This window comes from Paracoccus aminovorans (assembly GCF_900005615.1).
GTDB classification, from domain to species: domain Bacteria; phylum Pseudomonadota; class Alphaproteobacteria; order Rhodobacterales; family Rhodobacteraceae; genus Paracoccus; species Paracoccus aminovorans.
This window is the reverse complement of sequence record NZ_LN832559.1, coordinates 2,204,075-2,424,198: the sequence shown is the minus strand read 5'-3', so window position 1 is coordinate 2,424,198 and position 220,124 is coordinate 2,204,075. Positions and strand designations below refer to the sequence as shown.

The window sequence follows — 220,124 nt, the reverse complement described above, 5'->3', positions numbered from 1 at the left end:
GTCTTCCAGGGTTTGGCGTTCTTGCGGGGCGGAATGACAGCGTCGGCGCCGCGGTCAGCGATGGCATCGTGGCATTTGCGGGTGTCGTAGGCGCCGTCTGCTGTGACGCGGCCGATCTGCTCGTGCGCCGGGATCTGTTTGAGCAGGTCGGGTAACACCGGCGCATCGCCGATGTGGCTCCCTGTGATCTCCACCGCCCGAACCTCCAGCGTTTCCTCATCAATCCCCAGATGGATCTTGCGCCAGACGCGCCGTTTCGGGCCGCCATGCTTGCGGGCGTGCCACTCGCCTTCGCCCTCGACCTTGATGCCAGTGCTGTCGATCAGCAGGTGCAGCGGCCCCTTGGACCCGCGATACGGTATGTTCACAGCCAGGGTCTTCTGGCGACGGGACAGGGTGCTGAAGTCAGGCACCGTCCAGTCGAGACCAACCAACTGCAGCAGGCTCTCGACGAAACCAGTCGTCTGCCTGAGCGCCATGCCGAAGAGCACCTTCATCGAAAGACACGTCTGAATGGCGGCATCGCTGTAGGTCTGCTGGCGGCCACGCCTGCCTGTCGGCGCGGCATCCCAGCTCATCTCGGGGTCGAACCAGATCGTCAGCGAACCCCGGCGCTTGAGCGCTTCATTGTAGGCTGGCCAGTTCCGGGTTCTGTATGTCGGGGATGCGGGTCGGCTCATGCAGACCAGCTACCGTACGGGTTTTATCAGATGAATCCATGACAGGATTTGTGCAACAGTGCCCGTCTCGTCCGAAGTAACCTTGTCCCCCCATGCTGCCGGTCGGCGCATTGCCGCTGACCTGCCCCCTCGCGCGCTTGCAGATGCGCAGCTTGTCAAAAGCCATCAGCCGCCCCGAAGAGGCGGCTGATGGTCAGTCTGCCTGCCTGCTATTGGACCAGATCGCGGCCGCGTGTTTCGGGCGTGGTGAACATCACGATGATCGCCGGGATCGCCATCATCGCGGCATAGACCGCCACCGCAAAGGGGGTGCCGAAGCTGTTCAGCAGCCAGGTGCCGATGATCGGAGCCAGCGCCCCACCCAGCACGGTCGCCGCCGAATATGAGGTGGACATGGCGGTATAGCGCACGCGGGCGGGGAACAACTCGGTGAAATAGGCCGACATGCCGCCGACGATGATGCCGTGGAAGGTCAGCGTCAGGATGGTCGCGCGGGTCAGGTCCGCGCCGCTGGCGCCCGGTTCCAGGCTGAACAGCCAGAAGCCCGCCAAGATGCCGCCGATCAGGCCCACAAGCGTCACCGTGCGGCGGCCGATGCGGTCGGCGGTCGCGCCCGCCGCCAGGATGACCAAGACCTCGACGATGGAAGCTGTGAACAGCGCGTTCAGCGCGTCTTCACGCGGAGATTTCAGAAAAACCGTTGCCAGTACGATGAAGAAGGTCGAGAACAGGTAGAACAGCGCGCTTTCGCCCGATTTCACCAGCAGGACGCGCAGCATGTTGTGTCCCTGGGTGGACAACGCTTCGCGCAGGGGAGCCTTGACGACCTCGGCCTTGTTTTCCTGCAGGTTGATGAAGGCGGGAGATTCCTCGACCTTGCGGCGGACCCAGATGCCCAGCAGGATCAGCAGGGCGGACATCAGGAACGGAATGCGCCAGCCCCATTCGGTGAATCCGTCCGAGCCGAAATAGCCGATGACCGCGCCGATGACGCCGGTCGCCAGCACGTTCCCGGCCGGGCCGCCCACCATCGGAAAGCCGGTCCACAGCCCGCGCTGCTTCGCGGGCAGGCTTTCGGCGATCAGCACCAGCGCGCCGGTGGATTCGCCGCCGATGGCAAAGCCCTGCAGCAGGCGCAGCACCAGCAGCAGCAGCGGCGCGAGGATGCCGATCTGGGCGTAGGTCGGAAGCAGGCCCATGGCGACCGTCGCGCCGCCCATCAGGTAAAGGCTCAGAACCAGCGCCTTCTTGCGCCCGATGCGATCGCCCAGCACACCGAAGAACCACCCGCCCACAGGACGCGCCACGAAGCCCACTGCCTGCGCGGACAGGGCGGCGATGACGCCGGTGACAGGATCGACCTCGGGGAAGAACGCCGAGTTGAAAACCAAGGCTGCGCAGAACGCGAAGATGGCGAAGTCATACCATTCGATAACCGTGCCCATGCTGGCCGCGAAAAGCAGCCGGATGGATGATTTCTGTTGTTGCGCGACAGGCGCGCTGCCGGATGATGCCAAGCCCATATGTCTCCTCCCTCTGGACATGTCGATTGCCGTGAACCTGGGGTCATAATCGTATCATTTGCAACAATGTCAATATTGTTGCAAACGCAACGTTGCAGAAGGGACGAAATCCGGCTGCCCTGCGGGGTTGAATTCCCCGCGCGAATCCATGAAACTATTTCAAATGAAACGAATTTGCGGAGCGTTGCGATGAGCATGGAAAATTTTCTGCCTTATCGCCTGGCTGTGGGGGCCGAGGCTTTCTCACGCCAGCTTTTCGCCGTCTATGGCCAGAAATACGGTCTCACGCGTGAGGAATGGCGGCTTTTGTTCCTGCTGGCGGATGCGGGCACTATTGATTCGGTGCAACTAGCGCAGCGGACCTCGCTGGACAAGGTCCAGGTCAGCCGTGCCGCCAGCCGCCTTGAGGACAAGGGCCTGATCGACCGCGCGATCCTGGGATCGGACCGCAGGTTGCGCAGCTATGGCGCGACCGAGGCGGGCCAGGCGCTGTTCCGGCAGGTCTTCGACGAGGTTTCGGGCCGGGCCGACGAAATCCTGTGCTTGATGTCGCCCGAGGATCGCAGCGCGCTGGAGCAGGGCATCCGCGCCCTGCACCAGGCCGTGCGGCAGCGGGCGGCGATCAGCGACTGACATCGACCGGCGCGGACAACCGGTCCAGCACGCGCGAGAATGTCTCGGCATCCGCGCCCAGTTCCTGAAGCAGTTGCTTCTGAAAGGACAGGGCCAGGCGGCCCAACCGGTCCATCAGGGCACGCCCCTGGCTGGTCAGCCGCAGAGCGACCAGCCGCCGGTCGTCCTTGTTGTCGGTTTTCTCAAGCAGCCCGTCGCGCTCCAGCCGGCTGGCGGCGCGGCTGACCACGGATTTCTCAAGATTCACCCGCCGGGTGATATCGCGCACGCTGACACCCTCCTGCCCATGCAGATGCGCGAGTACCCGCCATTCGGGGATCGTCAGCCCCGCCTCGGCCGCATAGAGGTGCGAGAATCGGTCACTGACCTGGGCCGCGGCCACGGCCAGCCGATAGGGCAGGAAACTGTCGAGATCGAATGTCATGCATGCCTCCATTTCCGCCAAGGACAGCAAGGAAACGTTGTAATCGCAACGGGAAAGCGATGGTGTCAGGGCGGCATTGACATCGTTGCAGAAGCAACGATATATTTATTGCAGATGCAACGATCTTTGGGGGGAGGAAAGATGGCGCAGCATGACATGCCTTTGGGGATGATCCGCGCGACGGTGACGACCGGCACGCATGAGGGTTATATGCCCGGCTTCGGCAATGATTTCGAAACCGAGGCACTGCCCGGCGCGCTGCCGCAGGGCCAGAACAGCCCGCAGAAATGCGAATACGGCCTTTATGCCGAGCAGCTTTCCGGCACCGCCTTCACCGCGCCGCGCGGCCAGAACGAGCGGACTTGGTGCTATCGCATTCGCCCCTCGGTCCATCACACCGGGCGCTTCTCACCCATCGACGTGCCCTATTGGCGGAGTGCCCCGAACATCTGCCACGACATCGTCAGCCTTGGCCAATATCGCTGGGACCCGATCCCGGTGCCGGATCAGGATCTGACCTGGATCACTGGGATGCGCACCATCACCACGGCGGGCGATGTGAACACGCAGGTCGGCATGGCAAGCCATGTCTATCTGATCACGCAATCGATGAAGGACGAGTATTTCTTTTCCGCCGACAGCGAATTGCTGGTCGTCCCGCAGGAGGGTAAGTTGCGCTTCTGCACCGAACTGGGCGTGATCGACCTGGAGCCGAAGGAAATCGCCATCTTGCCGCGCGGTCTGGTCTATCGCGTCGAAGTGCTGGAAGGCCCCTGCCGCGGTTTCGTCTGCGAGAATTACGGGCAGAAATTCGACCTGCCGGGCCGCGGCCCGATCGGCGCGAACTGCATGGCGAACACCCGCGACTTCAAATGCCCAGTCGCGGCTTTCGAGGACCGCGAGGTCCGGTCGCGCGTGGTGATCAAGTGGTGCGGGCAATTCCATGAAACATGGATCGACCATTCTCCGCTGGATATCGTGGCCTGGCACGGCAATTACTGCGCCTACAAATACGACCTGCGCACCTATTCCCCGGTCGGCGCGATCCTGTTCGACCATCCAGATCCCTCGATCTTCACGGTCCTGACGGCGCCTTCCGGGCAGGAGGGGACGGCGAATATCGACTTTGTGCTGTTCCGCGAACGCTGGATGGTGGCCGAGCATTCCTTCCGCCCGCCATGGTATCACAAGAACATCATGTCCGAGCTGATGGGCAACATCTATGGCGTCTATGACGCCAAGCCCCAGGGCTTTGCGCCGGGCGGCATCAGCCTGCACAACTGCATGCTGCCGCATGGGCCGGACCGCGACGCCTTCGAACATGCCAGCAATGGCGAGTTGAAGCCCGAAAAGCTGGACGAAACCATGAGCTTCATGTTCGAGACCCGCTTTCCCCAGCATCTGACGCATTATGCCGCCAAGGAGGCACCGATGCAGGAGGAATACATGGAGGTCTGGCAGAAGCTGGAAAAGAAGTTCGACGGCACGTCCGGCGTCAAGTGATCTGCCCCGGGCCGGGGGCTGTCAGCCCCCGGATCCCCTGTGGGTATTTGAAAAACGGAAAAAAGGATGCTGAGCATGTCTTTGCTGCGGTCAAGGATCGAGAGCGCCAATCAACCCGATTGCCCCTTTCCCCTGAACAACCTGCCCTATGGTGTGTTTTCCCTTCCTGGCGATGCCCCGCGTTGCGGCGTGGCCATTGGCGACATGATCCTGGATCTGGCGGCATGCGAGAGGCAGGGGCTGCTGGACGCTGGGGGCACCTTTGCGCAGTCGCAGTTGAACGGCTTCATGGCGCGGGGCCGGGGCGAATGGGACCGGATGCGCGCGCGCCTGATCGAGCTTCTGGCAGAGCGCGCGACGGGTGATCTGCCGTTGGTCGCGATGGCGGAGGCGGCTCTGCACCTGCCGATCCGAGTCACGGAATATACCGATTTCTATGCCTCGAAGAACCATGCCTTCAATGTCGGCGTGCTGTTTCGCGGCCCGGAAAATGCGCTGCCGCCGCAATGGACGCATATGCCCATCGGCTATAACGGGCGGGCCTCATCGGTCGTGGTCTCGGGCACGCCGATCCGGCGGCCGATGGGGCAGGTCCGGGGCGAGAACGGTCCCGAATGGGCCGCCTGCCGCCGTCTGGATCTGGAACTGGAACTGGGCGCCGTCGTCGGCGCGGACAGCACCATGGGCGAGCGTCTGAGCGTCGAGGACGCCGAGGCGATGATCTTCGGCTATGTGCTGCTGAACGACTGGTCGGCGCGCGATGTGCAGGCTTGGGAATACCAGCCGCTTGGCCCGTTCCAGTCGAAGGCGCTTGGCACCACCATCGGCCCCTGGGTCGTGACCCAGGCCGCGCTGGAGCCGTTTCGGTGCGAAGGGGCGCCGCGCGTGAACCCGCTGCTGCCTTACCTGGCCGAGGAGCGCCCCGGCTTTTATGATCTGGAAATCGGCTGGGCCATGAATGGTCAGGTCATGGGCCGTACTAATTACAACGTGATGTATTTCTCCAGCGCGCAGCAACTGGCCCATCATACCGAGTCGGGCTGCCCGATGCGGGTGGGCGATTTGCTGGGGTCGGGGACCATCTCGGGGCCCAGCCCGGACCAGACCGGGGCGCTGCTGGAGATGACCCGGAACGGCAAGGTCGCGGTCATGGTGAACGGCCAGCCTCGCACCTTCATCGAGGATGGGGATGAGGTCGCATTGTTCGCCAACGCGCAGGGCGACGGCTACCGCATCGGCTTCGGCCCTTGCACCGGCACCATTCTGCCGGCCAAGCCATGAGGATTGTCCTGCATGATTACTGGCGTTCCTCCGCATCCTATCGGGTGCGGATCGCGCTGGGGCTGAAGGGGATTGCCTATGACGAGATCGCGGTCGATCTGGTCGCGGGCGCGCAACGCGATCACGAGCATCTGGCGCTGAACCCGCAGGGGCTGGTGCCGGTGCTGGAGATCGACGGGCTGGTGCTGACGCAGTCGCTGGCGATCATGGACTATCTGGAGGACACCCGGCCCCAGCCCGCGCTGCTGCCCGAGGCGCCTGCGGATCGCGCGCGGGTGCGGGCAATCGCGCTGGCGGTGGCCTGCGACATCCATCCCGTGTCGAACCTGAAGGTGCTGGCACGGGTCGAGGAACTTGCCGGGGCCGAGGCGCGCGCCGAATGGAACCGTCGCAACATCGCCGAAGGTCTGGCGGCCGTTGAAGCGTTGCTGGATCATCCGGGCTTCACGGGCCGCTTCTGCCATGGCGATACGCCGGGTTATGCCGATTGCGCGCTGATCCCGCAGATCTACAATGCGCGACGGTGGAGGGTGCCGCTGGACGGCCTTGCCCGGATCGGCAGCGTCGCGCAGGCATGCGAGGGCCATGCGGCCTTCATGGTTGCTTCTCCTTAAGGGTGAGCGGTGAAATCGGGGAGATGACGATATGGCTCCGACCCGGGCTTGCCCTCGGTCTCAATCCGCGGTCGCTATGCTGGCAAAGCGCCGGGCCAATGCGGCCGGCGCGCCCTGGTTGCCGCCTATTTGGTGACCTTGGCGCCTTCGGTCGGATCGGCCATCCCACCCCATATGCCGTAGAACATCAGGTCTATTATTTTCGACAGCGAGGTCGCAATGCCGGAACTTTCCGTCGTCAAGGCCGACCTCGCGAGCTTCCAGGTGCTCGGCGACGCCTATGCCCGCGATGCAAAGGGGTTGATCATGGAAGGCGTGCGCAAGCGCGGCATCGACGATCCCACCGCGGTGGAGGCGCTCGGGCACCCGCTCGCAACGCAACCGGCCATTACCTGGGCCGACCTGGCGGGCGAGACATTCCTTGTGCGGCAGGGCGGCACCCGCCGGCATGTCCATGACCATATCGTGCTGCGCCTCGCCGGGCGCTGGCCCGCGCCGTCGATCATGCGCCTCGATGTGGGGCGCGGCACGATGGTCGGGCAGGGCTTCGGCATTACCATCGTCGGCGCGGCCACGTCGATGCTGCCGACAACCGGCATCGTCTTCCTGCCGTTCATCGACGAACCGGAGCCGATCCCGTTCTCGGCCGTCTGGTCGCCGTGCAACCGCAACGCCACGCTGCGCAATATGCTCGCGCTTGCGGCCAAGATGGGTCGCCTGCGGTGCGAGCGATTGCTTTGAACCCCACGTTACTCGAAGTATGTGCTTGGTGCGCAGCCGAGAGAACGACGGAACATCGCAGAAAATGCGCTTGGGCTATCGTAGCCGCATTCGAACGCGACATCCAGGATACCGCGTCCCTCCGCTAACAGAGATAGCGCATTCAGCATTCGTGCTTGCTGATACCATCTGCCGAAACTCATTCCGGTTTCGCGCTGGAACAGCCGCATGAACGTGGCCCGGCTCATATGAAGCGCAGACGCAGCGGTGTCGATGGAAATCCTGTTCGGCAAATCATTGCGGGCGCTCTCACAAAGCTGTGCAAGCTCATGATGCTGAGGCATGGGCAAATTGAGCGCCCGCACCGGCGAGAAGGATAGCTCCAGCAGAAGCAAACGGACCACGGCATCGGCCATTTTTCGGTTTTCTTCCCGGTGCGCCGCCAACTCTGCAAGCTTCAGTATGAGTTCCCGCAGAAGAGGGGTAACATCAACGACCATACACTCGTCAGGCAAGTTAGGAATGTTCCCGGTGTCGATCATCAGGCAGCGAAACTGTACGCTGGACCGGCTGGAGGTTTCATGCTCGGTATTGGCCGGAAGCCAGACCGCCCGACTCGGCGGAACGACCCAGGTTCCGTTGTCGGTGGTGACGGAGATGACACCCTTGATGGCGTAGAGCAATTGTGCCCGAGGATGGGTGTGCCTTGGGCTCGAATATCGCTGCCCGTCGTGAGAGACGACAGCGACACTATCCGTCACTTCTTGTGCGGCTTGCAAGGATTGATCCTTTCGCGACGAAAAATGATCTTCGCGCGCAAGATTATCACGCTTCAGGCTGGCATGGTAGGACTGTTCAAACAACAGGATCTATCAGCCAGGTGTTCGCCTCATCCCGCCCTTTTGACCAGTCCGTAACGCCGCGCTTCGCGGCGGCAGACCCGGTCGTGTTGGCGGCTGCCCTCGGCTCCACGATTTTGTGCCCGGTTCTTTGGGTTGCACTACGACTTATCGGCGGTCGTCGGGACTGAAGGCCTCCCGGCGGCCGTATTTTGTCGTGCCAACACCAAACCATCCGCACAATCGGAACTGTCATGCTGAAGAACCCTGAAACCAAATACCGTCCTTTTCAATCTCCCGTCGAACTGCCTGAGCGGAAATGGCCATCGAATAAACTCACGCAAGCGCCTCGTTGGCTGTCAACCGATCTGCGTGACGGCAATCAGGCGCTGGCCGACCCGATGGATGTCGAGCGCAAAATGCGCTTCTACGACATGCTGCTGGGCGTCGGCTTCAAGGAGATCGAAGTTGCCTTTCCCTCTGCATCACAGACGGAGTTCGACTTTGTGCGGGCACTGATCGAAGGGAACCGTGTTCCCGACGATGTTACGATTCAGGTGTTGACGCAATCCCGCGTGGACCTGATCGCTCGCACGTTTGAGTCTCTTGATGGTGCAAAGCAGGCGATTGTCCATCTCTACAACGCGACGGCGCCGCTGTTCCGTCGCGTCGTCTTTGGAATGGAGCGTCACCAGATCATTGATCTGGCCGTCACCGGCGTCACCGCGATGCTTGAGGAAAGCCTGAAGCGGCCGGAGACGGACTGGACCTTCGAGTATTCGCCGGAAACGTTCTGCTTCACCGAGCCTGACTTTGCACTGGAGATTTGTGAACGCGTGCTTGACGTGTGGCAGCCTACGCCCGAACGGCCGGTGATCCTCAACCTGCCGGCAACCGTCGAGGTGGCGACTCCCAATGTATACGCCGACCAGATCGAATGGTTTTGCCGTAACATCTCGCGTCGCGATGCTGTCGTCATCAGCGTGCATCCGCACAATGATCGCGGAACGGCGGTAGCGGCGGCCGAGCAGGCGTTGCTCGCAGGAGCGGAGCGTATCGAAGGCTGCCTGTTCGGCAATGGCGAGAGAACCGGAAATGTCGATCTGGTGACATTGGCGTTGAACTTCTACACGCAGGGAATCGATCCGAAGCTTTATTTTCCGGCAGTCCGCGATGTCGTGAAAACGGTGGAACATTGCAATGGATTGCCGGTCCATCCCCGTCATCCCTATGCTGGGGCGCTGGTGCATACAGCGTTTTCCGGCTCGCATCAGGACGCGATCAAGAAAGGCTTCGCCGCTCATCGACAGCGCAATGATGGCGTCTGGGAAATGCCCTACCTGCCAGTCGACCCGGCAGATATCGGTGAAACCTATGAGGCGGTGATCCGTGTCAACAGCCAGTCCGGCAAGGGTGGCGTTGCCTGGGTCATCGAACAGGACAAGGGCCTGAAACTGCCGCGACAGCTACAGGTCGATCTCAGCCGCCGGGTGCAGGAGTTTGCTGACGGGAGCAGCAAGGAAATCACCGCCGAGATGATCTGGTCGATCTTTCAAGATGCCTATCACCTGACCGGCCCTCAGCAATTTGAACTCATAAGCTACCGGGATCGTAATCACAGCAAAGCTGGTAATTCCCGCGTCTTTGTCGGGCGCATTCGCCACGAGGGCCGTGAAGTCTCCATTACCGGTCGCGGTAACGGGTTGATCTCCAGTGCTGTCGCCGCTCTCGAAGAGAGTTTCGGGCTTTCGCTGGAAGTTGTCGACTATCAGGAACACGCTTTGAAGCGCGGCACAGACTCCCAGGCCGTTGCCTATCTTGAATGCCGTAACCGTGACGGCCGCAAAATCTTCGGCGTCGGGATCGACGACGACGTTGCCACAGCTTCGATCAAGGCGGTGCTGAGCGCGGCGTGCAACAACTGACAAAAACTCTTGCGGCTTGGCTCTTTGAGCCTGGCCGTCTCTCCTTTCAACGTCGGGGATCGGCTGAAAGTTCAGGGACGCAGGAGGATCTTCCCCGGACTGTGCCCTGTTTTGATGCGCGTAGCGCCACGGCTGCCTCGGAGAGCGGAGGGATTTCGGCGATCCGAACCCTCAGTAGACCTCGCGCGGCGAGCATGGCAACCTGCTGAAGCTCATCCTCGGGATGGCGAACCCATGGAATGCCCGCAGCGTGCGCGTGTTCGTCACCACGCGCCGGCCGGCAGGCAGCAGGGCGCGCGTCGCGGCAACCGAAGCGGCTCCGCCGACAGCATCCGCGCTTGCGGTGATGGTGTCGAGTTCGCGGACAGCTTTCACCAAATCGGTATTGTAGTCGACCGGCTCCTCCGGCACGCCGCGACGGCGGACAGAGTTGTCCCCAATGGCGCGCGGAGAGCCAGCATGTGACCGCGAGGATCTCTGCCCGGACCCAAGCCGCCCCCTGCCGCGTTCCGCCTGCGTCACCGCGAACCGGACGAGGATCCCCATGCCGACAGCCTCCCCCCTTGCCGACGATCTGGGCCACGGCGCCGAGACGCCCACCCGCATCCCCTTCTCGGGCTGGAAACAGATCCTCCGCCGGGTCCGGGCCCAGATCGGCGAGGATCATGTCGGCGTCGTCGCCGCCGGCATCGCCTTCTACGGCCTGATCGCCGTGTTCCCCGCCATCGCGGCGCTGGTGGCGATTTCGGGGCTGGTCCTGAATCCCGCCGACCTGGGCAGCACCATGGAGCGGATCTTCACGATGCTGCCGCCCGACGCCGCCGGGATCATCCGCGACCAGCTTCTGAAGGTGACCGATAGCGGAACCGGAACCGGGCTGGTTGCGGCTTCAGGCCTGGCGATCGCCCTTTACGGCGCGACCAGGGGGGTGATGACGCTGATCGAGGGGCTGAACATCGCCTATGACGAAGAGGAGACTCGCGGCTATCTGCGGCTTTACCTGACCGGCTTCGCGCTGACGCTGGGGCTGGTGGTCGGGCTGATCCTCGCCATCGGGCTGATCGTGGTGCTGCCCCTGGCCGCCGGGCTTCTGCGCCTGGGCGATGGGGTGCAGGCGGCGATCTCGTGGATCACCTGGCCGATTCTGGCGGGCTTCGCGGTGCTGGGGCTGTCGGTGGTCTATCGCTTCGGCCCGTCGCGCAGGGCGGCGAAATGGCGTTGGCTCAGCCTGGGCGCGGCGCTGGCGGTCTGCGTCTGGATCGCCGCCTCGCTGGCATTTTCGCTCTATGTCAGCAATTTCGCCAGCTATACCGAGACGTATGGCACCCTGGCCGGCGTGGTCGTGCTGCTGACCTGGCTGTGGCTGTCGGCCTATGTTGTCCTGGCCGGGGCCGAACTTAATGCCGAGATCGAGCAGCAGACCGCCCGCGACACCACGACCGGCGCGCCGAAGCCCATGGGCCGGCGCGGCGCGGTCAAGGCGGACACGCCGCCGCCGGGCATGGACCGGCCGGGCACCGAGGGCCGCGTCGCCCCCGCTGTGCGCGAGGAGGTTTCCCCGGGCCGCGAGCTGCTGCTGGCTTCGGCGCTGGCCCTGCGCGCCGCAAGCCGGATGACGGGGCGGGGCGCGAGGAAGAAATGAGCTGCAAGCGGCGTGCCGGCCGGAGAACAGGCATGATTCGGGGGATCCGATGACCCGCAGCAAAAAACGCGGAACCCGGGCCGGCAAGCGTCGACCTTGGAAGGCGGCTTCGCCGATGAAGGGCGGGCTGAAGCTGGCGGTCGATCTGGCCGCCTCGCTCGCTGCGGCGGCGCTGAAGGCGGTTGTGCCGCGTGTCGCGGCCCCGAAGCCCAAGCCGCCGCGCAAGGCGCGTGCCAGGGCCGCCGCGCCGGAAAAACCCCCGGTCCCGACCCGGTCGATGCCGGCCGCGAGCGACCGCGCCGGCCTGCATCGATGCGAACATGGCGCGCGCCACTACAGGATCTTCAAGCCGGGCATGACGACGGCCGCGCCACCGCTGCTGGTCATGCTGCACGGCTGCGGCCAGACCCCGGCCGACTTCGCCAAGGGAACCGGCATGAATGCCTTGGCCAAGACCTTCGGCCTGATCGTGGTCTATCCCGCACAGCCGCGCGAGGCACATCCGACCCGCTGCTGGAACTGGTTCCGGCCCGAGGACAACCGCCGGGGCGCGGGCGAGGCAGCCCTCCTCGCCAGCCTGACGCGCGACCTAGTCAGGAAGCACGGCGCCGATCCGGCCCGGGTCTATGTCGCCGGCCTGTCCGCAGGCGCCTCGATGGCGCTGGCGCTGGCCCGCGCCTATCCCGAGCTGTTCGCGGCCGTGGGCGTGCATTCCGGCCTGCCGGCGGGCGCGGCCCGCGACCAGGCCTCGGCGCTTGTGGCGATGCAGCGCGGCGATCCCGGCTTGCGCCTGATGCTGCCGATGCCGACGATCGTCTTTCACGGCAGCCATGACCGCGTGGTCAATCCCCGCAACGGACGGTTGGTGGTCTTGCGTGCCCGCGAGCCTTACCCCGCGCTGCGCGGCACCGAGACCGCCGGCCAGGTGCCGAATGGCCGCGCCTATCGGCGGACCGTCTATCGCCTCGGCGCGGGCCGTCCGCTGGTCGAGCATTGGAGCGTCGCGGAATCGGGCCATGCCTGGTCCGGCGGCTCGTCCCGGGGTCGCTTCACCGACCCGAAAGGCCCGGACGCCTCGCGCGAGATGATCCGCTTTTTTCTGCGTCACATCCTGTCTGCGCGGAAAAGGGCCAGCCTGACCCGCGCCGTTCCCGATGCGCAGGACGAGCGGTCGGCCGGTCCGGCCAGCTGAACGGATCGCCCCCGGCTTTCACCGACCCTTGTCCCTGGCCTGTGCCGATGGCGAACATCTTCGACGGCGGAGAACATAGGCTCCGAGAAGTTCCACACGCTGAAGAAGGAGCTCTCGGCCTATCCAAAGAGTCAAGTTGCCGCGCACGTCAAGCGGGCGTAAATACCACGTATGGCCGGAAGAGGTGTGTGTTGTGTTTCCGATTTTCCCTCCGGCCCAAGTCACTTCGGAGCCTTCCTCTCCGACCAATGACGAATCTCCCCAATGATCTGTTGCCGGCGCGTAAGCGCGCCTCTTCGCTGAGAAGCTCTGGGGCATCCGCTCTGCCCAAAATTCGGGTGAGGTAGGCTCCGAGCCTGTGGGCGCGGAGAAGCCTCCCCAGATCCGTCCACAGATTCTGGCGATAAGTCCGGTCCCGCCAAAGACAGCAGCGCCGCCTGGAGAAGCCGCAGAGTGCACGGTCGCGCTCCTGTCTTCTGCCGATTACAGGTGCAGGCCGTCGGTCATTTCCCCCTGTTCCACGACAGTCGCAGCCAGGGCTCTGACGCGAGCGCCGCTTTGGCGGTGGGGCGGGAGCCCCCGCGCCCAGTCACGCTGCGGGCGGGCCTCGGTCAGATGGCGAAACAGGCTCTGCGCCGGAACGGAAAGCTCGGTGCCGGCCCGGATGCAGACCGCGAGGCGCTGCCGTGCCCAACCGTCGGCGAGCCGGATGATCGCGATGCCCGAGGTCCGCTTCATGCGCCGGGCGGCAGTTTCCGGCACGATGCCGATCCCGGCGCCCGCTCCGGCCACGTGGCAGATCGCCTCGAAGCTCCGCAGCCTGACGCGATAGCGCAACGCCATCCCCATCGCCGCGGCTTGCGCAGCGATGTGATCCTGAAGCGCGCTGCCGGACAGGCCGATGAAATAGCGCCCGGCGAGGTCGGCCAGGCGGATCTGCCGCATCTGGGCCATGTCGTCCTGACGCGCCGCGACGACGACCAGCCGGTCCTCGGCAAAGGGGCGCAGCACCAACCCGTCCAGTGCCGCCGCCGCCGAGAGAATGCCGAGGTCGGCAAAGCCCGCCGCCACGCTGCGCGCGATCTCGATGCTCTGGCGCTACTTCAGGTCGAGGTCCACGCGCGGATTGGCACCCATCCACCCCGCAAGCCGCTGCGGCATCAGTTCGGCCATGGCGGCGGTGTTGGCCAGAACCCGCAGGGTCGAGCGCAGCCCCGTGGCATATTCGCCCAGTTCCCCGCGCATCATCGCCATCTGGCGGCTGATCAGCCGCGCATGATGGGCCAGCGCCTCGCCGGCCTCGGTCAGCGCCACGCCGCGCCGCCCGCGGTCCAGCAGCCTGACGCCGCCGGACAGTTCCATGTCCCCCAGCCGCTCGCTGGCGGCGGGCAGCGAAAGCCCGGCATCGGCGGCGCCATGGGTGATGCTGCCGGCGTCGGCCACGGCAAGGAACAGGCGAAGGTCGGTCGGATCGAAGCGCATATGCCAACATAACGCGGAATCAGCCTTCGGACCAGCCGAAGCCTGGATGCGGCAGATCCGCATTGCCGGCTGCCGCCCCGCCGCTATGCAGGGACCATGAACGTTTCACCATTCCTCTGGTCGCCGTGACCTTCCTTGCCGCCGGCATTGTCAAGGGCGTCACCGGCATGGGCCTGCCCACGCTCGCCATGGGCGTCCTGGGCGCACTGCTGTCGCCCTTGGTTGCCGCGAGCCTGCTGATCGTGCCGTCCATGGTCACCAATCTGTGGCAGCTTCTGGCCGGTCCGCGCATCGGCGCCCTGGCGCGGCGGCTTTGGCCGATGACGGCTGCAAGCATGGCGAGGACATTGACCGCCGCCCCGCTGCTGGCCGGCGGGAATGGCGGGGCGACGACAGCGGTCCTCGGCGCCACGCTGGTGGCCTATGCGCTTTATACCCTTCTCGCTTCGCCGTTCCGGGTCGCAGCTGTCCAAGAGCGGTGGTTCTCGCCGCTGGTCGGGCTGACCACCGGGGTGATTGCGGGGGCGACCGGCGTGTTCGTCATTCCTGCGGTTCCCTACATGCAGGCGCTCGGGCTGGAGAAGGACGACCTAGTCCAGGCGCTCGGCCTAGCCTTCACGACCTCGACCATCGCCCTGGCGCTCGGCCTGGCCTCGCACCAGGCTTGGCAATTCGACCAGCTTGCGCTTTCCGTGCTGGCCGTTGTTCCGGCGCTGATCGGCATGTGGGCGGGGCAGATCCTGCGCCGCGCCCTCAGCCCCGCCACCTTCCGGCGCTGGTTCCTGATCATGCTCGCCCTGCTGGGAGCGGAGATGCTGCTGCGTGGGGTGGTGTAAGGCAGAGGAAGGGGCAAGTTGACGAGACGCGGATCAGGATGGGATGCCGCGACAGGCACGAATGGCCGGTTTCGAGTGCCGCGTCGCAATACACCATTTGTCCCAGCCGGCCGCAATGGACCGGACCTTTCACCGATGCGCGAGATATTCTGCCGAGACGTAACCCGAGATCCCCGGCCTGTCGGTGAGCGTGACTCTGCACCAGACCTTGCCGCTATTCGTGACGCAGCTCTGACGGGTGAGGCGCGTTCCGTCGGGCAGGCCGATGATGATCTTGTGGTTGAGCCCGGGGCCTTCGCGCAGCTTCAGGAGGTCGTCCGGCCCGGCGCCCTTGACCACGGCGCCGGAACCGACCGCGCAGCCACTGGCGATCATGAGAGCGAGAAGAGCAGCAAAATGAGTTCGCATGATCTGACCTGAATCGTTTTGCCATCATTACGACACCATCGCGCCGAATGACAGCGGGCCGGTGCCGGATGCGACCGATCTCGCCCATGTATGGCGGTGCTGCGCGCCGATCGGGCCTCATACTGGGCTTTGGCGGGGTTGCTCCTGACCAGCTTCGGGAGGCGGCCGGGACTTTCGTGTGGATACTGCGGATCGCGGTTGCCGGGCGTTATTGCTGAAGGCCGGGTGGCCGCCGCCTTCCCCGCCTCGCCGCGCCGTCGCTTTTCAGGTCCAGCCCGCAAGGCAGCCGTGGCGCTTCAATTCGCGGATAAGGCGGGATATGCCCGGACCGGGCAGAACCAATAGCAGGGCATGCAGATGAACGGGCCTGATGCGGCACCCCCGCGAGACTGTCGATGGGACGTGGACGGGTTGCAGCTTGGCGGGCTGGCATGGGGGCATGAGGGCGGCATTCCCGTGCTGGCCTTGCACGGCTGGATGGACCACGCCGCCAGCTTCCAGGAGCTGGCGCCCCGGCTTGCCGGATGCCATGTCGTCGCGCTGGACCTCAGCGGTCAGGGCCGGAGCGGCCATCGTTCGCCCCATGCCACTTATAATATCTGGGACGACCTGCCCCAGATCGCCGGAGTCGGTCAGGCTCTGCGCCAGGTGCGGGCCGGCGATGTCGATCTCGCCGTCATGCCGTGCCTTGAGGCCGTGTATCGTCGCCTCGATGTCGTCGGAAACAAGCGTGGCGTTGGGTCGACCGATGCCAGCGAGCGCGAGACCACCCATTTCGGCTGCCGCCGCCAGGCTTCGGCAAAATCGCGCTCCGCCGGGGACCATTCGGGACGGTCCTCGTCCCAGTAGCGCATGATCTCGTAGATGCGGCGCCCGTAGAGGCTGCCGGCCAAGCCGCGCACCTGCCGGGTCCAGTGCTGGAACAGCACCGGGTCGGGCGCGAAAGCGTCGTGATCGACATAGCCGTCCAGCGACAGGTTCATTCCGAAGACGAATGTCGCCATGCTGCGAGGTCTCCCTTCCCGTTGCTTCAGTCTGCCATGATCTTCTGCAAAAACCCGCTTAACCCTGCGACGCCGTGAATACCGCCAGTTGCGCGGCGAAAGCGTGCTGATAGGCGGGACGCCCCTTGCCGCGAGCGACGTAGCGGGCCAGGTTCGGATGTTCCTCCACCATGCCGCTGCCCTCCAGCCTGCGCAGCACCGTCACCATCAGCAGGTCGCCGGCGCTGAAAGTGCCGTCGAGCCAGTCGGCAGCGCCGAGCCGGCGGGAAAGCTGCTCCGGCCGGACACAGATGCGCTTCTCCAGCAGGGAAAGGCGCGCCTGGTGCCAGGGCCTGTCGGGCTCATGGTAGCGGGCCTGTTCCCACTCGACGATGGGCGGCTCGACGGTGTTGAGCGCGGCGAAGATCCACATGACCGCCCGCGCCTGCGCATTCGCGTCCTCGGGCAGCAGGCCCGGATGGCTTTGCGCGACATGCAGCACGATGGCGCCCGACTCGAACAGGGCAAGATCGCCCTTCTCATAGGTCGGGATCTGCCCGAAAGGGTGCAGCGCCAGATGCGGGGGCTGCTTCATCTCGTCGAAACTCACCAGGCGGACATCGTAGGGCTGGCCAACCTCTTCCAGCGCCCAACGGACGCGCATGTCGCGCGCCTGTCCCTGGCCGCGGTCGGGGGATTGCGCGAAGGCGGTGATAGTGGGGGTCATTGGACGGCTCCTGCGCCTATTGTTTGATCTCGGGCTGGACCAGTTTCGCCAGCTTGTGCAGCGAATCCTGCCAGCCGAGATAGCAGGCCTCGGCTGGGATCATGTCCGGCACGCCCTGCTGTTCGATGGCGATCTCGGTGCCGACCGAGACCTGCTTCAGGTCCACCGTGACCGTCATCTCGCCCGGCATGTTGGGGTCGTCGAAGCGGTCGGTATAGACCAGGCGCTTGCCCGGGACCAATTCCAGATAGGTGCCGCCGAAGGCATGGCTGTGGCCTGTGGTGAAGTTGCGAAAGGACATGCGGTGATGGCCGCCGACCTTTCGAGGATCTCGCGGGCCGTTTCACCATTCATGTCCATTTTCAGCCTCGTCGAACCGGCAGGGAAACATCTGTCGGTTCAGATTAGCCGGCGGAGCCGCTGGCAGACATGACAAAAAGCGTGCAATCTCCGCCAATGCACCAGGTCGTCTTCATCCTCTATCCGGGGTTCGAGCTCTTGGACATGGCCGGACCCGCATCGGTCTTCAACGGCGCCAACCGCGCCCTGGGACAGGCCGGGAAGATGCCGTTCTGGCCACGGTCGCCTGCGACCTGGACGCCGGCATCGCGGCCGAGGTGGCGGAGCGGCTGGTGCTTTATGCGCGCCGGCCGGGCCATCAGTCGCAGTTCAGCCCGGTGCTGTCGGCGCAGGCCAGGGGCGACAGCCCCTTCGCGGACCTGATCGGCTGGATCCAGGCCAACCTGCACGCCCCCCTGGATGTCCCGGCCCTGGCCGCCCGCGCCGGACTGACCGAGCGCAGCTTCCACCGCAAGTTCACCGCCGCCACCGGCCAGAGCCCGGCCCATTTCGTCGAGGCCCTGCGGCTGGATGCGGCGCGGATGCTGCTGTCGCGCGGTTTGTCCCTGAAGCAGGTTTCCGCGCAGGTGGGGCTGTTCCCGACCGCAAGGTTCTCGCGCCTGTTCCAGAGGCGCTTCGGCATTACGCCCGGAACCTATGGCGAGATGCATCGTGTCGAGGCATAGCGCGCGTCATCCCGTCGCGGCTGGAAAGGGATCAGGTGCCTCGGGCAGCTATTCCGGCAGGGTTTCGTCAAGCCTTGCGGGCTGGCCGCCTTCCGCCGCTTGCTTCAACGCGCCCAGCATGTTCACCGCATAGGTGGCATAGGGACCGATCCAGCGCTCATGCAGCGCGTGGATGGGCAGGGCGTCCAGATGGTTCCATCTTTCGCGGCCCCGCCGCTCGACCACGACCAGCCCGGCATCTTCCAGCACCCGCAGGTGCTGCATGACGGTGCAGCGGTTCAGTTGCGGCAGCACCTCGCACAGCGCGCCGGTGGTCTTCGGGCCCTCCTTCAGCAGGTCCAGCAATTGCCGGCGTGCCCGGTGCCCCAGCGCCTTGAACAGTGCGTCGTCCTGATCGTCGATTGACATGTTATAAATATATAACATAATGGGGTGCAGCACAAGGAGGATCGCGACATGGAACTGAAATTCACCGTCGGCGGCCGGATCGCGAAGCCGGTCGAGGAGGTGTTCGAAACCGTGGTGAACCCCGACCGGCTGTCGAAGTTCTTCACCACCGGCGGCGCCCGCGGGCGGCTGGAGGCGGGCAGCGAGGTGACCTGGGATTTCCACGATTTCCCCGGCGCCTTTCCGGTGCTGGTGCAGGAGGTCGTGCCGAACGAACGCATCACCCTGCAATGGGAGGCCGACAGCGAGCCGCGCATCTGGACTACCGTGACCATGACCTTCCAGCCGCTCGAGGACGGGCGCACGCTGGTGCGGATCAGCGAATACGGCTGGCCCGAGACCGAGGCGGGGCTAAAGGGCTGCCTGGGCAATTGCGAGGGCTGGACCGGGATGATCTGCGCCATGAAGATGTGGCTGGAACACGGCATCAACCTGCGAGAGGGCTTCTACAAATAAGTGGCACGCTGACGACAGCCCGGTTTTCCGCTATGATCGGGTGATGGAGCAGGCGCCGCCCAAGCACCGCCCGATCGAGGCAGAAGCCGACGGGCTGATCCTGTTCCGCCGGGCGGTCGCGCCTGATCTTGCGCCATGGGTCGTGCAGATCACCGGCTATCGCGAAAACGGCGCGGGGCTGTCGGGCTCGGTCGAGATGGCGCCGCTGGTCGTGCCGCTCAGCTTCGGCGAGGAATTTCAGATCGGACTTGGCCGTACCCCGCACCCTGACGAGATCTGGGGCAGCTTCACCTCGGGCCTCTACCCCGGTCCCGTGGTGATCAATTCCAGCGGCCGGTCGCGCTGCATCCAGGTGGATTTCACCCCACCTGGCGCGTTGCGCTTCTTCGGCTTTCCGGCGGCGGAGATCGCTGCGCGCATAGTCGCGCTGGACGAGATCGCGGATAAGGGGATCGACGCATTGCGCGACCGGCTTGCCGGAATCCGCGACTGGGAAAGCCGCCTGTCGCTGGCGGAGGCCTTCATCCGCCGCCGCCTTGCCGACGCGCCGGAAATCTCCTTCGCCTGGAACGCCCTGCTGCGCAGCGGCGGCGGCATCCGCATCGCGGCACTGTCCGAGCGGATCGGCTGGAGCCGCAAGCACCTGCGGACCCGCTTCACCGATGAATTCGGCATCTCGCCCAAGACCGCTGCCCGGATGGCCCGCTTCAACCATGCGCTGGCACTTGCGGCAGATGGCACGCTGCCGCTGGCCCAGATCGCTGCCGAGGCCGGCTATGCCGACCAGGCTCATTTCAGCCGCGAGTTCCGGGAATTCGGCGGAACCACCCCGGCGGGCTGGCGCGCCGCCCGGTAACATTTCTTCAAGACGGCGGCGATGGCAGCACGGCACCCTAAGCCGTCAAAGGAGGAACGCATGATGGAAGCTCCTCGCATCTACCCGACCTTCCGCTTCCGCGACGCGGCGGCGATGATCGACTGGCTGGAAACGGCCTTCGGCTTCACCACCCATGCGAAATACATGGATGGCGATAGGGTAGCCCATGCCGAACTGGCCTTTGGCTCGTCGATGATCATGTGCGGCGACGACAGGGACGACGCCTATGGCGAGATGGTGGGCCGGCCCACGGGGCAGGGCGGAAAGTCGCTCTATGTCGCCGTGGACGATGTCGACGCGATGTTCGCCCGGGCCGAAGCCGCCGGCGCGGAGATCGAGCAAGGGCTGAACGACCGCGACTATGGCAGCCGCGAATTCGTCTGCCGCGACCCCGAGGGCAACCTGTGGTGCTTCGGCACCTGGTGGCCGATGGTGACCGACAAGGGTTGAACCCCGTGGTGGGGCGGATATCGAACCGGGTCGCGCGTTTCGCCGCCGCCCTGCCACCGGCGCGGGGCCAGCGGGTGCTGGAGATTGGTTGCGGTCCGGGCGTGGCGACCCGCAAGAATGGGCGACGATGGCGGGAAGCTGCTCTGCGGCATCGGAAGAGGATTGCCCCGATGATCTCGCTTGCAGCAGTCCGTGCTGGCGCCGCGGGTGCGGCGAACACCCGTCATTTGATGGCATAAGCAGATGCTGCTGGGGTGGGGAAGTCGTTGTGTGCCGTTTTACCGATTATCCTCGACACCGGTTTGCAAGCTGAACAACATGCGGTGCTGCTGCGAAGAACGGATGTGCTGTCGCGCCGCTTCCTCGGCATCCTCGCGGTTGCGGGCAAGCAGGGCTTTCACGATGGCGCGGTGTTCTTCGGCGGCGGCGCGGGCCCGGTTGCCGCTATCGAGCAAGCTGGGCAGCAGCGACATGGTCAGCGTCAGTTGCGACAGGCTGCGCAACAGGTAGCGGTTATGGGCCGCCAGCATCATCAGGCGGTGAAAGTTGCGGTTGATGTCCAAAAGCGCATCGATGTCGTCCAGCGAGGCCATTTCCTTATTGCTCAGCTCCTCCAGCATCGACAGTTCGATGTCGCTGGCGCTTTGCGCTGCCAGCCGGGCCGAGGCGCCTTCCAGGATCTCGCGCATGAAATACAGCTCGACCACCTGCTGATGGCTGAGGACGGTTACCACCAGCCCGCGGCGCGGTTCATTCGTCAGCAAGCCGTCGGCCTCAAGCCTGGAAATCGCGTCGCGGACAGGGGTGCGCGAGACGCCGAACCGCTCGGCAAGATCGACTTCGGTCACGCGATCGCCCACGCGCAGGGCGCCGGCGGCGATTTCCTTGCGCACCATCTCATAGATATCGGACACCAGATCCCCCGAGGCATAGGCCGCGCGCTGTCGGGGACGGGAAGCGGTCTCGGCTTTCTCACGGGGCATGCGGGCTTGATCTCTAAATTGAAATAATGGGCGGTTCTTCTCTATAGGAGCAGATCTGCTGGTCTTACAACAATTTGTACAACGCGGCGCAATTCGCCTCAGCGTGCCTCTGCCAGCATTCTCAGGCGGATGGCGAAGCCCCCGGCGATATGTTTGCGGGCCGCGCGTTCGGCGCGCTCGCCGTCACGTTCGGCGATGGCGGCGACGATCTCTTCATGCTCGGCCTGCGCCGCCTCAATGCGGCCCGGCGTGGCATAGGTCGAGCTGGGCAGCAGGCCGATGTGGACGCTGAGATTGTTCAGCGCCTCGACCATATAGGCGTTATGCGAGGCCTGAACGATCTGGCGGTGCAGCAGCTTGTTGCGTTGCACCAGGCGTTCGCGGTCGGTGGTGCGCCGGTCCTCGGCCACCATCTCGCGCAACAGCGCGATTTCGGCGAGGGACGCATGGGAGGCCGCAAGACGTGTCGCCATACCTTCCAGCCCTTCGCGCACCGCGAAGAGCTGGCGAAGCTGGTCATAGCTCATATGCGCGATGATCAGCCCGCGCTGCGGCCCGGGCTCAGCAAGGCCCATCGCGCGCAACCGGTGCAGCGCTTCGCGCACCGGGGTGCGGCTGATGCCGAGACGTTCGGCCAGTTCGGTTTCCAGCAGCCTGCGTCCGGGGCGGAGTTCACCCTTTTCGATGAGGTTCAGCAGATGTTCGAACGGGCTGCGCCGTCCTTCGACCAGTTTCTGGTCCTGAGATTCGCCTGTCATCGTGGGCGGCTCCGGCTCGGGAACGGGCGGTGACGGATCATGCGTGCAGCCGATCAAGGCCCGCGCGAAGCTCGTCGATCAGATCGGCCGGATCTTCCAGCCCGACATGGATGCGAACGGTCTGCCCGCCGGGGTTCCATTCCGTTGCGCTGCGATAGACCGAGGGATTGCTGGGCACGATCAGGCTTTCATATCCGCCCCAGCTGGATCCCATGCCGAACAACGAGAAGCCGTCGAACATTCGCGCCAGCGCGTCATTGTCGACGGTTCGCATGACAAAGCCGAACAGACCCGACGCGCCGGTGAAATACTTGCGCCACAGTGCGTGGCCGGGGTCCTGCGGCAGGCCCGGGTGCATGACGCGCAGCACCTCGGGCTGTTGCAGCAGCCAGTTCGCGACCTGAAGCCCGCTGGCATGGTGGTGGTTCATGCGCACGCCCAGAGTGCGCAGCCCGCGCAGCGCCAGATAGGCGTCGTCCGAACCGATGCAGACCCCGAAGCGCAGATAGGTTTCGCGCAGACGGTCATAGACCGCGGCGCTGCAGGCGATGGTGCCCAGCATCAGGTCCGAATGACCCGAGATATACTTGGTCCCGGCCTGCAGCGAGATATCGACGCCATGCGCGATCGGCTGGAAGAAATAGCCGCCGCTCCAGGTGTTGTCGATGGCGGTGGTGATGCCGTGCCGGCGCGCGACTTGCGCGATGGCGGCGACGTCCTGCACTTCGAAGGTCTGCGAGCCGGGCGATTCCATCCAGATGAGCCGGGTCTCGGGGCGAATCAGCGCCTCGATCCCGGCGCCGATGGCCGGGTCGTAATAGGTCGTCTCGATGCCGAACTTGCGCAGGGTGAACTCGCAGAACTTGCGCGTCGGGCCATAGGAGTTGTCGGTGACGAGGAAATGCGCGCCCGGCTCGGCATGGCTCATCAGCACGGTGCTGAGGGCGCTGACGCCCGAGGGCGCGACCAATGCGCGCTCGGCGCCTTCCAGCGCGCAGATCGCGTCCTCCAGCGCATGCGTCGTGGGGGTGCCGCGACGGCCATAGCGCAGCTTGGCGCCTTCCTTGGCCTGCAGCGCCGTCAGATTCGGAAACAGAATCGTCGAGGCCCGATACACCGGCGTGTTCACCATGCCGAAGTGCTGTTCCGGCGCCCGGCCGCTGTGGGTCACTCGTGTGTCGAGACCGAGATTCTTGTTCTTCATGGGATGACTTCCTTGGAGCTTTGTTCTCTGTTGCATACTAAGAAATGCAGATGTATACAATGGGTCATGGGCGTTGATCGAAGGATGGGTGGAAAGCCCGCCAAGCCCTTCAGCAGAGAGAGGAGATTGGGTTGAGTAAGATAAAAGCTGTCGGCCTATCCGTGGTGACGGGCCTTGCGATTGCGGTCTCGGGTGCTTCGGCGGCCGTCGCGGGTTCCGGCGATACGCTGGCCTCGGTCAAGGCGCGGGGCGAGCTGCTGTGCGGCGTGCATCCGGCACGCCACGGCTTCGCCGCCCCCGACAGCCAGGGCAAATGGAGCGGTTTCGAGGTCGATTTCTGCCGCGCGCTGTCCTCCGCGATCTTCGGAGATGCGGACAAGGTGCGCTTCGTCGCGCTGTCCTCGCAACAACGCTTCCCGGCGATTCAGTCGGGCGAGGTGGATGTCCTGGCCCGCAACGTCAGCGCCACGCTCGGCCGCGACACCGCGCTGGGGCTGAACTTCGCCCCTCCGATTTTCTACACCGGCACGGGCTTTCTGGTCCGCGAAGCCGATGGCATCGCCAAGATCGAGGATCTGGACGGCGCCACCATCTGCATGGCGCCCGGATCGACCACCGAGCGCAACGTGGCGCAGATCTTTGCCGCGCGCGGCATGACCTATACGCCGGTGGTGATCGAGAACAACAAGCAGTTGGTCGATGCTTATGTGACCGGTCGCTGCGACGCGCTGACCAAGGACAAGGCGGCCCTGCCGGGCGTTCGCGCCTTCGACACGCAGGACCCTTCGGCGCATGCCCTTCTGCCCGGCATCTATTCCAAGGAGCCGCTGGCGATGGCTGTCCGTCAGGGCGATGACCAGTGGTACGACCTGGTGAAATGGGTGACCTATGCGACCTTCAATGCCGAGGAGCTGGGCGTCAGCCAGGCCAATGTCGATGAGATGAAAGCGTCCGAGGATCCCGACATTCAGACCCTGCTGGGCGTGATCGGCGACAATGGCACCAAGCTGGGCGTGGACAATGCCTGGGCCTACAACATCGTCAAGCAGGTCGGGAACTACAAGGACATCTACATGCGCCACTTTGGCCCCGATACGCCGGTGGCGCTGGACCGGGACCAGAACAAACTGTGGACCGAGGGTGGCCTGCTTTACGGCTTACCGATGCAGTAAGGCCCGCCAGGAACCAATGTCGAACCGCCCGCGTCCAGTAAGTTCGGGCGCGGGCGACGCAAGCCTCACGACGACCTTCGGGGACAACACATGACTGATGCCACTCCGACCAGAGGCGGGAAGCGTCCCGCCAGGGGTGTGAAGGACATCCTGAACAGCGAAGCCTTCCGCACCGTGATCTATCAGGTCGCGCTGGCCGCTGCCGTCGCCCTTCTTGGCCTTTATCTCTACCAGAACGTGGTCGCGAACCTGCAACGCCAGAGCATTGCGACCGGCTTCGGCTTCCTCGGCCAGGTATCGCAGTTCGAGATCGGCGAGAAGCTGATCGCCTACAGCCCACGCGACACCTATGGCCGGGCGCTGCTGGTCGGGCTGCTGAACACGCTGACCGTCTCGGCCGCGGGCATCGTCGTCGCCACCGTCATCGGCTTTTCGGTGGGCATCGCACGGGTGTCCAGCAACTGGCTGCTGCAACGCATCGCGCTGACCTATGTCGAGATCGTGCGCAACATCCCGGTGATCCTGCAGGTGATCTTCTGGTCCGCGGTGATCCGCAACCTGCCGGCGCCGCGCCAGGCGGTCGATCTGTTCGGGCTGGGCTTCATCAGCAACCGCGGTCTGGCCTTCGCCGTTCCGGCCGCCGATCCCGCGCATGTCTGGATGGGGGCCGCCATGGCGCTGGGCATCGCGCTGACCGTGATCGGCGCCCGCATGGCTAGGCGACACCGCGAGAACACCGGTAGATATGTCGACATGCTGTGGCCCGGCATCGGCCTGATCCTGGGCCTGCCGCTGCTGGTCTGGCTGGCCCTGGGTGCGCCCCATGTCATCAGCTTCCCCGAACGCAAGGGCTTTAGCTTCACCGGCGGCGCCTCGATCAGCCCCGAGTTCGTCGGGCTGATGCTGGGCATCTCGCTCTATTCCTCGGGCTTCATCGCGGAAATCGTCCGCGCCGGCATCCAGGCCACGCCCAAGGGCCAGGTCGAGGCCGCACGCTCGATCTCGCTGCGGCCGCGCTTCATCCTGCGCCATGTCGTGTTGCCGCAGGCGCTGCGGGTGATCGTGCCGCCGCTGACCAGCCAATATGTCAGCCTGATCAAGAACAGCTCTATCGCGGTCGTCGTCGGCTATCCCGACCTGGTGAACATCGGCAACACCGTGATGAACCAGACCGGGCAGGCGGTCGAGGCCATTGCCGTGATGATGCTGGTCTACCTGATCATCAGCCTTGTCACCTCGACCCTGATGAACGTCTACAACCGCCTCGTGGCGATCAAGGAGCGGTAGGTCATGGCTGCGCTTTCCCCGTCCCCCACCACGTCCAAGACCTATGATCCTTCGGCGCGCATGGCGACCGGCGACTGGCTGAAACGGAACCTGTTCGGGTCGGTCGGCCAAAGCCTGCTGACCATCGCGACCGCCGCCATCCTGCTGCGCGTGCTGTGGTTCGTCCTGAGCTGGGGCGTGTTCGACGCGGTCTGGTATACGGCCGATCCCGATGTCTGCCGCGCCGCCAGCGGTGCCTGCTGGGCCGTGATCGTCGAGAAGCACCGGCCGATGCTGTTCGGGCTTTATCCCTACGACCAGCATTGGCGGCTGGTGATCATGATGGCGGTCTACCTGGCGACCGTGGTGATCTCGCTTTGGCCGCGCTTCTGGAACCTGCGCTTCCTGGTGCCGCTGTGGATCTTCGCGGCGCTGGCCATCGGCATCCTGATGTTCGGCGGCGTCTTCGGGCTGCGCTACGTGCCGACCTCGGAATGGGGCGGGCTGCCGCTGACCATGCTGCTGTTCACCGGGACCGTGCTGATCGGCATGCCCATCGCGGTGCTCTTGGCGCTGGGGCGCCGGGCACCGCTGCCGGTGGCGCGGGGCGTTTCTGTCGTCTTCATCGAGGCGCTGCGCGGCGTGCCGCTGATCACTATCCTGTTCGTGGCCGTGAACGTGTTCCCGCTGTTCCTGCCTGCGGGCGTCGAGGTGAACAAGCTCTTGCGCATCACCATCGGCATCGCGATCTTCTTCGCCTGCTACCAGGCCGAGGTGATCCGGGGCGGCCTGCAAGCGATCCCGCGCGGGCAATACGAGGCCGCCGCCTCGCTCAGCCTCAGCTATTGGCAGACCACGCGCCGCATCATCCTGCCGCAGGCGCTGCGCATCTGCCTGCCCGCCATCACCAACCACATCATCGCCGCGATGAAGAATACGTCCTTCGTCATCATCATCGGCCTTTTCGATATCCTGACCGCAACCACCGCCGTGATGCAGGACCCGCTGTGGCGCCAGTTCTATGTCGAGGCCTATCTGTTCGTCGCGGGCGTCTATCTGTTCTTCGGTTACGCGCTGTCACGCTATGCGCGCCAGGTCGAGAAATGGATCGCCGAGGGGCGGATCTGAACGGCACAGGGAGAAAGCAAATGACACGACAAACCACGACGAATGTCGGTGCCGACAGCATCATCTCGATGCGAGACGTGTCGAAATGGTACGGCAATTTCAAGGTGCTGCAAGGCGTCAGCCTGGAGGTCGGCAAGGGCGAGCGGGTCGTCGTCTGCGGCCCCTCCGGCTCGGGGAAATCGACGCTGATCCGCTGCATCAACCGGCTCGAGGTGCACCAGGAAGGCGAGATCGTCGTCAAGGGGCTGGAACTGACGGACAATGTCAAGAACATCGACGCGATCCGGCGCAACATCGGCATGGTGTTCCAGAACTTCAACCTGTTCCCGCATCTGACCGTGCTGGAAAACCTGACGTTGGGCCCGATGCTGACGCGCCAGATGAAGAAAACCGACGCCGAGGAGCTGGCCATGCATTTCCTGCGCAAGGTCCGCATCCCGGATCAGGCGCGGAAATACCCGCTGCAACTGTCGGGCGGCCAGCAGCAGCGCGTCGCCATCGCGCGGTCGCTGTGCATGGAGCCCGAGATCATGCTGTTCGACGAGCCGACCAGCGCCCTTGATCCCGAAATGATCAAGGAGGTCCTGGACACCATGATCGAGCTTGCCGAAAGCGGCATGACCATGATCGTCGTCACTCACGAGATGGGCTTTGCCCGCACCGTGGCCGACAGCGTGGTCTTCATGGCGGACGGCGCCATCGTCGAAAGCGGGCCGCCGCAGGAATTCTTCGCCAACCCGCGCGAGCCGCGCACCAGCGCCTTCCTCGACCAGATCCTGAAGCACTGACCCGCCGCGCCGGCCCGCCACGAGCCGCGGACCGGACCCGATACACAGGAGCATCCCGTGACCTCCCTGACGCCCCGACTTGCGGCCCGCGCCGCAGGGCTGACCTTTGCCGATCTGAGCCAACCCGCCCGCGACTGGGCGATCCGCGCCCTTGCCGATACCCTCGCCTGCGGCATCGCCGGTGCCGGCGAAGAGGTGGTCCGCCTGGCGGGTTCGGTCCTGACCGCCGGTCCCGGCGCCTCGGCGCTGCTGGGGCGTCCGGGCCGGCTGCACGAGCTGGACGCCGCGCAAATCAATGGCATCTCGGCCCATGCGCTGGATTTCGACGACTGCAACCTGGAAATGGACGGCCATCCTTCGGTTTCCATCGTGCCCGCGCTGCTGGCGCTGGCGGACCGGCTGGACAGCACCGGCGCCGACCTGCTGACCGCCTATGTCGCGGGGGTCGAGGCCGAAATCCGCATCGCCCGCATCGCGAACCCCGCCCATGCCGAGCGGGGATGGCATCCGACCGTGACCTTCGGCGTCATCGGCGCGGCCGTGGCCTGCGGCCGCCTGCTGGGGCTTTCGCCGCAGCGCATGGCGGTCGCGATGGGCATCGCCGCATCCTGCGCGGCGGGGCTGCGCGCCAATTCCGGCACCATGACCAAGCCGCTGCACGCGGGCCAGGCCAACCGCAACGGCTTGCAGGCGGCGCTGCTGGCCCATGCCGGCTTTACCGCCAATCCCGCGGTGCTGGAGCATAAATTCGGCTTCATGGCCGCCTTCAACGGCGCGGTGCCTCAGGATGTCGATGCGGCGCTGGATGGCTGGGGGCAGGATTTCGCGCTGCTCTCGCCGGGCATCGCCATCAAGCAATACCCTTGCTGCGCTTTCATCCATTGCGCCATCGACGCGGCGGCCCAATTGCAGTCGCAGGTCGCGCCCGCGCAGATCGAAACCATCGAGGTGGTGCTGCATCGCAAGCGCCTGAAGAACATCGACCGCCCCGACCCCAGGGACGGGCTGGATGCGAAATTCTCGACCCAATACCTGACCGCGCGGGCGCTGATGGCCGGGGGCGTCGGCTTTGCCGATTTCGAGGCCGGGCGCGTCTTCGACCCCGCCACCCGCGCGCTGGCGGCCAGGGTCCGGCTGGTCGCGCATGACGAGGCCGACCTGTCGCTGGGCCGCGTCGGTGTGGGGCTGGCGGACGGACGGGTGCTGTCGGCGCGGGCCAGCGTCGTCATGGGGCGCGGCCCGGCCAATCCGATGACGCCCGCGCAGTTCCGCGCCAAGTTCGACGATTGCGTCGCCCGCACCCTGTCGCCCGATGCCGGCGCCTCGCTGTTCGCTGCGCTGATGGACCTGCCGCGGCAAGCCTCGATCCGGCGGCTGAGCCGGCTGATGCAGCCTGCCGCGCCCCTTTACGCAGAATGATGCCGCGAGTGACGCGGCCAAGGAAAGGTGATCTGATGTCCCTGTCACGCGAACTTGCGAAGCGCGTCGTCGCGCTGGACCCGGCCCGCTTTGACCCCGAGGCGGTCAAATGGGCGCGCAACGCCATCGCCGACATGATCGGCTGCACGCTGCTCGGCGCGCCGACCGAGACGGCCGAGGCCTCGCTGATGCCCGGGATCTACGGCCCCGGCCCCTGCCTGCTTCTGGGCCGCAAGGAACGGCTGGGCATGCTGGACGCGGCCTTCGTGAATGGCACGGCCGGCCATGCGCTGGATTACGACGACACCTCGAAATCGCTGTCGGGCCATCCGACGGTCATCATCATCCCCGGCCTACTGGCCCTGGCCGAGGCGACGGGCGCATCCGGCAAGGATCTGACCGACGCCTATATCATCGGGGTCGAGGCCGCGACGCGTTTCGCGCGCGGCGTCAACTTCCAGCATTACGAAAAGGGCTGGCATCCGACGGCGACGCTGGGGATCTTCGGCGCGGCGGTCGCGGCCTCGGTCCTGCTGAAGTCGGACGAGGCGCAGATCGCCAGCGCCATCTCGATCTCGGCCTCGCTCGCCTCGGGGATCAAGGCGAATTTCGGCACCTCGACCAAGCCGCTGCACGCCGGGATCGCGGCGAGGAACGGGCTGTTCGCGGCGCTGATGGCGGCGAGGGGCGTCAACGGATCGCCCGTCGCACTGGAGCATCCGCAGGGCTTCCTCGAGGTCTTCAACGGCGCCGGCAATTACGATGCCGACCGCATGCTGGTGAACTGGGCCGAGCCGCTGGACCTGTTGGCGCCGGGCATCTCGATCAAGAAATACCCCTGCGTCTACAGCGTCCATGGCGCCATTGACGCGGCGATTCAACTGCATGATGGCCCGGTCGCAGACAGCACCGCCGTGGCCGATGTGCTGGTGCGCATGCATCCGCGCCGCCTGCTGCCGCATGTGCGCAACCCCGCGACCAGCGCGCTGAACGCCAAGTTCTCGCTGCCCTATTCGGTGTCGCGCGGGCTGGTGAACGGCGCGGTGTTGCTGGAGCACTTCGAGGACGCCGCGCTGAACGACCCGGAAGTCACCCGCGTCATGGGCCTGATCCGCATGGAGCCGCATGACGACGACGCCAACGACTATGGCGCCGAGGTGGTCGTGACGCTGCGGGACGGTACCCTTCTGCGCCAGTCGGTTGCGGCACCGCTGGGCCGTGGCCCGGAAACCCCGCTGCCGCAAGAGATGCTCGAAGCGAAGTTCGCCGATTGCGCGCGCCGCACGCTGACCGACGACGGTGCCGCCACCATCTTTGCCCTGCTCATGCGGCTCGACGCGCTGCCGCGTGCGACCGACCTGACCGACGCCATCGAAGCCGCCACGCGCTGAGTCCCAAGGAGCTTACGACATGAGTTTTGCACGCGAACTGTCCCGCCGGGCGCTGTCGATCAGGCTGAAGACCGCGCCGGCCGAGGCCGCTCATATCGGCCGCCGCGCCCTTGCCGATACGGTCGGCGTGGCGCTGGCGGGGGCGAACGCCCCTTATCTGGACGCGCTGGAGGCGGTGCTGGACACTGACAACGCGCCCGGCCAGGCCACGCTGTGGGGGCGGGGTGGCCGCCGAGCCTCGGTCTTGCATGCCGCGCTGGTCAACGGCACGGCCGCCCATGCGCTGGATTTCGACGACTGCTCGACCACGATGGGGGGCCACCCTTCGGCACCGGTGGTGCCGGTGGTGCTGGCGCTGGCCGAACTGACCGGCGCCAAGGCGGGCAAGGTGATCGAGGCCTGGATGACCGGGGTCGAGGTCGAGACGCGGCTGGCCCGCGGGCTGCTGCCGCATCACTACGAAAAGGGCTGGCACCCGACCGCGACCTTGGGCGTGTTCGGTGCCGCCGCCGCCGCCGGGCGCATGTTCGATTTCGACGAAGAGCGGATGACCACCGCACTGGCGGTCACTGTGTCCATGGCCTCGGGGCTGAAGTCGAATTTCGGCACACCGGTCAAGCCGCTGCATGTGGGCCAGGCGGCGCATAACGCGATCATGGCGGCGCTGGTCACCCAGCGCGGCATGACCGCGAACCCGGAGGCGTTCGAACACAATTACGGTTTCTTCAACCTGTTCAACGGCGCGGGCACCTTTGACGCCGACTCGATCCTGGACGGCTGGGACGGCCCGATGGAGGTGCTGGACCCCGGCATCGCCATCAAGCAGCATCCCTGCTGCGGCTCGGCCCATTCCGCCATAGACGCGGCGCTGCGCATCGTCGCGCGCGAAGGGTTGCTGGCGGCGGATGCCATCGAGCGCATCGAGACCAGCACCCATGAACGCCGCCTGGCGCATACCAGCCGGCCCGAGCCGCGTTCGGGCCTGGACGCCAAGTTCAGCGTTCAGTTCCTGACAGCCAAGGCGCTGACGACCGGGCGCATCCGTTTGGCCGATTTCGACGACGCAAGCTTCCTGACCCCGGACTTGGCCGGGCTGCTGACGCGCGTCGCCTCGACCGGGCATCAAGAGGCCGATGCCTATCTGGGCCGGGTCCGCGTGGTGATGAAGGATGGCCGGGTGTTCGAGGACGCCGCCTCGACCAATTTCGGGCGCGGCCCGAAAAATCCGATGTCGGACGCCGAGTTGCGCGACAAGTTCACGGATTGTGCGACGCCCATACTGGGCGAGGCAGAGGCGGGCGCGGCCTATGATGCGATCCTGTCGCTGGCAGACAACGACCGGCTGGACGCGGTTCTGGCCATGATCTCGGGCAAGGGAGTCTAGGCGATGCTGAAGGTTTACGGACGTCCCAACTCCTCGAACGCGGCCAAGGTATTCTGGCTGCTGGAGCAGATCGGACAGGATTATGACCTGGTTCCGGCCGGACGGGGCTTCGGCCCCACCGACACGCCCGAGTTCCTGGCGCTGAACCCGTTTGGCAAGGTGCCGGTGGTACAGGACGGAGACGTCACCGTCTGGGAATCCAACGCGGTGCTGCGCTATCTGGCCAAGCGGTTCGACGCCACCGCGCTTTGGCCTTCGGATGCCGCCGGTCAAAGCCGCATCGACCGCTGGATGGACTGGGCCTCGATCTCGCTGACGCCGCCGTTGACGCGGCTGCGCAAGGCGCGCGCGGCCGGGCGGGGCGACGACGCCGATCTGCCCGCGATCGTGACCGGCTTTGCGCTGCTGGACCAGCAACTGGCGCGGCATGACTTCATCGCCGGGTCGGAGTTGTCGCTGGCCGACATCACCGCCGCGCCTGCGGTCCACCGTTGGTTCCTGCTGGACGGCGAGCGGCCGGCGCTGCCGCAATTCGAGGCCTATGCCCGGCGTCTGGCGGGCTTTCCTGGCTATGTCCGCCACATCCAGGGTCTGAGCTGAGGCCGCCGCCCGCGTCGGCGGACGGCTCGTCGCAATCATCCGTCATTCAGGGGGCGCGGCAGCGCGCGACCCCCGCGGGGGAGTCATGTCATGTCGCAAAAAGCCATTCCTTTTCTGATGATGCGGGGCGGCACCTCGCGCGGGTTGTATTTCGGTCGCACCGACCTGCCGGAAAACCGGGACCGGCTGGCGCAGGTGCTCATCGCCGCCGTCGGATCGGGCCATCGATACAATATCGACGGGCTTGGCGGCGGCGTCGCGGTCACCACCAAGGTGGCGATGCTGTCGCGCTCGGCGGACCCCAAGGCCGATATCGACTATTTCTTCGCCCAGGTCTCGGTGACCGAGCAGCGCGTGGATTTCCGACCGACCTGCGGCAATATCCTGTCGGGTGTCGGCCCCGCCGCCATCGAAATGGGACTGATTCGGGCCGAGGCGCCGATGACGCGGGTGCGTATCCGCGCCGTCAATACCGGGGCGTTGGTGGATGCGGTGATCCAGACTCCGGATTGGCGCGTGACCTATGATGGCGATCTGGCCATCGACGGCGTGCCGGGCACCAGCGCACCGGTCCAGCTGAACTTCCGCGAAACGGTCGGATCCGTCACCGGCATGCTGACGCCCACCGGCCAGGTCCGCGATCTGATCGACGAGGTCGCGGTGACCTGTTTGGACGTGGCGATGCCCGTGGTCATCGCCCGCGCCGAATCCTTCGGCCTGACCGGGACCGAGAGCCTTGAGGAGCTGGACGCAAATACCGATTTCGTCGCCCGGCGCGAGGCGATCCGCATCAAGGCCGGAGCGCTGATGGGCATGGGTGACGTTTCGGCCTCGGTGACGCCGAAATTCGCCATCATGGCCCCGGGGCGAAACGGCGGCGCGGCCAGCGCGCGCTATTTCATGCCGCAGGTCTGTCATCCCAGCATGGCAGTGACCGGCGCCCAATGTCTGGCAGCCAGCCTGCTGGTGCCGGGCAGCGTGACCCACGGGCTTGCGCAGGCGGCGTCGAGCCCGGCGCTGCTGGTGCTGGAGCATCCGTCGGGCAGCATCGACATCATGGTCGAATATGCCGTCGCCCACCAGGACAGGCCGCTGGTGCTGCACTCGGCCGGGATCATGCGCACCGCGCGCCTGCTGGCGCGGGGCGAGGTGATGATCCCCGCCTCGGTCTGGCCTTGAGGGCGTAAAAGGATGGAGATTGCTGTTCTGCCGAAGCTGACCTGGCGACATCCGGCCACTCTGGCATTGGCGCTGGCGGGAGGATGGGTATTCCATATGCTGCACCTCCCGCTTGCCTGGATGCTGGGCGCGATGTGCGCGACCATGTTCGCCGCCCTGCTGGAACTGCCGGTGGTGACGCGGACCCGACCGATGCGCCCGCCCTTTGCCGCAATCCTCGGGGTGACGCTGGGGGCGACTTTCCAGCCTTCGGTCTTTGCCCAGGGCCAGAGCCTGGCAGTCCTGTTGGTCGCGATCACGGCGTCCACGGTGCTTTGCGGCCTTGCGGGCTATCAGTATCTTCGCCGTGTCGCCGGATTCGACCGGATCACCGCCTATTTCGCCGCGATGCCCGCAGGACTTCAGGAAATGGCGCTGCAAGGCGGACAGGCGGGGGGCGATGAGCGTCGCATCGCCCTGATCCATGCATGCCGGGTGTCGCTGCTGGTGATCTTCGTGCCGTTGCTCTATGGGCTGATCTATCACGTCGATTCCCAGAAAACGCCGCTGATGACCCGGACTGCCGGGGACATCGCGGGCGCGGACTGGCTGTGGCTGACCGCTCTGGCGGTCGTCGGCTGGGGGGTGGCGCGCAGGCTGGAGATGCCTAACGCGCCGATGATCGGTCCGCTGCTGTTGAGCGCCAGCGTCCATCTGCTTGGCTGGACCGAAGCCAGTCCGCCCCATATGCTGATCGTGGTAGCGCAGGTTGTCATCGGTTCGGCGCTGGGGTCGAATTTCGTCGATACCAAATGGAGCCTCCTGTGGCAGACCTTGCGCCACGGGCTTGTGCTGGTACCGATCCTGTGCGGCGTCTGCCTGTCGGCAGCGGCCGTGGCCGGCCCGTTGGTCGGCCAAAGCTTCGGCGTGGTTTTCCTGACGCTTGCCCCGGGCGGAACGACGGAGATGTCATTGATCGCTCTGGCGCTACACGCCGATGTCGCATTGGTCGTTTCCAGCCAACTGATCCGCATATTGTTGGTGAATTTCGGAGCAACAAGTCTGTTTCGCCTTCGGCGATGATGGTTCCCTCGCTCAAGGCGTGGGTCGCTCCAACCCAACCAAGGCCGGCCCAGTGTCCAATACCACCACAGCAGCATCAATCTCCGGCGGGACGGCTGCCTTTTCCGTCCTCGGCGCCGCCAGTCTGTGCCATTTCCTCAATGACATGATGCAGGCGCTGCTGCCTGCCGTCTATCCCATCCTGCAAGGCAACTTCGCGCTCTCCTTTGTCCAGGTGGGGTTTCTGACCTTTGTCTATCAGCTGACACGATCGCAGGCGGTCCCATCGGTGACAGGTTCGGCCGCAAGCCGGTCATCTGGGCCTCGATCCTCGGCGTCTTGCCCTTCACGCTGATCCTGCCGCATGTCGGACTGACGACGACGATCATTCTGAGCGGGATCATTGGCGTGACCATCGCCTCGACCTTTCCGGCCATCGTGGTCTACGGCCAGGATCTGATGCCCGGGCGGGTGGGCATGGTCTCGGGGCTGTTCTTCGGCTTCATCGGAGGGATCGGTGCGGCGATGCTCGGCGGCTTGGCTGACTGGGAGGGCATCACCTTCGTGTTCGACCTGTGCTCGGTCCTGCCGGTGATCGGCATCCTGACCGTGCTTTTGCCCGACACGCGCGAGCGTCAGGGGTAGGTTGGGCATAGGCCAAGGATGTCATCTTTTCGGAATATCATCTGGCCAAGTTCGCCGAAAAGGGAATGGCGGCGACGGCAAAAGCCGGGTCCTGCCCGACGGGCCGCGATGGTGCGTGTTGAAACAAACGCCGGCTTATTCATTAGGTCATCTTATAGCCCTTGTCGAATTGCCCCAGCTTATCGCGAGCGGCGTCATTGCCTAACCTGCCGAGATGGGAACCAATCCCGAAGGAGGCAGGCGATTGAGGCGTTCGACAAGCATCCTCAAGGTGTTGGCGGCGACGGGCACTGTTCTGGCGGGCGTCAGTGCCCTGGCGCAACAAACCGAGCCGCTGGCGATCCGCGAGCAGGGCAGCTTCTTCGCGGGCGGCTCGGTCGCCAGAACACGCGGCACCTACGACAACAACGCGCCCAGTGCCGAGGGGCAGAGCATCCACGGCGATCATCTCTATGCCTTCTATCAGATCCCGTAGGACCCAGTTCCACGCCCATCGTGATGCTGCCCGGCGCGCCGATCTGCATATCCTGGCCGACAAGGGTTATTTCAGTGGTGGCGGGATTCTCGCCTGCCACGACCAGGACATCACGGCGACGGTGCCGCGGCCGGATACGTCCGGGAGCCGGGTACATGGGCGCTATGTGAAGGCGGACTTCGCCTATGATCCCGAGAAAGTACATCTATCGCTGCCCTGCCGGCGAGGTGTTGAGCTATCGGTCCACGGTCGAGCAGCAGGGCTTGCAGATGCGCCGCTACTGGACCACGGCCTGCGCTGACTGCCCGTTGCGCAACCGCTGCACGACGAACATCGTGCGCCGGATCAGTCTGGACCTGTCGCGGTTTGGTGCCGCTCCTTTGATAGCATAATGTGCAGCAAGGGAGACGAACTATGGGCACGGGAAGAACGGATGAATTTCGCAAGGATGCAGTGCGAATTGCGCTGACCAGCGGGCTGACACGCCGGCAGGTTGCGGATGATTTGGGCGTTGGGCTTTCGACGCTGAACAAGTGGGTGACAGCGCACCGCGACACGGATGTGGTCTCGCCCGAGGATCGCGAGCTTGCGCGGGAGAACGAACAGCTTCGGCGCGAGAACCGCATCCTCAAGGAGGAGAGGGACATTCTAAAAAAGCCACCAGTTCTTCGCCAGCCAAAAGCCATGAGGTTCAGGTTCGTCGAAGAGCAACTTGGGGCCTTTCCCATCGAGCGACTGTGTCGGATCATGAATGTCAGCCCGCGTGGGTTGACGCCGTGGTGATGGCCAGCGATCTTTTGCATGCGGATGACACATCGATCCGGGTTCTGGATCGTTCGCTTCGCGACAAGGGTCTGAGCAAGGGCGTGAAGAAGGGCCGGATCTGGGCCTATGTGCGGGATCAGCGCCCCTAAGCGGGGGTCGCCCCGCAGGGCGTGACCTGCCGGCTTGCTCCGGATTGGAAGGAAGAGCATGCTGTCGCCTCCGAGTTCGAGCGACGGCCTGTGGGACGCGAAGGCATCCAGGAAGCTTGCGGCTACTCACTCTCCATGACGCTGTGAAGCCCAACCAAACCACCTGATACCGCGAGCCGATGGCTGGCGTTGCGCTTTACGAAATCCTCGTCGTGGCAAACGAACAGCACCGTTCCACCGGCTTGCGTGAACGCGGTCATTGCCTGTTCCAGCTGGCGCTGATGCCGCAGATCAAGGCCGCGCTGGGTTTCATCGAGGATCAGCAGTTGCGGGCGCGGGGCGACAGCGGCGGCTACGGCAGTCAGCCTGCGCGCACCATTGTGCAGGTCCAGCGGATGGGCGTGGGCCAGCGCCTCCAGCCCCAGCGCGGCCAGCGCCCGCCGCGCCAGCCCGGGCGGATCGGGCAGGCGATGAAGACGGGGACCCATCATTGCCTCGTCCTGCAAGGTGGCGGCAAGGAACTGCCGGTCTGCGTTCTGGAACACCATTCCCAGAACCGCCGCCAGGTCCTTCGGTTTCGCGCGGCCGACCTCCACGCCCGCGACCGTGATCCGGCCGCGCGAGGGCCGTTCCAATCCGGCGATCAACCGCATCAGGGTCGTCTTGCCGGCACCGTTCGGTCCGGTCACTGCGATGGCGGCCCCTTGCGGCAGATCCAGCTCCACCCGCCGGAACAGCGGTCTCGCCGGGTCGTGGGCGAAGTCCAGATCGCGGATCGTGACCAGCTGCCCCCGTGGCTCCGGGCGGGCGGCGAGGGGCGAGGGCTGCGGTATATCCTGGAACCGTTGCAGCCTGCCGTCGCGCAGCTGCATCACTTGGAAGCCCTGCCGACGCCAGGCATCCGCGCTGACGTCCAGTGCCAGTATCGACATATCGGGCGCCAGCCTGGACAGCCGTTCGGTCAGCCCGTCGCGCGCCTCATGGTCCAGATCGGTCAGCGGTTCGTCCAGGATCAGCAGGGCCGGTCGCATCGCCAGCGCCCCGGCGATGGCAAGGCGCTGCGTTTCGCCGCCCGACAGCCGCCTGGGATCGCGCAGGGCAAGGGCCGTCAACCCCATCGCCTGCATCGCCGCCTCGACCCGATCCCGGATCAGGGCGCGCGGCAAGCCCAGGTTTTCCGGCCCGAAGGCGATCTCGGCCCGGACCGTGGCCGCCCGGCCCGACAGTTGCAGGTCCGGCCTTTGTCCGACCAGTTGGGCGATCGCCACGCGGTCGGTCCCGGCCACGGCAGACAGCGGCCGCCCCCGCCACAGCACGGCCTCGCTGCCCGCAAGGCCGGCGACACAACGGGCCAGCGTGGATTTGCCAGCGCCATTGCCGGCGATCACCGCGACCCGGCCTCCGGGCGGAAGGTCGAGATCCAGGCCGTCGAGAACGGCGGGGCCGCCCGGCCAGGAAAAGCGCAGGCCCCGCAAGGACAGGCTCATGCGCGCATTCCCAGGATCAGGATACAGGCGGCCAGCAGGGTCGAGGCCAGCCGCAGCGGGTATTGACCGGGTGTGTCGGGCGGGGGCGCAAGCAGCGTGCGGTGGGGCTGGCTGCGAAAGCCCCGCGCCTCCAGCATCTGCGCGCGCGGGGCGGCCTCGACCAGCTGCAGTCGGATCAGCGCGATGGCGATGTGCGACAGCGCGCGCAGGCGCTGCCATGGTGATCCGCTCAGCGGCAGACCGCGCAATTGCAGCGCGTCGCGCAGCGCCGCCCCCTCAAGGGCCAGTCCCTGGGCCAGGCTCAGCGGCGCCGTCAGCAGATAGGCGATGCCGGAAGGCAGGCCCTTGTCCTCGAGCGCGTCGGCCAGTCCGCCGGGGGTGGTTGAACCCACGATCATCAGTCCCGCCGCCAGCAACGCGGCAAGCCGCAGCAGGGTCATGCCCGCATGGGCAAGGCCGGCCGGATAGATCGCGAGGGGGCCAAGAGCGGTCGCCGGACCCCGCGCAATCAGCACGCCATGCACCAGGGAAAGCGCCAAAGCGACCGGCAGAAGCAGCAGCACCATGCGGCGCAGCACGAAGCCGCCCAGCCCCGAGGCCGCCGCCACGGCAAGGCAGGCGCCCGTCGCGAAGGCCAGCGCGACCGGGCCTCCGACAGGCAGCAGCGCCAGGACCGGCAGGCAGAGCGTCAGCCGGGTCACGGGATGCAGCCACCTGGACAGGCCGGGAAGGGCGGCCACGCAGCGTCAGGTGCGGCTGTAGCGCAGGAAGGGCCAGTCCCCGGTCATGCGCAAGGGCAGGCCGCGCAGGATCGCCCATGCCAGAAGCGCGGTGACCACCTTGTCTGCCAGGTTTGCGGTAACCACCGTGACGAGGGTCGCGCCGAACAGGTCGCGCCCGGTCTGCAGCATCCATGCGGTGATGAAATCCGCGCCGCTGCCGGTGACGCCGCCGAACAGCCAGACCCGGATCGGCACGGCGACCAGCGACAGGACCACGGCGATGACGACGCCCGAGATCGCCGCCTGGACCGGCCCGCGAAACAGGCCCGCCCGCGCCAGCAGTCCGGCGGCCAGGCCGATGACGCCCGCGACCGGGGCGAAGGCGGCCGCTGTCGGCGACAGGATCAGGCCCCAGATCAGGTTGGTGACGACGCCGGTGACCAGTCCCGCGAGCGGCCCGGCCATGACGGCGACCACGATCGTTCCCAGCGCATCGAGAAAGATCGGCAGCTTGACCGCCTGGGCGATCTGGCCAAGGGCCATGTTCACCGCGATGCCGATCGCCATCAGGACCAGCATGCGGGTGGAAAAAATTGAACTCATCGGGTTGTTCCTTGATTGCTGCCGGTCATTCGTCCTGCGTCACGACAAGCTCGTCATAGCCGGACAGGGGGCAGGGCAGGCGGTTGAAGGCAAGCCCGGGCAGGGCAAGCACGACGATCTCGGCGGTGGTGTAGACGGCCGATCCCTCGGGCATCAGGTGTCCTCCGAAGCAGCGGCCCGCGCCGTCCGAGATGGTCAGGTGCAGGTGCTCTCCCGCCGCGTCGATGGTGCCGACGAGGGAGGTGATCTCGAAATGGCCGGAATAATCCGTCGCCTCGGGGCGGTTGGCGTGGCGGATGCGGACATCGGTCAGGCTGCCGACGCAGGTGACCACCGCCATTGCCCCTGTTCCCGATGCCTCGAACGCCGCCCGCAGACCGGCGGTCAGGTTCTCACCCGGCTTCAGGCGGAAGGCATGGAAAATGCCGGATGAATTCATGGCCACCTGTCCCGCGCATGGATGCTGGTGATCCTGTTCATTCCAGAACCGGCCGCCACTTTCAATGAGCTTTGCAGGACGCGGATCCGCAACCGCACGATGGCCGCTTCCCGGATGAAGATCTGCGTATCTCGATCCTCATGCAGCGGAGGGCTCCGGAGCCATTTTGAAGCTCTCGGAGGGCCGATCAGCCGTCAGGTTCTGCTAACAAAAAGATTCGCCGAGCGGCGGTCTAGGGGAGAGGATCTTGGTATCCAAGTTGATAATCCTCTCCACGGCTCTGCCCTCAGAACAGGAAATCTTTACGTTCGTGGTAAGGTGTCATCCTTCCACATCCGGTGCAGGATCACGGCGATGCGGTGGGCCAGCCCAACCATCGCGCGCTTGGCACCACGACGGCGCGCAAGTTTTGCCGCCCAGGTTCGCAGCCAGCTCGCCCGTCCACCAATCGTCGGGAAAACAGTCCCCCGGACTGTTTTCTGACCCTCCTCATACATCATGACGGTTGCCGCCTGGCACAGCGCGCGTCGAAGGTTGACGTCGCCTGCCTTGGTGATCCCGCCCGAGATGTCGCGCTCGCCCGACTGGTTGCGAGACGGCGTCAGGCCGACCCATGGTCCGACCTTCTTCGAGGATGTGAAGCGGGCGGGATCATCGACAGCGGATCGATAGGTCAACGCCACGACGGCGCCGATCCCGGGCATCGACATCAGCCGACGACAGACCGGATCTTCCTGGGAGAGTTGACGGACATTGCGTTCAAGACCCGCCAGCTCTCGCCGCAGCGCCGAGCGCGCGCGAAGCATGGGTTCGGTTGCCGCTTCCAGCATCGGGTTGCCCGCCGCCAGTTCGCGGATACGCTGTTCGAACCTGCCGCGGGATATGGTGCCAACCTTGAGCCCGAAGTTCCGCAGCAGCCCGCGCAGTGACATTTCCAGCGTGATAAACCCTTGTTGCACAGCCTTACGAGGGCTGAGCACCGCTCTAACCTCCTGTGCAGACACCGATTTGCAATGAACGGGTCGGAACCAACCAAGATGAAGCAGACGTGCAATACCCTCTGCATCCCGCCGGTCCGTCTTGATCGGCATGGCCTTCAGGGCGCCTTTTACCTGTCTGGTTTCCATGAGAACGACAGGTCGTCCCGCATCTGACAACCCGCGATGCAGCCACTGCGACAAGGGGCCAGCCTCAAGCCCGACGGCGGCAATTGCGCCGTCCTGGTCGCAGATCCAGCACGACAGCGCCTTGGGCTCGCTGGCCACCTGCGCCTCCTTCACGATCTTCCCATGCTCGCTGATCACGCAGATCGCGGTCTTCTCCAGCGACACATCCAGCCCGACAAACAGCTTCATCCCGCAGTCCTCCATGTGGATCCGATACGGGAATGGCGCCAGCTTGCCCTCAATCTTGCAACGGTAACGGGCGGGTCGCGACGCAGGCCCCGTTACGGCATCTCGTTCACGTGTCACAGCCAGACCATGACGGTAGCGGCGAGAGCGACGGCAGACAGGAAGACCTTCGGGCATCTGTCGCCGCGTGTGGCGGCACGCCGCCAGTCCTTGAGCCTGCCGGAAGATGATCTCGATGCGGTTTCGGCGTTTGCAGCGTCGCTTGTCGTGCTTGCCGCGCGACTTGCGGCCGGGGATGCAGGGCCGTATCCCCTTGTCTTTCAACGCATCCCTGAACCGGTCGGCATCATGGCCCCGCTCGGCCAGCAGTCAGTCCGCCTTCGGCAGGCTGCCCGGCAACGCGGCTGCGCCGGTGTCGTCGCCAACTTGGTCTGCGGTCATGAGTTCGCGGGATAAGGCCATGACCCGGGGGATCATGTCCCCCGAGAACGCGGATCGGGCGGCCTTCGGCATCGGTCACGGCATGCAACCTGGTGTTCATGCCGCCCGTCCTCGGGAAAGCAGTTCCCCGGACTGCTTTCTGGCCCTGGGACTGCGACCGATCAGACGGCCCCTTTGATCGCCGGATCCCCCTTTTTCGACCGCAGGCTGGTCGCCGTGCGGTGCGCCTTCAGATAGGTTGTATCGATCATCACCGTCTCCGGAACGGCCGCCTCGGACGCCGGACCGTCCATCATCCGAGCGAAGATGCCCCGTTCACGGCAATACTCGAACCGATGGCGTGCTGCCGCTCACCTCCATCGCTTCTAGCGGTTGCAGATTGTCTTCGGCGGGCCGTATTCCCTCGGGCATCGCGCCACCGCAAGCCATTGCGATTGATGAAGATCATCCCGTTCGGAACGCGCCGGTTATCAACGCTTGGTTTGCCTCTACCCTACAGTCAGGACTCACAACCAATAGATGACGGTGGCTGCCAAGGCGCAGGCTGAGAGAAACAGGATCGGGCAGCGATCATAGCGGGTTGCAATCCGACGCCAGTCCTTCAGTCTGGCGAACATGTTCTCGATCCTGTGGCGTTGACGGTAGAGGTCGGCGTCGTGTGGGATCGGCACCTTCCGGGCTTTCCGGGATGGGATACAGGGTGAAATCCCCATGTCGATCAGCGCATTGCGAAACCAGTCGGCATCGTCGCCCCGGTCGGCAAGCAATGCCCCGGCTGGAGGGATGGAGGACAGGAGCGCCCCCGCCCCGATGTAATCCGAGGTCTGCCCCGCCGACAGGAACATCCGGATCGGACGGCCCTTCGCATCGGCCAGGACATGCAGCTTCGAGTTCAGTCCGCCTTTCGTGCGCCCGATCAGCCGTCCGCGTCCCCCTTTTGGAGCCCCAGGCTCGATGCCGTCCGGTGCGTTTTCAGATGTGTCGCGTCGATCATCACCGTGTCGGTTTCCTGCGCCTGCCCGGCCAGTTCGGTCATGATGGTGGCAAACACCCCCATCCGGCTCCAGCGCTTCCAACGGTTGTAGAGCGTCTTCGCGGGACCATAGGCGGCAGGCGTGTGCTTCCACATCAACCCATTGCGTTGAATGAAGATTATGCCGCTCGGCACGCGCCGGTCGTCAACGCGCGGCCTGCCTCGTGATTTCGGAAAGAACGGCCGTAACCGCTCCATCTGCGCATCGGTCAGCCAGAAAAGTTCGTCCATCATCCCTCTTCATGTCGGGAGGGTAGAATCATGACGTTAGACTGCGCTCAACTGAATTTATGGGTCCTGACCGTAGGTTCTTTGGACTCTTGGGATTTCTTTTTGTCTGAAGGGGTGATTCAAGTTTCCCGTTGCATGGAGGTTTGCGATGGGAGTGTTGGATCGGCTTGTGCTGTCGGACGGGCAATGGGACCGGCTTTCGGCGCATATCATCGGGGATGAGCGGACGCGCGGCATCAGCGGGCGCGACAATCGCATGTTCGTCGAGGCGGTTCTGTGGATCGTGAGGACGGGTTCGCCGTGGCGCGACCTGCCCGACGTGTTCGGGTCGTGGAACAGCATGTTCCGCCGTTTCAGCCGGTGGAGCTGCAAGGGATCTGGTGGCGGATATTCGCGGCGATGTCGGATGACGCAGACTTTGAATACCTGATCGTGGACAGCACCATCATCCGCGCCCATCAACACGCCTCCGGTGCAAAAAAGGGGCTGAAGATCAGGCCCTTGGCCGATCCCGTGGCGGCCTGAGCACCAAGCTCCACATGGCCGTCCGGGGCCTTGGCTGCCCGATCCGCTTCACCCTGACCGCCGGGCAGCGAGGAGATGCGCCGCAGGCCGAAGCCCTGATCGCAGACCTGCCCGCCGAGGTTATCATGGCCGACACCGCCTATGACAGCGACCGCCTGCGCGAGACGGTTGCACAGAAAGGGGCTGTCGCCGTTATTCCAAACAACCCGTCGCGCGCCCGCAAGTATCCGCTCGACCGGCATCTCTACGCACAACGGCAGTTGATCGAATGTTGCTTCTCAAGGCTCAAGCAATTCCGAAGGGTCGCCACACGATACGAGAAAACCGCCAGAAATTACCTTGCTGTCGTCACCATCGCAGCAATCGTCCTATGGATCAGGTAAATGTCCAAAGAACCTAGGGAAAAAAGGGCTCAAGCCGCGTCATCTGCGCTTCAGTCAGCCAGAAGACGTCGCTCATTCATCGGTCTCCTTGCGGTGCCTGAATCATGCTGCAGGCGCGAGATCAATGGGTCCTGACCCTAGGTGTTTGATCCCCTTATGAGACAAGTCCATCACGGGAGCGCCGCGGTCGCGCACGCCGTTCGAGCAGCATTCGGATCGTAATACCGCAAATACCAGTCAACGAAATCCTGGACGCCCTTACGGATTTCCGTGTTGGGCGACAGGCCGGTCAGCCGGCGCAGCGTCGAGTTGTCGGCCCATGTCGCGGGCACGTCTCCCGGCTGCATGGGCAGAAGCCTGCGGATCGCGGGCCGGCCGGTGGCCCGTTCGACCGCAGCGATCAGCTCGCCCAGCATCACCGGGTGGGAATTGCCGATATTGACGACCCTCCACGGCGCCACCGGGGAAACATCTTCGTCGCCCTCTGGCGGCGGCGTGTCGATCAGGCCGCGGATCGCCGCGACCAGGTCGTCGACATGGGTGAAATCGCGCTGCATGTCGCCGCGATTGTAGACGTCGATCGGTTCGCCGCTGAGGATCGCTCGGGTGAACTTGAACAGCGCCATGTCGGGCCGGCCCCACGGGCCGTAGACGGTGAAGAAGCGGAACATGGTCACCGGCAGCCGGTAAAGATGGGCATAGGCGTGGGCCATCGCCTCGGTGGCCTTCTTGGTCGCCGCGTAGAAAGACATCGGATGGTCGGTCCGGTCGGTCTCACGCCATGGCATGCGGTCGTTCGGACCATAGACCGACGACGTCGAGGCCAGCAGCATGTGCCGGGGCGGCACCGCCCGCGCGGCTTCGAGCAGCTCAAAGGTCCCGGCGATATTGCCGGAGAGATAGGCTCTCGGCTGGTCGATCGAATGGCGCACCCCGGCCTGGGCGGCCAGGTGAACGACGATCTCGGGCTGGTGGTCGCGGAACATGCGCTCCAGCAGGCCAGGGGTCTCGATACTGGCGTTGACCACCGAGAAGCCCGGATCGGCCTGCAGCATCGCCTGGCGCCGCAGCTTCAGATCTGGATCGTAATAGTCCGACAGATTGTCTATGCCGGCGACCTCGATTCCGTCCGCCAGCAGGCGGCGGCAAAGGTGAAAGCCGATGAATCCGGAGCAGCCGGTGACGAGGGCGCGGCGCATCAGTCGGCTCCGAACAGGTCGCGGGTAAAGACCTTGTCCTGCACGTCGTCCAGCTCGGGACTCCAGCGGTTCGCCAGGATCAGATCGCATTCCGCCTTGAAGCTTTGCAGGTCGGGCTGCACCTTGGAGCCGAAAAAGCGATCCTCGTGCAGCTCGGGTTCGTGGACGATGATCTCGATGCCCTTGGCCTTGATGCGCTTCATGATCCCCTGCACGGCGCTTTGGCGGAAATTGTCCGAACCCGCCTTGGTCGTCAGCCGGTAGATGCCTACGGTGCCGGGCGCGGCGGCGACGATGTGTTCGGCCAGGAAATCCTTGCGTGTGCGGTTCGCGTCCACGATGGCGGCGATCAGGCTTTGCGGCACCTGTCCGTAATTGGCCAGCAACTGCTTGCTGTCTTTGGGCAGGCAATAGCCGCCATAGCCGAAGGACGGGTTGTTGTAATGCTTGCCGATCCGGGGGTCGAGACAGGCGCCGCGGATGATCTGGCGGCTGTCGAGGCCGCGGACCAGGGCATAGCTGTCCAACTCGTTGAAGAAGGCGACGCGCATGGCAAGATAGGTGTTGGAAAAGAGCTTGATCGCTTCGGCTTCGCTTGGGCCGGTCAGCAGCACCTCGACATCGTCGGACCGGGTGCCTTCGAGCAGCAGGGTGGCGATGCGGCGCCCGCGGTCCGAACGCTCGCCGACAACCATGCGGCTCGGATGCAGGCTGTCGTGCAAGGCCTTGCCCTCGCGCAGAAACTCGGGGGCGAAGACGACTTGCCGTCCGTCCGGTCGCGATGCCTGTGCCAAGGTGAACCCGACGGGCACGGTGGACCGGACCACGATGGTGGCCCGCGGGTTCACAGCGGCCACCTGCGCAATCACCGAACGGACACTGGAGGTGTCGAAGGAATGGGCCAGAGGGTCGTAATCCGTGGGCGTGGCGACGATAACGAGGTCCGCGCCGCGATAGGCCGCGTCCGCGTCCAGCGTCGCCCGCAACCGCAAGTCCTGGCGTCCCAGCCAGGCCGTCAACTCGCCGTCGGCGACCGGGCTTTTCCCGGCGTTCACCTGTGCCACCCGTTCAGGCGACACGTCGACGCCGGTTACATCGTGGTTCTGCGCCAGCAGCACGGCGTTCGCCAGTCCCACATAGCCAAGCCCAGCGACCGCGATCCTCATGGCTGTGCCTCATCTTCGCGGCAGGCGACGGCAGAAAGGCGGTGCTGCGGTTCCGGCGCGGCCAGTCCCCGGCGACCCGAGCGGCGGATCAGCCATGCCGCCCCCATCAGGTCGGGAATGCCCACCAGCCCTCGCGCGAGGTTCGAGTATTTCGAGCGGCCGCTCTGGCGCGGACGATGGGTGACGTCGACGGTCTCGACCCGCCAGCCCTCGCGCAGCATCATGGCCGGCATGAAACGATGGATGTGATCGAAGAAGGGCAGGTCCAGGTAGGCATCGCGCCGGAACGCCTTGAGCCCGCAGCCGGAATCTCTTACCCCGTCGTGCAGCAGCGCGTCCCGCAGGCCGTTCGCGCAGCGCGAGGCCAGCCGTTTCGCCAGGCTGTCCCGCCGCACCGCCCGTTGGCCCTGCACCAGGCCAAGGCCGGGCGCGTCGCTCGCGAAGGGTGCCAAGAGCAGCGGAATCTGGTCGGGAGGGTTTTGCCCGTCGCCGTCCAGCGTCACGATCAGCGGTGCCCGCGCCAGCCGCACGCCGCTGCGTATCGCCGCGGATTGTCCGCGCGAACGGTGATGGCGGTGCAGGCGCAGGCCCGGCATTCGCGCTGCCAGCGCCTGCAAGATGCGGTCGGTGCCGTCGTCCGACCCATCATCGACCACGATGGTCTCGTAGTGGCGGTCGATCATCGCGGCGGCGATCTCGCGGATCAGCGGCTCGATGGCGGCGGCCTCGTCGCGGACGGGTATGACCACCGAGACGGAGAGCGGCTTGTCGTTCATCCGGGGTTCCTTTCTGTCAGGGGAGCGTCCGCCACGGACCAGATCCCGTAATCCTGATTGCGGAACAGGATCGTCTCGTGCGGCTGCCAGGGCGGGGTGGATTGGTCGATCCGGCCGACGATCAGCCCTTGCGGATGCAGGGCGGCCCAGGACCGCAGCGCGGCCGGGTCGGGCAGTTCGGCGACCGGCTTCGTCAGCCGGGCGGCAAAGTTGAATTCGGCATGGTAAGGGGCGCCCGCGAAGGCCAGCCCGTCGGCCCGATGCGTGGCCATCCGCGCGGCAATGGCCGCGGCGTCATAGACCTGCGCCGTCCGGGTCGTGCCGATCAACAGGTTCGTGGCCAGCAGCAATCCCAGCGACAGGATCATTGCCCCGGCTGCGCCCCGCCAGCGTGTCGCCGCCCAACACAGCGCCACGGCCAGCAAGGCCCAAGCCAAAAAGGCGCTGGCGGGATCGAACAGCATGCGCAGCCGCAGCGGCAACGGGGCGAACCCGGCCCCCACCGCTGCCAGCGCGGCCAGGCCGATTGCGATGATCGCCGGTTGCAGGCCGAAGCCGGGCACATTCCGCCCCAGCCGGGCCGCCACCAGCGCCAGGGCGGGCAGTTCCGGCACCAGGTAATGCAATTGCTTGCCGCTGGTCAGGCTGAACAGCGCCAGCGCCGCGCCTGTCCAGATCAGGCAGAGCCTCAGCCCGCGATCCTGCCGCCACGAGAACTGCCGGCCTTCGTGCCATAGCGCCGGGCTCCAGAGCAGCGGAAAGCCCAAGACCGGCAGCAGGGCCAGATACCACCACCAGGGCCGGGCATGGGCGAAGGATTCGGCCAGCCGCCCGGCGCTTTGATGCCACAGGACGGCCTCGCGCCAGGCCGGACCGCCGGCGATGGCCGCCGGGACCAGCCACAGCGCGACCAGCCCCAGCGCCACCATGACCGCGAAACCGAGGCACCCCGGAAGCTGGCGCCAGCGGATCTCGTTCCGGCTCCACAAGGGAAAAAGCAGCGCGGCGGGCAGCAGATGGAACAGGATCACCGGTCCCTTGGTCAGCACGCCAAGCGCGATGGCGGCACCGAAGCGGGTCCAGGACGTCCGGTCCTCGGGCCGCGCCGCATCCAGCGCGATCAGGCCCAGAAGGACGCAGACCGCCAGCGGCGCGTCGAACATCGTCAGGCTGCCCGAAAGCGCGAAGACCGCGAGTCCCGCGAGTGCCAGGGCGGCACGGCCGCCCGCTTCCGGATCCTCGGGCCAGAGCCGCCGCGCCAGTCGCGCCGTCAGCCAGATTGCCAGACAGGCGCAGGCCGGCCCGACCAGCCGAGCGGCGAGGGTGCTGACGCCGGTCACCAGCCAGACGAGGTTGATCGCCCAGAACAACAGCGGCGGCTTGTCGCTGTAGAACGCGAAGTTCTTGCTGGGCACCAGCCAGTTGCCGGTCGTGTGCATCTCCCAGGCGACGGCGAGATATCGGGTCTCGTCGATGGGTGCCAGCGGTCGCAACAGCAGTCCCAACGTGGCCGTCAGCAGCAGGCAGCCGACGGCCAGGGCTACGGGGTGCCGCCGGATCATGCCGGTTTCTCAAGGCGCGGAGCACGGCCGATCAGCATCAGGTTGCGGATATAGATCACCAGGCCGCTGGCCTGCCCGATGGCGAAAACGGGATCGCGCCGCCAGATCGCATAGGCCAGCAGGGTCGCGCCGCCGGCCAGGCTGAACCACCAGAACGCCAACGGCACGATGCTGCGGCGCGCGCGCTCGCTGGCGATCCATTGCACCAGAAAGCGCGAGGTGAAAAGGAGCTGGCCAAGGAAACCGATCCCAAGCCAGATGGTGTTTGCCGTCATCATGCGTCATCCTTGTGCCGCCCGGCCGATCCATTGGCGCAGCAGCTTTCGGGACGCTTCTGGGGTGCGTACATTACGGTTCGCTTACGAAGAGAATGGGGACGCCGATGAGGCTGCTTGTCGTCGAGGACGAGCCGGATCTGGCCGAGGCCGTCGGCGCGTATCTGCGCGCCGCGGGCCATGCCGTCGATCTGGCAGAGGGCGCCGAGGATGCGGCGGCGGCGCTGGCGGCGACGGATTATGATCTGCTGCTGCTGGACCTGGGGCTGCCCGACGGCGACGGCCTGTCGCTGTTGCGCGGCCTGCGTGGCCGAGGCGCGCGGGTGCCGGTGCTGATCGTCACCGCCCGCGACCGGATCACCGAACGGATCGCCGGGCTGGAGGCCGGCGCGGACGACTATCTGGTCAAGCCCTATGATCTGGACGAGATGCACGCCCGCATCCTGGCGATCCACCGCCGCGCTGCCGGAACCGCCGAGATCGAGCGGCGCTTCGGCCGCTTGCTGATCCTGCCCGAGCGGCGGCAGGTGCTGCTGGACGGCGGCCCGGTGCATCTGACGCTGCGCGAATGGGCCCTGATCGAGCGGCTGAGCCGCCGCCCCGACGTGACCACCAGCCGCGCGCAGATGGAGGACGCGCTTTATGGATTCGGCGACGAGGTGGAAAGCAACGCCATCGAGGCGCATGTCAGCCGGCTGCGCGCCAAGCTGGGGCGGGACGCCATCGTGACCGAGCGCGGCTTCGGCTATCGCATGGGTCGGATCTGATGGGACGCGCCAGCCTTTCGCGGCGCGTCGCCCTGTTCACCACGCTGGGCCTGGCGGCGGTCTGGGCGGGGGCGGTGCTGCTGATGGCAGCGGTGCTCTGGTCGGAGCAGGACGAGCTTTTCGACCAGCAACTTGTGGAAACCGCCCATGTGCTGCTGCCGCTGGTCTCGCGCATGCAGGCCCAGGCCGTGGTGGTCGAGGTGCCGCAGCCCGATGTGCCCATGGATGAGGCGCTGCTTTATCGCCTGGTCGCACGCGACGGACGCGTGCTGCGGCAATCGGCCCAGGCCGGGCGCGCGGTCTTGCCGGATCCGGCGGGCCTTGCCCCCCGCCGGGTCGTCGAGGCGGCGGGCTATCGGCTCTATGCCACGCCCTTCAATGCTTCCGGCCATGCCTTGCAGATCGCCGCGCCGCTGGCCGAGCGGCGCGAGGCGTTTCGCGAAGGCATGACCGGCTTCCTGCTGCCGATGGCGGCGCTTCTGCCGCTGACCTGGCTGATCGTCGGCTGGGTGTCACGGCGGTCGCTGGCGCCGCTGCGCGAACTCGGGGCCGAGATTTCAGCCCGCGACAGCAGCCGCCTCGACATGATCGACGCCGGCGATTGGCCCCAGGACCTGATGCAGATCGCCGGCGTGGTCAACGGCTTCATGGCCCGCCTCTCGCAGGCGCTGCAGGCCGAGCGGGCCTTTGCCACCAATGCCGCCCATGAGCTGCGCACCCCGGTCGCCATCGCCCTGGCCCAGACCCAGCAACTGCGCGAAAGCGCGACCGCGCCCGCGCAGATCGCGCGTCTCGACGCGCTGGAGCGCGCCTTGCAGCGCATGCGACGGCTTGTGGCGCGCCTGCTGCAACTGGCCCGCGCGGATGCCGGAATCGGCGATTCCGCCGTGGCCCATGACCTGGCGGCGCTGACCCGGCTGGTGATCGCAGAGCGCGCCTTGCCGGACGCTGCCCGACTGGACGTCGATCTGCCCTCGGCACCGGTCATGGCGCGAATGGACCCGGATGCCTTTGCCATCGTGTTGTCGAACCTGATCGACAATGCCTTGCAGCACGCTCCGCCCGGCAGCCCCGTGCAGCTCCGCCTGCGGCAAGGCGCCGTGCTTGAGATCGCAAACCCGGGCAGGGCGGTCGCCTCGGCCGATCTGGCCGGGCTCACGCAACGCTTCGCGCGCCATGGTGGCGACGGGTTCGGCCTGGGCCTGCATATCTGTCAGCAGATCGTTTCGGCGGCCGGAGGCCGGCTGGAGATCGTCTCGCCGGCGCCAAGCCGCACGGATGGCTTTGTCGCACGCGTCACGTTGCCGCCGCCCCCGGATCGCGAGGCTTGACGGCAGGACGGGCCCGGGTCAGGCGCGTCCCCGGCCCATTCGGGACAATATCCGGAGGCATGCCGATCAGGACGATCAGCAGGGCGGCAATCGCGGCTTCCTCGTAGGTGCCTTGGGCGGCCTCGCCATAAAGATGGGCCGCCAGGGTCTCGAAATTCAGAGGCCGCAGCAGCAATGTTGCCGGCAGTTCCTTCATGCAGTCCACAAAGACAAGCAGGCCGGCCGAGGCGATCGCGGTTTTGGAAAGCGGCAGATGGATGCCCAGGAACGCGCCCGTGGGCGTTCGGCCCAGCATCCGCGCCGCATGGTCCAGCGAGGGCGGGATGCAGGCGAACCGGGCCTCGATCCCGCCGGTGGAAATTGCCATGAACCGCGCGGAATAGGCCAGCACCAGCGCGGCACCGGACCCCGGCAGCAGAAGGCCGGGTGCAGCGCCGGTCAGCCGCTCGACGCCGCTGGCCCAGAAACGGTCGAACATGCCGACCGGGTAAAGCAGGCCTATGGCCCGCACGGGACACGCGGGCGAGGGAGCTTTCACTCGCGTCGGTTACATATGTCCCGGGTCGGATCGCATCCGGCGCAGGTCTGACCGGCGAATGCCTTTGCCTTCGCCGGGCGTCGCTATCTGCATTTGCCCGGATGGGACAGGCGTAGTGCGGAACTCAGCGGTCGCCGTGCTTCTTGCGGCTCTGGACATGCGCAAAGCCGAACCTGCCCTTGATGCACAGATTGCCGTGGCCGATGTCGTGGTCGTGGGGCGCCGTCACCTTGACGATCTTGTTGTCCTGAACGTGCAGGTTCAGGTTGCAGCCGACGCCGCAATAGGTGCAGATCGTGGTGGTCTCGGTCTGCTTCGCCTCGTCCCAGGTGCCCTCGGCGCGCATGTCGTATTCGGACTTGAACGACAGAGCTCCGGTCGGGCAGACCTCGACGCAGTTGCCGCAGAAGACGCAGGCGGAATCCGGCAGTTCGACGGCATATTCGGTCGAGATCTGCGAATCGAACCCGCGCCCCGCGATCTGGATCGCGAAGGTGTTCTGCCATTGCGTCCCGCAGGCATCCACGCATTTGTAGCACAGGATGCACTTGTCGTACTCGCGCACGTAGAGGTCGTTGTCGACCTTGTCCGGCTGGGCCATCGTGGCGGCGGTGCTGCCGTCCCCGACGTGATGCTCGCCCGGTTCATGGATATCGCGCTCATGGCTCTTGCCGGCCCTCGGGCCGTAACGATCCGGATCGGCGCCGTATCGATCCATCCATTCGGGGATGCGCGGCGTGGTGGACAGGTCGACCGAGGAGCCGAGCAGTTCCAGCACCAGGCGGCGGCTGTGCCGCACCCGTTCGCTGTCGGTCTTGACCACCATGCCGGGCTGGACCTTGCGCGAGCAGGAGGGCACGAGGACGCGCGAGCCTTCAAGCTCGACCATGCAGACCCGGCAGGCATTCTTGGGCGTAAGCGTGTCGCCATAGCAGAGCGTCGGCGTGATCTTCCCCGCCGCGTCGCAGGCCGTCAGGATGGTGCTTCCCTCGGGGACGCTGACCTCCTGGCCGTCGACGGTGATCGTGATCTGCTGGACGGGCGCCTCGGCGGCACCGCTGAAATGCCGGTTCATCTGCTTTCCTCCAGTATGCCAAGGCGGTCGATGGCCGACTCGACGGCGTTCCAGGCGGCCTGGCCAAGACCGCAGATCGAGGAATCCTTCATCACCAAGCCGATATCGCGCAGCAGGTCGACATCCTGTCCCTTGGCCGCGGCATCCTGGCGGTTGCGGATGATGCGCAGCAACGCCTCTTCCTGGCGCACCGTGCCCACCCGGCAGGGGACGCATTGGCCGCAGGATTCGTCCCGGAAGAAGCGCGCGATGCGCAGCAGGATGCCGGGCAGATCGACGCTGTCGTCAAGGGCCAGCACCACGCCCGAGCCGAGGGTGGTGCCGTTGGCGCGGGCGCCTTCGAAGGTCAGCGGGATGTCGAGTTCGTCGGGGCGCACGAACCCGCCCGCCGCGCCGCCCAGCAGCACCGCCTGCAGCTTTCGGCCCGGCGTGACGCCGCCGGCCAGGTCGAGGATCTGGCCCAGGGTGGCGCCGAACGGCACCTCATAGACGCCGGGGCGCACGAGATTGCCCGAAACGCAGAACAGCTTGGGCCCGGTCGAGCCCTCGGTCCCGATCCCGGTGTATGCCTTGGCGCCGATCCGCATGATCAAAGGCACATTGCACAGGGTCTCGACGTTGTTGACGACGGTCGGCTTGCCGAAGAGCCCGGCCTCGAACGGGAAGGGCGGCTTGCTGCGCGGCTCGCCGCGATAGCCCTCGATCGAGTTGAAGATCGCGGTCTCCTCGCCGCAGATATAGGCGCCGGCACCGCGCCGGATCTCCAGATCGTAGCTCCAGCCCGTGCCCAGGATATCGACGCCGAGAAAGCCGCGTTCGCGGGCGCGTTCGATGGCGTTGGACAGAAGCCGATAGGCGCGGGGATATTCGCCGCGCAGGTAGATATAGCCCCGCGCGGCGCCGATGGCGAAGCCGGCGATGGTCATCGACTCGATCAGCAAGAACGGATCGCCTTCGAGGATCGCCCGGTCCTTGAAGGTGCCGGGCTCGCTCTCGTCGGCGTTGCAGACGAGATAGCGGGGCGTCGCCGGCTGATTGGCCGTGCTTTCCCATTTGATGCCCGCCGGGAAGGCCGCGCCGCCGCGGCCCATCAGCCGGGATTCCTTGACTTCGGCGATGACCTGCGCAGGCCCCATCTCGACCGCCCGCCGCAGACCGGCGTAACCATCGGCCGCAAGATAGTCGTCCAGGCTTTCCGGATCGACCTGACCGACGCGCCGCAGCAGCATCAACCCTGCCTCACCGGCCTGCGGCACGGCCATGGCCGGGGGTGCCTCGGCCGCTAGGGCCGCGGGTCCGGCGCTCAGCGCCAGGGCGATCTCGTCGGCGCCGGCGGGTCCGATCAGGTGTTCATGGGGCGGATCGCCGGCCTCTACCGCCAGAGCGGCCGGCGCACGCTCGCAGACGCCAAGGCAGGGGCTGTGCTTCCAGCCGTTCGCGGCACCGGCCGGACCCAGCCGCTCTTCGAGGCTGGCGCAGACCTCCTTCGATCCGCGCGCCATGCAGGCGACGTCGGTGCAGACGTGGACGATGCGCTGCGGCCGGGGGCTGGTCGAGAACAGCGCATAGAAGGTCGCGACGCTGTAGACATCGGCCGCCGACATGCTGAGCCGCCTGCCGATATAGTTCAGCGCGCCGTGACTGATCCAGCCGGTGCGGTCGTTCACCGCATGCAGCACCTCCATGACGAGGTGCCGCCGGCTTCGCGCCGCGCGGCCGCCATGCGCGCGACGAAGGTCCAGCTCGTCGCGCTGGCCGCCATGCCAGCCGCCCTCGCCCGGGCCGCCAAGCCGCCGGTCGACGGCATCGCGTTCCTCCGCTGACGGCTCGGCGTCGGAGAACTTCAGGTCCACGGTTCGTCCTTCCTGGCTAGCTGGCGATCAAGAGTTCGCTGTTCTGCCGCTCGCGTTTGACGAAGTCCTCGATGCCGTCGTCTTCGGGCAGGGCCTCGTTGGTCTTTTCCACTTTGACCGCCGTCGCCTTGAACTCGGCGGTCTTGGAGATCGGGTCGTTCGCCTCGATGGTCAGCAGATTGGTGTCCACCTCATCGGGGAAGTTGCAGGCCATGAACAGCAAGCCCGGACGCAGGCCCGGATCCCGGCGTGCCGGCGCCAGCACGGCACCCCGGCGCGAGGCCACCCGGACCACCTCGCCCTCGTTGATGCCGAGCCGGGCCATGTCCTCGGGGGACATGTCGATGCAGGCGCCGACACGGATCGGAGAGTTGAAGCCGCCGGACTGCACGCCGGTGTTGTAGTCGGTCAGCCGCCGGCCGGTCGTCAGCCGCAACGGGAACTCGTCATTCAGCTTGTCCACCGGAAGCCTGTGCTCGACGATGCCGAACGGGGCAGGGCGCCCGCGCTTTTCGGGATCCTTCTCCCACAGCCGGCCGTGCAGGAACGCGATCTCGGGCCCGTTCTCGTCGGGGAAGGGCCATCGCACGCCGCCTCGTTCCTCGAGCACGCGGTAGGACATGCCATGATGCGCCGGCGACAATGCGCGCAGCTCGTCCCAGACCTGCTCCGCAGTCTGTATCGGCCAGGCATGTCCCAGACGCGCCGCGATCAGGCGCATGATCTCGATGTCGTCCTTGGCCTCCCCGGGCGGCTCCAGCGCCTTGCGCCCGCGCTGCACCCGACGCTCGCTGTTGGTGAAGGTGCCCTCGCTCTCGCACCAGGCCGCGGTGGAGGGCAGCACCACATCGGCGAAGGTGGCGGTCTTGGTCAGGAAGATGTCCTGCACGACCAGATGGTCGAGGCCCTGCAACCGCCGGGTCACCGCCGCGCTGTCGGCATCGGACTGCACCGGGTTCTCGCCGATGATATAGACGTTGGTCAGGTGACCCTCGTCCATCTCCTCCATCATTTCCGACAGCGTCAGGCCGTATTTCGAGGGGATCGGGACACCCCACATGCGCTCGAACTTCGCCCGATGCTCGGGGTTGCCAACATCCTGGAACCCCGGCAGGTTCTTGGGGATCGCCCCCATGTCGCCGCCGCCCTGGACGTTGTTCTGGCCGCGCACCGGAACCAGGCCCGCCCCCCAGCGGCCGACCTGGCCGGTCAGCAGCGCGAGGTTGCACAGCGCCCGCACGTTGTCGGTGCCGTTGTGATGCTCGGTGATGCCGAGCGTCCAGCACAGCTGCGCGCGCTCGGCCTTGGCATAGTCATGCGCGAATTCGCGGATCAGGTCCGCGGGCACGCCCGTCTCGCGCGAGGTGACCTCCAGCGTCCACGGCTCGCATGCGGCGACATAGTCCTCGAACCCGGTCGAGGCGTTCCTGATGAATTCCTCGTTGGCCAGCCCCGCGTGGATGATCTCGCGGCCGATGCCATAGGCCAGGGCGATGTCGGTCCCGACATCCAGGCCAAGCCAGACGTCGGCCCATTCGGCCGTCTTCGACCGGCGGGGATCAACCCCATAGACCTTGGCGCCCTTGTTGATCGCCTTCAGGGCGTGATGGAAAAAGATCGGATGCGCTTCCCGGGCGTTGGAGCCCCAGAAGACGATGAGATCGGCATCTTCGATCTCGCGATAGGACGAGGTGCCCCCGCCAGCTCCGAATACGTGCACCAGACCGGCGACACTAGGAGCATGTCAGGTGCGGTTGCAGGAGTCGATGTTGTTGGTGCCAATGACCGCCCGCGCGAACTTCTGGGCGATGAAGTTCATCTCGTTGGTCGCACGAGAGCACGAGAACATGCCGAATGCATCGGGGCCGTGGAGATCGAGATTGCGGCGGAAACCCTCGGCCGCGCGATCGATGGCCTCATCCCAGGACGCGGGTCGCAGGACACCATTGTCGCGGACAAGCGGCTCGGTCAGCCGCGTGTAATTCTGCTTTCCCTGTCGGCCCATGACGTCCTCCCCTTCAGTCCTCGAAGCCAGTTTACTACGATCCGGATTGAGAGTGACATATGAAACGTTTTTCATAATTCAACGCCTGCGCTCGTGGAGGCCTGGACGGCGCATTGATCCGCCATCACCGGGCCGCCGCCGAAAAACAGCGTGATGTCCCTTCTGGTCGCCGATCTTGGTCGCGAACGCTTGGCGTCCCGGTTCGGCCGTTCGAGGCAGCCGGCCGTCGCTGGCGTGGTTCGTGCAGGTGCCGGTATCATCACGTTCTCCGGCGACACGTCGCTGGACGGACCGCCAACCGGCGCCATCCACGACCGCAGAGAACTGATCGTGCGTATCCACCGGAACCTGATGAGCGGATGCCCGGCGCCGACAAGATCATGCCGGCGCCGACCGGTTCTCGATTCGTAATACGGGCGTGCGGCGGTTCACCGGCGGTGGCGTGTTGCTCGATCCGCCTGTGCCGGGCCGCAGACGGCGGGCCTCGCAGGCGAGTATCGCCCATGTCATGCAATAGAGTTCATATCATTTTTGGCGCTGGCGCAGGATTTTCATTGGCATTTGGTGAAATTCTGCTGGCTTGGAAAAAAATTGCCAGGAATTTTATGAAAATTTCCGATATCTTCCTTGCCGGCTGTAGATTGTGCTGCCGGACAGAAACGCCAAAGACATGAACAGGGATTCATAAGGTGAGCAGGATGATCAAGGTCGAGATCGCCCCGGTCTGGCGGTTCCAGCGCAGCGGCGAGACGCGGGGGCTGGAGATCACGCTGGACCTTCTGTCCGACATCCGCAGCACCGGGAAACTGTCTGTCGCCGCGGCGCGGGCGGGCATGTCCTACCGCCACGCCTGGAACCTGATCGAGAAATGGTCCGCCTTCTTCGAGGCGCCGCTGGTGGAACGCCGGCAGGGCAGCGGCACCAGCCTGACCCCTTTCGGCGACAAGCTGGTCTGGGCCGCCGAACGGCTGGAGGCGCGGCTGCGGCCATTGCTGCAGAACCTCAGCCAGGAGTTGCAGACCGAGGTGAACCAGACGCTGTCCTCGGGCCGCCTGGTGCTGCGGGTGCGCGCCAGCCACGGCTTCGCGGTGCCGAAGCTGCGCGAATTGCTGGCGCGCGATTTCGAGAGCGGGGTGGACTTCCGCTATGTCTCGAACGCCAATTCGCTGGTCTCGTTGGCCGAGGACAGCTGCGACCTGGCCGGGATCCATCTCCCGCGGGGCGAGTTGCGCGCCCGCACCGTGGCCATGACCCGGGGCTGGCTGGACCACAACGATCACCGCGTGATTTCCTTCGTCACCCGCGAGATGGGGCTGATCGTGAAACAGGGCAATCCGCTGGACATCCGCTCGGTCGAGGATCTGGCCCGGCCCGAGGTGCATTTCGTCAACCGCGACCCGGATTCCGGCACGCGCATCCTGCTGGACCAGATATTGGCGCTGCGGCAGGTCTCTCCTGCGGCGATCAACGGCTATTCGCATGCCGAATTCACCCATGCCGCGGTGGCCGCCTATGTCGCCTCGGGTTTCGCCGATGTGGCCTTCGGGGTCGAGGCGGCGGCGCGGCAGTTCGGGCTGGATTTCGTGCCGCTGCTGATCGAGGATTACGTCTTCGTCTGCCGCTGCCAAATTCTGGGCCACCCGGCGATGGCGCGGGTGCTGGCGGTGATGCAAGGCCCCGAATTCGCCGAGTCGATCTCGACCCTGCCCGGCTATCGGGTGCACGAGCCTGGCGTCATCAAGACCATCCGCGAGGTCTTCCGCGCCCGTGGGTGACCGGTGCCGGCCCGTCGCGCGGGATGTTCCAGGTGTCGATCCAGGCCAGTTCCTAATGGCGCTTCGAGCCCTGTTTCCCGAAGTCCCACAGCAACCCGAGGGTTGATGGCCGCAGGGTGCTAAGCGGAATTATTTTCATCGACCGCAATGGGTTGCGGTGGCGTGACGCGCCCGCGGAATCCGACCGGAGCAGCCTTCCGCAACCGCATCCATTCCAGGCCGATGCGCTTCGACATGATCTGCGAGGCCAATGGTATCGAACACCGCCCGACAAGGCCAACCATCCTTGAACCAACGGGCCGGCCGGCGGATGGAACGAACCATAAGGAACGCGACCCTCAAGCGCTTCAGCTCCGCAGCCGGACTCCACGGCAGCATGGCCCTTTGCGCGCAGGCTCAAGACCCTCGGCGGGTTTGCTCCTTATGAAGGCGTCCGCAAAATCCGGACTTCAGAGCTGGATCGATTCACCCTCAACCCCATCCTCCAGATGCCGGGAAGGAACACGTAGAGGCCATTCGGTCGATGCTGCGATCCTGACCGGCATCGGATGGCGTCATCGAGCTCCGGCCGGCAGCCTTGTGCACAACCCGCATTTCGCCGCTGGGCCAGCCACAGCTTTGCCGGGCGCCTTGCCACGGCGGCGCGCAGCCGAGCAGGGGAGGTGTATGCCCACGGCATGCTCTTCGCAGTGAAAATCCCGGCCAAATGGATCGCGCCCGCCGAGCGGCCGGGCAACGGGCGCCGTTGCCCCAGGTTCAGCCGGTCTTGCCGCGCCACTCGCGCCAGGTCAGCCAGATCACCACCGCGTCCAGCACCGAAAGCGCCAGCAGCGCCGGGGAATGGGTGTGCGTCCAACGGTGCATCTGCATGGCGATGAAACCGGCAAAGACCACGATCCCCAGCGGATAGGCGAAGGCGACCCGCCGCATCAGCATCAGCAGGATCACCAGCTTGATCGCGCCATGGCCGAGCAGGTAGAAGGCATAGAAATGCTGGCTTGCCGCCGAGAACTCGGCCAGCGCCGCGGCCACCCGCGCATAGACCGGGCTGTGGTGGCCCTCGATCAGCTCGTTGCGGGTCAGCCATGCGGTGAAATCGGCAATGCGCCGGTGCGGCAGCCACCACAGCCCGGCGCCCGCCGCGATCTCGAACAGCGCAAAGACGGATTTCAGCAGCAGGGTCGACTCGAACAGCCAGTGCAGCGGTCCGTGCTTGCCCTGGATATGCTTCATCAATCCTCGCCCCGATAGGGCTGGACATATTGCAGCGCCATGTCCCAGGGAAAGAAGATCCAGGTGTCCTGGCTGACCTCGGTGACATAGGTCTGCACCATCGGCCGGCCCTTGGGCTTGGCATAGACGGTGGCGAAATGCGCCTTGGGATACATGGTGCGCACATGCTCCAGCGTGCGGCCGGAATCGACGAGGTCGTCCACCACCAGGATGCCGTCTCCGTCCTGCATCACCGCCGGGTCGGGGGCCTTCAGCACCGTGACGTCGCCGCGTTCCTGCCCGCCCTTGCCGCGATAGGATTTCACCGAGATCGTGTCGATCACCCGGATGTCCAGCTCGCGCGCGACGATCATCGCCGGCACCAGCCCGCCGCGGGTGATGGCCAGGATCGCGCGCCACGGGCGGTCTTCCAGCCGCCACGCGAGCGCGCGCGAGTCGCGGTGGATCTGGTCCCAGCTGATGTGGAATCCGCGTTCATGGGGCAGGCGATCGTTCATGCTGGCTCCTTAGTGTTTGACGATCAACAGAAAACCCAGCAGCGCCATGGCGAGGCCGGCGGCCCGGTCGATCCAGGTCTTGGCGGCAAAATAGCGCGCGCGCATCGGCGCTGTCGACATCAGAACCGCGACCAGCGCATACCAGAACAGCTCGGTCGCCAGGCAAAGGCCATAGACCAGGGTCTGGCGCGCGGGCGCCATCGGCTCGGGAAAGACCGAGAGGATCAGCGCGGCATAGAACAGCGCCGGCTTGGGATTCGAGAGATTCAGCGCGATGCCGCCGAAAAAGCCCTTGGCGCCCGCCGCCGCCGGCGGCAGCGGCCGGGTCGAGGCGCGCCACAGCGCCCAGGCGAACCACAGCAGGTAGAGCCCGCCGAGGATCTTCATCCCTGCGAACAGCGCCGGGTGCAGCCGGAAGACCACCGCCAGGCCGCCGAGCGCCGCGACGCACCACAGCGAGGCGCCGAATGCCAGCCCCAGCGCATAGGGCAGAGCACGCTCGCGGCCATGGGCGAAGGCGGTCTGGACCGTGGCGATGATCGCCGGCCCCGGCGTCAGGATCGCCAGCGACAGCGCCGAGACAAGCGCGATGACCTGCTCGACGCTCATCGCCGGGGATCAGTCCTTTTTCGTCGTGGCGATGTCCGGCGCGTCGACGGCCTTCATGCCGACGATGTGATAGCCCGAATCGACGTGATGCGTCTCGCCGGTCACGCCCGAGCCCAGATCCGACAGCAGATACAGCGCCGACTTGCCGACCTCGTCCTGACTGACGTTGCGTCGCAGGGGCGAGTTCAGCTCGTTCCATTTCAGGATATAGCGGAAATCGCCGATGCCGCTGGCTGCCAACGTCTTGATCGGCCCGGCCGAGATGGCGTTGACGCGGATGCCGTCCTTGCCGAAATCCTCGGCCAGATAGCGCACCGAGGCCTCCAGCGCCGCCTTGGCCACGCCCATGACGTTGTAATGCGGCATGACGCGCTCGGCCCCGTAATAGGTCAGGGTCAGCATGGACCCGCCCGGCGGCATCATCGCGGCCGCGCGGCGGGCGACGGCGGTGAAGGAATAGACGGAAATGTCCATCGTCATCAGGAAGTTGTCGCGCGTCGTATCGGCATAGCGGCCGCGCAGCTGGTCCTTGTCGGAAAATCCGATGGCATGGACGATGAAGTCGATGCTGTCCCAGCGCGCGCCGATGGCGGCGAAGAGCGCGTCGATGGACGCCTCGTCCGAGACGTCGCATTCGGCCAGCAGGTCCGAGCCGAGCTGGGCCGCCAACGGCTCGACCCGGCGCTTCAACGCCTCGCCCTGATAGGAAAAGGCCAGCTCCGCGCCCTGGTCGGCCAGGGCCTTGGCGATGCCCCAGGCGATCGACTTGTCGTTCGCCAGTCCCATGATGAGGCCGCGACGCCCTTTCATCAGCCCGATACCGGCTTCACTTGACATGATGCTGCCCCTTGCGCTTCTTCGGTTTTCAGCAGGATTAGGACAACTGCAAGGAGGCATCAAGTGTCGGTGATTGCGCTGCCATGAGCGACCGGGATGGAATTTTCGCCGGGGACGACCCCTTTGCCATCGCCCGCGCCTGGCTGGCCGAGGCCGAACGGACCGAGCCGAACGACCCCAATGCCATCGCGCTGGCCACCGTCGATGCCCAGGGCCTGCCCGATGTGCGGATGGTGTTGCTGAAGGAGATCGAGGGCGCGGGCACGGACGGCGCCTTCGTCTTCTACACCAATTTCGAAAGCGCCAAGGCGGTCGAGATCGATGCGACCGGCACCGCCGCCTTCGTCATGCATTGGAAGTCCCTGCGCCGGCAGATCCGGGTGCGCGGCTCGGTCTCCCGCGTCGAGCCGGAACTGGCCGACGCCTATTACGGCTCGCGCGCCCTGCAGTCGCGGATCGGGGCCTGGGCCTCGCGCCAGAGCCGGCCGCTGGAAAGCCGCGGCGCGCTGATGGCCGAGGTGGCGCGGCAGGGAATCAACCTTGGATTGAAGCCGCCGCGGCCGCCGCATTGGGGCGGCTATCGCATCCGGCCGGTGCAGATGGAATTCTGGGCCGACGGCGCTTTCCGGCTGCATGACCGCTTTCGCTGGACGCGGGCGGATTATGACATTGAAAACAAAGCATTGCACGAATCCCCTCAGGAGGTGGTGCAAAGTTTCTGGCACGTCGACCGTCTTAGCCCTTGATGCGGGTGCGCGATTTATCCATGGTATGGAAAACCTGACCAATCCTGCTACGCCTTCGTTCAGTTGATGCATGATGAGCGCGGCCGGAGTTTCGGGTCATTTTGGTTTTCAGACGGGTGACGAAGAGAGATGGACGAAAACGACGAACAACAGCGCAAGATTGCGGGCGTCGTGAAATGGTTTGATGGCGGCAAGGGTTTCGGCTTCCTGACCGATCCCGAGGGCGGCGCCGACATTCTTCTGCATGCGAACGTGCTGAGGAATTTCGGCCAGAGCTCGGTTGCCGAAGGCTCTCATGTCACCGCCATCATCCAGAAAACGCCGCGAGGCATGCAAGCGGTCGAGGTGCTCGACATCCAGCCGCCGGCCAGCGAGCCGATGCCTGCCATTGCCGACCTGTGCTCGGCCACCCCCGAAGAGGTGGCGTTGCTGCCGCTGTTGCCGGCGCGGGTGAAATGGTTCGACAAGGCCAAGGGTTTCGGCTTTGCCAACATCTTCGCGGACAAGGCGGATGTGTTCCTGCATGTCGAGGTGCTGCGGCATTCCGGCTTCTCCGACCTTGCCGTGGGCGAGGCCATCGCCCTGCGGGTGGTCGACGGCCGGCGGGGCATGATGGCGGCGCAGATCCTGTCGTGGGAAAAGGCAGTGACCGAGGTTCGACAGGCGCAACCGGGGGGGACAGCCGCGCTCGCTAAATTGCGGCTGGTCGCGGGCGCGGTATGAGGTTGCGGGCCGCAGCGGTCCTGGCAGCCTTCCTTCTGACAAATTCCAGTCCTTCCCAGGCTCTCGCGGTCGATTGCCGCCCTGACCTGGCCCTGTTCCAGGGCCGGGGGGCGACGATCGCGGTGCCCGTGGAAATCGCCGATACGGCGGAAGAACGCGCGCGCGGGCTGATGTTCCGCCGCGACCTGCCTGCGGAGCAGGGCATGCTGTTCATCTACGACAGCCCGCAACCGGTCAGCTTCTGGATGCGGAACACGCTGATTGCGCTCGACATGATCTTCATCGACGCCCGCGGCCAGGTGCGGCACATCCATCCCATGGCCCGGCCGCTGGACGAGACGGCAGTCCCCGGCGCCGCGCCGGGCGATCCGGCGCCCGACCGGCTGATGGTGCTCGAAGTGCCGGGGGGCGACGCGGCGCGGCTGGGCATCTTTCCCGGCATGGCGCTGGCGCATCCGCGGCTGCCCCAGGGTGTGGCGCTGGCGCCCTGCGATTGAGCCGGCTGCGCTTTTCGCTTTCCCCCCGCGCGGCCAGCCGCTAGACAGCGGCGCAGGTTCGGGGCGTAGCGCAGCCTGGTAGCGCGACGGTTTTGGGTACCGTAGGCCGGAGGTTCGAATCCTCTCGCCCCGACCACCACTTAGCTATTTCTGGCCCTCTCCGGTTTGCAGTTTTGTTCTGGATTCGGCCCGCGCCAGTTTTTCTGCCAGTCCATCCGTCGTGCTGGGTGACAGTGTCACATATCGCTCGAATGGACCTGTCACGTATTTGTGCCGCTCCGATTGCTCGTTTAAGCCACCTTACGTTCAAAAGCGACCGGGCCTTTCCAGCCCAATGCTGAGTGCCGTCGACGCGGATTGTAAAAGCCGTTGATGTATTCGAAGATCGCCATCTCATCGTGCCGCCGGGTTACCCATGACCACCGCCAGATCAACTCGGCCTTGATGGTTTTGAAGAACGTCTCGACGGCCGCATTATCATAACAATTACCTTTGCCGCTCATCGAGACTTTGAAGCCATGCTGGCGCAGGATCTTCTGATAGTCATGCGAACAGTATTGGCTGCCCCTGTCGCTGTGGAAGATGCAGCCTTTGGGTGGCGACCTGAAGGCAATCGCCATCTTCAAGGCCCGGATCGCCAGATCGCGCTTCATGCGGTTGCTGACGGCCCAGCCGATCACGCGGCGGGAATGCAGGTCCAGGATGACTGCCAGATACAGCCACCCCTCGCGGGTCCAGATGTAGCTAATGTCACCTGCCCATTTCTGGTTCGGCCCGGCCGCACGGAAGTCGCGGTCTAGCAGGTTCGGGGCGATGTTGAATGTATGATCGCTGTCTGTGGTCGCCTTGAACTTGCGCGTTCTTTCAACGGCGATCCCGTTTTCGCGCATCAGGCGACCGACGCGCCGGTGCCCCACATCGACACCGGCCTCTTTCAGTTCCTCGGTCATTCGTGGGCGGCCATAGCTGCCCAGGCTCAGGCGCGATTGTTCCTTGATATGCGCCAGAATGACCGTGTCCATGCGCTGCCTGCGGCTGGCAGGTCGGCTGCGGAAGGCCCGCAACCCACGCGGGCTGACATTCATGATCCGACACAGTCGCTCGATGGGAAAGGCCCCAAGTTGCTCTTCGACGAACCTGAGCCTCATGGCTTTTGGCTGGCGAAGAACTGGTGGCTTTTTTAGAATGTCCCTCTCCTCCTTGAGGATGCGGTTCTCGCGCCGAAGCTGTTCGTTCTCCCGCGCAAGCTCGCGATCCTCGGGCGAGACCACATCCGTGTCGCGGTGCGCTGTCACCCACTTGTTCAGCGTCGAAAGCCCAACGCCCAAATCATCCGCAACCTGCCGGCGTGTCAGCCCGCTGGTCAGCGCAATTCGCACTGCATCCTTGCGAAATTCATCCGTTCTTCCCGTGCCCATAGTTCGTCTCCCTTGCTGCACATTATGCTATCAAAGGAGCGGCACCAAACCGCGACAGGTCCAGGATCACCTTGGCCGCGTGGTTGATCGACCGACCCATATCGGTGGCGATCTCGTTCAGATCGGCCCCGACTTCGAGAACGTGCGTGGGCCTTGCTGCGGGCATCCTTCAACTGCGGCTACGACCCAAGCGTGATCTTGTCCCGCCAGGTGCTGACCGCATCGCCCAGATAATTCTCATGCTGGTAGGGCTGGCCGCCCTTGTCGACGATTTGTTCTGGATTTGGCTTGACCACAGTTTCTCGGCCAAGCCGCTGGCCTTCCAGGGTGACGACGCCGTATCGCCTCTGATCAGGTCGGCACCGCGCTTGATCGACCGGCCCAAGGCCGCGATCTCGTTCAGATCGGCGCAGGCTTCCGCCCATCTGCCGACCTTTGATGTGCCGGTGCGCACCGATTGCGGAAGGATGCGGATCGCACCCTGGACCGTCATTCCGATCATTGCGCATGCATCAGCATACTGCGCAGCCTTCATCGCGCGGCAGGGGCCGGCCCCGGCGGGCGTCGTCGCGTCACTCGTCTTTGCGCTGACCACCGATCTCAAACCGATTGCGCAGAAGGCCATGAGTGGTTACAGAACTGTGAGGATTTTCGGAGATCATCCGGATCCGTGTGACGCCCAATGCCAAGAGCGGGGCGTTCCCTTTCGTCCGTCGGCCGCGCCTCTTGCTGGCACTTACGCCGGATGACCAACAAAGAACTGAAGAAAGGACGTCGCATGTGGACTCGCGTTCCTACGATTGTCGATGGCAACACCATTTCTGGAGACTGGACCATTTCCTTCAGTGACCGGCCCGTCGGTCGCATTTCCTACGCTCCCGAAGCACCCGGCCAAGGCGCCTGGGCTTGGTCCCTGATCGGGGTTCCCGATGTGTCCGGACGGGCCTGGACGGAAGAGGCCGCGATGACGAGCATCAAGGAGACGGCCGCAGGGCCGAGTTCCGAGGTCGCCTGACACGCGATTGCGTTCGATGATGACGGCGAGGCGCGGCAGAGGATCACTCCGCGCCTCACTTGCTCTCCTTTGGCTGGCTCACGTCCCGCGCTGCTTCGATCACTTCACCGCCTGGATTGAATAGCCTCGAGTTTCCTGGACACCTTGGGTCTCATCATCTGCCGTCGCTCGAACGCGGCGGGCGACAATATCCCATTCCTCGCATAGCTTGCGCTGCGGGTCGCAGAGCATCTCGATGCCATCGAACACATCCTGCCTTGCCTCTTCGCGTGTCTGATACGGTAATCTTCTCACTGACGCCGGATACCCGGCAGGCCGAGACCAACCATTGATTCGAGGACAATGGTCGGGCGCGATGCCAGTCCCCTTCGCAGCCATCGACTGCTCGGCCAACTCCCAACCTGACCGTCACTTTTTTCCAAGTGCCTCTCGCAGCAGATCGGCCTGCATGCTCGGGTCGGCGAACATGGAGGCGTTCATGCCGCCATCCTCCGCTCGCCACTTGCGAGGCATGATCCCTTGCTCGCGGCACAACTCGGAGACGCCAGCCCGACGCCTGACGCGGCACGCCCATGGTCCAGGCTTCGGTGAAAAGGCTCCTCTTCATAGAAATTCCCTCGTCCATCCTTCCGAGAAAATTCTACCTCCGTATCCGCAAAAGCCTAAGCGGGACCTGGGATTCCGCTCAGTCGTCGCGCTCCGCGACCCACGCGTTCGTGATGGCAAAGCAGTTGCTCACAGGATGTCGAGCGGAAACCGCCCTGGATTTCGGTGAGGATCGACATAGGACCGGCATTTCCGGCCGGATCGAGGCGGATTTCCCGGTTAAGGGCCCAGCCTCCTCTATCGTGTCGTGTTGGGCAACCTGCCGCGTCGCGGTCCCGCGTCCCAGTGACGCGGCGGTCCTACTGGCGCGCCAGCCATTCGGTGATGCAGCGCCGCAGGTTGGTCTCGCCCAGGTCGCGGGCGTCGTCGATCACCCGGCGCAGATCGGCCAGGTTCACGCGCCGGATCAGGTGCTTGACCGGCCCGATCGAGGCCGGCCGCATCGACAGCCGCCGGAAACCCAGCGCGGCGAAGGTCACCGCCTCGATGGGCCGGCCGGCGTCCTCGCCGCAGAACGACACCGGCACGCGTGCCTCGTCGCAGCGCCGCACGATCTGGTCCAATAGCGTGATGAACGAGGTGTTCAGCGTGTCGTAGCGGCGGCGCACGCGCTCGTTCTCGCGGTCGGCGGCAAAGAAGAACTGCTTCAGATCGTTGCCGCCCACCGAGATGAAATCGCACATCTCGAAGAATTTCTTCGGCGCAAAGGCCAGCGAGGGCGTCTCCAGCATCGCGCCCACCCGCACGTCGACCGGCATGGCATGGCCCAGGCGCTGTTCGCGGGCGATCTGCTCCATCAGCAGCCGGTGCGCCTCCTCGAACTCGCCCATCTCGGTGACGAAGGGGAACATGACATGCAGCGGCCGCCCCACGGCCGCGCGGATCAGCGCCTGCAGCTGCATGCGCAGCACGCCCCGCTTGTCCAGGCCGACGCGGATCGCCCGCCAACCCATGGCCGGGTTAGGCTCGTCCTGCGGCTTCATATAGGGCAGGACCTTGTCCGAGCCGATGTCGAGCGTGCGGAACATCACCGGCTTGCCATGGGCGTTGTCCAGCACATGGGCATAGAGCGCCGCCAGCTCGCCCCGGCGCGGCACGCGGGTGCGGGTCAGGAACTGCAGCTCGGTCCGGAACAGACCCACGCCCTCGGCGCCCGAGCTTTCCAGGCTGGGCAGGTCGGCCATCAGCCCCGCGTTCATGTAGAGCTGGATCGTGGTGCCGCAGGTCGCGGTCGCCGGCAGGTCGCGCAGCCCGGCATAGCGGCTCTGCGCCTCGGCCTGCATGGCCATCTTGTCGCGAAAGGCCGCGGCGACCGATTCCTCGGGGCGCAGGTGCACCGTGCCCATGTCGCCGTCCACCAGGATCGGATCGCCGTTCAGCGCCTCGGAGGTGATGCGCTCGGCATGGATCACCAGCGGGATCGCCAGCGCCCGGGCGACGATGGCGGCATGGCTGCCGACCGAGCCCTCTTCCAGCACCACGCCCTTCAGCCGGCGGCCATAGTCCAGCAGCTCGGCCGGACCGATGTTGCGGGCGACCAGGATCGGGTTCTCGGGCATTTCGGCGCCGGTGTCGCGGCCCTGACCGGTCAGGATGCGCAAGAGCCGGTTCGACAGGTCGTCGAGATCGTGCAGCCGGTCGCGCAGATAGGGGTCGGCGGCGCTTTCCAGCCGGGCGCGGGCCTGGCTCTGCTCCTTTTCGACCGCCGCCTCGGCCGACAGGCCCAGGTCGATCGATTCCTCCATCCGCCGCAGCCAGCTGCGGGAATGGGCGAACATGCGATAGGTCTCCATCACCTCGGCGCTGTCGCCCTTGGCCATGTCGGTCTCGGCCAGCATGGAATCGACCTTGCTGCGCAGCATGGCGACGGCCTCGATCAGCCGGGCCCGTTCCTTGAGGGGGTCGTCGGCGACGGGGTTCGTCACCACCACCCGCGGCTCGTGCAGCCAGACGCGGCCCTCGGCGCAGCCCTCTTGCCCGGTGCCGCCGCGGAACATCACCGGAAAGCGGTGCGCCAGCGGCATGCTGTCCGATTGCGAGCCCAGGAAGGCGCCCAGTTCGGCCATTTCGGCCAGCACCATGGCGACGACTTCGAGCCCGTAGATCTCATCCTCGGAGAACTGCCGCGACTCGCGCGACTGCACGACCAGCACGCCCAGCCTTTCGCCGACGCGCTGGATCGGCACGCCCAGGAAACTGGGAAAGACCTCTTCGCCGGTCTCGGGCATGAAGCGGAAGCCGGGCTCGCCGGGGGCGTTGGCGGTGTTCACGTGCCGGCCGCTGCGGGCGACGCGGCCGACCAGCCCCTCGCCCAGGCGCAGCCGGGTCTTGTGCACCGATTCGGGCTTCAGCCCCTCGGTCGCGCAAAGCTCCAGCGTGTCGGGATCGCGGAACAGATAGATCGAGCAGACCTGCGTCCCCATCGAATCGGCGATGTGATGGGTGATCTGGTCCAGACGGTGCTGGCCGCCTCCGGGGGCGGCCAGAGTCTCACGCAGCCGCAGCAGCAGCTTGCGCGACTCGCTTTCCTTGCGCTCGGCCATGATCCTCCGCGTCAGGCTGCGGCCCCTGGGTCAGGCCTGTTCCAGCTCGAAGGCATCATGCAGCGCCTGCACCGCCAGTTCCATATATTTGCGGTCGATCAACACCGAAATCTTGATCTCGCTGGTGGAGATCACCTTGATGTTGATGTTTTCATCGGCAAGCGCCTTGAACATGCGCGCGGCGACGCCGGCATGGCTGCGCATGCCGATGCCCACGACCGAGACCTTGCAGACCTCGGTGTCCACGACCAGATCGTCATAGGCGATATGGCCGGCGGCTTTGGCCTCTTCCATCGCCTTGCGGGCGCGGGCGACCTGGCTGACCGGGCAGGAGAAGGTCATGTCGGTCACCGAACCCGGGTGATCCTCGTAATCCTTTTCCGAGATGTTCTGCACGATCATGTCGACGTTCACGCCGGCCTCGGCCAAAGGCGCGAAGATCGCGGCCGAGATGCCCGGGCGGTCCTCGACGGTGACCAGGGTGATCTTGGCCTCTTCGCGGGAATAGGCGACGCCGCTGACGACTTTCGATTCCATGATTTCATCCTCATCGCAGACCAGGGTGCCGCTGGTCTCATCCGTATCCTCGAACGAGCTCAGAACCCGCAGGCGGACCTTGTAACGCATCGCCAGCTCGACCGAGCGGGTCTGCAAGACCTTCGCGCCCAGGCTGGCCAGTTCCAGCATTTCCTCGAAGGCGATCTTGTCAAGCTTGCGCGCCTTGGAGGTGATGCGCGGGTCGGTGGTATAGACCCCGTCCACATCGGTATAGATGTCGCAGCGCTCGGCGCCGAAGGCGGCGGCGAAGGCGACGGCGGTGGTGTCCGAGCCGCCCCGGCCCAGCGTGGTGATGCGGCCCTCGGGCGACAGGCCCTGGAAGCCCGCGACCACGGCGACCTTCATGCCCTCGGCGAATTTCTGGTCGATGTTGTGGCGCGGAATGTCCACGAAACGCGCCGCGGAATGGGCGGCGGTGGTGTTGATCGGCACCTGCCAGCCCTGCCAGCTGCGCGCCGGCACGCCCATCTCCTGCAGGGTCAGCGCCATCAGTCCCGCCGTCACGTTCTCGCCAGAGGCGACCACGGCGTCGTATTCGCGCGCGTCGAACAGCGGCGAGGTCGCCTCGACCCAGCCCACCAGTTCATTGGTCTTGCCGGACATGGCGCTGACGATGACGATGACGTCATAGCCGCGCTCGACCTCGCGTTGAACCTTCAGTGCGGCGTTCTTGATGCGGTCCAGGTCGGCCACCGAGGTGCCGCCGAATTTCATCACCAGAAGCGGCATTCCTTGCCCCCCAGCAGTTTCCGGGGCGCGTTCTATGGGCGGCTCGGGAAAAGAACAAGGGGCGGCGGCGGTTTCCGACGGTTTCGGGCGCATTATTTTGCCGCCGCGCCGATGCGGTCCGGCGGTCGACACGCCGCCGCCCGTATCACCGCGGGGCGGGTTGCGCGGAGATCGGGGAAACGCTGATCGGACCTTGCAGCCGGGCCTGTCGCCGAAAGGGCGCCGCCGGATGCGTCCGCCGCGGCACAATGGCCTTGGCGCGGGCTGCGAACCGCTCTGCCTCAGGTTCCGCCCAGGTCGCGCCAGCGGATATGGATGTTCTCGCAATGCGACGTTTCCGAAAATGCGCGATCCATCAACAGCATGAAGGCGCTTCGCCACCGCGAGGGCGGCTGCCGATAGACGCGGGAACACAAGGGTTCCGACTGCCCTCCGCCGAGAGTCCGGTTGATGCAGACGGACACACTCCACCAGGCGTTCATGGGGACCTCACTTACTCGTCAAAACACCTTCCAGCAGAAAAAGGTGACGCTACCGAAACAAACCCTTCCCCAAGGAACATGAATCCCCCCGCGGTGCGGCAAAGTCACGCTGGCTTTTTTGGCAGGCGGGCGGTCGGCGCGGCCGGAAAGAAGGGCTTTGGAAGGTGCCGGTCGGGCAAGAGGATTCGGACCTCCGGCCCGCGGCATGCAAGGTCACGCCGATTCCCCTGCAGGGTCAAAAGTCCCTTGCAAACCTCATGGCAGCAAGACAATTCAACGCATTGCGCGACTTTTCGAACGGTCTGCAGCTGCTACGGTAGCGCCGCCTTGACCTGATGCACCCCGAGCGCGTTTCGGACATCTTACAGGGCATCGTCATAACCTTGTCTCATGCTTGCTCCGGAGACGGGATACAGATGGCTTCGCCCGCGTGGATCGCATAGATCAGAGTTAGCCCATCCACGATCTGCAAGCCCGCTTTCGGCTAGAATACTCGCGAAGGTTTGCTCGCCCTTCAGCTTTACGAGAATGCCGCCAACGACCTTCCTGGCCTCAGGGTCCACCGTGTGCCTTGCGATGTGTAGGAGTTCGGCGTTGCGCACCTCGGCATCATTCAGATCGGCGTCGGTGATCAGCACCAGCTCATCTGCATAGGCAGGCGACATGGCGCTACGCACCTGAGAATGCTCATCTTTGAAACGCAGCCGCTCTACCGATGCCAACATCCCTGCCGATGCCGGTCAATCGGCAAGCGCCGCCAAGGCGACGTGATCGGTGGACCCGTGTCCTCGGCTGCGCCTGCGGGCCGCGCCAAGGCCGCCGATCACCATTGACAGTCATCGTCAGGGCCGTGGGTCGGGCTTCGCCCTCCGCCCACTCTGTTCCGTCCGAATACATGCGTATTCGGTCAGATCAGATCGCCGGAGGCACTACCCGAACTGTCAGAATGAAACGACTCTGTTGCACCAAAGAGTTGATGGCCGGATTTCCCCTTTCCCCGGACAGATCTATCCCACGGCCTCTGTGACGGGGGTGCCAAGCGCGGTGTAACGGTTCAGAATAGCGATACGGACCTGAAGCTCGGCGACCTGTCGGTCAAAGTCCCGTGCCATGAGGCGCTGACCCAGCAGTTTCACACAGTGCATCTTCGTCTCGACGCGGCTTCGGGGGTGGTATCCACTCCATCGTCGCCAGAGGGCACGACCGAGGTATTTCGATGCCCGCAGAGCCTCGTTTCGTGCGCCCGCGCCGGCGGCGACTGTCTTCCAGGGTTTGGCGTTCTTGCGGGGCGGAATGACAGCGTCGGCGCCGCGGTCAGCGATGGCATCGTGGCATTTGCGGGTGTCGTAGGCGCCGTCTGCTGTGACGCGGCCGATCTGCTCGTGCGCCGGGATCTGTTTGAGCAGGTCGGGTAACACCGGCGCATCGCCGATGTGGCTCCCTGTGATCTCCACCGCCCGAACCTCCAGCGTTTCCTCATCAATCCCCAGATGGATCTTGCGCCAGACGCGCCGTTTCGGGCCGCCATGCTTGCGGGCGTGCCACTCGCCTTCGCCCTCGACCTTGATGCCAGTGCTGTCGATCAGCAGGTGCAGCGGCCCCGCGATACGGTATGTTCACAGCCAGGGTCTTCTGGCGACGGGACAGGGTGCTGAAGTCAGGCACCGTCCAGTCGAGACCAACCAACTGCAGCAGGCTCTCGACGAAACCAGTCGTCTGCCTGAGCGCCATGCCGAAGAGCACCTTCATCGAAAGACACGTCTGAATGGCGGCATCGCTGTAGGTCTGCTGGCGGCCACGCCTGCCTGTCGGCGCGGCATCCCAGCTCATCTCGGGGTCGAACCAGATCGTCAGCGAACCCCGGCGCTTGAGCGCTTCATTGTAGGCTGGCCAGTTCCGGGTTCTGTATGTCGGGGATGCGGGTCGGCTCATGCAGACCAGCTACCGTACGGGTTTCATCAGATGAATCCATGACAGGATTTGTGCAACAGAGCCGTGGCGAGGATCAAAGGCGTCAACACGGTGCGCAAGACGCTCGCCAACGGTGCCGTCCGGGTCTATTACTATCACCGGGCGACGGGCACCGCCTTGCCCGGCAAGCCCGGCGACGCTGCCTTTCTCGCCGCCTTTGCGGCCGCTGAACAGGTCCAGCCGAAGGATGTTGGCAACGTCAACGAGCTGATCCGCGATTACCTTCTGAGCCTGACATTCGAGAAGAAGGCGGCCAGCACCCAACGGGAATACAAGCGAATGCTGATGCCGTTGGGCGAGAAATTCGGCAAGCTGCCTATCAAGGCATTGGAAAGCCCTCGCGTCCGGGGCGTGTTTCTTGAGTATCAGGAAGACATTGGCCGCGACCGGCCTCGTGAGGCCGACAACCGGCTGTCCGTCCTGTCGGCGGTGTTCACATATGCGGCGCGCAAGGGTCGGATCAAGGACAACCCGCTGGCGGGCTTCGAGCGTATCTATTCCGGCGACCGTTCCGAAATGATCTGGACCGCAGTAGACATTGAGGCCTTTATGCAGACCGCGCCGCTGGAACTGCAACAGGCGCTGATTCTGGCGCTGCATACCGGGCAGCGGTATGGCGACCTGATCCGCCTGCGGTGGGCCGACTATCAGGGCGAGACGACCAGCCTGCGCCAGAACAAAACCAAGGCGCGTGTGACGATCCACGTTTCGCAGGCCCTTCGGCGGATGCTGGACGGCATGAATAGGGTCGGGCCGTATATTCTGACCCGGCCCGATGGCCGCCCTTGGTTCACCGAGGCTAACGACAAGGAACTGGGCAAGCGGTGGTCGGCCCATATGGTCGCATGCGGCCTGCGCCCGGAAGGCTATGCCGATCTGCCGAAGGCGAAGAAGGCCGAGCATCTGCGGTTCAATGACCTGCGGGGCACGGCGGTCACGCTTCTGGCCGAGGCCGGGAACGCCATTCCACAAATCTGCGCCGTCACCGGCCACACGCTGCAATCGGCGACCCGCATTCTGGAGAAATATCTGGCGATGACGCCCGCGCTTTCGAAAGCCGCGATTCTGGCATTTGAGGCCAGCCCGGCCACAGCGTTTGCAAACCGCTTGCAAACTAGACCTCAACCGCGCAATGATGCGCAGGAAAAACCCAAGGAGAACATGATGCTCAATGGCGGACCCGGAGCGATTCGAACGCCCGACCCCCAGATTCGTAGTCTGGTGCTCTATCCAGCTGAGCTACGGGTCCGCTGTGAGGCGGTTATCTAGAGATAGCGCCGGAGGGGCGCAAGGCCAAAAAACGCCCTCGCGGCAATCTTTTTCCGCGGCAGCTGAAAAGCCATCATTCTCCGGTCAATTCCACTCGGGCGGCGGCAATCGCCAGCTCGCGCGGCAGGTGCAGGATGAACTGGGTGCCCTTGTCGTCGCTGCGCAGAAGCTCCAGCCGGCCGCCGTGGTTGCGCACCAGATCGGCGGCGATGGCCAGCCCCAGCCCGGTGCCGCCCTTGCGCGAGCCGCCCGAGAAGGGCTGGAATAGGAAGTCGCGCGCCTTCTTCGGCAGGCCGGGGCCGGTGTCGCCGATGCGGATCCACCATTCCTGCTCGTCCTCGCCGGCGCCGATCTCGATGGTGCCGGGCTGGCGCGTGGCCTCGATGGCCTGGCGCGCATTGCGCACCAGGTTCGACAGCACCCGGAACAGCTGGTCGCGGTCGGCCCGGATCGACAGGGCCGGGGGAACGTCGGTCAGGAACTCGATGGGCTCGGCGCCGTCCAGCCGGTCGGCGGCCAGCGACTCGCCCTCGGTCACCTCGGTCACCAGCGCCGAAAGGTTGAAGCGCGACAGCGACGGCGCCGGCTCCTCGGCCTTGCCGAAGGCCAGCGTCGTCTCGCACAGGTTCACGGCGCGGCTGATCGAATTGACCAGCTTGGGCGCGGCGCGGCGCACGGCAGGGTCGGCGCTGGTCTCCAGCCGGTCGGCAAAGATCTGCGCCGTGGTCAGGATATTGCGCAGGTCGTGGCTGATGCGCGCCACCGCCTGGCCCAGCTGCGCCAGCCGGTCCTTCTGCTTCAGGGCCGAGGTCACGGTGCGCTGCATGGCGGCGAGCGCCGTTTCGGCCTCGTTCAGCTCGGCCAGGCGGGCGGTGGGGGTGATGATGGCGCGGGCGTCCTCCGGCGCGCCGGCATAGGCGGTCATGTGGCTGATGACGCGCCGGATCGGCACCAGCAGCAGCCGCTGCGCCGCGATGTTCAGAAGCAGCGCCGTCAGGATCGAGAAGGCGGCCGAGATCGCCAAGAGCCGCAGCCCGTAGTCGATCATCTCGGTGCGCAGCCGCGCCGTGTCCATGGTGATCTCGATCAGCTGGCCGGCCTGGTTGACCGGGGCGCCGATGATGCGGATCACCTTGTTCTGCGGATCGGCGAGCAGGGCCAGCGCATCGCGCGCCGAGGTCCAGAACGGTTGTTCGCGCAGGTCGTAGGTGGCCGAGATCGGCCCCGGAATCGGCGAGGACAGCACCAGCTGCCGCACGTCGTTGCGGCGCAGCACCACGTTGAAGACGCCGGCGTTCTCCAGCAGTTCCGATTCCAGGTCCGAGGCCAGCGATTCGTCGGTCGCCAGCAGCGCGAGGCTGGCGATCTGCGCCCGCTCCAGGCGCGACTCCAGGAAGTCCAGCCGATAGTTCGCAAGCGAGGGCAGCAGGATCAGCAATTCGGCCAGCAGCACGAATATGCCCGTCAGCAGGGCGAATCGGCCGGAAAGGGTATTCAGGGCCATGGCAGGTTTCGCGTTTCCCCTCGTCTCGGCAGCCGCTGCTTCACATAATGGCACAGGGCGCGCAGTTCAAACATGCGTGACATTGCCCGGGTTCCCTTGGCCATGGCGCGGCGCCGAAATCCCGCTATTGCGGTTGACTTGCGGGGCGGGGGCGACTATCCAGCGGGCCTCGAATGACCGGCGCGTCCTGCGTGGGCCGGCTGCCCATACCCTGACACGCCCAGACCCGGAGTTTAAAGATGTCGAAACGCACCTTCCAGCCGTCGAACCTGGTTCGCGCCCGCCGCCACGGCTTTCGCGCGCGCATGGCGACCAAGGGCGGCCGCCGCGTGCTGAACGCCCGCCGCGCCAAGGGCCGCAAGACCCTCAGCGCGTAAGCCCTGACGCCGCAAGGCGCGGGCTTGCCGTGATGGACAGCAACGGGCAAGTGGCCGCCGCTGACCGGACCGCCGCAGAAGATGCGGCACCGGGCAGGGCGGCTTCCGGCGTTTCGGCGCCGGAGGTCCTGCGCAAGCGGGCCGATTTCCTGCGTGCCGCCTCGGCGCGGCGGCAGGGGATGCCGGGCTTTCTGCTGCAAGCCCGGCGCCGGGACGAAGGCGAGGCCGGGCAGGGGATCCGCGTCGGCTTCACCTGTTCCAAGAAGATCGGCAATGCCGTGACCCGCAACCGCGCCAAGCGTCGGCTGCGGGCCTTGGCGCGCGAGGTGATGCCGGGGGCCGCGCGCCCCGGCTGGGACTATGTGTTGGTCGGGCGCCCGGGCGCCACGGTCAGCCGCGGCTTCGCCGAACTGCGCGCCGATCTGGCCGCGGCGCTGGCGCGGGTGCATGGCAAATGACCCCGCTGGCGCATCTTCTGGCGCTGCCGGTGCGCGGCTATCGCCTGGTCGCCAGCCCCTGGGTCGGGCATGGCTGCCGCTTCCAGCCGACCTGCTCGGCCTATGCGCTGGAGGCGCTGGAGCGGCATGGTGCGGTCAAGGGCGGCTGGCTGGCCGCGCGGCGCGTCTGCCGCTGCCATCCCTGGGGCGGCCATGGCCACGACCCGGTGCCGGGTGCGCCGCCGCAGGACTGACCGCGCGGCCTTTTCATGCTAACCAGGGCGCGACGGCGCGACGAGGACATCATGCGGGACCAGATCACCGACGAGACCGAAGCCGCCGAGTCGGAGGCGGAGATCCACCCGCTGTTCCGCGGCGCGCCGTCCTCGACCGAGTTCCGCAAGCTGAGGAAGCGCCTGGTGCGCGAGACCCGCGCCGCCATCGACACCTATGACATGATCCGCCCAGGCGAGCGCTGGCTGGTCTGCCTGTCCGGCGGCAAGGACAGCTATACGCTGCTGGCCGTGCTGCACGAGCTGAAATGGCGCGGGCTCTTGCCGGTCGACCTGCTGGCCTGCAACCTCGACCAGGGCCAGCCCGGCTTTCCGGCGACGGTGCTGCCCGAATTCCTGACCGACCGGCAGGTCGCGCATCGCATCGAATACCAGGACACCTATTCCATCGTGAAGGAAAAGGTGCCGGCGGGCCGCACCTATTGCGCGCTGTGTTCGCGGCTGCGGCGCGGCAACCTTTACCGCATCGCCCGCGAAGAGGGTTGCCGGGCGGTGGTGCTGGGCCATCACCGCGACGACATCCTGGAAACCTTCTTCATGAACCTGTTCCACGGCGGCCGCCTGGCCTCGATGCCGCCGAAGCTGCTGAACGAGGACGGCGACCTGAACGTGCTGCGCCCGCTGGCCTTCGTGGCTGAGGCCGACTGCGACCGCTTCGCCCGCGCCATGAACTATCCGGTCATCCCCTGCGACCTTTGCGGCAGCCAGGAGGGGCTTCAGCGCATGCAGGTCAAGAAGCTGCTGGACGAGTGGGAGGCGCGCAGCCCCGGGCGCCGGCAGGTGATGTTCCGGGCGCTGACCAATGTGCGCCCCTCGCATCTCCCGGATCCGAAGCTGTTCGATTTCACGACGCTGCTGCCTGATACTTCGGATTTTAGCGAAAAAGCCGTGCCGAAGCTGCGCGAACATTAACCGAACGAAAAACCTCCCGGTTTAGACTGGATCTTGCACAACAAGATTCGGGACTGGGAATGGCATACGGAATCGCGGCGGCTGCAGCGCGCCTGGCACGGCTGGTCAAGGGCGAAGGGGCTGTGCAGCACAGGGCGCGGCTGGCGCTTGTGCTGCGGGTCGAAAATGTCGAGACCCTGCGGGCCGGGCTGGGGCCGCAGGTGCTGGAGCAGATCCTCGAACACCTGACCCGCCGGCTGGTCGCGGAAACCCGGCTGCTGCCGCAGACGCGCGGTCTTGGCTCGGCCGAGGTGCTGGGTCTGTTCGCCGTCGGCCGGCAGCAGGCGGTGCCCGGGCTGCTGGCGCGGCTTCGGACGATCTGCAGCGAAGGGGTGGATTTGCCCGACCTGCGCATCTGCCCGGTGGTGAATGCGGTGATCGTCAGCGACGAAACCGGTCAGGCCGAGCCGGCGGTCCTTTACGCCCATGGCCGCGCTGCCTTGCAGGGCTGCGATCCGCTCTCGGTCTCGGGCCAGATGCGCTTTGTCGAGCTGCCGGCTGAGGGCAGCGTCCCCGATACAGCCGCGGCGCTGGACCTTACCCGGCTGCGCATCACCTTCCAGCCGCAGATCTGCTGCGACACCGGCGCGGTGCTGGGGCTGCGTCTGCAGGCGCGGCTGGGCCTGGACAAGGGCGAGAGCCGCGACCTGCACGAGATCGAGCCGCGGCTCGACGACGAGGCCCTGGGCCAGGCCACCGCGCATGCGCTGCGCGAGGCGCTGGCCTGCCTCAAGGGCTGGGACCGGATGGGCGCGCGGGTGCCGATGCTGACGCTGCCGCTGTCGGACCGGAGCCTGGCCGATCCGCTGCTGGCCGACTCGCTCCTGTGGGAACTGGACCGCCAGGACCTCTCCGCCGCCCGGCTCGAGATCGAGATTCGCGAGCCGATCGGCCGCAGCGGCGGGCGCATGCCGGTGACGGCCAGCTTGCAGCGTCTTGCGGCGGCGGGTTGCACGCTGGTCTTGGGCGAGTTCGGCACCGGCAGTGCCGGACTGGCCGACCTGCGCCGTTTCGGCATCGGCCGGGTGCGGGTCGGCCGGGAATTCGTCGCCGATTGCCACCGTCGCGCCGACCAGCAGCGCATGATCCTGGCCATCCTGGCACTGGCCGAGCATCTGCGGCTGGCGACCCTGGCCGACGGCGTCGCCAACCCGGACGAGAACGCCTTTCTGGCCCAGATCGGCTTCGGTGCCGTGCAGGGTCCGGCCGTGGCGCCCGCCATGGAGGCGCAAGAGATCGACCGCTTCCTGCTGGACTACGGCCAATCGCTGCCCGCGCCCTTCGACCTGAGGCGCAAGGTCTGATCCGGCGGCGGTCGCGGGGATGAAGATGCTCGCCCGCCGGGTTTTTCCGAAGACCGCGCGGCAGGCTCGGCGGGGCGGACGCCGGGCCGAGCGGCCGGATCAGACGCCTTCGTCGCGCGATGCTGCGGGCAAATTCCCTTGACCTTTGCCGGTGGCTTCTGTTGAAGCGGCCCGAACCCTCTGGCTGGGTGAAGACGAAGGGCTGGTCCGTAATGCAAGACAACAATCGCAACCTCATCCTGGCGATGGTGCTTTCGGCCATCGTCATGCTCGTCTGGTCGATCTTTTTCGCCCCCGAGCCGGCGCCCCCCGCGCAGGATGCGGCCCAGACCTCGGCGCAGGACGGCACGGCGCCGGCCTCGACCCCTGCGGGCGGCCCCGCCGCGCCGGTGGGCACGGCACCGGGCACCGCGCCCGAACTGGCCGCCGAAACCGCGGCCAATGCCGATCCCTCGGCAGGCGCCGGGCGGGTCAAGATCGAATCCCCCTCGCTCGCCGGCACGATCTCGCTGGCCGGCGGCCGAATCGACGACCTGGAACTGACCGGCTATCACGAGACGCTGGACCCGAAATCGCCCTTTGTCCGCCTGCTGTCGCCGACCGCGAAGCCGGCGCTGCAGGCCGAGGGCACCCCGGCCGCCCCCGGCGGCGACCTGCAGTTGGCGGTGCAGAAACCCTATTACGCGGTCTATGGCTGGATGCCCGGCGCCGGCACCGATCCGGCGCTGGTCCCCGGCCCGGCCACGGTCTGGCAGGTGGAATCCGGCGCGACCCTGGCGCCCGGCCAGCCGGTCACGCTGCTGTGGGACAACGGCGCCGGCCAGATCTTCCGCCGCACCTATGAACTGGACGACAAGTTCCTGTTCACCGTGACGCAATCGGTCGAGAACACCGGCACCGCGCCCTTCTCGGCCGCGCCCTACGGCATCCTCGCGCGTCATGGCAAGCCCGACACCCAGAACTTCTTCGTCCTGCACGAGGGCGTGGTCGGCATGACCGACGGCAAGCTGCTGGAGCAAAAGTACAAGAAGCTTCCCGACCTTTCCCCGGTCGCGGGCGAGGGCCCGGCCGAACTGATCGACGTCAAGGAGAACGGCTGGATCGGCTTCACCGACAAGTACTGGATGACCACGCTGGCGCCCGCGCCGGGCAATCCCTTCACCGCCGTGGTGAAATACGCCCCAGGCGCCGACATCTACCAGGCCGAGACCCGGATGCCGATGCAGACCGTGGCCCCCGGCGCCACCGGCACCTCGTCGAGCTATCTCTTCGCCGGCGCCAAGGTCTGGGAGACGATCAACAGCTACCAGCAGACCCCCGGCATCGACCGCTTCGTCGATTCCATCGACTGGGGCTGGTTCTATTTCCTGACCAAGCCGATCTTCCGCCTGCTGCACTGGCTGCACGGCTTCATCGGCAACATGGGCTGGTCGATCATCGGCCTGACCTTCATCCTGAAGCTGCTGGTCTTCCCGCTGGCGCGCAAATCCTACATCTCGATGGCCAAGATGAAGGAATTGCAGCCGCAGATGGAGGCGATCAAGGAGCGCACCGGCGACGACCGGATGAAATACCAGAAAGAGGTGATGGAGCTCTACAAGCGCGAGAAGGTGAACCCCGCCGCGGGCTGCTTGCCGGTGCTGCTGCAGGTGCCGATCTTCTTCTCGCTCTACAAGGTGATCTTCGTCACCATCGAGCTGCGGCACGCGCCCTGGCTCGGCTGGATCCGCGACCTCTCGGCGCCCGACCCGTCCAGCCTGTGGAACTTCTTCGGGCTGGCACCCTGGGCGATGCCGGGGCAGGGCAGCTTCCTGCACAGTTTCACCCTGCCGGCGCTGGCGATCCTGTTGGGCATCTCGATGTGGATGCAGCAGCGGCTGAACCCGGCCCCCGCCGATCCGGCGCAGAAGATGATCTTCGCCTGGATGCCGTGGATCTTCATGTTCATGCTGGGAGGCTTCGCCTCGGGGCTGGTGCTTTACTGGATCACCAACAACACCATCACCATCATCCAGCAATACACCATCATGTCGATGCACGGCCACCGGCCCGATCTGTTCGGCAACATCCGCTCCAGCCTGCCGGCGCGGGCCAAGGCGGGCGACAAGGATGGGCAAAAGGGCGGTAAATGACCGCCCGCATCGCCCGGATACGCCGCCATCCGATCAAGTCGGTCGGCGGCGAAGACCTTGGCCGCATCCGTCTGGATGCGGCCCGCGTCTTGCCGGGCGACCGCGAATGGGCGGTCCTGACCGAAGCGGGCGAGCGTCACGCCGGCCCCGCCCCGGCGCGCTGGCTGCCCAAGGGCTGCTTCCTGCGCGGCGCGGCCGCTCCGGGCCTGCAAGCCGTCAGCGGCGGCAGCATGGGAAACGGCCGGTTGCGGCTGGCCCATCCGCAGCTGCCCGTGATCGAGATCGACCCCGAGACCGAGGGCCCGCGGCTGATCGACTGGCTGCGCCCGCTCTGGCCCGCGGACAAGCCTGCGCCCACGCGGCTGGTGCGGGCGCCCGCCGCCTGGACCGACGTCGGTCGGCCCTGGGTCTCGATCCTGTCGCTTGACAGCCTGCGCGACCTGGCCGGGCGGCTGGGCTTCGATCCGGGCATCGCGCGCTGGCGCGCGAACCTCTGGGTCGAGGGTTGGGCGCCCCATGCGGAACGCGATCTGATCGGTCGGATCCTGACCGTGGGCGAGATCGAGCTGCGCGTGACCGAGCCCATCGGCCGCTGCCCCGCCACCAGCGCCGACCCCGAAACCGGCGGCATCGACATCGACATGCCCGAGGCGCTGAAGGCGCATCTGGGCCATACCGATTTCGGCATCTACGCCGAGGTCGTCACCGGCGGCGAGATTGCCCTCAACGACGAGATCCGCGCATGAAGGTCGCCTTTCCCATCGCCCCCGAACCCGAGGCCGAGGCCGCCGAGGCCGCGCGCAAGCTGTTCGCCGGTCCGGTCGATTTCCTGAAAGGCGTCGTCGCTATGGACGGGCTGCCGCCCGCCGACCGGCCCGAGGTCTGTTTCGCCGGCCGCTCGAACGTCGGGAAATCCAGCCTGATCAACGCGCTGACCGGGCGGAACGGGCTGGCGCGCGCCTCGAACACGCCGGGCCGCACGCAAGAGATCAACTATTTCACGCTGGGCGAGCAGGCCTATCTGGTCGACCTGCCGGGCTATGGTTTCGCCAAGGCGCCGGTCGCGGTGGTGGCGAAATGGCAGGCGCTGCTGAAGAGCTACCTTTCCGGCCGGCCGACCCTGCGCCGCGCCTTCGCGCTGATCGATTCGCGTCATGGGGTGAAGGACGTCGATCACGAGATCATGAAGCTGCTGGACCGGGCCGCCGTGCCCTTCCAGGTGGTGATGACCAAGGCCGACAAGATCGGCACCCAGGCCATGCAGGCCACGGTCGAGCAGGTGCAGGAGGCGCTGCAAAAGCATCCCGCCGCTTACCCCGAGCTTGTGATCACAAGCTCGGACAAGGGCCAGGGCATCGCCACTCTGCGCAGCATCATTGCCGGTCTGGACTGATCTGCGCCCGCGTCCTAGGGTCGAGCGCGACGAACAGGGGCCTTCTATGAGAAAGCAGAACATGAACCGTGACTGGATCGCCACCGCCCGCACCCTTTCCGAGGCGCTGCCCTATATGCAGCGCTATTCGGGCGCCGTGGTGGTGGTGAAATTCGGCGGCAATGCCATGGGCGACGACGAGGCCATGGCCGAATTCGCCCGCGACATCGTGCTGATGAAGCAGGTCGGCATCCACCCGGTCGTCTGCCACGGCGGCGGGCCGATGATCAACGACCTGCTGGCCAGGCTGGGCATCGAAAGCCGCTTCGTGCGCGGCAAGCGCGTCACCACCCGCGAAACCGTCGAGGTGGTCGAGATGGTGCTGTCGGGCCTGGTGAACAAGCGTATCGTGCAGGCGATCAACGACGCCGGCGGCCGCGCCGTCGGCATCTCGGGCAAGGACGACGACCTGATGGTCTGCGAGCCGGACGACCCCGAACTGGGCTTCGTCGGCCGCCCGGTCGAGATGAACGTGCAGATCATCCGCGACCTCTACGCCGCCGGGCTGATCCCGGTCATCGCCCCGGTCGCCACCGGGATGGAGGACAACGAGACCTTCAACGTCAACGGCGACACCGCTGCCGGCGCCATCGCCGGGGCGCTAAAGGCGGACCGGCTGCTGCTCTTGACCGATGTAGCCGGGGTTAAGGATGCCACGGGCGAGGTGCTGACCGCGATGAATCCCGACCAGGTGCGGGCGATGATCGAGGAGGGCACCATCGCCGGCGGCATGATCCCCAAGACCGAGACCGCGCTGAAAGCCATCGAGGAGGGCGTGCGCGCCGTGGTGATTCTGGACGGGCGGGTGCCGAACGCCTCGCTCCTGGAACTGTTCACCGAACATGGCGCCGGCTCGCTGATCCGCTCGACCGAACCGCGGGTCAAGCCGCGCGGGCTGCGGCAGGGCGGCAGCGGGCTTTAGGCCCGCGTCGCGGCAAGGCGCCGGCGGGCCAAGAGAAGGCTTGCCCGCGCGCCGGAAGCTGTGGCAGGCTCGAAGCCGCTGAGCAACTTAACCGTATGGCCGAAAAGGCAATTCGATGACTCCTCTCGGACACTGCCGTCTGATCCTGACCCGGCACGCGAAATCCTCTTGGGACGATCCGGCGCAGCCCGACCAGGAGCGCCCGTTGAACGAGCGCGGCTGCCGCTCGGCCCGCGAACTGGGCGACTGGCTGGCCAGCCGGGGCTACGAGCCCGAGGAAGTGCTGTGCTCGACCGCCGAGCGCACGCGCGAGACCTGGGCGCGTGTCGCGATGGCGCCGCTGGAGGTGCGGCCGCAGGTTCGCTATGAGCCGGGGCTTTACCAGGCCGGGCCGGAAAAGATGCTGGCGATCCTGCGCACGGCCTCGGCACCGACGGTGATGATGATCGGACACAACCCGGGCATCGCCGAATTCGCCGCGATGCTGCCGGCGCGGGTGCCGCTGGACCCGGATTTCCGGCGCTATCCCACGGCGGCGACGCTGGTGGTGGATTTCCAGATCGCCGACTGGTCCCAGTTGCGCCCCGGCGAAGGCAGCGTGATGGATTTCACCCGCATGGACGGCCGGCGCTAGAGCCGCATTTCGCTGACCACGCGGGCGGCGAACAGCCGCTCGACGTCCTCGGCCCGGCAAAGCTCGGTGGCGGGGGTCTGCACGGTCGCGGATGCGGCGGCGGCCGCCAGCCCCAGCGCGTCGGGGATCGGCCAGCCCCTTGCGTAGCCCAGCACGAAGCCGGCCAGGAAGCTGTCGCCGGCGCCGACCTTGCTGACGATGGGCACCCGCGCCGCCTCGGCATGCCAGATGCCTTCGCCCGTGGCGATGATGTTACCGTCGCGGCCCCGGGCCACGATCACCGCCCGCGCCGCGCCCGAGGCGACCAGCCCGGCCGCGAAACGCGCGGTATCGGCGCGATAGGGCAGAGGGTGGCCGGCCAGCCCCTCGGCCTCGGCGTCGTCCATGCGCAGGATCTCGACCCGGCGGTCGACCACGGCGGCGGCCATGGCCAGTGCCTCGCCCGAGGTGTCCACCACCAGCCGTGCGCCGGACCCTTGCAGCCGCTCGGCCAGCCGTGCCGCGAAACCGGCCGGCACCCCCGGCGGGTTCGAGCCCGACAGCACCACCAGCGCGCCCGCCGCCGCATCCGCCGCCGCTTGCAGGGCGGCCTCGACATCGGCGCCGGACCATTGCGGGCCGGGCATGACGAAGCGGAACTGCTGGCGCAGCGCCTGGTCGTCCACGGTGACGGATTGCCGGGTTTCGCCCGGCGCGGGCAGGCTGCGCACCGCCACGCCGGTCTCGGCCAGCAGTTCGGCGATGCGCTGCCCGGTGGCGCCGCCAAGCGCCACCAGCGCCGTGCTGTCGCCGCCCATGGCGCGGATGGCGCGGCTGACGTTGATGCCGCCGCCGCCCGGATCGACCCGCGGCGGCGTGCAGCGCAGCTTTGCGTCCGGGACCACGCGCGGTGCCGAGGTGGTCACATCCAGCGCCGGGTTCAGGGTGATGGTCAGGACCGGCGCCTGGGCCATCATTCCCACCAGCGGTCGATGGTGGCGATGTCCTCGTCCGACCAGCCGAAGTGGTGGGCGAATTCATGGACCACGACATGCGCGACCAGCTGCCCCAGGGTCACGTCGCCGCGGCTGGCCCATTCGTCCAGGATGGCGCGGCGGAACAGCCAGACGGTGTCGGGGAAATGCTGCGGCTCGCTGGCGGATTTTTCCGTCATCGGCACGCCGTCGTAGAGCCCGGTCAGCTCCAGCGGGTCGTCGATCTGCAATTCGTCCAGGAACTCGTCGCCGGCGAAATCCTCGACCCGCAGCACGACTTGCGCCGCCGGGCCGGCGAATTCCGGGGGCAGGGCGGCGATGGCCTCGCGGGCCATTTCCTCGATCGCGCCGGTGTCGGGCGCCTCGGCATTCTTCCAGTCAAGCATGGCCAACCTCGTCTTTGGCCCCGATATGGACAAAAACTGCCACATGTGAAAGAGCGAAGCCGACAGGAGACACCCATGACCACCACCCGTTTCGCCCCTTCGCCCACCGGCCACATCCATGTCGGCAACCTGCGCACGGCGCTGATGAACTACCTGATCGCGCGCAAGGCGGGCGGCACGTTCATCCTGCGCCTGGACGACACCGACCGTGAGCGGTCGAAGCAGGAATATGCCGACGGCATCCAGCGCGACCTGGAGTGGCTGGGCCTGACTTGGGACCGGATCGAGCGGCAGTCGGACCGCCTCGACCGCTACGGCGAGGCGGCCACGGGCCTGCGTCAGGCTGGCCGGCTTTACGAAGTGTTCGAAACCCCGGTCGAGCTGGACCTGAAGCGCAAGAAGCAGCTCAACATGGGCAAGCCGCCGGTCTATGACCGCGCCGGGCTGAACCTTTCGGACGCCGACAAGGACCGCCTGCGGGCCGAGGGTCGCGACGGCTATTGGCGCTTCCTGCTGGATCAGGAGCGGATCGAGTGGACCGACGGCATCCTGGGCGATATTTCCATCGACGCGGCCAGTGTTTCGGACCCGGTGCTGATCCGCGCCGACGGGCAGGTGCTTTATACCTTCGCGTCCTCCGTGGACGATGCCGACATGGGCGTGACCCATATCGTGCGCGGCGCCGACCACGTGACCAATACCGCGACCCAGATCCAGATCATCCGCGCGCTGGGGGCCCAGCCGCCGGCCTTTGCGCATCACAGCCTGCTGACCGGCGCGCAGGGCGAGGAACTGTCCAAGCGCCTGGGCACGCTGTCGATCAAGGACCTGCGCGAGAACGGCGTGGCGCCCGAGGCGCTGCTGTCCTTGATGGCGCGGCTGGGCTCGTCGCAGCCGGTCGAGCTGCGCATGTCGCTGGACGACCTGGCCGAGGGCTTCGATCTGTCGCAATTCGGCGCCTCGCCCACCAAGTTCGACGCCGAGGACCTCTGGCCGCTGACGCGTGAGGCGAACCAGTCGCGGCCCTTCGCCGAGGTCGCGGACCGCATCGCCGCGCTGGGCGTGCCGGCGGAACTGGCCGAGCGGTTCTGGCGCGTCGCCTCGCAGAACATCACCCGGCTGGACGACCTTGCGGGCTGGTGGGAAATCTTCTCGAAAGGCGCCGAGCCGCAGATCGACCCCGAGGATGCCGATTTCATCGCCGAGGCGATGAAGCTTTTGCCGCCGCCGCCCTATACCGATGCGACTTGGGGCGAGTTCACCGCCGCGGTCAAGGCCGCGACCGGCCGCAAGGGCAAGGCCCTGTTCATGCCGCTGAGGAAGGCGCTGACCGGGCAGGCGCATGGGCCGGACATGTCGGACGTGATGCCGCTGTTGCAGGTCGTGCGCGCCCGCGGCTGACGGATCGACCCTTCGACATGAAAATGCCGCCCGGAAGGGCGGCTTTCTTGTCGCTGGGCCTCGTCAAGGGCGCGTCGTGCCTGACATTCCTGCCTGATGATACGCGTCGGAAATGAGCGACCGCGGCAGAGGGGCAATCGGATGAGTGCCGTCTAACACCCATCCGATCATGCTGGAACAGTTAACAGATTACCGTTTATTCTGGATAACAAACAACCGCTTACAGAACTCCGCCTATATGCGCTGCCGCGCGGCGGAAGTGAACCTGTCCTTAAGTTCAGGTTTTTCTAAGCGCCGGATTTCGGCCATGTCCTTGTTCGGATTTGGGTTTCGGGCGGCAGGCGGCGCTTTGGCTTTTTCCGGGACCCCGGACGGTGACCGCAAGGCGCGGATCGGGGTCCGGCGCGGGGCCTGGCCTGCCTTCCTCCTTGCTATGGGCGGCGAAATCCCATAGCTAGCGCGCTGAAACAGGCGGACGCGCGGGGACGGCGTTCCCGCGTCCAAGCGGGGGTCGTCCGGCCTCCGGCCGTGGCATGGTTGGATTGAAGGAAGACAAATGCAGGTCAAGGAAACCCAGAACGAAGGGCTGAAGCGCGGCTATGAGTTCACCCTGCCGGCGGCCACGCTGGCGGCCCAGGTGGACGCGAAGCTGAAAGAGGCCCAGCCCGAGGTCGAGATGAAGGGCTTCCGCAAGGGCAAGGTGCCGATGGCGCTGCTGAAGAAGCAGTTCGGCCAGCGCATCATGGGCGACGCCATGCAGGAGGCCATCGACGGCGCCCTGCGCGAGCACCTGGAAAAATCCGGCGACCGCCCGGCCATCCAGCCCAAGATCGAGATGGTCAACGGCGAGACCTGGAAGGAAGGCGACGACGTGGTCGTGACGGTGGCCTATGAGGCCCTGCCGCAGATCCCCGAGGCCGATCTTTCCGGCATCGAGCTGGAGCGGCTGGTCGTCTCGGCCAGCGACGAGCAGGTGAACGAGGCGCTGGAGAACCTGGCCAAGAATGCCCAGTCCTTCGAGGACCGCAAGAAGGGCACCAAAGCCAAGGACGGCGACCAGGTCGTGATCGACTTCAAGGGCATGGTCGACGGCGTGGCCTTCGACGGCGGCACCGCCGAGGATTATCCGCTGGTGCTGGGCTCGGGCAGCTTCATCCCCGGCTTCGAGGAACAGCTGGTCGGCGCCAAGGCCGGCGACGAGGTCAAGGTCGAGGTCAAGTTCCCCGAGGAATACGGCGCCCCGAACCTGGCCGGCAAGGACGCGGTCTTCGAGACCACGGTGAAGGCCGTCAAGGCGCCGAAAGCCGCCGAACTGGACGACGAGCTGGCCAAGAAATTCGGCGCCGAGAGCCTTTATGCGCTGAAGGACCAGATCCGCGAGCGGCTGGAAGCCGAGTACAAGGGCGCCTCGCGCCAAGTGCTGAAGCGGGCGCTGCTGGACAAGCTGGACGCGCTGGTCAAGTTCGACCTGCCCGAATCGCTGGTCGAGGCCGAGGCGCAGCAGATCGCGCACCAGCTTTACCATGAAGAGCACCCGGACGATCACGGCCATAACCATGGCGAGATCGCGCCGACGGACGAGCACAAGGCGCTGGCCGAGCGCCGCGTGCGCCTGGGCCTGCTCTTGGCCGAGATCGGCCAGAAGGCCGAGATCACCGTCTCGGACCAGGAGATGACCCAGGCGGTGCTGCGCCAGGCCCGGCAGTATCCGGGGCAGGAGCGCGCCTTTTTCGAGTTCATCCAGCAGAACCCGCAGGCCCAGCAGCAGCTGCGCGCGCCGATCTTCGAGGACAAGGTCGTCGACCATATCGTCGATGGCGCCAAGGTCTCGGACAAGGATGTCAGCAAGGAAGAGCTGGAAAAGGCCATCGAGGCGCTGGATCAGGTCTGATCCGGACCGCGCGAGGTCATGCATGAGAAAGGCCGCCCTTGAGGCGGCCTTTTGTTTTGCCGTGCTGCGGCTGGCGTGGCGCGGTTGCCGGGGTATTTGGAAAACGGAAAGAGGCCGCCGGTCAGAGTCGGTGGATGCGCGGATCGTGATCGTCCGGCGCCTCGGCATCGGGGCCGTCCAGCGGATCATGCATCAGCGGGTCGTCGCGCAGGTCGGGCATATGCGCGCCATGACGGTCGCTGGGGCGCGGCGGGTCGGCATGCGCTGGCCGCTGGCGCGGCGCCTCGGCGCGGTTGCGGCCCAGGATGTCCTGGACCAGCGTGGCGGCGTCGCCGAATTCGCGCATGATCCCTCCGGCCTGGCCCGCGACCTCGCGAAAGCCGATCACCGCCGAGGTCAGCGCGCGCATGACGTTGTCGACGCCTTGGGTGAGGCTGGCGGTGTTGGATTCGATTTCCTGCATCAGGCTTTGGCGCGGGGCGCGGCTGCGCCGCCGCGGCGCCTGATCCGCTGCGCGACCGGCATGCGCGGGGCGGGCGGCGGGTTCGCCGGCGTGCGGGCGCGCCTTCTTGCTGTGCGACCGCGGCTTGTCGTCCCCCAGCGCATCGGCAAGGTGGCGCGCCGCGTAGACCGTCCCGGCCGTCAGCGCCGCGGCGGTCAGAGCGGTGCCGCCCCAGACCAGCCATTTCGCCCCGCGCGAGGGGTGCGGCCAGGGCCGCTGCCCGTCCGGCGACACATCGCCGTGGGGCGGGGTGCGGCGCGCCTCCGGCCGCTCGTGCGGCGGGTGATGGCCGGGGGGCACGGGGCGGGGGCCGAAGCGGGTCTGGCTGGTCTCGTCGGCATAGGTCCGGCCGGTCGGGCGCGGGTCGTCCTGGTGCTGCATCGGGCTTCCTTTCGCGAGGGGGCGCTTTGCGGTTCAACACCGCAAGCGGCGCGAATGTTCCGGCCGCCGCTGCTGCTGCTGCACATGAAAAAACGCGCCGGGTCGCGGCGCGTTCTTCCTTGTTCCGGTGACGGCTTTCCAGTAACGGCGCGATCAGTTCGCGGCATCGTCCTCGTCGCGGCCGGCCGAGCCGATCTCGTCGAAGAGTTCGGCGATCTCGAAATCGGCGGCGGCATCGGCTTCCGCGGCCAGTTCCTGGATCGACTTGCCGGTGGCTTGCAGCTCGGCTTCCTCGGCCGAACGGGCGACGTTCAGCTTGATGGTCACGTCGACTTCCGGGTGCAGGTGCACGCGGACCTCGTGCAGGCCCAGCTCCTTGATCGGGGCGGTCAGGACGACCTGACGGCGCTCGACCGCGTAGCCTTCGGCATTGGCGGCATCGGCGGCGTCACGCGGGGTGACCGAGCCGTAGAGCGCCCCGGCGTCCGAGGCCGAGCGGATGATCACGAAGCTCTGGCCGTCGAGTTTCTCGGCCAGTTTCAGCGCGTCGGCGCGGGTCTCGTCGTTGCGGACGGCCAGTTCGGCCTTGCGCTCTTCGAAGGCCTTGATGTTGGCTTCCGAGGCGCGCAGCGCCTTGCCCTGCGGCAGCAGGTAGTTGCGCGCGAAGCCTTCTTTGACCTTCACGACTTCGCCCATCTGGCCCAGCTTGGCCACACGTTCCAGCAGGATGACTTGCATGTTCGTCTCTCCTTACTTCACGGCATAGGGAAGCAGGGCGAGGAAGCGGGCGCGCTTGATGGCGCGGGCCAGTTCACGCTGCTTCTTGGCCGAGACGGCGGTGATGCGCGAGGGCACGATCTTGCCGCGTTCGCTGATGTAGCGCTGCAGCAGGCGGGTGTCCTTGTAGTCGATGGCAGGAGCGTTGTCGCCCGAGAAGGGGCAGACTTTCCGGCGGCGGAAGAAGGGTTTGTTGGCCATGATATGCGTCCTTTCCCTCAGTTCCGGTCGTCGCGGTCGCGACGCTCGCGGCGTTCGCCGCCACGATCACCACCACGGTCGCCGTCGCGGTCGCGACGCTCGCCGCGATCCCCGCGGTCGCCACGATCACCGCGCTCGCGCTCGTCGCGCTTCTGCATCTGGATCGAGGGGCCTTCCTTGTGCTCGTCCACGCTGACGGTCAGCACGCGCATGACGTCGTCATGCAGGCGGGCCAGACGCTCCATCTCCTGCACGGCGGCCGAGGGCGCGTCCGAACGCAGGAAGGCGTAATGGCCCTTGCGGTTCTTGTTGATCTTGTAGGCCAGGGTGCGCACGCCCCAGTATTCGTTCTCGACCACCTTGCCGCCGTTGTCGGCCAGCACGGTCGAAAAATGTTCGATCAGCCCTTCGGCCTGCGTATTCGACAGGTCCTGGCGGGCGATCAGCACATGCTCGTAAAGCGGCATGTCTGTTCCTTTTTCAGGGCGCATTTCAACGACGGGACAACACCTTCCGCGCCCCGTCACGAGAGGCTGCGCCGGTTTCGTGTCTGCGGAAGGATGCGGCCTTATACAGCGAGGGGCGGCGAACGCAAGGCGAAACCCCCTCCGGGGCGGGATAATCCTCGCTGCGGCGATACTGTATCCCTGCTGCGGCGCAACACGAAATTGTCAGGAAAATGCAAGGAAACCTGTGTTGAAATCAGAAGGTTCTCTGTGGGAACCATGCATGATCAATTCAATCGGGAGTTCACAATGAAAGCCGTTTTCGCCCCCTTTGCCGCCGTGGCCCTGCTTGGTGCGGGTGCCGCCATGGCTGCGCCGGTGCAATATGACTTCGATCCCTCGCACAGCCAAGTGGTGTTCGAATACAGCCACCTGGGCTTTTCCAACAGCACCGGCGTCATCAACGGGGTGACCGGCACGCTGATGCTGGACGCCGAGAACCCGGCCAATTCCAGCGTCGAGGCGACCATTCCCCTGTCCGGCCTGCATCTGATCGCGCCGGAGCTGGACGAGCATTTCTTCGGCAAGGACCTTCTGAATGCCGACAAGGCGACGGCCGTGGCCACCTTCAAGTCGACCAAGGTCGAGCCCGACGGCGACGACGAGGCCAAGGTGACCGGCGATTTCACGCTGAACGGCGTGACCAAGCAGATCGTGCTGGACGTGGACCTGAACAAGATGGGCGCCCATCCGATGAGCGGCAAGGAAGCCGCCGGCTTCGACGCCGAGACCGAGCTCAAGCGCTCGGACTTCAACCTGGGTCTGTTCACCCCCGCCGTCGGGGACGAGGTCGAGGTTAACATCACCGTCGAGGCGGTCAAGGCCGAGTAGGCCCGACCGCCATGCAGCGACGCAAAGGGGCCCCGGAGGGCCCCTTTTTCACATCGGCGCCGGCAGCGGCGTGGCGTCGGTCCTGACCGGCAGGATCGGATGGACGATCTGCGGCTGTTCGCCGGTCACCGCGCTCAGGAAGGCCACGATATCGTCCACCTGCTGCGGGTTCAGCTCGGTTCCCAGCTGCGACGAGGACATGATCTGCACCGCCTCCTTGAGGTCCCAGACCACGCCCGAGTGGAAATAGGGCGCGGTCAGCGCCACGTTGCGCAGCGGCGCGGCGCGGAACACGTATTCGTCGTCCACGGTCTTGGTCACCTCGAACCGGCCGGTGTCGCCCACCGGCAGCACCTCGGCCCCGGGCTTGGCCACCAGGCCGAAGGGATAATAGTCCTGCCCGCCCAGGTTGATGCCATAGTGGCAGGCGGTGCAGCCGGTCTCCATGAAGGCCTGCAGGCCGCGTTTCTGCGCCTCGTCCATGGCCGCGTCGTCTCCGGCCAGGAAACGGTCGAAGGGGCTGTTCGGGGTGATCAGCGTCGCCTCGAACTGCTCGATGGCGGCGGCGAAATTGTCGAAGCTGACCGGGTCGTTCTCGCCCGGGAAGGCGTTCTGGAAGGCCGTCACATATTCCGGCATCGAGTTGATGGTCTTGACCAGTTCGTCGGGGGTGTTGCTCATCTCGACGCTGGCCTGCACCGGGCCCTTGGCCTGCTCGGCCAGGTCGGGGGCGCGGCCGTCCCAGAATTGCGCGGCGTTGAAGATCGCGTTCAGCATGGTGGGGGCGTTCCGCGGTCCCTTCTGCCAGCCGTGCCCGACCGAGGTCGGCAGCCCGTCCACCCCGCCCAGGCCGACGTTGTGGCAGGTCTGGCACGAGATCAGCCCGGACCGCGACATGCGCGGGTCGAAGAACAGCACCTTGCCCAGCTCGATCTTTTCGGGCGTCAGGGCGACGCCCTGGGGGTCCTCGTCGGTTTGCTTGATGGCGGACAGGTTCGCGGGAATCGCCTCGAACACGCCCTTGGCTTCCTCGCGCAGGGCGCTGCTGTCGATGGCTGCGGTCTGGGCGCTTGCGGGCAGGGCCGCCAGCGCCAGGCTCGTTGCGGTCAGCAGGGGGACGAATTTCACCTTTGTCTCCTTTCGGCGTCTGGTTCGCGCGTCCTGCGCATTATGCGGCGCAGGGCGCCGGGCCGCATTGATCTGGGTCACGCCGCGGCGGCGCGGTTGCACCTTGCCCGCCGCCGGTGCAGCGGCTAATCCCCGGACCATGCTGCCGCAGGACCGCCTTTCCCGCATCGTCGAGCGTTTCGAGTATCTCGAGGCGCGGCTGAACGCCGGCCCGGCGCCCGACGAGATCGCCGCGATCAGCCGCGAGTATTCCGATCTGAAGCCGGTGGTCGCCCAGATCGCCGAATGGCGCGCGGCCCAGGACGGCATCGCCGAGGCGCAGGCCATGCTGGCCGATCCCGAGATGCGCGAACTGGCCACCGATGAGCTGGGCCGGCTGCGCGATGCGCTGCCCGGGCTGGAACACGCGCTGCGCATCGCGCTTCTGCCGCGCGACGCCGCCGACGCCCGGCCCGCGATCCTGGAGATCCGTCCCGGCACCGGCGGCGAAGAGGCGGCGCTGTTCGCCGGCGACCTTTTGTCGATGTATCGCCGCTTCGCCGAATCGCAGGGCTGGCAGTTCCAGCTGCTGGAACTGGCCGAATCCGACCTGGGCGGCGTGCGCGAGGCCGTGGCCCGGATCGAGGGCGAGGGCGTCTTCGCCCGGCTGAAATACGAATCCGGCGTGCATCGCGTCCAGCGGGTGCCGGAAACCGAATCGGGCGGCCGCATCCACACCTCGGCCGCGACCGTCGCCGTGCTGCCCGAGGCCGAGGACGTGGACATCGACATTCCCGCCGGCGACATCCGCATCGACACCATGCGCGCCAGCGGTGCCGGCGGCCAGCACGTCAACACCACCGATTCGGCGGTGCGGATCACCCACCTGCCGACCGGAATCGTGGTGACCAGTTCCGAGAAATCCCAGCACCAGAACCGCGCCAATGCCATGGCGGTGCTGCGGGCGCGGCTCTATGACATGGAACGCTCGCGCGCCGACGCCGAACGTGCGGCCGACCGCAAGTCTCAGGTCGGCTCGGGCGACCGCAGCGAACGCATCCGCACCTATAATTTCCCGCAGGGCCGGATGACCGACCATCGCATCGGCCTGACGCTCTATGCGCTGGACCGCATCATCCAGGGCGACCTGGCCGAGATCGTCGACGCGCTGACCGCGCATGACCAGGCCGCGCGGCTGGCGGCGCAGGGCCTGGAATGACCGGGGCCGAGGCGCTGAGCCAGGGTGCCCTGCGCCTGGCCGCGGCGGGTGTCGAGGATGCGACGGGCGACTCGCGCCTGCTGCTGGCCCATGCCCTGAACCTGCCGCGACACCATCTGACCGCCGCCCTGACCGCGCCGCTGCCCGACGAGGCCCTGCGTCGTTTCGACGCAGCCGTCTCGGCCCGCGCCGCCCGCCAGCCGGTCAGCCAGATCCTGGGCCGCCGCGCCTTCTGGAAGCACGAGTTCCGGGTCACCCGCGACACGCTGGATCCGCGGCCCGAGACCGAGACCCTGGTCGAGGCCGCACTGGCCGAGCCCTTCGCCGCGGTGCTGGACCTGGGGACGGGCACCGGGGCGATCCTGCTCTCGCTTCTGGCCGAGCGTCCAGTCGCCCGCGGCACCGGCACCGACATCTCGCCGAAAGCGCTGGAAGTCGCCAAGGAAAACGCGGCGATTATAGGCGTTTCCGCGGATTTCATCGAATCGGATTGGTTTTCCGGAGCGGTGGGGGACTATGACCTGATCGTCTCGAACCCACCCTATATCGCTCTGGCCGAGATGGCGGGCCTCGCCCCCGAGGTCCGCGACTGGGAGCCGCGCGGCGCGCTGACCGACGAGGGCGACGGGCTGGCCGCCTATCGTGCGATCGCCGCCGGCGCCCCTGCGCATCTGCGTCCCGGCGGCCGGCTGATGGTCGAGATCGGCCCCACCCAGGGCGCGGCGGTCGCGGCGCTGATGGCGGCGGCGGGGCTGGTCCTGCCGCGAATTCTGCCCGATCTGGCCGGCCGCGACCGCGTGGTGCTGGCCCGCAAGCCGGCCTGAGGCGGCAATGATCCGCGCGTTTCGCGGCATTGCGCGAAATTTTCGCTTGTAAGCGGCCCTGCGGCGTGTTTATTCGCAGTTGTGACGGGGGCGCTGCCCACGCATGGGTCAGTTATACTCAGATAACCCAGCTATTCCCTGGCAAAGCGGGAAACGGACCTTGATCCGCTCCTGTTCTGGACACTCGCTCCCGAGATGACCCCAACCTCAGCCGGCGCAAGCCGGACGACAACGACAACAAGCTGATGAGATCATCCAAATCCCGTTCGCGTAACAAGTCGAACAGACAGCGTTCGCTGGGCAATATCGTCAACCGCGTCTTCGATTCCTCGGGTCCCGAGGGCAAGGTGCGCGGCACGCCCCAGCAGATCATCGAGAAATACCTGACGCTCGCCCGCGACGCCCAGCTTTCCAACGACCGGGTCGCCGAGCAGAGCTTCCTTCAACATGCCGAACACTATACCCGCCTTCTGGGCGAGGCGCAGCGCGAGCAGGCCGAGCGCCAGCAGCAGCACCAGGGCCGCGACGACGATTTCCAGGACGGAAACGGCCACGCCGCCCAGCCCGAGAACGGCAATGCTCAGAACGGCCACGGCAATCGGCAGGACCGGCACGACCGCCAGGACCGGCACGAAAGGCAGGAGCGCCGCGACGACCGGCGCGAAGAGCGCAGCCGCGACGACCGCCAGCCCGCGCGCGTCGAACCGGCCGCAGAGTCGGGCCTGCCGCCGGTGATCGCCTCGGACGAGGACGCCGCCGGCCCGGTCGAGACCCCGGAAAGCGCCGTCGCGTCGGAGGCCCCGGCCGAGGCTGCGCCGACCGCCGCGGCACCGGCCGATCCCGCACCCGAGCTTGCCCTGGAAGACCCCGCCGAGGCCGCTCCGGCGCCGCGCCGCCGCAGCCGTTCGGCCGCGCCCGCGACGCCCCGCGCCCCGCGCACCCGCCGCAAGCCCGCCGAAGGGTCGGAAAAAGCGTCGGCCGACAAGGCCTCCAGCGAATAGGCGCTAGCGCGGCGCGGCGGCCAGTCCCCGCGCCAGCGCGCAGAACTGCTCCAGCCCGATTTCCTCGGCCCGGGCGGTCGGTGCGATGCCGGCCGCGCGCAGCAGGTCCTCGATCTGCGGATGCAGCCCCTTCAGCGAGGCGCGCAGCATCTTGCGCCGCTGGTTGAAGCCCGCCGCCACCACCCGGCTCAGCACCACCGCATCGGCGGGGAAGCGCGGCCCGGGCAGGGCGGTCAGCTGCACCACAGCCGAATGCACCTTGGGCGCGGGCACGAAGGCCTCGGGCGGCAGGGTCATCACGATCTTCGCGTCGCTGCGCCATTGCGCCAGCACCGCCAGCCGGCCATAGGCCTTGCCGCCAGGTTTCGCCACGATGCGCTCGGCGACTTCCTTCTGGAACATCAGCGTCAGCGATTCCCAGAACGGCGGCCATTCCGGCGGCGTCAGCCAGCGGATCAGCAGCTCGGTGCCGACATTATAGGGCAGGTTGGCCACGACCCGGATCGGCGGCGTCAGATGCGCCAGCGGATCGACCTCCAGCGCATCGCCATGGATGACCTGCAACCGGCCCGGATAGGCCGCGGCGATCTCGGCCAGGGCGGGCAGGGCGCGCGCGTCCTTCTCGATGGCCAGCACATGGCGCGCACCCTCGGCCAGCAACCCGCGCGTCAGCCCGCCCGGACCCGGTCCGACCTCGATCACGTCGCAGCCGCTCAGGTCGCCGGCAGCGCGGGCGATCTTGGCGGTCAGGTTCAGGTCAAGCAGGAAGTTCTGGCCCAGCTGCTTCTTCGCCCGCAACTCGTGGCGGGCGATGACATCGCGCAGCGGCGGCAGCCCGTCGAGGGCGCTCATGCCCGCGCCCCGGCCCGGCGCCCCGCCATGTCCCAGGCCATGCGCAGCGCGGCGATGACGCTCTCGGCATCGGCGATGCCCCGGCCGGCGATGTCGAAGGCGGTGCCGTGGTCGGGCGAAGTGCGCACGAAGGGCAGGCCCAAGGTGACGTTCACCCCGCCGGCGAAATCCAGCGTCTTGATCGGGATCAGGGCCTGGTCGTGATAGGCGCAGATCGCCGCGTCATAACGGGCGCGCGCCGCCGGATGGAACATGGTATCGGCGGGCAGGGGCCCGGCCAGATCGAACCCCTCGGCCCGCAAACGCGCGGCCAGCGATGCGATCCAGCGCGTCTCCTCGCGGCCCATGACGCCGTTCTCGCCGGCATGCGGGTTCAGCCCGGCCAGCGCCAGCCGCGGCGCGGCAATGCCGAAATCGCGGCGCAGCCCGGCATCGGTGATGCGCAGGGCCTCCTCCAGCAGTTCCGGCGTCAGCGTGCGGGGCACCTCGGACAGCGCGATATGGATGGTCGCCGGCACCACCCGGCAAGGCGGCTGCACGCCGGTCGAGGCCAGCATCATCACCACCGGCACATCGCCCGCCAGATGCGCCAGATACTCGGTATGGCCGGGAAAGCGGAAATCGGCGCCCGTCTTCAGCGCCTCCTTGTTGATCGGCAGGGTGCAGATGCCCCCGGCGGCCCCGCTCTGCGCCAGGTCGACGGCGCGGGCGATGACTTCGATCACGCCTGCCGCATTGGCCGGGTCGGGATGCCCGGGCACGGCCGGCGCCGCGAAGTCATGCCGCAACACCGGCAGCACGCCGGGTGCAACCGCCTCGCCCGGTGCCGAAACTTCGGCCCAGGCAGCGCCCTCGGGCAGATGCCGCGGGTCGCCCAGAAAAACGAAGGGTACCCCGGCCGCCAGCGCCTTGGGGGCCAGCTCCGGCCCGATGCCGGCCGGTTCGCCGCAGGTCAGGATGATGGGTCGCGGCTCGGTCATTCTTTTGTGTCCAAATATCCCGGGGGGAGCGCCTGACGCACCCCGTCGAGGGGTGCGTCAGGCGCGGGGGGCAGAGCCCCCCGAAGCCTTGCGTCACGGTCGCCGGATGATCGCATTCGAGCGCAGCTCGGCCAGATAGCTCTCGGCCGCCTGGCCCACCTTGCGGTTGAAGATCATGTTGCGCACGTCCTCGCGCCCCGGCAGCGCCTCGGGATCGGGTGCGGGCTGGGGCTCGCCCTCGGCGGTGGTCGGCACCGGCGCCCTCTCGGGCGCCTCGGCCAGGGCGGCCGATTGCCGCTTGCACAGCATCAGAAGCTCGACCGCGCCGCCATAGGCGACCACGGTCGACTCGTTGTCGTCGAGCACGGCCAGCCGGATCGCCTCGCCGGTCGGGATCTGGCCCTGCGGCAGGGTCTGGCGGGTGATCTGCTCGGCCGGCAGGCCGCGGGCATGCACGAAAAGATCGGCGCACGTGTCCGAGACGGCGGCGATGCGCCGCGCCTCCTCGGCGCTCGACAGGCGGAAGCGGACGAAATCCAGGACCTGCGCCGTCGCGCCGGGCCGCAGCGTGCCGCGGGTGTCGCGCAGATAGAACAGCACCACCGCGCCCTCGACCCGCAGGGGCTGGCCGACCTGGCCGGGCTTCATCGACAGGATGATCGGCTGCAGCGAGGGCGGCAGGTTCGCCAGCGGCGTCCAGGGCAGCCGGCCGCCGTTCTGGGCCGAGGGCGTCGCCGAATATTGCCGGGCGAAAGCGGCGAAATCGCCCTCGGAGCGGGTGCCGGCGACGATGCGCTCGGCCTGGGCCATGGCGGCGGCCTCCTGCCCGGGCGGGGCGGGAATGATCAGTTCCGACAGCGCGACATGGGTCACGCGCGGGGTCTCGATCACCTTCTGCAATTCCTGGTCCACCTCGGCATCGGTGACGCGGACCTGCGGCACCACGCGCTGGCGCACCACCTCGCGCCAGACTACCCCGGCCGAGACGAAATCGCGGAACGCCTGCCGCTCGACCCCGGCGCGGGCCAGTTCGGCGGTGAATTGCTCGGGGTTCAGATTGGCGCGGCCGGCGAATTCGGCCAGGCCCGCGTCGATCTGTTCGTCCGTGGCGGTGATGCCCAGCTGCTTGGCCGCGAACAGCCGCAGCCGGTCGTCGATCAGCGCCTTTTCCGAGGCGGCGCGATCGGCGTCGGGCGCCCGCAGCAGCTGCATGAAGCGCACCCGCTGGTCCAGCTCGTAGCGCGTGACGGCCGAGTCGTTGACATAGACCAGAGGCTGGAACGGATTGCCCTGCGCAAGCGCGGGGGCAGTTCCGCCCGCCGCCAGCATCGCGGCCATCGCCGCCCCCAGAAGAATTCGCCGCATCAGCTCCCTCGCCGCATGGTTTTGCCGGACATTAGCGCAGGCAGGCGCGGCGCGCCACCGTTCCCGGACCGGCCTTCTGCTGGCCGAAGCCGCCCAGGCGCACGCCCAGGTCGAAGCTGGTGTCGGGCCGCACTTCGCCCGACGAGGTGAAGCGCCGTTCCAGCGACATCTCGACCGTGATGCATTCGTTGCGGTATTCCAGTCCCAGCTGCGCCTTCTGCGCCCGGTCGGCGCTGAAGTCGTAGCGGGTCTCGGTCGTGGCCCACCAGCCGTCGCGGATCTGCCAGCCGCCGGCCATGGTCAGTTCCGACACATCGTCCAGCCGGTCCTCGCGCAGATCCGAATCAAGCCACAGATAGCCGGCCGAGACCTGAAGCCCCGGCTTGAACCAGCCCAGCCGCAGCTCGTTGCGGCTGATGCTGAGGCTGTCGTCGAACAGCGCCCGGTTGGCGACGGCCAGCCCGTTTGCGCCCTGGTAGGTGGCCGAGACCAGCCAGTCCGAGCGCTTCTTGCCCTGCGGGCCGGTAAAGGCCGGGTCGCCGGAATTGTCGATATAGGCGAAGGCCGGGTCCGGCTCGGTGCGGAAGACGCGGCCGGCGGTCAGGCCGATGGACCAGCCGGCCGGATCGATACGGGTCCAGCTGACGCCCAGGTTGGCGCGGAACCCCGATTCGCGCGCGTCCCAGCCCGGGAAGCGATTCAGCGAGAACAGGTTGCCCTCGTCGAATTCGATCAGTCGGCTGTCCTCGTTCGGCACGTCGTCCTCGCGCGTGCGCTCGGGCGACCAGACCAGCTGCGCCACCGGCTCGATGATATGGGTGACACCGCCGGAGTGCCGGGCCAGCGGCCAGCGCAGCTCGGCCGCCAGCGTCGGATCGGCGCGCGCCACCCAGTCGTCGTAATCGCTGTCCTGATTGATGCGATAGATGTCGGCATCGACCTGGCCCTCGACCGTGCCGACGAAGCCGCCGGGCAGGATCTCGGTCCGCTGCCAGTCCAGGCTGACCGAGCCGCGCGCCATGTCGCGCCCGACCACGTCCAGGCTGGACGACCGGCGATGCGCGTGCAGCGACCATTCCAGGCTGGCGATGCCGCCGATCCGGGCCGGCGTCCAGCGCCGTTTCCACAGCGCATCGGCGACGACCGAGGGCGTGAACTCGTCCGGCTCGTCGTCGCGCAGCGATTCGTAATTGCCGACCCGGGCCATGACCATGCGGTCGCGGCGCACCTTGTCGAGCGTCAGCCCGCTCCACAGCCGGTCGGCGTCGGAAATGTCGTAGTCCAGCAGATAGGCCCGGTTCGAGGCCATCTGGATCTGCACCCCCAGCATATAGCCGCGCGGCAGCTCGAACCGCGCGCCGCCGAACAGATAGCCGCGAGTCTCGCCCTCTTCGATGTCGTCGCGGCTGACGGCGCCGTTCCATTCCATCGCGCCGTTGGCGAAGGCCTGGCGATAGCGCAGCTCCAGCGTGCGGGTGCGCGAGGCGGCGACATAGGGCGTCAGCGTCACGTCGGCATGATCGCCCAGGGTGACGAAATAGGGCAGCTTGATGCCGAAGCCCAGGCCCGAGGTGGTGCGCAGCTGCGGCCGCAGGAAGCCGGTCATGCGGTCCACGCTGGGATCGGGCGCGGTCAGCCAGGGCAGGGCCGCCACCGGCAGGCCGAAGGCGCGCAGTTGCGGCCGGTCGAAGCGCAACTGCCGCGTGCGCGCGTCGTGGGTGATGGACCGCGCCCGGATCTCCCACAGCGGCACCGGGTTTTCGGCGCAGATCTGGCAGCTTGACGCGACCACGTTGTCCAGCCGGGTGACGGCGCCGTTCTCGGTCCGCCGCATCTCGCGCGCGGCCATCTGCATCTCGCGCGCCAGGACCAGCCGGGCGCCCTTCAGGATGCCGTCCTGCAGGTTCGGGTCCAGCTGGGCGCTGTCGGCGATCAGGATGGTTTCCTCGGGCGTGCCGGCGCGGGCGGGCTGGGTCAGGTGGATCGGCCCCTCGATCGTGGCCGCGCCGGTGCCGTTGTCGTAGATCACGCGCGAGGCGATCAGCCGGCTGCCGCGATACCAGATCACCACGCCGCCCGAGGCGATCAGCCGCTTGTCCACCCCCAGCGTCACCTGGTCGGCCAGCAGCGTCGCCGGGCCGCCCTCGCCGTCCTCGCCGCCGCCCGAGATGCGCACCGAACCCGGCCGCGACGCGACCGAAGGCGTGTGCGAGGCCTCGGTGCCGTCGGCGAAACGGGCGTTGTCGCCGGCCCCGGCCGTGGGCGCCAGCGCGGGTCCCGCCGGGGTTTGCAGGAAATTCTCGTCGCGGTCGTAAAGCGGCAGGGTCTGGCCGTCCGGGGTCAGGCTCTGCCCCAGCGCCATGCCGGGCAGCAATGCCGCCAGCAGCGCCGTTCGCGCCGCGCCGCCCTTGCCGATCTTGCCGCCCTGTCGCCTGCGCGCCATCAACCGTCCTCCAGCCGCAATAATGCCCCCAGCGCAAAGAGCAGCGCCACCACGGGCGGCGCCCAGCCGGCCAGGACCGGCGGCAGGCCGCCGTTGTCGCCCAGCACCTGCGCCAGGTTGCGCAGGAAGAACAGGCCGATGCCGCAGCCGAAGCCCGCCAGCACCAGCAGCCCCATCCTGCGCCCGCGCGTATGGCGCATGGCGAAGACCGCGGCAATGGCCACCATCGCCGCCATCAGCAGCGGGCGGGCCAGTTCCATCTGGAACCAGACCTTGTGGCGCTGGGCGGAAAAGCCGGCGCGTTCCAGCCCGCGGATGAAATCGGGCAACTGCCAGATCGGGATCGCCTCGGGCTTGCCGAAACTGTCGCGGATGCGGGCGGCGGTCAGGTCGGTCGGCAGCTCCAGCCTGGGGAATGTGCGGGCCATGGCCTCGGGGTTGGGCTGGCTCAGCGGCCATTCCTTGACCCGGCTCAGCTGCCAGGCGCCCTCGGTCAGGCGGGCCTCGGCGGCGTCGATGCGCCGCGTCGGCCCGGTCTCGCGGGCGAAGATCATGAAGGTCGCGTCGTAAAGCGTGGTCGCGTCCGGGCTGGCGCGGCTGGCCTGGATCACCACCTGGCCGGTGGTCCGGCTGCCGTCCGGGCCCTCCATCGGCAGTGCCTGGCGCAGCCAGACCGCGTTGTCGCCGACGCTGATGGTCTGCCCGCCGCCGGTCTTCATCCGCGCCACCGCGTCGTCGTAGCGTTTCGAGGTCGCGGCCACCACCGGGTTCAGCACCGCGACCGCCAGCATCCCGGCCAGCGCGGCGGTGACGGCGGGCGCCGCCAGCACCCGGATCCCCGAGCGCCCCGAGGCGCGGATCGCCACCAGTTCCGATGTGCGCGACAGGCCCAGGAACAGCGCGATCCCGGCCAGCACCGTCATCAGCGGCATGATCGAATAGAAGCTGGCGGTGATGTTCAGCAGCGACAGCACGGCGGCGCCCGACAGGCCGATGTTGTCGTCGGAAAAGCGGCGGATCTGCTCGACGATGTCGATCAGGAACAGGATGGCGCCGAAGATCAGCGCGATCAGCAGGAACATGCGCAGGAAGCGCCGGGCGACATAGGCGGACAGGATCATGCGGGTGCCCCCCCCGACGCGCCGCCACGCAGCCGCCTGGGCCGGGCGGCCAGCCACAGCACCGCGACGCAGATCGCCGCCCCCACCAAGGGCGAGACATAGATCAGCGGCCAGCGCGAGGCATCGGCCGCGACCTGGTTCTCGGCCGCCGTGGCCAGGAACTGCACCACGATCAGCGCCCCCACCGCCCAGAGCACCTGCCTCCAGACCCCGAAGCGGCTGAAGCCGCCCAGAAGCAGCATGGCAAAGCCCAGCATGGCCGCGACCGGGGCCTGGAAGGGCTTGGCCAGCCGCTCATGCGCCTCGGCCCGGGCCTTGTCGGCGCTGGCGCCGGTCTCGGCCAGCAGGGCGGCGTCCGGGTCCAGCAGCCGCGCTGTCGAATAGGCGCGCAGGTCGCGCTTGCGGGCGGCGCTGGGGTCGATCAGCGTGCCGAGGTCATAGGTCAGCTCGGAAAAGCGGGTGACCGACAGGTTCTGCTTTTCGCCCGTCCGGCGCAGGCTTTGCACCATGCCCTGCATCATCACCAGCCGCGGCCCGGCCTCGGTCCTGACCAGCAGCGCCTCGGCGGCGGTATAGGTCGCCTGCTCGCGCGGGTTGCGGGCGTCTTCCAGAAAGAAATAGATCATGCGCCCGTCCGGCGCGATCTCGCTGATATACAGGGTCACGCCGCGCGCCGGGTATTGGAAGCTGCCGGCGCGCAGGAATTGCGCGGTGACGTTCTGGGCGATCTCGGCCTGGCGGTCGGTCAGCCGGGCGCGGGCCAGGGGCACGATGGAATGCACCAGCAGCGCCACCATCAGCCCGACCATGACGCCAAAGACCAGCACCGGCCGCGCCAGCCGCCAGGGCGACATGCCCGCGCTCTGCATCGCCACCAATTCCGATTCCGAGGACAGCCGGTTGGTGCCATAGGCGCTGGCCGCGAAGGCCGCGATCGGCAGCACGACCGAGATCACCAGCGGCAGGGTCAGCGCGGTGAACTCCAGCACCACCAGTGCGGTCTGCCCGTCCGAGATCAGCTGCTCGAACAGCGACACCGCCCGGTTGATCCAATAGACCGAGACCAGCACCAGCGCGAAGAACCCGAACAGGGTCAGGAACTGCGTCAGGATATAGCGGTCGATGCGGGGCATGGCGGCTTTCACGGGCTCGGTCCCCGTTTGATTAGCGGCTGCGCGGGGATTGGGAAAGCCCCGGCTCTGGTCAAGCGGGCGCCGGATGACTAGTTTCCGCCCATCGGATCAACGCGAAAGGCAGGACCATGACTCACCCGGTCGAAATTTCCTTCACGGCGACGGACGCTACCGATCTGGCCGCGCGGCCCGGCCGGATCGCGATCCTGGTGCCGCAGACCGGGCGGCTGCCGGGCGGCCTGCCGCGCGCGGCGCGCGAGGCGGCGGCGCGTGCGCTGGACTCGGAGGCATGGAAGGGCGTGAAGCCCGGCGGCGCGCTGGAACTGGCCTTTCCCGCCGGGCTGAAGGCCGAGGCGCTGCAGCTGGTTTCGCTGCCCAACGGCGCCGACGTGGCTGCGGCGCGCAAGGCCGGCGCCAGCATCGGCGCCAAGCTCGGCAAGGCCGAGACGCTGGTCCTGGCCGGCGGCCATCCGCGCGCGGCCGAGGTCGCGCTGGGCCTGGCGCTGCGCGCCTATGATTTCTCGGCCTACAAGACCAGGAAGCCCGAAAGCGGCGCCCCGTCCGCCGAGGCCGCGCCCGAAGGCGACGCCCCGGCGGCGCCGGCCGCGTCCACCAGCCGGACCGGTGCCGCCGAGGACGCGCGGCTGTCGGATGCGGCCGAGGCCACGGCGCCCGCCGCCATGCCCGCGCCCGGCGAAAAGCCGCGCGGCAAGGTGGTGTTCATGCACAAGGACCCCGAGGCGCTGGCCCGCGCGGCCGGCGACGGCGCCGCGGTGGCCGAGGGCGTGTTCTTTACCCGCGACCTGGTGAACGAGCCGGCGAACGTGCTGACCACCAGCGATTTCGCCGACCGCCTGCTGGCGATGCGCGAGTTGGGACTGGACGTCGAGGTGCTGGAGGAGGACGAGCTGGCCAAGCTCGGGATGCGGGCGCTGCTGGCGGTGGGCCAGGGCTCGGAAAGCCCGTCCAAGGTGGTGGTGATGCGCTGGAACGGCGGTGGCGACGAGGCGCCGCTGGCGCTGATCGGCAAGGGCGTGGTCTTCGACACCGGCGGCATTTCCATCAAGCCGGCCGCCGGCATGGAGGAGATGACCATGGACATGGGCGGCGCCGGCGTCGTCGCGGGGGTCATGCGGGTGCTGGCGCTGCGCCGGGCCCGGGCCAATGTCGTGGGCCTGGTCGGCCTGGTCGAGAACATGCCGGACGGCCGGGCGCAGCGTCCGGGCGACATCGTGCGCTCGATGAAGGGCGACACGATCGAGGTCATCAACACCGATGCCGAGGGCCGTCTGGTGCTGGCCGACGTGCTTTGGTACGCGCAGCAGCGCTTCAAACCGGCCGCCATGGTCGATCTTGCCACCCTGACCGGGGCGGTGATCATCGCGCTGGGGCATGACAACGCCGGCGTCTTCTCGAACGACGACGCCTTCGCCGATGCGGTGCTGGCCGCCGCCAAGGCCGAGGGCGAGGGCGCCTGGCGGCTGCCGCTGGGCGCGGCCTATGACAAGCTGATCGATTCGCGGCTGGCGGACATCAAGAACACCGGCGGCCGGGCGGCGGGCTCGATCACCGCGGCGCAGTTCCTGCAGCGTTTCGTGGCCGAAGGCACGCCCTGGGTGCATCTGGACATCGCCGGCGTGGCCTTGCCGCCCTCGGCGCCGGCGCTGGCGCCGAAAGGAGCCAGCGGCTGGGGCGTGATGACGCTGGACCGGCTGGTGCGCAACCGCTTCGAGCGCAAGGGCTGATGGGCTCGGCCCTGTTCTATCACCTGACTCGCTCGGGGCCCGGGCAGCTTTTGCCGATGCTGATCGGCAAGAGCCTGCAGGCCGGCTGGCGGGTCGAGGTCAGGGGCAGGGACCGCGCCCGCCAGGCGGCGCTGGACGAGCAGCTTTGGCTGGGCGAGGGATTTTTGCCGCATGGGCTGGCCGGCGGGCCGCATGACGCGCGCCAGCCGGTGCTGCTGACGGTCGAGGGGCAGGCGGCGGCCAATGCGGCGCGCTGCCTGATCGCGCTGGACGGGGCCGAGGTCCGCGGCGCGGAATGCGCGGCGCTGGAGCGCGCCTGCCTGGTCTTCGACGGCAACGATCCCGAGGCGCTGGAGCGCGCCCGGGCGCAGTGGCGGGCGCTGAAGGCCGAGGGTGTCGAGGCGGAATACTGGTCCGAGGCCGGCGGGCGTTGGGAGCGCAGGCAATAGGGGGCTCCGCCCCCCGCGCGTGCCGCGCTCCCCCCGGGATATTTGGGCACAAAAGAAGGCCGGTCAGCGTTCGAGGATCAGGCGGTTCCCCTCGATACTGACGCGGGCGAAGCGCGACAGGTAGGACATGCCCATCAGCGACTGGTCGAGGTCGCTCTTCAGCACCATGGCCGGGACACGGCTGTCGTGGATCTCGCCGAAGCCGACGCTGTCGAGGGTGACGGGCGCGGTCTCGATGATGCCGTTGGCGGTGCGGGCCTGGCCGACATAGGCCAGTGCCTCGGGGTCGATGCCGACGCGGCGGGCGTCGCGGGGGCCGAGCGCGATGCTGCTGGCGCCGGTGTCGATGACGAAGCGCACGGGCGTGTCGTTGACCTGCGCCGTCAGGTGGAAATGGCCGTCGTTGCCCAGCGGCACCTCGATCCGGCCGCCCTCGATCATGCGGGCCTGGGGCGCGATGGCGTTGCGGATGTCGCCCCAGAGCCCGGCGAGCGCGATGGCGCCGAGGAAGATCAGCCCCCAGGCCGCCGCCTGGCGCAGGGTCTTGCCGGGCCGGGCCCGCAATTCGACCAGAAGGAAGCCGCCGACCGCGATCAGCAGGAGCACCAGATAGGCCGCGCGGCCGAATTCCTCAGTCATTCAGAACAACCCCGTTCCCTTGAGCCCGTCGATCACGAACTGGATCGAGAGCGCCGCCAGCAGCATGCCGAAGAGCCGCGTCACCACCATGGTCCCGGTGCGGCCCAGCAGGTGCGAGATGGTGCCGGCCATGGCGAAGAGCAGCGCGGCGATCCCCAGCACCGCCAGCATCACCAGGTGGATCATCAGCGTATGGCCCGCGCTTTCGTTCTGCCCGACCAGCAGGATCATCGTCGCCAGCGCCCCGGGCCCGGCGACCAGCGGCGTCGCCAGCGGAAAGACCGAGGGGTCGTCGTCCTCGTCCCGGGCCTGGCCCTCGCGCCGCTCGGTCCGACGCTCGAAGAGCATGTCGATGGCGGTCAGGAACAGCAGCAGCCCGCCGGCGATGCGGAAGGCGGGCAGCGAGATGCCGATGCCGCGCAGGATCGATTCGCCGGCGAGGCCGAAGAGCGTCATCAGCGCGGCCGCGATCGCCAGCGCCCGCCAGCCGATCAGCCGCCGGCGCTGCGGTGTCATGTCCTGGGTCAGGGCGATGAACAGCGGCGCCAGCCCGACCGGGTCGATCACCACGAACAGGGTGACGAAGGCGCTGATGATCTGGGTCTGGTCCATGATGCGCCAGTATCGCCCGCTTTGCGCCGCGGGGAAAGCCGGCCGCGTCAATCCGCCCGATCACGGATTTGGGGGTTTCGTGGCGGGCGATCCGCACCTATATCGGGGGGGCTGAAAGACATGCAAGGCCCTGCGGGCCCTGCCACGGAGGGTAAACACATGCACGCACCTTCTCCCATGGCGCTGCTCCTGATCGCCATCGTCGTCCTGGTCCTGTTCGGGCGCGGCAAGGTCTCGTCCCTGATGGGCGAGGTCGGCAAGGGGATCACCGCCTTCAAGAAAGGCGTGAAGGAAGGCTCGGAGGACATCGCCGCCGATGCCGGCGAGCCCAAGGAGCTGGAGCTGAAGACCGGCGACGACATCGAGCGCGCCCGCGCCGAACTGGCCGCCGAACGCGCCAAGCTGGAAGCCGAGCGCGCCCGCCTGGCCGCGGACAGCACGCTGCGCGACGTGACGCCGACCGACCAGACCAAGCTCTGATCCGCCGGTCCGACGCGCATGTTCGACATCGGCTGGAGCGAGCTGCTGCTGATCGGCGTGGTGGCGCTGATCGTCATCGGCCCCGAGGATCTGCCCAAGCTGTTCCATACGCTGGGCCGGATCACCGCGCGCGCGCGTTCGATGGCGCGCGAATTCAGCTCCGCCATGGAGGATGCCGCGAAGGCCTCGGGCCTGGACGACGCGGCCAAGACCCTGAAGGACGTGAATTCGCTGACCTCGAAACGGGGGCTGGGCCTGGATGCGCTGGAGCGCGCCACCGAGCGATTCGAGAAATGGGATCCGCTGAACCCCAAGGAAGAGGCGCGGCGCGCAAGCCCCTTGCCCGATCCGTCGGCGCCGCTGCCGCCTGCCGGAACCGGAACGGGCGAGACCGGCATGGTCGCGGCCGAGCCCCCGGGCGCGCCGTCCGAGGGACGGCGGCGCCTGCATGCCGTGCGGCGCTCGGACCGCGAGCAAGACTGACAGAAAGGCCCGCCTCGTGGCAATGAAATCCGCCAAGCCGGACGACATCGACGATAGTTCCGCGCCGCTGATCGAGCATCTGAAGGAATTGCGCACCCGGCTGATCTGGTCGGTGCTGGCCTTCGTCGTGGCGATGGTCGTCTGCTATTTCATCTGGAACCCGATCTTCGACTTCCTGACCCAGCCGATCTGCCATGCGCTGGAAAAGCGCGGCCAGACCTGCGGGCTGATCCTGCTGAAGCTGCAGGAGGGGTTCTTCGTCGCCATGCGCATCGCCTTTTTCGGCGGCTTCGTGCTGGCCTTCCCGGTCGTGGGCTACCAGCTGTGGCGCTTCGTGGCGCCGGGGCTTTACCGCAGCGAAAAGAGCGCGCTGCTGCCCTTCCTGGTCGCCTCGCCGGTGATGTTCCTGATCGGCGCCGCCTTCGCCTATTACATCATCCTGCCCTGGGCCTTCGACTTCTTCCTGGGCTTCCAGCAGGGGCCGCTGGCGCTGCCGGACGACCCGGCCGGCACGGCCACGGCGGCGGCGGGTGCGGCCGCAGCCGTCAAGGAGCCCTGGGCCGGCATCGTCTTCCAGGGCTCGGTCGAGGAATATCTGACGCTGACCACCAAGTTCATCCTGGCCTTCGGCCTGTCGTTCCAGCTGCCGGTGGCGCTGACGCTGATGGGCAAGGCCGGGCTGGTCAGTTCCGAGGGGTTGGGGAGCGTGCGGCGCTATGCGATCATCGTCATCCTGGTGCTGGCCGCCATGGTGACGCCGCCCGACGTCATCAGCCAGATCGTGCTGTTCTCGGTGATCTACGGGCTTTACGAGGTGTCGATCTTCCTGGTCCGCCGCATCGAACGGAAACGCGAGTTGGAAGAGCAAGCCGATGTCTAAGAAAGTCCTGCACCGCATCGCCGAAGCGCTGGAACGGATGGCGCCGCCGCCCGCGCCGGCGCCCAGCTTCACCGAGGCCGCGGCCTATGTCTGGCAGCCCGATCCCGACCGGCTGCTGCCGGTGCCCGAGGTCAGCCGGGTCGAGCTGGTGCAGCTGATCGGCATCGACCGCGCCCGCGACACGCTCTTGGCCAATACGCTGCAATTCGCCCGCGGCCATGCCGCGAACAATGCGCTGCTCTGGGGCTCGCGCGGGATGGGCAAGTCCTCGCTGGTCAAGGCGGTGCATGCCGAGGCCGTGCGCCAGGGCCTGCCGCTGGTGCTGGTCGAGATCGCGCGCGAGGATCTGGGCTCGGTCGGGCGGCTGCTTTCGATCCTGGGAGGGGCACGCGACCGGCGCTTCGTGCTCTTCTCGGACGACCTGTCGTTCAGCCATGACGACACGCAATACAAGTCGCTGAAGGCGGTGCTGGACGGCGGCATCTCGGGGCGGCCCGAGAACGTGATCCTTTACGCCACCTCGAACCGGCGCCACCTGATGCCGCGCGACATGATCGACAACGAACGCTCGACCGCGATCCACCCCGGCGAGGCGGTCGAGGAGAAGGTCTCGCTGTCGGATCGCTTCGGGCTGTGGCTGGGTTTCCATCCCTGTTCGCAGGACGAATACTTGGCCATGGTGCGCGGCTATTGCGACGCCTATGGGGTCGAGATCGCCGAGGCGGAGCTGCGCGCCGAGGCCATCGAATGGCAGGCGACGCGCGGCTCGCGCTCGGGTCGGGTGGCCTGGCAGTTCTTCACCGATCTGGCCGGGCGCAAGGGCATTTCCGTCTGAGTTTTCATAGGCCTGGCCCTGGTGGGGCAGGCTGCCGGCGTGGCGCGGCCGCGACCGGTTCCCTTGTGTATTTGCAGAGCAAAGAAGCTCGGGCCGGATCGCGCGCCCGAGACTTTTGAGTATTTGGGAGACGGTGAAAGGCGAGGGCGGGGTGAGCGCGAAAAACTTTGCCGAAATGCGGGCGCAAGCCCTTGACGGCCCCGGCGGCGCGCCGTAAATCCCACGCACTCCGTGGCGGAGTAGCTCAGCTGGTTAGAGCAGAGGAATCATAATCCTTGTGTCGGGGGTTCAAATCCCTCCTCCGCTACCAAAAATCCGCGCCGATCCCCCCAACCAAAGGTGCGATATCCCCGATAATCTCGCACATGACTCGGCCGTCCTCTCGGTCGTGAACGATCACCCGCAAGATCAGCGTGCGGAATCCCTCGAAGATATCTGGGTTCTTGACCGGATCGATTGACGGCAGGTCGCGAGCAAGTTCGCCCAAGGCATCGGCCATTTGCCGCAGGGCAGCGCTTTCCATCGTCACGACATGTTCCGACGGCGCTTCGTCCAAGCCTGGCTGCCCGTCTGTTTTCCCCGAACAACAAAAGTCGTTTTCACGCCAGTGTGTCGAATGTAGTGGATAGGCTTACCACCGCCCTTTCGAGGAAAGTTGATCTCGCCGCAGTCGGCGCCGAAGTCGCTGTAGCCAAAGCGCGCGGGGGCCACGTTGCAGTCTAAGCTTAAACGCAGTTGTCATCTTCACCCGGTTGGGCGCGCGCTGTTCGTCTGGCATTTCGCGGTTTGCTTTGACGCGTCCGTCGCGGACGACATCCCTCTCGGACTGCGCTCTGCGGCCAAGGGAAAAGGCCACGGAGATGATCCGTGGCCTTCTTGAGAGAGTTTGTCGATTGGTTCAGCAGACCATGGCGCGGTCATGCTGGAGATGGCGGTTCGCCAGCTTGCGCGCCTTGCGGCCCGAGGGCATCGGGCGGGCGGGCTCGGGGGTGAAATCCGCATCCCGCAGCTGCGGGAACAGGGCGAAGATTTCCTCGCGCGCCGCCTTGCCGACCGATTTCAGCGCCTGGGCGCCGGTATAAAGCGACTCGGTCGCGGCGCCGTTGGAATGGACCACCTCGTGCCGGTCGAAGAGGAAGTGGAAATACTCCACGCTCTCCATGTCGGCGGCGACGTCCACGCCCTCGATCTGCAGAAGCTGCTTGGCCGCGACCAGAACCTCGAGCGCGCCGAACATTTTCAGCGCCACCTTCGAGCGCACCAGAACCCGGTGCTGCGGCGACACCAGCAGGTCGGAGGAGGGCGTGTTGTCGCCCAGCGCGCCAGCCTTGATGCGGATCGGCCGCAGCTTGGGCTGGGTCGCCAGCGCCGCCGGGGACAGTTTGACCGAGCCGATCCAGCGAATGGGTTGATAGCCGTTGTCGCGCGTCGCGATCAGGTCGCCGAGCTTGAGATCCTCGACCGAGACGAGACCGTCCTTCGTCTCGATCAGCGTGCCGGCGACGAAGCAGGTTACGTCCTCGGCGTCCAACGGCAGGGTGCCATTGGGATCGTAGGCCGTGTTCACGACAACGGTGTCCAGTGTGGACTGAACGGCGTTCAACACCGGGCCGACGGGCAAAACATTACCCAATTGAGAAATCGGCACCGAAGTTGCAACGAGAGGAATTCCCGAAAGGCTTCCGCTGACCGTCACGCCAAGGTGGCTTTGATCGAAAGGTTCTTCCGTAATCAGATAAACATTGCCGTTGCCGTCGACCATATAGTCGGCGTCGATCGGGTTAAGCTGAACGGTCAAAGAAGCCAGCGGCGGAAGGCCGGGGAGGGGGTTCGGAACGGTGACGCCTGCAGCGGCCGTCGAAACGGTGCCCGAGCCGGCATAGGTGCCCGAAAGGGGTGCACCCCCGCCAGAGGTCGTGAACGTGTCGCCGGGCTGCAAGGTGGTCGCCCCCGGGGATCCGACATCATATTGGTCGAACTCGGTTGAGCCACTCAGTTCGTTCAGAATAAGGCTGTTTCCCAGTGAAATCACCGGAGTCTCGGCGTTCAGGTCGATCGTCGCGTCGGGGATGAGCGTATAATATGGCATGGGCTTACCTTGTCACAGACCAGCCGGGAGGGCGGCGGTCGATAGGTTGAGAATATAAAACCGGGAGAACGAGGAACGGTGCGCACAACAAAACAAAATAGTGCACATCTACAACCTATGAGCGATTCTCCGCCGTCGATCAAATGGATTCACGTTGCCGTGCGTAAAAAGTTCCCAATGAGAACGTTATGTTCATTTTGATTGCAAATTTCCGACCGAGCTGCAAAAGAGAAGGCTTTCGCGAGGATGTTATTGATCTGCGGATCAATCAACGCTCGCTTGCTGCAAAGAATGGGCGTTCATTCCTGCCCAATCTGATCGCTCGCCAATAGAACGCCCCGTGCTTTCTGTCTTGGGAATGATTTTCGATACTTTCAATATCAAAACCACGGCTTGTTCCGTTAAGGGGCGGGACATTTACCTGCCGGTCGTGGCTTTTTGTTCCGCTAATCATAAAATGATCTTTCCCAACTAGAATGGTTCGGCAAGGTGATGAAAAGTAATATTTTCAATTATTTATAGATTTGCATTTTTTCTTTCTGCGGCCGCAAAGTTACCCTCGAAACTTCGTCACCCTGGAAGCCCGTTTCGCCCACGGGTCGGATGCTCGTAGGCGAAGCGACCCGCTCCCGAAGCCCGGACACGGGCTTCAGCCGGTGGCAGAACCCGGCATGGCGGGGAACCTTGCAGCCATCGTCAAGGCTGTTGAGCAGCAGGGCTGCGATCACCCGTTCGGGCTACGCTCTACGCCCAACCAGAGGCAAACGCTCCAGCATTGCCTTTGGATTGATGGCATCCCAAGGCAGGTGCTCGGCAATCGTCAGGCCCGCAATCCGGGGTGCCAACAGCGCGACGCTCAACGCGGTAACAAGGCCGATCCCGGCGATCAGCCAGAACACCAGCCGCCGGTCGTAGACCTGCGCAAGCCAGGTTCCGGCCGGCACGCCGATCAGGTTCGCCATCGTCAGCCCCGAGAACATGAAGGCGATGGCGCTCGCCTGCCGGTCCCTCGCTACCAGCGAGGCGGCGATGATCGAGCCGATGCCGAAAAGGTGCCGTGGTTGAACGCCGTCAGGACGCGGCCCGCCAATGCGATGGGCAGCGAGGGCGCAAGGGCGGTCAGCGCATTGCCCAAGGTGAAGATGACGGCGAGGCCGATCAGCATCGTCTTGCGCGGCACTCTTGCACCCAGGATGGTCAGGATCGACGTGCCCACGAACATGCCCATGGGAGGTCTCCGATCGTGATGTTTCAACCCGAACGATGTTCGGCCAGGATGCTCAGATAAGACATGATGTTCGGAGATAAACCCAGGATGACGGCTTTGGACAAAGAAAAAGATGTGGTTCGGCAGGTGCGTCACCATCCGGCCGAACTGGACGCGATCTACCGAAGGATATTGGGTGCGCTGGCCGAGGATGCCTCGCGCAGCTACGCCGAACGCAGCAAGATCGTGCAGCTCTCCGCGCCCGCCGTGCATGACCGGGTCAAGCGCCTGAAACACAATGGCGTCATCAAGGGCACCGTCGCCGTTCGCGCCCGGCGTCGGCCCACAGGTCGAGATGCAGGTCGGCCGTCATCAGGATGTTCATTGGCCGCGTGCCTGCGCGGCAAGAATGAGTGCGACCTGGCCTTCGTTCGGATTGAAAAACGGGCTTCGATAAACAGGACGCTGGACATGGGATACTCCGGGCATGCGGGGACTATCGGCCGGGAGAGGCCCGGTCGCGGAAGAGGGGCGCTGGCTCCTTTTCAGAGACAAGCCCGGGCCGTTCGGAAAGCAGGCGCTTTTCCGGTGTGGAGAGTGACGATTGGTGATGTTCCAGGGTCAGCAGCGGGATGGAAACGGACCGTGACCGGCAGCCGATCATGGAGCGGATGCCCTGACGATGCGCAGCCAGCCAAAACTCGTCAATGGGATCGCGCTCAAGCCGGACAAGCGTGAAGCGACCGCAGGGCCTGAAGGAGCAAATTCATCATTATATTGATAAATAAAAATAAAATGAGCCGAGAAAAATCCTGGGCTCAGTTTATGCTTGCAAAAAGGTTCAAACAGTCCGGGTAAGGCTCATTTCATGCTTGGCCGCACAACAAGTCTCCTCCGCGCTTCAGCCGCATTCGGAGTGGCCGCAGTTCGGGCAGGTCATGCAGCCCTCGATCATCCGCATGCCGTATTGGCCGCAGGCGGGGCAGGCCGGCCCGCCGGGGCGCTCGCCGACCGCGCGGGCGCCGGCCTTGGGATCGGATTTCAGCCCTTTGCCCTCGGCCTCGATGAAGCCGATGGCGATCATGTGGCGCTCGATCACTCCGCCGATCGCGGCCAGGATCGAGGGCACGTAGCGCCCCTCTATCCAGGCGCCGCCGCGCGGGTCGAAGACCGCCTTCAGCTCTTCGACCACGAAACTCACGTCGCCGCCGCGCCGGAACACCGCCGAGATCATCCGGGTCAGCGCCACGGTCCAGGCGAAATGCTCCATGTTCTTCGAGTTGATGAAGACCTCGAACGGGCGGCGGTGGCCGGCCTGCACGATGTCGTTGATGGTGATGTAAATCGCGTGCTCGCTGCCGGGGAACTTCAGCTTGTAGGTGGCGCCCTCCAAGGCCGCTGGCCGGTCCAGGGGCTCGGTCAGGTAGACCACGTCGGCGCCGCGGTCGGGCTGGGGCGCGGCCTCGGAGCCCTCGCTGACCGCCAGCACGCTGCCGGTCACGTCGTTCGGGCGATAGGTGGTGCAGCCCTTGCAGCCCAGCTGCCATGCGGCCAGATAGACGTCCTTAAAGGCCTGAAAGCCGATGTCCGCGGGGCAGTTGATGGTCTTCGAGATCGAGCTGTCCACCCATTCCTGCGCCGCGGCCTGCATGGCGACATGGTCCATCGGCGCCAGCCCCTGCGCATCGACGAAAGCCGTCGGCAGGCCGTCGCCATGCGCCTCGCGCCACAGCGCGACGGCATAGTCCACCACCTCTTCCTCGCTGCGCGAGCCGTCCTTTTGCAGCACCTTGCGGGTATAGGCATGGGCAAAGACCGGCTCGATGCCCGAGCTGACATTGCCGGCGTAAAGGCTGATCGTCCCGGTCGGCGCGATGCTGGTCAGCAGCGCATTGCGGATGCCATGGGCGGCGATGGCGTCGCGCACGTCCTCGTCCATCTGCTGCATGAAGCCCGAGGCCAGGAAGGCCTCGGCCTGGAACAGCGGAAACGGGCCCTTTTCGCGTGCCAGTTCGGCCGAGGCGAGATAGGCCGCCCGGGCGATGGCATGCATCCATTCCCGGGTCTGCGCCACCGCCCCCGGCGCGCCATAGCGCAGCCCCAGCATGACCAGCGCATCGGCCAGCCCGGTGACGCCCAGGCCGATGCGGCGCTTGGCCTGCGCCTCGGCCGCCTGCTGCGGCAGCGGGAAGCGGCTGGCGTCGACGACATTGTCCATCATCCTGACCGCCGTGCGGGTCAGCTCATCCAGGGCGCGCAGATCCAGCCGCGCCTCGGGCGTGAAGGGCGCCTCGACCAGCCGGGCCAGGTTGATACTGCCCAGCAGGCAGGCGCCATAGGGCGGCAGCGGCTGTTCTCCGCAGGGGTTGGTGGCGGCGATGGTCTCGGCATAGCCGAGGTTGTTCAGCTGGTTGATGCGGTCGATGAAGATCACCCCCGGCTCGGCATAGTCATAGGTCGCGCGCATGATCCGGTTCCACAGGTCGCGGGCCGCGATGGTGTGATAGACCTTGCCGTCGAATTGCAGGTCCCAAGGGGCGTCCTCGCCGACCGCCTGCATGAAGGCATCCGTCACCAGCACCGACAGGTTGAACATGCGCAGCCGGGCGCTGTCCTGCTTGGCCTCGATAAAGGCCTCGATGTCGGGATGGTCGCAGCGCATGGTCGCCATCATCGCGCCGCGGCGCGAGCCCGCGGACATGATGGTGCGGCACATCGCGTCCCAGACGTCCATGAACGAGAGCGGCCCCGAGGCGTCGGCGGCGACGCCATGCACCGCCGCGCCCCTGGGGCGGATGGTGCTGAAGTCGTAGCCGATGCCGCCGCCCTGCTGCATGGTCAGCGCGGCTTCCTTCAGGGCCTGGAAGATGCCCTCCATGCTGTCGGGGATGGTGCCCATGACGAAGCAGTTGAACAGCGTCACCTCGCGCCCGGTGCCGGCGCCGGCCAGGATGCGGCCGGCGGGCAGGAAGCGGAAATCCTCGAGCGCGGCATAGAAGCGGTCCTCCCACAGCGCCGGGTCCTGCTCGACGCGGGCGAGGTCGCGGGCGACGCGGCGCCAGCTGTCCTCGACCGACAGGTCGATCGGCGTGCCGTCGGCCTGTTTCAGGCGGTATTTCATGTCCCAGATCTGTTCGGCGATGGGGGCGGCAAAGCGGGTCATCGGCATCCTCTCGGGCGGCCCAAGGGGCGGGCCGGAGCTTCAGGATAACAGATAAGCACGGATCCGGGGCGTGAAAGTCCCTTGGGCCGGTGCATGGGCTGTGTACGCCCGCTGCACAGCACAGGCCGGGGGGTCAGCGTTCGTCGGGGCTTTGCGAGGTAGTGGTCCCGACGCAACGCGCGCTGCTCTTCGCGTCAGGCGCGGCCGGTCAGCTCGTAGATGAGTCCTGCCACAGGCTCGCCGGCTGGGCGCATGCGACGACATGAGGCCCGGCCGCAAGGAAAGTCGGGACCGAGCCGATGCCGCGCTGGCCGTCGTGGATTTCGCGCGCTGCTGTTCGCGTCAGGCGAGGCCGGTCAGTTCGTCGATGACGTTCTGCCACAGGCTTGCCGGCTGGGCGCCGGTGACGACATGGGTCTCGGCCACGATGAAGGTCGGGACCGAGCCGATGCCGCGTTGGCGGGCGTGAATCTCGCGCGCGTCGATTTCGTCCCGATCCTCGGCTGTGGCGAGCAGCCGGCGGATCACCTCGCCGTTCATGCCGGCCTGTTCGCCGATCCGGGTCAGCACGTCGGGGTTGCCGATGTTCTGGCCCTCGCGCCAATGCGCCCGCATCAGCCCGGACATCACCGGGGTCTGCACCCCTTCGAGCCCCGCCCAATGCAGCAGGCGATGGGCGTTCAAGGTGTTCGGCACCCGCTCGATCAGGCTGGGGTTGATCCAAAGGCCCAGGCGCTCGCTGGCCTCCATCACCGGCTTCATCGCGGCCAGGATGCCCTTTTCGTCGCCGAATTTCATCTTCATGTAGGCGACGTAATCCATGCCGGCCTGCGGCATCTGCGGGTCCAGCTGGAAGGGCTGCCAGGTGATCGCGAAGGGGTGGTCGGGCCGGCTTTCCAGCGCCCGGTCGAGTTCGGCCTTGCCGATCAGGCACCAGGAGCAGACCGGGTCGGCAAAGATGTCGAGGCGGATCTGGCCGGGGAGGGGCTCGGTCATGGCTGGTCCTTGCGGTATTGCTCGCGCAGGGCGCGGCGGTTGATCTTGCCGGTCGGCGTGCGGGGCAGGGCGGAAAGGTGAATGTATGCGCGGGGTTGCTTGTAGCGCGCCAGCCGGGCCTCGGCATGGTCGCGCAAGGTTTCGGCCGGGGCGGGGCCGGTCCAGAAGGCGGCGATGACGCTTGAGCCGGGGCCGACCGGCAGGTCAGTTGCCGCCACCTCGCCGACCTCGGGATGGGCGGCCAGCGCATCCTCGACCTCGCCCGGCGCGACGCGAAAGCCGCCGGCGTTCATCATGTCGTCCGCGCGGCCCAGGGTGCGGATCGCGCCCTCGGGCGTGGTCTCGGCCAAGTCGCCGGTCAGGAACCAGTCGCCGAGGAATTTCCCCGCCGTTTCCTCGGGTTGGTCGAGATAGCCCAGGAATAGGCCGGGGTCCGAGCGATGCACGGCCAGGGTGCCGGGTCCGGCGGTTTCAACCCCCGCTTCGTCGAGGATGGCCAAGCGGCGGCCGGGCTGCGCAAAGCCGGCCGTGCCTTCTGGTGCGGGGCGTGCCGGGCTGCCGGACAGGAAGGTCGAGCATTCGGACATGCCCATGGCCTCGTGCAGGTCGGTGCCGGTGCGGGCCTGCCAGGCGCGGCGCAGGCCCGGGTCCAGCCGCTCGCCCGCCGTCAGTCCATGGCGCAGTCCCGGCCAGGGCTGCCAGTCGGCCCGCAGCATGCGGCGGAACACGCCGGGCGCGGCGGCGATCAGCGTGGCGCCGTGGCGGCTGGCCAGCAGCGGGATCTGTTCGGGGGTGATGCGCTCGGCCGGGATCAGTGCCGTCGCGCCCAAGGTCCAGGGGTCCATCAGGCCGGTGCCCAGCGTGAAGGTCCAGTTGAAAGCGCCGGCGTGCAGCAGCCGGTCCTGCGGGGTCAGCCCGTACCAGCCCTGGAACATCATCTGCCGGGCCAGGATCGCGCGATGGGCGTGGCAGACCGCGCGCGGCTGGCCGGAGGTGCCCGAAGTGAAGACGATATAGGCCAGATCGTCGGGCTCTTGGTCGGCGAAGTCCGCAGGAGGCAGCGATTCGTATCCGGCGAGCGCCGTCGCCGGCAGGATCGGGGCGGGATGGTCGGGCAAGGCGATGCCCTTGTCGGCGACGATCATCGCCGGGCGGATCGCAGCGGCGATCTTGCCGATCTCCGGCGCGGTCAACATGGCCGATGTGGGGACCGGCACGATTCCCGCCGCGATGGCGCCGAGATAGGCGATCGGAAACGTCGGGCTGTTGCCCAGCCGCATCAGCAGCCGGTCGCCGGGAGTAAGGCCCGCCTCGCGCAGTCCGGTCGCGGTACCCAGCACCGCCTGGCGGAGCCGAGCATGCGACCAGCGGTCCGCGCGGCCCAGGCCCAGCACCGACATGGCCAGCCTGTCGGGACAGGCGAGCCCCGCTTTCAGCACATGTTCCGCCAGGTTCATCCGTCGCTCCGTCCTATTGCGCGCTCCGAGATAGGCTTTTGCGGTGCGCTGGAAAAGGGGGCTCTGCCCCCGCGCGCCGCCGCCCCCTCGATGGGGGCGGCGGCGCGTTCCCCCGGGATATTTCCGCACAAAAGAATCAGGGGCCGGAATATGAAAACGGCCCGCGACGGGGCGGGCCGTTTCCGGAATTCCTGGTCTGGGCGGATCAGAGCAGCTTGAGGTCGCTGGCCGAGCTGCGGCCGTCGCGGCCGGCTTGCAGTTCGTAGGCGATCTTCTGGTTGTCGTTCAGCCCGGTCAGGCCAGCACGCTCAACGGCGGAAATGTGGACGAAAACGTCCTTGCCGCCGTCATCGGGTGCGATGAAGCCATAGCCTTTGGTGGCGTTGAACCATTTCACGGTGCCGGTAGCCATTATACCGTCTCTCCTTCAAGTCATCCCGGGAGCGAGATTGCGCCCGGGCCGTGCAGCCCTTTCCCGTCAAGTCCGGCTGCCCCGTGAAGGGAGGCGGTAGAAAGTCGTGCTCACGAGGACGGGAGGATGAACGAATTCCGGAAAAACGCAAGCAATAATGCGCCGGGCGGGTTGACGCGCGGTCGACCCGCCCGGCGGCGTGGGCGAATTCTTGCTGATGGTCTTAGCGCAGGTCGGGTGGCGTCGCCTCGGCGGCCAGGGTCCGGATCGCCTGGTCCAGCGCCAGGCTTTCGCTGCCCTGGCGGTCGAGGCGGCGGATCGAGACGCTGCGGTCCTCGACCTCTTTCAGGCCGACGGCCATGATGACCGGGACCTTGCCGACCGAATGCTCGCGGACCTTGTAGTTGATCTTTTCGTTGCGGGTGTCGGCCTCGGCGCGGATGCCGGCTTCGCGTAGCGCGGCCACGACCTCATGCACATAATCGTCGGCGCCGGAAACGATCGAGGCGACCACGACCTGGCGCGGCGCCAGCCAGAGCGGCAGCTTGCCCGAGTAGTTCTCGATCAGGATGCCGATGAAGCGCTCGAAGCTGCCCAGCACGGCGCGGTGCAGCATGTAGGGCCGGTGCTTGGCGCCGTCCTCGCCGACATATTCGGCGCTGAGCCGCTCGGGCAGGTTGGGGTCGACCTGGAAGGTGCCGCATTGCCATTCGCGGCCGATGGCGTCGGTCAGCTTGAAGTCCAGTTTCGGCCCGTAGAAGGCGCCGTCGCCGGGGTTGATCTCATAGGGCCGGCCGAGTTTCTCGATGGCGCCTTTCAGCGCGCCTTCGACCTTGTCCCATTGCGCGTCCGTGCCGATCCGCACTTCGGGCCGAGTCGAGAGCTTGATGTCGAAGCCGTCGAAGCCGAGGTCCTGATAGACCGAAGAGAGCAGCGCGATGAAGCCGGCGCATTCGTCCTCGATCTGGTCCTCGGTGCAGAAGATATGCGCGTCGTCCTGGACGAAGCCGCGCACCCGCATCAACCCGTGCATCGAACCCGAGCTTTCATAGCGGTGGCAGGAGCCGAATTCCGCCAGCCGCAGCGGCAGGTCGCGATAGGATTTCAGGCCCTGGTTGTAGACCTGGACGTGGCAGGGGCAGTTCATCGGTTTCAGCGCGTTGATGCGCTTTTCCTTGGCGCCTTCCTCGTCCACCTCGACGATGAACATGTTCTCGCGATAGGCTTCCCAGTGGCCCGACTTCTCCCACAGGATGCGGTCGACGACCTGGGGCGTCTTGATTTCCTTGTAGCCGGCGCGGATCAGGCGGCGGCGCATATAGGCCTCGAGCTCGCGATAGATCGTCCAGCCGTTCGGGTGCCAGAACACCATGCCGGGGGCTTCTTCCTGGAAGTGGAAGAGCTCCATTTCCTTGCCGAGCTTGCGGTGGTCGCGCTTGGCGGCCTCCTCCAGCATCGTCAGATGGGCCTTGAGGTCGTCGCGGTTCTTGAAGGCCACGCCGTAGATGCGCTGCAGCATCGGCCGCGAGGCATCGCCCAGCCAATAGGCGCCGGCGACATGGGTCAGGCGGAAGGCGTCGGCCGGGACCTGGCCGGTGTTTTGCAGGTGCGGGCCGCGGCAGAGGTCCTGCCAGTCGCCGTGCCAATACATGCGGATCGGCTCGTCGCACGGGATGCGGTCGAGGAGTTCCACCTTGAACGGTTCGCCGCGCTCTTCGTAATAGGCGCGGGCGCGGGCGCGGTCCCAGACCTCGGTGCGGACCGGGTCGCGGGCGGCGATGATCTGCTTCATGCGCGCCTCGATGGCGCCGAGATCTTCCGGCGTGAAGGGTTCGGCGCGGTCGAAGTCGTAGAACCAGCCCTGGTCGCGGACCGGGCCGATGGTGACCTTGACGTCGGGCCAGAGTTCCTGCACGGCGCGGGCCATGATATGGGCGAGGTCGTGGCGGATCAGTTCCAGCGCCGGCTCGCTGTCCTTCATCGTGTTGATGGCGATCTTGCCCGATTTCCGGATCGGCCAGGCCAGGTCGATATGCTGGCCGTCCAGGCTGGCCGAGATGGCGTTCTTCGCCAGGTTGGGGGCAATGGAGGCCGCGACCTCGGCCGCCGTCGTGCCGGCGGGATAGTCGCGCGCATTGCCATCGGGGAAGGTGAGGGAGATCTGGGACATATGTCCTCCTCGTCGGTTTGGCGCCCACGGAACGCCCGGTTGCGGGTTATGTGGGGCGGGTGTCGCGCGATTGTCGGGGCTTGTCAATGCGGCTAGGGTGCCGCGAGATCGAAGGAGGGGGCTTTGCGCCCCCGTCGCTGGCGCGACTCCCCCGCAGGATATTTGGACACAAAAGAATGACGGAATTTCTGGATGGGCCGCAGGGGCGGCGGATCGCTTGCAACCGGCTGGACGGGCAGGGGCCCTGCGTGGTGTTCCTGGGCGGGTTCCGTTCGGACATGCAGGGCACCAAGGCGGTCTGGCTGGAGGATTGGGCGCGGGCGCGCGGGCGCGCGTTCCTGCGGCTGGATTATTCGGGCCATGGCGAATCCTCGGGCGCCTTCGAGGACGGTTGCATCGGCGACTGGCTGGCCGATGCGCAGGCGGTTCTGGATCGGGTCGAGGGGCCGGTGGTGCTGGTCGGATCGAGCATGGGCGGCTGGATCAGCCTGCTTCTGGCGCGGGCGATGCCCGAGCGGCTGGCGGGGCTGGTCACCATCGCGGCGGCGCCGGATTTCACCGAGGCCGGGTTCTGGACGGGCATGGATGCGGGGCAGCGCGAGGCGCTGCTGCGCGAGGGCCGGGTGCTGCGGCCCAGCGACTATGATGAGCCTTATGTCATCACCCGCCGGCTGATCGAGGACGGTCGCCGGCATCTGGTGCTGGACCGGCCCCTGGCCCTGCCGTTCCCGGTGCGCTTCCTGCAGGGGACGGCGGATGCCGACGTGCCGATGTCCTGGGCGCTGGACCTGCTGGAGCATGCCGAAGGGCCGGACATGCGGCTGGCGCTGGTCAAGGGTGCCGACCACCGCTTTTCGACGCCGGATTGCCTGGAAATGATCGGGGCGGCGGTCGAGGAGGTTCTGGCCCGCGGGTGACGAAAAAAGGCGCGCCCTGGAAGGGCACGCCTTTCGCTGTCCGGGGCTGCGGGTCAGACGGCGATCTTGCCGTCCTGCTCGGCCGGGTTGACCACGCCGCAATCGACCGGTGCGGCGCCGCCGCGACGGCGCCGGATCGGACGGGCCGGGGCGCTGATCTGTTCGTCGATGAAGTCGAGCACCACCGGGCGGATGTTGAGCCGCCAGCTTTTCCCGGCGAAGATGCCGTAATGGCCGGCGCCCGGTTCCAGGTGCTGCTGCTTCTTGGCGTCGGGGACGCCCGTGCACAGCGCCAGCGCCGCCACGCATTGGCCGGGGGCCGAGATGTCGTCGTTGGCGCCCTCGATGGTCATGACCGCGACATCGGTGATCTTGCCCAGGTCCACGGGCTTGCCGTTCACGCTGAAGCGGTTCTGCGCGATCTCGAGCCCCTTGAAGATGCGCTCGACCGTCGAGAGATAGAATTCGGCGGTCATGTCCATCACCGCCAGATATTCGTCGTAGAACTTGTAGTGCTTGTCGCCCTCGGACCCCTGGCCGCGCGCCTCGGCGAAGATCTTGTCGATGAAGGCCTTGGCGTGGGTTTCGGCGTTCATGGCGATGAAGGAGCTGAGCTGCGCCAAGCCCGAATAGACCATGCGCCCGGCGCCGCGATACTTGAAGCCGACCTGCTGGATCATCAGGTAGTCGAGCTCGCCCATGGTCACGCGGTTGCCGAAGTCGGTGACCTCGGTCGCGGCGGCGTCGGGATCGATGGGGCCGCCGATCAGGATCAGTGAGCGGGGCTGGGCCTTGGGTTCCTCTTCGGCCAGGATCGCCGTCGCGGCCAGCGCCAGCGGCGCCGGCTGGCAGACCGCGATCACGTTCACGTCCGGGCCGAGGTGGCGGATGAAGTCGACCAGATAGCCGGTATAGTCCTCGACGTCGAACTTGCCGCAGCTGACGGGAATGTCACGGGCATTGTGCCAATCCGTCACATAGACTTCGCAATCGGGAAGCAGTGATGTGACCGTGGTCCGCAGGAGGGTGGCATAATGGCCGGACATGGGAGCGACCAGCAGCACCTTGCGCGCCATCGGCTCGCGCCGGGCGACGCGGAAATGCACGAGATCGCCGAAGGGCCGCTCGATCACCGGCTCGACATAGACGACGTGGTCCTGGCCGTCCTCGGAGACGATGGGCGGGATTTCCCAGTCGGGCTTGATCACCATGCGGGCGAAGCTGCGCTCGGTCACCCGCCCCCAGGCCGACATCAGCTTGAACATCGGATTGGGAATCAGCGCGAATGCCGGATAGGATGACAGGGCCCGCGCGCTGGCGCCCATCCATTCGTTGGTGTTGCGGATCGTCTCCATCGCGTCATAGGAGATGATCCCCCGCAGCCCTTTGTAAGTCGCCATTCGCCAGTTCTCCGTTGGTTCGCCGGATTCGGCCTGCCGGGAAAGGTCACGGCTTTACCTGCGTTATGTGCTGGGCATAATGATTTTACGCTTAGGAGAGGAATGTCAATTATGGCGGGCAAAGACGAAAAGCCGGAATCCGGGGCCGATGCGCAGGTTACGGCCAGGACGGGCAAGTCCCGCGCCGGCACTGGAAAAACCCGCGCGGCCGCCAAGAGCGCGAAGGCGGACGGGCCCACGACCGATTCGGCGCGCGCGGCCACAAGCCCGGCTGCCGGCCCGGCGGAGAAGCCCGCCGCCCGCGAGGCCGAGGCCGCGCCGGAGGCCGAGGGGGCGAAAACCGCCGCCGCGACCGGTGCCAAGCCTGCTGGTGGCAAGGCCCCCGCGACCAAGACCGGCACCCGCAACGCAGCGGCGCGCGCCCGCGCCGCGGTGCGCAGCGATACCCGCACCGGCACGCGCCGCAAGCCGGTGGCCAAGGGTGCGGCCAAACCGGCCGAGGCGCCGACGCTGGGCGCCGTGGACGACGCGCTGCGTCCCCTTGGCGCGACCGGTCCCGCCGCGGCCGTCGAGGCGGCGCCGGCCCGAGCCCCGGCCGCCGATGCCCCGGCCGCGGAGGCGCCGCAGGCCTCTGCGCCCGCGGCCCCGGCCCTGGGCAGCCAGACCGCGGCTTTCGTCGAAGCGGCCTTCGGTCCCGGCAGCCGCCTGCCCGAGCAGCTGGCGACCAATATCGAGCGCATCGAATCGCTGACCCAGCGCCTGATCAGCGCGCTGTCGCAGCGCAAGCCGCACAGCCCCGGCGTCGAGATGCCCGGTCCCGACCTGTTCGCCACCGCGACCTCGGCCTGGATGAAGCTGCTGGCCGAACAGCCCGAGCGCGTGATCGGCCAGCAGGTCAGCTATTGGGGCGAGACCCTGCGCCATTTCGCCGAGGCCCAGGCCGCGCTGGCCCGGGGCACGCTGGTGCCGCCGTCCGACGAAGGCCCGCGCGACCGCCGCTTCTCGAACCCGCTGTGGGAGGCGCATCCCTTTTTCAACTTCATCAAGCGCCAGTACCAGATCAACGCCCAGGCGCTGCGCGAGGCGGCCAGCGCCCTGGACCTGCCGGGGATGACCGACCGGCGGCGGATCGAGTGGTTCACCCGCCAGATGATCGACATGATGGCGCCGACGAATTTCCTGGCCACCAACCCCGACGCCCTGGAAAAGGCGCTGGCGACCGAGGGCGAAAGCTTGGTCCGCGGCCTTGAGAATCTGGTCCGCGACGTCGAGCAGAACAGCGGCGAGCTGATCGTGTCGCTGGCCGACCGCGAGGCTTTCCGCGTCGGCGAGAACATCGGCACCACCCAGGGCACCGTCGTCGCCCGCACCCCGCTTTACGAGCTGATCCAGTACAAGCCGACCACAGAAAGCGTGCACGAGATCCCGCTGGTGATCTTTCCGCCCTGGATCAACAAGTTCTACATCCTCGACCTCAAGCCGCAGAACAGCCTGATCAAATGGATCGTCGATCAGGGCTATACGCTGTTCGTGGTGGCCTGGAAGAACCCCGATCCCGGCTATGGCGACACCGGGATGGAGAATTACGTCTCGGCCTATCTCGAGGTCATGGACCGGGTGCTGGACCTGACCGACCAGAAGAAGCTGAACGTGGTCGGCTATTGCATCGCCGGCACCACGCTGGCGCTGACGCTGTCGCTGCTGAAGCAGCGCGGCGACGACCGGGTGAATTCGGCCACCTTCTTCACCACGCTGACCGATTTCGCCGAGCAGGGCGAATTCACTGCCTATCTGCAGGACGATTTCGTCTCGGGGATCGAGGAAGAGGCTTCGCGGACCGGCGTGCTCAGCGCCCAGCTGATGACGCGCACCTTCAGCTTCCTGCGCGCCAACGACCTGGTCTGGGGCCCGGCGATCCGCAGCTATATGCTGGGCGAGACGCCGCCCGCCTTCGACCTGCTGTTCTGGAACGGCGACGGCACCAACCTGCCGGGCCGCATGGCGGTGGAATACCTGCGCGGGCTGTGCCAGCAGAACCGTTTCGTCCGCGAGGGGTTCGACCTGATGGGCCACCGGCTGCATGTAAGCGAGGTGGAGGTGCCGCTGTGCGCCATCGCCTGCGAGACCGACCACATCGCCCCTTGGCGCGACAGCTGGCGCGGCGTGGCGCAGATGGGTTCGGCGGACAAGCGCTTCATCCTGTCCGAATCGGGCCATATCGCCGGCATCATCAACCCGCCCAGCAAGAAGAAATACGGCCACTATACCTCTGACGCGGGTTTCGAGCAGGGCGAGCAGGCCTGGCGCGACAAGGCCCAGTATCACGAGGGCAGCTGGTGGGGCCGCTGGCGCGACTGGCTGGCCCGGCATGCCGGCGGCATGGTCGAGGCCCGCGACCCCGGCGAGGGCTTCGGCCCGGCACCCGGCGTCTATGTCCACGAGAGGGCCTGACGAAAATTTCTGCACTGCAGCGAAAACCTCTTGCAATGCTGCAGTGCAGAAAGTATATGGGGGACAGAATAATTGAACCCGGTGCTCAACTTCGCGCCGATCTAGGAGAGAGCAAATGGCCAAGACCCCTGACTTCACCAAGACCCTGCAAGAAATGATGGCGAAAATGCCGATCGACACCTCGTCCTTCCAGGACGCCTTCCGCTCGCAAACCGCGCTGGGCGAGAAAATGGCCAAGGTTGCGCTGGCTGCCGCCGAGCGTTCGACCGAGATCTCGTCGCAGTGGGCGAAAGACACCATCGCTCGCCTGGGCGAACTGACCGCCTCGAAGGAAGAGCCGGCCGAATACGCGAAAGCCGTCAGCGATTTCGCCTCGGCCGCTGCCGAAGCCGCTGCCGAGCACATGGCCGCCTTCGCCGAAGTCGCCAAGAAAGTGCAGATGGACACCGTCGATCTGATGCTGACCGCCGGCAAGGACCTGGCCGCCGACGCCCAGAAAGCCGCCGAGCAGGCCACCCGCGAAACCCAGGCCGCGGTGAAGAAAGCCGCTGCCGCCGCTTCTTCGGCCAATCCGACCGCCAAGGTCTGATCCCGGCTGGAATTGCTGGAACGGGGGGCAGCTCTGCTGCCCCCTTTTCCTTTGACCGGATGCCGCGTCGCGTTCCGACGCCATGCCCGGCCATCCGCCCCGGGCGGCGATTTTCTTTGCATTTCTCCGGCCCATTTCCCATCATGCTGCAAATGCATTGCCGGAGGAGCCATGGCTGAGGCCGAGAACACGACCCCGCTGCTGATCAAGCGCTATGCGAGCCGCCGCCTCTACAACACCGAGACCAGCGACTATGTGACGCTCGACGACATTGCCGGCTTCATCCGCGCCGGCCGGCAGGTCCGCATCGTCGATCTGAAGACGGGCGACGACCTGACGCGGCAATATCTCTTGCAGATCATCGCCGAGCACGAGGGCCGGGGCGAAAGCGTGCTGCCCATCGATGTGCTGGTGGACCTGGTGCGCAGCTACACGACCCAGGCGCAATCCGTCGTGCCGCAATTCCTGGCCGCCAGCTTCGAGATGCTGCGCGAGGGCCAGTCGAAGATGATGGAGAACCTGTCCACCTTTCCGAACCCGATGTCCTCGATGCCGGGCTTCGAGGCATTGCAGCGCCAGCAGCAGATGTTCCTGCGGGCCATGGCTGCGGGCTGGGGCACCGCCGGCAGCAGTGGACCCGCCCCGGACGAGGAGGAGGAGCCGCGCCGCGGCAAGAAGGCCGAATCCGAAGACATGGCCGAGATCCGCCGGCAACTGGCCGAATTGCAGAAGCGGATTTCCAAGCTGTGAGCGATCTGCGGCTTGCGCAGCGCTGCCCGCCGCGCTAGACGAGCCGCCACGGACGGTTGGCCGAGTGGTCGAAGGCGCACGCCTGGAAAGTGTGTAGGCGGGGAACCGTCTCGAGGGTTCGAATCCCTCACCGTCCGCCAGCAATTTTTTCTATTTAAATTCAGTGTGTTAAGGGTAAGTGACCACACACGTTGACCACACACGTTAGCAACACACGAAATGAGCTTTGGTCAGTTCAGTTCCCCGCTGAGACACACGACTCAACCTGTGCGTTTTTTTTGTAGAATCAGGCATGGGACCTTAAACGGTTTTCCATAAAGCCTTGATTTTATTTTTTTTATTTTGCGGATAGGTAGGGTTACGCTGCGGCGGAGGGGTGGCCTAGCTTGAAATCAGGGGGGACCCTAACAAATTCTCTGTTAAGGTGAGCTGCTACAACGTGGAGATGACGACGTATGGCTGTTTGCGCTGCTTGCAGAAATGAAGATTTTGCGATTGATCCTGTGTCGCAGCTATGCCGGTCCTGCCAAGACGAGCTTGGCGAAGGTGACTACGCTACAGAGGAAGAAGTACCAGAGGCCGTTAGGTCAGTTCTCCTGACAACAGAATCCTCAAGCAACCTAAAGGTGATAAAGCGCCTAGGGATTGTCTCTTCTGAGTGTGTAGTAGGTCAAAATATCTTCAAGGATGTAGCTGCTGGGTTCCGGGACTTGTTCGGAGGCAGAAGCAAGGTAATGCAAAATGGGTTGAGAGAGGCAAGAAAGGTTGTGTTGCAAGAGCTATCACAGGAAGCGGTAGAGCTTGGGGCCGATGCTATTGTCGCAGTCCAGCTTCACTACGCCTCAATCGGTGGGTCAGGGTCAGTAAATATGCTACTACTTACCGCTACAGGAACAGCCGTTAAGCTGTGAATTTTACTCCCATTTTGTTAGTGCAGTTTCTGCTTGCTCAGGGTTGTCCTTGATCCTGATAACTGCCTGCCGTGACAAGCTGTAGGTTCTGGCAATCTCAGACACACTCACAGAGCTACGGAGAGCGTCACACACGGCGAGGAATGTCTTACGGTCATAGGAAGGCTTACGTCCTAAGTACTGTTGAACGGCTTGCAATAAGGACCCCGCTTCTGGGGTGATCGGCGTCCAAAATGGACCCCACCGACCGGGGGTTGGGTCCATTGTGCCTTCGATGATTATCGGAGGCCGAGCACGGGATGCTGATCGTGGAGACAATCGCAAAAATCAGGCGGCTACATTTCACCGAGGGCAAGGGGATCAAGACGATCTGCCGTGACCTGAAGCTGTCGAAGAAGGTGGTGCGGAAGGTGATCCGCACCGGGATTACCGAGTTCACCTATACCCGGACGGTGCAGCCGCGCCCGAAGCTGGGTGCCTGGCTGGGGGAACTCAACCGGCTGCTGGAGGTCAACGCCGCGCGGTCCAGCCGGGAACGTCAGTCTCTGATACAGATCTACGAAGAACTGAGCGGTCTCGGTTATGAAGGTGGGTATGACGCGGTGCGCCGCTACGCCTCGAACTGGGCACGCACTCAGAGTTCAGGCGCTTCTGCCGCCTTCGTGCCCCTGAGCTTTGCGCCCGGTGAAGCCTATCAGTTCGACTGGAGCCACGAGGTTGTGGTGATCGATGGGGCGACCACCACCATCAAAGTGGCCCATGTTCGCCTGTGCCACAGCCGGATGTTCTTTGTGCGGGCCTATCCGCGCGAGACGCAGGAGATGGTGTTCGATGCCCACGACAGGGCTTTCGCCTTCTTCAAGGGCACCTGCACCCGCGGGATCTACGACAACATGAAGACGGCGGTGGAGACCATCTTCACCGGCAAGGAACGCCTCTACAATCGTCGGTTCCTGCAGATGGCCAGCCATTATCTGGTCGAACCCGTTGCCTGCACCCCTGCTGCGGGTTGGGAGAAAGGCCAGGTGGAGAGCCAGGTCGGCACTGTCCGTCAGCGGTTTTTCGCGCCCCGCGTCAGGGTCAAGAGCTACGAGGAACTGAATGCCTGGCTGCTGGACAAGTGCATCGCCTCGGCCAGAACCAGCAAGCATCCGGAGCTGACGGACAAAACCGTCTGGCAGGTCTTCCAGGAAGAGCGCCCGCACCTTGTCCCCTATGCCGGGCGCTTCGACGGATTCCATTCACTGCCTGCGGCGGTGTCAAAGACCTGTCTCGTGCGCTTCGACAACAACAAATACTCCGTCGCGGCAACGGCTGTCGGGCGGCAGGTCGAGATCAGGGCCTATGCTGAGCGGATCGAGATCCGGCAGGAGGGCCGACTGGTCGGAGACCACCCGCGTCACTTCGGCCGGGACCGAACGGTTTACAATCCCTGGCATTATGTGCCTGTTCTGCTTCGCAAACCCGGGGCGCTGCGTAACGGCGCACCGTTCAAGGACTGGGTTCTTCCCGGAGCTCTTGAACAGATCCGCCGCAAGCTGCAGGGCTCCTCAGATGGCGACCGCCAGATGGTGAAGGTCCTCGGCGCTGTGCTGACGGAAGGGATGCCTGTGGTTCAAAAGGCATGTGCCGAAGCTCTCTCGCAAGGCGTCCATTCTGCCGATGTAATCCTCAATATTCTATCCCGCAGGCGAGATCCGGAACCACCACCGCTTCTGCTGACCTCTCCGGCCTTGCAGTTGACCCATGAGCCTGTGGCGGACTGCGCCCGTTATGATCTGCTGCGGAGGGCCTGCTGATGGATCGTGCTGACATCATGGCTGCAATGGGCGAGTTGAAGCTCTACGGGATGCGCGCCGCTTATGACGAACTCATGGCGGTGGCTGTGCGCCGCCAGCACGAACCCCGCCAGATCGTTGGAGATCTTCTGGCCGCCGAGATCAACGAGAAGAAAGCGCGGTCGGTCAAATACCAGATCACCACCGCCAAGCTGCCCTATGCCCGGGAGATCGAGGAGTTCACCTTCGATGACACCCCAATCAACGAGACCCTGGTGCGAGATCTGGCCAGCGGGGAGTTCCTCAGCCAACAGCGCAATGTCGTGCTGGTTGGCGGCACCGGGACCGGCAAGACCCATATCTCTGTGGCCATAGCGCGCGCGGTCATCCGCAATGGTGCCCGGGGCAGGTTCTTCAATGTCGTCGATCTGGTGAACAGGCTGGAGGCCGAGGCCCGTGCCGGACGGGCAGGCCGGCTTGCAGAACATCTGATGCGGCTCGACTTCGTCATCCTCGATGAACTCGGATACCTGCCATTCGCGCAGTCCGGCGGCCAGCTGCTGTTCCATCTGATCAGCAAGCTCTATGAGCAGACTTCCGTCATCGTCACCACCAACCTCGCATTCGGGGAGTGGCCGACCGTCTTCGGAGACGCAAAGATGACCACCGCGCTGCTCGACCGGCTCACCCACCACTGCGACATCGTCGAGACCGGCAACGACAGCTGGCGCATCAAAACCCGAGCCTGAACACCCTCCAAAACGCAGGCCCGCGTCGGCTGCGCCAGCTGGAAAGCTACGCCGCCACGGGCCTGCTCACCCGCGCGCCAAAGGGGTCACTTTTGGACGCCGATCAGGGGGCCCGTTTGAATGCCGATTGACACGAAGAGCAACGTAATGGGTTTGAGGTCAACAACTTGCCTGTTGCCAATCCCCTTGAAGTTCTCGATTTCGATTTTTGCTAGTCTCATGATTCAATCCGCCCTAAGCCCGAAAAGTGTTCGGCGAATGCATTCCGCACCGCTTCCCACTGGGCGGCATCGTATTGCTTCTTGCTGTGGACGACGTTCAACACCGGATGACCGGCCTCCACCAGCGCATCCCGCAACTTCTTTTCCAACGCGGCCATCTGGTCCCGCACGGGAGTATGCAGCAGCATTTGGTCGGCACGAAGCTGATCCTTAGTCATCCCTATTTCCGGAAAGATCGGGCCGTATGAGATCAGGTCGAACTGCCCGCAGCTTTCAGGTTCCACTCCAGCCTCGATCAGCAGACGTCGCAGGCTGTTCTGGGCCTTGGAGAAACCAAGGTGCTGGCCCATGCGGGTGTAGGGGGCAGTGGCGTGGGGACTGCTGCTGTCACCGGTGCGGCCCACATAGAGCCGCTCCCCCTTGGGGGTCTGGACCCGCCAAACATAGAGCCAGAACCCCCGCTGTAGCATCTGGCCAGGAAGCGTCACGCGGTGCAAGCTAGCCACTGAAGTGGCACCGCTGGGGGTGCGATCGTGCGGGATGGTCCGGGCGCTCATGACATGCTCCTACAGGTCACCGGAGAAAGCACGTTGCGAGAGTGCCGGGAACAGGTCAGCCCCATAACCCAGCTTTTCCTTCGACCGGGCCACACGATCCACAATCGTCTGGAACCGTTTCTGAGCCTCCATCGGCGGCACCGGTATCTTGATCGCACCGGCGGCGGTCTGGTTGATCTTGAATGTTCCGTTGGTCGTTCGAGCCGCCTCACGGATTTGGTTCCTGACAAACGGACCATTCCAGATGCTCTCCAGAAAGGCACGGGTCACCCTCTTGGGGTTAGGCTTGGCCGCGATCATCGTGTCGGGGAACGCGGTGCCCGGAATGTCCTGATCCGAATAGAACCCCTTACCGATCAGATCGGGAGAGCCGTTGCCGCGACAGATGTAGAAATCCGAAGTGCTGACCGTATCCTTGACGGAAATGGGTTCGAGGAACTTGCCTTCCTTGGCATAGCTGCCGTCAAACCGATCACCCGTGATCGCAGTCAGGGTCAGAACCCGTGCGGTGAAGGTTCCACGGCTGGCCGGTGATATGCCGTTGCGAAGCGGGATCGACAGAAGGGATTCGAAGGTTTCGACAGGGTGGTTCAACGGGTTGACACCGGGATCACCAAACATCTCCAAGAACACCGACCGGAGGAAGTCATCCGCCAGGGCAAGAGCCTGTTCACGTTTGCGGCGGATGGCATCAGCCATATCCAGTATCGTCGCGATCCGGCGTTGCTCATCTGGCAAAGGGAACGGGATTTCAACCGTATCCAGTTCCGATTTCCTGATGTTCTTGATCCCGACACCAGAAGAGTTTCGGGTCCAGTCGCGAAACCTCGGCGACTGGAGATAATGAAACAGATATCGGGGATGACACTTGCCAGGCTTGGGCCGCACCACCGCACAGAACGCACCGAATGAACCGTTCCAATCACGATCCGTGAAGCCGGTCTTTCCGACGATTTCCGCACTGCCCGAAGACGTGCACATAACTATATCGCCGCGGCGAAGCCGCTGCTTGTCCGATACCATCCGCTCAGGAACATAGACGAGATCCTCGTCCAAGATCAGATGACCTTGAATGTTTCCCGCCCTCAACACGGGAGTGTATCCGTCCCGAGGCTGTGCAACCGCGTCACCCTTGGAGAACGTAACGCCCCGAATGACATCAGCCTTGTCCGCCAGTGGAGAAGGAGAGGTGGCGCTCATCCGAGAAGTGCCTCAAGTTCTGCCAGATCAGATGCAATGTCGTCATTTAGCTTTTTCATCTGATCCAGTATCACTGCTGGGGCGTCGTAGTCTTGAGCAACGTGGGGTCGAACCTTGTACTTGCTCAGCGACAGGTCGTAGTTTGAATCCCTGATCTCTTGAGACGACACGAAGAAGGCCTTTTGCGTCCTGTCAGTATCGCGGCCCGCGTCGCGGTTCCGCCATGCCGCGAGACATCCGGGCAGATCATCCTTGTCAGGAGTAGCGTCCCGCTTGTCGTCGAGAGTGTAGCCGTCAAACTCGACATCATAGAAGAACACGTCATCCGTCCGCCCGCCCTTGGTGAACACCAGAATGCCCGTGCTGACCCCTGCATAGGGTTTGAACACGCCCGAGGGGAGCGAGATGACCGCCTCCAACTGGTTGTGTTCTAGCAATAACTTGCGCAGGCCAACGTGGGCCGTCGAAGAACCGAACAGAACACCATCTGGCACGATGGTGGCCGACCGCCCGCCGGTCCTGAGCATGCGCAAGATGAGCACGAGGAAAAGCAGTTCCGTCTTCTTCGTCTTCACCTGACGCAAGAGCGAAGCGTGGACATCCTCAAAATCGAGCTGCCCCTTGAAGGGTGGGTTCGCCAGGATAACGTTGAAGCCTTCGGCCGCAGTTTTCGGGAACTTGTCGGTGAAGCCTGCGCTGAGCGTATCCTGATAATGGATGTCGGGATCATCGACCCCATGCAGCATCAGGTTCATCGCCGCGATACGGAGCATCGTGGCGTCAAAGTCGAACCCGTGGAACATGTCACTGCGGATATGCTCGCGATGCGCTTCCAGCAGATCGCCGGTGTAGGTCCTTTCCGTCTTGCCCGTCTCGGGATCGGTCTCTTCCAGCACTCCCTCGGGCGAGGTGTAGGTTTCCAGTAGATACTGCATCGTCTGGACAAGGTGTTGAACGGCTTGCAATAAGGACCCCGCTTCTGGGGTGATCGGCGTCCAAAATGGACCCCACCGACCGGGGGTTGGGTCCATTGTGCCTTCGATGATTATCGGAGGCCGAGCACGGGATGCTGATCGTGGAGACAATCGCAAAAATCAGGCGGCTACATTTCACCGAGGGCAAGGGGATCAAGACGATCTGCCGTGACCTGAAGCTGTCGAAGAAGGTGGTGCGGAAGGTGATCCGCACCGGGATTACCGAGTTCACCTATACCCGGACGGTGCAGCCGCGCCCGAAGCTGGGTGCCTGGCTGGGGGAACTCAACCGGCTGCTGGAGGTCAACGCCGCGCGGTCCAGCCGGGAACGTCAGTCTCTGATACAGATCTACGAAGAACTGAGCGGTCTCGGTTATGAAGGTGGGTATGACGCGGTGCGCCGCTACGCCTCGAACTGGGCACGCACTCAGAGTTCAGGCGCTTCTGCCGCCTTCGTGCCCCTGAGCTTTGCGCCCGGTGAAGCCTATCAGTTCGACTGGAGCCACGAGGTTGTGGTGATCGATGGGGCGACCACCACCATCAAAGTGGCCCATGTTCGCCTGTGCCACAGCCGGATGTTCTTTGTGCGGGCCTATCCGCGCGAGACGCAGGAGATGGTGTTCGATGCCCACGACAGGGCTTTCGCCTTCTTCAAGGGCACCTGCACCCGCGGGATCTACGACAACATGAAGACGGCGGTGGAGACCATCTTCACCGGCAAGGAACGCCTCTACAATCGTCGGTTCCTGCAGATGGCCAGCCATTATCTGGTCGAACCCGTTGCCTGCACCCCTGCTGCGGGTTGGGAGAAAGGCCAGGTGGAGAGCCAGGTCGGCACTGTCCGTCAGCGGTTTTTCGCGCCCCGCGTCAGGGTCAAGAGCTACGAGGAACTGAATGCCTGGCTGCTGGACAAGTGCATCGCCTCGGCCAGAACCAGCAAGCATCCGGAGCTGACGGACAAAACCGTCTGGCAGGTCTTCCAGGAAGAGCGCCCGCACCTTGTCCCCTATGCCGGGCGCTTCGACGGATTCCATTCACTGCCTGCGGCGGTGTCAAAGACCTGTCTCGTGCGCTTCGACAACAACAAATACTCCGTCGCGGCAACGGCTGTCGGGCGGCAGGTCGAGATCAGGGCCTATGCTGAGCGGATCGAGATCCGGCAGGAGGGCCGACTGGTCGGAGACCACCCGCGTCACTTCGGCCGGGACCGAACGGTTTACAATCCCTGGCATTATGTGCCTGTTCTGCTTCGCAAACCCGGGGCGCTGCGTAACGGCGCACCGTTCAAGGACTGGGTTCTTCCCGGAGCTCTTGAACAGATCCGCCGCAAGCTGCAGGGCTCCTCAGATGGCGACCGCCAGATGGTGAAGGTCCTCGGCGCTGTGCTGACGGAAGGGATGCCTGTGGTTCAAAAGGCATGTGCCGAAGCTCTCTCGCAAGGCGTCCATTCTGCCGATGTAATCCTCAATATTCTATCCCGCAGGCGAGATCCGGAACCACCACCGCTTCTGCTGACCTCTCCGGCCTTGCAGTTGACCCATGAGCCTGTGGCGGACTGCGCCCGTTATGATCTGCTGCGGAGGGCCTGCTGATGGATCGTGCTGACATCATGGCTGCAATGGGCGAGTTGAAGCTCTACGGGATGCGCGCCGCTTATGACGAACTCATGGCGGTGGCTGTGCGCCGCCAGCACGAACCCCGCCAGATCGTTGGAGATCTTCTGGCCGCCGAGATCAACGAGAAGAAAGCGCGGTCGGTCAAATACCAGATCACCACCGCCAAGCTGCCCTATGCCCGGGAGATCGAGGAGTTCACCTTCGATGACACCCCAATCAACGAGACCCTGGTGCGAGATCTGGCCAGCGGGGAGTTCCTCAGCCAACAGCGCAATGTCGTGCTGGTTGGCGGCACCGGGACCGGCAAGACCCATATCTCTGTGGCCATAGCGCGCGCGGTCATCCGCAATGGTGCCCGGGGCAGGTTCTTCAATGTCGTCGATCTGGTGAACAGGCTGGAGGCCGAGGCCCGTGCCGGACGGGCAGGCCGGCTTGCAGAACATCTGATGCGGCTCGACTTCGTCATCCTCGATGAACTCGGATACCTGCCATTCGCGCAGTCCGGCGGCCAGCTGCTGTTCCATCTGATCAGCAAGCTCTATGAGCAGACTTCCGTCATCGTCACCACCAACCTCGCATTCGGGGAGTGGCCGACCGTCTTCGGAGACGCAAAGATGACCACCGCGCTGCTCGACCGGCTCACCCACCACTGCGACATCGTCGAGACCGGCAACGACAGCTGGCGCATCAAAACCCGAGCCTGAACACCCTCCAAAACGCAGGCCCGCGTCGGCTGCGCCAGCTGGAAAGCTACGCCGCCACGGGCCTGCTCACCCGCGCGCCAAAGGGGTCACTTTTGGACGCCGATCAGGGGGCCCGTTTGAATGCCGATTGACAGTCAACATCGGGTCCGCCGCCGCCGGTGCTGGCGGGACGGCGGTGATCAACACGCCAACCGTCACCTTCGCCAATGCGGTGACGCAGGTCGGCATGCCGCAGGCCAACCTGACTGCCCAGCTTCTGGGCCTCGGCGGCGCGACGGCCGACAGCTATAACCGGCTGTCCGTGAACACCCCCGCGGTGCTTCTGAACAACGCCGGCGCCGGCGTCGAGGCGACGGTGAACAAGGCCGCCCCGGCGAACGACGCGGCCTTCGCCTTCAAGACCAACTGGTCGGCACGCGCGCTGATCGGACTTCTCGGCAACGACGACTTCAGCTTCAAGGTCAGCCCGGACGGCTCGACCTTCTTCGATGCCATCCGGATCGACCGCAGCAGCGGCCAGGTGGAACTACGGCAACCCACGATCTTGCCGGGGCTCAGTGCGGCGCCGACCCCGCCGCCCGCAGGCAAGGCTGCTCTCTACGCCCGCAATCGCGCCGGTGCGCCTTGGATCGACGTCATGCGCCCCTCGGGGCGGGACTTCCCGCTCCAGCCCCACTTCGGGGTCAACCGGATCGCCAACTGGTCGCCATCGACAGGCACCACGATCAACAGCGAGGGCCTGCCGATCACTTCTGTCGGTACCGTTTCGACGCCCACGCTCGCCGCGACGAACCTTGCCACCTCCATGCGTCGCTGGCGTCTGACCTCCGCGGCGGTCGTGGACTCAGTCGCCGATCAGCGATCCGCAGGCTGGGCGTGCTGGCGCGGCAATGCAGCGGGGCTGGGTGGCTGGACCTTCGTCACGCGGATTTCGCTGACGACGCTGCAGGCTACCGGCATGGGATTCTTCGGCCTCTACGGATCGACCGCCGCACTGGCGACCACCCTGACGCTGGCCGCCGCCATCAACTGCATCGGCATCGGCTTCCAGCGCGGAACCCACACCCGCTGGCAGCTGGTCGCAAACGACGGCGCCGGCGCACCGACCCTGACCGACATGGGGGCGAGTTTCGCCATTGCGACGGGTGGGGTGCTGACCCTCTACATCGCAGCGCCACCGAATGGCAGCTCCGTCTGGGTGCGGGTGGTGGATGAGGTATCCGGCGCGGTGTTCGAACAAGAGATCACCGCTGACCTGCCCGCCGCGACCCAGTTCCTGTCGCCGCGCCTCTACATGAACAACGGCGCTACGGCCGCCGCTGTCGCCTACGACTGCGCCGGGGTCTACCTGGAGACGGATTTCTGATCTGTAGGCATAGACTGCCAGTCCGATTCACGGCTGCGAAGAGCGGAAGGGATTCGCTGCAAGGGATGATGGCAGGTGCTGGCGCGTCTGTCGCGCGCGCCCGATCGAGGCCGGCATTGAGGCCGAAAGGTGCCGAGGTGCGCGAGATCAGCGGATTGCGGACCTCGCATCTTGACAGACATGCTTCCGTCAATCAGATGTATGTAATTACTTACTCACTTATCAACGTCCATGCGAAAGTCAGCAGAACGGCGCAAGGCCGAGATCGTCACCGTAGTTCTCGCTCTGGCCGACAGGATCGGGCCGGACCGGGTGACGACCGGGGCGGTGGCTACGGCAATCGGGGTGACGCAGGCGGCGTTGTTCCGGCATTTTCCCACCAAGGCCGCGTTGTGGCAGGCAGTCGCCGAACATGTCGCCGAAGGGCTCGCAGCGGCTTGGGAGGACGCCCTCAGCCGCGGCGATGGGCCGATTGTCCGGTTGCGCGCGCTGATCGCGGCGCAATTCGCGCAGATCGCCGCGACGCCAGCGCTGCCGATGCTGCTGTTCTCACGCGAGTTGAACGTCACCAACGCGGAACTGCGCGCCACGTTTCACGGCTTGCTGACGGCCTTTCGCGGCTTGCTCGCGCGCGAGGTCGGCGCCGGGCAGGAAGCGGGCATTCTGCGCGGCGACATCGAGACAGTGGATGCGGCGGTGCTGCTGACCTCGCTGGTGCAGGGGGTGGCGATCCGCTGGGCGCTGGGTGCGCGCGATTTCGACCTGCAGGGTGAGGGGTTGCGGCTGTTCGAAGTGCAACTGCGGCTTCTGGCCGCGGAAAGGGAATAGACGATGCGGCGCGTCTGGCTTTTCGGGTTCCTTGCGGCGCTGGCGATCGCGGCTGGTTTTCTGTTCCTGACCGAAAGGCCGCTGACGGTAACGGTCGCGCAGCCCGAAAGCGATGTGGCCCTTCGCATCTATGGGCTTGGCACCGTCGAGGCGCGCATCCTCAGCCGCGTGGGGTTCGAGGTCGGCGGGGCGTTGACGGCGCTGGCGGTCGATGCCGGCGACCGGGTGGCACCGGGTCAGGAAATGGCCAGCCTGCACGCCGACGAACAGGAGGCGCGCGTGGCTCGCGCCCGCGCTGCGGTGGCGGCCAATGAGGCCAATCTCGCCAAGGCCGATGCCGCAGTCGTGCGCGCCCGCGCAGTGCTCGCGCAGAGCGAGGCGGCGAACCGCCGCCAGCAGGGGTTGGCGCAGCGCGATGTCGCCTCGGTCCAGCGCGCCGAGGAGGCGCAGCGCGACGAGGATGTGGCCCGCGCCGATCTGGCGGTAGCCGAGGCCGATGTCGCGGTGATCCGGGCCCAGGGCATGGATGCGGCGGCGGGTTTGCGGCAGGAGGAAACCCTGCTGGCCCATCACCGCCTGATCGCGCCCTATGATGCGCTGGTCGTTGCCCGCCATGCCGAGGCGGGAGCAGTGGTCAAGGCCGGCGATCCGGTCCTGACCCTGATCGACCCCGCGACCGTCTGGATTCAGGCCTATGTCGACGAGGAACGCGCCGGCCAGCTTGCCCTTGGCCAGCCCGGCACCATCCGGCTGCGCTCGCAGCCCGCGGCCGAGTTTCGCGGCACCATTGCCCGCATCGGCATCGAAAGCGACCGGGTGAACGAGGAACGCCGCGTCTGGCTGACCTGCGCCGACTGTCCCGCCGAGATGTTTCTCGGTGAACAGGCCGAGGTGCGCATCCTGACCGGCACCCGCGCAACCGCGCTGATGGTGCCCGAACTGGCGATCACCGGCTTCGACGGGCATCGCGGCACGGTCTGGACGGTTGTGGACGGGCGCCTGACCCGCGCGGAACTGACCTTCGGCGCCCGCGACGATCGCGGCCGGGTCGAGGTCATCGGCGGCCTCCCTGAAGGGGCCATGATCGTCGCCCGGGTGCCGAAGGGCGCGGCCGAGGGCCGGCGCGCGCGCATTGGGGAGGCGCCATGAACCTCGCGCTCAAGGACATCCGCCACGGGCTGTTCCGCTTCGTGCTGACCTGTTTCGGGCTCGGGCTGCTGATGACGGTCGTGCTGGCGATGATCGGCATCTACAACGGCCTCGTCTCGGACGCGCTGGCGGTGGTGAAGGCGCCCATGGCCGATGTCTGGGTGGTGGAGGCCGGCACCAAGGGCCCCTTCGCCGAAGCCTCCAGCATTCCCGCCGATACGCGCGATGCGGTGGCGCGGATGCCCGGCGTGGCCGAGGCCGGCGCGGTCAACTACCAGAACGTCGAGGCGCCTCATGGCGGGCAAACGCTGCGCCTCTACGTCGTCGGCTACGAGCCCGGCCGCCCCGGCGGGCCGCAGGCAATCGCCGAGGGGCGCGGCATCGGCGCCAGTCATTTCGAGATGGTGGCCGACCGCAAGACCGGCCTTTCGCCGGGCGAGACCATCCGGCTCGGGCGCAACCGCTTCACCGTGGTTGGTCTGGTCGAAGGGGCGATGAACTCGGGCGGCGATCCGGCGGTCTATGTGACGCTGGCCGACGCGATGGCGCTGCAAACCGAACTCGACCCGGCGGCCCAGCGGGTGCAGACCGCGCGCGGCGCAGTTTCAGTCAAGTCCGCATCGGTCGCCGCCGTGATCGCCCGCATGGCGCCCGGCGCCGATGTCGATCTGCTGACCGCGACCGTGCGCCAGTGGAAGCACCTCGCCGCGATGACGCAAGGAGAACAGGAGGAATTGCTGCTGGCCTCGGTGGTGGACAAGGCGCGCCGCCAGATCGGGCTGTTCCTCGGCATCCTGCTTTCCGTCAGCGCCGTGGTGATCGCGCTGATCATTTACACCATGACCATGGAGAAGCTGAAGCAGATCGCCACCTTGAAGCTGATCGGAGCCCCCGACCGGACCATCATCGCGCTGATCGTGCAGCAGGCGCTGATCCTCGGCGCCTCGGGCTGGGGGATCGGGCTGGCGCTGATCCTGACCGTCAAGGACTACTTCCCCCGTCGCGTGGTGCTGGAGCCGTTCAACGTCATGGTGCTGGCCGGCATCATCGCCGCCGTCTGCCTCCTGTCCTCGGCGCTCGGCGTGCGGGCGGCGATGAAGGTCGATCCAGCCACCGCGCTCGGGAGCTGACATGGCGCTTGGCGACACCCTCATCGCGGTCTCGGGCGTGGCCAAGTACTTCGGCGAGGGCGAGACCCGCGTCGATGCCCTGCGCGCCGTCGATCTGACCGTGCGCGCCGGCGAGGTGATAGCGCTGCTTGGCCCCTCCGGTTCCGGCAAGACCACGCTTCTGAACATCATCGGCTGCATCCTTGCGCCGTCCTCGGGGAGGGTGATGCTGGACGGAGAGCCGGTGTTCGACGGCAGATGGCTGCGGCGCGACCTGCGACGCCTCAGGCTCGACAAGATCGGTTTCATTTTCCAGGCGCACAATCTCCTGCCGTTCCTGACCGCCGAAGAGAATGTCGCCGTCGTCCTCGACCTCGCCAAGCGGCCCGCCGACGAAGGCCGGGCACGGGCGCGTGAATTGCTGGACTATCTCGAGGTTGGCCACCGGGCGAAGGTCAAGCCGGCGCTCTTGTCGGGCGGCGAGGCGCAGCGCGTGGCGATCGCCCGCGCGCTCGCCAACCGGCCCCGCATCATCCTGGCCGACGAGCCGACCGCCGCGCTCGACAGCGCGCGCGCCGGGTTGGTGATGGACCTGTTGCGCAAGCTGGCCGTCGAGCAGGAGGCCTGCATCGTCACAGTCACCCATGACGAAAAGATCTTCGACCGTTTCGACCGCCTGATCCACCTGCGCGACGGCCGCCTCGCCGACGCCTGACCCGGAGGAACCCCATGAGCAGCCGCCCCCTCTCGCTGACCGTCGCCGCGGCCGTCGCCGTGATCTTCGGCCTCTTGACCATCGTTTCGGGAGGTCGCGCGATCTTCGGCGGCGTCGACATGGGCGCGGTGGTGCCCTTCGTGCTATGGTTCAACTTCGGTGCCGGGTTTGCCTATGTCCTGGCCGGGATCGGACTCTGGCGCGGCGGGGCCTGGGCGCCGATGCTGGCGCTTGGAATTGCCGTGGCGACAGCGCTGATCTTCGCCGCCTTCCTCTGGCATGTCCTGACGGACGGCGCCTGGGAGGCGCGCACCATGGGCGCGATGATCCTGCGCACCGGCATCTGGACCGCCATCGCGGCGCTTGCGTTGCGGGGCAAGAAGCCCACCTGAACGAATCTCGAACCCAGCCAGCACTTGCGCCAGCCCGGAGCCTGACATGAAGCGATCCCTGCCCGTGGACCTGTCGCTGGTCCTCTCGCTCGCCACCGTTCTCGGCATGGCGATGGCCGTGGCCGGACGGTGGCCGGCGCACGAGCTTCTTGGCGCCTTGCTGGCTCCGGGGCTGGCGCTCGTCTATCTGGCGGGCGGGTTGCCGACCGCCTGGCGCGCGGTTTCGGAACTCTGGCGCGCGCATGTGCTCGACATCGACCTCCTGATGATCGCCGCCGCCATCGCCGCGGCGGTCGTCGGCGCGCCGTTCGAGGGCGCGGTGCTGCTGACGCTGTTCAGCATCTCCACCACGCTTGAGGAGCGCGCGCTCGGCCGGGCCCGGCGCGCCATCGAGGCGCTGATGGCGCTGCGCCCCGAGACGGCGCTGCGCAGGACCGCGGGCGGCGCGGTCGAGGAAGTCGCCGCGGGCGAACTGGCGATCGGCGACGTGGTGGTGCTGCGCCCCGGCGCCCGGGTGCCCACCGACGGCGTGATCACCGCCGGGCGCGGCGGCATCGACGAGGCCAACATCACCGGCGAATCCATGCCCGTATCCAAGGAGGCGGGCGCACAGGTCTTCGAGGCGACGGTCAATCTCGACGGCGTGATGGACATGACCGTCACGAAGACGGTCGGCGACAGCACCATCGCCCGGATGATCCGGCTGGTGACCGAGGCGCAGGCCGCCCGCGCGCCCTCCGAGCGGTTCAGCGAATGGTTCGGCCAGCGCTATACCGTCGTGGTCATGGCCGGGGCAGTGATCGCCTTCGCCGCCTTCTGGGGACTGGGGCGCGAATGGGAGCAAGCGCTTTACCGGGCGGCGACGCTGCTGGTCGCGGCCAGCCCCTGCGCCATCGTGATCTCGGTCCCGGCCGCGATCCTGTCGGCGCTGTCGGCGGCGGCACGCGGCGGCGTGCTGTTCAAGGGTGGGGCGGCGCTGGAAACGCTGGCCGCCGTCGATACCTTCGCCTTCGACAAGACCGGCACCCTGACCAACGGCCGCGCGGAGGTGACGCGGGTGGTGGCGCTCGACGGCGACGAGGCCAGGTTCCTGTCGCTGCTGGCCGGACTGGAGGCGGGGTCCGAACATCATATCGCCGCCGCCATCGCCCGCGAGGTCAGGGCGCGCGGGCTTGAGGTGGCGAAGGTCGTGGACGCAACGGCGCGGCCCGGGTTCGGCATCCTCGGGCGGGATGAGGACGGCCCCCTCTGGGCCGGCAACCCCTATCTGGCCGAGGAGATGGGCGCCCGGATCGACCGGCACGAGCTTCGCGCGCTGGCGGATACGGCGCAGACCGTGGTCTATCTGGGGCGCGGCCAGAGGGTTCTCGGCGCCGTCTGCGTCGCGGACGAGGCGAGGCCGAGTTCGGCCGCCGCCCTGGCCGCCCTGCGCCGGGGCGGGGTTCGCCGCATCGTGATGATGACCGGGGATCGCCGTCCGGTGGCGCTGCGGATCGGCGGCGAACTGGGGCTCGCGCCTGACGAGATCCATGCCGGGATGCTGCCCGAGGACAAGGTGCGCCGGATTGCCGAGTTGACCCGGGACGGCAAGGTCGCCTTCGTCGGCGACGGCGTCAACGACGCGGCCGCGCTCGCCCGCGCCGATGTCGGCATCGCCATGGGCGCCGCCGGCTCGGAGGTCGCGCTTCAGGCGGCCGATGTGGCGCTCTTGTCGGAGGATATGGAGCGGCTGGCCGACGCGCACCGCCTGTCGCGCCGCGCTTCCGCCGTCATCCGCCAGAATCTGGTCTTCGCCATCGGCGCCATGCTGCTGCTGGTCACCGGCGGCCTCTTCTTCGACCTGCCGCTGCCCTTGGCGGTGATCGGCCATGAGGGCGGCACGGTGCTGGTGGTGCTGAACGGGCTCAGGCTGCTCTCGGACCCGATCCGCCGGCCGAAGCCGCGGGGCTGACGCGCCCCTGTCGCCGGTCGCCCAGACGTTGCCGGCGATGGCGACGCAGAGCGACGGCGGCGATCTGACGCGCCCCGAACCGGTGCGCGAGGCCGGGTAGCGGGTCGTCAGGCGCGGTTCAGCCGGGCGCGGCGTCGCCGCCGAACAGGGCGCCGATGGCGCGGGGTCGGATGCCCTCCGCCTCGCGCATCAGAAACAGCGCGTCGAGGCGCAGGCGCGCCGCCAGGTCCCCGCCTGCCCGGGGACCCAGCACCATCAGCGCGGTCGCCCAGGCATCGGCCCTGGCGCAGCTGCGGGCAAGGACGGTGACCGAGGCGGCGGAAGCGCGCAACGGTGCGCCGTGCCCGGGGTCCATGGTATGCGAGAGGCTCTGCCCTCGAACCTCGACGCGGTGACGGTAGTCGCCGGATGTCGCGACGGCACAATCCTCGAGCGCGAGGATCGAATGCGCCGCGCGTCGCTCCGGGTCGGGGGCTTCGACCGCGACGGCCCACGGGCTGCCGTCGGGGCGCAGCCCGGTGGCGCGCATCTCGCCGTCGATTCCGGTCAGCGCGGCGGTGATGCCGTGGTCGCGCAGGGTTTCGGTCAGACGATCGACACCGTAGCCCTTGGCGATGGCGTTGAGATCGAGCGCAATGGGAGCCCGTTTGCGCACGAGCTGGCCGTCGATATCCAGCACCTCATGCGCGGGGCGCCGGGGCGCGGCCATGGCGGCGCGGATCGCCCGAGCCTCGGCCGCGTCGGGTCCGAAGCCCCAGGCGCGCACGGCATCGCCCATGCCGATGTCAAAAGCGCCGCCCGAGGCGCGGCCGATCTCCAGCCCCAGCCGCAGCACTTCGGCCAGCCGGGCCGGGATGGCGAACCATTCATCCAGCGGGGCGCGGTTCAACTGCATCAGCGCGCTGTCGGGCTTCCAGGTGGACATCTGTGCGTCCACCTCATTCACGGCGGCCTGCAGCGCCGCGCGCAGCGGGTCCGGATCGAAGCCGGGCGCGGCGTGGAACACGGCTTGCCAGCGCGTACCCATGGTCGGGCCGTTGAGTGCATGGCGGACCGGATCAGAAGACATCTTCGACATAGCGTCCCTCGGCTTTCAGCACCGCCGGCGTCAGACCCGCCGGGGCAAGGATATCGGTTAATGCAGCCGTCACGCCCTCCGCCATCGCGCGCCCGCCACAAACCATGATGCGGGCGCCCGAGCGGATCATCGCCAGCACCTCGGCCGCCTCATGGCGCAGCGCGTCCTGGACGTAGTACGGGCGCGGCCCGCGCGAGGTGGCGGTGGTCAGCCGGGCAAGGCGGCCGTCCCGCTGCCAGCCGGCGAGCTCCTCGGCAAAGAAGAAGTCGCTGTCTCGGGCGCGCAGGCCGAAAAACAGATGCACCGGCCGGGCGCGGCGGTTGGCGCGGATCATGCCCGCCAACGGTCCGATTCCGGTGCCGGCGCCGATCAGGATCAGCGGGGCGCGCCCGTGGCCGGAGTGAAACCCGGGGTTGGGGCGGATGAAGGCGCGAATGGTGCTGCCCGGCTCCAGCGCCACCAGCTGCCCCGAACACAGTCCGCCGGGTTGCTTGCGCACGACGATCTCGACAAAGCCGTCGCGGCTGCCTGAGGCCAGCGAATAGAGGCGCGGCATGGGTGCGACACCCGGCGCGCCCTCGGGCAGCACCGCCAGCAGGTCGCCAGCCTGGAACTGCGCGAATCCGCGCCTCGTCAGCCGCTGCCAGAACCCCGCGCGCGGCAGGGCAAAACGCAGGATCGCGGTCGGGGCCTGCACCTGCGCGCCGTAGTCGCGCCGCGAGACCAGTGTCAGCGCCTCGGTGGCGGGCTGGACCGGCTGATGGACCAGTTCCAGCTCAAGACCGAGTGTCCGCCCGAGCGCGCGGCCCCAGCGGGCGAAATCCCGCGGCGACTGGCGGTCCACCGCGTCAGGCGGCAGAAGTTCCGTCCAGCCCTTCGCGGTCAGCAGCTGCGCGACCTCGTCGGCAAAGGCGCAGAAAGCCGGAAAACTGTGATCGCCGAAGCCCAGCACCGCGACCGGTACGCCGGAAAGCGCCGGCGCGTGTTCCAGCCGCTCGATGAAACCCTTGGCCGAGGCCGGGGCCATCCCGTCGCCATAGGTGGCGGCAAGGATCAGCAGGCGCTTCGCCGCCCGGTAGCGTGCGGGATCGAAGGCGGTCATGGGCGCCACATGGACGGACTGCCCAGCCTCGCTCAGCGCGCGGTGCAGCGTGGCGGCAAAGCCCCAGGTGCTGCCGGCCTCGGAGCCGACGAAGATGACAGTCTCGGCCCGGCTCGCCGAAGCGTTTCTGCGGATGCGCGGGCGTGCCCGCCAGCCTGCCAGCCAGAGGGCAAACCCGCTCACTGCCAGTGCCGGCACCGAAAGCGCCATCAGACCCAGGACGAGACCGATGACCGCCGCGCCGCGCCCGGTATGCAGCATCGTGAAGGTTTCCGTGACCCGCGACAATGCCTGAGCATCGGTCCAGGCCAGAACCTCGCCCGTGCCCTGATCGAGATAGCCAGCGCCCCGGTCGGTCTTCAGCGTGAAGGCGTCGGTGGGATCGGTCGGGTCGGGAAAGCTCAGATCGCGCAGCGCGGCCACCGGCAGATCGGCAAGCGCCGCGATGTGGTTGGGGGCGATCCCGGTCTGGCCGCTGGTCGTGGCCGGAAAGAGCGGCGCCCTCGCCTGATCGGGCAGCAGCCCGAAGGTCGAGGCCGTCATCCACAGCGCGGTCAGCGCGGAAAGCGCCAGACCCGCCACCGCGATACGCGCCATTTCGACATGCAGCCGCGCCGCCAGCCGGCCGCGCGTACGGCCGAACCAGCGGCGCCAGCCGCCCATGCGCCGCGCTATCAGAACCGCACCCGAGGCGCACAGCAGCAGCATGACCCCCGCACCCGTCGCCATGACCAGCCGGCCGGTATCGCCCGCGAAAAGCTGCCGATGCAAGTTTACCAGCCAGCGCTCGGCAGGGCTTGCGTCAACCGGAGCCACCCCTTGTCCGGTCGCCGGGTCGATCACCGCCGCGCCCGGTGTGCCATCCTGAAACCACCAGGCGGTGATGCGTCCCGAGGGCGCGCCGCGGATCTGCTCGACCCCTGGATACTCGGCCTGCACACGGGCGGCGAGGTCGCCCACGCTCAGCCCACCGGCCGCCTGCGGCGAGGCAAGTCGTTCGATCGCGGGAAAGACCGACAGCGCCGCACCGCTCACCGCAAGCAGGGTGACAAGCAGCAGGCCGGCCAGCCCCGGCCAGCGGTGGAGAAGTACACGGATCATCGGTCGGCTCCGTCACATGTCGTATTTGAGGCTGGCAACGTAGCGACGACCCTGCGTGGTCTTGCCAGCGCCTTGCGTGGTCAGGGGGACCGCCACGTCATCGGGGCTGTCGCGCATATCCTCGACGGCGGCATCGACATGCAGAACATAGCCCGCATCAAACAGCGCATCGGCCAGGTCGAGCGTGATTTCCAGCGTCCGGCCCGCGCCGACACTGGCGCCGGTGATGCCGTCAATCTGCGCCGGATCGCCACCCGTGGCGCGATACCAGCCGGCAAGCGAATCGTAATATTTCGACTTGCCCCCGGCCATCCACAGCGTGCCGGCATAGGCGCCGGACGCGTCAGTGAGATAAAGCGCCAGATAGGCACCATCGCCGCCGTAGTTGTTCAGCGTGGTGGTGAAGGTGACTGGCCGGGCTGCGGCGAGGCCGGGCGCCACGAGGGCCGAGGTCAGTGCAAATGCTGCAATGGCGGATTTCATCTTGTTATCTCCCTTCATTGGGGGTGTCAGTTCACCTGCACCACGGGCGGCTTGCCGTTCTGGAACAGCGGATTGGCGGGTGGGGCGGCCAGCGGGGCGGCCGGTGCGCGCACGTCCTCGCGCCGCCGGTCGCGGCCGCCGTCGCGGTGGCGCAGCTTGACGACGTTCAGCGTGGCGGGGTCGAGCTTGGCCTTGATGCGCCGGCCTTCGGCATCGCGGCCCTCGATCTCCCAGCAGCCGTCATCGGCCTCGATTTCCTCGACGCGCCAGCCAAGGCGGCTCGCGGCCTGCATGGCCGCCTCGCGCGGCTGCCAGACGGCACGAGGCGCATGGCAGTCATCGTCCGCCAGCGCAGCCGTTGCCGGCAGCGCCGCAAGGCAAGCGGCGGCAATCCACGGAATCCTCATGGTCAGTTCATCCTTTTGAAGTGTGTGTGGGGCGACCTTCCCGATCACCGATCTGAAGGCTGGCGCCCGATTGAAATGGCTCCGCGACAACCGGGCCGCGGAGCACTGGCGGGATCACTTCGTTTTTTCGGGCCTGGTGCCGTCGCTCCAGCGCTCGACCTTGCCGTCGATGACGTCGAGCGTCTGGGGATCGACGATCATCTCCAGGTGATTGCCGCCCTGATCGATGACATTGAGTTCGTAGCAGCCATCGTCGAGCTCCATCTTCGAGATGGACCAGCCAAAATCCTTGGTCAGCTGGATGAGCGATTCCCAGGACTGCATGTTCGCGGTCGGCACGTCGCAATGGGTGTCCGCAAGCGCCGCCCCGGCAGGGATCGCAAGGGCAAGTGCAGCGGCGGTGAGCAGGGTCTTCATGGCGTTTCTCCTCGGTTCGGGTTGCCTGATGTGACCAACCTGGAGGGCGTGACTGACGGGGTGCTGACGCCCGCCGGGAATCTGCTTCAGCTTGCTGTCAGGGCGGCGGGCGAACCGAGGGGAGGTGCCGACGGTGGTACATGAAACGAAAGCGCCCCGCCGGTGTCCGGCGGAGCGCAAGGCTTTGAGGAGTCGGGTGCGTGTGCCCCGTCAGTCATGGTTCCCTTCCGGTGGGCCCGACCGTCGTCCATCCCTGTCGCGATAACGGATGCGCATCTCGACCAGATCGAGATTGCCGGGGTCGATCTTGACCCTGATCTGATGGCCTTCGGCGTCGGTGCCCCGGACTTCGTAGCAACCGTCATCGATCTTGATGCCCGAAATCGTCCAGCCCCGCTCCTGCGCCAACGCCGTCACCGCCTCGCGCGGTTGCCAGTCGGCCATGGGGACGCGGCAATCGTCGTCGGCCAGTGCCGCGCCCGCTGGCAACACCAGAGCCAGAACCAGCATTGTCAGCGCCTTGCGCATTGGTCACACTCCTCCTTGCCAACTCGTTCGCACCCTGATGGCATGGAAAGCTGACATCAAACTGAAGCGGCGCCCCGGTTACGGTAAGGCTGCCGTCAGTTGCGGCGGGCAATCCGGAAGCGAGCCGTGAGAGGGAACCACCATGCGCATCCTGCTGATCGAGGACGACACGGTGCTGGGCGCGGCGGTGCGCGACCAGATCACAGCCGATGGTCACAGCGCCGACTGGGTGCATCGGCTCGATGCGGCAAGCGAGCATCTGAGAACCATCCCCTACGACCTGGTGCTGCTGGATCTGATGCTGCCCGACGGGCGTGGCATTCCCTATCTGCGCGCGCTCCGCGGGCGCGGCAATGCCACGCCGGTGATCATCCTCACCGCGCTCGATCAGGTCTCGGACCGCATCGAAGGCCTGAACGCGGGGGCCGACGACTATCTGATCAAGCCCTTCGATCTCGCGGAGCTCACGGCGCGGATCGGCTCGGTCGCGCGCCGCTATGCCGGCAACCCCAACCCGCTGATCCAGCATGGCGATCTGGAAATCGACCTTGCCGCGCGCAGCGTTCATCGCGCCGGCAGGCTCGTGCCGCTGACGGCGCGCGAATGGGCGCTGTTCGAGGCCCTGCTGGGCCATCCCGGCCAACTGTTCTCGAAGGCACAGCTCGAGGACAAGCTTTACGCTTTCGGCGCCGAGGTCGAAAGCAACACCATCGAGGTCCATGTCAGCCGCCTGCGCAAGAAGCTGGGCACCAGCGTCATCGAGACCGAGCGCGGCCTCGGCTATCGGCTGGGTCGCGGATGAGGGCGCCCGCAAGCCTGCGGGGCCGGCTGGCGCTCTGGCTGGGGCTGGCGCTGGTGGCGCTGTGGCTGGCAACCGCCCTGCTAACCGCCGGACTGATGCGGCGTGAATTGGACGCGCTGTTCGACTCGGCGCTTCAGGAAAGCGCCGAACGCCTGCTGCCTCTCGCTGTCAACGATGTGCTGGGTCGCGGCCCGGCCGACGAGAATGACGAGGACGATCCACGCATTCTGGGCGTCATCGCTCCGCATGACGAGTTCCTGACCTATGTGTTGCGCGACCCGGCCGGTCGGGTGCTGCTGCAATCGCATGCTGTCGATCCGGCCGGGTTTCCGCCTTGGGACGGGCCGGGTCTCCGCAGCACGGCGACGCTTCGCCTCTACAATATCGCCGCATTGCGAGACACGGTGCGCCTGACCGTGGCCGAGCCGCTGGCCCACCGCGCCCGCATCGCGCGCGAGGCGCTGTGGATGTTGCTGCTGCCGCTTCTGGTGGTGGTGCCGCTGGCCTTCGCGGCGATATGGCTGGCGCTGCGGGCGGGACTTGCGCCACTGCAACGCTGGCGCGAGCGGCTGGCGGCGCGTGGCGCGCGGGATCTGTCGCCGGTGTCCGCGGGCGATCTGCCTTCGGAACTCGCCCCGATCGCCGCCACGCTCGATGATGTGCTCTGCCGCCTGTCCGCCGCTTTCGAGGCCGAGCGGAGTTTCGCCGCCAACGCCGCGCATGAGCTGCGCACCCCGCTGGCCGGCGCCATCGCCCAGGCACAGCGTCTTCAGGCCGAGACGGCGGACCCGGCCGCGCGGATGCGCGCGGCCGCGATGGAGGCGGCGCTGAAACGCCTGCTGCGGGTCAGCGAGCGCCTGATGCAGCTTGCCCGCGCCGAGGGGGCGAGGCTGCGCCGGGACAGCGCCGCCGATCTGTGCCCCGTGGTGCGGATACTGGTCGAGGAACAGGGCCGCGACGCGGGCGACGAGCGCATCCGCCTTCGCCTGCCCGAAGCGGCGGTTCTGTCCGACCTCGACCCGGATGCGCTGGCCATCATCTTGCGCAACCTGATCGACAACGCACTGCGCCACGGCGATCCGGCAAAACCGGTCGACGTGACGCTCACCTCAGAGGGCATCCTGCGTGTGTCCAATGACGGCCTGCCCATCCCTCCCGAAACGCTTGCCCGTCTCGCCACCCGCTTTACCCGCGCCGGCAGCAGCGCCGAAGGCAGCGGCCTCGGCCTCGCCATCGTCGCCACCATCGCCGAGCGCATCGGATCACGCCTGCATCTGACCTCTCCGCGCCCCGGCGCTACAAGCGGCCTCACCGCGGAGATGATGCTGCCCTGCGCTTCCGACTGTGAGGTCGAGAAGCGGGACAATCTTCCCAGCCGTCATAGTGCGAGTTCAAGCGCGTCTTAATTTGGTGAATATAATCAATATGTTAATGTGGAGAAGGTTCGACAGTAGGCCCATCCCCTCCGCCACTTGCCCCCACAAAAGCGTTCTCCCGATCCGGCTGTGGCCGGATTTTTCCGTTGTTTCGAGGGTTGTGCGGGAGGGCTGTTAACCGGCCCGAGTAATGAACTGCGCACAAGCGTTCTCTCCGGGCCGATATTCTCCGGACCTGTTAACCGCGCCCGATCCGGTAAATAGCCTCAAGTCTCTGCTTTCATGTGGATTTTGGGATCCAGGAAAGCGTTCATGTTGGAAAATCCATCCGACTGGCGGATGGAACGGAGATCGAACGGATTAGTCGGCGGCACAAGCGCGCCGCATCCCACTAGCGATCCAAGCCAGGCGCGCGTTCCTGCTTTGTGCGGAGTCAAGTGCGTGCTACCATCAGCAAAAAGCGAGGCGAGCAGTTGGCCCAGAAATCAGAGATCGAATGGACGGACGCGACATGGAACCCGGTGACCGGCTGCACCAAGGTCGGCCCGGGATGTGACAACTGCTATGCTGAACGCTTTGCAGAGCGCTGGCGCGGCATTCCGAGCCACCCCTATGAGCAAGGATTTGACCTGACGCTCTGGCCGACGAGGCTGAAACAGCCCGCGCTCTGGAAGAAGCCGCGGATGATCTTCGTGAACTCTATGAGCGACCTGTTCCACAAGGACATCGACCGTTCCTTCGTCGACAAGGTGTTCGATGCCATGGAGCAGGCAGATTGGCATGTCTACCAGGTCCTGACCAAGCGCAGTTCCCTCATGCGCAACTATGTCCGCAATCGCTATCAGGGTGGGCCGGTCCCCCGCCACATCTGGCTTGGCGTTTCGGTTGAGGACGCCGCGCATACCAGCAGGATCGAACACTTGAAGCAGATCAATTCCGATGCACGCTTCATCTCGTTCGAGCCGCTGCTCGGCCCGATTGGGAACGTGGATCTGCAAGGTATCGCATGGGCTATCGTTGGAGGAGAGAGCGGGCCTCGCGCTCGACCGATGGAGGAAAGCTGGGCCCGTCAACTCCGGGACATTTGCGACCGTGACGGCGTAGCGTTCTTTTTCAAGCAATGGGGTGGCGCCAGACCGAAATCCGGTGGCCGCCTGCTCGATGGCGAAGAGTGGAATGGCTTTCCCTGGCAGATCGTTCCCGAACCGATCATTCGCGCCCTGCAGCCCGAGGATGCCTGATGCCGCCAAAGATAGAGAACTACCACAGGCGCGAGCAGTCCTTCATCAAACATCTGTTTCTCAACAAGTATCTCGAGTCTGCAGCATACAAGCTGTTCCAAGGCAGATCGCCGGTGTTCAACTTCGTGGACGCATTCGCAGGCCCTTGGCGGGTATCTGACACCAACAGGTATTCCGACGCCTCGTTTTCTCAGGCGATCGAAACACTGGAAACCGTTCGTCGATCTTTGCTCGATATGGGGCGTCCTGGCCTCAAGGTCCGTTTCCGGTTCTGCGAACGGAACCCTCTCTCCGTTGCGAAATTACAGGAGTTTGCGGCCGAGAAACCCGAATTCGACATTCAGGTGTTCTCCGGCCCGTTCGAAGACAACCTTGACGGCATTCGCACTGCGTGCCGGGACGGCTTCACCTTCACGTTCATCGATCCCACTGGCTGGAACGTTGAATCCGCCAAGGTGTTTGAATTTCTGCGGAGCCTGAACGGCGAATTCCTATTCAATTTCATGGCCGAAGAGGTGAACAGACACGCCGGCTGGGATGGCGTTGCGGCGTCCGTCGGTCGTTTCCTAGCGGATCCTGCCTGGAAGGATGCCTTCGAGGCAATGCCAGAGGGGTCCAACGAGACCAAGATCCTGCAGCTCCTGAAGGCAAAGATGAAGGAGGCCCGGGTTGCCACATACCTGACCGATATGGCTATCCGAAAGCCGCGTGAGGATCGGATCAAGATGCGGCTGATCCTTGGCACACACAGTGGGTTCGGGGTCGAGGTTTTCCGGACCGTTCAGGAAAAGGTGGAGAAGGAAGCGGTCCGAACGCGCCACGCGATCCAGACTGAGGAAAGCGGGCAATCGCTGCTGTTTCCCGAGGACCAGATCATTGCGTTTGAGACCGACCGTGATGGAGTCGGATGCTCTGCTCACGTCGGCTGGGCGACAGAACTGCTGCTGCGCACAGTGTCGCAGAGACCGGGGATCGCATTTGGGCCACTCGCCAGCGGGGTGATGGAGCAGGTGCCGGTCCGAACCACCCATCTCAACAAGATCGTGGCGGCGAAACGCAAGGACGGATTGCTGCATTTCGATCTTCCAAATGGCAAACGCACGCCCAGCCCTGAGACGAAGCTCTGGCCCCCGACTATCGCTTCTGAGAGGGACTAACAGCAATCACGCGGCTGAATGCGCCCTCTCAGACGTCACGAATTCTGCACCAATACGTTGTTCCGCCTCTGAGCAATACTTCGAATTCAATTCGATACCGACCACACTCCTACCGGAACGAAGCGCGGATATTGCCGTCGTGCCAGACCCCAAGAAAGGATCAAGCACTGTTCCCCCTTCTGGGCAGCCACATGCGAGACAACGATCAACCAATTCAGTTGGAAAGGGAGCGCAATGGCTATGAGGATTCTCTGGGCGGGCGGCAATTCTCCAGATGTCCTCCTCTCCTCCAAGCGCTGCCCTATTGAAGTAGTACTTTGGTCCCTTGGAGAAAATGAAGACATTCTCGTACGTCCGGTGAGGTCTATCATGTGCCGTTGGCTCTCCAAGACTTCCGGGGCGCTCCCAAATCACGGCACTTCGTAATGTCCAGCCCGTGGACTGCATGGCGGTGGCAACTCGCCAAGGAAGCCCAATTAAGGACTTCCTTGGCAGCCCCAAGCCGGGGCCATCCACCGCCCGTAGCTTCTCGCGCGCAAGCTGCCGTCCCGAATTTTTTCGATCCCGACCGTGGGGCCTGCCTTTCGCATTGTAGTAGGCATCGCCAATGTTCAGGAAAAAGACTCCGTCCGGTCTAAGAACGCGTTTCAACTCCTTGAATGGCTCTATCAAGGCCTGAACATACTCCTCGATTGTCGCTTCATGCCCGATCTGACCTTCGCACTCATAGTCGCGCTGCCAAAAGTACGCCGGAGACGTCACAGCGGTGTGTACGAAGTTCGATGGAAGGGATCTGAGGCCGACCGAGACGTCGGCATTCAAGATCTTGTAGCTCTGCTTCTCGCCGACGCGCCCGGCAAGGGTGCGTACAGATGAGTCGGAAGCGTTCTTGCACTCGCGATCAGCCGGCGAAAGAGCAATGCTCTGGGCATCAGGCGTTGTTTTCGACTTGGCGAGGTATGCTTGAACGGAAGCCTCGGAAACCCTTATTTGCCCCTTCTTCCCGACCCTTACATGCTGCAACTCGCCAGTTTTGACCGCACGGCGCAAAGTCGATAGAGACAGTTTCAATGTCGCTTCAAGCTCTTGCAGGGTGAAAAATCGCTCAAGCATACGGCACTCCAAGTCGGCAAGTCTTCCTGTCACCGTCTTGTCATAGATACCCATTGATAGTCAATGGTGATCAATCTTGCCGACGTTACCTAAAGAGACAGTCCCGATCTGAGCGCAGATGCAAGGCTTGTTCGATCGAAAGCCGAGGACAAGACAACCTCTTGACTGTCGATGGCTGATGGGTCCCTCGGCGCGATCCCTTCTGGAAACAAGACAGCTATTTTGGGGTTGGTCGAGCCAACCGCCCAAAGGTCGCGGAAATCTGAAATGTAACCCAATGCTTTGTAAACGCTGTCACTAATGTAGGAACCGTCTGCAGTCTTCTTGACTTCGACAAACATCACGTGACGAGATGAAGGACCCTCATGAACTAGAATAAGGTCCGGTCGCCGCCCGACACCGCGAACGCCATCGTGCGCGTCTATTATCTCAAGCTGATATGATCTGCAGCCGAGCACAGATACCGGCGATTGGTCGAAATAGACTCGGACACTACCGGAGGCCGTATCGAAAAGCGCAATATGGTTGCGGCCTGGAGCAGCGAGGCCGTATTGAGTCGGAGATCCAAGCCCGAGTTCGTTCTCTAAGAGATCAAGGACCATGACGAGGGCGAACAATTCAAAAAGGTCATCGTCACTCACAGGTGCGAGCCAGCTGACCGCCAAGAGCTCAAGGATGTGACGCCAACGGCTCGTGCGGTCTTTGGATGAGTATCGCAGTCGGCGTGTCGCAAGTCCGGATGCCAGCCGATACGCCGGCAATCGCTGACGCTGCGCAGCCAGTCGCATCGAAGCTGTCAATCGGCATTCAAACGGGCCCCCTGATCGGCGTCCAAAAGTGACCCCTTTGGCGCGCGGGTGAGCAGGCCCGTGGCGGCGTAGCTTTCCAGCTGGCGCAGCCGACGCGGGCCTGCGTTTTGGAGGGTGTTCAGGCTCGGGTTTTGATGCGCCAGCTGTCGTTGCCGGTCTCGACGATGTCGCAGTGGTGGGTGAGCCGGTCGAGCAGCGCGGTGGTCATCTTTGCGTCTCCGAAGACGGTCGGCCACTCCCCGAATGCGAGGTTGGTGGTGACGATGACGGAAGTCTGCTCATAGAGCTTGCTGATCAGATGGAACAGCAGCTGGCCGCCGGACTGCGCGAATGGCAGGTATCCGAGTTCATCGAGGATGACGAAGTCGAGCCGCATCAGATGTTCTGCAAGCCGGCCTGCCCGTCCGGCACGGGCCTCGGCCTCCAGCCTGTTCACCAGATCGACGACATTGAAGAACCTGCCCCGGGCACCATTGCGGATGACCGCGCGCGCTATGGCCACAGAGATATGGGTCTTGCCGGTCCCGGTGCCGCCAACCAGCACGACATTGCGCTGTTGGCTGAGGAACTCCCCGCTGGCCAGATCTCGCACCAGGGTCTCGTTGATTGGGGTGTCATCGAAGGTGAACTCCTCGATCTCCCGGGCATAGGGCAGCTTGGCGGTGGTGATCTGGTATTTGACCGACCGCGCTTTCTTCTCGTTGATCTCGGCGGCCAGAAGATCTCCAACGATCTGGCGGGGTTCGTGCTGGCGGCGCACAGCCACCGCCATGAGTTCGTCATAAGCGGCGCGCATCCCGTAGAGCTTCAACTCGCCCATTGCAGCCATGATGTCAGCACGATCCATCAGCAGGCCCTCCGCAGCAGATCATAACGGGCGCAGTCCGCCACAGGCTCATGGGTCAACTGCAAGGCCGGAGAGGTCAGCAGAAGCGGTGGTGGTTCCGGATCTCGCCTGCGGGATAGAATATTGAGGATTACATCGGCAGAATGGACGCCTTGCGAGAGAGCTTCGGCACATGCCTTTTGAACCACAGGCATCCCTTCCGTCAGCACAGCGCCGAGGACCTTCACCATCTGGCGGTCGCCATCTGAGGAGCCCTGCAGCTTGCGGCGGATCTGTTCAAGAGCTCCGGGAAGAACCCAGTCCTTGAACGGTGCGCCGTTACGCAGCGCCCCGGGTTTGCGAAGCAGAACAGGCACATAATGCCAGGGATTGTAAACCGTTCGGTCCCGGCCGAAGTGACGCGGGTGGTCTCCGACCAGTCGGCCCTCCTGCCGGATCTCGATCCGCTCAGCATAGGCCCTGATCTCGACCTGCCGCCCGACAGCCGTTGCCGCGACGGAGTATTTGTTGTTGTCGAAGCGCACGAGACAGGTCTTTGACACCGCCGCAGGCAGTGAATGGAATCCGTCGAAGCGCCCGGCATAGGGGACAAGGTGCGGGCGCTCTTCCTGGAAGACCTGCCAGACGGTTTTGTCCGTCAGCTCCGGATGCTTGCTGGTTCTGGCCGAGGCGATGCACTTGTCCAGCAGCCAGGCATTCAGTTCCTCGTAGCTCTTGACCCTGACGCGGGGCGCGAAAAACCGCTGACGGACAGTGCCGACCTGGCTCTCCACCTGGCCTTTCTCCCAACCCGCAGCAGGGGTGCAGGCAACGGGTTCGACCAGATAATGGCTGGCCATCTGCAGGAACCGACGATTGTAGAGGCGTTCCTTGCCGGTGAAGATGGTCTCCACCGCCGTCTTCATGTTGTCGTAGATCCCGCGGGTGCAGGTGCCCTTGAAGAAGGCGAAAGCCCTGTCGTGGGCATCGAACACCATCTCCTGCGTCTCGCGCGGATAGGCCCGCACAAAGAACATCCGGCTGTGGCACAGGCGAACATGGGCCACTTTGATGGTGGTGGTCGCCCCATCGATCACCACAACCTCGTGGCTCCAGTCGAACTGATAGGCTTCACCGGGCGCAAAGCTCAGGGGCACGAAGGCGGCAGAAGCGCCTGAACTCTGAGTGCGTGCCCAGTTCGAGGCGTAGCGGCGCACCGCGTCATACCCACCTTCATAACCGAGACCGCTCAGTTCTTCGTAGATCTGTATCAGAGACTGACGTTCCCGGCTGGACCGCGCGGCGTTGACCTCCAGCAGCCGGTTGAGTTCCCCCAGCCAGGCACCCAGCTTCGGGCGCGGCTGCACCGTCCGGGTATAGGTGAACTCGGTAATCCCGGTGCGGATCACCTTCCGCACCACCTTCTTCGACAGCTTCAGGTCACGGCAGATCGTCTTGATCCCCTTGCCCTCGGTGAAATGTAGCCGCCTGATTTTTGCGATTGTCTCCACGATCAGCATCCCGTGCTCGGCCTCCGATAATCATCGAAGGCACAATGGACCCAACCCCCGGTCGGTGGGGTCCATTTTGGACGCCGATCACCCCAGAAGCGGGGTCCTTATTGCAAGCCGTTCAACATTCAGGTGCGCGAAAGAAACGGCATCTGGGAGGTGCAGGTCGACGGCAAGTTCCGCGGCGACTACCACCAGAAGGAACATGCTCTTGCCGCTGCAGCCTTGCACAAATTGTCGCCCCGATGACCAGCAGCACCCACCCGACACTCCCGCAGGACTTCGCGATCCAGGTGGCTGAGAACGAAGGCATGCCAACGAGACCGAATTCCAGAGCCTCCCCGCTACCGGCCGCGCCCACTCGACGGCTGACCGGAACGCTCACGCTTGGGCTATCGAGGACTCGCGCGGCAACCAACGGGCTCTGGTCCGCCAAGGAACAAGCTGCGATGAGACATCCCTTGGCGAGGCTGATCGCGCGGACGGCAGCCATAGCCGGTGTGATCGCCTCTTTCGCCTTTCCCGTGCTTGCGCAGGATGGAACCGGCCCAATGCCGGAGAACGCCCAGCCGCGCAGCTATGGCGGCGGATGGGTCTGCGACATCGGTTACCGGGTAGAGGGCGCCGAATGCCTGCCTCTCGATATCCCCGAGCATGCCTATCCAACCGGGCGCTCCTACGGGACGGGGTGGGAGTGCAACCGAGGGTACGAGGAGGTGGACGGGACGTCCTGCAATCCCATCCCGGTGCCCGCCAATGCCTTCCTCCGGTCTTCCGGTTACGATTGGCAATGCGAACGCGGGTTCCGGCAGGAGGACGAGGCATGCGTGCCCATTGTTCTGCCCGAGCGTGCCTACCTGACGGACGATGCCTCGGGGAGGGGATGGACCTGTGATCGTGGCTATGAGGCCGCTGCAGAGACATGTTCGCCGATTGCCGTGCCAGAGAACGCGTATCTGACCAACGCAGACTACGGCGCCGCCTGGGCTTGTGAGAGAGGCTTCGTCAGAATCGACGACCGATGCGACGCCGTTGTCGTGCCATCGAATGCTTATCTGGACGAGGCATCCTATGGACCGGGCTGGAGCTGCGAGCGCGGATACGAGGTGTTGAATGGCGCCTGCGTCGCCATCGATCTGCCGGAGAACGCCTATCTCGACCGATCCGGCAAGCGGTGGAGCTGCAATCGAGGTTTCCAGCTCTCGGACGGGGCGTGCGTCCTTGGAAGATGAGGGTGACAGAACGATGCGCAGCCGCGTGTCCGGCATGCGCGTCAGCATAGGGTGTCGTCTCCGATACAGCTTCCCGCAGTCGACGCCGCTGATTGCGATGCTGAACGTCCACTACTCGCGCTTCGGCGATCTGGAGCGTGCCGACTATCTTGTGACGTCGCCGAGCGTGCCGCTTGAAAGCTACCGGGATGGCTTCGGCAACTGGTGCACGCGCGTCCTGGCTCCGGCGGGCGACTTCTGCCTGTCGACGGATGGCATCTTTCGCGACACGGGCCAGCCTGATCCCTCCATGCCCGGCGCGCGGCAGCACGCGGTTCAGGATCTTCCTTTCGAGACGCTCGTGTTTCTGCAGGGCAGCCGGTATTGCGACACCGACCTCCTATCGGAGGAGGCGTGGCGCCTGTTCGAGACCACGGACCCCGGATGGTCACGCGTCCAGGCGATCTGCGATTTCGTGCATGGACATGTCCGCTTCGACTATATGCAGGCAAAGGCGACGCGCACAGCGTCGCAGACCCTCGCCGAGGGGCAGGGTGTCTGCCGCGACTTTGCCCATCTCGCCATCGCCCTGTGCCGATGCATGAACATTCCGGCCCGCTACTGCACCGGATACCTGAGCGACATCGGGGAGCCTCTGCCTCATCCGCCTGGGGATTTTGCCGCGTGGATGGAGGTCTTTCTCGCTGGGGAATGGCACATGTTCGACCCGCGGAACAACAAGCCGAGGTATGCGAGAATTCTGATCGCGCGCGGTCGCGATGCTGCCGATGTCCCTCTGACCCAGACATTCGGCCAGAACACGTTGATGGAATTTAAGGTCTGGACGGATGAATTGGCCTGACTGACCTCGGCTTCTTTTTCGATGCACCATCGCAATTCGAGTCGCCAGCCCCCATATGTACAGTGCCGATGCGAAGTATCCCGGTCCGACATGGACGAGGAGTTGGCGTCGGATAATCAAAGGATCGATGAAGTGTCCTTCAAGGACCTGACCGCCAAGGCTGCGGCTGCGTTAAAGCCGAAGCCTGCGAAAACAGCAACGACCCCTGCCAAGGAGACCGAGCCCAAGGCTTCTGGCAAGGATGCACCCGCCAAGTCCAAGACATCTTGAGGGTGTACACCGGTTGCGCGCCTCATTCCCGTGAGGGGCGCGGACCGCCCGCAGCACCATGGGAAAGGAACGCGCCAATGGAAGATCTGACGAGCAAGACCGTAGCGGTTTTTTCCCGGCCCTTCACTGTTCCGGGCTTTGACGAGACGCTCCCGGCGGGAGAGTACGAGATCGAAACGGAGCTGGCTTCCCCCCCTGATGAACGGGAACCCGCAGCCTGGAAAGCCTCCGTCCTTGTGAAGCTTCATCCCCGGATATCTCATCCGGGACTTGCGCGGACTCTGACCGTTTCCCTTGCCGACCTCGACCAAGCACGTGCCAAGGACAAGCTGACCGGCAGGGAGTTGTCCGACTTTTTCCTTGAAGAAATGCTGGCCGATCCGATGGTACAGCTCGTGATGAAGGCCGACGGGGTCTCCGAGGCGCACCTGCGACATCTCTATTCCGGGTCTGGGACATCCGATTCGAACCTGGCTGCGCCGCCTTCGAAGACGACCGCCCGAGGAGCGCCGGACGAAGAGTCGATCCGGACCGCCGAAAACGAAGGCATGCCTTCACGACCGGACTCGCCGCCGTCCTCACGCGCCCGTCTAGTTGCGGGGAACACGTAATGGCGGACGAGGCCATCGCCGACGGTGACGTACCGGACATCGCGACCCAAAGGGCCGTAGGTGATGTTCCGCAAGAACGCCGATGCCTGCGATGCGAAACCTCGTTCTGGAGCGAAGGCTTCGGAGAACGGATTTGCCGACGCTGCAAGGGGTTGAATGCCTGGCGGAACGCCGCGCCCGTCAGCGCGGGCGCGTCTCGCCGCCGCTGATCCCCGCAGTCGCGCGCCGTCTTCCTCAATCCTAACTGGAACATCATTTTGGCCTGCCTCGAGATCGTTCACACCACGACCTACAGATACCGTCAAAAGGTCCCTCTCGGGCCCCATCGGTTGATGCTACGTCCCCGAGAAACAAGGGAACTGCGACTACTTGCGCATGCACTCTCCATTTCTCCAACGGCGACGGTGACCTGGGCGCATGACGTGGCCGGCAACGCTGTCGCCACCGCGGTCTTTGACGGCGTGACGGATCATCTGGTGATCGAGAGCCGCGCTTCCGTGGAACTCACCTCGCCGGCCTGGCCGGTCTTTACCATCGCCGCCTCGGCGGCCCAGTACCCCTTTGTCTACACCGCCGACGAATGGACGGATCTGGGCGCGTTGACGGTTCCGCAATATCCCGACCCGGACGGTCGGCTTTCCCTATGGGTCGAGGGCTTTGTCATGGCGCGCCCGACAGACACGCTGTCCTTGCTGAAGGACATCAGCAATGGTGTGTTCACCCAGATTTCCTACCAGAGCCGCGATACTGAAGGCACCCAGTCACCGATCGAGACGCTCGACCGGCGATGGGGCTCGTGCCGTGATCTTGCGGTCCTGCTCGCCGAAGCCGCGCGCACGCTTGGACTCGGTTCCCGCATCGTATCCGGCTATCTGTCAGATGCGGAAGAATGCCTTTTGGGTTTTGCGGGTTCCGGGTCCACCCACGCCTGGGTCGAGATATTTGTCCCCGGTGCCGGATGGATTGCCTTCGATCCCACGAACCGAAGCTTCGGGTCCCGGAACCTGATACCACTCGCCGTGGCCCGAAACATCGCACAGGTGACCCCGGTGGCAGGCAACTTTGTCGGAACGAACGTCGATTTGCTCTCGATGGAGGTGCTCGTAAGAGTGGAGAGTGCTTCGGCACAAGACAACTCGCTCCTGGTCCAAGGAGGTGAGGCGGACATCGCGCTTGTCTGATGGCGTTTCGGTGGGACTGGCTTGCGCCTGCTGATCTAAAACTATCAATAACAATATCTTAATGACCGGAGAAGGTTGGACGTCAGGCCCATCCCCTCCGCCACTTCAGTCCCTGAGTGGGCACTGAGTTTACGCCACTTCCCGCCACAAGCGTCTGTAGCAGCCGGGACTTCGATCCCATGATGCGAACTCGCCCTCGGCGACCTCGACACGCTGTGCAAGCGCGCGCAGGTGGTCGCGGCGATAGCCGCCGCCATCCAGCCGGATACGGTCGCGGGCTGTTGCGGCGAACTTACGCAGCATTTCCGGCGTCACGGCCTTCTGTCCTGTGTTCTGGAGCATCGCCTGCGCTCGGTCGGCGTCGGCCTTGGCCTGATCGTGGATGGCCTTGAGGCCGTCGATGCGGTCTTTCAGCGCCGGATCGTCCAGATCGGTAACGCCTCCCTCGATGGCGTCATAGAGCCGCTTAAGGCGCAATTCCGATTCGGCGGCTCGCTTGTTCAACTCGGCGATATGCTCGCGACGGCGCTCGGCGTGTTCTTCCCTGCGGTCAAGCGCGGCGGCAAGAACGGTTTCCAGCCGCTCGGGCTGTAGAAGCTGCTTTTCAAGGTGGTTGGCGACCAGATCGTCTAGCTTTTCCATCGGCACCGCCATGCCCTCGCAGGCGGTCGGCCCCTGCCGCGCTTTCATCGAACAGGAATAGTAGCGGTAGCGCCCGCCCTTGCCGGTGCGGATGGTCATGGCTCCACCGCACTTGGCGCAATGGATCAGGCCGGTGAGCATGGTCGGGCCGCTGATGACGCGGGCGGGCATGACCTTCGGATTGCGCGCCTTGAGCAGCTTCTGAACTGCGTCAAAGGTCTCCTTGTCGATGATCGGCGGAACGGGAACGGTGACGATCTCACTGACCGGCTTCAATTCCTTGGTCTTGGATCGCTTGTTGAACTCATGCTCGCCCATGTAGGTGCGGCGGGTCAGGATGCGGTGAACCTGACCGATGCCCCAGCGCCCGCCGTCGCGGGTGAAGATGCGACGGCTGTTGAGATAGGAGACGATATTCTTGACGCCCATCTGGCCTGTCGTGCCATCGCCCTCCAAGGCTAGGCGATAGATCAGCCGCACCGTGTCGGCGTGCAGCGGGTCGATTTCCAACTTCTTCTTGGTCTTGGCTCCGCGCTGCTCGGCGGCGACGGTGCGATAGCCGATAGGGGGAAGCGAGCCGTTCCAGAAGCCTTGCCGCGCGTTCTCCTTCAAGGCCCGCATGACGTGCTTGGCGTTTTCCTTGGACTGGTATTCATCGAACAGCGCCATGATCTGCCGCATCATGACGTGGATGGGGTCATCCCCCATTTCCTGTGTGATCGAAACCAGCTTGACGCCGTTCTTCGCCAGCTTGCGGACATAGAACTCAAGCTCGAAGTGGTCGCGGAAGAACCGGCTGAAAGAATGGACCACGACAACATCGAATGGCGCGGGCCTGGACGTTCCCGCCTCGATCATGCGCTGGAACTCGGGGCGGCGGTCATTGGTCGCCGATGCGCCGGGTTCGACGAAGGCTTCGACCAGTTGCAGCCCGCGTGACGCGCAATAGGCTTCGCCCTGCCGCTTCTGATCGGGAATGGAAACGTCATGCTCAGCCTGCCGCGCCGTCGAGACGCGCAGGTAAAGGGCGGCGCGTAGCGGCACGGTGGAAGCGGTCATGTTCTGTCTCCTTTGAATCCGGTCGAACTGAACGGGGCCGCTACTCAGCGGCCTCCCTGATGGTCCCGACGATCCATTCATTCAGGCTCTTGCCCGATGCTGCGGCGGCAATGACTGCTGCGGCATGATCGTCAGGCGTGAGGCGGACATTGAACTTGCCAGAGAACTTCCGACGAGGCTCGATGCCCTTTTCCCGGCACATTTCGAGATAGACGGCCAGCGACTTACGGCCTTCCTCGATCAGATCGTGGACGCTTTCGGCATAGAAGTCGGCCCCGCCATTGAGGCCGACAAACTCACCGCGCAGCATCTGAATCTCGGGATCGAAAGCGATAACCGCCTTCTCGCCATTGATTTCAACGACATTGTTCATGGCTTTACTCCGTGTTCGTCCAGCCATTTACGGATGCTGGCAACCGCACCTTTGTCCGTATCCGGTGAGGGATGCGGGCGATGAAAGACGCGCACTTCGCCGAACAGGAACACGCCGACGCGCGAACCTTCCCGCTCACTGACTTCCGCCCCGAGGCTCACAAACAGCGCCTCTATGTCGGTCCAGCGGATCGAACCATTGACCGGGCGGGCGAAGATCAGTTCCAGCGTGGCTCTGTGACGCTTTTTCATGGAGTATTCAGTATCATTTTTTAGTACCGCTTTCAAGATCAATCTCAACCCCTGTGTCGGGCGATCCGGTGTCGGGGCCGAACAATTCATCGAAGAGGTCGCCGAACCATCGCTCGAACACCTCGATCTCGGCTTCCGTGACCGGAACGGGGGCTGGCCAATCGTCGGTCACGGTCCATGTGCTGAGGTCGTGCTTGGGCGGCCTGCCGGGGAACGGCTACGGATAGCCCAGCAACTCCTCAAGCTGCTCCGACGCCGTAGGCGGTCGCTTGGTGCGCCGGGAGCGGGATGCCGTCACCGGCTTGTGGTCGCCGCTGCGGTCAGAAGTCATCAAGGAAGTCAAATTCTTTAAACGAACGCTGCCGCCATCCGGTAGGGTCAGCGACCCAGCGATTGATGTCGGATTCTTTCCATCCCGCGCCGTTAGTGCTGATTTTAATCTGGGGTGGAAAGGTGCCTTCCTGATGCGGCTTGTTCCGGGCATGGGCCGTAATGCCAGCGACGAAATCGAAGATGCTTTCGGGCGGGCGGCCTGCCACCGCGATCCGTGCTGCCCCTCATTGTCGAGAACCAGCCGCACCGCACGCTCGCGCACTTCAGGGGAAAACTTGTTCGTCGTCTTGCTCATGATGCTCCTCCTACTCAGGAGTTGGAGCCTCCGGCAAACCCGGCGCGGTTCACATTCTTGTCGAATGACTGCGCGTTGTGCATCACCAGCAGGTCAAGCGATTGCTCCACCACGGCCAAGGGTCGTCGGGGATGCCGTCACGCTGGAATCGCTGCATCACCTTGGCCTGTTCTGCCTCGATAGCGGCAGGGGTCGGCAGGCGATCACGTTTCGCTTCATCCTCGGCCAGCATCGCCATGTAGCGTTGCCAGACCGCAAGGTCGTAATCCTGCGTCGTGATCGGGGCGCGATGGGGCAGGGGTTCGCGTAGCTTGGCGATCCCCCTTGGCGTGGCCGATCTGCGCTTGTAGCGCCGCGACAGCCAATGGCAGTGCCCTTGTCGCCTCGCGCCGGTCCGGACCGAGCGGGGTTGTTAGTTCCTTCTTGCCGAGGATGGGCAGCGCCAGAGATACCGCCACGCGGGCATAGAATCGCCCTCCCTTGACCTTCAAATGTCGGACCTGACCAGCCATCTGCAACCCTCATTCTGGCACCGATTCTGGCACCAAAAACGGAACTAAGCCCACCAAAGAAATGGCTTTCTTAGATTTCAAAATGTTGAGGGGAAAATTTGTGAGAGGCTGGACAACGACCCAAGCGGGACTCGTTACGGCTGCTTCCTTCCGGACCTGACCGGGTTGGCGAGGCGCTCGCCCGCGCCAACCTCTCGGCGCCTAGATAGGCGTGGTCGCCGGCGGATGCAAGCGCCTTGCTTTCACAGATGCAGCCGCAGCCGCAGGAAGCCGTCCGGACCCAGTCCTGCCGGCTCGACCTGGGCGTCGAGACGGTCGAGATGGTCGGCCGCGGCGGGCGAGGTCTCGAACAGGACCGAGGTGCCGGGCAGGGGCGAGAAGCTCCAGCCGATGCGGGAATCGGGGGCGAGCACCCGGCGTTGCGCCACATAGCGGCGCAGGACCTCGCGGGTGCGGGCGGTGCTGTCCAGCAGCACCGGCCGGCCGCAGGCGACGCCGGCGAACAGCCCGCAATCCGACAGCCGGTAGCTGTTCGTCACCAGGATGAACGGCTGATCCGCCGTCACCGGCCGGCCGCGATGGGTCATGGCCGCGATGCGGTGCGAGTCGGCATGGGCCAGCCGCCCGTCCGGGGCGTAGCGCGGCGGGCGGCTGAGGTCGATCTGCCAGTCCAGCCCGTCGATGACGTCGAAATTGTAGCTGGGGAACTCGGGGTCGATCAGCGGCTGATCGGGCATGCCCGGCCGGACCCGCAGGAACAGGCTGGCCGAGCGTTCCAGCCATTCACGGGCCTCGGCCCCGGTCAGGCGGATGGCGCAGAGCCGGTTCGGGAACAGGTAGAGGTCGGCGATGTTGCGCAGCGTCAGCCGGCCCGCGGGCACGTCGGTGTAATGCTGCGGCCCGCCGCGGCCGCCGGCGCGAAAGGGGGCCGCCGCCGACAGGATCGGCAGGTCCTGCCAGCGTGTGCCGCGCAGCGCGCGCCGCACGTGCCAGCGCTGCGCCATGGCCACCAGCCGCAGGCCCGGATCCTGGCCGATCAGGGCGAAATAGCTGCTGAGCGGGCAGTCGGTCTTGCCGATGCGGCGGCGGAAATGCCGCAGGGTCTGGCGATGGGCAGAGAGCGCCGGGGCCACGACGGCAGGATGGTCGCTGCCGGGACCGACCGGCTCGGCCCAGCAGGCGAAGCCGGCGATGCGCCAGGTCGCGCCCTCGCGTTCCAGCCGCAGGTCGATCAGCCCCAGATGCGAGCCCCAGAAGCCGGGCATCACCGCGGGCTTGCCGGCAAGGGTGCCTCGTGCGGCGTCGATGCCCGGCCCGCCCGGATGGCCGGCCGAGGGGAACACCCGGTGCGTATGGCCGGCGACGACCAGGTCGATACCCGGCAGGGCCGCCAGCGCGGTGGCCGCGTTCTCCATCATCGGCGCGGGCTCCAGCGCGCCGATACCGCTGTGCGAGAGCGCGATCACCAGGTCGGCGCCGCGCTGGCGCAGGGCGGCGATGCCGTCGCGCGCGGCGTCCAGGATGTCCGACACGGCGATCTCGGGGCGCAGGGCCGGCTCCCAGTCGACGGTTTGCGGCGGCAGGAAGCCCAGAACGCCGATGCGCAGCCGCCGCACCTGGTTCTGCCGGTCGAGGAAGCGGCGTTCCAGCAGCAGATGCGGACAGACCGGCAGCGGCCGGCGCGGGTGCAGGTTGGTGGACACGACCGGGAAATTCGCGCCCTCGAGGCTGGCGCGCAGGAAGCCCAGGCCGAAGCTGAAATCGTGGTTGCCGATGGTCGCGGCATCATAGCGCAGCGCGTTCATCGCGGCGATGGCGGGATGGGGCCGGCGCGGACCGATCCCGCCCGATTCGGCCAGGTAATCGCCCATCGGACTGCCCTGCAGGGCGTCGCCGTTGTCGAAGAGCAGGCAGTTCGCCGCCTGCGCTCGCGCTTTTGCGATCAGCGCCGCCGCCCGCGACAGCCCCAGCCGATCCGAAGCGCGGTCGGCGAAATAGTCATAACCCAGCACATGCATGTGCAGGTCCGTCGTCGCCATGATGCGAAGATCCATGCAGGCGGGGGCATCGGCCGCAACGGGCGGGGCGCTGGTCTGGCTCATAGCCGCTGCATGCTGCGAATAAAGACATAATGCAACTTTAGATTGCATTTCGGCCATGGATCGCGCATGGGATGTGGCGTGCTTGCATGCTGCGGTGCAACATGGGAAGAACCGCGCGTAATGCGAAAGCAGGCCTTTTCAACAGCGGAACAGCGATGAAGTTTTCGACGCGACAGGACACCGACCTTCCCGCCGATGCCCTCTTTCGTGCGGTCGGCAATTTTCCCTGCATCGAGCGGATGCTGGTGCGCCGTGGTGCCACGGTGCGGCGTCAGGACGCGATGGCCGAGCCGGGCGTCGGCATGGGCTGGCAGATCGGCTTCGACTGGCGCGGCCGCCGGCGCGAATTCGATCTGGCGGTGACCGGCTATGCGCCCCCCGAGGTCATCGCGCTGGAAGGCGTCTCGGACCAGTTCAACCTGTCGATCCGCATGACCGTGGTGGCGCTGACCCGCAGCAAGTCGCGGCTGATCTTCGAGACCGACGTACAGCCGCGCGGCATGAAGGCGCGGCTGCTGCTGCAGACGGCCAAGCTGGGCAAATCCCAGCTCGACCGCAAGTTCGCCGAGCGAATCGCCGATTTCGTCACCCGGATGTCGGCCGAGGTGCCGGCCTGACCCACGCGGCGGCCGCCTAGGCGCCCTGTTCGCGCAATTGCGCGGCGCGCAGCGGATCGGCCGGATAGACGCCCAGGATGTTCAGGCTGGAGGTGTAGTAATCCAGCTCTTCCAGCGCGCGGGCGACATGCGGGTCCTCGGGGTGGCCCTCGATGTCGGCATAGAACTGCGTCGCGGTGAACACCCCGTCCACCATGTAGCTTTCCAGCTTGGTCATGTTGACGCCGTTGGTGGCGAAGCCGCCGAGCGCCTTATAGAGCGCGGCCGGGATGTTGCGCACCCGAAAGACGAAGCTGGTGATCATCGCGGACTCGCCGTCGGCATTGTTGCGGCGGCTGAAGTCCGGCTGCGGCGCCATGACCAGGAAGCGGGTGGTGTTGTTCTGGCGGTCCTCGATCCCGGCGGCCAGCTCGTCCAGGCCATAGATTTCCCCGGCCAGCGGCGCGGCCAGCGCTGCCAGCGCCTTTTCCCCGCGCCGCGCCACCTCCAGCGCCGAGCCGGCGGTATCGGCGCCGACCAGGCTGCGGATGCCGTGCCGGCGCAGGAAGCCGCGGCACTGGCCCAGCAGCACCGGGTGGCTCATCGCCTCGGCGACCTCGGAAAGCGTCGTGCCGGGCACCGCAAGCAGGCTGATGCGGACGCGCACGAAGCCCTCGTCGACGATGTGCAGCCCGCTTTCGGGCAGCAGGTGGTGGATGTCGGCGACCCGGCCATAGGTGGAGTTCTCGACCGGCAGCATGGCCAGTTCGGCGCGGCCGCCGCGCACCGCCTCGATGGTGTCCTCGAAGGTGCGGCAGGGCAGGGCCTCCATCTGCGGCCGGTAGAGGCGGCAGGCCTGATGGCTGTAGGCGCCGGGCTCGCCCTGGAAGGCGATCACGTTCTGGCTGGGGGTCTGGCTCATCTGTCGCACCTTCGTCTTGCGCGGGACGTCCTGCCCGGACGGCCCCCGTGTCGGGGCGGTGACGCCGCCCCTTTTGTCTTGCCGGAGCGACAACTATACCTTGATCCGTCGGAACAAAAGCGCATAGATACCGGCAAATCCACGGATAGACCCAAGGGACCCGCAGACATGTTCGATACCATGACCGTCACCAAGGCAGCCGGGGCTTTGATCGGCTCGCTTCTGTTCCTTCTGCTGATGGACTGGGCGGCCTCGGGCATTTATCACATCGGGCCTTCCGGCCATGGCGAGGGCGAGGAGCACGCCCAGGCCTATACCATCCCGGTCGAGGATGCCGGCGGCGACGCTGGCGGCGAAGCCGCGGATGCGGGTCCGGACTTCGCCACGGTCCTGGCTTCGGCCGATGCCGCCGCAGGCGAAAAGGTCTTCGGCAAATGCAAGGCCTGCCACAAGCTCGACGGCAGCGACAGCACCGGCCCGCACCTGAACGGCGTTGTCGGCCGCCCGGTCGCCAGCGCGGCGGGCTTCAACTATTCCGACGGCATGAAGGGCCATGTCGCCGACGCGCCGGACTGGACGCCCGAAGCGCTGCAAGAGTTCCTGACCAGCCCCAAGACCGTCGTGAAGGGCACCAAGATGGCCTTCGCCGGCCTGCCCAAGGTCGAGGACCGCGCCAATCTGATCGCCTATCTGGAAACCCAGAAGTAAGGCACCCGCGGCAGCGGATGGTGACGGGGCGTCCCTTGCGGGCGCCCTTTTGCATGGCGCGGCCAAAGGGCGCGGCCCATCACGCATTTGCATGTTGAACCCTGCCGCCCGGCTGCTAGCCTGCATCCCGACGTGCGGCGCCGGTCCCGACCGGCTGCCCCAGCAAGACAGAACGAGGACCGGAAACAGCCGATGATCATGCCCTTCCTGCGACATGCCCCGATGGCCCTGCTGCTGGCATTGCTGCCCATCCAAGCCCCGGCGCAAGAGCAGGGAGAAGGGCAGGCGCAGAAGCCTGCCACCATCGTCTCGCACGGCATATCGGTCTTCGGCACGCCGGAACTGCCGGCGGATTTCAAGCATCTGCGCTATGTGAACCCCGACGCGCCCAAGGGCGGCGAGATTTCGGAATGGTTCAGCGGCGGCTTCGACAGCTACAATCCCTATACCCATCGCGGCCGCGCGGCACTGCTGTCCAACGCCCCGCTGGAACCGCTGATGGAGGGCACGGCGGACGAAAGCGGCACCGCCTATTGCCTGCTCTGCGAGACCATCGAATACCCCGAAAGCCGCGACTGGGTGATCTTCCACCTGCGGCCCGAGGCGAAATTCTCGGACGGCACGCCATTGACCGCGCATGACGTGCTGTTTTCCTTCGAGTTGCTGCGCGACAAGGGCCTGTCCTCGTATCGCACGATCATCTCGAAGATCGTCGCCAAGGCCGAGCTGATCGACGACCATACCATCAAGTTCATCTTCCGGCCGGATTATCCGCGCCGCGACGTGATCCAGTCGGTGGGCGGCCAGATCGTGTTCTCGCGCGAGGATTTCCGCAAGAACAAGCGCGACATCGAACAGTCGAGCGCGGTCCCCTTCGTCGGCTCGGGGCCCTATGTCTTCGACCGCGCCGACATGGGCCGCTCGGTCACCTATCGCCGCAACCCGGACTATTGGGGCAAGGACCTGCCGATCAACGTCGGCCGGCACAATTTCGACAAGATTCGCGTCGAGTATTTCGGCGATTACGACAGCGCCTTCGAGGCGTTCAAGGCCGGCGTCTATACCTTCCGCAACGAGGCGAGCTCGATCCACTGGGCCACGCGCTACGACTTCCCGGCCATGCAATCGGGCGCCGTGAAGAAAGAGACGCTGGTCGACGGCTCGATCGCCTCGGGGCAGGGCTGGGTCTTCAACCTGCGCCGGCCCAAGTTCCAGGACATCCGCGTGCGCGAGGCCATCGGGCTTTTGTTCAACTTCGAATGGTCGAACGAGACGCTGTTCTACGGGCTTTACAAGCGGGTGAACTCGCCCTGGGAAAACAGCCCGCTGATGGCCGAAGGCAAGCCCGGCGAGGCCGAGCTGGCGCTGCTGAAGCCTCTGGCCAAGGACCTGCCGCCCTCGGCCTTGACCGAGGATGCGGCGATGCAGCCGGTGGGCAGCAAGACCCAGCTCGACCGGCGCAACGTGCGCCAGGCCGCGCAGCTTCTGGACGAGGCCGGCTGGAAGACCGGCTCGGACGGGCTGCGCCGCAACGCCAAGGGCGAGGTGCTGCGGGTTGAGTTCCTGAACGACAGCGCCACCTTCGACCGGGTGATCAATCCCTATGTACAGAACCTGCGCGCCGCCGGGATCGACGCGGTGAACGCCCGCGTGGACGATGCCGAGATGACGACCCGCACCCGCAGCCACGATTTCGACATGGTGACGAGCCAGCTGCAGCAGGGTTATTTCCTGACCGGCGACACCGAGCAGACCTTCGGCTCGGAAAACGTGGGCGACGTGTTCAACCCGATGGGGCTGGCGAACCCGGCCATCGACAAGCTGATCGAGCAGGGCATCGCCGCCAGGACCGAGGACGAGATGCTGACCGTCGCCCATGCCCTGGACCGCAGCCTGCGCGCGCTGCATTTCTGGGTGCCGCAATGGTTCAAGGGCGAGCATACCGTCGCCTATTACGACATCTACGGCCACCCCGAGACCCTGCCGCCCTATGCGCTGGGTGAGCTTGATTTCTGGTGGTATGACGCCGATAAGGCCGAAAAGCTGAAACAATCCGGCGCGCTGCGCTAGGCCCCCGGGCCGGGGCGCGGAGCAAGGCGGAGCAAAGGGGCGGATGGCAGCCTATATCCTGCGGCGTTTGCTGCTGATCATACCCACGCTGATCGGCATCATGCTGGTCAATTTCACGCTGACCCAATTCGTCCCGGGCGGTCCGATCGAGCAGATCATCGCCCGCGTCCAGGGCGAGGGCGACGCGCTGCGCAACATCACCGGCGGCGGCGATGCGCAGGCGGCGCAATCGACCGAATATGCCGGCGCCCGCGGCATCCCGCCCGAGCTGCTGGACCAGCTGGAAGTGCAGATGGGCTTTGCCAGGATCGCCTGCACGCCCGCGCATGAGGGCGAGCCCGACCTGAGATCGCCCGATTGCCACAAGGAAAAGATCGGCGCCGCGCAGCGCTTCCTGATCATGCTGGGCAACTACCTGCGCTTCGATTTCGGCACCAGCTTCTTCCGCTCGATCTCGGTCATCGACCTGGTGCTGGAAAAGATGCCGGTCTCGATCACGCTGGGGTTGTGGTCGACGTTGATCGCCTATCTGATCTCGATCCCGCTCGGCATCCGCAAGGCGGTGCGGGCCGGGACCGCCTTCGACACCTGGACCAGCGGCATCATCATCGTCGGCTATGCCATCCCGGCCTTCCTGTTCGCGGTGCTGCTGATGGTGCTGTTCGCCGGCGGCAGCTATTGGCAGATCTTTCCGCTGCGCGGCCTGACCTCGGACAATTTCGCCGACCTCAGCCTGTGGGGCAAGGTCAAGGACTATCTCTGGCACATCACGCTGCCGGTGCTGGCGACCACCATCTCCAGCTTCGCCACGCTGACGCTGCTGACCAAGAACAGCTTCCTGGACGAGATCAACAAGCAATACGTCATGACCGCCCGCGCCAAGGGCCTGACCGAGCGCCGCGTGCTTTACGGCCATGTCTTCCGCAACGCAATGCTGATCGTGATCGCGGGCTTTCCGGCGATGTTCCTGGGCGTGTTCTTCGGATCAAGCATCCTGATCGAGACGATCTTCTCGCTCGACGGCCTTGGCCGCCTGGGCTTCGAGGCGGCGGTGCAGCGCGACTATCCGGTGATCTTCGGCACGCTCTACGTCTTCGGCCTGCTGGGCCTCTTGGTCGGGATCCTCTCGGACCTGATGTATGTGCTGGTCGATCCGCGCATCGACTTCGAGCGGAGGGCCGGCTGATGGCGATGTCGGAACTGAACCGCCGCCGGCTGCGCAATTTCCGTCGCAACACGCGCGCCTTCTGGTCGCTGATCCTATTCACCATCCTGTTCGTGGCCTCGATGTTTGCGGAGCTGATCGCCAACGACAAGCCGATCGTGGTCAGCTACCGGGGCGGGCTGTATTTCCCGGTCTACAAGTTTTACCCCGAGACTGCCTTCGGCGGCGATTTCGGCACCGAGGCGATCTATACCGATCCCGGCGTGCAATGCCTGATCGTCACTGGCGGCCGGCAGGAATGCTGGGACGACCCCGAGGGCACCGAGAAACTGGCCCGCGACACCGGCGAGGTCGGCGGCGAGGCGGTCGAGAAGGGCTGGATGATCTGGCCCGCCATCCCTTATCACTACCGCACCATCAACAATGTCGGCACCGCGCCAAGCGCGCCCGATGCCGCGCATTGGCTCGGCACCGACGACACCTCGCGCGACGTGCTGGCGCGGGTGATCTACGGCTTCCGGCTGTCGATCCTGTTCACGCTGATCGTGACCGCCGTCAGCTCGGTGATCGGCATCGCCGCCGGCGCCGTGCAGGGCTATTTCGGCGGCCGCACCGATCTGTTCCTGCAACGGATGCTGGAGATCTGGGGCTCGACGCCTTCGCTCTACGTCATCATCATCCTGTTCGCGATCCTGGGACGCAGCTTCTGGCTTCTGGTCTTCGTCTCGATCCTGTTCGGCTGGCCGGCGCTGGTCGGCGTGGTCCGGGCCGAGTTCTTGCGGGCGCGCAACTTCGAATATGTCCGCGCCGCCCGGGCGCTGGGGGTCAGCGACCGCACCATCATGTTCCGCCACATCCTGCCCAATGCCATGGTGGCGACGCTGACCATGCTGCCCTTTGTCGTCACGGGCGTGATCTCGTCGCTGGCGGCACTGGATTATCTGGGCTACGGGCTGCCGACCTCGGCGCCGTCGCTGGGCGAGCTCGCGTTGCAGGCCAAGCAGAACCTGCAAGCGCCCTGGCTGGGCTTCACCGCCTTCTTCACCTTCGCCATCATGCTGTCGCTGCTGGTGTTCATCTTCGAGGGCGTGCGCGACGCCTTCGACCCAAGAAAGACCTTCCGATGACGCCGGTTCTGGACGTGCGCGATTTGCGCATCGGGTTTCGCCAGGACGGGCAGGTGGTGCCCGCCGTGAAGGGCGTCAGCTTCAGCGTTGGCAAGGGCGAGACGGTGGCGCTGGTCGGCGAATCCGGTTCCGGCAAGTCGGTCACGGCGCTGTCGACCGTCGGTCTGCTGGGCGAGTCGGCGCAGCTTTCCGGCTCGGTCCGCTACGCCGGGCGCGAGCTTGTCGGCGCCTCCGAGGCGGAATTGCGCAAGGTGCGCGGCAACGACATCAGCTTCATCTTCCAGGAACCGATGACCTCGCTGAACCCGCTGCACACGCTGGAACGCCAGCTGGGGGAAAGCCTGGCGCTGCATCAGGGCCTGCGGGGCGCACAGGCGCGCGCCCGCATCATCGAACTGCTGAACCGCGTCGGCATCCGCGACCCGGAAACCCGGCTGGCCGATTACCCGCACCAGTTCTCGGGCGGGCAGCGCCAGCGCATCATGATCGCCATGGCGCTGGCGAACGGCCCCGAACTCTTGATCGCGGACGAGCCGACCACGGCGCTGGACGTGACCATCCAGGCGCAGATCATGCAGCTGCTGGCCGAACTCAAGGCCGCCGAGGGCCTGTCGATGCTGTTCATCAGCCACGACCTCGGCCTGGTGCGCCGCATCGCCGACCGGGTCTGCGTGATGAAGGGCGGCGAGATCGTCGAGCAGGGCCCGGTCGAGCGCATTTTCGCCGATCCGCAGCACGAATACACCCGGATGCTGCTGGCCGCCGAGCCCAAGGGCCGGGCCGAGCCGCTGGTGGGCGATCCGCCCGAGGTGGTCTCGACCCGCGACCTGAAAGTCTGGTTCCCAATCCAGCGCGGTTTCCTGCGCCGCACCGTCGGCCACGTCAAAGCGGTGAACGGCGCTACGCTGTCGGTGCGGGCGGGCGAGACGCTGGGCATCGTCGGCGAATCCGGCAGCGGAAAGACCACGCTGGCGCTGGCGATCATGCGGCTGATCGAAAGCGACGGGCCGGTGGTCTATATGGGCCGCGACATCGCCGGCCTGGGCGGGCGGGCGCTGCGCGGCCTGCGGCGCGACATGCAGATCGTGTTCCAGGACCCCTATGGCAGCCTGTCGCCGCGCATGACGGTCGAGCAGATCATCGCCGAGGGCCTGGGCGTCCACGGCGTCGAACCCGGCCGTGACCGCCGGCAGATGGTCGATGAGATCATGCGCGAGGTCGGCCTCGACCCCGCCACCATGCATCGCTATCCGCATGAATTCAGCGGCGGCCAGCGCCAGCGCATCGCCATCGCCCGGGCCATGATCCTGAACCCCAAGCTGGTGGTTCTGGACGAGCCGACCTCGGCCCTGGACATGACGGTGCAGGTACAGATCGTGGAACTGCTGCGGCGCTTGCAAAAGAAGCACGGGCTGGCCTTCCTGTTCATCAGCCACGACCTGCGCGTCGTGCGCGCCATGTCGCATCAGATCATGGTCATGCGCGCCGGCGAGGTGGTCGAGCAGGGCACGACCGAGGCGGTGTTCGAGCATCCGCAAAGCGATTACACCCGCCGCCTGATCGAAGCGGCCTTTCTGACGGCCATCGCATGAAGATCCTGTTCGTCCACCAGAATTTTCCAGCGCAGTTCCTGCATCTGGCCCCGGCGCTGGCCGCGCGCGGCCATGACGTCATGGGGCTGACGGACGAAAAGAACCCGCGCCCCAGCCCGGTGCGGGTGGTGCGCTATAAGGCGCCCGAGGACATGAAGCTGCCCGGCATCCTGGGCCGCACCTACAGCGAACATGCCGAGCGCGGCTGGCTGACCGCGCGCGGCTGCCGGGCGCTGCGCGACCGCCACAACTATACCCCGGACGTGATCTTCGGCCATTCCGGCTGGGGCGAGACGCTGTTCCTGCACGAGATCTGGCCGCAGGCGAAGCTGCTGGTCTATGCGGAACTGCTGTATCGCACGCGCGGCCATGACGTCGGCTTCGACCCCGAGATCAACCCCGACAGCGACGAGGGGCGAGTCGCCACCATCGCCCGCTCGGCGCATCTGATCCAGGGGCTGGTGCAGGCCGACGCGGGCCTGGCGCCGACGCGCTATCAGGCCGAAAGCTTTCCGCCCGAGCTGCGCCAGAAGCTGACCGTGATCCATGACGGCATCGATACCGACAAGGTCTGCCCGAATCCGGCGGCGGCATTTACCCTGCCGGATGGGCGGGTGCTGCGACCGGGCGACGAGGTGCTGACCTATGTCTCGCGCTCGCTGGAGCCTTATCGCGGCTTTCACCGCTTCATGCGCGCGCTGCCCGCGGTGATGCGGGCGCGGCCGGATGCGCAGGTGGTGCTGGTCGGCGGCGACGGCGTCAGCTACGGCAGCCCGCCGCGCGATGCCGCCGGCTGGAAAGAGAAGATGCTGGCCGAGCTCGACGGCCAGCTCGACCTGTCGCGCATCCATTTCATGGGCCGCGTGCCCTATCCGCAATATCTGGCGCTGCTGCAGGTCGCGAAGGTGCATTGCTATCTGACCTACCCCTTCGTGCTCAGCTGGTCGCTGACCGAGGCGATGGCGGCGGGCTGCCAGATCGTCGCCTCGGATACCGAGCCGGTGCGCGAACTGGTCCGCGACGGCGAGAACGGCCGGCTGGTGCCTTTCTTCGACCAGCCGGCGTTGGAGGCGGCTTTGGTCAAGGGCCTGGCCGGCGACCCCGAGGCAGCGCGGCTGAAAGCGGCGGCGCGGCAGACGATCCTGGACGGCTATGACCTGAAGCGGCACAGCCTGCCGCGGCTGATCGACTGGGTAGAGAGTTTCGGTCCCTGACGGACCGCTGGAAAGACCTGGGCATCGCGCCTCAAATTTCTTTCGGTCATGCCGGAAAACTTGTAAGCGTTTGGGCTGACCGCTACCCGTTCCAGCGCCAGGGCAGCAGGTCGTCGACCTTGGTGATCTTGTAGTCCGGGATGCGGGCTAGGGTGTCGGCGAGCCAGGCGTGGGGATTGACGGCGTTGAGTTTGGCGGTTTCGATCAGGGTGTAGGTGATGGCGGCGGCCTTGCCGCCTGCTTCGGAGCCGACGAAGAGGTAGTTCTTCCGGCCGAGGGCGATGGCACGCATGCCGCGTTCGGCGGTGTTGTTGTCCAGTTCCAGGATGCCGTGGTCGAGGTAGGGGCGCAGGCGCTCCATGCGGGTCAGGGCATAGCGGATGGCGACTGCCAGTGGGGATTTTCCAGAGATGGTCGTGAGTTGCATGGCCAGCCAGGCTTCGAGGCCGTCGAAGACCGGGGCGGCATGCGTGCGACGTAGATCGGCGCGACGATCAGGTGGCGATCCTCGGGCCTCCTTCTCGACGGCGTAGAGTTGGGCGATCCGGCCGATGGCCTCTTCTGCGATCGGGGAGCCTTGCGACCGATGGATGTCGACGAACTTGCGCCGGACATGGGCCATGCAGGCGACCTCGCGGATCGCGCCGGAGCGGTAGAGATCTTCGAACCCGGCATAGCCATCGGCGTGCATCCAGCCGCGGAAGCGTGCGAGATGGTCCTTCGGGTGCTGGCCCTTGCGGTCGCCGGAGAACCGATACCAGGCGGCGGGCGGGGCGGTGCCACCCCATGGTCGTTCGTCGCGGGCATAGGTCCAGAGCCGGGCGGTCTGTGTCTTGCCGGTGCCGGGAGCGAGCATGCTGACGGACGTGTCATCGGTGAAGATCGCCTCGGCCGACAGGACATGGCGGCCGATGGCATCGGCCAGCGGTTCCAGCAGGGCGGTGCTCTTGCCAACCCAGTCGGCCAGGGTCGAGCGGTCGAGGTCGAGCCCCTCACGGTCGAAGATCTGGCTCTGGCGATAGAGGGGCAGATGGTCGGCATATTTGCTGACCAGCACATGAGCGAGCAAACCCGGCCCCGGACGGCCGCGCTCGATGGGGCGCGAGGGCAGCGCGGCCTGGACGAGGCGTTCACAGCAGGCACAGGTCAGGCGAGGCCGCACGATCCGGTTCACGATGAACCGCCCCGGCACATATTCCAGCTCCTCCGTCATATCCTCGCCGATCCGGCGCAGACGCCCGCCGCACTCGGCACAGGCATCGGCGCCGGGTGTCAATTCCACTTCCATGCGCGGGATGTGATCCGGGATCGGGCGGCGCTTGGGTTTGTCCTTCTCCTCGATGTCGGGCAGCTTCATGCGCGCCGTCATCGCGGCGGCGGCGATCTCGCTGGTCTCGAGCGCCAATCGCAGCTGCTCGGCGGCCTCGGACGACGCCCCGAACCGGTGCGCCCGGTGCCCGGCCAACTGGTGCCGGAGCTTCTCGATCAGGATCGCCTGCGCCTTCACCTCGGCCAGCAGCCGCGCGGTGAAACTGCGCAGTTCTTCGCGGTCCTCCGGCAAGGTCAAGGTCTGACTGAGCATGCCGGGAGTTTATCTTATTGGATTTCTTGTGGGAATCCTATCCTCTCCGGAGCGGCGGATTATCCCGCCGCCAAGGGCCGCCAGGTCCGTTCCGGAGCGCGCCAGTCGATCCCTTCCAGGAGCATCGACAACTGCGCCGGCGTCAGCGCCACCTTGCCCTCCTTCGCCGAGGGCCAGACGAACCGACCACGCTCCAAGCGCTTCATGAACATGCAGGCCCCTTGCCCATCCCACCAGATCACCTTCACGAGATCTCCACGTCGGCCCCGGAACACGAACAGATGCCCGGCGAACTGGTCCTGCTTCAGCACCGTCTCGGCCTGCGCGGCCAAGGCTGCAAAGCCCTTGCTCATGTCGGCCACCCCGGCCGCCAGCCAGACCCGCGTGTTGGCGGGAACCGGGATCACGCCGTCAGGCTCCGGATCAGCCGCGCCAGCGCCTCGGGATCATAGCTGCCGCTGATCCGCATCCGGTGTCCGCCAGCCAGTTCGATCTCGATATGGTTCGCCGCGAAAGGCGTTGTCGCGGGCGCCTTCGCCTCAGCGACGATCTCCACAGGCAGAAAGCGCATCCCCTCGGGCTGGGACGGAACCGACGCTGGCTCCGGCGTATAGCGCGGATCGCGCAACCACTTGAACACCATGTTCGCGTTGACCGCGTAGCGCCGCGCAACCTGAGCTACCGAAACGCCCGGCGCAGCCGTCTGGAAACAGATCGACCGCTTCTCCTCGTCCGTCCAAAGCCGCTTCGTCCTGCGAACCAAAATCTGCCCCGGAGTGTTCACTATCAATAGCGGACACTATCCGTCACTCTCGTCCCGCGGCAGGGCAGTCAGACCGGACGGTTACGACAACTTCGACATTTCGGGTGATTGTCGAGAAATTTCAAGGCTTTCCATGCATTTCGGCCCGTCGCTCCGGGCACCTTCGCCAGCCAGGGGGTGCCGGAAACGGCTTCCGAGAGGGCATCGTGGCGGAAACCGTTCCGGTTTCGATGAAAAACCGGTGGGAAGACAGGTATCGAGAGCCAATTAGCGGCGGGTTTTCCGTGCTTCGGCCCGGAACTTGCTATGGCGCAGAGTTCTCCGGCAGCCTGCTAAAGTTCGATCCCGTTGGCCGGTCCCTCGGGCGGCATGGGCATGGGCGCCTCGGGATCGACTGGGGGCGGGTTCAGGCGCGGATCGTCCTCGGGTGCCGGGCGCAGCATCTCGCGCAGCGCATTACCGACCGGAGGCGGCGGCGGCGCGTCGGGGCGGCGGCGGATCAGGATGTCGCCGTTCTCCAGCCGCTCGGGCGCCTGGTAGTTGCGCACGTCGTCCATCAGTTCGCCGATGTCCTTGAGCACCGGCGTCACCGAGCCCAGCGTATCGCCCAGATCGCGACCCAGACGGTCCAGATGCGGCTCGGCCCGGTTCAGCAGATTGCGCATGAAATTCTCGATCCCGCCTTCCAGCGAATCGCCGGGCGTGCCGTCCGGCGCGGGCTCGTCGGCTTGCGGCGGCTCGTAATCCTGCGCGGCGGCGGGAACCCCGGCAAGCAGCGCGGCGGCCAGGATCAGGTGGGGCAGGTTGCGCATGGACCGGTCCTTCGGCTGTTCGCAAGGAAAACTTGTCCTGCCGCGCTCGGGTTCCCCTGCCTAGGCCGGGCGGGGGGCGTGAAGCCTGCGGAACGCCTCCCATGCCTCGTTCAGGGCACGGGTGCGGGCCTCGGCCAGGCGGATCGCCTCGGGCGGCAGGCCGCGAGCAATGGCGCGGTCGGGGTGGTTTTCGCGGATCAGGTCGCGCCAGCGCTTGCGGGCCTCGGGCAGCGGCGTGTCGGGCGTCACGCCCAGCACCTCGCAGGAGGGGCAGCCCTGGCGGCGGTCGTGGCGGGCGCGGATCGCGGCCACCTGCGCCGGCGACAGGCCGAAGATGCGCGCGACCTCGTCGATGAAGATCAGCTCGGCCTCGTTCAGGTCGTCGTCGGCGACGGCGATGATGAACAGCCCCTCGATCACGTCGGCCAGCACCGGGTCGCCGGGCGGGAACATGCGGGCGATGCGCTGCGCCCAGGCGTCGAAGCCGGCCACGTCCTGCCGCGCCAGGTCGAAGACGCGGGCGGCGTTCTTTTCCTCGGACCGCGGGATGATGAAGACGCGGCGGAAGGCCGCGACCTCGGAGCGGGCCACGGCGCCGTCGGCCTTGGCGAGCTTGGCGCCGAGCGCGATCACGGCGATGGTGAAGGCCACGGATTTCTCGGGCGGCGTGGCCGGGCGGCGCGCACCGACGATCGCCGCCAGCCGGTCGGCGATGCGCTGCCAGAAGCTGCGCGGCTTCGGCAATTCGGGGCAGGTGGTCTTGTCCTTGATCGCGGCGTCCATGGTATCCAGCCTAGGCGGCAAGCCAGGTCAAGTCCACTGACATTCCCGTAGGTTGCACCGCGTCACCTGCGACTTTCCAGCGCGGCCTTGACCACCAGCACCACCAGTGCGATCACCGTCAGCGTCGAGGCGGCGGCGAAGGCGCCGGTCGTGTTCAGATCGTTGAACATCAGCTCGATCTGCAAGGGCAGGGTGTTGGTCTGCCCCCGGATCGAGCCCGAAACGACCGAGACCCCGCCGAATTCGCCCACCGCGCGGGCCGTGCACAGGACCGCGCCGTAAAGCAGCGCCCATCGGATATTGGGCAGCGTCACCCGCGAAAACACCTGCCAGCCGCGCGCGCCCAGGGTCACGGCGGCCTCTTCCTGTTCGCTGCCCTGCGCCTGCATCAGGGGCAGCACCTCGCGCGCGACGAAAGGGGCGGTGACGAACATGGTGACCAGCAGGATGCCGGGCACGGCGAACATGACCTTGATGTCATGGGCGGCGAGGAACGGCCCCAGCAGCCCCTGCCGGCCATAGAGCAGCAGGTAGCAGATGCCGGCGATGATGGGCGAGATCGAGAAGGGGATCTCGATCAGCACCATCAGCAGCTTGCGCCCCGGAAAGCGGAAGCGGGCGATGGCCCAGGCCGCCGCGATGCCGAAGGCGATGTTCACCGGCACCACGATCACCGCGACCAGCGTGGTCAGCCAGATCGCGTGCAGGGTGTTGGGATCGGCGATATTCGCCAGATAGGTCGCCCAGCCGTCGACCAGCGCGCGCCAGAAGATGAAGGCCATCGGCGCCACCACCAGCACCGCCGTCAGCGCGAAGGCCAGCCCGATCAGCAGCCGCGGCACCGCGCGGCTTTGGCCCGGCGCATGGGTCAGGGCGGCGGCGGTCATGGGCGGGCCTCCAGGTGGCGGGCGGCACGGAACTGGATCAGGTTCGACAGCGCCAGCAGCAGCAGCGCGATCGCCAGCAGCACCAGCGCGATGGCGGCGGCACCCTGATAGTCGTATTCTTCGAGCCGGATGAAGGCCAGGAGCGCCGCGATCTCGGTCTTGAAGGGCAGGTTGCCGGCGATGAAGACCACGGCGCCGAACTCGCCCAAGCTGCGGGCGAAGGCCACGGTCGAGCCCGACAGCCAGGCCGGCAGGATCGCCGGCAGCACCACGCGGCGGAAGATGGCGAAGGGCCGGGCGCCCAGCGTCATCGCCGCCTGTTCCAGCGCCGGGTCCAGGTCCTCGAGCACCGGTTGGATGGCGCGCACGACGAAGGGGATCGAGGTGAAGGTCATCGCCAGGATCACGCCGCCCAGCGTATAGACCAGCTCGATGCCCATGCCCGACAGCGGGCCGCCGAACCAGCCGTTCGCGGAATAAAGCGCAGTCAGCGAGATGCCGGCCACCGCCGTCGGCAGCGCGAAGGGAATGTCCATCAGCGCGTCCAGGATGCGCCGGCCGGGAAAGTCGTAGCGGGTCAGCACCCAGGCCATCAGCAGCCCGTAGAACGCATTGAAGACCGTGGCGACGAAGGCCGCCGTCACCGTCACCCGCAGCGCCGCCAGCGTGCGCGGCGCGGTGACGATGGCCCAGAACCGGGCCGGGCCGATCTCGGCCCCCTTCAGCACCAGCGCCACCACCGGGATCAGGATGATCAGCGCGACGTATAGCAGCGTGGTGCCGAGGCTCAGCGAGAACCCCGGCAGCACGCGTTTCGGTCTGATCGCCGCAGCGGTCATCGGTTCACGAAGACGGTGTCGAGGATGCCGCCCTCGGCCAGATGCTCGGCGCTGACCTTGTCCCAGCCGCCGAAAACCTCGTCCACGGTGACCAGCTTGATCTCGGGGAAGTCGGCGGCATGTTTCGCGGCCACGTCCTTGTCGGTCGAGCGATAGTTGTTGGCGACGATGGTTTCCTGCGCCACGGGCGAATAGAGCCATTTCAGATATTCGGTCGAGGCCTCCAGCGAACCGTCCTTCTCGGCGTTCTCGGTCACCACGGCGACCGGGAAGGCGGCGAAGAGGCTCATCGAGGGCGTCACCGCCTCGAAGCCCTGAGCCTCGTATTGCTTGGCGATGCTCTTGGTTTCGGCCTCGAAGGTGATCAGCACGTCGCCGATCTCGCGCTCGGCGAAGGTCTGGGTGGCGGCGCGGCCGCCGGTGTCGAAAACCGGCACGTTGGCGAAGATCTTGCCGACGAATTCCTTGGCCTTTTCCGCGTCGTTGTCGTTATGCGCCAGCCCATAGGCATAGGCGGCCAGATAGGTGTAACGCGCGTTGCCGCTGGTCTTGGGGTTGGGGAACACCGGCTTCACGTCCTCGCGCGCCAGGTCCGACCAGTCCTTGATCCCCTTGGGATTGCCCTTGCGCACCAGGAAGGCCGGCAGCGAGTAGTAGGGCGAAGCGCCGTTCGGCAGCGCCTCGCGCCAGTTCTGGGCCACGAAGCCGGCCTTGGCCAGCGCGTCGATGTCGGTTTCCTGGTTGAAGGTCACCACGTCGGCCGGCAGCCCCTCGATGATCGCGCGCGCCTGTTTCGAGGACCCGCCATGGCTTTGGTCGATGGTGACATCGCGGCCGGTCTTGTCCTTCCAGAAGCTCTGGAACTGCGGGTTCAGCGCCTCGAACACCTCGCGGCCGATGTCATAGCTGACGTTCAGGATCTTGTCCTGCGCCAAGGCCGGGACGGCGGTCAGCAGCACGGCCAGCGCGGCGGCCTGGAATTTGCGGATCATCATCGGGTCTGCTCCTTGCGGGGGAATGCGGGTGTGGGCGCCACGGCGGCGGCGTCGCGCGCGGCGGGAAAGAGGGTGCCGGCCTCGGCGCGCAGGTTAACGCGGGCGCCCTTGCACAGGCCCTGCGCCTCGGGCGCGCGGCGCGGCAGGTCCACCGGAATCTGCGCGGTCTCGTCGTCGAGGTCGAGGCGCAGCAGCGCGCCGTTGCTGGTCAGCCGCGCGACCTGCCAGCGCCCGGCGGTGTCGCAGACCGGGGTCACGTCGCCCGGGCGCAGGAACAGCGTGGCCGGCCCGTCGGGCAGGGCGCGGCGCGGCAGGCGGGTGGTATCCAGCCCCGGCGCCTCAGCCCTGCCGGCGCGCAGCGTCACCGGCAGTTCGATGGTCGCGCCCATGAAGCGGGCGACGAAGGGGCTGGCGGGGTGGTCGTGGATCTGGTCGGCGCTGCCGATCTGCTCGATCCGGCCCTCGCCCATCACCACCACGCGGTCGGCAAGCTCGAAGGCCTCTTCCTGGTCATGGGTGACGAAGATGGTGGTCGAGCCGGTTTCCTCGTGCACCGACCGCAGCCAGGCCCGCAGGTCGCGGCGCACGGCGGCGTCCAGCGCGCCGAAGGGTTCGTCCAGCAGCAGCACCGTCGGCTCGATGGCCAGGGCGCGGCCCAGCGCCACCCGCTGGCGCTGGCCGCCGGACAGCTGCGCCGGAAAACGCTCGCCCAGATGCGCGATCTGCAGGAACTCCAGCAGCCGGTCCACCTTTTCGGCGATCACCGCCTTGCCCGGCCGCTGGGCCCGCGGGCGCACGGACAGGCCGAAGGCGATGTTGTCGCGCACGGTCATATGCGGGAACAGCGCGTAATGCTGGAAGACGAAGCCGATGCGGCGGTCCTGCGCAGCCAGGTTCAGCCAGTCGGCGCCATGCACCGCCAGCCCCCCGCCCTCGGGCCATTCCAGCCCGGCGATGATCTTCAGCAGCGTGGTCTTGCCCGAACCCGACGGGCCCAGCAGCGCCACCAGCTCGCCCGACTCGACGGTCAGGTCGATGCCGCGCAGCACCGGAGTGCCGCCGAAGCTTTTGGTCATGGTCTCGATGACGATGGACATGGCGCCTCCGCTGCTTGCCGCCAGAGGTAACGGGCGGCCCGGGGGTGGGCAAGCCGGACCGGCAACCGGGCGTCCGGGCCGGGGCGAATGTTTTCCCAAGCCCGGGCGGGCAGGGGGCCGCTGGTCCCGCAAGCGCCCCCGCCGCGGGGACAGCATCCGGCCGGGCCGGGGCCAGCCCGCGCGTTCTTCCTTATTTTTCAGATGCGGCACGCGGCCGGCCCTTCGCAATCCCCGCCGCCGCTGCTAGGGTCCGGCCCGCAGGCAGCGGCGGGATTGGGCGATGGACGGCAAGGACGGCAGGATCGGGCGGGAAAGCCCTCTGGAGGCGGATCTGGACCTGCTGTTCCAGCGTCATGCCGCCGACATGCACGCCGATACGCCGCCCGAGTCGATCCACATGCTGCCGCGCGAGGCGCTGGCGCGGCCCGAGATCGCCTTCTTCGTCCTGCGCGAGGCGGTCGGGCCGGTCGCCATGGGCGCGGTCAAGCGCATCGCCCCCGATCACGGCGAGATCAAGTCGATGCATGTGCTTGCCGAGGCGCGCGGCCGTGGCTATTCGCGTCGGCTGCTGGCTGCGCTGGCCGCGCATGCCCGGAGTGAAGGCATGGCGCGGCTCAGCCTCGAGACCGGCGTGCAGCCGACCTTCGTGGCGGCGAGGGCGCTTTACCTGCGGGCGGGCTTTTCCGAATGCGGCCCCTTCGGCGACTACCGGCCGGATCCCAACAGCGTCTTCCTGACGCTGGACCTGTCCAAGCTAGATTGAGCGGTTGATTCCGCGGCGGTCCTTTGCCATGACTGCCGCGATGCGGACCCGTAGCTCAACTGGATAGAGCAGGGACCTTCTAAGTCCAAGGTTGGGGGTTCGAGCCCTCCCGGGTCCGCCAAATCTCTTTTAGCCAATTGGTTCTATTCCTGCCGCCGGTGCGTAAGGTTCAGCACGCGGATTGCAGCTTGGGGCGGATGCGCTCAGGCGCAGCCTGCTGCGTCTCGGCCAACTTCCGCACCAGCCCTACAGCAGGCACCATTCCTTCTTGCGTCAACCGGTATCCGTCCTTCGGGTTGCCAAAGATCACTCTGTCGCGGCGGAGCGCGGCCAAATCATTCCCCAGCGACTTCGGGGCGCGTGCCTACATCGTTATCAGTATCTGCGATTTGGCAACCTTTTCCAGGTAGTGGCTGTGTAGCAAAATGATTGCCTCGTCCTTGATCGAGACATTGGCGTGGACCAGCCTCACTCCTTCAATCTCCTCAACCAAGACGTCAACCGGGACTTGGACTTGGCCGACCAGCACCCCAGCTTGCTCCATGCGTAGGCTGGTCGTTTCGCGCAGCATCTCCGAAATGATCCAGCCTCCGGCAGTGGTTTGATGCGCGCGGGATCGTCCCGGCGGGCGGCAGCGGGCGCATACACTATCGCAGCAACTTCGCCGATCTGCTGGCGTAAACCGCACCGCCGCAGAAATTCCGCTTGACGGGTTTGCGCACGCTATTGCTTTCGCCTGCGCAGGCTTATCCTTTCTTTGGCACACAGATGTCGCGGTTCATCCGAGCATCGGCTTTCCCGCGACATAGGTCTGCGCGATCGCGCGGTCATCGCCGAGGATTTGCAGGATGAAAAGCTCCTCGGCCAGGGTCTCGGCGCGGTCCATGCGCAGGGCCATGGCAGGGGTGGCGCGGCTGTCGAGCACCACCAGGTCGGCGTCGGTGCCGGGGTCCAGCGTGCCGATGCTGTCGGCCATGCCCAGCGTCAGCGCGTTGCCTCGCGTCGCCCAGTGGAAGGCGGCGTAGGGGTGCAGCTTCTGGCCGCGCAGTTGCAGGATCTTGTAGCCCTCGTTCAGCGTCTGCAGCATCGAATAGCTGGTGCCGCCGCCGACGTCTGTGGCGATGCCGCTGGTGACGCCGGCTGCGCGCAGCCCGGCCTCGTCGAAAAGGCCCGAGCCCAGGAACAGGTTCGAGGTCGGGCAGAACACCGCGCGCGCGCCGGTCTCGGCCATGCGGGCGATCTCGCGCGGTTCCAGGTGGATCGAATGGCCCAGCAGCAGCTTGTCCGAGAGCAGGCCGTAGCTCTCGTAGATGTCGAGATAGTCGCGCGCCTTGGGATAGAGGCCGAGAGTGAAGGCGATCTCGTCCTTGTTCTCGGACAGGTGGGTCTGAACGTGGCAGTCGGGATGCTCGCGGACCAGCTGCCCGGTCATCTGCATCTGCTCGGGCGTCGAGGTGATGGCGAAGCGGGGGCTGATCGCGTAGCGCTGGCGGCCGCGGCGGTGCCATTTCGCGATCAGGGCCTTGCTGTCGTCATAGCCTTGCTGGGGCGTGTCCAGCACCGCCTCGGGGGCGTTGCGGTCCATCATCACCTTGCCGGCGACCATCGCCATGTTGCGCGCCTCGGCGGCCGAAAACAGGGCTTCGGCCGATTCCGGATGCACCGAGCAGAAGGCGACGGCGGTGGTGGTGCCGTGCGACAGCAGCAGGTCCAGGAACTTCTCGGCCATGGCCGGGGCGTGGCCCTGCTGGGCGAAGCGCGATTCCTCGGGAAAGGTATAGGTGTTGAGCCAGTCCAGAAGCTGCGCGCCCCAGCTGGCGATCACCTGCACCTGCGGGAAATGGATATGGGCGTCGATGAAGCCCGGCAGGATCAGATGCGGGCGGTGGTCGATCTCGGGCAGGGCCGGGTCGCGGAGGTCGGCATAGTCGCCGATGGCGGCAATCCTGCCGTTCTCGGTGACGATGGCGCCGTCCTCATGATAGGTGAAGGCGTTTTCGGTTTCCGCGGGGTCGGCGTGGAAGGAGAGCGTGCGCCCCCGGATCAGCTGTCGCATGGGTATTTTTCAAACGGAAAGACGGTTTCGGTCAGGCGGCCGATGATCTCGGCTGCGGTGAAGGCGGCGATGATTTCCGGGCGCTTGTCGCGCGAATAACCGGCACCGATCGGGCAGGTCAGCCGGTCGGTGTCGAGGCCCTGGGCGCGGGCGAAGCGGCGGAACTGCGCCAGTTTCGTCTTGCTGCCGATCATGCCGACATAGGGCGCGTCCAGGCGGCGCAGCGCCTCGGCGGCGAGCAGGAAGTCCAGCGCGTGGTCATGGGTGAGGATGATGTGGCTGGTGCCATAGGGAGCGCGGCGGATCTCGGCCTCGGGCAGGGGGGTGAGCCGGGTTTCGCCGGTGGCCTGGGCGAGTTCGCCGGCGCGCTGGTCGATCAGGATCGGGCGCAAGGGCAGCAGCGCCAGTGCTTTCGCGAGCGCCCGGCCGACATGACCGGCGCCGAAGATCAGCACCTGCGGGCGGTCCGGGGCGGGCGGCGCGGCCTCGACATGGCGCAGCTCCAGCTCGACCCTGCCGCCGCAGCACTGGCCGATCTCGGGCCCCAGAGGCACGTCCATGCGGGCGGCCTTTTCACCGCGCGCGATCATCTGCCGGGCGCGGTCGATGGCCATGTATTCCAGCTGGCCGCCGCCGATGGTCCCGGTGAGGCTGTCGGGGGCGACGAACATCGCCGCCCCTGCCTCGCGCGGGCTTGACCCCCGCGTGCGGGTGATCTCGACCCGGATCATCTGATCGCCTCGATGGCCATCAGCACGCGCTCGGGCGTGGCCGGGGCGTCGATGCGCGGGTTTTCCCGGTAGCCGTTGAACGAGGCCACCGCCATGTTCAGCGCCTGGAACACCGAGATGCCCAGCATGAAGGGCGGCTCGCCCACGGCCTTGGAGCGCTTGATGGTGTTTTCGCGGTTCACCGACCAGTCGGCCAGCTGGACGTTGAAGACCTTGGGCCGGTCCGATGCCAGGGGGATCTTGTAGGTCGAGGGCGCGTGGGTGCGCAGCCGCCCCTTGGCGTCCCACCACAGCTCTTCGCTGGTCAGCCAGCCGGTGCCCTGCACGAAGGCGCCCTCGACCTGGCCCTTGTCGAGCGCCGGGTTCAGGCTGCGGCCCACGTCGTGCAGCACGTCGGCGCGCTCGATGACATATTCGCCGGTCAGCGTATCGACCGAGACCTCGGAGCAGGCCGCGCCATAGGCGAAGTAATAGAAGGGCCGGCCGCGTCCGGTATCGCGGTCCCAGTGGATCTTGGGCGTCTTGTAGAAACCCGCCGCCGACAGCTGCACCCGCGCCAGATAGGCGGTGCGGATGAAATCGGCGAAGGGCATTTCCTCGTCGCCGATCCGCACCGTCTCGCCGATCGAGATCAGGTCGGGATCGACGTCCTTGCCCTCGGCCGCGAAGGCCTTCAGCCGCGCCAGCAGCTGTTCGCAGGCGTTGAGCGCCGCCATGCCGTTCAGGTCCGAGCCCGAGGAAGCCGCGGTGGCCGAGGTGTTCGGCACCTTTTCGGTCGTGGTCTTGGTGATCTTGATGCGGTCGATGTCGATGCCCAGCGCCTCGGCCACCACCTGCGCCACCTTGGTGTTCAACCCCTGGCCCATCTCGGTGCCGCCGTGGTTGAGGTGGATCGAGCCGTCCGAATAGATGTGGATCAGCGCGCCGGCCTGGTTGTACCAGGTTGCGGTGAAGCTGATGCCGAATTTCACCGGCGTCAGGGCGATGCCCTTGCGGATCGCCCCGCCTTCTCGTGCGGCGCGGGCGTTGAAATCCAGCACGGCCTGGCGGCGGGCGTGGTAGTCGGCCGACGCTTCGAGTTCCTCGAAGATGCGCGGCAGGATCTGGTCCTCGACCTCCTGGTGATAGGGGGTCAGCTGGCCGTTTTCATAGAGGTTCCGCTTGCGGATCTCCAAGGGATCGCGGCCAAGCTGATAGGCGATGTCCTCGACGATCCGTTCCGCCATGACCACGCCCTGCGGGCCGCCGAAGCCGCGGAAGGCGGTGTTCGAGCAGGTGTTGGTCTTCATCGGGTGGCTGCGCAGTTCCACCGCCGGGTAGTAATAGGCGTTGTCGGCATGGAACAGCGCCCGGTCCGTCACCGGGCCGGACAGGTCCGAGGAAAAGCCGCAGCGGGCGTAGAAATCGGCATCGACCGCGTGGATCCTGCCGGTCTCGTCATAGCCGACCGCATAGTCGATGACGAAATCGTGGCGCTTGCCGGTGATCTGGAAATCGTCGTCGCGGTCGGGGCGTATCTTGACGGCGCGCTTCAGCTTCTTCGCGGCCAGCGCGGCGATGGCGCAAAAGCCGTTCATCTGCGATTCCTTGCCGCCGAAACCGCCGCCCATGCGGCGCACCTGCACCACGACGGCGTTCGAGGGCACGTCCAGCACATGGGCGACCATATGCTGCACCTCGGTCGGGTGCTGGGTCGAGGTGTTGACGATCACCTCGTCATCCTCGCCGGGAAAGGCGAAGGCGATCTGGCTTTCCAGGTAGAAATGCTCTTGCCCGCCCACGGTCAGCCGGCCCGACAGCTGGCGCGGCGCGCGGTCCAGTTCCGCCATGTCGCCGCGCGCCAGTTTCAGCGGCTTGGTGACATAGCCCATGCCGGCATCGCGGGCGGCGATGGCGTCCAGCGCGAAGGGCAGTTCCTCGTATTCCACCTTGGCCAGCTGGCAGGCGCGGCGGGCCTGGTCGCGGGTCTCGGCGATGACGGCAAAGATCGGCTGGCCGACGAACTGCACCTCGGGAAAGGCAAAGACCGGCTCGTCATGCAGCCCGGTCGGGCTGATGTCGTTGTGGCCGGGGATGTCCTCCGCCGTCAGCACGGCATGGACGCCCGGTGCCTTTTTCACCGCATCGAGGTCCATCGCGGTGATGCGGCCATGCGCGACCGGGGAAAGCCCCAGATAGCCGTGCAGCGTGCCGACCGGCTCCATCAGGTCGTCGGTGTAATCGGCGGTGCCGGTGACATGCTTGACGGCGGAATCGTGGATGATCGAGGTATGGGCGGCGCCCTTGGCGATAACGTCCTGTTTCATTCGGCCCTCCTCAGGCGGTGCTCCGCGCCGGACTGTTCAAGCCAGAAGCGGCGGAAGAAATTGGCGGCGAGTTGCTGGCGATATTCCTTGCTGGCCCGCCAGTCGCTGAGCGGCTGGAAGTCGTTGGCGACGGCCTTTGCCGCGGCCTCGAAGGTCTCGGCGGTGAAAGGCTGGCCGTTCAGCGCCGCTTCGGCGGCGGCGGCGCGTTTCGGGGTCGCGGCCATGCCGCCGAAGGCCACGCGGGCGTCGATGATGATCGCGCCGTCGGTTTCCACCCGGAAGGCGGCGGCCGAGGCGGTGATGTCGGCATGGTGGCGCTTGCTGACCTTGTAGGCCGCGATGCGCGCCTCGCCCTTCAGGGGCACGGTGATCGCCTCGACGAATTCGCCGGGGCGGCGGTCCTGCTTGCCGTAGTCGATGAAGTAATCCTCGACCGGCAGTTCGCGGCTGCCCTCGACGCTGCGCAGCCGCATGGTGGCGCCAAGCGCGATCAGCAGCGGCGGGGTTTCCCCGATGGGCGAGCCGTTGGCGACATTGCCGCCGATGGTGCCGGCATTGCGGACCTGCCAGCCGCCGATGCGGCGCCAATAGTCCAGCGCCTCGGGGAAATGCGCCAGCACGAAGGGCTCGAATTCGGAATAGGTCACGCCGGCGCCGATGGTGATATGGCCGGGGGTGATCTCGATCTTCTTGAGGTCCTGCAGATCGCCGATGAACACGGCCGGAGAGATGTCGCGCAGGAATTTCGTCACCCACAGGCCCACGTCGGTGGCGCCGGCGACGATGGTGGCCTTGGGATTCTCGGCCAGCACCTGCGCCAGGTCGGCGGCGTCGGCGGGCAGGATGGCGCGGTCCTCGCCGCGCGCGACCTCGACCCGCTCGCGCGGGATCGCGGCCAGGGCGGCGGTGACGCGGTCGCGCTCGACGGTCAGCGCGTCCATGTGCTGGCCGCCGGCCTCGGAGGCGGCGAAGGCGGCCTTCACGATCGGCTCGTAGCCGGTGCAGCGGCAGAGGTTGCCTTGCAGCGCAGTCTCGATCGCCAGCATGTCCGGGCGCGGGTTCTGCATCCACAGCCCGTAGAGCGCCATCACGAAGCCCGGCGTGCAAAAGCCGCATTGGCTGCCGTGATGTTCCACCATCGCCGCCTGCACCGGGTGCAGCCCGCCGTTCGCGCCGCGCAGATGCTCGACGGTGACGATATGGCAGCCGTGGCACGAGGCCAGAAAGCGGATACAGGCGTTGATCGGCTCGTAATGCAGCGCGCCGTGGTGCAGCCGGCCGACCAGCACCGTGCAGGCACCGCAGTCGCCTTCGGCGCAGCCCTCCTTGGTGCCGGTCAGGCGGCGGTTCAGTCGCAGGAAGTCCAGGAGCGTGTCCCGGGATCCGGCCTCGGTCAGGCGGATCTCGGTATCGTTCAGCAGGAAGCGCAATTCGTGGCCCATTCGGTCCTCGCTCGGCATGGCTGGGGTATGGAGAAAAGCCTAGATGCGAATTGCGCTTTGAGAAATGACAGATTGAGCATAAGACTTTCAGCGATTCCTTGAAAGAGCCCAGGTGCAACCATGCCATATCTTGAAAGTCTTCGGGTTTTCGTGCGTGTGGTCGAGCTTGGCTCGATCACGGCCGGGGGCCGCGACCTGCGCATGTCGCCGGCGGTGGCCTCGAATCGGATCAAGGACCTGGAGACGCGCTATGGCGTGCGGCTGCTCAACCGCACCACCCGCAAGCTGGTGCCGACCGAGGTGGGGCGGGCCTTCTACGACAACGCCCGGCGGGTGATCGAGACGCTGGACGAGGCCGAGGCGGTGGTCTCGGGCTTTTCCGGCAATCCGCATGGGGCCTTGCGGATCACGGCGCCGCTGGGGCTGGGGCGGCGGCTGATCGCGCCGCTGGTGCCGAAGTTCTGCGACGAATATCCGGGGGTCGAACTGCGGCTGCGGCTGTCGGACCGCAACGTGGACATCATCGCCGACGGCATCGACCTGGCGTTCTTTCTGGGCGAACCGCAGGATTCGGCGCTGAAATGGCGGCGCATCGCCGAATGCCCGCGCGTGCTGGTGACGACGCAGGCCTATCTGGACGCCCATGGCTGCCCGGAAAGCCCCGAGGACCTGGTCGGGCATAATTGCCTGCTGCTGCGCTATCCGCGCAGCCCGGAATATTACTGGGTGCTGCAGACCCCCGAGGGGCCGCAGAAGCTGCTGGTGAACGGCAAGTTCGATGCCGACGACGGCGACGTGCTGACCGGCTGGGCGCTGGCGGGCAGGGGCATCGTCAACCGCCCACGCTACGAGGTGGCCGAGCAGCTGGCCTCAGGGGAACTGGTCGCGGTGCTGCCGCAATTCCCGCCGATCCCCTCGCAATTCGGCGTGCTGACGCCGCATCGCCGCCTGCAGGATCCCAAGGTGCGGCTGTTCGCCGATTTCATCGCGCGCGAGACGCGGGGGCTTTTCGGCTAACCGCCGCGCATCGCCGAAAGTTGACGCGACAGCGGCGGCTTTGCGGATTAGGATTCAGCGGCCGGCAGAGGTTTGCCTCGGGTGTTGCGGGCAGTCCTGAAGCGACCGGCGGATGCCTTGCGGGGCAGGAGAACGGTGCCATGAAACGGATTTCAGGCTGGCTGGCGGCAGGGCTGATCCTGCTGCCCTTCGGTGCGGCGCAGGCGCAGGGCGTCGCCACCGGCGACAAGGGAATGACGCTTTACAGCTTCGACAAGGATGCCGGCGGAAAACCCGCCTGCTACGACGATTGCGCGGCGAAATGGCCGCCCTACATGATGCGCGAGGGCGAGACCAAGCCCGAAGGCTGGGGCACGGTCGAGCGCACGGACGGCAGCATGCAATGGACCCTGGGCGGCAAGCCCGCCTATTACTTCGCCGGCGACAAGAAGGCGGGCGACAAGGCGGGCGACGGCCTTGGCGGGGTCTGGCACGCCCTGGGCGAATAGGCCCGGCCGGATCAGTTCCAGGCGAAGGTCTTGGGCAGCCCGCGATACCAGTCGACGATGGCCTGGCGCTCCTCGGGTTCCATGAAGCTGACGTTCGCGGGCGGCATGGCGTGGGTCACGCCGGCCTGGATATAGATTTCCCGCGCGGCGCGTGTGATGTCGTCGGGGGTTTCCAGCAGCACGCCCTTGGGCGCGGTGTGGATGCCCTCGTACGAGGGCTCCCTGGCGTGGCACATCGAGCAGCGGCCCATGACCGCGCCCGAGGCCTCGTCCCAGCCGGGCGCGTCGATCATCGCCTGCTGGGTCGGGGTCAGGACGCGGGCCTCGGATTCCTCGACCGTCTGGCGGAACATCGGCGCGGTCGAGAGCCACATGACGATGACGAACAGGATCGTGGTCGCGGCCCAGGTCCACCATTTCATGCCGCCGCCGGCGTGCATGGTGTTGAAGAAGTGGCGGATGGTCACGCCCATCAGGAAGATCAGCCCGGCGATGATCCAGTTGTATTCGGTGGCGAAGGCCAGCGGATAGTGGTTCGACAGCATCAGGAACACGACCGGCAGGGTCAGGTAGTTGTTGTGCGTCGAGCGCAGCTTGGCGATCTTGCCGTATTTCGGATCGGCGGGACGTCCGGCCTTGAGGTCGGCGACGACGATGCGCTGGTTCGGCATGATGACGAAGAACACGTTCGCCGTCATGATCGTGGCGGTGAAGGCGCCCAGGTGCAGCATGGTGGCGCGGCCGGTGAAGACCTGGTTATAGCCCCAGCCCATCGCCATCAGCAGCACGAACAGAAGCAGCATCAGCAGGGTCGGCGTCTCGCCCAACTTGGACTTGCACAGGTTGGTATAGACCAGCCAGCCGATCGACAGCGAACCGGCCGAGATCAGGATCGCCTGCCAGGGCGCCAGCTCCATCTTGGCGGGGTCGATCAGGAACAGCTCGGACCCGACCCAATAGGTGACCATCAGGAGCGCCGCCCCCGAGATCCAGGTCATGTAGCTTTCCCATTTGAACCAGATCAGGTGGTCGGGCATCCGCTCGGGTGCGACCAGGTATTTCTGGATATGGTAGAAACCGCCGCCGTGGACCTGCCACTCCTCGCCATGCGCGCCGGCCGGCAGTCCGGGCACCTTGCGCAGGCCGAGGTCGAGCGCGACGAAATAGAAGGACGAGCCGATCCAGCAGATCGCGGTGACGACATGCGTCCAGCGTATGGCGAATGCGAGCCAGTCCCAGATGACGGCGAAATCGGACATGTTGGACTCCTCTCTAGCTGGTGAAACGATAGCTTGCCCGAGGACATGCCGCCATTCACGCAATTGCCCTTGCTGTCTTAACGATGCGTTGAAAATCCTTCATCCGCACCGGGGGACCGGCGGGGCCGAACGCCGGCTGCGCGCGAGGACCGGCACTTTTGCGGGGCGAAGGTGGGACAGGGGAATATCCCCTGGCCCCTCGGTCAGGCATTCCGCGCCGGTTGAATGGCCGGACGATCCCGGGAGGCGTTTTTCAAATCGGCTTTCAAAAGTTTTCGCGAAATCCCGAATAGCGCCGAAGGCCAGGTCTATTCGAGCGGCCCCGGCTTTTTCCGCGCCCGACGGAACGCCGCCGTTGGGGCTGACCTTAGCCTGAACTCTACAGCGATTTCCGCAAGATGACGCAAGGGTATCGGCGGAAAAGCGCCGCGCCCGCAATGGGGTGGTCGACAAACTTCGACAGAGATGAGAACTTCGGTCTCAAGAGCGACCGGGTGAGACAGTGCCCTTTCCCACCCGGTCTCGCCGTACCTGTAAAAGAGGAAAATCGTTCAACGGCTTTGGACACCGTGCATGGAAAGCCTTAAGGGGTGAACCTGCCTTTTTGGTGAGGTTTCCTGCTTTTATGGCGGGTTTATGCAATTCATGCGTGTTTTATGCAACCGGTTTGAATAGGTTTATCTAATTCAGGTTGAAATCCCTTTATTCAATTCGCCTCTGGAATGATAAGGCGAAACCTTGCTAAGAGCGATCCATACGAGGGATTCGCGCGACGGAACGACCATGACCGATGACAGCAAGGATGCCCCGCCGCCCGCGGCGGCCGACCGGGCAGCCGAACGCGCGGCGAGGCAAGCCGCGAACCGGGCCGAACGCGAGGAACGTCGCGCCGCCCGCCAAGCCGAACGTGCCGCCCGCAAGGGCAGCGACAAGGGCCGTGACCAGCCGCAACCCGCGCCGCAGCCCGGCACCCCGGCGAAAGCCGCGGCCCCGCAACTGGCTTCGTCGCAGGTGTTCAACATCCTGCTGGTCGGCCAGGGCCAGCGGCTGGGCGTGCAGGCGGTGCTGTTCGCCGCCAGTCTGCGGCGGAACGCCCCCGGCTGGCGGGGTCGGCTGATCGTGGCCGAGCCGCGACCGGAAGGCGCCTGGGCCGGCAGCCGCACCGCGATGCCCGAGCCGGTGCGCCGCGCCCTGGCCGATTTCGGCGCCGAGATCCTGCCCTTCACCGCCACTTGCTTCGGCGCCAGCTATCCCCATGGCAACAAGATCGAGGCGCTGACGCTGCTGCCCGCCGGCCAACCCTTCGTCTTCTTCGACAGCGACACGCTGGTGACCGGGCCGCTGGACCGGGTCGGCTTCGACTTCTCGCGCCCCGCGGCCTCGATGCGGCGCAGCGCGACCTGGCCCGAACCGCCGCTCTACGGTCCGGGCTACACGCAGATCTGGAAATCGCTCTATGACCGGTTCGGCCTGGATTTCGCCAGTTCGCTGGACCCCGACCAGCCCGACGAGCATTGGGAACGCTATCTCTATTTCAACGCCGGCTGGTTTTTCGGTGCCGACCCACAGGAATTCGGCCGCCGCTTCCTGGACTGGGCCGCGCAGATCCGCGCCGAGCCGGGCGAGGCGCTGGCCTGCCAAAGCCTCGATCCCTGGCTCGACCAGGTGACGCTGCCGCTGGTGATCCATGCGCTGGGCGGCGGCCGGCCGGGACCCGAACTTGCCGGGCTGGACGGCTGGGCGACCTGCCATTACCGCAACCTGTCGCTGCTCTACGCGCGCGAGCCCGAGCCGGTGGCGGGGCTGATCGAGGATCTGGCCGCGGACCCGCGCATCGCGCCGCTGCTGGCCGAGGACGAGGCCGCCCAGCGGCTGATCGCCGAGGGCGAGGGCCGCAGCCGCATCCGTCCGATGTTCGACGGCGAAAACCCGCCCCCGACCGAGAAGGCCACGCGCCAACGCCTGCGCCGCGCGGGGCTGTGGTTCCGCTGACGCAAGTGTCCGTGGGCCCGCGCTTCGGCGCGACCCGCGGTCTTGCCGCCTATCCCCGGCTCAGCGCGGCGTCGCAGCGGGCGCAGGTGCCCGGGTGCTTGTGGCTGCCGACATCGGGCAGGATCTTCCAGCAGCGCTGGCATTTCTCGCCCTCCGCCGCCTCGAAGACGACGCCGATCCCCGGCACGTCCGACAGCCGGAAGGCCTCGCCCGGGGCCGGATCGGCGGTCAGGCTCAGGTCCGAGGTGATGCAGACCTCGGCGAAATCCACCGATTTCAGCGCCTGCAGCTCTTCGGCAAGATCGACATGCACCACCGGCGCGGCTTCCAGGCTGGCGCCGATCACCTTGTCGGTGCGCTTGATCTCCAGCGCGGCGGTGACCACGCGGCGGATGCGGCGGATGGTGTCCCATTTCCGCGCCAGCGCCTCGTTCAGCCAATCGGCGGGCGTCGCCGGGAAGTCGTGCAGATGCACGCTGTCGTCCTCGGAGGGGAAGCGCGACAGCCAGACATCCTCCATGGTAAAGGGCAGGATCGGCGCCAGCCAGGTCACGATGCGGTGGAACAGCAGGTCCAGCACCGTCCGCGCCGCCCGCCGCCGCGCCGAATCGGGGGCATCGCAGTAAAGCGCGTCCTTGCGGATGTCGAAATAGAAGGCCGACAGATCCACCGTGGCGAACTGGAACACGGTCTGGAACACGCCCTGGAAGTCGAAGCTGTCATAGCCATGGCGCAGCTGCGCGTCGATCTGCGCCAGCCGGTGCAACACCCATTGCTCCAGTTCCGGCATGTCCGCCGCGTCGATGCGCTCGGCCTCGGTAAAGCCGTCGAGGTTGCCCAGCACGAAGCGCAGCGTATTGCGCAGCCGGCGATAGCTGTCGGCGGTGCCCTTCAGGATCTCGGGCCCGATGCGCTGGTCGGCGGTATAGTCGGTCTGCGCCACCCACAGCCGCAGGATGTCGGCGCCGTATTGCTTGATGACCTCGGCCGGAACGATGGTATTGCCCAGCGACTTGGACATCTTCATGCCCTTCTCGTCCAGGGTGAAGCCATGCGTGACCACGTTGCGATAGGGCGCCCGGCCCTTGGTCGCGCAGGCCTGCAGCAGCGAGGACTGGAACCAGCCGCGATGCTGGTCGGTGCCCTCCAGATAGACGTCGGCGATGCCGTCCGGGGCCCCGTCGGCGCGGTCGCGCAGCACGAAGGCATGGGTCGAGCCGCTGTCGAACCAGACGTCCAGCACGTCCATCACCTGATCGTAATCCGCCGGATCGGCAACGCCTGCCAGCACCTCGGAGACAAAGCCGGGCCGATACCAGACATCGGCGCCATCCTTTTCGAAGGCGGCGATGATGCGGTCGTTGACGCGCTGGTCGCGCAGCAGGAAGTCCGGGTCGGTGGGCTTTGCGCCCTTCTTGACGAAGCAGGTCAGCGGCACGCCCCAGGCGCGCTGACGCGACAGCACCCAGTCGGGCCGGTTCTCGACCATGGAATGGATGCGGTTGCGCCCCGATTGCGGCCACCACTTCACCAGCCTGTCGATCGAGGTCAGCGCCCGGGTGCGGATGGTGTCGCCATATTGCCCCATGCCGTCGGCCAGCGGCGCGTCGATGGCGGCGAACCATTGCGGCGTGTTGCGATAGATCAGCGGTGCCTTGGACCGCCACGAATGCGGATAGGAGTGCTTCACCTTGCCCTTGGCCAGCAGCGCCCCGGCCCAGGCCAGTTGCTTGATGACGCTGACGTTGGCCGGGCCTTCCTTGCCCTCGGGTGTCAGGATCGCCTGCCCGCCGAAGATCGGCAGGTCGGCGCGATATGAGCCGTCCGGCTCGACGTTATAGGTCATCGGCAGCTTGAACTTCAGCCCCAGCTGATAGTCGTCGTCGCCATGGCTGGGGGCGGTATGCACGAATCCGGTGCCCGCATCCTCGGTGACATGCTCGCCCGGCAGCATGGGCACGTCGTAGTCCCATTCGCCCAAGCCCCCCTCGATGCCGCGCAGCGGATGGGCCAGTACCAGCCCCTCCAGATCGGCCGCCGCCACGTCGCGCAACCGCTCCCAACCCTCGATCTTGCCGGCCTGCTTCACGCTTTCGGCCAGTGCATCGGCCAGCACCAGCAATTCGCCCGGCTGCGCCGTGGCATTCTCGGCCACCGCCCCCACGCGATAAAGCCCGTAGGAGATCGCCGGATTATAAGCCACCGCCCGGTTCTGCGGAATGGTCCAGGGGGTGGTGGTCCAGATCACCACGCTGGCGGGCTTCTCTGTTCCCCAAATACTCGCCGACCCGGTGACGGGAAACCGCACCCAGATGGTATGGCTCTGATGGTCGTGATACTCGACCTCGGCCTCGGCCAGGGCGGTCTTCTCGACCGGAGACCACATCACCGGCTTCGAACCCTGGTAAAGCGAACCGTTCATCACCAGCTTCATGAACTCGGCCGCGATCACCGCCTCGGCGTGGAAATCCATGGTCAGATAGGGATCGTCCCACTTGCCGGTGACGCCCAGCCGCTTGAACTCCTCGCGCTGGACATCGACCCAGGCTTCGGCGAAGCGGCGGCATTCCTGGCGGAACTCGACCACGTCCACCGCATCCTTGTCGCGGCCGTCATGGCGGTATTTCTCCTCGATCTTCCACTCGATCGGCAACCCGTGGCAGTCCCAGCCCGGCACATAGCGCGCGTCGCGGCCCATCATCTGGTGGCTGCGCACGATGATGTCCTTGATGGTCTTGTTCAGCGCGTGGCCGATATGCAGGTTGCCGTTCGCATAGGGAGGGCCGTCGTGCAGGATGAAGGGCGCGCGCCCCTCGGCCCGTTCGCGCAGCCGGTCGTAGATGCCGATCCGCTCCCAGCGGGCCAGCCATTCCGGCTCGCGCTGCGGCAGGCCGGCGCGCATGGGGAAATCGGTCTGAGGCAGGAAGACGGTGTCGCGATAATCGGGCGCGGTCGGGGTCGAGTCGCTCATCTGGCGGGAATCCTTGAGGTGGCTGGGCAGGCACGCTTAACCCGACGGCGAGGGGATCCTACGCCGCCGGGTGGATAATTCGAATGATCCCGGCCCTGCTGAACATGGCCCGGGTTATAGAAAACCGCCCCGACCCCTGCAAGCGCGGCTTGCGGCGGCCGGGGACATGGGGCAAGCCCGCGCGCATGGACTACCGCATCGCCATCGCCGGCGCCGGGATCGGCGGCCTCGCCCTTGCCGCGCTGCTGGCGCGCGACGGCCACGATGTCACCCTGTTCGAGCGTTTCGCCGCGCCGCGCCCGCTGGGTTCGGGCCTGGTGATCCAGCCGGTCGGGCTGGCGGTGCTGGACCTGATCGGCTCGGGCGAGGACCTGCGCCGCCTGTCCAGCCCCATCGCGCGGATGCTGGGCCACGGCGCCGACGGCCGCAAGGCGCTGGACGTGTCCTATCCCCAGCACGCGCCCGGGCGCGGCACCCATCGCGCGACGCTGTTCCGGCTGCTCTGGGACCGGGTGCGGGCGCTGGGCCTGCGGGTCGAGACCTCGGCCGAGGCGATCTGCGCCCCGCAGGACGGCCCCCGCCGCCGCCTGCACCTGGCGGACGGGCGCGTCTTCGGTCCCTTCGACCTGGTGGTGGATGCGGGCGGCGCCGGCTCGCGCCTGTCGCCGCTCACGGCGCGGCCCCTGGGCTATGGCGCGATCTGGGGCACGGTGCCATGGTCCGACGCCGGGCTGTCGCGCGACCGGCTGCGCCAGCGTTACCGGGGCGCCCGCCGCATGGCGGGCATCCTGCCCATCGGCTGCCTGCCGGACGACCCGACGCCGCTGGCCGCGATCTTCTGGTCGATGCCGCGCGCCGAGCTTGATCTCTGGCCGCGAAACCCCGGCTGGCGGGCCGAGGCCGCCGCCCTCTGGCCGCAGATCGCGCCGTTCCTGGACCATATCCGCGACGACGCGCAGATGGTCGCGGCGCGCTATGGCCATGGCACTTTGCGCCGGCCCCATGCGCCGGGGCTGGTCCATATCGGCGACGCCGCGCATCGCGCCAGCCCGCAACTGGGGCAGGGCGCGAACATGGCGCTGCTGGACGCGCTGGCGCTCAGCCTCTCGCTGCGCCGCCCGCTGGACGAGGCGCTGCCGGATTACGCCGCCATGCGCCGCTGGCATGTCCGCATCTACCAGGGCATGAGCGCGGTGCTGACGCCGATGTATCAGTCCGGCAGCCGCGCCCTGCCATGGCTGCGCGACCGGGTGCTGGCGCCCGCTTCGACCCTGCCGCTGGTCCGCAGCGGGCTGACGCATCTGGTCGCCGGCACCATGATCCCGCCTCTGGCCGGAACGTCCGGCCCGTGACAACGCGCCGCCTTGCCGGCGGCCGCAACGCGTCCCATATGCAGGGCATGATTCCGCCCCGTTTCGATGTCACGCCCCAGCAGATCGACCGCGTCGTCGCCACCTTCTATGCCGCCATCCGCCGGCATGAGGAGCTGGGGCCGATCTTCGCCGCCCATGTCGCCGACTGGCCCGCGCATGAGGAAAAGATCGCCCGGTTCTGGCGCAACGCCATCCTCTACGAACGCAGCTACGACGGCAGCCCGATGCGCGCCCATATCCTGGCGGGCAATGTCCATGCGCAGCATTTCGCGCCCTGGCTGATGCTCTTCGACGAGACCTTGCGCCGGACCCTGCCCGAAGATGCCGCCCGCGGCTGGTCGGCGCTCGCCCATCGCATCGGCGCCGGGCTGCGCATGGGGGTCGAGAACATGACCCCCGTCGCCGGCCCGCCCGTCCTGCGCTGACCGCCTTGCGCGGACCTTCCCATCGGGTGTAAACAAAAAGGGAACATTACCGGGAGGGCGCGCATGAAGATCGACTACCTGGAATTCTCCTCACCCGACCTGCCGGCGACGAAAGCCTTCTTCGCCCAGGCCTTCGGCTGGAGCTTCAACGACTACGGGCCCGAATATCAGGAACTTGCCGATGCCGGGGTCTCGGGCGGCATCGCGGCCGGTCCGCTCGCGCCGCCGCTGGTCATCCTGAAGGCCGGCGACCTCGAAGCGGCGCTGGCGCGGGTGACCGCTGCGGGGGCCGAGATCACCCGGCCGATCTTCGCCTTTCCCGGCGGGCGGCGCTTCCAGTTCCGCGAACCGGGCGGAACCGAGATGGCGGTCTGGTCCGAAGTCTAGCCGCGGGTCTCGTTGCGCGGCGGCCGGCCCTTGTAGACCGGCAGCCGCCAGCCCAGCACCATGCTGCCCGCCCGCAGCGCCAGCACCATGGCCCCGCAGCCCAGCAGCGCCGCCGAATGCGACAGGCCCAGCGACAGCAACACCAGCGCCGCGACCGCGCCGCCGAAGGTGGCGGTGATGTAAAGCTCGCCCTGCTTCAGCACCAGCGGCACCTCGTTGCCGACCACGTCGCGCATCAGCCCGCCGAAGGTGCCGGTCATCATGCCCATCATCACCGTGACGACGGGACCGGTCCCGGCCGCCAGCGCTACGCCGACGCCGGCGGGGACGGCCACGGCCAGCGCCAGGGCGTCCAGCCACAGGATGGCGCGATAGCGGCTTTCCAGCAGATGCGCGGTGAAGAACACCACGATCGCCGCCGCGGCGGTCAGCAGGATCAGTTCGGGCCGGTCGACCCAGAACACCGGCGTCCGGCCCAACACCAGATCGCGCAGCGTGCCACCGCCGACCCCGGTCAGCGTGGCGAAGAAGACGAAGCCGACCAGGTCCAGCTGCGCCCGGCTGGCGACAAGGGCCCCGGTCAGGGCAAAGACCAGAACCGAGGCATAGTCCAGCACCGGAAGCAGCGCCTGCATCTCAGGCCTTGACCGGCTTGAAGGGCGCCATTCCGGCCCGCGCGAGCTCGTCCGCGCGCTCGTTCTCGGGGTGGCCGGCATGGCCCTTGATCCATTCCCAACGCACCTGGTGACGGGCCTGGGCCGCGTCCAGCCGCTGCCACAGCTCGGCGTTCTTCACGGGCTTTCTGTCGGCGGTGCGCCAGCCGTTGCGCTTCCAGCCGTGGATCCACTGCGTGACGCCGTTCTTCACATAGGCGCTGTCGGTAGTGACGGTGATCTCGCTCGGCCGGGTCAGAGCCTCCAGAGCGGCGATGGCGGCCATCAGTTCCATGCGGTTGTTGGTGGTGTCGGGCTCGCCGCCGGAAAGCTCGCGCTCCTTCAGCACCGCCTCGCCCTCGACGGCGCGCATCAGAACGCCCCAGCCGCCGGGGCCGGGATTGCCGCTGCAGGCGCCGTCGGTCCAGGCGAAAAGCCGGCTCACGCCTCGAGTCCCCTGTAGCCCGGCAGCGCGGCGACGCGGGCAAGCCAGCGGTTCACGGCCGGAAAGCGCGCCATGTTGAAACCGCCGCGCGGTCCCGCCGTATGGGTATAGCCGTAAAGGCAGATGTCCGCGAGGCTGGGGGCCTCGCCCACCAGCCAGTCGCGGCCGGCCAACCGGTTCTCCATGACCTGCAGGTTGGCATGGCCGCGGCCCAGCAATTCGGCCATGCGCTCGGGCGTGGCCTGCGCGCGGCGGTGCGGATAGAATTGCAGCGCGGCGCGCACGGCGATGGTGCCTTCGTGCTGGTTCTGCTCCCAGAACATCCAGCCCAGCATCTCGGCGCGCAGCACCGGATCGACGGGGGCATAGTCCGTGCCTTCGCCCAGGAAGCACAGGATGGCATTGGATTCCGGCAGCAGCCGGCCGTCGTCCAGTTCCAGCACCGGCGCCTTGCCGAAGGGCAGGCGCCCCGCAAGCCGCGCGGCATCCAGCGCGGGGGACAGGTATTCGACGTCATGGATCTGGCAATCCCGCGCCAGCAGCGACAGAAGCAGCCGCACCTTGTAGCTGTTGCCCGAGGAGGGCATCGAATAGAGCCGCATCGCGCATCCCCTTGGATGATGATCGGCCGCAACATAGCCGCGAACCACGGCGACGGCCAGCGCCGGAACGCCCCGCGGCCCGGCCGGTCCCGACTGCTGTCTTGCCGGGGAGTATTTGGGGAACGAAGAAGACGTAGGCCTCGGAAAACGGACAGCGCGTCGTTTTCTTCGTTCTCCAAATACTCATTGCCGGCGGATGTCGGGGAGGCGAGTCAGCCCGGCTCCCGCAAGACCCGGGGCACCTTGAACTCGACGTTCTCGCGGGCGGTCTCGACCAGTTCCACGGTCACGTCGTAGCGGGCGCGGAAGGCGTCGATGACCTCGTTGACCAGTACCTCGGGCGCCGAGGCGCCGGCGGTCACGCCCACGGCCCGGCTGCCGGCAATGGCGCGCCAGTCGATCTGGTCGGCACGCATCACCAGCTGCGAATAGGCGCAGCCGGCGGCGCTGCCGACCTCGACCAGCCGGCGCGAGTTCGAGCTGTTCGGCGCCCCGATCACCAGGAGCGCGTCGATCTTGCCGGCGATGGCCTTGACCGAGGCCTGGCGGTTGGTCGTGGCGTAGCAGATGTCTTCCTTGGCCGGGCCGACGATCAGCGGAAAGCGCGCCTGCAAGGCCGCGACGATGGCTGCGGTGTCGTCGACCGAAAGCGTGGTCTGGGTGATGAAGGCCAGCCGCTCGGGGTCGCGCGGCGCGATATGGGCCACGTCCTCCACGGTCTCGACCAGCAGCACCTCGCCCTCGGGCAGTTGGCCCATGGTGCCCAGCACCTCGGGGTGGCCGGCATGGCCGATCATCACCATCTGCAGCCCGGCGGCGTGGTGGCGTTCGGCCTCGACATGGACCTTGCTGACCAGCGGGCAGGTCGCATCGACGAAGACCATCTCGCGCCGGCGCGCCTCGGCCGGGACCGACTTCGGCACGCCATGGGCCGAGAAGATCACCGGCCGGTCGTCGGGCACGTCGTCCAGTTCCTCGACGAAGACCGCGCCTTGGTCGCGCAGGCTGTCCACCACGAACTTGTTGTGCACGATCTCGTGGCGGACAAAGACCGGGGCGCCCCATTTCTGCAGCGCCATCTCGACGATCTTGATCGCCCGGTCCACGCCGGCGCAGAAGCCGCGCGGCGCGGCGAGATAGAGGGTCAGGGGCGGTTTCATGTCCATGGCTGTCACCTAGTCCCGCTTGGCCCGGCTCGCAAGGGATCAGGCGCCCTCGAAGGCGGTCAGGGCATGGACCTCGTGGCCCAGTCCCTCGAGCAGCGCGCGGCCGCCGAGTTCGGGCAGCTCGATCACGAAGGCGCAGCCGACCACCGCGGCGCCCAGCCGTTCGCAAAGCGCGATGCCCGCCTCGGCGGTGCCGCCGGTGGCCAAGAGGTCGTCCACGATCAGCACCCGCTCGTCCGGTTTCAAGGCGTCGTCGTGGATCTCCATCACCGCCTCGCCATATTCCAGCGCATAGGCCTGGCTGATGGTGGCGCCGGGCAGCTTGCCCTTCTTGCGGATCGGCACGAAGCCCACCGAAAGCTGATGCGCCACCGCGCCGCCCAGGATGAAGCCGCGCGCTTCCAGCCCCACCACCTTGTCGATGCGTTCGCCCGCATAGGCGGCCAGAAGCTGGTCCACCGCCATGCGAAAGCCGCGCGCATCGGCGAAGAGCGTGGTCACGTCGCGAAACAGGATGCCTTCATGCGGGAAATCGACGATGGTACGGATATAGTCGCGGATGCTGCGGGTATCGCGGGCCATCACGGGCGCTCCATCTCGAAGGTCTCGGTGGTGATGGCGTAATCCATGTAGCCCAGTCGCGACAGCCAGCCGAAGGCCGGGCGGAAGCGGCCGTCGACCAAGCAGTCGGGCCGGATGTGGATGCCGGTCACCACGCCCAGCACCATGACATTGGCCTGGCCGGCCAGCCGGATCACCTGGGTCATGCGGCATTCGAGCGAGGCTGCGGCCTGGGCCACGCGCGGGCAGTCGATGGTCTGGCATTCCGCGGCCGCGATGCCGGCGGCCTCGAATTCGCTGGTGCCGGCGGGCAGGGCGGCGGAGCTGGCGTTCACCTGGTCCTTCATGCCGCCGTCGGCGATGTTGACGCAGAAGACCCGGCTTTCGACGATCTGCGCCACGCTGTCCTTGCTGCCCGGCCGGTCCGGCTTGGCATTGGTCGAGGAAAACATCACCTGCGGCGGCACATAGGCGGTCAGGTTGAAGAAGGAATAGGGCGCGAGGTTGTCGCCCAGCCGCCCCCGGGTCGAGATCCAGCCGATCGGCCGGGGCGCCACCAGCGCGTTCAGCGGGTTGTGCGGCAGGCCATGGCCGGCCTCGGGTCGGTAGAACATGGGCCGGGTCCTTCTGTCGCGTCGCGGGCCCGCCGATCTGACCCTCGGGGCGGTCCGGCGTCAACCCCGGGGGTGCGCGGGCGGAACTTTCCGGGCTTCGTGATCCCGCAGGCGGTTTTCGCGGCCCGCCATGCATGTTACGCGGTCCCCGCACCGCAAGCCGCCAACCCGCCCCACCCGAAACCCGCGAGGCCGAATGTACGAGCTTTGCCCCGAGACCCCCGCCGACACGCCCGAGGTCGAAACCCTGATGGACCTGTGCTTCGCGCCGGGACGCACGGCGCTGTCCTCCTACCGGCTGCGCGAGGGCGTGCCGGCGGTCGCGCCGCTGTGCCTGCTGCTGCGCAACGAATACGGCGTGCCGGTGGGTGCGATCCGCTATTGGCCGGTGCGTGTCGGCGGCAAGCCGGTGCTGCTGCTGGGCCCGGTGGCCGTGCACCCGACCACGCAGGGCGAGGGGCTGGGGGGATTTCTGATGCGTGAGAGCCTCAACCGAGCCGCGCGGATGGGCTGGGCGCGGGTGATGCTGGTGGGCGATCTGCCCTATTACGGCCGCTTCGGCTTCCGGAAGCTGGAGGGGGTCGAGATGCCGCCCCCCACCAACCCCGAGCGCGTCCTGGGCCTGGAACTGGTGCCCGGCGCCTGGACCGGCGTCGCCGGCGCGGTCGAGCGCGAAACCGGCCGCGATGTCGCCGCCGGCATCGAGGAGATGCGCCGCGACCCGCCGCAGGGCTGGCGCTGCGTCGAGGTCGCGCCCAAGGGTCATTCGGCCGGGTAGTCGAAGGCGTCCGGATGGTTCGCCAGGCTGCCGGTCAGCGCCGCGTAAAGGATCGTCCGGCCGTCGATCGATTCGGCATTGCCGCCGATGTTGAGCCAGGTCAGCAGCTCGGCGCCCTCGCCATCGTGGACCGACAGCACGCCGTAAGCCTCGCCGTTCTCGGGGGCATAGAGCATCGCCATCTGGTTCGCCGCGCAATCGTGCTGCTTGCAGGCGCTCATCGCCAGATAGTCCTTGCCGCCGAAGGAAACCTTCTGCGCCGGGGTGGTCACCGCGCCCTCGCGCACCCAGGCCGGCACCTCGTGGCCCTTGGCCATGGCCTCGAAGGCGGCGGTCAGCGCCTGGTCCTTGCCGAGGTCGGCCAGCGTCGGCCCCGCGTCCTGGGCCATCGCGGCAGCGGGCAGGGCGGCCAGCGCCAGGGCGGGAATGAGGCGGCGGATGTTCATGCGGTGATTCCTTTCGTTCCGACCCGAGCATGCGGGCGGGTTTTCATCGGCCTGCCGGAACCCGTCACGGGGCTGGCGGGTTCCTTGGCCGGGCGATATTCCGTCCGACGCATGAATTTCCGGGACCTGCCTCGCATGACCAAGAACACGCCCATCCCGCTCCGCCAGGACGTGCTGCCCCCCATCGACGACCCGACCGTGCATGCCGAGATCGACCGTCTCGCCCGGCGCTACCTGGCGGCCGGCGGCGTCGCTATGGAGCTTATGGGCGCCATCGGCGGCAAGGCCGAGGGGCTGATCGAGCGGCTGCCCGCCGGCCTGCGCGGGCGCATGGACCGCATCACGCTGGCGGCGCTGAACCGGGCCTTCGACGCGGCATCGCGTTCGCGCGGGGTGCTGGGCGAGCGGGGCGACCTGTTCAACCGGCTGCTGTCCACCACCTCGGGGGCGGTCGGCGGGCTGGCGGGGGTCGGCGGCGCCATGCTGGAACTGCCGGTGACGGTGACGCTGCTTCTGCGCGCGATCATGGACATCGCCGCCGAGCACGGCATCGACCCGGCCTCGGACCAGGCGCGGCACGAGGCGCTGCATGTCTTCGCCTCGGCCGGGCCGTTGTCGGACGATGACGGCACCGACCTCGGCCTGCTGACCGCGCGGATGACGATCACCGGCCATTCGGTGCAGGCGCTGATCGCGCGGGTGGCACCGCGGCTGTCGGCCTCGCTCGCGCAGAAATTCGCGGCGCAGGCGGTGCCTGTGCTGGGCGCGCTGGCCGGGGCGACGATCAACTACAATTTCACCCGCTACTACCAGGAACTGGCCCGGGTGCATTTCGGCCTGCTGCGGCTGTCGCAGGAAACCGGCATCCCGCGCGAGGCGCTGGCCGAGGCGCTGGAGCTGCGCATGGTCCAGCTGGCCCCGAACCGGACGGCGCGCAAGCTGATGGGACGGCGCTAGGCCTCGGCCGCCAGCTGCAGCGTAGCGGCGGGCGCGTCCAGATGGTCGATTCCCAGCGGCGCCGAAGGCCGCGCAAGGCGCGGCTTTACCACCCAATGCAGTCTCTCCTGCGCGCGGGTGATGGCGACATAGGCCAGCCGCTTCCACAGCGCGATGCCGGCCTCGCTGCGCCCCGACCAGGCGGCGGCGCTGATGTCGGGGCCGAAGACCTGCACGTCGGGCCATTGGCTGCCTTGCGCCTTGTGGATCGTCACCGCCGCGCCATGCAGGAAGGTCGCGCCCATGCGCGCGGCGAAGGGGATAAAGGGCTCTTCGACATCCGGCATCTCGATCTTGACGATGCTGGCGGCGGACAGCCGCGGGTCCTCGGCGCCCACCACATGCAGCCGCGAAAAGCCGGGCTTGCGCCCCGGTCCCAGATAGACCACTTGCGCGCCCTTGATGAGGCCCCGCGCTTCCAGGTCGATGCGCTTCTTGCGGTGCTTCAGGGGCAGTTCCAGCCCGTCGCAGATCAAGGGCTCGCCCGGCAGCAGCGCGTCGCCCGGCGCGCCGTAGGCCGAGCGGAACGCCTGGATCAGCTTGATGCGGGTGACGTTGCGCCAGACCAGCACCGGGCTTTGCGCCATCAGGTCGGATTCCACGCGCTCGGCCCAGATCACGCGCGGGTCGCGGGCGGCGGCCTCGCGGATCATGCGCTCGAAGGCGTCGAACTCCAGCGCCGGATCGGCCAGCGCATGGGCGAGGTCCAGGATCGGGCTGTCGTCCTGCTGCCGGTGGATGCGGTTCAGGATCAGCTTCTGCGGCGCGGCCAGCCGGTCGAAGACCATCTGCCCGGACTGGCCGACCGGCGCCAGCTGCGCCGGATCTCCGAACAGGATCAGCACCGGAAATATCTCGCGCAGGTCCTCGAACTGGCGTTCGTCCAGCATCGAGGCCTCGTCTATCAGCCCCACGTCCAGCCCGTCCTCGCGCCGCTTCCAGCCGCGGATGAAATCCGAGCTGCGCAGACCCGCCGCGGCAAGCGCGCCGGGGATCGAGGCATGCTGGTCATAGAACGCCTTGGCCCGGTCCAGCGCCGCCTCGGTCAGGCCCTCGATCACGCCTTCGACCTTCGGCCGCTCGCCGGCCCCTGTCAGCCAGTCGGCGATGCGCTCGTAATCGGGATCATAGACCGGGGTATAAAGGATGCGGTGGATCGTCGTCGCCGGCACGCCGCGCATGCGCAGCACGAAGGCGGCCTTGTTGGTCGGTGCCAGGATGGCGACGGTGCGGCGGTCCTTGCGCTTCTTGCCCTCATAGTCGCCCGAGACCAGATCGACCCCGCCCGCCCGCAGCGCCTTGGTTAGTTCCGCCAAGAGCAGCGTCTTGCCCGAGCCGGCCTTGCCGATCACCGCCATCACCCGGCCCTTGGCTTCGACCGGCGGTGAAATCTCCTCGGAAACGAGGTCGATCCCGGCCTCTTCCAGCGTCGAGGCCACGGCATCCCAGGCGTCGGCCTGATCGGGAGAAAGGGTAGGCAGGGTCATGGCGCCTTGTTACCCGCCTTGCGCGCAAGCGGAAAGGGCCGTTGCTGTAGCCAGCGTTGCGAATGGGTATTTGTAAAACGGAAAAAGCGGCTTGCCCTCCTTTCCGTTTCACAAATACCCAATGCTGACCTGGCCTCCGTCGCTGCGCTATCTGCTGACCGCGATCAGCGCCGCCACGCCCAGCACGATCAGCGCCATTCCGGCGCGTTGCCGGCGCGAGGCGCCCTCGCGGAAGACCCGGCCCGAGACGAGTTGCGCCATCACCACCTCGACCAGTGCCAGCGTGCGGACATTGGCCGCTGCCGTCAGCGCGAAGCCGATGAACCAGAACAGCGAGGCCAGCGCGCCCAATGCCCCCGTGCCCAGCGAACCGCGCCAGTGTCGGGCGATGCCGGCCAGCGCCGGGCGGTCGGCGAGGCCCAACCAGGCGAGCATGATCGCGGTTTGCAGCAAGAGGCTGAGCACCAGGACGGTGGCCGCGCGCAAGGCGCCGTCGCCGAAGGGGAGGGCCAGGATCGCGCCGCGAAAGCCGATGGCCGAGAGACCGAAGAGCGCCCCCGCCGCGATGCCCAGGGCGGCCGCGCGCCAGCCGCCGCGGCGCCAGTCGGCACCCGACATCAGCATCACGCCCAGCGTGGCGGTGGCGATGGCGGCCATCCGCAGCGGACCCAGCGGTTCGGACAGCAGCAGCGCCCCGATCAGCATCAGCGTCACCGGCTCGGTCTTGATCAGTGCCGTGGTGACGCCGAAGCCGCGGCTTTCCATCGTCAGCAGCATCAGCGCCGTTGCCGCGATCTGCGAGACGGCGCCCAGCGTGGCCCAGCCGAGGCTGGCCGCTCCGGGCATGGGGACCGGCGTGAGGGTCGCCAGCACCGCCAGCAGCAGCGCGGCGAAGGGCAGTCCGAACAGAAAGCGCACCGCCGTCGCACCCATGGTCCCCAGTTCGGCCGTCAGTCGGCGCTGGGCCGCATTGCGGCCGGTCTGGGCCGCCGCTGCGATCAGCGTGGCGATGATCCAGCCCATCAGCCCCGGATCGCCTCCAGCATGCGGGCGACGTTTTCGGGGTCGGCTTCGGGTGTGATGCCATGGCCGAGGTTGAAGATATGCGGCCCGCCCGAGAAGGCGGCCACGATGCGGCGCGTCTCGGCCACCAGCGCGTCGCCGCCCGTCACCATCAGCCGCGGGTCGAGATTGCCCTGCACGCAGCCGTCCTTCTGCACCTCGGCCGCCGCCCAGTCGGCGGAAACGGAGTTGTCCAGCGCCACGCAATCGGCACCGGTGGCGCGGGCGAAGCCGGCATAGCGCGGTCCGGCCTCGCGCGGGAAGGCGATGACCGGGATGCCCGGATGGCGGGCCTTCAGCGCCGCGATGATGCGCCGCGTGGGGGCCAAGGCGAAATCGTCGAAATCGGCGCCTTTCAGCGAACCGGCCCAACTGTCGAACAGCTTGACCACCTCGGCCCCGGCCTCGATCTGGGCCGAGAGATAGTCGATGGTCGCCTCTGTGATGCGGTCGATCAGGGCCGAGAAGGCGGCGCGGTCCTCGGCCTTGAAGGCATGGGCCGGAGCCTGGTCGGGGGTGCCGCGGCCGGCGATCATGTAGGTCGCCACGGTCCAGGGGGCGCCGGCGAAGCCGATCAGCGTGGTCTCGGCCGGCAATGCGCGCGCGAGGATGCGCACGGTCTCATAGACCGGGGCGAGGGTGTCGTGGATCGCATCCGTCGGCTTCAGCGCCGCCACCTGGGCCGCGCTGGTGACGGTGGAAAGGCGCGGGCCCTCGCCGGTCACGAACCACAGGTCCAGCCCCAGCGCCTGCGGCAGCAGCAGGATGTCCGCGAACAGGATCGCGGCGTCGAAGCCATAGCGGCGGATCGGTTGCAGCGTCACCTCGGCGGCAAGGTCGGGCGTATAGCACAGCGACAAAAAGTCGCCGGCCTGGGCGCGGGTGGCGCGGTATTCCGGCAGGTAGCGCCCGGCCTGGCGCATCATCCACACCGGCGGCACGGGCAGGCGCTCGCCCGCAAGCGCGCGCAGGATGGTCTTCTGGGACATGGTTCACCTCTTGGCGATCTTCATGGCCGGACTGTCCCCGTTGTCAAGGGCGCGAGGGGGCGCTAAGCCCTTGGCCATGACCCAGACCCAACCCATCCGCATCGGCACCCGCGGCTCGGCCCTGGCCTTGGCGCAGGCGCATGAGACCCGCGACCGGCTGGCCGCCGCCCATAGCCTGCCGGCCGACGCATTCGAGATCGTGGTGATCAAGACCACCGGCGACCGTGTGCTGGACCGGCCGCTGAAAGAGATCGGCGGCAAGGGCCTGTTCACCCGCGAGATCGAGGATGCGCTGCTTTCGGTCCAGATCGACATCGCCGTGCATTCCATGAAGGACATGCCGACCGTGCAGCCCGAGGGGCTGGTGATCGACTGCTACCTGCCGCGCGAGGATGTGCGGGACGCCTTCGTCTCGGGTGCCTATGCCGGGATTTCCGAGCTTCCCCAAGGCGCTGTCGTCGGTTCCTCGAGTCTGCGGCGGCGGGCGCAGCTGGCGGCGCGGCGACCCGACCTGACGCTGGTAGAGTTTCGGGGAAACGTCCAGACCCGCTTGAAAAAACTGGAGGAAGGTGTCGCGGTCGCGACCTTTCTGGCCATGGCCGGCCTGTCGCGGCTGGACATGCTGCATGTCGCGCGCGGCGCGGTTTCGCCCGACGAGATGCTGCCCGCGGTGGCGCAGGGCTGCATCGGGGTCGAGCGCCGCGGCGATGACGCGCGGATGGCGGGGCTGCTGGCGGCGATCGGCGACGGCGACAGCGCGCTGCGGGTCGCGGCCGAGCGCGCCTTCCTGGCACGGCTCGACGGCTCGTGCCAGACACCCATCGCCGGGCTGGCGGAGCTGGACGGCGGCCGGCTGCGGCTGCGGGGCGAGATCCTGCGCCCCGACGGCAGCGCGGTCATCGCGGGCGAGCGCATCGGCCCCGCCGGCGACGGTCCGGCCATGGGCACCGACCTGGCCGAAGAGCTGCGCGGCCGGGCGCCCTCGGATTTCTTCGACTGGTCCTAACAGGCTGCTTGATTAGGGTGCCGGCGCGGAAATCGTCCTGGAATTCGGTGAAATCGGGCCGAAAGAGGGATGTGTCCGTCCAAACTGAGGACGATTTCGCGGTTCCTGGACCCGGATCTGCTGTCGCACGGGCTTTTTCGGCGGCCTGCTAGAGCGCCAGCAGCGCCGTCAGCCCCATCCCCAGAATCAGCATGGCGCGGCGGTAAAGCCGCAGGCCCGCCTGCAGGTCGCGGGGCGCGGGGTCGCGGGCGTCCTCGTTCAGCCAGGGTTCGGGCGTCTCGACGCCGTGATAGCGGCGGGGGCCTGACAGCCGCACGTCCAGCGCGCCGGCCATGGCCGCCTCGGGCCAGCCGGCATTGGGCGAGCGGTGGCGTCGGGCGTCGCGGCGGATCACCCGCAGGGCACGGCCTTTGTTCGGCGGCGCCGCCAGCAGAAACAGCGCTGCCGTCAGCCGCGAGGCGGGCAGGTTCACCAGGTCGTCCAGCCGCGCCGCCACCCGGCCGAACAGCGCGTGGCGTTCGCTCATGTGGCCGATCATCGAATCGAGCGTGTTGATGGCCTTGTAGGCGGCGATGCCCGGCAATCCCGCCACCGCTGCCCAGAAGATCGGCGCGACCACGCCGTCCGAGGTGTTTTCGGCCAGGCTTTCCAGCGCGGCGCGGGCGATGGGCGCGGGCCGGTCGTCGAGATCGCGGCCGACGATCATCGCCGCCGCCGCCTTCGCGGCCGGGATGTCCCCCGCCGCCAGCGGCCGCGCCACCGCCGCGACGTGGTCGTCAAGCGAGCGGGTGGCGACCAGCGGCCAGGCCAGCAGGCCCAGCAGCACCGGGCCGAAGGGCAGCGGCATCAGCGCCCGCGTCAGCAGGACCGCCGGCACCGCCGCCGCCGCGACCGTGACCAGCACCGCCAGCGCGCCGCGCAGGATGCGATGCCCACCGCGGTTCCAGCGCCGGTCCAGCGTCGCGATCAGCCGGCCGAGCCAGGTCACCGGATGGCCGATGCGGCGATAAAGCGCATCCGGCCAGCCCAGGGCGGCGTCGGCCAGCAACGCGACCAGGGCGATGGTCAGGCTCTCTTGCATCACGGCGCGATCCTGTTGACGGCCTCGACTGCCCAGCCGCCCGGGGTGCGGGACAGGATGGTCAGCGACAGCGGCGCGACGGAAAAGGACAGCGCCGCCGGGCCGACGGCCAGCGCCAGCGCCGCGCGCACCGTGCCGGCATGGGCGATGATTGCGGTGACGCCGCTTGCGTCCTCCAGCACCGGCTGCACGCGGGCAGCCATGTCGAGGAAGCTTTCGCCCCCTGGCGGACGGGCGGCGGCCAGGGCCTCGGGCGGCAGCGGGCCGAGGTCGGGGATGGTGGCGCCGGGCGCTTCCCAGGCGCCGAAATCCTGTTCCCACAGCGCCGGGTGATAGTCGGGGGAAAGCCCCAGCGCCTGTGCCGTCTGCCGGCAGCGCAGCGCCGGGCTGGCCCAGATCCGTTCCGCGCCGGCAAGCGCCCGCGCCGCCCAGTCCAGCGCCGCGCGGTCGCCGCAATCGGCCGCGACGTCGCGGCGCCCCGCCAGCCCCGGGGCGGCAAGGGGCGCATGGCGCAGGATCAGAAGCCGGGTCGGATCGGGGGCGAAGCTCATCGGCCGCATGGATGGCGCGGCCTCGGGCGCTTGTCAACGAAGCCCGCTCGGGCGCAGGATCGGGACAGGCACCGTATCCGAGGCTTGACGCGGGCACAGCGGCGCGTGCATGGTCCTATAAATGAACATGCGTTCAATAAGGCGGGAGGAAGCCGATGTTCACCGCAGGCATGCAGTTCGACCTTGGCGAGGATGTGAACGCGCTGCGCGAGACCGTCCACCGCTGGGCGCAGGAGCGGGTGAAGCCCATCGCCGCCGATCTGGACCGCAAGAACGCTTTCCCGAACGCATTATGGCCCGAGATGGGGGCGATGGGGCTGCTGGGCATCACCGTGCCCGAGGCATTCGGCGGCAGCGGGATGGGCTATCTGGCCCATGTCGTCGCGGTCGAGGAGATCGCCCGCGCCTCGGCCTCGGTCGCGCTGTCCTATGGCGCGCATTCCAACCTGTGCGTGAACCAGATCACGCTGAACGGCAGCGAGGCGCAGCGCCGGCGCTATCTGCCCGATCTGTGCAGCGGTCGCGCGGTGGGCGCGCTGGCCATGTCCGAGGAAGGCGCGGGCAGCGACGTGGTCGGCATGACCCTGCGCGCCGAACGGCGGGGCGGGGGCTATGTGCTGAACGGCAGCAAATACTGGATCACCAACGGCCCCGACGCCGATACGCTGGTGGTCTATGCCAGGACCGACCCCGAGGCGGGCTCGAAAGGCATCACCGCCTTCATCGTCGGCCGCGGCATGGCGGGCTTCTCGACCGGCCCGCATTTCGACAAGCTGGGCATGCGCGGCTCGAATACCGGCGAACTGCTGTTCCGCGATTGCGAAGTGCCGGCCGGGAACGTGCTGGGCGCCGAAGGGCAGGGGGTGCGGGTGCTGATGTCCGGCCTCGACTATGAACGCGTGGTGCTGTCGGGGATCGGCACCGGCATCATGGCCGCCTGCCTCGACGAGGTGATGCCCTATGTCAAGGAACGCCGGCAGTTCGGCCGGCCGATCGGGTCGTTCCAGCTGATGCAGGCCAAGGTCGCCGACATGTATGTCGCTCTGAACACGGCGCGGGCCTATGTCTATGCGGTGGCGCGGGCCTGCGACGCCGGTCGCGTCACCCGGCAGGACGCGGCGGGGGCGGTGCTCTATGCCAGCGAACAGGCCATGGCGCAGGCGCATCAGGCCGTGCAGGCGCTGGGCGGTGCCGGCTTCCTGGCCGATTCGGTGGTCTCGCGGCTGTTCCGCGACGCCAAGCTGATGGAGATCGGCGCCGGAACTTCGGAAATCCGCCGGATGTTGATCGGACGTCAACTGATGGAGATCGCCTGATGCGCCTGCTCGTCTTTTCCCTTTTGCTCGCCGCCGGCCCGGCGCTGGCGCAGGACGGCCCGCAATACGATGCCGAGGGTTTCGCGAAATGCGTCGCCGATGCCGAGGCCGACCTGAACGCCGAGGCGGCGCTGCGAACCTGCATCGGCCAGGCTTCGACCCTTTGCATGGCCACCCCGGGCGGCGACACGACCGTCGGCATGGTGCAGTGCCTGGATCACGAGGCGCAGGACTGGGACAAGCAGCTGAACCGCCAGTACGACCGGGCGCTGAAGGCGGCCAAGGCGGCCGATGCCGAACTGGCTGCGCTGGGTTCGGCCGCCGAGCCCGCCGCTCCGGCCCTGCAACAGGCGCAGCGCGACTGGCTCGCCTTCCGCGATTCCTCCTGCCGCTATGAAAGCCTGCGCTATCAGGGCGGCACGCTGGGCGGGCCGGCGGCCCAGGATTGCGTGCTGCAGCTGACCGCCCAGCAGGCGCTGCGCCTGCGCAATATCGCGGAGAGCATGGAATGAAGCGTCTGTCCCCCGCCGCTTTCGCCCTGGCCGCGCTGGTGGGCGCGCCCTGTTTCGCCGGCGACGCCTCGGGCTTCGACCCGGCCGCCATCGACCAATGCCTGGCCGAAGCCTCGACCCCTGGCGCGCGCGCCGATTGCGCCGGCACCGGCATACAGGCCTGCCTGGACTATGCGCAGGAGAAATATACCGGCGACGATCCGGATTTCCCGCAGGCGAACTGCCTCGACGCCTCGCATCAGGCCTGGGAGGCGAAACTGACCTCGGTCTATGAAACGGCGCTGAAGGCCCAGGCCGGGCCGGAGGCGCAAGAGGCGTTGCGCCGGACCGAGCGCAGCTGGATCGACTTCCGCGACGCGCTGTGCCGCCATGCCGGCGCCGCGGCGGGCGAGGGGAAGGCCGAACTGGCCCGCGCCCGCTGCATCCGCGACGAAACCGCACGCCAGGCGGCGCTGCTGCTGTCGCTGGAGGGCGGCACGTGAGTGTCCGGCTGCGGAAAGGGCGCCCCGGATCGGGACGCCCTTCTCCGGGCCGTGGTGGAGACCCGGAGCCCGGCCTAGAACTTCATCACATAGCTGATGCCGGCCACGACCGGGTCGACCTCGACCTTGCCGATCCTGGCGCCGTTCAGTTCGACATCGGCGCCGATGTCGATCCAGCGGAAATCGGCGCGGATCGCGGATTTTTCGTTGATCCAGTAGTCGGCGCCCAGATGCGCGGCCAGGCCCCAGCTGTTCTTGACCCGCAGTTCGGACCCGCTCAGCGGTCCGCGTGCGTCGCCGTCCCAGAAGCCGGTGAAGTTCACGCCCACGCCGACGAAAGGTTTCAGCTGTGGGGTCGCGTCGAAGTGATATTGCAGCGAGATCACCGGCGGCAGTTGCTTGACGGTGCCGATCTCGGTGCCGTTCGATTTGATCGAATGCTTGAAGGGCAGGGCGGCCAGCAGCTCGACGCCCAGGTTGTCGCGGATGAAATATTCCACGGTTACGGTCGGGCGGGTGCTGTCGCCGATGTCGGTGGGCACGGTGCCGGCCGCGAGGACGCCGTTGTCGGACTTGGGGTTCACGTTCGCCAGGCCAAGGCCCAGCGTCCATTCGCCCTGAGACTGCGCCAGCACGGGCGAGGCCAGCAGCGCCAGCGCCGCGGCGGTGAGGAGGTGGTGTTTCATGGCTGTCCTCTCGTCTTGTTTGCTGGGGCGACAAGGCGCTTTCACCGCTCACAAAACCTTGATCTGCATCAAACCTTCTCCAGTGCGACCGGCCTGCGTCATTCTGGCGCAGTCCCGGCCGCCCGGACCCGGGGCAAGGGGGGCGGGCAATGAGGCTCGGCAGCGCGGCGCAACCCTCATCGGACGCGTTCCACGCCAATCGCGCGGCGCATCTGGCCATGCTGGAAACGGTGCGCGAGGCGGCCCTGGCCGCGGCGGCGGGCGGCGGGTCCCGCGCGCTGGAACGCCATGTCGCGCGCGGCAAGATGCCCCCGCGTGAGCGGGTGGCGAACCTTCTGGACCCCGGCTCGCCCTTCCTGGAGATCGGCGCCACGGCGGCGCATGGGATGTATGAGGGCGCGGCCCCCTGCGCCGGGCTGATCGCCGGCATCGGCCGGGTGCAGGGCCAGGACGTGATGGTCGTGGCCAACGACGCCACGGTCAAGGGCGGCACCTATTACCCGATGACGGTGAAAAAGCATCTGCGCGCGCAGGAAATCGCCCAGGAATGCCATCTGCCCTGCGTCTATCTGGTCGATTCGGGCGGGGCGAACCTGCCGAACCAGGACGAGGTGTTTCCCGACCGCGACCATTTCGGCCGCATCTTCTACAACCAGGCGCAGATGAGCGCGATGGGCATCCCGCAGATCGCCGTGGTCATGGGCTCCTGCACGGCGGGCGGCGCCTATGTCCCGGCCATGTCCGACGTGACGATCATCGTCCGAAACCAGGGCACGATCTTCCTGGCCGGCCCGCCGCTGGTCCGGGCCGCGACCGGCGAGGTGGTCTCGGCCGAGGACCTGGGCGGTGGCGACGTGCACAGCCGCCTCTCGGGCGTGGCCGATTACCTGGCCGAGGACGACGCCCACGCCCTCGCCATGGCCCGTCGCGCCATCGCGAACCTGAACCGGCAACAACCCGCGACCGTGCAATGGCAGGCCCCCGAACCGCCTGCCCATGACCCCGAGGAGATCCTCGGCATCGTCCCCGCCGACCTGCGCACCCCCTACGACATCCGCGAGGTGATCGCCCGCGTCGTGGACGGCTCGCGCTTCGACGAGTTCAAGGCCCGCTTCGGCGAGACGTTGGTCACCGGCTTCGCCCATGTCGAGGGCTGCCCCGTCGGCATCGTCGCCAACAATGGCGTGATCTTCTCGGAAGCCGCGCAGAAGGGGGCGCATTTCATCGAGCTCTGCTCGATGCGGGCGATCCCGCTGGTGTTCCTGCAAAACGTCACCGGCTTCATGGTCGGGCGCAGATACGAAAACGAGGGCATCGCCCGGCACGGCGCCAAGATGGTGACGGCGGTGGCGACCACCAGCGTGCCCAAGATCACCCTGCTGGTCGGCGGCAGCTTCGGCGCCGGCAATTACGGCATGTCGGGCCGCGCGTTCGGCCCGCGCTTCCTCTGGACCTGGCCCAATTCGCGCATCTCGGTCATGGGCGGCGAGCAGGCGGCGGGCGTCCTCGCCACCGTGCGCCGCGAGGGCATCGAGCGCCAGGGCGGCAGCTGGTCGCCCGAAGAAGAGGCCGCGTTCAAGCGCCCCACCATCGAGATGTTCGCGCGCCAGTCGCACCCGCTCTATGCCTCGGCCCGGCTCTGGGACGACGGCATCATCGACCCCAGAAAGACACGCGACGTGCTGGCCCTGTCCTTGCGCGCCAGCCTGAACGCGCCGATTCCGCCGACCCGCTTCGGCATCTTCAGGATGTGACGGCCATGCCCATCGCGACCCTGCAAGGCGACATCACCCGGCTGGCCATGGACGCCATCGTCAATGCCGCCAACCGCACGCTGCTGGGCGGCGGTGGCGTCGACGGCGCCATCCACCGCGCCGCCGGTCCCGGCCTGCTGGCCGAATGCCGGCTGCTTGGCGGCTGCCCGACCGGCGAGGCGCGCATCACCGCCGGCTACGACCTGCCGGCGCGCCACGTCATCCATACCGTCGGCCCGGTCTGGCAAGGCGGCGGGGCAGGTGAGGACGACCTGCTGGCCCGCTGCTACCGGAACAGCCTCGCGCTGGCGCACGCCCACGGTCTCGCCAGCATCGCCTTCCCGGCGATCTCGACCGGCATCTACGGCTTCCCCGCCGCCCGCGCCGCGCTCATCGCCGTCGAAACCATCGAAGCCCACGCAGGCCTCCTCGACGTGACGCTGGTCGCCTTCGACCGTGCCAGCCTCACGACGCTGGACGCCGCCCTCGACGGATCCGTCCGATGACTTCTTTGTTCCCAAAATACTCCACGGGGGTCCGGGGGTGTGAAACCCCCGGCGGCGCCCGCGCCACGAAGAGCCGCCCATGTTCCGCAAGATCCTGATCGCCAACCGCGGCGAGATCGCCTGCCGCATCATCGACACCGCCCGCAGGCTGGGCGTCCGCACGGTCGCGGTCTATTCCCGGGCCGACCGCGCCGCGCGCCACGTCGCCATGGCCGACGAAGCGGTCGCCATCGGCGACCCGGCCCCCAAGGACAGCTACCTGCGCGGCGACCCCATCCTCCGGGCGGCGCTGCAGACCGGAGCCGA

The 220,124-nt window shown here is 66.4% G+C and carries 217 protein-coding genes, 5 tRNA genes, 1 other RNA gene and 13 pseudogenes (2 of these 236 running past the window's edge); 117 read left to right on the top strand and 119 right to left on the bottom strand.

What is annotated here, in order from left to right:
* Together JCM7685_RS12080 and JCM7685_RS12075 are read right to left on the bottom strand one after the other, a co-directional pair.
* Window positions 1-680, bottom strand: partial view of an IS5 family transposase gene (locus JCM7685_RS12080; protein ID WP_100526019.1) — the 5' portion only. 253 nt of this gene lie to the left of the window's left edge; the window shows 680 of its 933 coding nt (coding positions 1-680); its start codon is at window positions 678-680; its stop codon lies off the left edge, out of view.
* 209 nt (window positions 681-889) lie between these two features.
* The gene (locus JCM7685_RS12075) at window positions 890-2,203 is read right to left on the bottom strand and encodes an MFS transporter (RefSeq protein ID WP_074970242.1); all 1,314 of its coding nucleotides are present in this window, start codon (window positions 2,201-2,203) and stop codon (window positions 890-892) included.
* A 189-nt stretch (window positions 2,204-2,392) separates the two neighbouring features.
* On the opposite strand from JCM7685_RS12075, the gene JCM7685_RS12070 reads away from it, so the two are divergent.
* Window positions 2,393-2,836: a MarR family winged helix-turn-helix transcriptional regulator gene (locus tag JCM7685_RS12070; protein WP_074970244.1), complete on the top strand. Its 444-nt coding sequence runs from the start codon at window positions 2,393-2,395 to the stop codon at window positions 2,834-2,836.
* Here JCM7685_RS12070 and JCM7685_RS12065 read toward each other — a convergent pair.
* Complete coding sequence (locus JCM7685_RS12065; protein WP_074970246.1) at window positions 2,826-3,260, bottom strand: MarR family winged helix-turn-helix transcriptional regulator; 435 nt, start codon at window positions 3,258-3,260, stop codon at window positions 2,826-2,828. The two genes, JCM7685_RS12070 and JCM7685_RS12065, sit on opposite strands and share 11 nt — an antisense overlap.
* Window positions 3,261-3,401: 141 nt before the next feature.
* Between JCM7685_RS12065 and hmgA the strand changes: the two genes are divergently transcribed.
* The 4 genes from hmgA to JCM7685_RS12045 all read left to right on the top strand — a co-directional run bounded on the left by hmgA (window position 3,402) and on the right by JCM7685_RS12045 (window position 7,399).
* Window positions 3,402-4,763 carry a homogentisate 1,2-dioxygenase gene (gene hmgA / locus JCM7685_RS12060; RefSeq protein WP_074970248.1) on the top strand — a complete coding sequence of 454 codons (1,362 nt, stop codon included), beginning with the start codon at window positions 3,402-3,404 and terminating at the stop codon, window positions 4,761-4,763.
* 75 nt (window positions 4,764-4,838) lie between these two features.
* Entirely contained in the window at window positions 4,839-6,044 is a 1,206-nt protein-coding gene (fahA, locus tag JCM7685_RS12055) for a fumarylacetoacetase (RefSeq protein ID WP_074970250.1), read from the top strand.
* Entirely contained in the window at window positions 6,041-6,658 is a 618-nt protein-coding gene (gene maiA, locus JCM7685_RS12050; RefSeq protein ID WP_170848973.1) for a maleylacetoacetate isomerase, read from the top strand. The genes fahA and maiA overlap by 4 nt, the downstream gene beginning before the upstream one ends.
* Before the next feature lie 219 nt (window positions 6,659-6,877).
* Complete coding sequence (locus tag JCM7685_RS12045; RefSeq protein WP_083412927.1) at window positions 6,878-7,399, top strand: LysR substrate-binding domain-containing protein; 522 nt, start codon at window positions 6,878-6,880, stop codon at window positions 7,397-7,399.
* Window positions 7,400-7,407: 8 nt separating this feature from the next.
* Here the strand turns inward: JCM7685_RS12045 and JCM7685_RS12040 are convergent, their stop codons facing one another.
* Entirely contained in the window at window positions 7,408-8,241 is an 834-nt protein-coding gene (locus JCM7685_RS12040) for an AraC family transcriptional regulator (RefSeq protein WP_197701056.1), read from the bottom strand.
* Between the two features lie 230 nt (window positions 8,242-8,471).
* Between JCM7685_RS12040 and leuA the strand changes: the two genes are divergently transcribed.
* Window positions 8,472-10,142, top strand: a complete 1,671-nt coding sequence (gene leuA, locus JCM7685_RS12035) for a 2-isopropylmalate synthase (RefSeq protein ID WP_074970254.1) — start codon at window positions 8,472-8,474, stop codon at window positions 10,140-10,142.
* A gap of 171 nt (window positions 10,143-10,313) precedes the next feature.
* Here the strand turns inward: leuA and JCM7685_RS12030 are convergent, their stop codons facing one another.
* Window positions 10,314-10,688: a hypothetical protein gene (locus JCM7685_RS12030; protein WP_074970256.1), complete on the bottom strand. Its 375-nt coding sequence runs from the start codon at window positions 10,686-10,688 to the stop codon at window positions 10,314-10,316.
* Here JCM7685_RS12030 and JCM7685_RS12025 point away from each other — a divergent pair.
* Both JCM7685_RS12025 and JCM7685_RS12020 read left to right on the top strand, forming a co-directional pair.
* The gene (locus JCM7685_RS12025) at window positions 10,687-11,784 is read left to right on the top strand and encodes a YihY/virulence factor BrkB family protein (RefSeq protein ID WP_074970258.1); all 1,098 of its coding nucleotides are present in this window, start codon (window positions 10,687-10,689) and stop codon (window positions 11,782-11,784) included. The two genes, JCM7685_RS12030 and JCM7685_RS12025, sit on opposite strands and share 2 nt — an antisense overlap.
* A gap of 49 nt (window positions 11,785-11,833) precedes the next feature.
* Window positions 11,834-12,976, top strand: a complete 1,143-nt coding sequence (locus JCM7685_RS12020; RefSeq protein ID WP_083412928.1) for an extracellular catalytic domain type 1 short-chain-length polyhydroxyalkanoate depolymerase — start codon at window positions 11,834-11,836, stop codon at window positions 12,974-12,976.
* Window positions 12,977-13,459: 483 nt separating this feature from the next.
* Here JCM7685_RS12020 and JCM7685_RS20070 read toward each other — a convergent pair whose 3' ends face one another.
* Window positions 13,460-14,059, bottom strand: a complete 600-nt coding sequence (locus tag JCM7685_RS20070; protein ID WP_269458832.1) for a LysR substrate-binding domain-containing protein — start codon at window positions 14,057-14,059, stop codon at window positions 13,460-13,462.
* 15 nt (window positions 14,060-14,074) lie between these two features.
* On the bottom strand, window positions 14,075-14,458 hold the full coding sequence (locus JCM7685_RS20065; protein WP_074970264.1) for a LysR family transcriptional regulator: 384 nt from the start codon (window positions 14,456-14,458) through the stop codon (window positions 14,075-14,077).
* A 125-nt stretch (window positions 14,459-14,583) separates the two neighbouring features.
* On the opposite strand from JCM7685_RS20065, the gene JCM7685_RS12010 reads away from it, so the two are divergent.
* Window positions 14,584-15,294: a sulfite exporter TauE/SafE family protein gene (locus JCM7685_RS12010; RefSeq protein ID WP_231964631.1), complete on the top strand. Its 711-nt coding sequence runs from the start codon at window positions 14,584-14,586 to the stop codon at window positions 15,292-15,294.
* A gap of 129 nt (window positions 15,295-15,423) precedes the next feature.
* Here the strand turns inward: JCM7685_RS12010 and JCM7685_RS12005 are convergent, their stop codons facing one another.
* Window positions 15,424-15,702 (bottom strand): SH3 domain-containing protein, encoded by a 279-nt coding sequence (locus tag JCM7685_RS12005; protein WP_074970266.1) that lies wholly within the window; start codon window positions 15,700-15,702, stop codon window positions 15,424-15,426.
* Between the two features lie 351 nt (window positions 15,703-16,053).
* Here JCM7685_RS12005 and JCM7685_RS20545 point away from each other — a divergent pair.
* A pseudogene (locus tag JCM7685_RS20545) lies at window positions 16,054-16,311 on the top strand (alpha/beta fold hydrolase); the annotation flags it as partial.
* A gap of 23 nt (window positions 16,312-16,334) precedes the next feature.
* On the opposite strand, the gene JCM7685_RS20320 reads toward JCM7685_RS20545, so the two are convergent.
* The 3 genes and pseudogenes from JCM7685_RS20320 to JCM7685_RS11985 form a co-directional block, all read right to left on the bottom strand.
* Window positions 16,335-16,706 (bottom strand): hypothetical protein, encoded by a 372-nt coding sequence (locus JCM7685_RS20320; RefSeq protein WP_231964723.1) that lies wholly within the window; start codon window positions 16,704-16,706, stop codon window positions 16,335-16,337.
* 58 nt (window positions 16,707-16,764) lie between these two features.
* Window positions 16,765-17,412 (bottom strand): glutathione S-transferase family protein, encoded by a 648-nt coding sequence (locus JCM7685_RS11990; RefSeq protein WP_074970268.1) that lies wholly within the window; start codon window positions 17,410-17,412, stop codon window positions 16,765-16,767.
* A gap of 16 nt (window positions 17,413-17,428) precedes the next feature.
* Window positions 17,429-17,722: pseudogene (locus tag JCM7685_RS11985) on the bottom strand (SRPBCC domain-containing protein); the annotation flags it as partial.
* 322 nt (window positions 17,723-18,044) lie between these two features.
* Here JCM7685_RS11985 and JCM7685_RS20060 point away from each other — a divergent pair.
* Window positions 18,045-18,437: a helix-turn-helix domain-containing protein gene (locus JCM7685_RS20060; RefSeq protein WP_197701055.1), complete on the top strand. Its 393-nt coding sequence runs from the start codon at window positions 18,045-18,047 to the stop codon at window positions 18,435-18,437.
* A 48-nt stretch (window positions 18,438-18,485) separates the two neighbouring features.
* Here JCM7685_RS20060 and JCM7685_RS11975 read toward each other — a convergent pair whose 3' ends face one another.
* Window positions 18,486-18,845: an ArsR/SmtB family transcription factor gene (locus tag JCM7685_RS11975; RefSeq protein WP_074970306.1), complete on the bottom strand. Its 360-nt coding sequence runs from the start codon at window positions 18,843-18,845 to the stop codon at window positions 18,486-18,488.
* A 48-nt stretch (window positions 18,846-18,893) separates the two neighbouring features.
* On the opposite strand from JCM7685_RS11975, the gene JCM7685_RS11970 reads away from it, so the two are divergent.
* From JCM7685_RS11970 to JCM7685_RS11960, 3 genes are read left to right on the top strand one after another with little or no spacing between them, the layout of a single operon-like run.
* Window positions 18,894-19,340: an SRPBCC family protein gene (locus JCM7685_RS11970; RefSeq protein ID WP_074970270.1), complete on the top strand. Its 447-nt coding sequence runs from the start codon at window positions 18,894-18,896 to the stop codon at window positions 19,338-19,340.
* 43 nt (window positions 19,341-19,383) lie between these two features.
* Entirely contained in the window at window positions 19,384-20,196 is an 813-nt protein-coding gene (locus tag JCM7685_RS11965; RefSeq protein WP_074970272.1) for a helix-turn-helix domain-containing protein, read from the top strand.
* Window positions 20,197-20,256: 60 nt separating this feature from the next.
* The gene (locus JCM7685_RS11960) at window positions 20,257-20,667 is read left to right on the top strand and encodes a VOC family protein (RefSeq protein WP_074970274.1); all 411 of its coding nucleotides are present in this window, start codon (window positions 20,257-20,259) and stop codon (window positions 20,665-20,667) included.
* Window positions 20,668-20,945: 278 nt separating this feature from the next.
* Here JCM7685_RS11960 and JCM7685_RS11950 read toward each other — a convergent pair whose 3' ends face one another.
* From JCM7685_RS11950 to metC, 3 genes are all read right to left on the bottom strand, one after another.
* A complete protein-coding gene (locus JCM7685_RS11950; RefSeq protein WP_083412931.1) occupies window positions 20,946-21,650 on the bottom strand; it encodes a GntR family transcriptional regulator in 705 nt (234 codons plus the stop codon).
* 98 nt (window positions 21,651-21,748) lie between these two features.
* The gene (locus tag JCM7685_RS11945; protein WP_231964630.1) at window positions 21,749-22,465 is read right to left on the bottom strand and encodes a GntR family transcriptional regulator; all 717 of its coding nucleotides are present in this window, start codon (window positions 22,463-22,465) and stop codon (window positions 21,749-21,751) included.
* Complete coding sequence (gene metC / locus JCM7685_RS11940; protein ID WP_074970278.1) at window positions 22,446-23,612, bottom strand: cystathionine beta-lyase; 1,167 nt, start codon at window positions 23,610-23,612, stop codon at window positions 22,446-22,448. The genes JCM7685_RS11945 and metC overlap by 20 nt, the downstream gene beginning before the upstream one ends.
* A 131-nt stretch (window positions 23,613-23,743) precedes the next feature.
* Here metC and JCM7685_RS11935 point away from each other — a divergent pair, with 131 nt between their 5' ends.
* From JCM7685_RS11935 to JCM7685_RS11865, 16 genes and pseudogenes are all read left to right on the top strand, one after another.
* Window positions 23,744-24,784: an amino acid ABC transporter substrate-binding protein gene (locus JCM7685_RS11935; protein WP_074970280.1), complete on the top strand. Its 1,041-nt coding sequence runs from the start codon at window positions 23,744-23,746 to the stop codon at window positions 24,782-24,784.
* Window positions 24,785-24,874: 90 nt separating this feature from the next.
* Window positions 24,875-26,071: an amino acid ABC transporter permease gene (locus JCM7685_RS11930; protein WP_074970282.1), complete on the top strand. Its 1,197-nt coding sequence runs from the start codon at window positions 24,875-24,877 to the stop codon at window positions 26,069-26,071.
* Between the two features lie 3 nt (window positions 26,072-26,074).
* The gene (locus tag JCM7685_RS11925) at window positions 26,075-27,178 is read left to right on the top strand and encodes an amino acid ABC transporter permease (protein WP_083412932.1); all 1,104 of its coding nucleotides are present in this window, start codon (window positions 26,075-26,077) and stop codon (window positions 27,176-27,178) included.
* Between the two features lie 20 nt (window positions 27,179-27,198).
* Window positions 27,199-27,966: an amino acid ABC transporter ATP-binding protein gene (locus tag JCM7685_RS11920; RefSeq protein ID WP_074970286.1), complete on the top strand. Its 768-nt coding sequence runs from the start codon at window positions 27,199-27,201 to the stop codon at window positions 27,964-27,966.
* Between the two features lie 57 nt (window positions 27,967-28,023).
* A complete protein-coding gene (locus JCM7685_RS11915) occupies window positions 28,024-29,385 on the top strand; it encodes an MmgE/PrpD family protein (protein ID WP_074970288.1) in 1,362 nt (453 codons plus the stop codon).
* Window positions 29,386-29,420: 35 nt separating this feature from the next.
* Window positions 29,421-30,776 (top strand): MmgE/PrpD family protein, encoded by a 1,356-nt coding sequence (locus tag JCM7685_RS11910; protein WP_074970290.1) that lies wholly within the window; start codon window positions 29,421-29,423, stop codon window positions 30,774-30,776.
* 19 nt (window positions 30,777-30,795) lie between these two features.
* Window positions 30,796-32,160: an MmgE/PrpD family protein gene (locus JCM7685_RS11905; RefSeq protein ID WP_074970292.1), complete on the top strand. Its 1,365-nt coding sequence runs from the start codon at window positions 30,796-30,798 to the stop codon at window positions 32,158-32,160.
* Window positions 32,161-32,163: 3 nt separating this feature from the next.
* A complete protein-coding gene (locus JCM7685_RS11900; RefSeq protein ID WP_074970294.1) occupies window positions 32,164-32,760 on the top strand; it encodes a glutathione S-transferase family protein in 597 nt (198 codons plus the stop codon).
* Window positions 32,761-32,850: 90 nt separating this feature from the next.
* Window positions 32,851-33,939, top strand: a complete 1,089-nt coding sequence (locus JCM7685_RS11895; RefSeq protein WP_074970296.1) for a 4-oxalomesaconate tautomerase — start codon at window positions 32,851-32,853, stop codon at window positions 33,937-33,939.
* Window positions 33,940-33,951: 12 nt separating this feature from the next.
* Window positions 33,952-35,001, top strand: coding sequence for an AbrB family transcriptional regulator (locus JCM7685_RS11890; RefSeq protein ID WP_074970298.1), 1,050 nt, complete (start codon window positions 33,952-33,954; stop codon window positions 34,999-35,001).
* Window positions 35,002-35,053: 52 nt separating this feature from the next.
* Window positions 35,054-35,335 carry an MFS transporter gene (locus JCM7685_RS19600; protein ID WP_139218130.1) on the top strand — a complete coding sequence of 94 codons (282 nt, stop codon included), beginning with the start codon at window positions 35,054-35,056 and terminating at the stop codon, window positions 35,333-35,335.
* Complete coding sequence (locus JCM7685_RS11885; protein ID WP_331716681.1) at window positions 35,251-35,625, top strand: MFS transporter; 375 nt, start codon at window positions 35,251-35,253, stop codon at window positions 35,623-35,625. Before JCM7685_RS19600 ends, JCM7685_RS11885 begins: the two co-directional genes overlap by 85 nt.
* A 244-nt stretch (window positions 35,626-35,869) precedes the next feature.
* On the top strand, window positions 35,870-36,100 hold the full coding sequence (locus tag JCM7685_RS11880; protein ID WP_197701053.1) for a hypothetical protein: 231 nt from the start codon (window positions 35,870-35,872) through the stop codon (window positions 36,098-36,100).
* Window positions 36,101-36,131: 31 nt separating this feature from the next.
* Window positions 36,132-36,450, top strand: a pseudogene (locus JCM7685_RS20315) (IS5/IS1182 family transposase); the annotation flags it as partial.
* Between the two features lie 64 nt (window positions 36,451-36,514).
* A pseudogene (locus tag JCM7685_RS11870) lies at window positions 36,515-36,871 on the top strand (transposase); the annotation flags it as partial.
* A pseudogene (locus JCM7685_RS11865) lies at window positions 36,868-37,140 on the top strand (IS66 family transposase); the annotation flags it as partial. The pseudogenes JCM7685_RS11870 and JCM7685_RS11865, both read left to right, overlap by 4 nt.
* On the opposite strand, the gene JCM7685_RS11860 reads toward JCM7685_RS11865, so the two are convergent.
* The 7 genes and pseudogenes from JCM7685_RS11860 to JCM7685_RS11830 form a co-directional block, all read right to left on the bottom strand.
* Entirely contained in the window at window positions 37,137-38,501 is a 1,365-nt protein-coding gene (locus tag JCM7685_RS11860) for an ATP-binding cassette domain-containing protein (RefSeq protein ID WP_074971274.1), read from the bottom strand. The pseudogene JCM7685_RS11865 and the gene JCM7685_RS11860 sit on opposite strands and share 4 nt — an antisense overlap.
* Window positions 38,498-39,202 (bottom strand): energy-coupling factor transporter transmembrane component T family protein, encoded by a 705-nt coding sequence (locus tag JCM7685_RS11855; protein WP_170849005.1) that lies wholly within the window; start codon window positions 39,200-39,202, stop codon window positions 38,498-38,500. Before JCM7685_RS11855 ends, JCM7685_RS11860 begins: the two co-directional genes overlap by 4 nt.
* Before the next feature lie 45 nt (window positions 39,203-39,247).
* Window positions 39,248-39,826: an ECF transporter S component gene (locus tag JCM7685_RS11850; RefSeq protein ID WP_074971278.1), complete on the bottom strand. Its 579-nt coding sequence runs from the start codon at window positions 39,824-39,826 to the stop codon at window positions 39,248-39,250.
* Between the two features lie 25 nt (window positions 39,827-39,851).
* Window positions 39,852-40,265, bottom strand: a complete 414-nt coding sequence (locus JCM7685_RS11845; protein WP_074971280.1) for a PPC domain-containing DNA-binding protein — start codon at window positions 40,263-40,265, stop codon at window positions 39,852-39,854.
* 302 nt (window positions 40,266-40,567) lie between these two features.
* The gene (locus JCM7685_RS11840) at window positions 40,568-41,620 is read right to left on the bottom strand and encodes an IS110 family RNA-guided transposase (RefSeq protein WP_100526123.1); all 1,053 of its coding nucleotides are present in this window, start codon (window positions 41,618-41,620) and stop codon (window positions 40,568-40,570) included.
* A 113-nt stretch (window positions 41,621-41,733) separates the two neighbouring features.
* Window positions 41,734-42,545: pseudogene (locus JCM7685_RS11835) on the bottom strand (IS5 family transposase); the annotation flags it as partial.
* Between the two features lie 19 nt (window positions 42,546-42,564).
* A protein-coding gene (locus tag JCM7685_RS11830) for an IS5 family transposase (RefSeq protein WP_100526122.1) occupies window positions 42,565-43,322 on the bottom strand; the annotation gives its coding sequence in 2 pieces (ribosomal slippage) (window positions 42,565-43,004 and window positions 43,004-43,322; 759 coding nt in all).
* 148 nt (window positions 43,323-43,470) lie between these two features.
* Here JCM7685_RS11830 and JCM7685_RS11825 point away from each other — a divergent pair.
* Window positions 43,471-44,230 (top strand): annotated as a pseudogene (locus JCM7685_RS11825) (IS5 family transposase).
* A gap of 170 nt (window positions 44,231-44,400) precedes the next feature.
* Here the strand turns inward: JCM7685_RS11825 and JCM7685_RS11815 are convergent.
* Genes JCM7685_RS11815 through JCM7685_RS11795 form a run of 5 tightly spaced genes read right to left on the bottom strand, consistent with a single transcriptional unit; the run spans window position 44,401 to window position 49,208 of the window.
* On the bottom strand, window positions 44,401-45,429 hold the full coding sequence (locus tag JCM7685_RS11815; protein WP_074970939.1) for an NAD-dependent epimerase/dehydratase family protein: 1,029 nt from the start codon (window positions 45,427-45,429) through the stop codon (window positions 44,401-44,403).
* Window positions 45,429-46,595, bottom strand: a complete 1,167-nt coding sequence (locus JCM7685_RS11810) for a nucleotide sugar dehydrogenase (protein WP_074970937.1) — start codon at window positions 46,593-46,595, stop codon at window positions 45,429-45,431. The genes JCM7685_RS11815 and JCM7685_RS11810 overlap by 1 nt, the downstream gene beginning before the upstream one ends.
* Window positions 46,592-47,371, bottom strand: a complete 780-nt coding sequence (locus JCM7685_RS11805) for a glycosyltransferase family 2 protein (protein ID WP_074970935.1) — start codon at window positions 47,369-47,371, stop codon at window positions 46,592-46,594. Before JCM7685_RS11805 ends, JCM7685_RS11810 begins: the two co-directional genes overlap by 4 nt.
* Window positions 47,368-48,933, bottom strand: a complete 1,566-nt coding sequence (locus JCM7685_RS11800; RefSeq protein ID WP_074970933.1) for an ArnT family glycosyltransferase — start codon at window positions 48,931-48,933, stop codon at window positions 47,368-47,370. Before JCM7685_RS11800 ends, JCM7685_RS11805 begins: the two co-directional genes overlap by 4 nt.
* Window positions 48,930-49,208 (bottom strand): lipid-A-disaccharide synthase N-terminal domain-containing protein, encoded by a 279-nt coding sequence (locus JCM7685_RS11795; protein WP_100526121.1) that lies wholly within the window; start codon window positions 49,206-49,208, stop codon window positions 48,930-48,932. Before JCM7685_RS11795 ends, JCM7685_RS11800 begins: the two co-directional genes overlap by 4 nt.
* A gap of 107 nt (window positions 49,209-49,315) precedes the next feature.
* Here JCM7685_RS11795 and JCM7685_RS11790 point away from each other — a divergent pair, with 107 nt between their 5' ends.
* Together JCM7685_RS11790 and JCM7685_RS11785 are read left to right on the top strand one after the other, a co-directional pair.
* Window positions 49,316-49,975 (top strand): response regulator, encoded by a 660-nt coding sequence (locus JCM7685_RS11790; RefSeq protein WP_074970928.1) that lies wholly within the window; start codon window positions 49,316-49,318, stop codon window positions 49,973-49,975.
* A complete protein-coding gene (locus JCM7685_RS11785) occupies window positions 49,975-51,306 on the top strand; it encodes a sensor histidine kinase (protein ID WP_074970926.1) in 1,332 nt (443 codons plus the stop codon). Before JCM7685_RS11790 ends, JCM7685_RS11785 begins: the two co-directional genes overlap by 1 nt.
* Here the strand turns inward: JCM7685_RS11785 and JCM7685_RS11780 are convergent.
* From JCM7685_RS11780 to JCM7685_RS11765, 4 genes are all read right to left on the bottom strand, one after another.
* Window positions 51,272-51,817: an ABC transporter permease gene (locus tag JCM7685_RS11780; RefSeq protein ID WP_074970923.1), complete on the bottom strand. Its 546-nt coding sequence runs from the start codon at window positions 51,815-51,817 to the stop codon at window positions 51,272-51,274. The genes JCM7685_RS11785 and JCM7685_RS11780 overlap by 35 nt on opposite strands.
* A 151-nt stretch (window positions 51,818-51,968) precedes the next feature.
* Window positions 51,969-52,919: a 2Fe-2S iron-sulfur cluster-binding protein gene (locus tag JCM7685_RS11775; protein WP_074970921.1), complete on the bottom strand. Its 951-nt coding sequence runs from the start codon at window positions 52,917-52,919 to the stop codon at window positions 51,969-51,971.
* Window positions 52,916-54,772, bottom strand: coding sequence for an NAD(P)H-dependent oxidoreductase subunit E (locus JCM7685_RS11770; protein ID WP_074970920.1), 1,857 nt, complete (start codon window positions 54,770-54,772; stop codon window positions 52,916-52,918). Before JCM7685_RS11770 ends, JCM7685_RS11775 begins: the two co-directional genes overlap by 4 nt.
* A gap of 16 nt (window positions 54,773-54,788) precedes the next feature.
* Window positions 54,789-56,777 (bottom strand): molybdopterin oxidoreductase family protein, encoded by a 1,989-nt coding sequence (locus JCM7685_RS11765; RefSeq protein WP_083412963.1) that lies wholly within the window; start codon window positions 56,775-56,777, stop codon window positions 54,789-54,791.
* A 153-nt stretch (window positions 56,778-56,930) separates the two neighbouring features.
* Between JCM7685_RS11765 and JCM7685_RS20785 the strand changes: the two genes are divergently transcribed.
* From JCM7685_RS20785 to JCM7685_RS20780, 3 genes and pseudogenes are all read left to right on the top strand, one after another.
* Entirely contained in the window at window positions 56,931-57,188 is a 258-nt protein-coding gene (locus tag JCM7685_RS20785) for a hypothetical protein (protein ID WP_074970914.1), read from the top strand.
* 287 nt (window positions 57,189-57,475) lie between these two features.
* Window positions 57,476-58,552 carry a substrate-binding domain-containing protein gene (locus JCM7685_RS11760; protein ID WP_074970912.1) on the top strand — a complete coding sequence of 359 codons (1,077 nt, stop codon included), beginning with the start codon at window positions 57,476-57,478 and terminating at the stop codon, window positions 58,550-58,552.
* A 59-nt stretch (window positions 58,553-58,611) separates the two neighbouring features.
* A pseudogene (locus JCM7685_RS20780) lies at window positions 58,612-58,731 on the top strand (IS5/IS1182 family transposase); the annotation flags it as partial.
* Window positions 58,732-59,308: 577 nt separating this feature from the next.
* Here the strand turns inward: JCM7685_RS20780 and JCM7685_RS11750 are convergent.
* The 4 genes from JCM7685_RS11750 to fabI are packed head-to-tail and all read right to left on the bottom strand — an operon-like array spanning window position 59,309 to window position 61,728.
* Window positions 59,309-59,785 (bottom strand): DUF2127 domain-containing protein, encoded by a 477-nt coding sequence (locus JCM7685_RS11750; protein WP_074970910.1) that lies wholly within the window; start codon window positions 59,783-59,785, stop codon window positions 59,309-59,311.
* Window positions 59,785-60,282, bottom strand: coding sequence for a xanthine phosphoribosyltransferase (gene gpt, locus JCM7685_RS11745; protein WP_074970908.1), 498 nt, complete (start codon window positions 60,280-60,282; stop codon window positions 59,785-59,787). The genes JCM7685_RS11750 and gpt overlap by 1 nt, the downstream gene beginning before the upstream one ends.
* A gap of 9 nt (window positions 60,283-60,291) precedes the next feature.
* Complete coding sequence (locus JCM7685_RS11740) at window positions 60,292-60,891, bottom strand: LysE family translocator (RefSeq protein ID WP_074970906.1); 600 nt, start codon at window positions 60,889-60,891, stop codon at window positions 60,292-60,294.
* A gap of 9 nt (window positions 60,892-60,900) precedes the next feature.
* The gene (gene fabI / locus JCM7685_RS11735) at window positions 60,901-61,728 is read right to left on the bottom strand and encodes an enoyl-ACP reductase FabI (protein ID WP_074970904.1); all 828 of its coding nucleotides are present in this window, start codon (window positions 61,726-61,728) and stop codon (window positions 60,901-60,903) included.
* Between the two features lie 83 nt (window positions 61,729-61,811).
* On the opposite strand from fabI, the gene pdxH reads away from it, so the two are divergent.
* The 4 genes from pdxH to JCM7685_RS11715 all read left to right on the top strand — a co-directional run bounded on the left by pdxH (window position 61,812) and on the right by JCM7685_RS11715 (window position 63,830).
* Window positions 61,812-62,474: a pyridoxamine 5'-phosphate oxidase gene (gene pdxH / locus JCM7685_RS11730; protein ID WP_074970902.1), complete on the top strand. Its 663-nt coding sequence runs from the start codon at window positions 61,812-61,814 to the stop codon at window positions 62,472-62,474.
* A gap of 129 nt (window positions 62,475-62,603) precedes the next feature.
* Complete coding sequence (locus JCM7685_RS11725; RefSeq protein ID WP_074970900.1) at window positions 62,604-63,197, top strand: cold-shock protein; 594 nt, start codon at window positions 62,604-62,606, stop codon at window positions 63,195-63,197.
* Between the two features lie 128 nt (window positions 63,198-63,325).
* Complete coding sequence (locus JCM7685_RS11720; RefSeq protein ID WP_331716669.1) at window positions 63,326-63,694, top strand: DUF192 domain-containing protein; 369 nt, start codon at window positions 63,326-63,328, stop codon at window positions 63,692-63,694.
* A 59-nt stretch (window positions 63,695-63,753) separates the two neighbouring features.
* Window positions 63,754-63,830: transfer RNA gene (locus JCM7685_RS11715), tRNA-Pro, on the top strand.
* Between the two features lie 154 nt (window positions 63,831-63,984).
* Here JCM7685_RS11715 and JCM7685_RS11710 read toward each other — a convergent pair.
* Window positions 63,985-65,112, bottom strand: a complete 1,128-nt coding sequence (locus JCM7685_RS11710) for an IS3 family transposase (protein ID WP_100526078.1) — start codon at window positions 65,110-65,112, stop codon at window positions 63,985-63,987.
* 239 nt (window positions 65,113-65,351) lie between these two features.
* Between JCM7685_RS11710 and JCM7685_RS11705 the strand changes: the two genes are divergently transcribed.
* On the top strand, window positions 65,352-65,861 hold the full coding sequence (locus JCM7685_RS11705) for a hypothetical protein (RefSeq protein WP_074971195.1): 510 nt from the start codon (window positions 65,352-65,354) through the stop codon (window positions 65,859-65,861).
* On the top strand, window positions 65,858-66,127 hold the full coding sequence (locus JCM7685_RS11700; protein ID WP_231964629.1) for a hypothetical protein: 270 nt from the start codon (window positions 65,858-65,860) through the stop codon (window positions 66,125-66,127). The genes JCM7685_RS11705 and JCM7685_RS11700 overlap by 4 nt, the downstream gene beginning before the upstream one ends.
* Before the next feature lie 104 nt (window positions 66,128-66,231).
* Here the strand turns inward: JCM7685_RS11700 and JCM7685_RS20310 are convergent.
* The 6 genes and pseudogenes from JCM7685_RS20310 to JCM7685_RS11680 all read right to left on the bottom strand — a co-directional run.
* A pseudogene (locus JCM7685_RS20310) lies at window positions 66,232-66,421 on the bottom strand (hypothetical protein); the annotation flags it as partial.
* Between the two features lie 117 nt (window positions 66,422-66,538).
* Window positions 66,539-66,734: pseudogene (locus JCM7685_RS20305) on the bottom strand (IS3 family transposase); the annotation flags it as partial.
* Window positions 66,735-67,032: 298 nt separating this feature from the next.
* The gene (ptsP, locus tag JCM7685_RS11695; protein ID WP_074971192.1) at window positions 67,033-69,276 is read right to left on the bottom strand and encodes a phosphoenolpyruvate--protein phosphotransferase; all 2,244 of its coding nucleotides are present in this window, start codon (window positions 69,274-69,276) and stop codon (window positions 67,033-67,035) included.
* A 30-nt stretch (window positions 69,277-69,306) separates the two neighbouring features.
* Window positions 69,307-70,563: an aspartate kinase gene (locus JCM7685_RS11690; RefSeq protein ID WP_074971190.1), complete on the bottom strand. Its 1,257-nt coding sequence runs from the start codon at window positions 70,561-70,563 to the stop codon at window positions 69,307-69,309.
* Window positions 70,564-71,407: 844 nt separating this feature from the next.
* Entirely contained in the window at window positions 71,408-71,710 is a 303-nt protein-coding gene (locus JCM7685_RS11685; protein WP_074971188.1) for a hypothetical protein, read from the bottom strand.
* A gap of 342 nt (window positions 71,711-72,052) precedes the next feature.
* Window positions 72,053-72,977 (bottom strand): annotated as a pseudogene (locus JCM7685_RS11680) (IS5 family transposase).
* Between the two features lie 318 nt (window positions 72,978-73,295).
* On the opposite strand from JCM7685_RS11680, the pseudogene JCM7685_RS20775 reads away from it, so the two are divergent.
* Window positions 73,296-73,973, top strand: a pseudogene (locus JCM7685_RS20775) (tyrosine-type recombinase/integrase); the annotation flags it as partial.
* Between the two features lie 215 nt (window positions 73,974-74,188).
* On the opposite strand, the gene JCM7685_RS11670 reads toward JCM7685_RS20775, so the two are convergent.
* Window positions 74,189-74,265, bottom strand: a tRNA-Arg gene (locus tag JCM7685_RS11670).
* 93 nt (window positions 74,266-74,358) lie between these two features.
* Complete coding sequence (locus JCM7685_RS11665) at window positions 74,359-75,789, bottom strand: sensor histidine kinase (protein ID WP_074968699.1); 1,431 nt, start codon at window positions 75,787-75,789, stop codon at window positions 74,359-74,361.
* 239 nt (window positions 75,790-76,028) lie between these two features.
* On the opposite strand from JCM7685_RS11665, the gene rpmH reads away from it, so the two are divergent.
* The 10 genes from rpmH (at window position 76,029) to JCM7685_RS11615 (ending at window position 84,271) form a co-directional block, all read left to right on the top strand.
* Window positions 76,029-76,166 carry a 50S ribosomal protein L34 gene (rpmH, locus tag JCM7685_RS11660; protein ID WP_074968700.1) on the top strand — a complete coding sequence of 46 codons (138 nt, stop codon included), beginning with the start codon at window positions 76,029-76,031 and terminating at the stop codon, window positions 76,164-76,166.
* A gap of 32 nt (window positions 76,167-76,198) precedes the next feature.
* On the top strand, window positions 76,199-76,624 hold the full coding sequence (rnpA, locus tag JCM7685_RS11655) for a ribonuclease P protein component (RefSeq protein WP_074968702.1): 426 nt from the start codon (window positions 76,199-76,201) through the stop codon (window positions 76,622-76,624).
* Window positions 76,621-76,857, top strand: a complete 237-nt coding sequence (yidD, locus tag JCM7685_RS11650) for a membrane protein insertion efficiency factor YidD (protein WP_074968704.1) — start codon at window positions 76,621-76,623, stop codon at window positions 76,855-76,857. Before rnpA ends, yidD begins: the two co-directional genes overlap by 4 nt.
* A gap of 51 nt (window positions 76,858-76,908) precedes the next feature.
* Complete coding sequence (gene ttcA, locus JCM7685_RS11645) at window positions 76,909-77,808, top strand: tRNA 2-thiocytidine(32) synthetase TtcA (protein WP_100526076.1); 900 nt, start codon at window positions 76,909-76,911, stop codon at window positions 77,806-77,808.
* A 59-nt stretch (window positions 77,809-77,867) separates the two neighbouring features.
* Complete coding sequence (locus JCM7685_RS11640) at window positions 77,868-79,151, top strand: EAL domain-containing protein (protein WP_074968706.1); 1,284 nt, start codon at window positions 77,868-77,870, stop codon at window positions 79,149-79,151.
* Between the two features lie 212 nt (window positions 79,152-79,363).
* Window positions 79,364-81,283 (top strand): membrane protein insertase YidC, encoded by a 1,920-nt coding sequence (gene yidC / locus JCM7685_RS11635; protein WP_074968708.1) that lies wholly within the window; start codon window positions 79,364-79,366, stop codon window positions 81,281-81,283.
* Entirely contained in the window at window positions 81,280-82,029 is a 750-nt protein-coding gene (locus tag JCM7685_RS11630) for an MOSC domain-containing protein (protein ID WP_074968710.1), read from the top strand. Before yidC ends, JCM7685_RS11630 begins: the two co-directional genes overlap by 4 nt.
* The gene (gene yihA / locus JCM7685_RS11625; protein ID WP_074968712.1) at window positions 82,026-82,676 is read left to right on the top strand and encodes a ribosome biogenesis GTP-binding protein YihA/YsxC; all 651 of its coding nucleotides are present in this window, start codon (window positions 82,026-82,028) and stop codon (window positions 82,674-82,676) included. Before JCM7685_RS11630 ends, yihA begins: the two co-directional genes overlap by 4 nt.
* 61 nt (window positions 82,677-82,737) lie before the next feature.
* Window positions 82,738-83,637 carry an acetylglutamate kinase gene (gene argB, locus JCM7685_RS11620; protein WP_074968789.1) on the top strand — a complete coding sequence of 300 codons (900 nt, stop codon included), beginning with the start codon at window positions 82,738-82,740 and terminating at the stop codon, window positions 83,635-83,637.
* A gap of 115 nt (window positions 83,638-83,752) precedes the next feature.
* On the top strand, window positions 83,753-84,271 hold the full coding sequence (locus JCM7685_RS11615; protein ID WP_074968714.1) for a SixA phosphatase family protein: 519 nt from the start codon (window positions 83,753-83,755) through the stop codon (window positions 84,269-84,271).
* On the opposite strand, the gene JCM7685_RS11610 is transcribed toward JCM7685_RS11615, so the two are convergent.
* The gene (locus tag JCM7685_RS11610) at window positions 84,268-85,224 is read right to left on the bottom strand and encodes a 1-phosphofructokinase family hexose kinase (RefSeq protein ID WP_074968791.1); all 957 of its coding nucleotides are present in this window, start codon (window positions 85,222-85,224) and stop codon (window positions 84,268-84,270) included. The genes JCM7685_RS11615 and JCM7685_RS11610 overlap by 4 nt on opposite strands.
* Window positions 85,224-85,631, bottom strand: coding sequence for a metallopeptidase family protein (locus JCM7685_RS11605; RefSeq protein WP_074968715.1), 408 nt, complete (start codon window positions 85,629-85,631; stop codon window positions 85,224-85,226). The genes JCM7685_RS11610 and JCM7685_RS11605 overlap by 1 nt, the downstream gene beginning before the upstream one ends.
* 75 nt (window positions 85,632-85,706) lie before the next feature.
* Here JCM7685_RS11605 and gltX point away from each other — a divergent pair, with 75 nt between their 5' ends.
* A complete protein-coding gene (gene gltX / locus JCM7685_RS11600) occupies window positions 85,707-87,032 on the top strand; it encodes a glutamate--tRNA ligase (RefSeq protein ID WP_074968717.1) in 1,326 nt (441 codons plus the stop codon).
* A 556-nt stretch (window positions 87,033-87,588) separates the two neighbouring features.
* A complete protein-coding gene (gene tig / locus JCM7685_RS11595) occupies window positions 87,589-88,923 on the top strand; it encodes a trigger factor (protein WP_074968719.1) in 1,335 nt (444 codons plus the stop codon).
* Window positions 88,924-89,044: 121 nt separating this feature from the next.
* On the opposite strand, the gene JCM7685_RS11590 is transcribed toward tig, so the two are convergent.
* The 4 genes from JCM7685_RS11590 to rpsF all read right to left on the bottom strand — a co-directional run bounded on the left by JCM7685_RS11590 (window position 89,045) and on the right by rpsF (window position 91,251).
* Window positions 89,045-89,806, bottom strand: coding sequence for a hypothetical protein (locus JCM7685_RS11590; protein ID WP_074968721.1), 762 nt, complete (start codon window positions 89,804-89,806; stop codon window positions 89,045-89,047).
* Window positions 89,807-89,959: 153 nt separating this feature from the next.
* Window positions 89,960-90,544, bottom strand: coding sequence for a 50S ribosomal protein L9 (gene rplI, locus JCM7685_RS11585; protein ID WP_074968723.1), 585 nt, complete (start codon window positions 90,542-90,544; stop codon window positions 89,960-89,962).
* A gap of 12 nt (window positions 90,545-90,556) precedes the next feature.
* Window positions 90,557-90,784, bottom strand: a complete 228-nt coding sequence (rpsR, locus tag JCM7685_RS11580) for a 30S ribosomal protein S18 (protein ID WP_011747229.1) — start codon at window positions 90,782-90,784, stop codon at window positions 90,557-90,559.
* A gap of 17 nt (window positions 90,785-90,801) precedes the next feature.
* On the bottom strand, window positions 90,802-91,251 hold the full coding sequence (rpsF, locus tag JCM7685_RS11575; protein ID WP_074968725.1) for a 30S ribosomal protein S6: 450 nt from the start codon (window positions 91,249-91,251) through the stop codon (window positions 90,802-90,804).
* A 288-nt stretch (window positions 91,252-91,539) separates the two neighbouring features.
* Between rpsF and JCM7685_RS11570 the strand changes: the two genes are divergently transcribed.
* On the top strand, window positions 91,540-92,121 hold the full coding sequence (locus JCM7685_RS11570) for a YceI family protein (RefSeq protein WP_074968727.1): 582 nt from the start codon (window positions 91,540-91,542) through the stop codon (window positions 92,119-92,121).
* A gap of 48 nt (window positions 92,122-92,169) precedes the next feature.
* Here the strand turns inward: JCM7685_RS11570 and JCM7685_RS11565 are convergent, their stop codons facing one another.
* Window positions 92,170-93,249 carry a cytochrome-c peroxidase gene (locus tag JCM7685_RS11565; RefSeq protein ID WP_074968729.1) on the bottom strand — a complete coding sequence of 360 codons (1,080 nt, stop codon included), beginning with the start codon at window positions 93,247-93,249 and terminating at the stop codon, window positions 92,170-92,172.
* A gap of 139 nt (window positions 93,250-93,388) precedes the next feature.
* Between JCM7685_RS11565 and prfA the strand changes: the two genes are divergently transcribed.
* The 3 genes from prfA to JCM7685_RS11550 all read left to right on the top strand — a co-directional run bounded on the left by prfA (window position 93,389) and on the right by JCM7685_RS11550 (window position 96,272).
* Window positions 93,389-94,447: a peptide chain release factor 1 gene (gene prfA / locus JCM7685_RS11560; protein WP_074968731.1), complete on the top strand. Its 1,059-nt coding sequence runs from the start codon at window positions 93,389-93,391 to the stop codon at window positions 94,445-94,447.
* Window positions 94,444-95,271, top strand: coding sequence for a peptide chain release factor N(5)-glutamine methyltransferase (gene prmC, locus JCM7685_RS11555; protein WP_074968733.1), 828 nt, complete (start codon window positions 94,444-94,446; stop codon window positions 95,269-95,271). Before prfA ends, prmC begins: the two co-directional genes overlap by 4 nt.
* Before the next feature lie 245 nt (window positions 95,272-95,516).
* Complete coding sequence (locus tag JCM7685_RS11550; protein WP_074968735.1) at window positions 95,517-96,272, top strand: DUF4167 domain-containing protein; 756 nt, start codon at window positions 95,517-95,519, stop codon at window positions 96,270-96,272.
* A 3-nt stretch (window positions 96,273-96,275) separates the two neighbouring features.
* Here JCM7685_RS11550 and rsmA read toward each other — a convergent pair whose 3' ends face one another.
* The 6 genes from rsmA to lptF form a co-directional block, all read right to left on the bottom strand.
* Window positions 96,276-97,124 (bottom strand): 16S rRNA (adenine(1518)-N(6)/adenine(1519)-N(6))-dimethyltransferase RsmA, encoded by an 849-nt coding sequence (gene rsmA / locus JCM7685_RS11545; protein ID WP_074968737.1) that lies wholly within the window; start codon window positions 97,122-97,124, stop codon window positions 96,276-96,278.
* Window positions 97,121-98,104 (bottom strand): 4-hydroxythreonine-4-phosphate dehydrogenase PdxA, encoded by a 984-nt coding sequence (pdxA, locus tag JCM7685_RS11540; protein ID WP_074968739.1) that lies wholly within the window; start codon window positions 98,102-98,104, stop codon window positions 97,121-97,123. The genes rsmA and pdxA overlap by 4 nt, the downstream gene beginning before the upstream one ends.
* A gap of 93 nt (window positions 98,105-98,197) precedes the next feature.
* Window positions 98,198-99,469: a peptidylprolyl isomerase gene (locus tag JCM7685_RS20770; RefSeq protein WP_074968741.1), complete on the bottom strand. Its 1,272-nt coding sequence runs from the start codon at window positions 99,467-99,469 to the stop codon at window positions 98,198-98,200.
* A 31-nt stretch (window positions 99,470-99,500) separates the two neighbouring features.
* Window positions 99,501-101,912, bottom strand: coding sequence for an LPS-assembly protein LptD (locus tag JCM7685_RS11530; RefSeq protein WP_074968743.1), 2,412 nt, complete (start codon window positions 101,910-101,912; stop codon window positions 99,501-99,503).
* Window positions 101,912-103,033: an LPS export ABC transporter permease LptG gene (lptG, locus tag JCM7685_RS11525; RefSeq protein ID WP_074968745.1), complete on the bottom strand. Its 1,122-nt coding sequence runs from the start codon at window positions 103,031-103,033 to the stop codon at window positions 101,912-101,914. The genes JCM7685_RS11530 and lptG overlap by 1 nt, the downstream gene beginning before the upstream one ends.
* Window positions 103,030-104,166: an LPS export ABC transporter permease LptF gene (gene lptF, locus JCM7685_RS11520; protein ID WP_074968747.1), complete on the bottom strand. Its 1,137-nt coding sequence runs from the start codon at window positions 104,164-104,166 to the stop codon at window positions 103,030-103,032. Before lptF ends, lptG begins: the two co-directional genes overlap by 4 nt.
* A gap of 128 nt (window positions 104,167-104,294) precedes the next feature.
* Here lptF and JCM7685_RS11515 point away from each other — a divergent pair, with 128 nt between their 5' ends.
* Complete coding sequence (locus JCM7685_RS11515; RefSeq protein WP_074968749.1) at window positions 104,295-105,911, top strand: leucyl aminopeptidase; 1,617 nt, start codon at window positions 104,295-104,297, stop codon at window positions 105,909-105,911.
* Window positions 105,911-106,360: a DNA polymerase III subunit chi gene (locus tag JCM7685_RS11510; RefSeq protein ID WP_074968751.1), complete on the top strand. Its 450-nt coding sequence runs from the start codon at window positions 105,911-105,913 to the stop codon at window positions 106,358-106,360. The genes JCM7685_RS11515 and JCM7685_RS11510 overlap by 1 nt, the downstream gene beginning before the upstream one ends.
* 63 nt (window positions 106,361-106,423) lie before the next feature.
* Here the strand turns inward: JCM7685_RS11510 and JCM7685_RS11505 are convergent, their stop codons facing one another.
* Both JCM7685_RS11505 and JCM7685_RS11500 read right to left on the bottom strand, forming a co-directional pair.
* A complete protein-coding gene (locus tag JCM7685_RS11505) occupies window positions 106,424-106,999 on the bottom strand; it encodes a retropepsin-like aspartic protease family protein (RefSeq protein WP_074968753.1) in 576 nt (191 codons plus the stop codon).
* A complete protein-coding gene (locus JCM7685_RS11500) occupies window positions 107,000-107,611 on the bottom strand; it encodes a MarC family protein (RefSeq protein ID WP_074968755.1) in 612 nt (203 codons plus the stop codon).
* Window positions 107,612-107,770: 159 nt separating this feature from the next.
* Between JCM7685_RS11500 and JCM7685_RS11495 the strand changes: the two genes are divergently transcribed.
* The 5 genes from JCM7685_RS11495 to JCM7685_RS11475 all read left to right on the top strand — a co-directional run bounded on the left by JCM7685_RS11495 (window position 107,771) and on the right by JCM7685_RS11475 (window position 110,599).
* Window positions 107,771-108,091, top strand: coding sequence for a twin-arginine translocase TatA/TatE family subunit (locus JCM7685_RS11495; RefSeq protein WP_074968757.1), 321 nt, complete (start codon window positions 107,771-107,773; stop codon window positions 108,089-108,091).
* Window positions 108,092-108,109: 18 nt separating this feature from the next.
* Window positions 108,110-108,574 carry a Sec-independent protein translocase protein TatB gene (gene tatB, locus JCM7685_RS11490; protein WP_074968759.1) on the top strand — a complete coding sequence of 155 codons (465 nt, stop codon included), beginning with the start codon at window positions 108,110-108,112 and terminating at the stop codon, window positions 108,572-108,574.
* A 22-nt stretch (window positions 108,575-108,596) separates the two neighbouring features.
* On the top strand, window positions 108,597-109,454 hold the full coding sequence (gene tatC / locus JCM7685_RS11485) for a twin-arginine translocase subunit TatC (RefSeq protein WP_074968761.1): 858 nt from the start codon (window positions 108,597-108,599) through the stop codon (window positions 109,452-109,454).
* Window positions 109,447-110,289 carry an ATP-binding protein gene (locus JCM7685_RS11480; protein WP_074968763.1) on the top strand — a complete coding sequence of 281 codons (843 nt, stop codon included), beginning with the start codon at window positions 109,447-109,449 and terminating at the stop codon, window positions 110,287-110,289. The genes tatC and JCM7685_RS11480 overlap by 8 nt, the downstream gene beginning before the upstream one ends.
* Before the next feature lie 233 nt (window positions 110,290-110,522).
* Window positions 110,523-110,599 (top strand) — tRNA-Met (locus JCM7685_RS11475).
* Here JCM7685_RS11475 and JCM7685_RS11470 read toward each other — a convergent pair.
* From JCM7685_RS11470 to JCM7685_RS20290, 4 genes are all read right to left on the bottom strand, one after another.
* On the bottom strand, window positions 110,594-110,845 hold the full coding sequence (locus tag JCM7685_RS11470) for a hypothetical protein (protein WP_074968765.1): 252 nt from the start codon (window positions 110,843-110,845) through the stop codon (window positions 110,594-110,596). The two genes, JCM7685_RS11475 and JCM7685_RS11470, sit on opposite strands and share 6 nt — an antisense overlap.
* 342 nt (window positions 110,846-111,187) lie before the next feature.
* Complete coding sequence (locus JCM7685_RS11465) at window positions 111,188-112,378, bottom strand: Hint domain-containing protein (protein WP_074968767.1); 1,191 nt, start codon at window positions 112,376-112,378, stop codon at window positions 111,188-111,190.
* A 737-nt stretch (window positions 112,379-113,115) separates the two neighbouring features.
* The gene (locus tag JCM7685_RS20295; RefSeq protein ID WP_331716680.1) at window positions 113,116-113,367 is read right to left on the bottom strand and encodes a hypothetical protein; all 252 of its coding nucleotides are present in this window, start codon (window positions 113,365-113,367) and stop codon (window positions 113,116-113,118) included.
* 23 nt (window positions 113,368-113,390) lie between these two features.
* Window positions 113,391-113,606, bottom strand: coding sequence for an MFS transporter (locus tag JCM7685_RS20290; RefSeq protein ID WP_231964626.1), 216 nt, complete (start codon window positions 113,604-113,606; stop codon window positions 113,391-113,393).
* 96 nt (window positions 113,607-113,702) lie between these two features.
* Between JCM7685_RS20290 and JCM7685_RS11455 the strand changes: the two genes are divergently transcribed.
* Window positions 113,703-114,323 (top strand): AsnC family transcriptional regulator, encoded by a 621-nt coding sequence (locus JCM7685_RS11455; RefSeq protein WP_231964625.1) that lies wholly within the window; start codon window positions 113,703-113,705, stop codon window positions 114,321-114,323.
* Window positions 114,324-114,486: 163 nt separating this feature from the next.
* On the opposite strand, the gene JCM7685_RS11450 is transcribed toward JCM7685_RS11455, so the two are convergent.
* The 5 genes from JCM7685_RS11450 to thrS all read right to left on the bottom strand — a co-directional run bounded on the left by JCM7685_RS11450 (window position 114,487) and on the right by thrS (window position 121,783).
* Window positions 114,487-116,748: an adenosylcobalamin-dependent ribonucleoside-diphosphate reductase gene (locus tag JCM7685_RS11450; RefSeq protein ID WP_074968769.1), complete on the bottom strand. Its 2,262-nt coding sequence runs from the start codon at window positions 116,746-116,748 to the stop codon at window positions 114,487-114,489.
* A 342-nt stretch (window positions 116,749-117,090) separates the two neighbouring features.
* Complete coding sequence (locus JCM7685_RS11445) at window positions 117,091-117,744, bottom strand: DsbA family oxidoreductase (RefSeq protein ID WP_074968771.1); 654 nt, start codon at window positions 117,742-117,744, stop codon at window positions 117,091-117,093.
* Window positions 117,741-119,201, bottom strand: a complete 1,461-nt coding sequence (locus JCM7685_RS11440) for a class I adenylate-forming enzyme family protein (protein WP_074968773.1) — start codon at window positions 119,199-119,201, stop codon at window positions 117,741-117,743. The genes JCM7685_RS11445 and JCM7685_RS11440 overlap by 4 nt, the downstream gene beginning before the upstream one ends.
* 205 nt (window positions 119,202-119,406) lie before the next feature.
* Window positions 119,407-119,613 (bottom strand): cold-shock protein, encoded by a 207-nt coding sequence (locus JCM7685_RS11435; RefSeq protein ID WP_017998352.1) that lies wholly within the window; start codon window positions 119,611-119,613, stop codon window positions 119,407-119,409.
* Between the two features lie 223 nt (window positions 119,614-119,836).
* Window positions 119,837-121,783: a threonine--tRNA ligase gene (gene thrS, locus JCM7685_RS11430; protein WP_074968775.1), complete on the bottom strand. Its 1,947-nt coding sequence runs from the start codon at window positions 121,781-121,783 to the stop codon at window positions 119,837-119,839.
* A 176-nt stretch (window positions 121,784-121,959) separates the two neighbouring features.
* Between thrS and JCM7685_RS11425 the strand changes: the two genes are divergently transcribed.
* On the top strand, window positions 121,960-122,700 hold the full coding sequence (locus JCM7685_RS11425) for an alpha/beta fold hydrolase (RefSeq protein WP_074968777.1): 741 nt from the start codon (window positions 121,960-121,962) through the stop codon (window positions 122,698-122,700).
* A gap of 53 nt (window positions 122,701-122,753) precedes the next feature.
* On the opposite strand, the gene phaZ is transcribed toward JCM7685_RS11425, so the two are convergent.
* Window positions 122,754-124,100, bottom strand: a complete 1,347-nt coding sequence (gene phaZ, locus JCM7685_RS11420; protein ID WP_074968779.1) for a polyhydroxyalkanoate depolymerase — start codon at window positions 124,098-124,100, stop codon at window positions 122,754-122,756.
* A 111-nt stretch (window positions 124,101-124,211) separates the two neighbouring features.
* Here phaZ and phaC point away from each other — a divergent pair, with 111 nt between their 5' ends.
* From phaC to istB (JCM7685_RS11385), 7 genes are all read left to right on the top strand, one after another.
* On the top strand, window positions 124,212-126,551 hold the full coding sequence (gene phaC, locus JCM7685_RS11415) for a class I poly(R)-hydroxyalkanoic acid synthase (protein ID WP_100526075.1): 2,340 nt from the start codon (window positions 124,212-124,214) through the stop codon (window positions 126,549-126,551).
* A 115-nt stretch (window positions 126,552-126,666) separates the two neighbouring features.
* Window positions 126,667-127,140 (top strand): phasin family protein, encoded by a 474-nt coding sequence (locus tag JCM7685_RS11410; RefSeq protein ID WP_074968781.1) that lies wholly within the window; start codon window positions 126,667-126,669, stop codon window positions 127,138-127,140.
* A gap of 171 nt (window positions 127,141-127,311) precedes the next feature.
* Window positions 127,312-127,890 carry a polyhydroxyalkanoate synthesis repressor PhaR gene (gene phaR, locus JCM7685_RS11405; protein ID WP_074968783.1) on the top strand — a complete coding sequence of 193 codons (579 nt, stop codon included), beginning with the start codon at window positions 127,312-127,314 and terminating at the stop codon, window positions 127,888-127,890.
* A 50-nt stretch (window positions 127,891-127,940) separates the two neighbouring features.
* Window positions 127,941-128,030: transfer RNA gene (locus tag JCM7685_RS11400), tRNA-Ser, on the top strand.
* Window positions 128,031-128,345: 315 nt separating this feature from the next.
* Entirely contained in the window at window positions 128,346-128,801 is a 456-nt protein-coding gene (locus JCM7685_RS11395; protein ID WP_074968785.1) for a YbjQ family protein, read from the top strand.
* Between the two features lie 299 nt (window positions 128,802-129,100).
* A complete protein-coding gene (istA, locus tag JCM7685_RS11390) occupies window positions 129,101-130,600 on the top strand; it encodes an IS21 family transposase (RefSeq protein ID WP_090271472.1) in 1,500 nt (499 codons plus the stop codon).
* Window positions 130,600-131,328, top strand: coding sequence for an IS21-like element helper ATPase IstB (gene istB / locus JCM7685_RS11385; RefSeq protein WP_028030902.1), 729 nt, complete (start codon window positions 130,600-130,602; stop codon window positions 131,326-131,328). The genes istA (JCM7685_RS11390) and istB (JCM7685_RS11385) overlap by 1 nt, the downstream gene beginning before the upstream one ends.
* A gap of 217 nt (window positions 131,329-131,545) precedes the next feature.
* Here istB (JCM7685_RS11385) and JCM7685_RS11380 read toward each other — a convergent pair whose 3' ends face one another.
* Genes JCM7685_RS11380 through JCM7685_RS11370 form a run of 3 tightly spaced genes read right to left on the bottom strand, consistent with a single transcriptional unit; the run spans window position 131,546 to window position 134,337 of the window.
* A complete protein-coding gene (locus JCM7685_RS11380; protein ID WP_197701051.1) occupies window positions 131,546-132,106 on the bottom strand; it encodes a hypothetical protein in 561 nt (186 codons plus the stop codon).
* A 9-nt stretch (window positions 132,107-132,115) separates the two neighbouring features.
* Window positions 132,116-133,306: a restriction endonuclease subunit S gene (locus JCM7685_RS11375; RefSeq protein ID WP_074971293.1), complete on the bottom strand. Its 1,191-nt coding sequence runs from the start codon at window positions 133,304-133,306 to the stop codon at window positions 132,116-132,118.
* Window positions 133,303-134,337 (bottom strand): HsdM family class I SAM-dependent methyltransferase, encoded by a 1,035-nt coding sequence (locus tag JCM7685_RS11370; protein WP_083412990.1) that lies wholly within the window; start codon window positions 134,335-134,337, stop codon window positions 133,303-133,305. Before JCM7685_RS11370 ends, JCM7685_RS11375 begins: the two co-directional genes overlap by 4 nt.
* A 35-nt stretch (window positions 134,338-134,372) precedes the next feature.
* Here JCM7685_RS11370 and istA (JCM7685_RS11365) point away from each other — a divergent pair, with 35 nt between their 5' ends.
* The 9 genes from istA (JCM7685_RS11365) (at window position 134,373) to JCM7685_RS11325 (ending at window position 144,110) form a co-directional block, all read left to right on the top strand.
* Window positions 134,373-135,872, top strand: a complete 1,500-nt coding sequence (istA, locus tag JCM7685_RS11365; protein WP_090271472.1) for an IS21 family transposase — start codon at window positions 134,373-134,375, stop codon at window positions 135,870-135,872.
* Complete coding sequence (gene istB, locus JCM7685_RS11360) at window positions 135,872-136,600, top strand: IS21-like element helper ATPase IstB (protein ID WP_028030902.1); 729 nt, start codon at window positions 135,872-135,874, stop codon at window positions 136,598-136,600. The genes istA (JCM7685_RS11365) and istB (JCM7685_RS11360) overlap by 1 nt, the downstream gene beginning before the upstream one ends.
* A gap of 226 nt (window positions 136,601-136,826) precedes the next feature.
* Window positions 136,827-137,966, top strand: a complete 1,140-nt coding sequence (locus JCM7685_RS20285) for a hypothetical protein (protein WP_231964719.1) — start codon at window positions 136,827-136,829, stop codon at window positions 137,964-137,966.
* Window positions 137,967-138,197: 231 nt separating this feature from the next.
* Entirely contained in the window at window positions 138,198-138,794 is a 597-nt protein-coding gene (locus JCM7685_RS11350; protein ID WP_074970994.1) for a TetR/AcrR family transcriptional regulator, read from the top strand.
* Window positions 138,795-138,797: 3 nt separating this feature from the next.
* Window positions 138,798-139,943 (top strand): efflux RND transporter periplasmic adaptor subunit, encoded by a 1,146-nt coding sequence (locus JCM7685_RS11345; RefSeq protein WP_074970992.1) that lies wholly within the window; start codon window positions 138,798-138,800, stop codon window positions 139,941-139,943.
* On the top strand, window positions 139,940-141,073 hold the full coding sequence (locus tag JCM7685_RS11340) for an ABC transporter permease (RefSeq protein ID WP_074970990.1): 1,134 nt from the start codon (window positions 139,940-139,942) through the stop codon (window positions 141,071-141,073). Before JCM7685_RS11345 ends, JCM7685_RS11340 begins: the two co-directional genes overlap by 4 nt.
* Before the next feature lies 1 nt (window position 141,074).
* Window positions 141,075-141,767 carry an ABC transporter ATP-binding protein gene (locus JCM7685_RS11335; RefSeq protein ID WP_074970988.1) on the top strand — a complete coding sequence of 231 codons (693 nt, stop codon included), beginning with the start codon at window positions 141,075-141,077 and terminating at the stop codon, window positions 141,765-141,767.
* A gap of 14 nt (window positions 141,768-141,781) precedes the next feature.
* The gene (locus tag JCM7685_RS11330; RefSeq protein WP_074970986.1) at window positions 141,782-142,159 is read left to right on the top strand and encodes a hypothetical protein; all 378 of its coding nucleotides are present in this window, start codon (window positions 141,782-141,784) and stop codon (window positions 142,157-142,159) included.
* A 46-nt stretch (window positions 142,160-142,205) separates the two neighbouring features.
* Window positions 142,206-144,110 carry a heavy metal translocating P-type ATPase gene (locus tag JCM7685_RS11325; protein WP_074970983.1) on the top strand — a complete coding sequence of 635 codons (1,905 nt, stop codon included), beginning with the start codon at window positions 142,206-142,208 and terminating at the stop codon, window positions 144,108-144,110.
* Between the two features lie 118 nt (window positions 144,111-144,228).
* Here the strand turns inward: JCM7685_RS11325 and JCM7685_RS11320 are convergent, their stop codons facing one another.
* The 6 genes from JCM7685_RS11320 to JCM7685_RS11295 form a co-directional block, all read right to left on the bottom strand.
* Window positions 144,229-145,188 carry an FAD:protein FMN transferase gene (locus tag JCM7685_RS11320; protein ID WP_074970981.1) on the bottom strand — a complete coding sequence of 320 codons (960 nt, stop codon included), beginning with the start codon at window positions 145,186-145,188 and terminating at the stop codon, window positions 144,229-144,231.
* Window positions 145,169-147,391, bottom strand: a complete 2,223-nt coding sequence (locus JCM7685_RS11315; RefSeq protein WP_074970979.1) for a PepSY domain-containing protein — start codon at window positions 147,389-147,391, stop codon at window positions 145,169-145,171. Before JCM7685_RS11315 ends, JCM7685_RS11320 begins: the two co-directional genes overlap by 20 nt.
* 12 nt (window positions 147,392-147,403) lie before the next feature.
* A complete protein-coding gene (locus JCM7685_RS11310) occupies window positions 147,404-147,874 on the bottom strand; it encodes a DUF2271 domain-containing protein (protein ID WP_074970999.1) in 471 nt (156 codons plus the stop codon).
* Window positions 147,875-147,900: 26 nt separating this feature from the next.
* Window positions 147,901-148,281, bottom strand: a complete 381-nt coding sequence (locus JCM7685_RS11305; RefSeq protein WP_074970977.1) for a PepSY domain-containing protein — start codon at window positions 148,279-148,281, stop codon at window positions 147,901-147,903.
* Between the two features lie 114 nt (window positions 148,282-148,395).
* Window positions 148,396-148,698, bottom strand: coding sequence for a PepSY domain-containing protein (locus tag JCM7685_RS11300; protein WP_074970975.1), 303 nt, complete (start codon window positions 148,696-148,698; stop codon window positions 148,396-148,398).
* Between the two features lie 210 nt (window positions 148,699-148,908).
* A complete protein-coding gene (locus JCM7685_RS11295; protein ID WP_074970973.1) occupies window positions 148,909-149,226 on the bottom strand; it encodes a PepSY domain-containing protein in 318 nt (105 codons plus the stop codon).
* 142 nt (window positions 149,227-149,368) lie between these two features.
* Between JCM7685_RS11295 and JCM7685_RS11290 the strand changes: the two genes are divergently transcribed.
* From JCM7685_RS11290 to tcmP, 4 genes are all read left to right on the top strand, one after another.
* Window positions 149,369-150,028, top strand: a complete 660-nt coding sequence (locus JCM7685_RS11290) for a response regulator transcription factor (protein ID WP_074970971.1) — start codon at window positions 149,369-149,371, stop codon at window positions 150,026-150,028.
* Complete coding sequence (locus JCM7685_RS11285) at window positions 150,025-151,434, top strand: sensor histidine kinase (RefSeq protein WP_074970969.1); 1,410 nt, start codon at window positions 150,025-150,027, stop codon at window positions 151,432-151,434. Before JCM7685_RS11290 ends, JCM7685_RS11285 begins: the two co-directional genes overlap by 4 nt.
* Window positions 151,435-151,841: 407 nt before the next feature.
* Window positions 151,842-152,645, top strand: a complete 804-nt coding sequence (locus JCM7685_RS11280; RefSeq protein ID WP_231964624.1) for a DUF5131 family protein — start codon at window positions 151,842-151,844, stop codon at window positions 152,643-152,645.
* On the top strand, window positions 152,645-153,802 hold the full coding sequence (tcmP, locus tag JCM7685_RS11275) for a three-Cys-motif partner protein TcmP (protein WP_074970965.1): 1,158 nt from the start codon (window positions 152,645-152,647) through the stop codon (window positions 153,800-153,802). Before JCM7685_RS11280 ends, tcmP begins: the two co-directional genes overlap by 1 nt.
* Window positions 153,803-153,808: 6 nt before the next feature.
* Here the strand turns inward: tcmP and JCM7685_RS11270 are convergent, their stop codons facing one another.
* The 3 genes from JCM7685_RS11270 to istA (JCM7685_RS11260) form a co-directional block, all read right to left on the bottom strand.
* Window positions 153,809-154,969 (bottom strand): DNA methyltransferase, encoded by a 1,161-nt coding sequence (locus tag JCM7685_RS11270; protein ID WP_083412965.1) that lies wholly within the window; start codon window positions 154,967-154,969, stop codon window positions 153,809-153,811.
* 873 nt (window positions 154,970-155,842) lie between these two features.
* Window positions 155,843-156,571, bottom strand: a complete 729-nt coding sequence (gene istB, locus JCM7685_RS11265) for an IS21-like element helper ATPase IstB (RefSeq protein WP_028030902.1) — start codon at window positions 156,569-156,571, stop codon at window positions 155,843-155,845.
* Window positions 156,571-158,070, bottom strand: a complete 1,500-nt coding sequence (istA, locus tag JCM7685_RS11260) for an IS21 family transposase (protein ID WP_090271472.1) — start codon at window positions 158,068-158,070, stop codon at window positions 156,571-156,573. Before istA (JCM7685_RS11260) ends, istB (JCM7685_RS11265) begins: the two co-directional genes overlap by 1 nt.
* A gap of 440 nt (window positions 158,071-158,510) precedes the next feature.
* Here istA (JCM7685_RS11260) and JCM7685_RS11255 point away from each other — a divergent pair, with 440 nt between their 5' ends.
* The 5 genes from JCM7685_RS11255 (at window position 158,511) to JCM7685_RS11235 (ending at window position 162,196) form a co-directional block, all read left to right on the top strand.
* The gene (locus tag JCM7685_RS11255; protein ID WP_083412964.1) at window positions 158,511-159,293 is read left to right on the top strand and encodes a hypothetical protein; all 783 of its coding nucleotides are present in this window, start codon (window positions 158,511-158,513) and stop codon (window positions 159,291-159,293) included.
* 34 nt (window positions 159,294-159,327) lie between these two features.
* Window positions 159,328-160,134, top strand: a complete 807-nt coding sequence (locus JCM7685_RS11250; protein ID WP_062563373.1) for a transglutaminase-like domain-containing protein — start codon at window positions 159,328-159,330, stop codon at window positions 160,132-160,134.
* A gap of 90 nt (window positions 160,135-160,224) precedes the next feature.
* The gene (locus JCM7685_RS11245; protein ID WP_100526073.1) at window positions 160,225-160,404 is read left to right on the top strand and encodes a hypothetical protein; all 180 of its coding nucleotides are present in this window, start codon (window positions 160,225-160,227) and stop codon (window positions 160,402-160,404) included.
* A 77-nt stretch (window positions 160,405-160,481) separates the two neighbouring features.
* A complete protein-coding gene (locus JCM7685_RS11240; protein ID WP_062563226.1) occupies window positions 160,482-161,015 on the top strand; it encodes a hypothetical protein in 534 nt (177 codons plus the stop codon).
* 257 nt (window positions 161,016-161,272) lie between these two features.
* The gene (locus tag JCM7685_RS11235; protein WP_074970957.1) at window positions 161,273-162,196 is read left to right on the top strand and encodes a transglutaminase family protein; all 924 of its coding nucleotides are present in this window, start codon (window positions 161,273-161,275) and stop codon (window positions 162,194-162,196) included.
* A 129-nt stretch (window positions 162,197-162,325) separates the two neighbouring features.
* Here the strand turns inward: JCM7685_RS11235 and JCM7685_RS11230 are convergent, their stop codons facing one another.
* From JCM7685_RS11230 to JCM7685_RS11205, 8 genes and pseudogenes are all read right to left on the bottom strand, one after another.
* Window positions 162,326-163,897, bottom strand: coding sequence for a recombinase family protein (locus JCM7685_RS11230; protein ID WP_231964623.1), 1,572 nt, complete (start codon window positions 163,895-163,897; stop codon window positions 162,326-162,328).
* A 40-nt stretch (window positions 163,898-163,937) separates the two neighbouring features.
* Window positions 163,938-164,270: a type II toxin-antitoxin system HicB family antitoxin gene (locus JCM7685_RS11225; protein ID WP_012090880.1), complete on the bottom strand. Its 333-nt coding sequence runs from the start codon at window positions 164,268-164,270 to the stop codon at window positions 163,938-163,940.
* Window positions 164,267-164,521 (bottom strand): type II toxin-antitoxin system HicA family toxin, encoded by a 255-nt coding sequence (locus tag JCM7685_RS11220; RefSeq protein ID WP_074970956.1) that lies wholly within the window; start codon window positions 164,519-164,521, stop codon window positions 164,267-164,269. Before JCM7685_RS11220 ends, JCM7685_RS11225 begins: the two co-directional genes overlap by 4 nt.
* Before the next feature lie 13 nt (window positions 164,522-164,534).
* The gene (locus JCM7685_RS20280; RefSeq protein WP_170848990.1) at window positions 164,535-164,693 is read right to left on the bottom strand and encodes a hypothetical protein; all 159 of its coding nucleotides are present in this window, start codon (window positions 164,691-164,693) and stop codon (window positions 164,535-164,537) included.
* A gap of 321 nt (window positions 164,694-165,014) precedes the next feature.
* Window positions 165,015-165,149: pseudogene (locus JCM7685_RS20765) on the bottom strand (IS3 family transposase); the annotation flags it as partial.
* 82 nt (window positions 165,150-165,231) lie between these two features.
* Entirely contained in the window at window positions 165,232-165,387 is a 156-nt protein-coding gene (locus JCM7685_RS19890) for a hypothetical protein (RefSeq protein WP_170848989.1), read from the bottom strand.
* Between the two features lie 373 nt (window positions 165,388-165,760).
* Window positions 165,761-165,857: signal recognition particle sRNA small type (ffs, locus tag JCM7685_RS11210), an RNA gene on the bottom strand.
* Window positions 165,858-165,903: 46 nt separating this feature from the next.
* Window positions 165,904-167,763, bottom strand: a complete 1,860-nt coding sequence (locus JCM7685_RS11205) for a bifunctional 2',3'-cyclic-nucleotide 2'-phosphodiesterase/3'-nucleotidase (protein ID WP_100526071.1) — start codon at window positions 167,761-167,763, stop codon at window positions 165,904-165,906.
* A 155-nt stretch (window positions 167,764-167,918) separates the two neighbouring features.
* Between JCM7685_RS11205 and JCM7685_RS11200 the strand changes: the two genes are divergently transcribed.
* Window positions 167,919-168,380 carry a hypothetical protein gene (locus tag JCM7685_RS11200; RefSeq protein WP_074970954.1) on the top strand — a complete coding sequence of 154 codons (462 nt, stop codon included), beginning with the start codon at window positions 167,919-167,921 and terminating at the stop codon, window positions 168,378-168,380.
* A 16-nt stretch (window positions 168,381-168,396) separates the two neighbouring features.
* Here JCM7685_RS11200 and JCM7685_RS11195 read toward each other — a convergent pair whose 3' ends face one another.
* A complete protein-coding gene (locus JCM7685_RS11195) occupies window positions 168,397-169,281 on the bottom strand; it encodes a prephenate dehydratase (protein ID WP_074970952.1) in 885 nt (294 codons plus the stop codon).
* A gap of 168 nt (window positions 169,282-169,449) precedes the next feature.
* Between JCM7685_RS11195 and JCM7685_RS11190 the strand changes: the two genes are divergently transcribed.
* The 6 genes from JCM7685_RS11190 to JCM7685_RS11165 all read left to right on the top strand — a co-directional run bounded on the left by JCM7685_RS11190 (window position 169,450) and on the right by JCM7685_RS11165 (window position 177,157).
* On the top strand, window positions 169,450-169,989 hold the full coding sequence (locus JCM7685_RS11190; RefSeq protein WP_074970950.1) for a c-type cytochrome: 540 nt from the start codon (window positions 169,450-169,452) through the stop codon (window positions 169,987-169,989).
* 192 nt (window positions 169,990-170,181) lie between these two features.
* Window positions 170,182-172,059 carry an extracellular solute-binding protein gene (locus JCM7685_RS11185; RefSeq protein ID WP_074970948.1) on the top strand — a complete coding sequence of 626 codons (1,878 nt, stop codon included), beginning with the start codon at window positions 170,182-170,184 and terminating at the stop codon, window positions 172,057-172,059.
* A 43-nt stretch (window positions 172,060-172,102) separates the two neighbouring features.
* Window positions 172,103-173,245, top strand: a complete 1,143-nt coding sequence (locus JCM7685_RS11180) for a microcin C ABC transporter permease YejB (RefSeq protein WP_074970946.1) — start codon at window positions 172,103-172,105, stop codon at window positions 173,243-173,245.
* Window positions 173,245-174,351, top strand: coding sequence for an ABC transporter permease (locus JCM7685_RS11175; protein ID WP_074970944.1), 1,107 nt, complete (start codon window positions 173,245-173,247; stop codon window positions 174,349-174,351). The genes JCM7685_RS11180 and JCM7685_RS11175 overlap by 1 nt, the downstream gene beginning before the upstream one ends.
* Window positions 174,348-175,943 carry an ABC transporter ATP-binding protein gene (locus JCM7685_RS11170; protein ID WP_074970942.1) on the top strand — a complete coding sequence of 532 codons (1,596 nt, stop codon included), beginning with the start codon at window positions 174,348-174,350 and terminating at the stop codon, window positions 175,941-175,943. Before JCM7685_RS11175 ends, JCM7685_RS11170 begins: the two co-directional genes overlap by 4 nt.
* Window positions 175,940-177,157, top strand: a complete 1,218-nt coding sequence (locus JCM7685_RS11165; RefSeq protein WP_074970940.1) for a glycosyltransferase — start codon at window positions 175,940-175,942, stop codon at window positions 177,155-177,157. Before JCM7685_RS11170 ends, JCM7685_RS11165 begins: the two co-directional genes overlap by 4 nt.
* An 82-nt stretch (window positions 177,158-177,239) precedes the next feature.
* Here JCM7685_RS11165 and tnpC read toward each other — a convergent pair whose 3' ends face one another.
* The 9 genes from tnpC to JCM7685_RS11120 all read right to left on the bottom strand — a co-directional run bounded on the left by tnpC (window position 177,240) and on the right by JCM7685_RS11120 (window position 184,915).
* Window positions 177,240-178,739, bottom strand: coding sequence for an IS66 family transposase (gene tnpC / locus JCM7685_RS11160; RefSeq protein ID WP_100526070.1), 1,500 nt, complete (start codon window positions 178,737-178,739; stop codon window positions 177,240-177,242).
* 59 nt (window positions 178,740-178,798) lie between these two features.
* The gene (tnpB, locus tag JCM7685_RS11155) at window positions 178,799-179,146 is read right to left on the bottom strand and encodes an IS66 family insertion sequence element accessory protein TnpB (protein WP_074969706.1); all 348 of its coding nucleotides are present in this window, start codon (window positions 179,144-179,146) and stop codon (window positions 178,799-178,801) included.
* The gene (gene tnpA / locus JCM7685_RS11150; RefSeq protein WP_231964622.1) at window positions 179,143-179,523 is read right to left on the bottom strand and encodes an IS66-like element accessory protein TnpA; all 381 of its coding nucleotides are present in this window, start codon (window positions 179,521-179,523) and stop codon (window positions 179,143-179,145) included. Before tnpA ends, tnpB begins: the two co-directional genes overlap by 4 nt.
* 311 nt (window positions 179,524-179,834) lie before the next feature.
* Window positions 179,835-180,314, bottom strand: coding sequence for a hypothetical protein (locus JCM7685_RS11145; RefSeq protein WP_074969708.1), 480 nt, complete (start codon window positions 180,312-180,314; stop codon window positions 179,835-179,837).
* 60 nt (window positions 180,315-180,374) lie between these two features.
* On the bottom strand, window positions 180,375-181,097 hold the full coding sequence (locus JCM7685_RS11140) for a molecular chaperone DjiA (protein WP_074969710.1): 723 nt from the start codon (window positions 181,095-181,097) through the stop codon (window positions 180,375-180,377).
* Window positions 181,098-181,159: 62 nt separating this feature from the next.
* Window positions 181,160-181,984: a sulfate ABC transporter permease subunit CysW gene (gene cysW / locus JCM7685_RS11135; protein ID WP_074969712.1), complete on the bottom strand. Its 825-nt coding sequence runs from the start codon at window positions 181,982-181,984 to the stop codon at window positions 181,160-181,162.
* Window positions 181,981-182,823, bottom strand: a complete 843-nt coding sequence (cysT, locus tag JCM7685_RS11130; protein WP_074969714.1) for a sulfate ABC transporter permease subunit CysT — start codon at window positions 182,821-182,823, stop codon at window positions 181,981-181,983. Before cysT ends, cysW begins: the two co-directional genes overlap by 4 nt.
* Window positions 182,820-183,818 carry a sulfate ABC transporter substrate-binding protein gene (locus tag JCM7685_RS11125; protein ID WP_074969716.1) on the bottom strand — a complete coding sequence of 333 codons (999 nt, stop codon included), beginning with the start codon at window positions 183,816-183,818 and terminating at the stop codon, window positions 182,820-182,822. The genes cysT and JCM7685_RS11125 overlap by 4 nt, the downstream gene beginning before the upstream one ends.
* Window positions 183,815-184,915: a sulfate/molybdate ABC transporter ATP-binding protein gene (locus JCM7685_RS11120; RefSeq protein ID WP_074969717.1), complete on the bottom strand. Its 1,101-nt coding sequence runs from the start codon at window positions 184,913-184,915 to the stop codon at window positions 183,815-183,817. The genes JCM7685_RS11125 and JCM7685_RS11120 overlap by 4 nt, the downstream gene beginning before the upstream one ends.
* 280 nt (window positions 184,916-185,195) lie before the next feature.
* On the opposite strand from JCM7685_RS11120, the gene JCM7685_RS11115 reads away from it, so the two are divergent.
* Window positions 185,196-185,678 (top strand): GNAT family N-acetyltransferase, encoded by a 483-nt coding sequence (locus tag JCM7685_RS11115; protein WP_074969719.1) that lies wholly within the window; start codon window positions 185,196-185,198, stop codon window positions 185,676-185,678.
* A gap of 44 nt (window positions 185,679-185,722) precedes the next feature.
* Window positions 185,723-185,799: transfer RNA gene (locus tag JCM7685_RS11110), tRNA-Arg, on the top strand.
* Window positions 185,800-186,042: 243 nt separating this feature from the next.
* Here the strand turns inward: JCM7685_RS11110 and JCM7685_RS11105 are convergent.
* From JCM7685_RS11105 to xdhA, 5 genes are all read right to left on the bottom strand, one after another.
* Window positions 186,043-186,249: a hypothetical protein gene (locus tag JCM7685_RS11105; RefSeq protein WP_074969721.1), complete on the bottom strand. Its 207-nt coding sequence runs from the start codon at window positions 186,247-186,249 to the stop codon at window positions 186,043-186,045.
* Window positions 186,250-186,456: 207 nt separating this feature from the next.
* Window positions 186,457-187,734, bottom strand: a complete 1,278-nt coding sequence (gene guaD / locus JCM7685_RS11100; protein ID WP_074969723.1) for a guanine deaminase — start codon at window positions 187,732-187,734, stop codon at window positions 186,457-186,459.
* The gene (gene xdhC, locus JCM7685_RS11095) at window positions 187,722-188,465 is read right to left on the bottom strand and encodes a xanthine dehydrogenase accessory protein XdhC (RefSeq protein WP_074969725.1); all 744 of its coding nucleotides are present in this window, start codon (window positions 188,463-188,465) and stop codon (window positions 187,722-187,724) included. Before xdhC ends, guaD begins: the two co-directional genes overlap by 13 nt.
* On the bottom strand, window positions 188,462-190,771 hold the full coding sequence (gene xdhB, locus JCM7685_RS11090) for a xanthine dehydrogenase molybdopterin binding subunit (RefSeq protein WP_074969727.1): 2,310 nt from the start codon (window positions 190,769-190,771) through the stop codon (window positions 188,462-188,464). The genes xdhC and xdhB overlap by 4 nt, the downstream gene beginning before the upstream one ends.
* Complete coding sequence (gene xdhA, locus JCM7685_RS11085; RefSeq protein WP_074969730.1) at window positions 190,768-192,213, bottom strand: xanthine dehydrogenase small subunit; 1,446 nt, start codon at window positions 192,211-192,213, stop codon at window positions 190,768-190,770. Before xdhA ends, xdhB begins: the two co-directional genes overlap by 4 nt.
* A 120-nt stretch (window positions 192,214-192,333) precedes the next feature.
* Between xdhA and JCM7685_RS11080 the strand changes: the two genes are divergently transcribed.
* Both JCM7685_RS11080 and JCM7685_RS11075 read left to right on the top strand, forming a co-directional pair.
* Entirely contained in the window at window positions 192,334-193,230 is an 897-nt protein-coding gene (locus JCM7685_RS11080; RefSeq protein WP_074969732.1) for a LysR family transcriptional regulator, read from the top strand.
* A gap of 140 nt (window positions 193,231-193,370) precedes the next feature.
* The gene (locus tag JCM7685_RS11075) at window positions 193,371-193,718 is read left to right on the top strand and encodes a COG4315 family predicted lipoprotein (RefSeq protein ID WP_074969734.1); all 348 of its coding nucleotides are present in this window, start codon (window positions 193,371-193,373) and stop codon (window positions 193,716-193,718) included.
* An 11-nt stretch (window positions 193,719-193,729) separates the two neighbouring features.
* On the opposite strand, the gene JCM7685_RS11070 is transcribed toward JCM7685_RS11075, so the two are convergent.
* Entirely contained in the window at window positions 193,730-194,977 is a 1,248-nt protein-coding gene (locus JCM7685_RS11070; RefSeq protein WP_074969736.1) for a urate hydroxylase PuuD, read from the bottom strand.
* A gap of 783 nt (window positions 194,978-195,760) precedes the next feature.
* Here JCM7685_RS11070 and JCM7685_RS11065 point away from each other — a divergent pair.
* The gene (locus tag JCM7685_RS11065; RefSeq protein WP_083412873.1) at window positions 195,761-196,969 is read left to right on the top strand and encodes a hypothetical protein; all 1,209 of its coding nucleotides are present in this window, start codon (window positions 195,761-195,763) and stop codon (window positions 196,967-196,969) included.
* Window positions 196,970-197,018: 49 nt separating this feature from the next.
* Here the strand turns inward: JCM7685_RS11065 and ileS are convergent, their stop codons facing one another.
* The gene (ileS, locus tag JCM7685_RS11060) at window positions 197,019-199,940 is read right to left on the bottom strand and encodes an isoleucine--tRNA ligase (protein ID WP_074969738.1); all 2,922 of its coding nucleotides are present in this window, start codon (window positions 199,938-199,940) and stop codon (window positions 197,019-197,021) included.
* An 83-nt stretch (window positions 199,941-200,023) separates the two neighbouring features.
* Between ileS and JCM7685_RS11055 the strand changes: the two genes are divergently transcribed.
* From JCM7685_RS11055 to JCM7685_RS11045, 3 genes are all read left to right on the top strand, one after another.
* On the top strand, window positions 200,024-201,292 hold the full coding sequence (locus JCM7685_RS11055) for an FAD-dependent oxidoreductase (RefSeq protein ID WP_231964621.1): 1,269 nt from the start codon (window positions 200,024-200,026) through the stop codon (window positions 201,290-201,292).
* A 47-nt stretch (window positions 201,293-201,339) separates the two neighbouring features.
* A complete protein-coding gene (locus JCM7685_RS11050; RefSeq protein ID WP_083412877.1) occupies window positions 201,340-201,738 on the top strand; it encodes a group III truncated hemoglobin in 399 nt (132 codons plus the stop codon).
* A 63-nt stretch (window positions 201,739-201,801) separates the two neighbouring features.
* Window positions 201,802-202,125 carry a VOC family protein gene (locus tag JCM7685_RS11045; protein WP_074969742.1) on the top strand — a complete coding sequence of 108 codons (324 nt, stop codon included), beginning with the start codon at window positions 201,802-201,804 and terminating at the stop codon, window positions 202,123-202,125.
* On the opposite strand, the gene JCM7685_RS11040 is transcribed toward JCM7685_RS11045, so the two are convergent.
* The 6 genes from JCM7685_RS11040 to JCM7685_RS11015 form a co-directional block, all read right to left on the bottom strand.
* On the bottom strand, window positions 202,122-202,760 hold the full coding sequence (locus JCM7685_RS11040; protein WP_074969744.1) for a trimeric intracellular cation channel family protein: 639 nt from the start codon (window positions 202,758-202,760) through the stop codon (window positions 202,122-202,124). The two genes, JCM7685_RS11045 and JCM7685_RS11040, sit on opposite strands and share 4 nt — an antisense overlap.
* A gap of 1 nt (window position 202,761) precedes the next feature.
* The gene (gene rnhA, locus JCM7685_RS11035) at window positions 202,762-203,223 is read right to left on the bottom strand and encodes a ribonuclease HI (RefSeq protein ID WP_074969746.1); all 462 of its coding nucleotides are present in this window, start codon (window positions 203,221-203,223) and stop codon (window positions 202,762-202,764) included.
* Window positions 203,220-203,825, bottom strand: coding sequence for a glutathione S-transferase family protein (locus tag JCM7685_RS11030; protein WP_074969748.1), 606 nt, complete (start codon window positions 203,823-203,825; stop codon window positions 203,220-203,222). Before JCM7685_RS11030 ends, rnhA begins: the two co-directional genes overlap by 4 nt.
* Window positions 203,826-204,037: 212 nt before the next feature.
* A complete protein-coding gene (gene ispH, locus JCM7685_RS11025) occupies window positions 204,038-204,991 on the bottom strand; it encodes a 4-hydroxy-3-methylbut-2-enyl diphosphate reductase (RefSeq protein WP_074969750.1) in 954 nt (317 codons plus the stop codon).
* A gap of 39 nt (window positions 204,992-205,030) precedes the next feature.
* Window positions 205,031-205,573 carry an adenine phosphoribosyltransferase gene (locus JCM7685_RS11020; protein WP_074969752.1) on the bottom strand — a complete coding sequence of 181 codons (543 nt, stop codon included), beginning with the start codon at window positions 205,571-205,573 and terminating at the stop codon, window positions 205,031-205,033.
* Window positions 205,573-206,166, bottom strand: a complete 594-nt coding sequence (locus tag JCM7685_RS11015) for a flavin reductase family protein (protein ID WP_074969754.1) — start codon at window positions 206,164-206,166, stop codon at window positions 205,573-205,575. The genes JCM7685_RS11020 and JCM7685_RS11015 overlap by 1 nt, the downstream gene beginning before the upstream one ends.
* Window positions 206,167-206,362: 196 nt before the next feature.
* On the opposite strand from JCM7685_RS11015, the gene JCM7685_RS11010 reads away from it, so the two are divergent.
* Window positions 206,363-206,944, top strand: a complete 582-nt coding sequence (locus JCM7685_RS11010; protein ID WP_074969757.1) for a GNAT family N-acetyltransferase — start codon at window positions 206,363-206,365, stop codon at window positions 206,942-206,944.
* On the opposite strand, the gene JCM7685_RS11005 is transcribed toward JCM7685_RS11010, so the two are convergent.
* Window positions 206,929-207,390 (bottom strand): Ivy family c-type lysozyme inhibitor, encoded by a 462-nt coding sequence (locus JCM7685_RS11005; RefSeq protein WP_083412875.1) that lies wholly within the window; start codon window positions 207,388-207,390, stop codon window positions 206,929-206,931. The two genes, JCM7685_RS11010 and JCM7685_RS11005, sit on opposite strands and share 16 nt — an antisense overlap.
* A 135-nt stretch (window positions 207,391-207,525) precedes the next feature.
* Here JCM7685_RS11005 and JCM7685_RS11000 point away from each other — a divergent pair, with 135 nt between their 5' ends.
* On the top strand, window positions 207,526-208,347 hold the full coding sequence (locus JCM7685_RS11000; protein WP_074969759.1) for an EcsC family protein: 822 nt from the start codon (window positions 207,526-207,528) through the stop codon (window positions 208,345-208,347).
* On the opposite strand, the gene JCM7685_RS10995 is transcribed toward JCM7685_RS11000, so the two are convergent.
* The 3 genes from JCM7685_RS10995 to hemE all read right to left on the bottom strand — a co-directional run bounded on the left by JCM7685_RS10995 (window position 208,344) and on the right by hemE (window position 211,924).
* On the bottom strand, window positions 208,344-209,873 hold the full coding sequence (locus JCM7685_RS10995; RefSeq protein WP_074969761.1) for an ATP-dependent DNA helicase: 1,530 nt from the start codon (window positions 209,871-209,873) through the stop codon (window positions 208,344-208,346). The genes JCM7685_RS11000 and JCM7685_RS10995 overlap by 4 nt on opposite strands.
* A gap of 147 nt (window positions 209,874-210,020) precedes the next feature.
* Complete coding sequence (locus tag JCM7685_RS10990; RefSeq protein WP_074969763.1) at window positions 210,021-210,896, bottom strand: EamA family transporter; 876 nt, start codon at window positions 210,894-210,896, stop codon at window positions 210,021-210,023.
* Window positions 210,896-211,924 carry a uroporphyrinogen decarboxylase gene (gene hemE, locus JCM7685_RS10985; protein ID WP_074969765.1) on the bottom strand — a complete coding sequence of 343 codons (1,029 nt, stop codon included), beginning with the start codon at window positions 211,922-211,924 and terminating at the stop codon, window positions 210,896-210,898. The genes JCM7685_RS10990 and hemE overlap by 1 nt, the downstream gene beginning before the upstream one ends.
* A gap of 76 nt (window positions 211,925-212,000) precedes the next feature.
* Here hemE and hemC point away from each other — a divergent pair, with 76 nt between their 5' ends.
* On the top strand, window positions 212,001-212,930 hold the full coding sequence (gene hemC, locus JCM7685_RS10980; protein ID WP_074969767.1) for a hydroxymethylbilane synthase: 930 nt from the start codon (window positions 212,001-212,003) through the stop codon (window positions 212,928-212,930).
* Between the two features lie 148 nt (window positions 212,931-213,078).
* Here hemC and cbiB read toward each other — a convergent pair whose 3' ends face one another.
* Together cbiB and JCM7685_RS10970 are read right to left on the bottom strand one after the other, a co-directional pair.
* The gene (gene cbiB, locus JCM7685_RS10975) at window positions 213,079-214,011 is read right to left on the bottom strand and encodes an adenosylcobinamide-phosphate synthase CbiB (RefSeq protein WP_074969769.1); all 933 of its coding nucleotides are present in this window, start codon (window positions 214,009-214,011) and stop codon (window positions 213,079-213,081) included.
* Window positions 214,011-214,562, bottom strand: coding sequence for a histidine phosphatase family protein (locus JCM7685_RS10970; RefSeq protein WP_083412879.1), 552 nt, complete (start codon window positions 214,560-214,562; stop codon window positions 214,011-214,013). The genes cbiB and JCM7685_RS10970 overlap by 1 nt, the downstream gene beginning before the upstream one ends.
* A gap of 155 nt (window positions 214,563-214,717) precedes the next feature.
* On the opposite strand from JCM7685_RS10970, the gene JCM7685_RS10965 reads away from it, so the two are divergent.
* From JCM7685_RS10965 to JCM7685_RS10955, 3 genes are read left to right on the top strand one after another with little or no spacing between them, the layout of a single operon-like run.
* Complete coding sequence (locus tag JCM7685_RS10965) at window positions 214,718-215,878, top strand: acyl-CoA dehydrogenase family protein (RefSeq protein ID WP_074969773.1); 1,161 nt, start codon at window positions 214,718-214,720, stop codon at window positions 215,876-215,878.
* Window positions 215,878-216,390: a lysozyme inhibitor LprI family protein gene (locus JCM7685_RS10960; protein ID WP_074969775.1), complete on the top strand. Its 513-nt coding sequence runs from the start codon at window positions 215,878-215,880 to the stop codon at window positions 216,388-216,390. Before JCM7685_RS10965 ends, JCM7685_RS10960 begins: the two co-directional genes overlap by 1 nt.
* Window positions 216,387-216,872 carry a lysozyme inhibitor LprI family protein gene (locus JCM7685_RS10955; protein WP_074969777.1) on the top strand — a complete coding sequence of 162 codons (486 nt, stop codon included), beginning with the start codon at window positions 216,387-216,389 and terminating at the stop codon, window positions 216,870-216,872. The genes JCM7685_RS10960 and JCM7685_RS10955 overlap by 4 nt, the downstream gene beginning before the upstream one ends.
* Before the next feature lie 74 nt (window positions 216,873-216,946).
* On the opposite strand, the gene JCM7685_RS10950 is transcribed toward JCM7685_RS10955, so the two are convergent.
* The gene (locus JCM7685_RS10950) at window positions 216,947-217,558 is read right to left on the bottom strand and encodes an OmpW/AlkL family protein (protein WP_074969779.1); all 612 of its coding nucleotides are present in this window, start codon (window positions 217,556-217,558) and stop codon (window positions 216,947-216,949) included.
* Between the two features lie 149 nt (window positions 217,559-217,707).
* On the opposite strand from JCM7685_RS10950, the gene JCM7685_RS10945 reads away from it, so the two are divergent.
* From JCM7685_RS10945 to JCM7685_RS10935, 3 genes are all read left to right on the top strand, one after another.
* Window positions 217,708-219,312, top strand: a complete 1,605-nt coding sequence (locus JCM7685_RS10945; RefSeq protein ID WP_074969781.1) for a carboxyl transferase domain-containing protein — start codon at window positions 217,708-217,710, stop codon at window positions 219,310-219,312.
* Window positions 219,313-219,317: 5 nt separating this feature from the next.
* On the top strand, window positions 219,318-219,818 hold the full coding sequence (locus JCM7685_RS10940) for an O-acetyl-ADP-ribose deacetylase (RefSeq protein WP_074969783.1): 501 nt from the start codon (window positions 219,318-219,320) through the stop codon (window positions 219,816-219,818).
* A 79-nt stretch (window positions 219,819-219,897) separates the two neighbouring features.
* On the top strand, window positions 219,898-220,124 hold the beginning of the coding sequence (locus tag JCM7685_RS10935) for an acetyl-CoA carboxylase biotin carboxylase subunit (RefSeq protein ID WP_074969785.1). The gene runs 1,705 nt beyond the window's last position; the window shows 227 of its 1,932 coding nt (coding positions 1-227); the start codon lies at window positions 219,898-219,900; its stop codon lies beyond the right edge, outside the window.

Bases quoted from the DNA above. Each gene is read 5' to 3' on its own strand.
- JCM7685_RS12075 (WP_074970242.1), bottom strand. From the start codon at position 2,203: ATGGGCTTGGCATCATCCGGCAGCGCGCCTGTCGCGCAACAACAGAAA.
- JCM7685_RS12070 (WP_074970244.1), top strand. From the start codon at position 2,393: ATGAGCATGGAAAATTTTCTGCCTTATCGCCTGGCTGTGGGGGCCGAG.
- JCM7685_RS12065 (WP_074970246.1), bottom strand. From the start codon at position 3,260: ATGACATTCGATCTCGACAGTTTCCTGCCCTATCGGCTGGCCGTGGCC.
- hmgA (WP_074970248.1), top strand. From the start codon at position 3,402: ATGGCGCAGCATGACATGCCTTTGGGGATGATCCGCGCGACGGTGACG.
- fahA (WP_074970250.1), top strand. From the start codon at position 4,839: ATGTCTTTGCTGCGGTCAAGGATCGAGAGCGCCAATCAACCCGATTGC.
- maiA (WP_170848973.1), top strand. From the start codon at position 6,041: ATGAGGATTGTCCTGCATGATTACTGGCGTTCCTCCGCATCCTATCGG.
- JCM7685_RS12045 (WP_083412927.1), top strand. From the start codon at position 6,878: ATGCCGGAACTTTCCGTCGTCAAGGCCGACCTCGCGAGCTTCCAGGTG.
- leuA (WP_074970254.1), top strand. From the start codon at position 8,472: ATGCTGAAGAACCCTGAAACCAAATACCGTCCTTTTCAATCTCCCGTC.
- JCM7685_RS12025 (WP_074970258.1), top strand. From the start codon at position 10,687: ATGCCGACAGCCTCCCCCCTTGCCGACGATCTGGGCCACGGCGCCGAG.
- JCM7685_RS12030 (WP_074970256.1), bottom strand. From the start codon at position 10,688: ATGGGGATCCTCGTCCGGTTCGCGGTGACGCAGGCGGAACGCGGCAGG.
- JCM7685_RS12020 (WP_083412928.1), top strand. From the start codon at position 11,834: ATGACCCGCAGCAAAAAACGCGGAACCCGGGCCGGCAAGCGTCGACCT.
- JCM7685_RS20065 (WP_074970264.1), bottom strand. From the start codon at position 14,458: ATGCGCTTCGATCCGACCGACCTTCGCCTGTTCCTTGCCGTGGCCGAC.
- JCM7685_RS12005 (WP_074970266.1), bottom strand. From the start codon at position 15,702: ATGCGAACTCATTTTGCTGCTCTTCTCGCTCTCATGATCGCCAGTGGC.
- JCM7685_RS20320 (WP_231964723.1), bottom strand. From the start codon at position 16,706: ATGGCGACATTCGTCTTCGGAATGAACCTGTCGCTGGACGGCTATGTC.
- JCM7685_RS11990 (WP_074970268.1), bottom strand. From the start codon at position 17,412: ATGACCCCCACTATCACCGCCTTCGCGCAATCCCCCGACCGCGGCCAG.
- JCM7685_RS11975 (WP_074970306.1), bottom strand. From the start codon at position 18,845: ATGTCAATCGACGATCAGGACGACGCACTGTTCAAGGCGCTGGGGCAC.
- JCM7685_RS11970 (WP_074970270.1), top strand. From the start codon at position 18,894: ATGGAACTGAAATTCACCGTCGGCGGCCGGATCGCGAAGCCGGTCGAG.
- JCM7685_RS11965 (WP_074970272.1), top strand. From the start codon at position 19,384: ATGGAGCAGGCGCCGCCCAAGCACCGCCCGATCGAGGCAGAAGCCGAC.
- JCM7685_RS11960 (WP_074970274.1), top strand. From the start codon at position 20,257: ATGATGGAAGCTCCTCGCATCTACCCGACCTTCCGCTTCCGCGACGCG.
- JCM7685_RS11950 (WP_083412931.1), bottom strand. From the start codon at position 21,650: ATGCCCCGTGAGAAAGCCGAGACCGCTTCCCGTCCCCGACAGCGCGCG.
- metC (WP_074970278.1), bottom strand. From the start codon at position 23,612: ATGAAGAACAAGAATCTCGGTCTCGACACACGAGTGACCCACAGCGGC.
- JCM7685_RS11930 (WP_074970282.1), top strand. From the start codon at position 24,875: ATGACTGATGCCACTCCGACCAGAGGCGGGAAGCGTCCCGCCAGGGGT.
- JCM7685_RS11925 (WP_083412932.1), top strand. From the start codon at position 26,075: ATGGCTGCGCTTTCCCCGTCCCCCACCACGTCCAAGACCTATGATCCT.
- JCM7685_RS11920 (WP_074970286.1), top strand. From the start codon at position 27,199: ATGACACGACAAACCACGACGAATGTCGGTGCCGACAGCATCATCTCG.
- JCM7685_RS11910 (WP_074970290.1), top strand. From the start codon at position 29,421: ATGTCCCTGTCACGCGAACTTGCGAAGCGCGTCGTCGCGCTGGACCCG.
- JCM7685_RS11905 (WP_074970292.1), top strand. From the start codon at position 30,796: ATGAGTTTTGCACGCGAACTGTCCCGCCGGGCGCTGTCGATCAGGCTG.
- JCM7685_RS11900 (WP_074970294.1), top strand. From the start codon at position 32,164: ATGCTGAAGGTTTACGGACGTCCCAACTCCTCGAACGCGGCCAAGGTA.
- JCM7685_RS11895 (WP_074970296.1), top strand. From the start codon at position 32,851: ATGTCGCAAAAAGCCATTCCTTTTCTGATGATGCGGGGCGGCACCTCG.
- JCM7685_RS11890 (WP_074970298.1), top strand. From the start codon at position 33,952: ATGGAGATTGCTGTTCTGCCGAAGCTGACCTGGCGACATCCGGCCACT.
- JCM7685_RS11860 (WP_074971274.1), bottom strand. From the start codon at position 38,501: ATGAGCCTGTCCTTGCGGGGCCTGCGCTTTTCCTGGCCGGGCGGCCCC.
- JCM7685_RS11850 (WP_074971278.1), bottom strand. From the start codon at position 39,826: ATGAGTTCAATTTTTTCCACCCGCATGCTGGTCCTGATGGCGATCGGC.
- JCM7685_RS11845 (WP_074971280.1), bottom strand. From the start codon at position 40,265: ATGAATTCATCCGGCATTTTCCATGCCTTCCGCCTGAAGCCGGGTGAG.
- JCM7685_RS11840 (WP_100526123.1), bottom strand. From the start codon at position 41,620: ATGAAGCTGTTTGTCGGGCTGGATGTGTCGCTGGAGAAGACCGCGATC.
- JCM7685_RS11815 (WP_074970939.1), bottom strand. From the start codon at position 45,429: ATGCGCCGCGCCCTCGTCACCGGCTGCTCCGGATTCATCGGCTTTCAC.
- JCM7685_RS11810 (WP_074970937.1), bottom strand. From the start codon at position 46,595: ATGAGGATCGCGGTCGCTGGGCTTGGCTATGTGGGACTGGCGAACGCC.
- JCM7685_RS11805 (WP_074970935.1), bottom strand. From the start codon at position 47,371: ATGAACGACAAGCCGCTCTCCGTCTCGGTGGTCATACCCGTCCGCGAC.
- JCM7685_RS11800 (WP_074970933.1), bottom strand. From the start codon at position 48,933: ATGATCCGGCGGCACCCCGTAGCCCTGGCCGTCGGCTGCCTGCTGCTG.
- JCM7685_RS11795 (WP_100526121.1), bottom strand. From the start codon at position 49,208: ATGACGGCAAACACCATCTGGCTTGGGATCGGTTTCCTTGGCCAGCTC.
- JCM7685_RS11790 (WP_074970928.1), top strand. From the start codon at position 49,316: ATGAGGCTGCTTGTCGTCGAGGACGAGCCGGATCTGGCCGAGGCCGTC.
- JCM7685_RS11785 (WP_074970926.1), top strand. From the start codon at position 49,975: ATGGGACGCGCCAGCCTTTCGCGGCGCGTCGCCCTGTTCACCACGCTG.
- JCM7685_RS11775 (WP_074970921.1), bottom strand. From the start codon at position 52,919: ATGAACCGGCATTTCAGCGGTGCCGCCGAGGCGCCCGTCCAGCAGATC.
- JCM7685_RS20785 (WP_074970914.1), top strand. From the start codon at position 56,931: ATGTCCCTTCTGGTCGCCGATCTTGGTCGCGAACGCTTGGCGTCCCGG.
- JCM7685_RS11760 (WP_074970912.1), top strand. From the start codon at position 57,476: ATGATCAAGGTCGAGATCGCCCCGGTCTGGCGGTTCCAGCGCAGCGGC.
- JCM7685_RS11750 (WP_074970910.1), bottom strand. From the start codon at position 59,785: ATGAAGCATATCCAGGGCAAGCACGGACCGCTGCACTGGCTGTTCGAG.
- gpt (WP_074970908.1), bottom strand. From the start codon at position 60,282: ATGAACGATCGCCTGCCCCATGAACGCGGATTCCACATCAGCTGGGAC.
- JCM7685_RS11740 (WP_074970906.1), bottom strand. From the start codon at position 60,891: ATGAGCGTCGAGCAGGTCATCGCGCTTGTCTCGGCGCTGTCGCTGGCG.
- fabI (WP_074970904.1), bottom strand. From the start codon at position 61,728: ATGTCAAGTGAAGCCGGTATCGGGCTGATGAAAGGGCGTCGCGGCCTC.
- pdxH (WP_074970902.1), top strand. From the start codon at position 61,812: ATGAGCGACCGGGATGGAATTTTCGCCGGGGACGACCCCTTTGCCATC.
- JCM7685_RS11725 (WP_074970900.1), top strand. From the start codon at position 62,604: ATGGACGAAAACGACGAACAACAGCGCAAGATTGCGGGCGTCGTGAAA.
- JCM7685_RS11710 (WP_100526078.1), bottom strand. From the start codon at position 65,112: ATGGGCACGGGAAGAACGGATGAATTTCGCAAGGATGCAGTGCGAATT.
- JCM7685_RS11705 (WP_074971195.1), top strand. From the start codon at position 65,352: ATGCTGGTAGGGCTGGCCGCCCTTGTCGACGATTTGTTCTGGATTTGG.
- JCM7685_RS11700 (WP_231964629.1), top strand. From the start codon at position 65,858: ATGACCAACAAAGAACTGAAGAAAGGACGTCGCATGTGGACTCGCGTT.
- ptsP (WP_074971192.1), bottom strand. From the start codon at position 69,276: ATGGCCGAGCGCAAGGAAAGCGAGTCGCGCAAGCTGCTGCTGCGGCTG.
- JCM7685_RS11690 (WP_074971190.1), bottom strand. From the start codon at position 70,563: ATGCCGCTTCTGGTGATGAAATTCGGCGGCACCTCGGTGGCCGACCTG.
- JCM7685_RS11685 (WP_074971188.1), bottom strand. From the start codon at position 71,710: ATGTCGCCTGCCTATGCAGATGAGCTGGTGCTGATCACCGACGCCGAT.
- JCM7685_RS11665 (WP_074968699.1), bottom strand. From the start codon at position 75,789: ATGGCCCTGAATACCCTTTCCGGCCGATTCGCCCTGCTGACGGGCATA.
- rpmH (WP_074968700.1), top strand. From the start codon at position 76,029: ATGTCGAAACGCACCTTCCAGCCGTCGAACCTGGTTCGCGCCCGCCGC.
- rnpA (WP_074968702.1), top strand. From the start codon at position 76,199: ATGGACAGCAACGGGCAAGTGGCCGCCGCTGACCGGACCGCCGCAGAA.
- yidD (WP_074968704.1), top strand. From the start codon at position 76,621: ATGACCCCGCTGGCGCATCTTCTGGCGCTGCCGGTGCGCGGCTATCGC.
- ttcA (WP_100526076.1), top strand. From the start codon at position 76,909: ATGCGGGACCAGATCACCGACGAGACCGAAGCCGCCGAGTCGGAGGCG.
- JCM7685_RS11640 (WP_074968706.1), top strand. From the start codon at position 77,868: ATGGCATACGGAATCGCGGCGGCTGCAGCGCGCCTGGCACGGCTGGTC.
- yidC (WP_074968708.1), top strand. From the start codon at position 79,364: ATGCAAGACAACAATCGCAACCTCATCCTGGCGATGGTGCTTTCGGCC.
- JCM7685_RS11630 (WP_074968710.1), top strand. From the start codon at position 81,280: ATGACCGCCCGCATCGCCCGGATACGCCGCCATCCGATCAAGTCGGTC.
- yihA (WP_074968712.1), top strand. From the start codon at position 82,026: ATGAAGGTCGCCTTTCCCATCGCCCCCGAACCCGAGGCCGAGGCCGCC.
- argB (WP_074968789.1), top strand. From the start codon at position 82,738: ATGAACCGTGACTGGATCGCCACCGCCCGCACCCTTTCCGAGGCGCTG.
- JCM7685_RS11615 (WP_074968714.1), top strand. From the start codon at position 83,753: ATGACTCCTCTCGGACACTGCCGTCTGATCCTGACCCGGCACGCGAAA.
- JCM7685_RS11610 (WP_074968791.1), bottom strand. From the start codon at position 85,224: ATGGCCCAGGCGCCGGTCCTGACCATCACCCTGAACCCGGCGCTGGAT.
- JCM7685_RS11605 (WP_074968715.1), bottom strand. From the start codon at position 85,631: ATGCTTGACTGGAAGAATGCCGAGGCGCCCGACACCGGCGCGATCGAG.
- gltX (WP_074968717.1), top strand. From the start codon at position 85,707: ATGACCACCACCCGTTTCGCCCCTTCGCCCACCGGCCACATCCATGTC.
- tig (WP_074968719.1), top strand. From the start codon at position 87,589: ATGCAGGTCAAGGAAACCCAGAACGAAGGGCTGAAGCGCGGCTATGAG.
- JCM7685_RS11590 (WP_074968721.1), bottom strand. From the start codon at position 89,806: ATGCAGCACCAGGACGACCCGCGCCCGACCGGCCGGACCTATGCCGAC.
- rplI (WP_074968723.1), bottom strand. From the start codon at position 90,544: ATGCAAGTCATCCTGCTGGAACGTGTGGCCAAGCTGGGCCAGATGGGC.
- rpsR (WP_011747229.1), bottom strand. From the start codon at position 90,784: ATGGCCAACAAACCCTTCTTCCGCCGCCGGAAAGTCTGCCCCTTCTCG.
- rpsF (WP_074968725.1), bottom strand. From the start codon at position 91,251: ATGCCGCTTTACGAGCATGTGCTGATCGCCCGCCAGGACCTGTCGAAT.
- JCM7685_RS11570 (WP_074968727.1), top strand. From the start codon at position 91,540: ATGAAAGCCGTTTTCGCCCCCTTTGCCGCCGTGGCCCTGCTTGGTGCG.
- prfA (WP_074968731.1), top strand. From the start codon at position 93,389: ATGCTGCCGCAGGACCGCCTTTCCCGCATCGTCGAGCGTTTCGAGTAT.
- prmC (WP_074968733.1), top strand. From the start codon at position 94,444: ATGACCGGGGCCGAGGCGCTGAGCCAGGGTGCCCTGCGCCTGGCCGCG.
- JCM7685_RS11550 (WP_074968735.1), top strand. From the start codon at position 95,517: ATGAGATCATCCAAATCCCGTTCGCGTAACAAGTCGAACAGACAGCGT.
- rsmA (WP_074968737.1), bottom strand. From the start codon at position 97,124: ATGAGCGCCCTCGACGGGCTGCCGCCGCTGCGCGATGTCATCGCCCGC.
- pdxA (WP_074968739.1), bottom strand. From the start codon at position 98,104: ATGACCGAGCCGCGACCCATCATCCTGACCTGCGGCGAACCGGCCGGC.
- JCM7685_RS20770 (WP_074968741.1), bottom strand. From the start codon at position 99,469: ATGCGGCGAATTCTTCTGGGGGCGGCGATGGCCGCGATGCTGGCGGCG.
- JCM7685_RS11530 (WP_074968743.1), bottom strand. From the start codon at position 101,912: ATGGCGCGCAGGCGACAGGGCGGCAAGATCGGCAAGGGCGGCGCGGCG.
- lptG (WP_074968745.1), bottom strand. From the start codon at position 103,033: ATGATCCTGTCCGCCTATGTCGCCCGGCGCTTCCTGCGCATGTTCCTG.
- lptF (WP_074968747.1), bottom strand. From the start codon at position 104,166: ATGCCCCGCATCGACCGCTATATCCTGACGCAGTTCCTGACCCTGTTC.
- JCM7685_RS11515 (WP_074968749.1), top strand. From the start codon at position 104,295: ATGACTCACCCGGTCGAAATTTCCTTCACGGCGACGGACGCTACCGAT.
- JCM7685_RS11510 (WP_074968751.1), top strand. From the start codon at position 105,911: ATGGGCTCGGCCCTGTTCTATCACCTGACTCGCTCGGGGCCCGGGCAG.
- JCM7685_RS11505 (WP_074968753.1), bottom strand. From the start codon at position 106,999: ATGACTGAGGAATTCGGCCGCGCGGCCTATCTGGTGCTCCTGCTGATC.
- JCM7685_RS11500 (WP_074968755.1), bottom strand. From the start codon at position 107,611: ATGGACCAGACCCAGATCATCAGCGCCTTCGTCACCCTGTTCGTGGTG.
- JCM7685_RS11495 (WP_074968757.1), top strand. From the start codon at position 107,771: ATGCACGCACCTTCTCCCATGGCGCTGCTCCTGATCGCCATCGTCGTC.
- tatB (WP_074968759.1), top strand. From the start codon at position 108,110: ATGTTCGACATCGGCTGGAGCGAGCTGCTGCTGATCGGCGTGGTGGCG.
- tatC (WP_074968761.1), top strand. From the start codon at position 108,597: ATGAAATCCGCCAAGCCGGACGACATCGACGATAGTTCCGCGCCGCTG.
- JCM7685_RS11480 (WP_074968763.1), top strand. From the start codon at position 109,447: ATGTCTAAGAAAGTCCTGCACCGCATCGCCGAAGCGCTGGAACGGATG.
- JCM7685_RS11465 (WP_074968767.1), bottom strand. From the start codon at position 112,378: ATGCCATATTATACGCTCATCCCCGACGCGACGATCGACCTGAACGCC.
- JCM7685_RS20290 (WP_231964626.1), bottom strand. From the start codon at position 113,606: ATGGGCATGTTCGTGGGCACGTCGATCCTGACCATCCTGGGTGCAAGA.
- JCM7685_RS11450 (WP_074968769.1), bottom strand. From the start codon at position 116,748: ATGACCCGCTTTGCCGCCCCCATCGCCGAACAGATCTGGGACATGAAA.
- JCM7685_RS11445 (WP_074968771.1), bottom strand. From the start codon at position 117,744: ATGACCGAGCCCCTCCCCGGCCAGATCCGCCTCGACATCTTTGCCGAC.
- JCM7685_RS11440 (WP_074968773.1), bottom strand. From the start codon at position 119,201: ATGAACCTGGCGGAACATGTGCTGAAAGCGGGGCTCGCCTGTCCCGAC.
- JCM7685_RS11435 (WP_017998352.1), bottom strand. From the start codon at position 119,613: ATGGCTACCGGCACCGTGAAATGGTTCAACGCCACCAAAGGCTATGGC.
- thrS (WP_074968775.1), bottom strand. From the start codon at position 121,783: ATGTCCCAGATCTCCCTCACCTTCCCCGATGGCAATGCGCGCGACTAT.
- JCM7685_RS11425 (WP_074968777.1), top strand. From the start codon at position 121,960: ATGACGGAATTTCTGGATGGGCCGCAGGGGCGGCGGATCGCTTGCAAC.
- phaZ (WP_074968779.1), bottom strand. From the start codon at position 124,100: ATGGCGACTTACAAAGGGCTGCGGGGGATCATCTCCTATGACGCGATG.
- phaC (WP_100526075.1), top strand. From the start codon at position 124,212: ATGGCGGGCAAAGACGAAAAGCCGGAATCCGGGGCCGATGCGCAGGTT.
- JCM7685_RS11410 (WP_074968781.1), top strand. From the start codon at position 126,667: ATGGCCAAGACCCCTGACTTCACCAAGACCCTGCAAGAAATGATGGCG.
- phaR (WP_074968783.1), top strand. From the start codon at position 127,312: ATGGCTGAGGCCGAGAACACGACCCCGCTGCTGATCAAGCGCTATGCG.
- JCM7685_RS11395 (WP_074968785.1), top strand. From the start codon at position 128,346: ATGGCTGTTTGCGCTGCTTGCAGAAATGAAGATTTTGCGATTGATCCT.
- istA (WP_090271472.1), top strand. From the start codon at position 129,101: ATGCTGATCGTGGAGACAATCGCAAAAATCAGGCGGCTACATTTCACC.
- istB (WP_028030902.1), top strand. From the start codon at position 130,600: ATGGATCGTGCTGACATCATGGCTGCAATGGGCGAGTTGAAGCTCTAC.
- JCM7685_RS11380 (WP_197701051.1), bottom strand. From the start codon at position 132,106: ATGAGCGCCCGGACCATCCCGCACGATCGCACCCCCAGCGGTGCCACT.
- JCM7685_RS11375 (WP_074971293.1), bottom strand. From the start codon at position 133,306: ATGAGCGCCACCTCTCCTTCTCCACTGGCGGACAAGGCTGATGTCATT.
- JCM7685_RS11370 (WP_083412990.1), bottom strand. From the start codon at position 134,337: ATGGACCCAACCCCCGGTCGGTGGGGTCCATTTTGGACGCCGATCACC.
- istA (WP_090271472.1), top strand. From the start codon at position 134,373: ATGCTGATCGTGGAGACAATCGCAAAAATCAGGCGGCTACATTTCACC.
- istB (WP_028030902.1), top strand. From the start codon at position 135,872: ATGGATCGTGCTGACATCATGGCTGCAATGGGCGAGTTGAAGCTCTAC.
- JCM7685_RS20285 (WP_231964719.1), top strand. From the start codon at position 136,827: ATGCCGCAGGCCAACCTGACTGCCCAGCTTCTGGGCCTCGGCGGCGCG.
- JCM7685_RS11350 (WP_074970994.1), top strand. From the start codon at position 138,198: ATGCGAAAGTCAGCAGAACGGCGCAAGGCCGAGATCGTCACCGTAGTT.
- JCM7685_RS11345 (WP_074970992.1), top strand. From the start codon at position 138,798: ATGCGGCGCGTCTGGCTTTTCGGGTTCCTTGCGGCGCTGGCGATCGCG.
- JCM7685_RS11340 (WP_074970990.1), top strand. From the start codon at position 139,940: ATGAACCTCGCGCTCAAGGACATCCGCCACGGGCTGTTCCGCTTCGTG.
- JCM7685_RS11335 (WP_074970988.1), top strand. From the start codon at position 141,075: ATGGCGCTTGGCGACACCCTCATCGCGGTCTCGGGCGTGGCCAAGTAC.
- JCM7685_RS11330 (WP_074970986.1), top strand. From the start codon at position 141,782: ATGAGCAGCCGCCCCCTCTCGCTGACCGTCGCCGCGGCCGTCGCCGTG.
- JCM7685_RS11325 (WP_074970983.1), top strand. From the start codon at position 142,206: ATGAAGCGATCCCTGCCCGTGGACCTGTCGCTGGTCCTCTCGCTCGCC.
- JCM7685_RS11320 (WP_074970981.1), bottom strand. From the start codon at position 145,188: ATGTCGAAGATGTCTTCTGATCCGGTCCGCCATGCACTCAACGGCCCG.
- JCM7685_RS11315 (WP_074970979.1), bottom strand. From the start codon at position 147,391: ATGATCCGTGTACTTCTCCACCGCTGGCCGGGGCTGGCCGGCCTGCTG.
- JCM7685_RS11310 (WP_074970999.1), bottom strand. From the start codon at position 147,874: ATGAAATCCGCCATTGCAGCATTTGCACTGACCTCGGCCCTCGTGGCG.
- JCM7685_RS11305 (WP_074970977.1), bottom strand. From the start codon at position 148,281: ATGAGGATTCCGTGGATTGCCGCCGCTTGCCTTGCGGCGCTGCCGGCA.
- JCM7685_RS11300 (WP_074970975.1), bottom strand. From the start codon at position 148,698: ATGAAGACCCTGCTCACCGCCGCTGCACTTGCCCTTGCGATCCCTGCC.
- JCM7685_RS11295 (WP_074970973.1), bottom strand. From the start codon at position 149,226: ATGCGCAAGGCGCTGACAATGCTGGTTCTGGCTCTGGTGTTGCCAGCG.
- JCM7685_RS11290 (WP_074970971.1), top strand. From the start codon at position 149,369: ATGCGCATCCTGCTGATCGAGGACGACACGGTGCTGGGCGCGGCGGTG.
- JCM7685_RS11285 (WP_074970969.1), top strand. From the start codon at position 150,025: ATGAGGGCGCCCGCAAGCCTGCGGGGCCGGCTGGCGCTCTGGCTGGGG.
- tcmP (WP_074970965.1), top strand. From the start codon at position 152,645: ATGCCGCCAAAGATAGAGAACTACCACAGGCGCGAGCAGTCCTTCATC.
- JCM7685_RS11270 (WP_083412965.1), bottom strand. From the start codon at position 154,969: ATGGGTATCTATGACAAGACGGTGACAGGAAGACTTGCCGACTTGGAG.
- istB (WP_028030902.1), bottom strand. From the start codon at position 156,571: ATGGATCGTGCTGACATCATGGCTGCAATGGGCGAGTTGAAGCTCTAC.
- istA (WP_090271472.1), bottom strand. From the start codon at position 158,070: ATGCTGATCGTGGAGACAATCGCAAAAATCAGGCGGCTACATTTCACC.
- JCM7685_RS11255 (WP_083412964.1), top strand. From the start codon at position 158,511: ATGAGACATCCCTTGGCGAGGCTGATCGCGCGGACGGCAGCCATAGCC.
- JCM7685_RS11250 (WP_062563373.1), top strand. From the start codon at position 159,328: ATGCGCGTCAGCATAGGGTGTCGTCTCCGATACAGCTTCCCGCAGTCG.
- JCM7685_RS11245 (WP_100526073.1), top strand. From the start codon at position 160,225: ATGGACGAGGAGTTGGCGTCGGATAATCAAAGGATCGATGAAGTGTCC.
- JCM7685_RS11240 (WP_062563226.1), top strand. From the start codon at position 160,482: ATGGAAGATCTGACGAGCAAGACCGTAGCGGTTTTTTCCCGGCCCTTC.
- JCM7685_RS11230 (WP_231964623.1), bottom strand. From the start codon at position 163,897: ATGACCGCTTCCACCGTGCCGCTACGCGCCGCCCTTTACCTGCGCGTC.
- JCM7685_RS11225 (WP_012090880.1), bottom strand. From the start codon at position 164,270: ATGAACAATGTCGTTGAAATCAATGGCGAGAAGGCGGTTATCGCTTTC.
- JCM7685_RS11220 (WP_074970956.1), bottom strand. From the start codon at position 164,521: ATGAAAAAGCGTCACAGAGCCACGCTGGAACTGATCTTCGCCCGCCCG.
- JCM7685_RS19890 (WP_170848989.1), bottom strand. From the start codon at position 165,387: ATGGCGATGCTGGCCGAGGATGAAGCGAAACGTGATCGCCTGCCGACC.
- JCM7685_RS11205 (WP_100526071.1), bottom strand. From the start codon at position 167,763: ATGAGCCAGACCAGCGCCCCGCCCGTTGCGGCCGATGCCCCCGCCTGC.
- JCM7685_RS11200 (WP_074970954.1), top strand. From the start codon at position 167,919: ATGAAGTTTTCGACGCGACAGGACACCGACCTTCCCGCCGATGCCCTC.
- JCM7685_RS11195 (WP_074970952.1), bottom strand. From the start codon at position 169,281: ATGAGCCAGACCCCCAGCCAGAACGTGATCGCCTTCCAGGGCGAGCCC.
- JCM7685_RS11190 (WP_074970950.1), top strand. From the start codon at position 169,450: ATGTTCGATACCATGACCGTCACCAAGGCAGCCGGGGCTTTGATCGGC.
- JCM7685_RS11185 (WP_074970948.1), top strand. From the start codon at position 170,182: ATGATCATGCCCTTCCTGCGACATGCCCCGATGGCCCTGCTGCTGGCA.
- JCM7685_RS11180 (WP_074970946.1), top strand. From the start codon at position 172,103: ATGGCAGCCTATATCCTGCGGCGTTTGCTGCTGATCATACCCACGCTG.
- JCM7685_RS11175 (WP_074970944.1), top strand. From the start codon at position 173,245: ATGGCGATGTCGGAACTGAACCGCCGCCGGCTGCGCAATTTCCGTCGC.
- JCM7685_RS11170 (WP_074970942.1), top strand. From the start codon at position 174,348: ATGACGCCGGTTCTGGACGTGCGCGATTTGCGCATCGGGTTTCGCCAG.
- JCM7685_RS11165 (WP_074970940.1), top strand. From the start codon at position 175,940: ATGAAGATCCTGTTCGTCCACCAGAATTTTCCAGCGCAGTTCCTGCAT.
- tnpC (WP_100526070.1), bottom strand. From the start codon at position 178,739: ATGCTCAGTCAGACCTTGACCTTGCCGGAGGACCGCGAAGAACTGCGC.
- JCM7685_RS11145 (WP_074969708.1), bottom strand. From the start codon at position 180,314: ATGCGCAACCTGCCCCACCTGATCCTGGCCGCCGCGCTGCTTGCCGGG.
- JCM7685_RS11140 (WP_074969710.1), bottom strand. From the start codon at position 181,097: ATGGACGCCGCGATCAAGGACAAGACCACCTGCCCCGAATTGCCGAAG.
- cysW (WP_074969712.1), bottom strand. From the start codon at position 181,984: ATGACCGCCGCCGCCCTGACCCATGCGCCGGGCCAAAGCCGCGCGGTG.
- cysT (WP_074969714.1), bottom strand. From the start codon at position 182,823: ATGACCGCTGCGGCGATCAGACCGAAACGCGTGCTGCCGGGGTTCTCG.
- JCM7685_RS11125 (WP_074969716.1), bottom strand. From the start codon at position 183,818: ATGATGATCCGCAAATTCCAGGCCGCCGCGCTGGCCGTGCTGCTGACC.
- JCM7685_RS11120 (WP_074969717.1), bottom strand. From the start codon at position 184,915: ATGTCCATCGTCATCGAGACCATGACCAAAAGCTTCGGCGGCACTCCG.
- JCM7685_RS11115 (WP_074969719.1), top strand. From the start codon at position 185,196: ATGGACGGCAAGGACGGCAGGATCGGGCGGGAAAGCCCTCTGGAGGCG.
- JCM7685_RS11105 (WP_074969721.1), bottom strand. From the start codon at position 186,249: ATGCTGCGCGAAACGACCAGCCTACGCATGGAGCAAGCTGGGGTGCTG.
- guaD (WP_074969723.1), bottom strand. From the start codon at position 187,734: ATGCGACAGCTGATCCGGGGGCGCACGCTCTCCTTCCACGCCGACCCC.
- xdhC (WP_074969725.1), bottom strand. From the start codon at position 188,465: ATGATCCGGGTCGAGATCACCCGCACGCGGGGGTCAAGCCCGCGCGAG.
- xdhB (WP_074969727.1), bottom strand. From the start codon at position 190,771: ATGAAACAGGACGTTATCGCCAAGGGCGCCGCCCATACCTCGATCATC.
- xdhA (WP_074969730.1), bottom strand. From the start codon at position 192,213: ATGGGCCACGAATTGCGCTTCCTGCTGAACGATACCGAGATCCGCCTG.
- JCM7685_RS11080 (WP_074969732.1), top strand. From the start codon at position 192,334: ATGCCATATCTTGAAAGTCTTCGGGTTTTCGTGCGTGTGGTCGAGCTT.
- JCM7685_RS11075 (WP_074969734.1), top strand. From the start codon at position 193,371: ATGAAACGGATTTCAGGCTGGCTGGCGGCAGGGCTGATCCTGCTGCCC.
- JCM7685_RS11070 (WP_074969736.1), bottom strand. From the start codon at position 194,977: ATGTCCGATTTCGCCGTCATCTGGGACTGGCTCGCATTCGCCATACGC.
- JCM7685_RS11065 (WP_083412873.1), top strand. From the start codon at position 195,761: ATGACCGATGACAGCAAGGATGCCCCGCCGCCCGCGGCGGCCGACCGG.
- ileS (WP_074969738.1), bottom strand. From the start codon at position 199,940: ATGAGCGACTCGACCCCGACCGCGCCCGATTATCGCGACACCGTCTTC.
- JCM7685_RS11055 (WP_231964621.1), top strand. From the start codon at position 200,024: ATGATCCCGGCCCTGCTGAACATGGCCCGGGTTATAGAAAACCGCCCC.
- JCM7685_RS11050 (WP_083412877.1), top strand. From the start codon at position 201,340: ATGATTCCGCCCCGTTTCGATGTCACGCCCCAGCAGATCGACCGCGTC.
- JCM7685_RS11045 (WP_074969742.1), top strand. From the start codon at position 201,802: ATGAAGATCGACTACCTGGAATTCTCCTCACCCGACCTGCCGGCGACG.
- JCM7685_RS11040 (WP_074969744.1), bottom strand. From the start codon at position 202,760: ATGCAGGCGCTGCTTCCGGTGCTGGACTATGCCTCGGTTCTGGTCTTT.
- JCM7685_RS11030 (WP_074969748.1), bottom strand. From the start codon at position 203,825: ATGCGGCTCTATTCGATGCCCTCCTCGGGCAACAGCTACAAGGTGCGG.
- ispH (WP_074969750.1), bottom strand. From the start codon at position 204,991: ATGGACATGAAACCGCCCCTGACCCTCTATCTCGCCGCGCCGCGCGGC.
- JCM7685_RS11020 (WP_074969752.1), bottom strand. From the start codon at position 205,573: ATGGCCCGCGATACCCGCAGCATCCGCGACTATATCCGTACCATCGTC.
- JCM7685_RS11015 (WP_074969754.1), bottom strand. From the start codon at position 206,166: ATGTTCTACCGACCCGAGGCCGGCCATGGCCTGCCGCACAACCCGCTG.
- JCM7685_RS11010 (WP_074969757.1), top strand. From the start codon at position 206,363: ATGTACGAGCTTTGCCCCGAGACCCCCGCCGACACGCCCGAGGTCGAA.
- JCM7685_RS11005 (WP_083412875.1), bottom strand. From the start codon at position 207,390: ATGAACATCCGCCGCCTCATTCCCGCCCTGGCGCTGGCCGCCCTGCCC.
- JCM7685_RS11000 (WP_074969759.1), top strand. From the start codon at position 207,526: ATGACCAAGAACACGCCCATCCCGCTCCGCCAGGACGTGCTGCCCCCC.
- JCM7685_RS10995 (WP_074969761.1), bottom strand. From the start codon at position 209,873: ATGACCCTGCCTACCCTTTCTCCCGATCAGGCCGACGCCTGGGATGCC.
- JCM7685_RS10990 (WP_074969763.1), bottom strand. From the start codon at position 210,896: ATGGGCTGGATCATCGCCACGCTGATCGCAGCGGCGGCCCAGACCGGC.
- hemE (WP_074969765.1), bottom strand. From the start codon at position 211,924: ATGTCCCAGAAGACCATCCTGCGCGCGCTTGCGGGCGAGCGCCTGCCC.
- hemC (WP_074969767.1), top strand. From the start codon at position 212,001: ATGACCCAGACCCAACCCATCCGCATCGGCACCCGCGGCTCGGCCCTG.
- cbiB (WP_074969769.1), bottom strand. From the start codon at position 214,011: ATGCAAGAGAGCCTGACCATCGCCCTGGTCGCGTTGCTGGCCGACGCC.
- JCM7685_RS10970 (WP_083412879.1), bottom strand. From the start codon at position 214,562: ATGAGCTTCGCCCCCGATCCGACCCGGCTTCTGATCCTGCGCCATGCG.
- JCM7685_RS10965 (WP_074969773.1), top strand. From the start codon at position 214,718: ATGTTCACCGCAGGCATGCAGTTCGACCTTGGCGAGGATGTGAACGCG.
- JCM7685_RS10960 (WP_074969775.1), top strand. From the start codon at position 215,878: ATGCGCCTGCTCGTCTTTTCCCTTTTGCTCGCCGCCGGCCCGGCGCTG.
- JCM7685_RS10955 (WP_074969777.1), top strand. From the start codon at position 216,387: ATGAAGCGTCTGTCCCCCGCCGCTTTCGCCCTGGCCGCGCTGGTGGGC.
- JCM7685_RS10950 (WP_074969779.1), bottom strand. From the start codon at position 217,558: ATGAAACACCACCTCCTCACCGCCGCGGCGCTGGCGCTGCTGGCCTCG.
- JCM7685_RS10945 (WP_074969781.1), top strand. From the start codon at position 217,708: ATGAGGCTCGGCAGCGCGGCGCAACCCTCATCGGACGCGTTCCACGCC.
- JCM7685_RS10940 (WP_074969783.1), top strand. From the start codon at position 219,318: ATGCCCATCGCGACCCTGCAAGGCGACATCACCCGGCTGGCCATGGAC.